Origin of the sequence: Carnobacterium divergens DSM 20623, from assembly GCF_000744255.1 — a bacterium.
In the GTDB taxonomy this organism is placed as follows: Bacteria; Bacillota; Bacilli; order Lactobacillales; family Carnobacteriaceae; genus Carnobacterium; species Carnobacterium divergens.
Genome location: NZ_JQLO01000001.1, coordinates 1210860 through 1441545 on the forward strand (window position 1 = coordinate 1210860; position 230686 = coordinate 1441545).

The 230686-nt window shown below is 34.4% G+C and carries 208 protein-coding genes, 13 tRNA genes, 3 rRNA genes, 1 pseudogene and 2 other annotated features (2 of these 227 only partly in view); of the genes and pseudogenes, 38 read left to right on the forward strand and 187 right to left on the reverse strand.

The window, feature by feature from the left end:
- The 6 genes from glnA to BR52_RS05945 form a co-directional block, all read right to left on the reverse strand.
- Positions 1–55, reverse strand: the beginning of a protein-coding gene (gene glnA, locus BR52_RS05920) for a type I glutamate--ammonia ligase (RefSeq protein ID WP_034570271.1). Its footprint begins 1280 nt before the window's first position; the window shows 55 of its 1335 coding nt (coding positions 1–55); the start codon lies at positions 53–55; its stop codon lies beyond the left edge, outside the window.
- A gap of 88 nt (positions 56–143) precedes the next feature.
- Entirely contained in the window at positions 144–536 is a 393-nt protein-coding gene (locus BR52_RS05925) for a MerR family transcriptional regulator (RefSeq protein ID WP_034570273.1), read from the reverse strand.
- Between the two features lie 202 nt (positions 537–738).
- The gene (locus tag BR52_RS05930) at positions 739–1989 is read right to left on the reverse strand and encodes a methionine gamma-lyase family protein (RefSeq protein ID WP_034570276.1); all 1251 of its coding nucleotides are present in this window, start codon (positions 1987–1989) and stop codon (positions 739–741) included.
- The gene (gene hflX / locus BR52_RS05935) at positions 1986–3233 is read right to left on the reverse strand and encodes a GTPase HflX (protein WP_034570280.1); all 1248 of its coding nucleotides are present in this window, start codon (positions 3231–3233) and stop codon (positions 1986–1988) included. Before hflX ends, BR52_RS05930 begins: the two co-directional genes overlap by 4 nt.
- A 27-nt stretch (positions 3234–3260) precedes the next feature.
- Positions 3261–4181 carry a tRNA (adenosine(37)-N6)-dimethylallyltransferase MiaA gene (miaA, locus tag BR52_RS05940; RefSeq protein WP_034573564.1) on the reverse strand — a complete coding sequence of 307 codons (921 nt, stop codon included), beginning with the start codon at positions 4179–4181 and terminating at the stop codon, positions 3261–3263.
- 32 nt (positions 4182–4213) lie between these two features.
- The gene (locus BR52_RS05945; protein WP_034570283.1) at positions 4214–4945 is read right to left on the reverse strand and encodes a glycerophosphodiester phosphodiesterase; all 732 of its coding nucleotides are present in this window, start codon (positions 4943–4945) and stop codon (positions 4214–4216) included.
- A 153-nt stretch (positions 4946–5098) separates the two neighbouring features.
- Here BR52_RS05945 and BR52_RS05950 point away from each other — a divergent pair, with 153 nt between their 5' ends.
- Positions 5099–5329, forward strand: coding sequence for a helix-turn-helix domain-containing protein (locus BR52_RS05950; RefSeq protein ID WP_034570286.1), 231 nt, complete (start codon positions 5099–5101; stop codon positions 5327–5329).
- Between the two features lie 41 nt (positions 5330–5370).
- Here BR52_RS05950 and BR52_RS05955 read toward each other — a convergent pair whose 3' ends face one another.
- From BR52_RS05955 to BR52_RS05975, 5 genes are all read right to left on the reverse strand, one after another.
- The gene (locus tag BR52_RS05955; RefSeq protein ID WP_034570289.1) at positions 5371–5931 is read right to left on the reverse strand and encodes a hypothetical protein; all 561 of its coding nucleotides are present in this window, start codon (positions 5929–5931) and stop codon (positions 5371–5373) included.
- A gap of 93 nt (positions 5932–6024) precedes the next feature.
- The gene (locus tag BR52_RS05960) at positions 6025–6546 is read right to left on the reverse strand and encodes a transcription repressor NadR (protein WP_034570292.1); all 522 of its coding nucleotides are present in this window, start codon (positions 6544–6546) and stop codon (positions 6025–6027) included.
- Between the two features lie 77 nt (positions 6547–6623).
- Positions 6624–7814 (reverse strand): aspartate kinase, encoded by a 1191-nt coding sequence (gene dapG, locus BR52_RS05965; RefSeq protein ID WP_034570295.1) that lies wholly within the window; start codon positions 7812–7814, stop codon positions 6624–6626.
- Positions 7815–7920: 106 nt separating this feature from the next.
- Positions 7921–9798, reverse strand: a complete 1878-nt coding sequence (gene asnB / locus BR52_RS05970; protein WP_034570298.1) for an asparagine synthase (glutamine-hydrolyzing) — start codon at positions 9796–9798, stop codon at positions 7921–7923.
- A 143-nt stretch (positions 9799–9941) separates the two neighbouring features.
- Positions 9942–10517: a DUF3267 domain-containing protein gene (locus BR52_RS05975; RefSeq protein ID WP_034570301.1), complete on the reverse strand. Its 576-nt coding sequence runs from the start codon at positions 10515–10517 to the stop codon at positions 9942–9944.
- A gap of 139 nt (positions 10518–10656) precedes the next feature.
- Here BR52_RS05975 and BR52_RS05980 point away from each other — a divergent pair, with 139 nt between their 5' ends.
- On the forward strand, positions 10657–11298 hold the full coding sequence (locus tag BR52_RS05980; protein WP_034570303.1) for a copper homeostasis protein CutC: 642 nt from the start codon (positions 10657–10659) through the stop codon (positions 11296–11298).
- A 54-nt stretch (positions 11299–11352) separates the two neighbouring features.
- Here the strand turns inward: BR52_RS05980 and BR52_RS05985 are convergent, their stop codons facing one another.
- The 5 genes from BR52_RS05985 to BR52_RS06005 all read right to left on the reverse strand — a co-directional run bounded on the left by BR52_RS05985 (position 11353) and on the right by BR52_RS06005 (position 17237).
- Positions 11353–13419, reverse strand: a complete 2067-nt coding sequence (locus BR52_RS05985; RefSeq protein ID WP_034570306.1) for an LTA synthase family protein — start codon at positions 13417–13419, stop codon at positions 11353–11355.
- A gap of 175 nt (positions 13420–13594) precedes the next feature.
- Positions 13595–14461 (reverse strand): homoserine kinase, encoded by an 867-nt coding sequence (gene thrB / locus BR52_RS05990; RefSeq protein WP_034573567.1) that lies wholly within the window; start codon positions 14459–14461, stop codon positions 13595–13597.
- On the reverse strand, positions 14461–15519 hold the full coding sequence (thrC, locus tag BR52_RS05995) for a threonine synthase (protein ID WP_034570309.1): 1059 nt from the start codon (positions 15517–15519) through the stop codon (positions 14461–14463). The genes thrB and thrC overlap by 1 nt, the downstream gene beginning before the upstream one ends.
- Positions 15520–15523: 4 nt before the next feature.
- A complete protein-coding gene (locus BR52_RS06000) occupies positions 15524–16810 on the reverse strand; it encodes a homoserine dehydrogenase (RefSeq protein ID WP_034570311.1) in 1287 nt (428 codons plus the stop codon).
- A 193-nt stretch (positions 16811–17003) separates the two neighbouring features.
- Complete coding sequence (locus tag BR52_RS06005; protein ID WP_034570313.1) at positions 17004–17237, reverse strand: YkuJ family protein; 234 nt, start codon at positions 17235–17237, stop codon at positions 17004–17006.
- 334 nt (positions 17238–17571) lie between these two features.
- Between BR52_RS06005 and BR52_RS06010 the strand changes: the two genes are divergently transcribed.
- Positions 17572–18750 (forward strand): pyridoxal phosphate-dependent aminotransferase, encoded by a 1179-nt coding sequence (locus tag BR52_RS06010; protein WP_034570315.1) that lies wholly within the window; start codon positions 17572–17574, stop codon positions 18748–18750.
- Between the two features lie 34 nt (positions 18751–18784).
- On the opposite strand, the gene BR52_RS06015 is transcribed toward BR52_RS06010, so the two are convergent.
- From BR52_RS06015 to BR52_RS06050, 8 genes are all read right to left on the reverse strand, one after another.
- The gene (locus BR52_RS06015; protein ID WP_034570319.1) at positions 18785–19675 is read right to left on the reverse strand and encodes an NAD(P)-dependent oxidoreductase; all 891 of its coding nucleotides are present in this window, start codon (positions 19673–19675) and stop codon (positions 18785–18787) included.
- 17 nt (positions 19676–19692) lie between these two features.
- A complete protein-coding gene (locus tag BR52_RS06020; RefSeq protein WP_034570322.1) occupies positions 19693–20718 on the reverse strand; it encodes a lysylphosphatidylglycerol synthase transmembrane domain-containing protein in 1026 nt (341 codons plus the stop codon).
- Complete coding sequence (locus tag BR52_RS06025) at positions 20691–21743, reverse strand: glycosyltransferase family 4 protein (protein WP_034570325.1); 1053 nt, start codon at positions 21741–21743, stop codon at positions 20691–20693. The genes BR52_RS06020 and BR52_RS06025 overlap by 28 nt, the downstream gene beginning before the upstream one ends.
- A gap of 24 nt (positions 21744–21767) precedes the next feature.
- Complete coding sequence (locus BR52_RS06030; protein ID WP_034570327.1) at positions 21768–22937, reverse strand: glycosyltransferase family 4 protein; 1170 nt, start codon at positions 22935–22937, stop codon at positions 21768–21770.
- 269 nt (positions 22938–23206) lie between these two features.
- Positions 23207–24928 (reverse strand): phosphoenolpyruvate--protein phosphotransferase, encoded by a 1722-nt coding sequence (gene ptsP, locus BR52_RS06035; RefSeq protein ID WP_034570330.1) that lies wholly within the window; start codon positions 24926–24928, stop codon positions 23207–23209.
- Positions 24928–25194, reverse strand: coding sequence for a phosphocarrier protein HPr (locus BR52_RS06040; RefSeq protein ID WP_034570333.1), 267 nt, complete (start codon positions 25192–25194; stop codon positions 24928–24930). The genes ptsP and BR52_RS06040 overlap by 1 nt, the downstream gene beginning before the upstream one ends.
- A 155-nt stretch (positions 25195–25349) precedes the next feature.
- Positions 25350–25532, reverse strand: coding sequence for a protein YkzS (ykzS, locus tag BR52_RS06045; RefSeq protein WP_034570336.1), 183 nt, complete (start codon positions 25530–25532; stop codon positions 25350–25352).
- 26 nt (positions 25533–25558) lie between these two features.
- On the reverse strand, positions 25559–26356 hold the full coding sequence (locus tag BR52_RS06050; RefSeq protein ID WP_034570338.1) for a carotenoid biosynthesis protein: 798 nt from the start codon (positions 26354–26356) through the stop codon (positions 25559–25561).
- A 188-nt stretch (positions 26357–26544) separates the two neighbouring features.
- Here BR52_RS06050 and BR52_RS06055 point away from each other — a divergent pair, with 188 nt between their 5' ends.
- Positions 26545–28776, forward strand: a complete 2232-nt coding sequence (locus tag BR52_RS06055) for an ATP-dependent Clp protease ATP-binding subunit (RefSeq protein WP_034570340.1) — start codon at positions 26545–26547, stop codon at positions 28774–28776.
- Positions 28777–28818: 42 nt separating this feature from the next.
- Here the strand turns inward: BR52_RS06055 and BR52_RS06060 are convergent, their stop codons facing one another.
- Complete coding sequence (locus BR52_RS06060; protein ID WP_034570343.1) at positions 28819–30189, reverse strand: TrkH family potassium uptake protein; 1371 nt, start codon at positions 30187–30189, stop codon at positions 28819–28821.
- Between the two features lie 205 nt (positions 30190–30394).
- Between BR52_RS06060 and BR52_RS06065 the strand changes: the two genes are divergently transcribed.
- Complete coding sequence (locus BR52_RS06065; RefSeq protein WP_034570346.1) at positions 30395–30673, forward strand: DUF1827 family protein; 279 nt, start codon at positions 30395–30397, stop codon at positions 30671–30673.
- Positions 30674–30830: 157 nt separating this feature from the next.
- A complete protein-coding gene (locus tag BR52_RS06070) occupies positions 30831–31106 on the forward strand; it encodes a hypothetical protein (protein WP_034570349.1) in 276 nt (91 codons plus the stop codon).
- 193 nt (positions 31107–31299) lie between these two features.
- Here BR52_RS06070 and BR52_RS06075 read toward each other — a convergent pair whose 3' ends face one another.
- Positions 31300–32877, reverse strand: coding sequence for a peptide chain release factor 3 (locus BR52_RS06075; RefSeq protein ID WP_034570351.1), 1578 nt, complete (start codon positions 32875–32877; stop codon positions 31300–31302).
- A gap of 339 nt (positions 32878–33216) precedes the next feature.
- Here BR52_RS06075 and BR52_RS06080 point away from each other — a divergent pair, with 339 nt between their 5' ends.
- Complete coding sequence (locus BR52_RS06080; protein WP_034570353.1) at positions 33217–33687, forward strand: hypothetical protein; 471 nt, start codon at positions 33217–33219, stop codon at positions 33685–33687.
- A 50-nt stretch (positions 33688–33737) separates the two neighbouring features.
- Here the strand turns inward: BR52_RS06080 and BR52_RS06085 are convergent, their stop codons facing one another.
- From BR52_RS06085 to BR52_RS06105, 5 genes are all read right to left on the reverse strand, one after another.
- The gene (locus BR52_RS06085) at positions 33738–35048 is read right to left on the reverse strand and encodes a hemolysin family protein (protein WP_034570356.1); all 1311 of its coding nucleotides are present in this window, start codon (positions 35046–35048) and stop codon (positions 33738–33740) included.
- Between the two features lie 90 nt (positions 35049–35138).
- Positions 35139–35714: a thermonuclease family protein gene (locus BR52_RS06090; protein ID WP_034570359.1), complete on the reverse strand. Its 576-nt coding sequence runs from the start codon at positions 35712–35714 to the stop codon at positions 35139–35141.
- 129 nt (positions 35715–35843) lie between these two features.
- On the reverse strand, positions 35844–37199 hold the full coding sequence (locus BR52_RS06095; RefSeq protein ID WP_034570362.1) for an FAD-dependent oxidoreductase: 1356 nt from the start codon (positions 37197–37199) through the stop codon (positions 35844–35846).
- 256 nt (positions 37200–37455) lie between these two features.
- The gene (locus BR52_RS06100; protein ID WP_034570365.1) at positions 37456–38565 is read right to left on the reverse strand and encodes an AI-2E family transporter; all 1110 of its coding nucleotides are present in this window, start codon (positions 38563–38565) and stop codon (positions 37456–37458) included.
- 19 nt (positions 38566–38584) lie between these two features.
- A complete protein-coding gene (locus tag BR52_RS06105; RefSeq protein WP_034570368.1) occupies positions 38585–39619 on the reverse strand; it encodes a M42 family metallopeptidase in 1035 nt (344 codons plus the stop codon).
- A gap of 199 nt (positions 39620–39818) precedes the next feature.
- Here BR52_RS06105 and BR52_RS06110 point away from each other — a divergent pair, with 199 nt between their 5' ends.
- A complete protein-coding gene (locus BR52_RS06110; RefSeq protein WP_034570371.1) occupies positions 39819–40253 on the forward strand; it encodes a GNAT family N-acetyltransferase in 435 nt (144 codons plus the stop codon).
- Positions 40254–40289: 36 nt separating this feature from the next.
- Here the strand turns inward: BR52_RS06110 and BR52_RS06115 are convergent, their stop codons facing one another.
- From BR52_RS06115 to yjbM, 6 genes are all read right to left on the reverse strand, one after another.
- The gene (locus BR52_RS06115; protein WP_034570372.1) at positions 40290–40541 is read right to left on the reverse strand and encodes a DUF3006 family protein; all 252 of its coding nucleotides are present in this window, start codon (positions 40539–40541) and stop codon (positions 40290–40292) included.
- Between the two features lie 24 nt (positions 40542–40565).
- Entirely contained in the window at positions 40566–41588 is a 1023-nt protein-coding gene (locus tag BR52_RS06120; protein WP_034570373.1) for a ComEC/Rec2 family competence protein, read from the reverse strand.
- A gap of 73 nt (positions 41589–41661) precedes the next feature.
- A complete protein-coding gene (gene mgtE, locus BR52_RS06125; RefSeq protein ID WP_034570375.1) occupies positions 41662–43032 on the reverse strand; it encodes a magnesium transporter in 1371 nt (456 codons plus the stop codon).
- Between the two features lie 15 nt (positions 43033–43047).
- Positions 43048–43956, reverse strand: a complete 909-nt coding sequence (locus tag BR52_RS06130) for an RluA family pseudouridine synthase (protein WP_034570376.1) — start codon at positions 43954–43956, stop codon at positions 43048–43050.
- Complete coding sequence (locus BR52_RS06135) at positions 43946–44758, reverse strand: NAD kinase (RefSeq protein ID WP_034570378.1); 813 nt, start codon at positions 44756–44758, stop codon at positions 43946–43948. Before BR52_RS06135 ends, BR52_RS06130 begins: the two co-directional genes overlap by 11 nt.
- Positions 44759–44776: 18 nt before the next feature.
- On the reverse strand, positions 44777–45421 hold the full coding sequence (yjbM, locus tag BR52_RS06140; protein WP_034570380.1) for a GTP diphosphokinase: 645 nt from the start codon (positions 45419–45421) through the stop codon (positions 44777–44779).
- A gap of 167 nt (positions 45422–45588) precedes the next feature.
- On the opposite strand from yjbM, the gene BR52_RS06145 reads away from it, so the two are divergent.
- Both BR52_RS06145 and BR52_RS06150 read left to right on the forward strand, forming a co-directional pair.
- Positions 45589–46170: a CYTH domain-containing protein gene (locus BR52_RS06145; protein ID WP_034570383.1), complete on the forward strand. Its 582-nt coding sequence runs from the start codon at positions 45589–45591 to the stop codon at positions 46168–46170.
- A gap of 183 nt (positions 46171–46353) precedes the next feature.
- Positions 46354–47061, forward strand: a complete 708-nt coding sequence (locus tag BR52_RS06150; RefSeq protein WP_034570385.1) for a DsbA family protein — start codon at positions 46354–46356, stop codon at positions 47059–47061.
- 38 nt (positions 47062–47099) lie between these two features.
- Here BR52_RS06150 and pepF read toward each other — a convergent pair whose 3' ends face one another.
- The 8 genes from pepF to opp3b all read right to left on the reverse strand — a co-directional run bounded on the left by pepF (position 47100) and on the right by opp3b (position 55902).
- On the reverse strand, positions 47100–48914 hold the full coding sequence (pepF, locus tag BR52_RS06155) for an oligoendopeptidase F (protein ID WP_034570388.1): 1815 nt from the start codon (positions 48912–48914) through the stop codon (positions 47100–47102).
- A gap of 85 nt (positions 48915–48999) precedes the next feature.
- A complete protein-coding gene (locus BR52_RS12540) occupies positions 49000–50154 on the reverse strand; it encodes a competence protein CoiA (protein ID WP_051915648.1) in 1155 nt (384 codons plus the stop codon).
- 99 nt (positions 50155–50253) lie between these two features.
- Positions 50254–50922, reverse strand: coding sequence for an adaptor protein MecA (locus BR52_RS06165; protein WP_034570390.1), 669 nt, complete (start codon positions 50920–50922; stop codon positions 50254–50256).
- Between the two features lie 189 nt (positions 50923–51111).
- Positions 51112–51510 (reverse strand): transcriptional regulator SpxA, encoded by a 399-nt coding sequence (spxA, locus tag BR52_RS06170; protein WP_034570394.1) that lies wholly within the window; start codon positions 51508–51510, stop codon positions 51112–51114.
- A gap of 325 nt (positions 51511–51835) precedes the next feature.
- Entirely contained in the window at positions 51836–52777 is a 942-nt protein-coding gene (locus tag BR52_RS06175; RefSeq protein ID WP_034570396.1) for an ABC transporter ATP-binding protein, read from the reverse strand.
- Positions 52770–53897 carry an ABC transporter ATP-binding protein gene (locus BR52_RS06180; RefSeq protein WP_034570399.1) on the reverse strand — a complete coding sequence of 376 codons (1128 nt, stop codon included), beginning with the start codon at positions 53895–53897 and terminating at the stop codon, positions 52770–52772. The genes BR52_RS06175 and BR52_RS06180 overlap by 8 nt, the downstream gene beginning before the upstream one ends.
- 14 nt (positions 53898–53911) lie before the next feature.
- The gene (gene opp3C / locus BR52_RS06185; protein WP_034570402.1) at positions 53912–54958 is read right to left on the reverse strand and encodes an oligopeptide ABC transporter permease; all 1047 of its coding nucleotides are present in this window, start codon (positions 54956–54958) and stop codon (positions 53912–53914) included.
- On the reverse strand, positions 54958–55902 hold the full coding sequence (opp3b, locus tag BR52_RS06190; protein WP_034570404.1) for an oligopeptide ABC transporter permease: 945 nt from the start codon (positions 55900–55902) through the stop codon (positions 54958–54960). The genes opp3C and opp3b overlap by 1 nt, the downstream gene beginning before the upstream one ends.
- A 267-nt stretch (positions 55903–56169) precedes the next feature.
- On the opposite strand from opp3b, the gene BR52_RS06195 reads away from it, so the two are divergent.
- The gene (locus BR52_RS06195) at positions 56170–56523 is read left to right on the forward strand and encodes a DUF3899 domain-containing protein (RefSeq protein WP_236707190.1); all 354 of its coding nucleotides are present in this window, start codon (positions 56170–56172) and stop codon (positions 56521–56523) included.
- Positions 56524–56619: 96 nt separating this feature from the next.
- Positions 56620–57624 (forward strand): tryptophan--tRNA ligase, encoded by a 1005-nt coding sequence (gene trpS, locus BR52_RS06200; protein ID WP_034570407.1) that lies wholly within the window; start codon positions 56620–56622, stop codon positions 57622–57624.
- Between the two features lie 29 nt (positions 57625–57653).
- Here the strand turns inward: trpS and lplA are convergent, their stop codons facing one another.
- From lplA to hemG, 3 genes are all read right to left on the reverse strand, one after another.
- Complete coding sequence (gene lplA, locus BR52_RS06205) at positions 57654–58661, reverse strand: lipoate--protein ligase (RefSeq protein ID WP_034570410.1); 1008 nt, start codon at positions 58659–58661, stop codon at positions 57654–57656.
- A 20-nt stretch (positions 58662–58681) separates the two neighbouring features.
- Entirely contained in the window at positions 58682–59428 is a 747-nt protein-coding gene (locus BR52_RS06210; protein WP_034570413.1) for an MBL fold metallo-hydrolase, read from the reverse strand.
- A gap of 126 nt (positions 59429–59554) precedes the next feature.
- Positions 59555–60958 (reverse strand): protoporphyrinogen oxidase, encoded by a 1404-nt coding sequence (hemG, locus tag BR52_RS06215; protein ID WP_034570415.1) that lies wholly within the window; start codon positions 60956–60958, stop codon positions 59555–59557.
- Between the two features lie 226 nt (positions 60959–61184).
- Here hemG and BR52_RS06220 point away from each other — a divergent pair, with 226 nt between their 5' ends.
- On the forward strand, positions 61185–61682 hold the full coding sequence (locus BR52_RS06220; RefSeq protein WP_034570416.1) for a hypothetical protein: 498 nt from the start codon (positions 61185–61187) through the stop codon (positions 61680–61682).
- 73 nt (positions 61683–61755) lie between these two features.
- Here BR52_RS06220 and BR52_RS06225 read toward each other — a convergent pair whose 3' ends face one another.
- The 6 genes from BR52_RS06225 to BR52_RS06250 all read right to left on the reverse strand — a co-directional run bounded on the left by BR52_RS06225 (position 61756) and on the right by BR52_RS06250 (position 70523).
- Positions 61756–62517: a DUF975 family protein gene (locus BR52_RS06225; RefSeq protein ID WP_034570419.1), complete on the reverse strand. Its 762-nt coding sequence runs from the start codon at positions 62515–62517 to the stop codon at positions 61756–61758.
- A gap of 18 nt (positions 62518–62535) precedes the next feature.
- The gene (locus BR52_RS06230) at positions 62536–63621 is read right to left on the reverse strand and encodes a M42 family metallopeptidase (RefSeq protein ID WP_034570422.1); all 1086 of its coding nucleotides are present in this window, start codon (positions 63619–63621) and stop codon (positions 62536–62538) included.
- 141 nt (positions 63622–63762) lie between these two features.
- Complete coding sequence (locus BR52_RS06235) at positions 63763–65442, reverse strand: peptide ABC transporter substrate-binding protein (RefSeq protein ID WP_034570424.1); 1680 nt, start codon at positions 65440–65442, stop codon at positions 63763–63765.
- 219 nt (positions 65443–65661) lie between these two features.
- Positions 65662–67350, reverse strand: coding sequence for a peptide ABC transporter substrate-binding protein (locus BR52_RS06240; protein WP_034570427.1), 1689 nt, complete (start codon positions 67348–67350; stop codon positions 65662–65664).
- Positions 67351–67762: 412 nt separating this feature from the next.
- Positions 67763–69769: an ABC transporter permease gene (locus BR52_RS06245; protein WP_034570430.1), complete on the reverse strand. Its 2007-nt coding sequence runs from the start codon at positions 69767–69769 to the stop codon at positions 67763–67765.
- A complete protein-coding gene (locus tag BR52_RS06250; RefSeq protein WP_034570432.1) occupies positions 69756–70523 on the reverse strand; it encodes an ABC transporter ATP-binding protein in 768 nt (255 codons plus the stop codon). Before BR52_RS06250 ends, BR52_RS06245 begins: the two co-directional genes overlap by 14 nt.
- Before the next feature lie 216 nt (positions 70524–70739).
- On the opposite strand from BR52_RS06250, the gene BR52_RS06255 reads away from it, so the two are divergent.
- Both BR52_RS06255 and BR52_RS06260 read left to right on the forward strand, forming a co-directional pair.
- On the forward strand, positions 70740–71414 hold the full coding sequence (locus tag BR52_RS06255) for a response regulator transcription factor (protein WP_034570435.1): 675 nt from the start codon (positions 70740–70742) through the stop codon (positions 71412–71414).
- 12 nt (positions 71415–71426) lie between these two features.
- Positions 71427–72476 carry a sensor histidine kinase gene (locus BR52_RS06260; protein ID WP_034570438.1) on the forward strand — a complete coding sequence of 350 codons (1050 nt, stop codon included), beginning with the start codon at positions 71427–71429 and terminating at the stop codon, positions 72474–72476.
- A 232-nt stretch (positions 72477–72708) separates the two neighbouring features.
- On the opposite strand, the gene BR52_RS06270 is transcribed toward BR52_RS06260, so the two are convergent.
- The 16 genes from BR52_RS06270 to BR52_RS06350 form a co-directional block, all read right to left on the reverse strand.
- A complete protein-coding gene (locus BR52_RS06270; protein WP_034570443.1) occupies positions 72709–72942 on the reverse strand; it encodes a hypothetical protein in 234 nt (77 codons plus the stop codon).
- A gap of 247 nt (positions 72943–73189) precedes the next feature.
- Complete coding sequence (locus BR52_RS06280; protein WP_034570449.1) at positions 73190–73675, reverse strand: DUF2247 family protein; 486 nt, start codon at positions 73673–73675, stop codon at positions 73190–73192.
- Positions 73676–74221: 546 nt separating this feature from the next.
- Positions 74222–74638: a hypothetical protein gene (locus BR52_RS06285; RefSeq protein ID WP_034570452.1), complete on the reverse strand. Its 417-nt coding sequence runs from the start codon at positions 74636–74638 to the stop codon at positions 74222–74224.
- A 20-nt stretch (positions 74639–74658) separates the two neighbouring features.
- Positions 74659–74859, reverse strand: a complete 201-nt coding sequence (locus tag BR52_RS06290) for a hypothetical protein (RefSeq protein ID WP_236707191.1) — start codon at positions 74857–74859, stop codon at positions 74659–74661.
- Between the two features lie 317 nt (positions 74860–75176).
- Positions 75177–75524 carry a hypothetical protein gene (locus BR52_RS06295; protein WP_034570453.1) on the reverse strand — a complete coding sequence of 116 codons (348 nt, stop codon included), beginning with the start codon at positions 75522–75524 and terminating at the stop codon, positions 75177–75179.
- Positions 75521–75658, reverse strand: coding sequence for a hypothetical protein (locus BR52_RS06300; protein ID WP_156099052.1), 138 nt, complete (start codon positions 75656–75658; stop codon positions 75521–75523). Before BR52_RS06300 ends, BR52_RS06295 begins: the two co-directional genes overlap by 4 nt.
- 478 nt (positions 75659–76136) lie before the next feature.
- Entirely contained in the window at positions 76137–76544 is a 408-nt protein-coding gene (locus BR52_RS06305) for a hypothetical protein (protein ID WP_034570457.1), read from the reverse strand.
- 131 nt (positions 76545–76675) lie between these two features.
- Complete coding sequence (locus BR52_RS12845) at positions 76676–77866, reverse strand: EndoU domain-containing protein (protein WP_236707192.1); 1191 nt, start codon at positions 77864–77866, stop codon at positions 76676–76678.
- Positions 77867–78184, reverse strand: a complete 318-nt coding sequence (locus BR52_RS06315) for a hypothetical protein (protein WP_034570459.1) — start codon at positions 78182–78184, stop codon at positions 77867–77869. It abuts the gene before it with no gap.
- A complete protein-coding gene (locus BR52_RS06320) occupies positions 78184–78861 on the reverse strand; it encodes a DUF5081 family protein (protein ID WP_034570462.1) in 678 nt (225 codons plus the stop codon). Before BR52_RS06320 ends, BR52_RS06315 begins: the two co-directional genes overlap by 1 nt.
- A 15-nt stretch (positions 78862–78876) precedes the next feature.
- Positions 78877–79182 carry a hypothetical protein gene (locus tag BR52_RS06325; RefSeq protein ID WP_034570464.1) on the reverse strand — a complete coding sequence of 102 codons (306 nt, stop codon included), beginning with the start codon at positions 79180–79182 and terminating at the stop codon, positions 78877–78879.
- A gap of 10 nt (positions 79183–79192) precedes the next feature.
- Positions 79193–79591 (reverse strand): hypothetical protein, encoded by a 399-nt coding sequence (locus tag BR52_RS06330; RefSeq protein ID WP_034570467.1) that lies wholly within the window; start codon positions 79589–79591, stop codon positions 79193–79195.
- A 203-nt stretch (positions 79592–79794) separates the two neighbouring features.
- A complete protein-coding gene (gene nrdG, locus BR52_RS06335) occupies positions 79795–80358 on the reverse strand; it encodes an anaerobic ribonucleoside-triphosphate reductase activating protein (RefSeq protein WP_034570470.1) in 564 nt (187 codons plus the stop codon).
- Positions 80359–80417: 59 nt separating this feature from the next.
- Entirely contained in the window at positions 80418–82610 is a 2193-nt protein-coding gene (gene nrdD / locus BR52_RS06340; RefSeq protein ID WP_034570473.1) for an anaerobic ribonucleoside-triphosphate reductase, read from the reverse strand.
- A 329-nt stretch (positions 82611–82939) separates the two neighbouring features.
- Positions 82940–84718, reverse strand: a complete 1779-nt coding sequence (locus tag BR52_RS06345; protein WP_436627662.1) for an ABC transporter ATP-binding protein — start codon at positions 84716–84718, stop codon at positions 82940–82942.
- The gene (locus tag BR52_RS06350; RefSeq protein WP_034570475.1) at positions 84708–86450 is read right to left on the reverse strand and encodes an ABC transporter ATP-binding protein; all 1743 of its coding nucleotides are present in this window, start codon (positions 86448–86450) and stop codon (positions 84708–84710) included. The genes BR52_RS06345 and BR52_RS06350 overlap by 11 nt, the downstream gene beginning before the upstream one ends.
- Positions 86451–86553: 103 nt before the next feature.
- Here BR52_RS06350 and BR52_RS06355 point away from each other — a divergent pair, with 103 nt between their 5' ends.
- Entirely contained in the window at positions 86554–87297 is a 744-nt protein-coding gene (locus BR52_RS06355; RefSeq protein WP_034570480.1) for a MerR family transcriptional regulator, read from the forward strand.
- A gap of 143 nt (positions 87298–87440) precedes the next feature.
- On the opposite strand, the gene BR52_RS06360 is transcribed toward BR52_RS06355, so the two are convergent.
- From BR52_RS06360 to pepA, 21 genes are all read right to left on the reverse strand, one after another.
- Positions 87441–88433, reverse strand: coding sequence for an alpha/beta hydrolase family protein (locus tag BR52_RS06360; RefSeq protein ID WP_034570483.1), 993 nt, complete (start codon positions 88431–88433; stop codon positions 87441–87443).
- Between the two features lie 66 nt (positions 88434–88499).
- Complete coding sequence (locus BR52_RS06365) at positions 88500–89069, reverse strand: GNAT family N-acetyltransferase (protein ID WP_034570486.1); 570 nt, start codon at positions 89067–89069, stop codon at positions 88500–88502.
- Positions 89066–89788 carry a MerR family transcriptional regulator gene (locus BR52_RS12545; protein WP_051915649.1) on the reverse strand — a complete coding sequence of 241 codons (723 nt, stop codon included), beginning with the start codon at positions 89786–89788 and terminating at the stop codon, positions 89066–89068. Before BR52_RS12545 ends, BR52_RS06365 begins: the two co-directional genes overlap by 4 nt.
- Positions 89789–90053: 265 nt before the next feature.
- The gene (rplT, locus tag BR52_RS06375; protein ID WP_034570489.1) at positions 90054–90413 is read right to left on the reverse strand and encodes a 50S ribosomal protein L20; all 360 of its coding nucleotides are present in this window, start codon (positions 90411–90413) and stop codon (positions 90054–90056) included.
- Between the two features lie 118 nt (positions 90414–90531).
- Positions 90532–90732, reverse strand: a complete 201-nt coding sequence (gene rpmI, locus BR52_RS06380; RefSeq protein WP_034570492.1) for a 50S ribosomal protein L35 — start codon at positions 90730–90732, stop codon at positions 90532–90534.
- A gap of 30 nt (positions 90733–90762) precedes the next feature.
- Positions 90763–91284, reverse strand: coding sequence for a translation initiation factor IF-3 (gene infC / locus BR52_RS06385; RefSeq protein ID WP_034570495.1), 522 nt, complete (start codon positions 91282–91284; stop codon positions 90763–90765).
- A 28-nt stretch (positions 91285–91312) separates the two neighbouring features.
- Positions 91313–91449 (reverse strand) — a sequence feature (ribosomal protein L20 leader region).
- A gap of 54 nt (positions 91450–91503) precedes the next feature.
- Positions 91504–92856 carry a polysaccharide deacetylase family protein gene (locus tag BR52_RS06390; protein WP_034570498.1) on the reverse strand — a complete coding sequence of 451 codons (1353 nt, stop codon included), beginning with the start codon at positions 92854–92856 and terminating at the stop codon, positions 91504–91506.
- 115 nt (positions 92857–92971) lie between these two features.
- Entirely contained in the window at positions 92972–94909 is a 1938-nt protein-coding gene (gene thrS / locus BR52_RS06395) for a threonine--tRNA ligase (protein WP_034570501.1), read from the reverse strand.
- A 383-nt stretch (positions 94910–95292) separates the two neighbouring features.
- Positions 95293–96219, reverse strand: coding sequence for a primosomal protein DnaI (dnaI, locus tag BR52_RS06400; RefSeq protein ID WP_034570503.1), 927 nt, complete (start codon positions 96217–96219; stop codon positions 95293–95295).
- A gap of 18 nt (positions 96220–96237) precedes the next feature.
- Positions 96238–97674, reverse strand: a complete 1437-nt coding sequence (locus tag BR52_RS06405; protein ID WP_034570506.1) for a replication initiation and membrane attachment family protein — start codon at positions 97672–97674, stop codon at positions 96238–96240.
- Between the two features lie 24 nt (positions 97675–97698).
- A complete protein-coding gene (nrdR, locus tag BR52_RS06410; protein ID WP_034570509.1) occupies positions 97699–98157 on the reverse strand; it encodes a transcriptional regulator NrdR in 459 nt (152 codons plus the stop codon).
- A 146-nt stretch (positions 98158–98303) separates the two neighbouring features.
- Complete coding sequence (gene coaE, locus BR52_RS06415; protein WP_034570512.1) at positions 98304–98915, reverse strand: dephospho-CoA kinase; 612 nt, start codon at positions 98913–98915, stop codon at positions 98304–98306.
- 15 nt (positions 98916–98930) lie between these two features.
- Positions 98931–99791: a DNA-formamidopyrimidine glycosylase gene (mutM, locus tag BR52_RS06420; protein WP_034570516.1), complete on the reverse strand. Its 861-nt coding sequence runs from the start codon at positions 99789–99791 to the stop codon at positions 98931–98933.
- A gap of 71 nt (positions 99792–99862) precedes the next feature.
- Positions 99863–102523, reverse strand: coding sequence for a DNA polymerase I (gene polA / locus BR52_RS06425; protein WP_034570519.1), 2661 nt, complete (start codon positions 102521–102523; stop codon positions 99863–99865).
- 158 nt (positions 102524–102681) lie between these two features.
- Positions 102682–103143: a MaoC/PaaZ C-terminal domain-containing protein gene (locus tag BR52_RS06430; RefSeq protein ID WP_034570521.1), complete on the reverse strand. Its 462-nt coding sequence runs from the start codon at positions 103141–103143 to the stop codon at positions 102682–102684.
- Between the two features lie 137 nt (positions 103144–103280).
- Positions 103281–104612 carry a UDP-N-acetylmuramate--L-alanine ligase gene (gene murC / locus BR52_RS06435; RefSeq protein ID WP_034570524.1) on the reverse strand — a complete coding sequence of 444 codons (1332 nt, stop codon included), beginning with the start codon at positions 104610–104612 and terminating at the stop codon, positions 103281–103283.
- A 250-nt stretch (positions 104613–104862) separates the two neighbouring features.
- A complete protein-coding gene (locus tag BR52_RS06440; RefSeq protein WP_034570527.1) occupies positions 104863–107601 on the reverse strand; it encodes a DNA translocase FtsK in 2739 nt (912 codons plus the stop codon).
- A gap of 157 nt (positions 107602–107758) precedes the next feature.
- Positions 107759–108373 (reverse strand): YtpR family tRNA-binding protein, encoded by a 615-nt coding sequence (gene ytpR / locus BR52_RS06445; protein WP_034573586.1) that lies wholly within the window; start codon positions 108371–108373, stop codon positions 107759–107761.
- Positions 108374–108392: 19 nt separating this feature from the next.
- On the reverse strand, positions 108393–108857 hold the full coding sequence (locus tag BR52_RS06450; protein ID WP_034570530.1) for a universal stress protein: 465 nt from the start codon (positions 108855–108857) through the stop codon (positions 108393–108395).
- Positions 108858–108956: 99 nt separating this feature from the next.
- Positions 108957–109268, reverse strand: a complete 312-nt coding sequence (locus BR52_RS06455; protein ID WP_034570533.1) for a thioredoxin family protein — start codon at positions 109266–109268, stop codon at positions 108957–108959.
- Between the two features lie 22 nt (positions 109269–109290).
- Positions 109291–110370: a glutamyl aminopeptidase gene (pepA, locus tag BR52_RS06460; protein ID WP_034570536.1), complete on the reverse strand. Its 1080-nt coding sequence runs from the start codon at positions 110368–110370 to the stop codon at positions 109291–109293.
- 237 nt (positions 110371–110607) lie between these two features.
- Here pepA and BR52_RS06465 point away from each other — a divergent pair, with 237 nt between their 5' ends.
- Positions 110608–110943: a PepSY domain-containing protein gene (locus BR52_RS06465; RefSeq protein WP_034570539.1), complete on the forward strand. Its 336-nt coding sequence runs from the start codon at positions 110608–110610 to the stop codon at positions 110941–110943.
- 48 nt (positions 110944–110991) lie between these two features.
- Here BR52_RS06465 and BR52_RS06470 read toward each other — a convergent pair whose 3' ends face one another.
- Complete coding sequence (locus BR52_RS06470) at positions 110992–112290, reverse strand: sensor histidine kinase (RefSeq protein WP_034570542.1); 1299 nt, start codon at positions 112288–112290, stop codon at positions 110992–110994.
- Entirely contained in the window at positions 112283–113002 is a 720-nt protein-coding gene (locus BR52_RS06475; protein ID WP_034570545.1) for a LytR/AlgR family response regulator transcription factor, read from the reverse strand. Before BR52_RS06475 ends, BR52_RS06470 begins: the two co-directional genes overlap by 8 nt.
- A gap of 135 nt (positions 113003–113137) precedes the next feature.
- On the opposite strand from BR52_RS06475, the gene rodA reads away from it, so the two are divergent.
- Both rodA and BR52_RS06485 read left to right on the forward strand, forming a co-directional pair.
- The gene (gene rodA, locus BR52_RS06480) at positions 113138–114295 is read left to right on the forward strand and encodes a rod shape-determining protein RodA (protein WP_034570548.1); all 1158 of its coding nucleotides are present in this window, start codon (positions 113138–113140) and stop codon (positions 114293–114295) included.
- A gap of 22 nt (positions 114296–114317) precedes the next feature.
- Positions 114318–115448: an FtsW/RodA/SpoVE family cell cycle protein gene (locus tag BR52_RS06485; protein ID WP_034570551.1), complete on the forward strand. Its 1131-nt coding sequence runs from the start codon at positions 114318–114320 to the stop codon at positions 115446–115448.
- Between the two features lie 115 nt (positions 115449–115563).
- Here the strand turns inward: BR52_RS06485 and trmB are convergent, their stop codons facing one another.
- From trmB to BR52_RS06510, 5 genes are all read right to left on the reverse strand, one after another.
- The gene (trmB, locus tag BR52_RS06490; RefSeq protein WP_034570554.1) at positions 115564–116208 is read right to left on the reverse strand and encodes a tRNA (guanosine(46)-N7)-methyltransferase TrmB; all 645 of its coding nucleotides are present in this window, start codon (positions 116206–116208) and stop codon (positions 115564–115566) included.
- An 82-nt stretch (positions 116209–116290) separates the two neighbouring features.
- A complete protein-coding gene (locus BR52_RS06495) occupies positions 116291–117082 on the reverse strand; it encodes a phosphotransferase family protein (protein ID WP_034570557.1) in 792 nt (263 codons plus the stop codon).
- A 220-nt stretch (positions 117083–117302) separates the two neighbouring features.
- Positions 117303–118736: an MDR family MFS transporter gene (locus BR52_RS06500; RefSeq protein WP_034570560.1), complete on the reverse strand. Its 1434-nt coding sequence runs from the start codon at positions 118734–118736 to the stop codon at positions 117303–117305.
- A 218-nt stretch (positions 118737–118954) separates the two neighbouring features.
- Positions 118955–119815: a D-amino-acid transaminase gene (dat, locus tag BR52_RS06505; protein WP_034570563.1), complete on the reverse strand. Its 861-nt coding sequence runs from the start codon at positions 119813–119815 to the stop codon at positions 118955–118957.
- 105 nt (positions 119816–119920) lie between these two features.
- Positions 119921–120889 carry a LacI family DNA-binding transcriptional regulator gene (locus BR52_RS06510; protein ID WP_034570566.1) on the reverse strand — a complete coding sequence of 323 codons (969 nt, stop codon included), beginning with the start codon at positions 120887–120889 and terminating at the stop codon, positions 119921–119923.
- A 143-nt stretch (positions 120890–121032) separates the two neighbouring features.
- Here BR52_RS06510 and BR52_RS06515 point away from each other — a divergent pair, with 143 nt between their 5' ends.
- The gene (locus BR52_RS06515; RefSeq protein WP_034570569.1) at positions 121033–122478 is read left to right on the forward strand and encodes a glycoside hydrolase family 1 protein; all 1446 of its coding nucleotides are present in this window, start codon (positions 121033–121035) and stop codon (positions 122476–122478) included.
- Positions 122479–122651: 173 nt separating this feature from the next.
- Here the strand turns inward: BR52_RS06515 and BR52_RS06520 are convergent, their stop codons facing one another.
- From BR52_RS06520 to BR52_RS06535, 4 genes are all read right to left on the reverse strand, one after another.
- A complete protein-coding gene (locus tag BR52_RS06520; RefSeq protein WP_034570571.1) occupies positions 122652–123803 on the reverse strand; it encodes a pyridoxal phosphate-dependent aminotransferase in 1152 nt (383 codons plus the stop codon).
- Positions 123804–123816: 13 nt separating this feature from the next.
- A complete protein-coding gene (locus BR52_RS06525) occupies positions 123817–125442 on the reverse strand; it encodes a pyridoxal phosphate-dependent decarboxylase family protein (RefSeq protein ID WP_034570572.1) in 1626 nt (541 codons plus the stop codon).
- Positions 125443–125654: 212 nt separating this feature from the next.
- On the reverse strand, positions 125655–126887 hold the full coding sequence (locus BR52_RS06530) for an ABC transporter permease (RefSeq protein WP_051915651.1): 1233 nt from the start codon (positions 126885–126887) through the stop codon (positions 125655–125657).
- Positions 126888–127622 (reverse strand): ABC transporter ATP-binding protein, encoded by a 735-nt coding sequence (locus BR52_RS06535; RefSeq protein WP_034570575.1) that lies wholly within the window; start codon positions 127620–127622, stop codon positions 126888–126890.
- Between the two features lie 171 nt (positions 127623–127793).
- On the opposite strand from BR52_RS06535, the gene BR52_RS06540 reads away from it, so the two are divergent.
- From BR52_RS06540 to BR52_RS06555, 4 genes are all read left to right on the forward strand, one after another.
- The gene (locus tag BR52_RS06540; RefSeq protein WP_034570578.1) at positions 127794–128222 is read left to right on the forward strand and encodes an HIT family protein; all 429 of its coding nucleotides are present in this window, start codon (positions 127794–127796) and stop codon (positions 128220–128222) included.
- A 3-nt stretch (positions 128223–128225) separates the two neighbouring features.
- Positions 128226–128600 (forward strand): YtxH domain-containing protein, encoded by a 375-nt coding sequence (locus BR52_RS06545; RefSeq protein ID WP_034570581.1) that lies wholly within the window; start codon positions 128226–128228, stop codon positions 128598–128600.
- 197 nt (positions 128601–128797) lie between these two features.
- Positions 128798–129694 carry a peptidylprolyl isomerase gene (locus tag BR52_RS06550; protein WP_034570584.1) on the forward strand — a complete coding sequence of 299 codons (897 nt, stop codon included), beginning with the start codon at positions 128798–128800 and terminating at the stop codon, positions 129692–129694.
- 153 nt (positions 129695–129847) lie between these two features.
- Entirely contained in the window at positions 129848–130771 is a 924-nt protein-coding gene (locus BR52_RS06555) for a peptidylprolyl isomerase (RefSeq protein ID WP_034570587.1), read from the forward strand.
- Between the two features lie 35 nt (positions 130772–130806).
- Here BR52_RS06555 and BR52_RS06560 read toward each other — a convergent pair whose 3' ends face one another.
- The 5 genes from BR52_RS06560 to BR52_RS06580 form a co-directional block, all read right to left on the reverse strand.
- Positions 130807–131769, reverse strand: coding sequence for a 3'-5' exoribonuclease YhaM family protein (locus tag BR52_RS06560; RefSeq protein WP_034570590.1), 963 nt, complete (start codon positions 131767–131769; stop codon positions 130807–130809).
- Positions 131770–131808: 39 nt separating this feature from the next.
- Positions 131809–134616, reverse strand: coding sequence for an ATP-binding protein (locus BR52_RS06565; RefSeq protein WP_034570592.1), 2808 nt, complete (start codon positions 134614–134616; stop codon positions 131809–131811).
- Entirely contained in the window at positions 134606–135847 is a 1242-nt protein-coding gene (locus BR52_RS06570; protein ID WP_034570594.1) for a metallophosphoesterase family protein, read from the reverse strand. The genes BR52_RS06565 and BR52_RS06570 overlap by 11 nt, the downstream gene beginning before the upstream one ends.
- 125 nt (positions 135848–135972) lie before the next feature.
- Complete coding sequence (locus tag BR52_RS06575; protein ID WP_034570596.1) at positions 135973–136320, reverse strand: YlbF/YmcA family competence regulator; 348 nt, start codon at positions 136318–136320, stop codon at positions 135973–135975.
- Positions 136321–136421: 101 nt separating this feature from the next.
- The gene (locus BR52_RS06580) at positions 136422–138548 is read right to left on the reverse strand and encodes a PBP1A family penicillin-binding protein (protein WP_034570598.1); all 2127 of its coding nucleotides are present in this window, start codon (positions 138546–138548) and stop codon (positions 136422–136424) included.
- Positions 138549–138998: 450 nt separating this feature from the next.
- On the opposite strand from BR52_RS06580, the gene BR52_RS06585 reads away from it, so the two are divergent.
- Entirely contained in the window at positions 138999–140336 is a 1338-nt protein-coding gene (locus BR52_RS06585; protein ID WP_236707193.1) for a hemolysin family protein, read from the forward strand.
- A gap of 45 nt (positions 140337–140381) precedes the next feature.
- On the opposite strand, the gene BR52_RS06590 is transcribed toward BR52_RS06585, so the two are convergent.
- From BR52_RS06590 to argR, 3 genes are all read right to left on the reverse strand, one after another.
- Positions 140382–141242, reverse strand: a complete 861-nt coding sequence (locus BR52_RS06590; protein WP_034570600.1) for an aldo/keto reductase — start codon at positions 141240–141242, stop codon at positions 140382–140384.
- Between the two features lie 79 nt (positions 141243–141321).
- Positions 141322–142857 carry a phosphohexomutase domain-containing protein gene (locus tag BR52_RS06595; protein WP_034570602.1) on the reverse strand — a complete coding sequence of 512 codons (1536 nt, stop codon included), beginning with the start codon at positions 142855–142857 and terminating at the stop codon, positions 141322–141324.
- Between the two features lie 45 nt (positions 142858–142902).
- Entirely contained in the window at positions 142903–143358 is a 456-nt protein-coding gene (gene argR / locus BR52_RS06600) for an arginine repressor (protein ID WP_034570604.1), read from the reverse strand.
- A gap of 169 nt (positions 143359–143527) precedes the next feature.
- Positions 143528–143750 (forward strand) — a binding site (T-box leader).
- An 85-nt stretch (positions 143751–143835) separates the two neighbouring features.
- On the opposite strand from argR, the gene argS reads away from it, so the two are divergent.
- A complete protein-coding gene (gene argS / locus BR52_RS06605) occupies positions 143836–145527 on the forward strand; it encodes an arginine--tRNA ligase (RefSeq protein WP_034570606.1) in 1692 nt (563 codons plus the stop codon).
- Between the two features lie 49 nt (positions 145528–145576).
- Here the strand turns inward: argS and BR52_RS06610 are convergent, their stop codons facing one another.
- From BR52_RS06610 to arcA, 6 genes are all read right to left on the reverse strand, one after another.
- On the reverse strand, positions 145577–146038 hold the full coding sequence (locus BR52_RS06610) for a hypothetical protein (RefSeq protein WP_034570607.1): 462 nt from the start codon (positions 146036–146038) through the stop codon (positions 145577–145579).
- 177 nt (positions 146039–146215) lie between these two features.
- The gene (locus tag BR52_RS06615; protein ID WP_051915652.1) at positions 146216–146917 is read right to left on the reverse strand and encodes a Crp/Fnr family transcriptional regulator; all 702 of its coding nucleotides are present in this window, start codon (positions 146915–146917) and stop codon (positions 146216–146218) included.
- 280 nt (positions 146918–147197) lie between these two features.
- Positions 147198–148142: a carbamate kinase gene (gene arcC, locus BR52_RS06620; protein WP_034570609.1), complete on the reverse strand. Its 945-nt coding sequence runs from the start codon at positions 148140–148142 to the stop codon at positions 147198–147200.
- Between the two features lie 26 nt (positions 148143–148168).
- Entirely contained in the window at positions 148169–149611 is a 1443-nt protein-coding gene (arcD, locus tag BR52_RS06625; protein WP_034570611.1) for an arginine-ornithine antiporter, read from the reverse strand.
- 119 nt (positions 149612–149730) lie between these two features.
- On the reverse strand, positions 149731–150747 hold the full coding sequence (gene argF, locus BR52_RS06630) for an ornithine carbamoyltransferase (RefSeq protein ID WP_034570615.1): 1017 nt from the start codon (positions 150745–150747) through the stop codon (positions 149731–149733).
- A 30-nt stretch (positions 150748–150777) separates the two neighbouring features.
- Positions 150778–152016, reverse strand: a complete 1239-nt coding sequence (gene arcA, locus BR52_RS06635; RefSeq protein ID WP_034570618.1) for an arginine deiminase — start codon at positions 152014–152016, stop codon at positions 150778–150780.
- A gap of 507 nt (positions 152017–152523) precedes the next feature.
- Here arcA and BR52_RS06640 point away from each other — a divergent pair.
- Complete coding sequence (locus BR52_RS06640; RefSeq protein WP_034570620.1) at positions 152524–153825, forward strand: NCS2 family permease; 1302 nt, start codon at positions 152524–152526, stop codon at positions 153823–153825.
- Positions 153826–153873: 48 nt separating this feature from the next.
- Here the strand turns inward: BR52_RS06640 and BR52_RS06645 are convergent, their stop codons facing one another.
- From BR52_RS06645 to BR52_RS06660, 4 genes are all read right to left on the reverse strand, one after another.
- Positions 153874–154680, reverse strand: coding sequence for a TraX family protein (locus BR52_RS06645; RefSeq protein WP_034570622.1), 807 nt, complete (start codon positions 154678–154680; stop codon positions 153874–153876).
- Positions 154681–154829: 149 nt separating this feature from the next.
- Positions 154830–155342: a tRNA (uridine(34)/cytosine(34)/5-carboxymethylaminomethyluridine(34)-2'-O)-methyltransferase TrmL gene (gene trmL / locus BR52_RS06650; RefSeq protein WP_034570624.1), complete on the reverse strand. Its 513-nt coding sequence runs from the start codon at positions 155340–155342 to the stop codon at positions 154830–154832.
- A 27-nt stretch (positions 155343–155369) separates the two neighbouring features.
- On the reverse strand, positions 155370–156521 hold the full coding sequence (queG, locus tag BR52_RS06655; protein ID WP_236707194.1) for a tRNA epoxyqueuosine(34) reductase QueG: 1152 nt from the start codon (positions 156519–156521) through the stop codon (positions 155370–155372).
- A gap of 304 nt (positions 156522–156825) precedes the next feature.
- A complete protein-coding gene (locus BR52_RS06660; protein ID WP_034570627.1) occupies positions 156826–157683 on the reverse strand; it encodes a methyltransferase domain-containing protein in 858 nt (285 codons plus the stop codon).
- Positions 157684–157912: 229 nt separating this feature from the next.
- Here BR52_RS06660 and BR52_RS06665 point away from each other — a divergent pair, with 229 nt between their 5' ends.
- Positions 157913–158866 carry a LacI family DNA-binding transcriptional regulator gene (locus BR52_RS06665; RefSeq protein WP_034570630.1) on the forward strand — a complete coding sequence of 318 codons (954 nt, stop codon included), beginning with the start codon at positions 157913–157915 and terminating at the stop codon, positions 158864–158866.
- A gap of 86 nt (positions 158867–158952) precedes the next feature.
- Positions 158953–159423, forward strand: coding sequence for a Dps family protein (locus tag BR52_RS06670; protein WP_034570632.1), 471 nt, complete (start codon positions 158953–158955; stop codon positions 159421–159423).
- Between the two features lie 35 nt (positions 159424–159458).
- On the opposite strand, the gene BR52_RS06675 is transcribed toward BR52_RS06670, so the two are convergent.
- On the reverse strand, positions 159459–160883 hold the full coding sequence (locus tag BR52_RS06675; protein WP_034570634.1) for a cryptochrome/photolyase family protein: 1425 nt from the start codon (positions 160881–160883) through the stop codon (positions 159459–159461).
- A 155-nt stretch (positions 160884–161038) separates the two neighbouring features.
- Between BR52_RS06675 and BR52_RS06680 the strand changes: the two genes are divergently transcribed.
- Both BR52_RS06680 and BR52_RS06685 read left to right on the forward strand, forming a co-directional pair.
- Positions 161039–161611, forward strand: coding sequence for a DUF1836 domain-containing protein (locus tag BR52_RS06680; RefSeq protein WP_034570637.1), 573 nt, complete (start codon positions 161039–161041; stop codon positions 161609–161611).
- On the forward strand, positions 161608–162465 hold the full coding sequence (locus BR52_RS06685) for a DegV family protein (RefSeq protein ID WP_034570640.1): 858 nt from the start codon (positions 161608–161610) through the stop codon (positions 162463–162465). Before BR52_RS06680 ends, BR52_RS06685 begins: the two co-directional genes overlap by 4 nt.
- Before the next feature lie 39 nt (positions 162466–162504).
- Here BR52_RS06685 and helD read toward each other — a convergent pair whose 3' ends face one another.
- The 16 genes and pseudogenes from helD to BR52_RS06760 form a co-directional block, all read right to left on the reverse strand.
- Positions 162505–164799: an RNA polymerase recycling motor HelD gene (gene helD / locus BR52_RS06690; protein ID WP_034570642.1), complete on the reverse strand. Its 2295-nt coding sequence runs from the start codon at positions 164797–164799 to the stop codon at positions 162505–162507.
- A 124-nt stretch (positions 164800–164923) separates the two neighbouring features.
- The gene (locus BR52_RS06695) at positions 164924–165337 is read right to left on the reverse strand and encodes an acyl-CoA thioesterase (protein ID WP_034570645.1); all 414 of its coding nucleotides are present in this window, start codon (positions 165335–165337) and stop codon (positions 164924–164926) included.
- A gap of 2 nt (positions 165338–165339) precedes the next feature.
- Positions 165340–166044 carry a YjjG family noncanonical pyrimidine nucleotidase gene (locus tag BR52_RS06700; protein WP_034570648.1) on the reverse strand — a complete coding sequence of 235 codons (705 nt, stop codon included), beginning with the start codon at positions 166042–166044 and terminating at the stop codon, positions 165340–165342.
- A 20-nt stretch (positions 166045–166064) separates the two neighbouring features.
- Positions 166065–166547, reverse strand: coding sequence for a nucleoside deaminase (locus tag BR52_RS06705; protein ID WP_034570650.1), 483 nt, complete (start codon positions 166545–166547; stop codon positions 166065–166067).
- 134 nt (positions 166548–166681) lie between these two features.
- On the reverse strand, positions 166682–168034 hold the full coding sequence (locus BR52_RS06710; protein ID WP_034570653.1) for an Nramp family divalent metal transporter: 1353 nt from the start codon (positions 168032–168034) through the stop codon (positions 166682–166684).
- Positions 168035–168184: 150 nt separating this feature from the next.
- On the reverse strand, positions 168185–168346 hold the full coding sequence (locus tag BR52_RS12925; RefSeq protein WP_162919148.1) for a hypothetical protein: 162 nt from the start codon (positions 168344–168346) through the stop codon (positions 168185–168187).
- A gap of 20 nt (positions 168347–168366) precedes the next feature.
- On the reverse strand, positions 168367–169530 hold the full coding sequence (locus BR52_RS06715) for a hypothetical protein (RefSeq protein WP_034570657.1): 1164 nt from the start codon (positions 169528–169530) through the stop codon (positions 168367–168369).
- A 21-nt stretch (positions 169531–169551) separates the two neighbouring features.
- On the reverse strand, positions 169552–170391 hold the full coding sequence (locus BR52_RS06720) for a YitT family protein (protein ID WP_034570660.1): 840 nt from the start codon (positions 170389–170391) through the stop codon (positions 169552–169554).
- Between the two features lie 26 nt (positions 170392–170417).
- The gene (locus BR52_RS06725) at positions 170418–171530 is read right to left on the reverse strand and encodes a M20/M25/M40 family metallo-hydrolase (RefSeq protein WP_034570663.1); all 1113 of its coding nucleotides are present in this window, start codon (positions 171528–171530) and stop codon (positions 170418–170420) included.
- A 189-nt stretch (positions 171531–171719) separates the two neighbouring features.
- Positions 171720–172898, reverse strand: a complete 1179-nt coding sequence (locus BR52_RS06730) for an MFS transporter (RefSeq protein WP_034570665.1) — start codon at positions 172896–172898, stop codon at positions 171720–171722.
- Positions 172885–173697, reverse strand: a complete 813-nt coding sequence (locus tag BR52_RS06735) for a Cof-type HAD-IIB family hydrolase (protein WP_034570667.1) — start codon at positions 173695–173697, stop codon at positions 172885–172887. The genes BR52_RS06730 and BR52_RS06735 overlap by 14 nt, the downstream gene beginning before the upstream one ends.
- A 1-nt stretch (position 173698) precedes the next feature.
- Complete coding sequence (locus BR52_RS06740; RefSeq protein WP_034570670.1) at positions 173699–174334, reverse strand: sugar O-acetyltransferase; 636 nt, start codon at positions 174332–174334, stop codon at positions 173699–173701.
- A 24-nt stretch (positions 174335–174358) separates the two neighbouring features.
- Entirely contained in the window at positions 174359–175357 is a 999-nt protein-coding gene (locus tag BR52_RS06745; RefSeq protein WP_034570674.1) for an ROK family protein, read from the reverse strand.
- A 161-nt stretch (positions 175358–175518) separates the two neighbouring features.
- Positions 175519–176436: pseudogene (locus BR52_RS06750) on the reverse strand (DUF5692 family protein).
- Between the two features lie 99 nt (positions 176437–176535).
- Complete coding sequence (locus BR52_RS06755; protein ID WP_034570677.1) at positions 176536–177090, reverse strand: TetR/AcrR family transcriptional regulator; 555 nt, start codon at positions 177088–177090, stop codon at positions 176536–176538.
- A gap of 80 nt (positions 177091–177170) precedes the next feature.
- Positions 177171–177977 carry a GNAT family N-acetyltransferase gene (locus tag BR52_RS06760; RefSeq protein ID WP_034570680.1) on the reverse strand — a complete coding sequence of 269 codons (807 nt, stop codon included), beginning with the start codon at positions 177975–177977 and terminating at the stop codon, positions 177171–177173.
- 267 nt (positions 177978–178244) lie between these two features.
- On the opposite strand from BR52_RS06760, the gene BR52_RS06765 reads away from it, so the two are divergent.
- From BR52_RS06765 to BR52_RS06775, 3 genes are all read left to right on the forward strand, one after another.
- Positions 178245–179084 carry a Cof-type HAD-IIB family hydrolase gene (locus tag BR52_RS06765; protein WP_034570683.1) on the forward strand — a complete coding sequence of 280 codons (840 nt, stop codon included), beginning with the start codon at positions 178245–178247 and terminating at the stop codon, positions 179082–179084.
- Positions 179085–179184: 100 nt separating this feature from the next.
- The gene (locus BR52_RS06770; protein WP_034570685.1) at positions 179185–180036 is read left to right on the forward strand and encodes a MurR/RpiR family transcriptional regulator; all 852 of its coding nucleotides are present in this window, start codon (positions 179185–179187) and stop codon (positions 180034–180036) included.
- Between the two features lie 91 nt (positions 180037–180127).
- Positions 180128–180526 (forward strand): VOC family protein, encoded by a 399-nt coding sequence (locus BR52_RS06775; RefSeq protein WP_034570687.1) that lies wholly within the window; start codon positions 180128–180130, stop codon positions 180524–180526.
- 77 nt (positions 180527–180603) lie between these two features.
- Here the strand turns inward: BR52_RS06775 and BR52_RS06780 are convergent, their stop codons facing one another.
- The 29 genes from BR52_RS06780 to BR52_RS06920 all read right to left on the reverse strand — a co-directional run bounded on the left by BR52_RS06780 (position 180604) and on the right by BR52_RS06920 (position 203798).
- A complete protein-coding gene (locus BR52_RS06780) occupies positions 180604–182070 on the reverse strand; it encodes a glycoside hydrolase family 1 protein (RefSeq protein WP_034570689.1) in 1467 nt (488 codons plus the stop codon).
- 95 nt (positions 182071–182165) lie between these two features.
- Complete coding sequence (locus BR52_RS06785; RefSeq protein ID WP_034570691.1) at positions 182166–184064, reverse strand: beta-glucoside-specific PTS transporter subunit IIABC; 1899 nt, start codon at positions 184062–184064, stop codon at positions 182166–182168.
- Between the two features lie 147 nt (positions 184065–184211).
- Positions 184212–185054, reverse strand: coding sequence for a BglG family transcription antiterminator LicT (gene licT / locus BR52_RS06790; protein ID WP_034570693.1), 843 nt, complete (start codon positions 185052–185054; stop codon positions 184212–184214).
- Between the two features lie 213 nt (positions 185055–185267).
- Positions 185268–185498, reverse strand: coding sequence for a hypothetical protein (locus BR52_RS06795; protein WP_051915654.1), 231 nt, complete (start codon positions 185496–185498; stop codon positions 185268–185270).
- A 120-nt stretch (positions 185499–185618) separates the two neighbouring features.
- Positions 185619–185702, reverse strand: a tRNA-Leu gene (locus BR52_RS06800).
- Positions 185703–185740: 38 nt separating this feature from the next.
- Positions 185741–185811, reverse strand: a tRNA-Cys gene (locus BR52_RS06805).
- Between the two features lie 25 nt (positions 185812–185836).
- Positions 185837–185908 (reverse strand) — tRNA-Gln (locus tag BR52_RS06810).
- A gap of 10 nt (positions 185909–185918) precedes the next feature.
- Positions 185919–185991 (reverse strand) — tRNA-His (locus BR52_RS06815).
- Between the two features lie 49 nt (positions 185992–186040).
- Positions 186041–186113, reverse strand: a tRNA-His gene (locus BR52_RS06820).
- Positions 186114–186128: 15 nt separating this feature from the next.
- Positions 186129–186202, reverse strand: a tRNA-Trp gene (locus BR52_RS06825).
- Between the two features lie 26 nt (positions 186203–186228).
- Positions 186229–186312: transfer RNA gene (locus tag BR52_RS06830), tRNA-Tyr, on the reverse strand.
- Positions 186313–186317: 5 nt separating this feature from the next.
- Positions 186318–186393 (reverse strand) — tRNA-Phe (locus BR52_RS06835).
- 30 nt (positions 186394–186423) lie between these two features.
- Positions 186424–186497, reverse strand: a tRNA-Asp gene (locus BR52_RS06840).
- A gap of 66 nt (positions 186498–186563) precedes the next feature.
- A tRNA-Val gene (locus tag BR52_RS06845) sits at positions 186564–186636 on the reverse strand.
- 11 nt (positions 186637–186647) lie between these two features.
- Positions 186648–186719, reverse strand: a tRNA-Glu gene (locus tag BR52_RS06850).
- A 12-nt stretch (positions 186720–186731) separates the two neighbouring features.
- Positions 186732–186821, reverse strand: a tRNA-Ser gene (locus BR52_RS06855).
- A gap of 52 nt (positions 186822–186873) precedes the next feature.
- Positions 186874–186947: transfer RNA gene (locus BR52_RS06860), tRNA-Asn, on the reverse strand.
- Positions 186948–186957: 10 nt separating this feature from the next.
- Positions 186958–187073 (reverse strand): 5S ribosomal RNA (gene rrf, locus BR52_RS06865).
- Between the two features lie 170 nt (positions 187074–187243).
- Positions 187244–190165 (reverse strand): 23S ribosomal RNA (locus BR52_RS06870).
- 218 nt (positions 190166–190383) lie between these two features.
- A 16S ribosomal RNA gene (locus BR52_RS06875) occupies positions 190384–191938 on the reverse strand.
- The 16S, 23S and 5S rRNA genes sit together here with 13 tRNA genes alongside, the layout of an rRNA operon.
- A 571-nt stretch (positions 191939–192509) precedes the next feature.
- Complete coding sequence (locus BR52_RS06880) at positions 192510–194138, reverse strand: glycoside hydrolase family 13 protein (protein WP_034570696.1); 1629 nt, start codon at positions 194136–194138, stop codon at positions 192510–192512.
- A gap of 12 nt (positions 194139–194150) precedes the next feature.
- On the reverse strand, positions 194151–194960 hold the full coding sequence (locus BR52_RS06885) for a DUF1189 domain-containing protein (RefSeq protein ID WP_034570699.1): 810 nt from the start codon (positions 194958–194960) through the stop codon (positions 194151–194153).
- A gap of 29 nt (positions 194961–194989) precedes the next feature.
- A complete protein-coding gene (locus BR52_RS06890; protein WP_034570702.1) occupies positions 194990–195841 on the reverse strand; it encodes a sugar ABC transporter permease in 852 nt (283 codons plus the stop codon).
- Positions 195842–197146: a carbohydrate ABC transporter permease gene (locus tag BR52_RS06895; RefSeq protein ID WP_034570704.1), complete on the reverse strand. Its 1305-nt coding sequence runs from the start codon at positions 197144–197146 to the stop codon at positions 195842–195844.
- Between the two features lie 66 nt (positions 197147–197212).
- A complete protein-coding gene (locus BR52_RS06900; protein WP_034570706.1) occupies positions 197213–198478 on the reverse strand; it encodes an extracellular solute-binding protein in 1266 nt (421 codons plus the stop codon).
- A gap of 163 nt (positions 198479–198641) precedes the next feature.
- Positions 198642–200408: a glycoside hydrolase family 13 protein gene (locus BR52_RS06905; protein ID WP_034570709.1), complete on the reverse strand. Its 1767-nt coding sequence runs from the start codon at positions 200406–200408 to the stop codon at positions 198642–198644.
- 2 nt (positions 200409–200410) lie between these two features.
- Positions 200411–202099, reverse strand: a complete 1689-nt coding sequence (locus tag BR52_RS06910) for an alpha-glucosidase (RefSeq protein ID WP_034570713.1) — start codon at positions 202097–202099, stop codon at positions 200411–200413.
- A 146-nt stretch (positions 202100–202245) separates the two neighbouring features.
- The gene (locus tag BR52_RS06915) at positions 202246–203211 is read right to left on the reverse strand and encodes a LacI family DNA-binding transcriptional regulator (RefSeq protein ID WP_034570716.1); all 966 of its coding nucleotides are present in this window, start codon (positions 203209–203211) and stop codon (positions 202246–202248) included.
- Positions 203212–203324: 113 nt separating this feature from the next.
- The gene (locus BR52_RS06920; RefSeq protein ID WP_034570719.1) at positions 203325–203798 is read right to left on the reverse strand and encodes a Fur family transcriptional regulator; all 474 of its coding nucleotides are present in this window, start codon (positions 203796–203798) and stop codon (positions 203325–203327) included.
- A gap of 243 nt (positions 203799–204041) precedes the next feature.
- Here BR52_RS06920 and BR52_RS06925 point away from each other — a divergent pair, with 243 nt between their 5' ends.
- Both BR52_RS06925 and BR52_RS06930 read left to right on the forward strand, forming a co-directional pair.
- A complete protein-coding gene (locus tag BR52_RS06925) occupies positions 204042–205334 on the forward strand; it encodes a glutamate-1-semialdehyde 2,1-aminomutase (protein ID WP_034570722.1) in 1293 nt (430 codons plus the stop codon).
- 145 nt (positions 205335–205479) lie between these two features.
- Entirely contained in the window at positions 205480–206571 is a 1092-nt protein-coding gene (locus BR52_RS06930; RefSeq protein WP_034570724.1) for an FUSC family protein, read from the forward strand.
- 34 nt (positions 206572–206605) lie between these two features.
- Here the strand turns inward: BR52_RS06930 and BR52_RS06935 are convergent, their stop codons facing one another.
- The 5 genes from BR52_RS06935 to recX all read right to left on the reverse strand — a co-directional run bounded on the left by BR52_RS06935 (position 206606) and on the right by recX (position 212438).
- On the reverse strand, positions 206606–207451 hold the full coding sequence (locus BR52_RS06935; RefSeq protein ID WP_034570727.1) for an SGNH/GDSL hydrolase family protein: 846 nt from the start codon (positions 207449–207451) through the stop codon (positions 206606–206608).
- 130 nt (positions 207452–207581) lie between these two features.
- Positions 207582–208115, reverse strand: coding sequence for a nucleoside tri-diphosphate phosphatase (gene ntdP, locus BR52_RS06940; RefSeq protein WP_034570730.1), 534 nt, complete (start codon positions 208113–208115; stop codon positions 207582–207584).
- 241 nt (positions 208116–208356) lie between these two features.
- A complete protein-coding gene (locus BR52_RS06945; RefSeq protein ID WP_034570731.1) occupies positions 208357–209859 on the reverse strand; it encodes an AcpB/EbpR/MafR family transcriptional regulator in 1503 nt (500 codons plus the stop codon).
- 573 nt (positions 209860–210432) lie between these two features.
- Positions 210433–211602, reverse strand: a complete 1170-nt coding sequence (mutY, locus tag BR52_RS06950; RefSeq protein WP_034570733.1) for an A/G-specific adenine glycosylase — start codon at positions 211600–211602, stop codon at positions 210433–210435.
- Entirely contained in the window at positions 211599–212438 is an 840-nt protein-coding gene (gene recX / locus BR52_RS06955) for a recombination regulator RecX (protein ID WP_034573604.1), read from the reverse strand. Before recX ends, mutY begins: the two co-directional genes overlap by 4 nt.
- A gap of 173 nt (positions 212439–212611) precedes the next feature.
- On the opposite strand from recX, the gene rlmD reads away from it, so the two are divergent.
- Positions 212612–213988, forward strand: a complete 1377-nt coding sequence (rlmD, locus tag BR52_RS06960; RefSeq protein WP_034570736.1) for a 23S rRNA (uracil(1939)-C(5))-methyltransferase RlmD — start codon at positions 212612–212614, stop codon at positions 213986–213988.
- 107 nt (positions 213989–214095) lie between these two features.
- Positions 214096–214746, forward strand: a complete 651-nt coding sequence (locus BR52_RS06965) for a deoxynucleoside kinase (protein ID WP_034570739.1) — start codon at positions 214096–214098, stop codon at positions 214744–214746.
- Between the two features lie 174 nt (positions 214747–214920).
- On the opposite strand, the gene wecB is transcribed toward BR52_RS06965, so the two are convergent.
- From wecB to map, 16 genes are all read right to left on the reverse strand, one after another.
- On the reverse strand, positions 214921–216069 hold the full coding sequence (gene wecB / locus BR52_RS06970) for a non-hydrolyzing UDP-N-acetylglucosamine 2-epimerase (RefSeq protein WP_034570743.1): 1149 nt from the start codon (positions 216067–216069) through the stop codon (positions 214921–214923).
- A gap of 100 nt (positions 216070–216169) precedes the next feature.
- The gene (locus BR52_RS06975; RefSeq protein WP_034570746.1) at positions 216170–217084 is read right to left on the reverse strand and encodes an LCP family glycopolymer transferase; all 915 of its coding nucleotides are present in this window, start codon (positions 217082–217084) and stop codon (positions 216170–216172) included.
- Between the two features lie 45 nt (positions 217085–217129).
- Positions 217130–218527 (reverse strand): lipopolysaccharide biosynthesis protein, encoded by a 1398-nt coding sequence (locus BR52_RS06980; RefSeq protein WP_034570750.1) that lies wholly within the window; start codon positions 218525–218527, stop codon positions 217130–217132.
- Positions 218520–219518: a polysaccharide pyruvyl transferase family protein gene (locus BR52_RS06985; RefSeq protein ID WP_034570753.1), complete on the reverse strand. Its 999-nt coding sequence runs from the start codon at positions 219516–219518 to the stop codon at positions 218520–218522. Before BR52_RS06985 ends, BR52_RS06980 begins: the two co-directional genes overlap by 8 nt.
- Before the next feature lie 10 nt (positions 219519–219528).
- Entirely contained in the window at positions 219529–220596 is a 1068-nt protein-coding gene (locus tag BR52_RS06990) for an EpsG family protein (RefSeq protein ID WP_034570757.1), read from the reverse strand.
- A gap of 16 nt (positions 220597–220612) precedes the next feature.
- On the reverse strand, positions 220613–221710 hold the full coding sequence (locus BR52_RS06995) for a glycosyltransferase family 1 protein (protein ID WP_034570760.1): 1098 nt from the start codon (positions 221708–221710) through the stop codon (positions 220613–220615).
- Positions 221711–221712: 2 nt separating this feature from the next.
- Positions 221713–222336 carry a GNAT family N-acetyltransferase gene (locus BR52_RS12550; protein ID WP_057002210.1) on the reverse strand — a complete coding sequence of 208 codons (624 nt, stop codon included), beginning with the start codon at positions 222334–222336 and terminating at the stop codon, positions 221713–221715.
- Between the two features lie 45 nt (positions 222337–222381).
- A complete protein-coding gene (locus BR52_RS07005; protein ID WP_034570763.1) occupies positions 222382–223383 on the reverse strand; it encodes a glycosyltransferase in 1002 nt (333 codons plus the stop codon).
- Positions 223384–223386: 3 nt separating this feature from the next.
- Positions 223387–224079: a sugar transferase gene (locus tag BR52_RS07010; protein ID WP_034570766.1), complete on the reverse strand. Its 693-nt coding sequence runs from the start codon at positions 224077–224079 to the stop codon at positions 223387–223389.
- A gap of 10 nt (positions 224080–224089) precedes the next feature.
- Positions 224090–225283: a DegT/DnrJ/EryC1/StrS family aminotransferase gene (locus BR52_RS07015; RefSeq protein WP_034570769.1), complete on the reverse strand. Its 1194-nt coding sequence runs from the start codon at positions 225281–225283 to the stop codon at positions 224090–224092.
- Between the two features lie 14 nt (positions 225284–225297).
- Positions 225298–227100, reverse strand: a complete 1803-nt coding sequence (locus tag BR52_RS07020; protein ID WP_034570772.1) for a polysaccharide biosynthesis protein — start codon at positions 227098–227100, stop codon at positions 225298–225300.
- Between the two features lie 22 nt (positions 227101–227122).
- On the reverse strand, positions 227123–227890 hold the full coding sequence (locus BR52_RS07025; RefSeq protein ID WP_034570774.1) for a tyrosine-protein phosphatase: 768 nt from the start codon (positions 227888–227890) through the stop codon (positions 227123–227125).
- Entirely contained in the window at positions 227887–228606 is a 720-nt protein-coding gene (locus BR52_RS07030) for a CpsD/CapB family tyrosine-protein kinase (RefSeq protein WP_034570777.1), read from the reverse strand. Before BR52_RS07030 ends, BR52_RS07025 begins: the two co-directional genes overlap by 4 nt.
- A 12-nt stretch (positions 228607–228618) precedes the next feature.
- A complete protein-coding gene (locus BR52_RS07035) occupies positions 228619–229353 on the reverse strand; it encodes a YveK family protein (protein WP_034570779.1) in 735 nt (244 codons plus the stop codon).
- Positions 229354–229599: 246 nt separating this feature from the next.
- Positions 229600–230529 (reverse strand): YihY/virulence factor BrkB family protein, encoded by a 930-nt coding sequence (locus BR52_RS07040; RefSeq protein WP_034573609.1) that lies wholly within the window; start codon positions 230527–230529, stop codon positions 229600–229602.
- Positions 230530–230623: 94 nt separating this feature from the next.
- Positions 230624–230686 carry the 3' portion of a type I methionyl aminopeptidase gene (gene map / locus BR52_RS07045; protein ID WP_034570782.1) on the reverse strand. The gene runs 693 nt beyond the window's last position, so only the last 63 of its 756 coding nucleotides appear in the window; the start codon falls outside the window, past its right edge — the gene reads right to left on this strand; it ends in the stop codon at positions 230624–230626.

Below are 230686 nucleotides of genomic sequence, written 5' to 3' on the forward strand. Positions count from 1 at the left end.
GTACATCTTCCTCTTTCGCAATCTTGGTGATTTGTTCTCTTGTAAATTCTGGCATTCTATCTATTCCCCCCGTTATTAGGTTATTTATAGGTGGTCTCTTTTTTTATCATCCTAAAAAAAGCAAACATGGTTAACAAACATTTTTAAATCATACGACTAGGATTCATAGATTGATCTGGACCATTGCCACTAAAACCACTTACTGATAAAAATTCTGCATGTAAAATTCGTCGCACATCATCATCCGTCATTACTTTAGTATGCTCCATCATTTTTTTCTCTTTTTCTACTTCTTTTAATTCATAAATCCGCTTGATACCTGCCATATTGATTCCATCAGATAAATAATCTTTAATTTCTAAGAGAACATCAATGTCATTAAGAGAATACATTCTTCTGTTCCCATCATTTCGTTCAGGGTGAATCAAATCTTGTTCTTCATAGTAACGAATTTGTCTAGCTGTTAAATCCGTCAGTTTCATAACTGTACCAATCGGAAAAACAGACATTGACCTGCGAAGCTCTTTCTCTTTCATTTTAGTCCTCCTTTCAATTACTTTATTAGAATATCAAGGTTTAAATCATTTGTCAACAAAAAACTAATCGATATGTCAGATTTCCTTACATTGGATATCGAACAATTCCGTTTAATCTACATAGTTCGTTTGTTTAATATCTATTCAAAATAGGTATACCAATAAAAAGAACGTGCATAAATGCACGTTCTTTCTAGGTTTATTAATAAAATAATTCTACTACAGCTGAACTCACTGCAAGTTTTACATGTTCATAAGTTAATCCACCTTGCACATAAAGCGTGTATGGCGCTCTAATTGGGCCATCTGCTGTCAATTCAAGGCTAGCTCCTTGGATAAAGGTACCCGCTGCCATAATCACATCATCTTCATATCCAGGCATATAGGCGCCAATTGGCAACACATGAGCATTTACAGGTGAGAATTTTTGAATGGTTTGAGCAAATTTAACCATCTTATCTTGATCGTTTAAAGAAATCATTTGAATCAAATCGGTCCGTTCTGCATCCCACTTTGGAGTGCTTTCAACCCCACATGTGTCCAATAGCGCTGCTGTGTAAATAGCACCTTTAACCGCTTCTCCTACAACATGAGGCGCAAGGAAGAACCCTTGATACATCTCTTGCAAACTATACAATGATGCTCCTGCTTCTCGACCAATCCCAGGACTCGTTAAACGATAGCCACAAGCTTCAATTAAGTGTTGTTTCCCAACAATGTATCCGCCAGTTTTAGCAATTCCACCGCCAGGATTTTTGATGAGTGAACCTGCAATCAAATCTGCCCCAACTTCAAGTGGTTCTTGTTCTTCAACAAATTCTCCATAGCAATTATCGACAAAAACAATGGCATTAGGCGCAATTTTCCTAACAGCTTCAATCATTTCCTTGATTTGAGCAATGGTAAAGGAGGAACGCATGGCATATCCTCGTGAGCGTTGAATTGCAATCATTTTCGTTTTTGGCGTGATTTTTTTTGCAACGGTTTCTAAATCAACTGCTCCACTTTCCAACAAATCCACATGATCGTAACCAATTTGATATTCTTTTAATGAACCGATTCCGTTACCTGTTGCTCCAACGATTTCAAGCAAGGTATCGTAAGGAGCTCCGGTAATATAAAGCAACTCATCTCCTGGTCGTAAAACACCAAACAACGCTGTTGAAATCGCATGTGTTCCAGAAATAATCTGCGGACGAACCAAGCCCGCTTCTCCCTTAAAAACGTCTGCGTATACTTGTTCAAGAGTGTCTCGTCCAAAATCATCATACCCGTAACCAGTAGAGGGCGTAAAATGTTGGTCGCTTACTTGATTGTTTCGAAAACTTTGTAATACTTTATTTTGGTTAAAAAGTGCAATTTCATGAACTCGCTGATGATAAGGTTGAATTTTTAATTCAACTTCTTTGATGGTTTCTATTAATTTAGTTGGATAATTTTGGTGCCACATCATTGGATTTCATTTCCTCCAGTCCATTTTGACGCTTTTTTTGCATATCCTTTTACAAGGTATACATTTAATTCTTCTTGAAATTCTGCGGATTCTAATAATGTTTCTTTTTTTAGTTGAACTAATTTATTGCCTTCATCAGCTGCTACTTCAAATTCATAAGGAAGCATAACTTCTTTCATTTGCTTCATGATTTGATTGCGTAATTTAAGCAAATCTTCTGGATCTTTAGCCGATATCAAGCTATTTGGAAATAAATTAGGTGAAAAATTTCCGTTGAGTAAATCTTTTTTATTGTATACTGTAAAAATTGGAATTTGATCCATGTTTAATTCTTTTAACAGATTGATTACAGTGACTTCATGCCCTGCTACATTTTCAGCCGCTGCATCGACAACGTGTAGCAACAAATCTACGCCTCTCGTCTCTTCTAACGTCGAATGAAAAGCGTCAATTAACTGCGTTGGCAAATCTTGAATAAAACCAACGGTATCCGTTAAGGTCACATTCATGCCACTTGGCAGTACCATTTTGCGAGTCAATGGATCTAACGTGGCGAATAATTGATTTTCTTCATAGGTTTTCGCATCTGTCAATCGATTTAACAATGTAGATTTCCCAGCATTTGTATAACCAATCAAGCCAATTTGGAACGTGGTTCCATCGTTTCTTTTTTCTCGACTTCTTTGACGATGCGCTTCGGTTTCTTTTAGCGTTTTTTTAATATCATTGATTTGGCTTCGAATATGACGTCGGTCTGTTTCAAGTTTCGTTTCACCTGGTCCTCTGGTTCCAATTCCGCCACCTAGTTTAGATAAGTTTTTTCCTTGTCCAGCTAGACGTGGCAATAGGTATTGTAATTGTGCTAAGGCTACTTGTAATTTCCCTTCTTTACTTTGTGCACGCATCGCAAAAATGTCTAGAATCAATTGAATTCGATCGATTACTTTTACATCTATTTCGACTTGAATATTTCTTGTTTGACTTGGTGTTAAAGCATGATTAAAAATAACAACGTCTGCTTCAGTCTCTTCTACCAAATGAACCAATTCTTGAATCTTTCCTTTACCTAGATAGGTTTTACTGTCCATACGGTCTCTTTTTTGAGTTAACTCTGCCACTACCTGACCGTGAGCAGTTTCTGTTAATTGACCTAATTCTTCTAGTGAATAACGGAAATTTGTATCTAATTCATTTGTTTGAACACCTACAATAACCACGCGCTCATAATCTAATTTTTCTTCCATTGTGCCACCTACATTTCTTTTAAACACTTATTTTTGTAAAAATGTTGTTACTTCTTCAAACAATTGCTCTTCCGTTTCGGGATGTTGGACTAAATCATACCAGCGAATAAATTCCATTCGATTACGGAACCATGTCAACTGCCTTTTTGCATATCTTCTGGAATTTTGTTTGATTTGATTCGTGGCAGCCTCTAAAGAAAGTTCCCCGTCCAAATAGGGAAATAATTCTTTATAGCCAATCCCTAAAGTAGCTTGTCCGTTACTCGCTACTTGTTCCTTTAGCCATTGAGCTTCTTTTAACAAACCTGCTCTTATCATTAAATCAACGCGTTGATTGATTCTTTGGTAAAGGATGTCACGATCTGTCGTCAAGCCAATAACCAATGCGTCATAGTAAGCTTCTCTTTTAGGTTGTTCTTGTTGCTTTGAAAAAGGGATTCCGGTTAGATGAAAAACTTCCAACGCTCGAATTACACGTTTTAAATTATTTTCGTGAATCGCTTTTGCAGCAGTCGGATCAATTTCATTTAATTGGCTCCATACAGCGTGATTTCCGAGTTTTGACGCTTGCTCTTCCATCTCTTGACGAAATAATGGATCCGCTTCTTTTTCCTGATTTCCTCCGAGATGCAAATCGTAAAGTAACGCCTCAATGTAAAGCCCCGTTCCACCTACAACTAGTGGAATTTTTCCTTTTTCTGTAATCCCAGCGATTGTTTCCCGCGCCATTTTTTGAAAATCTGACACAGAGTAGCTTTCATCTATGGTTACAATATCAATCAAATGATGAGGAACACCTTCTGCTTCTTTTTCTGATACTTTAGCTGTTCCAATGTCTAAACCTCGGTAAATTTGCATAGAGTCACCACTAATAATTTCACCATTGAATTTCTTTGCCATTTTAATGCTTAAATCAGTTTTGCCAACTGCTGTTGGACCAACAAGCATAATAATTTTTGTTTTTTTCACGAGTATCTCCTTTATTGCCAACCGTTTCGAATGGCAAGAGCTTCTTTTGGAAAATCTGTCATAATTGCAGAAATTTTCTTTTGAAAACAATACTGCATGTAACGATGACTATTCACTGTCCAAACTCTGATGGGCATCTTTTCAACATTAAAAACTTGTTTTTGTTTTACCCAATCAAATTTTGCATGCCACGCAGATATTTCATATTTTTTATTCAGTACCCTCACGTTGTTACCGTTTTGAGCATAGAGCACCGCTACTTCACTTAGCGGATTTAGCTCTTTGATTTTTACTAGAGAAGAATAATTAAAACTAGAATAAACTAATTTAAAATGAATTTTTTTATGTTGAAATAATTGGTTTACCTTTTCTTCTAACCCATCATAAGGATGATGATCGGTTTTTAATTCAATATTTAAGATTCCATGAAATTCTAATTCTTCAAGTAAATCTACTACTTCTAATAAGGTCGGGATTTTTTCATCTTTATATATTGGCGAGAACCAGCTTCCAGCGTCTAGTGCTTTTAATTCAGCCAGTGACAACTTGCAAACTTCACCAATTCCATTCGTTGTTCGATCCACCGTTTCATCATGGATGACTATCATTTCGCCATCTTTACTTAAATGGATATCTAACTCAATTCCATCACTTCCAACAAGGATTGCTTCACGAAATGCAGCTAGTGTATTTTCTGGGTGTGTTCCTTTACTGCCTCGGTGGGCAAACACTTCAGTTTTCAACTAACATCTCCTCCATTCATGCACTCTATTGTACCATGAATTCCCTATTTTCAATACTTAATCCCTCGATTTCTAGAATTGTTTTCAGTCTGCCATTTCTTTTGTTAAAGAAATATTGTAAAATAAGAATAAGAACTAAAGGAGGACACTTCGATGTATTTAACAGTTGCTGAAACAGCTGACTATCTAAATGTCTCGACTGCTGATATTCACCGCTTGATTCGAGAAAAACAAATTCGTACTGTCAGCGATGGCGAAAATATTTTAATCTACAAAGAACAGTTCAACCTTTTTATTAAAGAGTTAGAAAAATACAAAAAAGAATTGCAAGATTACTTAAATGAACCTATTCCAGAAGATATTGATATCAAAGATGAGGATTAACAAAAAGACAGTCGACTACTGAATTTAGCCGACTGTCTTTTTTAGTTGATACTATTAGATGACATTCGTTTACGTGCAACTAATCCTCGCCAAATAATATAAGATAATTGAAAATCAATCATACTGTGTATCACAGAACCAATTCCTACCAAGCCTATAATCGACTGTAAAAAGCCTTGAGAATAATAAGCCCCTTGCATTCCTCCAGCAAAATAGAAAAACATCACCACCACAACTTCACATGCTGCATGCAAAAGACCAATTAAAAAAGAAAAAAGAATTGTATTTTTGGTTGACGATAAAATTTTTGGTCGCTTCTCTAAAATCCAAGCGCCAATTCCTGCAAAAATCACATGAGTTGCTGCACGCAACACAACAATAATTGGAAAACCGCCAATAAAAAAACCAAAAGTAGTCCCAACTGCAACCGAAATCGCTACAACTGGTGAAATAAACATTCCGATAAAAATAGCTACATGACTTCCTAATGTAAAGGAGGCTGGTTCTAACACAAGCTTAATTGGTGAAAATAAAGGAATTAAAATTCCTACCGCTATTAATAATGCCGAAATTGTTAAACGTTGTACTTTGTTAACCTTCAAGAGAACATCTCCTCATATAATCATTTTCACAAATATGTCATGACACCTGTAAATACAATTATACCTCTTCTCTTAAACTTGTCAAGACAGCCTTTAATTTTGATAACAGAATCCAGCTTCTGTTAAGGATTTTTTTATTTGCTTAAAGGTATTTTTATCTTTACAAGCGATTGTATGCAGATGAACCCCCTCTGTCAAAGAAGACAACAATTCAACATGAGACTCCGTCACTTTTTCCATAAATTCATCTACATCATAACGAGAAGTTAAATTTAACCTTCCCACTAACTCGCCATAAATCGGGTGTTCAATAATCACATCAACAATTTCTCCACCATGATCTACAATTAAATAAAGTTCTTTCTTGGTATTTTCTGGAGCATGGTGGCAAGCAATCTTCCCACTAAAACGTGTATCATTACTTGTATTTTCATTTAATAAATAGCCTTTAGGCGTCGCATTGATTTCATAACCAGCTGCTCTTAAAAGAGCTACATCCCCCACAATAATTTGTCTACTTACTTTTAATTGATTTGCAATTGTCGTCGCGCTAATGGGGATATGTGTGTTTGTTAGTATTTGAATAATCGTTTTTCTACGATCTGTTGCCTTCATAGCCGCTCTCCTTTCCATCATTTCAATGATACTAAAAAGCCAGTTGCCTCTTTCAAAACAACTGACTGATTATTGCATTATAAAAAAACATCATGTAAAGCACAAACCGCATGCTTCAATTCACTACCAGCTACTAAAATCCAAATGGTTGTATAGCTATCTGCAGATTGTAAAATATCAATATTTTCCATCGATAAGGTAGTAACGATTCGTGAAGTTACACCTGGCACACCCGTAATTCCAGCACCTACAACTGCTACTTTTGCACAATCTTCAAGCGTAACAACCTCAATTTGTTGCTCTTTAAAAATCGCTTTTGCTAAAGCCGCTTCGTGACTTGCCAATGTGAAGACCACTTGGGTTGGAAAAATATTAATAAAATCAACACTGATACCTGCAGCAGCCATTAGCCCAAAAATTTCTTTTTGTTCAACATGCTCGGTTGAAATGGTAAATTGCACTAAATTAGACACATGTGCAATTCCCGTAACTAACCGATAATGACCAACTTGGTTGGCTGAATGAGTTACTAGCGTTCCCACATCGGTTACTTCTTGATAAGTCGAACGAATTCTTAATGGAATTCCAGCTTGCATTGCTAGTTCAACTGCTCGAGGATGAATAACTTTTGCACCTTCATGAGCCATATTGCTGACTTCTTGATAGCTTACAACATCTAAAAATTTAGCTTGCTCCACTAATCTTGGGTCTGCTGTCATCATTCCAGAAACATCGGTAAAGATATCAATTCGTTCAGCAGCAAAAGCTTTTCCTAAAATAGCCGCCGTTGTATCACTTCCACCACGACCAATCGTAGTCAAATGACCATTCTCGCTGATTCCTTGAAAACCCGTCACAACGACAACATCCTGCACTTCAAACAGTTCCAAAATAGGTGCTGTATTGACGCGTTGAACTTTTGCATTGCTAAATTCGTCATTGGTTACAATCCCAGCATCTTGTCCTGTTAAGCCAGCTGCTAATACGCTGTTTTTCTTTAACAAATTTGTAAATACTGCCATCGAGATTGTTTCTCCTACTGAAAGTAAGGTATCTTTCTCTCTTAAATCAAGAAATGACTCATCTGCATCAACTAGACTAAGTAAAGAATCCGTTGCATAAGGATCACCCAGACGCCCAATCGCTGAAACAACCACGATAACCTTATAGCCATCTTCTACTGCTTGGACAATATGTTTTTTTGCAGCTAGGCGGCTTTCTTCGTCTTTAACAGATGTACCACCAAATTTTTGTACTAAAATTTTCATGAACAACCGTCCCTTTTTTAAAACTAAATTTTTAATTCATTGCTCTACGATAAAAGAAGAGCCTTGGCTAAACCAAAGCATCTTCCATTTTTACACAACACGCTACTTACTTAGGAGTCATTAGAAATTGTTGATTGGTTTCAATGTAAACTTTATACCAAACCATAAAGGTCAACACTGTCCAAATTTTTCTTGAATTGTCTGCTTTTCCAGCACAATGATCTTCTAGTAATTGAAGTACGTATTGTTTATTAATCAAATGATCTGTAGCAGATTCACGAATGATGCCTTTTGCCCATTCATTCATCTCATCTTTTAACCAATGACGTATTGGAACTGGGAAACCTAGTTTTTTACGGTATAAAACATTATCCGGCACAAAGCTTTCAGCTGCTTTACGTAAAATATATTTTGTTGTTCCATTTGCAATTCGGATATCAGAAGGGAGCGTACGCGCTACTTTAAAGACTTCTTTATCTAAGAAAGGCGTTCTAAGTTCTAATGAATGCGCCATTGTTGTACGGTCAGCATTCAGTAATAAATCACCATTTAACCACGTATGAATATCAATAAATTGCATGCGATCAATTGGATCATAGCCTTTTGAGGCATCATAAAACGGACGAGTAACATCTTGATAAGGATGTCCAGCTAAATAATTTTTCAATAATTTTTGCTTTTCAGCCTCTTCAAAAATTTTCGCATTCCCAACGTAACGCTCTTCCATCGGTGTTGTTCCGCGTTCTAAGAAGCTCTTACCACGCATTCCTTCTGGCATCATTTTAGCTAAATGATTCAACCCTTTTTTTAGACCATTTGGTAAATTCGTTAACGTTTTAAGTGAGTTTGGTTCATTGTAAATGGTATACCCACCAAACATTTCATCTGCACCTTCGCCAGATAAAGCTACCTTCACATGACGTCTAGCAACTTCTGATAAGAAGAATTGTGGAACAGCTGCAGGATCTGCCAAAGGATCATCCATATGCCAAACAAAACGCGGGAATTCATCCATAAATTCTTGTGGGGTAATAATAGAACTAATATTTTCAACATTCAAGCGATCTGCGGTTTCTTTAGCTACGTCAATTTCACTGTAACCTTCACGTTCAAATCCAACTGAAATCGTTTTGATTTTTGGATTAAACTCACGAGCAATCGCAACAATAATTGAAGAATCTACTCCACCGGAAAGAAAAGAACCAACTGTAACATCACTTCTCATATGTTTTTCAACAGAGTCATACAAAGCATCTTTAATTTCTTTAGCAAAGGTCTCTTCTGATTTTTGAACAGGAGCAAACGTTGCTTCCCAATATCTCGTAATTTCCATTGGTCCATCTAATTTTTTAGTGAAATAATGACCTGGTGCTAAACGGTGAATGCCTTTTGTCATGGTATCTGGATCTGGAACAAATTGGAACGTTAAATAATTTTGCAAGGAAACTTCATCTAATTCTTTCTTTTTAAGGATTTGGTAGATTGATTTCTTTTCAGAGGCAAAATAAATAACACCATCCTCTTCTGCATAGTGAAACGGTTTGATTCCAAAATGATCACGTGCTCCGTATACCGATTTTTCTTGTTTATCCCAAATTACAAAGCCAAACATTCCGCGTAAACGTTCCGCTGTTTTTTCTTTATATTTTGCATAAGTCGCAATGATTACTTCAGTATCACTGTCTGTTTCAAATGTATAACCATCTTTAAGCAATTCGTCACGTAATTCAATATAATTATAAACCTCACCGTTAAAAATAATCCAGTAACGTTCATTTTCATATGAAAGAGGCTGATGACCTTTTTCAACATCAATAATACTTAGTCTTCTAAAACCAAAACTAATATGATCGTCAAAAAAGAACCCTTCATCATCTGGTCCACGATGAACAATCAATTTATTCATCTCTCTGATTGTTTTTTCATAATCTACTAGGTCATGGTTTTGGTTATCGCCATGAATACACCCTACAAATCCACACATGTTTGGTTCCCCTTTTCCTTGTTTCTAAACAGCACTATTATTGCTGCACACTTGTCTTATTATAACTAACTAAGCCCAATGGTTCAACCAATTCGAGTGGATTCTTTATATTAAACTTTCCTTAAGTTAAACTTATCAAATCATCATCTGAACTTAGGATCTCTGTTTTCTTTCTTTCGATAAATAGACATCCCTGTTTCAGTATCTTTGACAAAAATACCTTTGCTTTTTTTAAGTAGTACATACAGGTAATAAAAATCACCTACGCAACCTGCAGTATGCATACTAAATAGAAGGCTAGCAATTATTGGATGGGTCTTTCCCAACATGAAATAAAGGCTGTTTAGAACAATAAACGGAGCTCCCGCAATTACGCTATATTGAAATCGTGTATAAAATGAATTGAAAGATGCCGCGTAGAACATTCCAGCTTTAAATCCATAAGTGACTTTCTTTCCACCAAAGCATTTAAAAAAGAAGCCGTGAATTCCTTCATGAATCACCAATGATAAGACAAACAAACCACACACTAAAAAGAAATCCAAAATGAATTTCAGCGTATTTGTTTCAACGTAAAGTAAATGGTTTCTTTTTAATATAAATCCAAGAATTACCATAGAGCTAAGGGCTAGTCCGGCACTCCAAGCAGTCAATTTTGATAACAATGAGGTATTTTCAATTAAATTGATTTTTTCTTCTAAGATAAAGTCTTTTTTCATTGCTCAGTAGACACTCCTCTGCTTCATTTCTTTTTATTGTACCACAATCAAATGAGACACCTGTTTTCTTTTTATTACTGAAGTTAAGAAAAAAATTTATGGTATACTAAGTTTATCTAAAAATATTGGAGTGATTTTTTTGCTTTTAAAAGAAGTGTGTATCGAAAATTTTACAGCTATCCCTGAAGCCATTAAACGTGGTGCAAATCGATTTGAATTATGTGACAACTTAGCTGTTGGTGGAACCACCGTCAGCACCGGTGTAATGGAGGAAAGCATTCATTACTGTCAAGAGAAACACATTCCCGTTATGGCAATCATACGACCTCGTGGTGGTAATTTTGTTTTTAATGATACAGAATTAAAAATAATGGCAACTGATTTGATTGAAGCAAAAAAATTAGGCATTGATGGTGTTGTGCTTGGTTGTTTAACTGAAGATGGTTGGATTGATGAAGAAGCGATGGAGTTATTATTAGATGAAGCAACAGGATTACAAGTCACTTTCCACATGGCATTTGATGCAATTCCGAAAAAACAACAATTTGAAGCAATTGATTGGCTAGTTGAAGCTGGCGTAGAACGTATTTTAACTCACGGAGGTTCAGCAGATCAAACAATTGATGCTTGTCTTCCGCATTTAAAGGATCTCGTTGATTATGCAAATGGACGCATCATTATTTTACCAGGTGGCGGTGTACATCAAGATAATTGCGAAATGATCGCAAGTAAACTAGGTGTAAATGAAGTTCACGGAACAAAAATTTTAGGATCTCTATAAACAAAAAAACTGTTTCATCAAGAGTAAAATTACTCACAGATGAAACAGTTTTCTTTATTTCAATTCAGGTGCGTTAGTTTGGTAACTATCCACCGTTGAATTGCCATTATTTTTATCAATCAATCGGTTTTTTTGAGCTTCATTAGCCAATTGTTTGATTCCTTTATTGTATTTGTAGTTGTACTGGGTTTTATCAACTGGTTTAAAGCCATCAGGTGTATAGAATCGCAATAAATCACCTGTGATTACTTTATCCGATAACGCTAATTGGGTATCTACATAGTCCTTTTCTTTTTTCAACTCAGCTGTCTGAACAGGTGTTAAATTCGTCAACAATTCTCCTGTTGCCGTATCATAAACATCCCCAGATAATTTGGTGAACTGTTTTGAAACAAAATTCCCATTTCTAAACGCAACTACTTGTTTATTTTCATCTGACAATAAATCAGATCCAAACTGAATATAGTCCTTTGTATCTACTCCCAATAAATGTAACAATGTTGGCAATACATCAATCTCGCCACCATAGGTATGATTCACCCCACCTGCTAAGCCCGGTGCATGAATCATAAAGGGTACTTTTTGGAACATCGCATCATCAAAATCCGTATACTCTTCTGTTCCTAACAATTGAGAAACAGCTTTTCCATGATTACTTGAAATTCCATAATGATCGCCGTACATTAAAATCACACTATTATCATACAAACCTGTCGTTTTTAAATACGTTAAAAATTCATTGATTGCTTCATCTAAATAACGTGCTGTTTGAACATAGCCATCCACTGTTGAATCTCCTGTCGTTGTCTTAGGAATCGTGGCATTAGCTTCATCCAATGGGTATGGATAGTGATTTGTCACGGTTATCATTTTTGCATAAAATGGTTGAGGCAATTGTTCGAGATATTGCGCAGAATCTTTTAAGAAGATTTTATCCTTTAAGCCATATCCAACATTAAAGTTCTCGCCTTTTGAATCATAGGTAGAATCAAAGAAATAATTATAACCCCATGATTTATAAGCGTTATCACGGTTCCAAAAACTCGCTACATCGCCATGAAAAGCGGCTGTTGTATAGCCTTTTTGATTTAAAATTGCCGGCGCTGCTTGGAACGTGTTTTCAGTTCCATTAGTTACCATCGCTGAACCTTGAGACAATCCGTATAATGAATTCTCCAACATCATTTCAGCATCACTTGTTTTCCCTTGACCAACTTGATGGAAGAAATTATCAAAGCTTACGGTATTGCTGTCATGATAAAATTGATTTAATGTCGGCGTTACTTCTTCACCATTTGATTGATAGTCAATCAGAAATTGTTGGAAACTTTCTAAATGGATCACAAAAACATTCTTTCCTTCAGCTTTACCAAAATAATTCACATTCGCAGGAACTTGATTTTTTTTCATATAAGCTAACACTTCGTCCATATCACTGCTATCAGCATTTGCTTTTGTTGAATTAGCTTGTGCAGTTTTGACGCCATCATAGACAGTAAATGCAGTTAACCCTAAATATTTAATAATATAGTTACGGTCAAATGTACGGCTTAGTAATTGTGGACGATCCATCTCAGCTAAACTTAAATTCCCTGCAAAAATTGCAACAGCTAGTGCTGTAACCGTAAATGCAATTCGTTTTTTTAAGACACGAGTATCCATTTTGACAATTTTGAAAGCTAATAGTGTAATCAAAACAATAATGTCAAGATACACGAAAAAATCTGAGACATGAATCAAGCTTTTTAAACTTGTATCCATATTACTAGAAACAGCAGATGCTCCTTTAATAATATTAATCGTCATAAAATCAGAAAATTCTCGGTAATACACAATATTAGCAAACAGCCAAGTAGACATTAGAAAATCAATAACCAATAAAATAATGTACGACTTTTTTCCTTTTGAAAAAAGAGAAATGCCAAATAATAGCAGTGTGAAACTAATGGGATTAATAAACAGTAAAAATTGTTGGACACTGCCACTAACACCTAGTGAAAATTTGGTTTGATAGGCTACATAGGTTTTTAACCAAAATAAAATAACTGCAAATAAGAAAAATCCCATTCTTGTACTTAATAGAGATCTTGTTTTACTCATAAATTGTTTGTTTTCTTTCATCATTCGTTCTCCTTTATAACGTTTTTTGAAAAACATTATGTTTACTTCAACTATAGAGATTACTCTCTTTTGTGCCAACTTACAATTAAAATTCACTAAAAATCGCTGATTTACGAAAACTTTAACTTTTTAAATCAAAATAACCCTTCAATCAACATTCGATTGAAGGGTTATTTTAATGGATTACTTCCACACCATTTCGTTCAATTTCCAACTCTTTGATCATGGCTTGTGGATAGTTACGTTCTAGTTTTGATTGTAATTTCTTTAATTTAGCTAATGGTACAAGCGTTAAAACAGTTGGACCTGCCCCACTTAAAAAAGTTCCATAAGCGCCAAATTGATTCGCAGTTTCTCGAATATCTGATAAATGAGGGATTAAGTTCTTTCGATAATATTCATGAAATAAATCTTGTTCCATCATTTTTCCAGCTAATGACAAATCATTTGCTAAAATAGCAGAAATCATAACATTTGCAATACTACTGGCAGTAACAGCTGTGGAATAAGTTAATGTTTGAGGCAACACATCACGACTTTCCGAAGTTAACAATTCACCATTAGGAATACACACTAAAATACCCGTTTCTGGAAAGGAATGTTTAACGGCATAGACTTCTTGCTCAATCTTAGTCGCTACAACGAAATCACCGAGAATTGCTGGTGCTACATTGTCTGGATGACCTTCCATTAAAGTAGCATACGTTACTTTTTCTTGTTGGCTTAACATTAAGTTTCCAAGTTGATTGGCTAGTTCAATTCCAGCGACAATCGCCGCAGAACTACTTCCTAATCCTCTAGTTGAAGGAACTTCTGAAGTCATCCATAATTTTCGAGGCTCTAAGTCAGGACAGAGTTTGCAAGCAGTTGTGACAATGACATTAGTTTGATCCACTGGAATGCCTTCTCCTAATGAATGAATCACTTCCCATTTATCTTGAACTTCACCTACTGTAAGGGTTAGATAAAGGTTTAATGCAAGTCCACAAGAATCAAATCCCGGTCCTAAATTAGCCGTTGTTCCTGGAACTCTAATTTGCATCATAACCGGTTCATTCCTTCACGTAAATGCACCCGCATTTCTTCAAGGTCGTCCATCCTAGCAATTGGAATTTCAGTGACGTTCATTGCCGTATCAGGATCTTTCAATCCATTTCCAGTAAAGACACAAACAACCGTCTCGCCTGTTTTAATCTCTCCACTTGCACGATGTTTGATTACGCCTGCAAGGGATGCAGCTGAACCTGGTTCAATAAAGACACCGTCCATCGCAGCTACTTTTTTATAAGCTTCAATAATTTCAGCATCTGTTACAGAATCGATTGCTCCTTTTGACTCGTCGCGAGCTGCTTCTGCTAATGACCAACTTGCAGGATTTCCAATGCGAATCGCAGTCGCAATCGTTTCAGGATTTTCAATTGGGGCGCCTTGAACGATAGCTGCTGCGCCTTCTGCTTCAAAACCATGCATCCGAGGTAATCCTGTTTGATGCAACTCATTCCACTCTTTAAACCCTTTCCAGTATGCTGAAATATTCCCAGCATTGCCGACTGGAATTGCCAGAACATCAGGTGCTTTTGTTAAATCTTCACAAATTTCAAAAGCCGCTGTTTTTTGCCCTTCTAAACGATAAGGATTTACAGAATTTACCAGTGTAACAGCTTCCGTCTCTGCTAATTTACGAACAGCCTTTAAAGCTTCATCAAAGTTGCCTTGAATTGAAATAATATCCGCTCCATACATTACCGCTTGAGCCAATTTCCCTAGTGCAATTTTCCCATCTGGAATCACAATGTAAGCTTTCAAGCCTGCTCTTGTTGCGTAAGCTGCTGCTGCTGCACTTGTATTTCCAGTTGATGCACAGATAATTGCTTTTGCGCCTTCTTCTTTCGCTTTAGCTACTGCCATTACCATGCCCCGGTCTTTAAATGAACCCGTTGGATTTAGACCTTCATATTTTCCATATAAAGTAATCCCTAATTCTTTTGACAAATTGTGTAACGGAATTAAGGGAGTATTGCCTTCTGCTAAAGAAATCATAGGTGTTTTTTCAGTAACAGGTAAGTTTTCTTGATAACGATCTAATAGTCCTTTATACATTTAGTTATCCCTCCATCACTTTGAGATGAATCAATAAATTCATATCGTCGGCTTTTTTTAATTTAGCTAAAATTTCTTTTTCTTGTTTACGGTTCATTAAATGTGTGATGATTACTACTTTTGCCATCCCACCTTCAATGGGCTCTTGGATAATTTTATCAAATCCTACATCAGACGCTGCAAAGATTTTCGTTAACTCTAAAAATAAACCTGTGCGATCGTTCATTTCAATCGACAAATAATATTTAGATAAAATTTCTTCGTCTGTCATTAATTTCGTTTCGTGTTGGTAAGAATTAAAAACATTTCCAGTAGTACCTAATCGAATGTTTTTTGCAACTGTAATTAAATCACTTACCACACTCGTTGCGGTTGGTAACTCACCTGCACCTGGTCCATAAAACATGGTTTCCCCAACGGCAGCTCCCACTACAAAAACAGCGTTATTTTCATTTTGAACACTTGCTAAGGGATGAGCTTCTGGCACTAATATTGGGCCAACGCTAACAGATACCCCTCCATTATTTTCTTCTGCAGTACCAATTAATTTAATGCGGTATCCCAATTTTTTAGCAGTTTCAATATCTATCGACTTTAAATTGCGGATTCCTTTCGTTTCAATCTGGTCTAGTTCCACATTCATTCCAAATGCAAGTCTTGTTAAGATGACCATTTTTCTAGCTGCATCTATGCCATCCACATCATTAGTGGGGTCGCTTTCAGCAAAACCTAATTCTTGAGCTTCTTTTAAAGCCTCTTCATAAGATTGATGCTCATTTGTCATTTTTGTTAACATAAAATTAGTCGTACCGTTCACAATCCCCATCACTTGCTGAATATTATCTGACGCTAAACTATCCACAATAGTTCTAAGAATCGGAATTCCTCCAGCTACACTGGCTTCATAGTACAAATCACACTGATTTTCTTTTGCTAAAGCAACTAATTCATTTCCATGTAAAGCAATCAGGTCTTTATTGGCTGTTACAACATGTTTACCTGCCTTTAAAGCCTTAGTAATATACATTTTTGCACTGTCAATGCTTCCCATCACTTCTAAGATAACATCAATTTCAGGATCAGCTAAAACTTCATCTTCATTCGTCGTTAACTGGATCCCCTCAGAAATTTTTCCACGATTTTTTTCAATATCTCGAACTAAAACTTTTTTTACAGAAATCTCCTCGCCAGTTACTTGACGAATTTTAGCATTATGGTCTTTTAAAATTCGAATAACACCACTTCCAACAGTCCCAAATCCTAAAATCCCAACTTGAATTTGCTTGTTCATTTTTTAACCTCCTCCTTCGTTTTTATAAATCAGCCACATTGTTTTATCATCGTTTTTTAATTTTATCTTATTTTACTAGTATACAAAATTTTCAATATGAACTCTACCCTTTATTCAAAAAAACATTTATTTGACACTATTATAATTTTAATGTAAAAAAAAAGACTAACGTAAGCGTTAGCCTTCTCATTGTTTAGTCTTGGAGTAATTCATAAATTTCAATTGCAATTAAGTCAATATCATCAAACTGATAAACAGAATGATCGCCAACGTCTTCCATTTCATATGTGCCAGCTTTTGAATCATAACTTACTAGACAGCGCTCGTGACCTTCTTTTTCAAATCGACGAACTTGAACTTCACTATCTGTACTTTCTTGCATTGCTTCTAATCGACGAATAATCGCCACTAACTGTGAAGATTTCATTGTTTCGTGCCCCTTTCAATCTTAGCTCAGTTTTATTCTAACAGATTTTTTACTAAAACGCATTAATCTAACTCTTTTCTCATTAAAAATATAGTTTTCCTAAAAATAAAGAAATTAAAAAAAGCAAAAGCTTAGTAACAATCAATTACTTATTATAATCTTTGATAAGTATTGAAACAAGTTATTTTTTTAATTTCTTGATTTTTTTTCATTTCTCAAACAAAATCATTCAGTAAATAAGTTTAATAACTCACTAATTGTTAAAATAATTTCTATTTTTTTACTTTTTTATGGTAAAATGACTTAATTAATAAAAAAGGAGCGATAACTATTGATGAATCCATTAACTAAAAACTTCAATCAGCAAACGTACCAAATTGAGGTTTCTGATATTCGAAAATTCGATGAACGTGTCTCTCAAATCGAAGATATGTTAAAATTAACATTAGGAGAACCTGATTTTAATACTCCTGAACACGTTAAACAGGCTGGCATCCAAGCTATCGAAGATAACGACTCACACTATACAGGTATGGCTGGTGATTTAAGTCTAAGGATTGCTGCAGCCAATTTTATGAAAACAAAATACAAAGTTCATTATACGCCAAGTTCAGAAGTTTTAGTAACTGTAGGAGCTACTGAAGCTCTCTCAGCTAGCTTATTAGCTATTTTAAACCCTGGTGATAAAATCTTAGTACCCACTCCTATTTATCCAGGTTATGAACCTTTGATTACTTTAGCTCGTGCCACACCTGTTTACATTGATACAACTTCTAATGATTTTGTATTAACTCCTGAAATGATTGAAACCGCAATGAAAGAACATGGTACAGCCGTTAAGGCTATTATCTTAAACTATCCAAGTAATCCAACAGGTGTCACATATAATCGCAAAGAAGTAGCTGCAATCGCTTCTGCTGTTCGAGCTCATAATATTTTTGTTATTAGTGATGAAATTTATAGTGAATTAACTTATGGAGAAAAGCATGTTTCTATCGCTGAATATGCTCGTGATCAGACTATTTTAATCAATGGGTTATCAAAATCACATGCCATGACTGGCTGGCGTATTGGCTTTATTTTTGCACCGATAGAACTAGTAGAACAATTGATGAAAGTCCATCAATATTTAGTTACAAGTGCTACTACGATGGCACAAAAAGCAGCAACTGCAGCTTTGACAGCTGGAATTGATGATGCGTTGCCAATGAAGGTCGAATATTTAAAGCGTCGTGATTTTCTTTACGAAAAAATGAAGGCTATGGGTTTTGAAATTGCACGACCTAATGGAGCTTTCTACATTTTTGCTAAAATTCCAACGGGATTCATTCAAAATAGCATGGATTTTTGTGTGGATTTGGCAGAAAAAAATAAACTAGCCATTATCCCAGGTTCTGCTTTTGGTAGCGCTGGTGAAGGGTACGTTCGTCTTAGCTACGCAGCGAGTATGGAAAAATTAGAAATCGCCATGGAACGTTTAGAAGATTATATTTTTACTCAAAGAGAAGCATAAAAAAGCAGCCGATTTAACATCGGCTGCTTTTAGTTTAATCATTTTCAGGAATTGCTTTTCCTTCAGGCCACCATAGTTTAATCAAGGCTTGAGTACCATCATCTCCGTCACCTTGCTCTTCTAATTTTTCATATAGCTTTTCAGCCAGTGACGTACCTGGCAATTGAATCTCCATCTTTTTAGCTTCATCTAACGCAATTTTCAAATCTTTAACAAAATGCTTCACAAAAAAACCCGCTGTAAAATCTTCTTTTAAAATTCGTGGCGCATAATTTGTCAATGACCAATTTTGAGCGCTTCCCCCACCAACAGTGTCTAAGACACTTTCCAAGTTTAAACCAGCCGCATTTGCATAAATTAAAAGTTCAGTCATTCCAGTCATTGTTCCTGCAATCATAATCTGGTTAGCCATCTTCGTATGCTGACCACTTCCTGCAAGCCCTTGTAATTTTACTTTTCCTGAAAAAACCTCAAAAATAGGTTCAACTTGTCGATAAGCTTCTTCATTTCCACCTACCATAATCGTTAAAGTTCCATTTTTGGCACCTAAATCGCCACCAGAAACAGGGGCATCTAACACTTGAATATTTAATTTTTGACCTTTATTAAATAATTTTTTCGCTAATGTTGGCGTACTAGTAGTCATATCTACTAAAATTTTATCTGGTGTGGCTTCTTGTAGAATACCATTTTTGCCAAGATAAACTTCTTCCACATCTTTTGGATATCCGACAATTGTAAATACAACATCACTTTCCTTTGTAACAGATGCAGGAGTCTCATGCCAAGTTGCACCTTTTGCAATTAACTCATCCGTCTTGCTCTTTGTTCGATTATAGACAGCAACTGGATAGCCTGCTTTCAATAGATGTTTAACGATGGAAGCTCCCATTACTCCTGTACCAATAAATCCAATTTTTTTCATTTTTATCCTTCCTTCCATTACGCATTATCTTTTACGTTCTTAGAATCACCCGTAACTCCTAAAGCCACTGCCCCTAATAAAATACCCAAATAATAAGTAATCAGTCTCCATAATAATAACGCAATCGCTAATTTTTCCGGTGATAAAATAAAGCTACCAAAAAGAAGCGTAAAACTGTATTCAGCTCCTCCAGAACCACCAGGAATCGGAAATAGCGATACAATCATGACAATAAACGCATGCATACAAATAATGGTAATAATATCCATATCTTTAATTCCTAAACTTAATAAGATGAAATATGGAACAATAAAATAACCTGCTAATTGAACCGCTGTTAACAGTGCCGTTTTCAACAACAACAGTGTTTGCCCTCTTATATAAAGACTTTCATGATAAAAAGAATCTACTTTTAATACGATGTCTTCTTCAAGTATACGCGCTTTTTCCTTATTCATAAAGATAGAAACAATTATCATTAACCAATGAACAATTTTTTTGGTTAGATTGACTTTAAAGGTAATCAAAAGTAAAACAGCAATCACAAGAATATGTGTGACTAGTCCTAAAATAACAAAGAATGCTAATCTAGAAATTTCTGTTACTAAAACATGATACCGCAACAACACACATAATCCAAAGTAAACCACAATCATTCCTTGATAAACGACAAACTTCATTAATAAGACCGAGCTTCCAATTCCAATGTCTACTCCCGTTTGCTTTAACGCTACCAACTGAGCCGGTTGTCCCCCGCTAGCAAATGGTGTAATCGAATTGAATAAATGTTGAATCAGTGGAATTCGATAAGATTTTTTAAAAGAATAACTAAAATTCTCCCTTTCCAACAATCCTTGAACAATCTTGGCTTCTACTGCCCATTGAAACAGCATACAAGCAATTGCAACAATAATCCAACTCCATTGAATTTGACGAAACTCTACCATTATCTCATGTAACGTTAAAGATCTGAATTCCCAGAAAAAAACACTTGCTCCAATAAGCAGAATGATGGCTAATGCCCATTTATTTCTTCTTTCCATAAAGAGTCTCCTTCTTGTTGTTGGTAAAAATCACACCAAATTTTCGTTAATCGCTCTTCTGAATAAGCAAGATTCCCTTGAATTGCAGCATCTTTTAATGACTCATATTCTTTTTTATTTTGTTGCAACTCACGTAAAATTTTATTCATTTCAGCACGGTCCGCAGCTGGCTTGTAATAACCATCAATCACCGGACGATATAACGGTAAATCTCTTAATAAGACTGGCGTTTCAGAAGAAAATGCTTCTAAAATACACATTGGAAACAATTCATTATACGAAGGCAATAAAAAAATATCCGCTAAATTATAGTAATCTAACATTTCTGTACGGTCAATAATTCCGACAAACTTTAGATTGCTAGGAGGTTGCTCCATTAATTTTTTGTATTTTTCATACCCATCCGTCATTTTCCCAAATGAGAAGCCACCTGCCCAAATAAACTGAACATCTGGTAACTCTTCCGCCAACTTGGCAAAGTCAAACACACCTTTTCGTTCTTGAACTTGTCCTGCACCAAAAACAATAAATTTTTCTTCTTCAATTTGATGGGTTTTTTTTAACGTTCTAATTTGCTCTTTTGTATACGGATAAAAATCCTTTTTTGCAACAAAATTAGGGATATAAGTAATTTTTTCTTTAGAAATGCCTAATTTTTCTAACTCTGGAATAAAACTTGGATTTACCACTACTAAATGATCCATCCGACGATAAAAAGCAATGACATACCAATACAATATTTTCTCGATAAATTTAGGTAAATGAAGGCTTCCTTTTAAAGTATCTGGTACAAAATGAACGTAACCAATTCTTCTACCGAATCTCTTTCTAAAAAAAGTAGTAATAAAATAGTGTGGATCAATTGTATGATAATGGCTAATTGTTGTAGGTTTAAAACGGTTAATTTTAATATCTAAACGATCACTTGCTCTTGTTTTTAATAATTGCATTAACTCTAGATAGGCACTTCCAACTCCTTGCCCTTTCACTTTATCCGCAGAAGAAAACATTGTTATTTTTATCATTTATCTCACCATCATTTTCCAATATTATTTAGCTAGTTTAATTTGATTCTTTTTTTCACATTGATACAACTCATCAGATTCACTATAAAAATCTGCCACTCGCTTGCCAAATGCTGTAGCTGAAATATCATACAACAATTCATCTCGTTCAGCTTGTTCAGTTGTAAATGTCGTATTTAACGTATTAATAATGGCGTCTGCCAAATCTTCATCTTTTTGAAAAACAACACCAAATTGGCCAGAACGAACCAAACTTCTCGTATATTCATTGTCTTTTACCACAATCTCAGTTCCTGATGCGATAGCTTCGATATACGTTAGACCTTGCGATTCTGATTCTGACGCACTTACAAATAAATTCGCCATTTGATAATACGCTCCGACTTCATCACTTTGTTTTTCTCCTAAAAATAGGACAGATTTATCAATAGTTAATTTAGCCGAAAGTTCTTCCAATGTTTGGCGGTAAGGTCCGTCTCCAACAATTACTAATTTTACATTTGGTTTTTCTAAAAGAACTGCTGGCATTGCCTTGATAATTGCTTCCGTATTTTTTTCTTTTGAAAGGCGGCTCAAGGATAGAATAATCGTTTCATCTTCTTCTAATCCCAGTTCTTGACGTATATTAACTGGATGTGTGGAATCAAATTTTTCTAAACTTACTCCTGTTGGAATAATTTCGATGTTACGCAAGACACCGTAGTGACGTAATTGGTCTAACACCCGCTTACTTGGTGCAATTACTCCTACTGTTCGATTGCAAAAATAACGAGACACCACTTTCACATGCGTTGGCCTTACCACTTTTCCATTTGCAATATAATGTAAATAATCCTCATACATCGTGTGGTACGTATGCACATGTGGTATATCTAAGCTGTGAGCGATATACTTACCCGTCAATCCCAAACTAAATTCCGTGTGGGTATGAATAATATCTAATTCTAATGCTTTCGCTTTTCTTAGAGCTAAATAAGCACCTCTAATTGCAATCCGTCGATCTTTAAATGAAAAGAATGGAATACTTGATAGACGAATAATATTTTCTTCATTATCTGGAGCACTAGGATCTGTTGTGGTGAAGATAGTGACCTGATGGCCTAATTTTTCTAGTTCTTCTTTTAACGTTCTAATTGATGTTGCGACTCCACTAACTTGTGGAAAATAAGTATCCGTAAAGATTCCAATATTCATCACAATTCCCTCCTTTAGAGTTATTTATGAATTGAAACATTAACTCTTTAACATTGAATTTAATTGTATAATTTATTGCGAGTTATTTAACTCGCCTAAGTGTTGATTTTTTATAACTAGTGGCTACCTTATTTTTTTCGTACGTCAAAATCACATGATAAGTAAAATTATACACTTAATTGAAAGATATTGAAAGATTTTAACGTTTTTTCAAATTAAAAAAAGCTTTCTAACGAAGGAAAATCCTTCGTTAAAAAGCTTCGTTAAATTTATTTAGTATATGACTCAACCAATGCAACAACTTCTTCAGCAGTATCACAATCATTGATTGCTTTATCAGCTAATTCAGCCATTTTAGTTGTATCTAGACGTTTCATCAAGCTACGAGTTTTCAAGATACTTGAAGCACTCATAGAGAATTCATCTAAACCAAGACCCATTAATAATGGTACAGCTGTTTGATCTCCAGCCATTTCGCCACACATACCCGTCCATTTTCCTTCTTTGTGAGAAGCATCAATTACGTTTTTAATTAAGCGTAAAATTGATGGGTTATAAGGTTGGTACAAGTACGAAACGCGCTCGTTCATACGGTCTGCTGCCATTGTGTATTGAATCAAGTCATTTGTTCCAATACTGAAAAAGTCAACTTCTTTAGCAAATTTATCAGCAATAACTGCAGCAGCTGGGATTTCAATCATGATACCTACTTGAATGTCATCTGCAACTGAAACACCTTCAGAAACTAATTTTGCTTTTTCTTCCATCAACATTGCTTTTGCTTGACGGAACTCGCCAAGTGTTGCAATCATTGGGAACATAATGCGTAATTTACCAAATACAGAAGCACGTAATAATGCACGTAACTGTGTACGGAACATATCAGGTTGTGCTAAACAAATACGAATCGCACGATATCCTAAGAAAGGATTCATTTCGTGTGGCAATGTTAAGTAAGGAAGTTCTTTATCCCCACCAATATCCATTGTACGAACTACGACAGCTTTGCCTTCCATACCTTCAAGAACGGCTTTATAAGCAATGAATTGATCTTCTTCTGATGGGAAATCAGGTGAATCCATATAAAGGAATTCAGTTCTGTATAATCCAACAGCTTCTCCACCGTTATCTTTAACACCAACTAAATCTTTTGGTGTTCCAATATTAGCAGCTAATTCAATGTGTTTGCCATCTAAAGTAACGGTTGCTTCATTTTTTAATTTGTTCCATTCAGCTTTTTGATCTGCGAATGCTTTTGCTTTTGATTCATACGTTTTAACATCGCTATCTGCTGGGTGTACAAGTACATCCCCTTCAAGTCCGTCAATCACGATCATATCGCCATCTTTAACTTTAGCTGTAATTTCTTTTGTTCCAACGATTGCTGGAATCTCAAGAGAACGAGCCATAATTGCAGAGTGAGACGTACGTCCACCGATATCCGTTACAAAAGCTTTTACAAATTTACGATCAAGCTGTGCTGTATCACTTGGAGTTAAATCATGTGCTACAACGATAACTTCTTCGTTAATCATTGATGGACTTGGTAATTTAACACCTAATAAATGACTTAGAACACGTTTTGTTACATCTTTGATATCTGCTGCACGTTCTTGCATGTAAGGATTATCTTCCATACCTTCAAACATACCGATAAACATATCCGTAACTTCTTTTAATCCGCTTTCAGCATTCACTTTATTATCTTTGATATTGCTTTCAATACTCCCGATTAATTCTGGATCAGACAGAACCATTAAGTGAGCATCAAAAACTTGAGCTTCTTCTTCTCCTAAGCTTTCAACAGCTTTTTGACGAATCATTTCAAGTTCTTCTTTTGCTTTATCTAATGCTTTTGCAAGACGTTCAACTTCTGAGTCAGAATCCTCAACTGTAATTTTGTTGAATGATAAATCGGGTTCAATTAGCATATATGCTTTAGCAATAGCAACGCCATCACTTGCAGCAATCCCTTTTAACATTTCAACCATTATTCAGCTAAGCCTTCTTTCTTCATTGTGTCTGCAATTGCATTAATTGCGTCTGCTTCATCAGCGCCCTCAGCAGTGATTACAACGTCAGCACCTTGACCAACACCAAGAGACATAACGCCCATGATTGATTTAAGATTAACTGATTTACCTTTGTATTCTAAGTTGATATCTGAGTTAAATTTACTTGCTGATTGCACCAAAAGTGTAGCTGGGCGTGCATGGATCCCTGTATCTGCTACCACATGAAATTCGCGTTTTTCCATTATAAGAAGTCTCCTTTAAAAAAAATTATTTTATTTAGAGTTAGCCCTGTTTGAATAAACAACACAGAAAATAACCCTTTCATCTTTAAAGATTACCATTTTTTTTGATAATCTACAACCATTTTCTTCGTTTCTTTAGTTACTTTATTCTTTTTTTAAGAAACATAACGGTAGACCACTTCTCCCAAAAGTTTAGCTTCCCCAATAATCCGATCTTTTTCAGGATGTTTAAGCCAACAATTTCGGAAGGTAATGAAGTCTTCTTTCTTAATTAGTAGCTCTGAAATTTCTTTGTTTACCAACTGTTCTAACTGCTGATTCATCTCTTCATTTGTCAAATGAACACCTACTTTCTGCTTTTTTATTAATCCTTTTTCTGTTTCTTTTTCGACAAATAATAGACAAGTGTAAAAATCCCATTAAATACTATAAAGATAAAGGAAGCCAGATACATCTTAGCAAATAGTCCTAACCCTAATGCATATAAGGAAAAAACTAAATCGAGTAATAATAACTGACGCCTTGATTTCCACTCAAGACGCCTATGCCAATTATCCGATAATACCACAAATATTAAAATAAACGTATGCAATAACAAAATAACAATTGCCCAGGTAATGTAAACGGTGTAAGAAACAACACCGTAAATAAAGTCTCCTCCTTGCAACCATTCATATCTTTTAATATTTAAAATCATCGGAGCTAAGAGTAATTCCAAACTTAGAGACGCCATTGTCGCTCCAACTACATAACAAATCCCTCGACGAAACCGGTGATGAATTGATTTTGTAAGTTGTTTCCATAAAACATGAGACATTGCAATCATCATGACCCAGATAAAGCCTATTCCCAATGGGATTAATTGATGAAAATAATCATTCATTTCAATTGTTTGCTGACTTAAAAAGCTCGTATTATCTGTAACCATGCTAATCCACTCAATACTAAAAGTCACGCCAATAATGACACAAACAATCATTAATCCTACCCAAACTGGATATTCACTAATTAAATAAAGCACAACGTATCCAAAACCCAGACTTAAAAAAACAATAAAAAAGACTAACAATGTACGAACATCAGCTTGAATGAAAACAAACGGACCACTGATTCCACAAATTACAAATCCGAAAAACAAAAGCGTTCTGATTAATTCTTTCAAGCACTCACCCCTTTAAAAACTCGCTCTTCTATATTTTAGTAGATTTTTGCTCAAAAGTAAAAGACAAATTACTTGAAAGTCAGTAAAGGTCAGTGTATACTATCATCTAGAAGGTCAACATTGGTCAACTATTTAATTTGCCCTTCTAAAGCTAAAAATCAACTATGAACTGAAAGGTTGTGACACTTATGTTATGTCAAAATTGTAACCAAACTGAATCAACAATTCACCTATATACAAATATGAATGGACAACGTGGACAAATTGACTTATGTCAAAATTGCTATCAACTATTAAAAGATGCAAAGGAGCGTGGTGAACTTAAAATGAACCGACAAACACCAGATCCATTTGGAATGGGTGGGCTAGATGAATTTTTCAAAGCCTTCCAAAACCAAGCACTTTCAAATCAATCTGCCACTCCTCCTACTCAAAGCGGCGGTCGTGGAGGAAGTAACATACCTCCTCAAGGCAAACAAAATGGATTACTAGGAGAATACGGGACAAACTTAACTGATTTAGCTCGTAAAGGCGAAATTGACCCTGTAATTGGACGTGACATCGAAATTGAACGCGTCATTGAAATTTTAAATCGTCGGACTAAAAATAATCCTGTCTTGATTGGTGAACCAGGTGTAGGTAAGACTGCTGTAGTTGAAGGATTGGCGCAAAAAATCGTTAACGGCGAAGTCCCTCAAAAATTAACCAATAAAGAAGTCATTCGCTTAGATGTAGCTAGTCTCGTTCAAGGAACAGGAATTCGAGGACAATTTGAAGAAAGAATGCAACAATTGATGGATGAATTAAAGAAAAACCCACAAATCATTCTATTTATTGATGAAGTTCACGAAATAGTAGGTGCTGGTAGCGCTGAAGGTAGTATGGATGCCGGCAATATGTTAAAACCTGCTTTAGCACGTGGTGAACTACAAATGGTAGGAGCTACTACCTTAAAAGAGTATCGTACGATTGAAAAAGATGCAGCCCTAGAAAGAAGAATGCAACCAGTCCGTGTGAATGAACCAACAGTTGATGAAGCCATCACAATTTTAAAAGGGATTCAAAAAAAATACGAAGACTATCATCAAGTTCATTACACAGATGACGCAATAAAAAATGCCGTTACACTTTCTCACCGTTATATTCAGGATCGCTTCTTACCCGATAAAGCCATTGATTTATTAGATGAGTCAGGTTCTAAAAAGAATTTGACGATTCAAACGGTTGATCCTCAAATTATTGAAGATAAAATTGCTGATGCTGCTCGTCAAAAACAAGTCGCTTTGCAAGCCGAAGATTATGAAAAAGCAGCTTTCTACCGAGATCAAGCAGCTAAATTCTCTGCCATGCGAGATCAACAACAACCAGAATCAGATAAACCCATTGTTACTGAAAAAGACATGGAGCAAATCATTGAAATGAAAACAAATATTCCAGTTGGCGATATCAAAGAAAAAGAACAAACTCAATTGCGCAACTTAGCGATTGACTTAAAATCTCACGTTATTGGACAAGATGAAGCAATTGATAAAGTTTCAAAAGCGATTCGCCGCAGCAGAATCGGTTTAAATAAAAAAGACCGGCCAATTGGCTCTTTCCTATTTGTTGGACCAACAGGTGTTGGGAAAACAGAATTAGCCAAACAACTGTCATCTGAGTTATTTGGTACAAAAGATTCACTGATTCGCTTTGATATGAGTGAATATATGGAAAAACACAGTGTCGCAAAACTGATTGGTTCTCCTCCTGGTTATGTTGGTTATGATGAAGCGGGTCAATTAACTGAAAAAGTGCGTAGAAACCCCTATAGCATTATTTTGTTAGATGAGATTGAAAAAGCACATCCAGATGTCTTGCACATGTTTCTACAAATTCTGGATGATGGACGTCTAACGGATGCTCAAGGACGCACCATAAGTTTTAAAGACACGATTATTATCATGACAAGTAATGCAGGTACAGGTGTAGTTGAAGCAAGTGTAGGATTTGGAGCCACATCAAGTGGAAACCAACATTCTGTCTTAAATCATTTAACCGATTTCTTTAAACCAGAATTTATCAATCGTTTTGATGCGATTGTTGAATTCAATCAGTTAGATAAAACGCATCTTATTCAAATTGTAGATTTAATGTTACAAGACGTTAATACTATGCTTAACGATCAAGGAATTTCAATTGATGCTGATGAAGCTGTAAAAGATAAGTTAACCACTCTTGGCTACGACCCAAAAATGGGTGCAAGACCCCTACGCCGTGTTATCCAAGAACAAATTGAAGATAAGATTGCCGATTTTTATTTAGATCATCCGACAATCAAAGAGCTTTCTGCTCATTTAAACGATCAATCTGAAATTGTTGTTGCTCAAAAGGAAAAACTTCCTGCAACATCCACAGAAAAAATCATTAGAATAGAAGACTAGAAAAAAGACACGCCATTTAATGATGAGCGTGTCTTTTCTATTTTATCCAATAATGATCTTCTCTGTTGGATACAAATAATTTAAATCTTCTTTCTCTTTTGGAACAAGCAACATCAGCATGTATAACATCCCTACTCGACCAATAAACATTAACAAAATAATTACTAATTGACCAAATATACTTAAACTAGATGTGATTCCCATAGATAAACCCGTTGTTCCAAAAGCAGAAGATACCTCAACAATAATTGAAATCAAACTATGCTTTTCCGTAACACTTAAAACCAATACACTAAAAAAACAAAGCGCAATCGATAAATTTAAAACAACGATTGACTTTTTCACATCATCGTTATGAATTCTACGACCAAAAATATTAATATTTTCACGACTTCTAATAAACGAAAACAAATAAAGCACCACAATTGCTAATGTAGTTGTCCTTACTCCTCCGCCAACAGAACTTGGACTCGCACCGATAAACATCAAAACAGAAAACAATAACAACGTCCCATCGCTAAAGTTGCTAATTGGTGTCGTTACTAATCCAGCGTTCCTTGTACTCACAGAATAAAACATCGAGTAAAATGCACTTTCTGTAAAATTCATTCCTTTAAAGAACGCACTCGATTCCAACAACCAAATCAAAACGGTTCCTAAAATAAATAAAACGAGAAATGAATAAACTGATAATTTAGTAAACAACGAAAAACGAAAAGGCAAATCATGAGGTTTTTTGCGGTATTTAAAAAAAGCCTTAATCTCAATCAAAACAGGAAATCCAATTCCACCAACAACAATTAAAAACATCACAATGAATTGCACAAAGTAATCAGTTGAAAAATCCATTAAAGAATTCCCAGTAATATCAGCTCCTGAATTAGTAACAGCCGAAACAGCCGTATAAAAACCATAAAAAAGAGCATCTTTGATTGAGTCGTAGTACTCCAGAAAATGTAGGCTAAGAATAATTCCTCCGACGAGCTGAAAACCGATGATAATAACCAACGCATTGCGAATCAACCGCACAATTCCACTTAAATTGGGTTGGTTCATATCTGTCATAATCAACTGACGCTGTTTCAATGAAATTCTTTTTTTAGATAAAATAAAAAAAGACGTAGAAACCATCATAATCCCTAAACTTCCAAGCTGAAATAAAACACCTAACAAAGCAATACCACCGCGGTTATACGTTTCACCTAAATCAATAGTACTCAATCCGGTTACACTAATCGTACTTACTGCAGTAAATAAAATATCAATTAATGAAAGGTGAACACCTGGCTTTTGAAAAATTGGCAAGCTTAATAAAATAGCCGCAACTAAAACAGCCATAAAATAAAATGACACAATAATTTGAATAGATGAAAAACGGCTAAATAAATAAGGAACTATTTTTTTACGTTGCAACTTCTTACCACCCTCCTTGCAATCCTTAGCGTACAAATTTGTAACTCACACTTAAGAAAATAAATCACTTAATTCCTATCATATCATATTTTAATTAAAATATGAGAATCCTAGTAAAACTACCAAGCGATTATCTTTGAAATCATTGTTAAAAAGTTATATAATAATTGAAAGTAAGCGATTTTATAAAATGAGGTGACGAGAGATGAAATTAATTGATGTGACAAATAACCACTCTTCATTAGTAGCTGAACAATTAGGAAATACCGATGCAACTTTTATCAAAGTATATTCATTAGGACCAACCACGGTTATTTTTTCTGGAGCAGACACACATAAAGACGTTGTGTTAACCAATAAAGAACGCCAAATAAAAAATAATGAAATTAGCTATGCAATTTCAGAAATACTTAATTCGACACCCGAGCAAGTTGATATTTTACAATCTCCTAATTTAGTGGAGGTTTCACTTGCAACAGCTTAAAAACGGTTATCTTCTAATAAAATTAGAAGATAACCGTTTTTTTAGGACATAGAATAAAAAGTTTTTTTATAATCAGATTGAGTATCCTTATTTTAAGTAATCCATTAGATAATAGCATGCACTATATAGTATAATTACCTAAAAAGGAGAAGTGATGATGAATACATTTAACTTAGGGTACGGATGGACACTTAACACCCCAAAATCTCTTACAGTACTAACAAATGAATTTGGCCAAGTTGGCATTATTTATTCTGAAAAAAATTTTGGTGATACCCAGACTCTTCTACTTCCGCTTTCTGAAGATATGCTCTCTATGAATTCAATTCCACACCACATTGAAAAGGTTGATGTTTCACTAAAAAAAGTGATTACCATATCATTAGCTCATTATATAATAGAATGGGAAAAAGATAATAAAGTTCCTAAATAAACTAAATCATTCTCAACTTTCAAAAAAAAGTTTGTAGCCATTCATAAAAATGAGTGGCTTTTTAAGCTTATTTAGTTAGCTATGTCCCAATAGACTTTTGACTAATTTTGAAAAATTAATCAAAAAGAGTCCCATTTTATCAAAGTTTGACAAAATGGAACTCTAATGAAAATAATTTCTATTACCGTTTATTTTACAGTAAAGAAGTTAATTCAATATCTGGATATTTATCCGCAAACCAACGCATTGCAAATTGATTTTCAAATAGGAATAATGGTTGGTCGTGACGATCCTTAACAAGCAAGTTACGACTTGATGACATATTCTCATCCAAATCTTCTGGCTTAATCCAGCGAGCAATTTTTGAACCCATTGGTGTCATTACAACTTCCGCATTGTACTCATGTAACATACGATATTGGAACACTTCAAATTGCAACTGACCAACCGCTCCAAGAATATAATCTTCCGTGTGGAACGTACGGTACAACTGAATCGCACCTTCTTGAACTAATTGATTTACGCCTTTATGGAATGATTTTTGTTTCATCACATTTTTAGCATTTACTTTCATAAACATTTCTGGTGTAAATTGTGGCAATTTTTCATACTGAACATTCATTTTCCCAGCATATAAAGTATCGCCAATTTGGAAATTACCTGTATCGTATAACCCAATAATATCTCCTGCTACAGCCTTTTGAACCGTTTCTCGACTTTCAGCCATAAACTGAGTTGAATTACCTAATTTAATTTTTTTATTTGTCCGCGCTAGCGTTACATCCATGCCACGATCAAATTCACCTGAGCAAATTCGAACAAAGGCAATACGGTCACGGTGAGCTGGATTCATATTCGCTTGAATTTTGAAAATAAAACCAGAAAATTCATCGCTGTAAGGACTAATCGCCTCGCCATCTTCATCGCGATGAGCAGTTGGACTTGGAGCAAAGTCTAAATAGGTATTCAAGAAGGTTTCGACACCAAAGTTTGTCAACGCTGAACCGAAAAAGACTGGAGTTAACTCACCGTTGGCTACTCGTTCTTCAGAAAAGCTATTGCCAGCTTCATTTAAAAGAGCCACATCTTCTAACGCTTGATCGTATAAGGTAGACATTTTAATTGGATGATCGCCTTCAATTTCGCCATCTTCATTTAAATCGATAAATCGCTCTCCACCATTTTCTTCAGGACGGTGAATCTCGATTTTTTTGTGGTAATTGTCATATAAACCAAGTAAACCTTTTCCCATACCGATTGGCCAATTCATTGGGTATGAATCAATCTCTAATACTTCTTCAAGTTCTGCTAATAAATCCAATGGCTCTTGTCCATCACGATCCAACTTATTGATAAAAGTAAAAATAGGAATCCCACGCATACGACAAACTTTAAATAGTTTTTTTGTTTGTGGTTCAATCCCTTTAGCACTGTCGATAACCATCACAGCACTATCTACTGCCATTAACGTACGATACGTATCCTCAGAAAAATCCTCATGTCCTGGTGTGTCTAAAATATTGATACGTTTTCCATCGTAATCAAATTGCATCACGGAACTTGTTACTGAGATTCCACGTTGTTTTTCAATCTCCATCCAATCGGATTTTGCAAACTTACCTGATTTTTTTCCTTTAACTGTTCCTGCTTGGCGAATCGCACCACCAAACAATAGTAATTGTTCTGTAATAGTTGTTTTACCCGCATCTGGATGGGAAATAATCGCAAATGTCTTCCGTGATTGTACTTCTTCTTTTAACTTTTGATCCATAGATAATCCCTCATTTAATTGTTTTTTTATTCTATTCTTTATTGTTAATTTACAACTCGTTATTGTTCTTATTTATAGTAATCAGCTACATTAGACTGTTCCTCATTTTATTAGTTATTTTATGAAGCAGATATTTCATTCCGTTGATTTTTATTTAAAAATTTAAAAAAATCGCATTAACTCAACTATTATAACATTTTCTCACCCTTTTTGAATACCAATTTTTGAAGTTTCTTATTTTCAACCAACATTTATGTCTATTTTTCACTTTTTCATTAGAAAGAATAGACTTATGATTATCATTTAGTTAAACTATTTATTTTAGTGGGAGGAGATTTGATGATAGAGTCAACATACCAAGTTATTGCAAATTTTATTGAACCTCATAAAAATGAAATCATTGAAGGTTGGTATCAGAAAGAGTATATTCTGACAAAAGAATATCAACTACGATCAAGATATACTGAATTTGGAAAAAATATCAAAGATCAAGTACATTATATGTTTCAACAAGCGATTGAAACTAATTTTAATGCTGCTTCGTTACAAAAACTACACTATCAATTTGGAGAAGATCGCGCTGCCCTGTCCACTTCTCTTGAAGATATGCGGAAAATGATTTTTTCATATGAAGAATACTTGCTTCGCTATTTACAACAGGCTAAAGAAATTAATCTATTAACGATCAGCTATCAGAAACTTTTTGATTTTTCGATTGCTATTCATAGTTTTTTCACATTGAGCTTCGAAGCTATTTTATCTGGCTATATGAATTTTTTCATCAGCAATATAAGGGATGCTTTTTGCTAAATACTTAAATAAAAAACCCCATAAACAAAAAATGTTTACGGGGTTTTTGGTTAAATAGATAACGGTTTGACAAGAATACTAACCAATCGTGAATTTTCTACTTCTTGGGTCGTCAACTCAATTGAATCAGCTATTAGCGATAAGTGTTCACCTTGTTCTGGAATCGTCCCCAGTTCTGTCAGCATATAGCCTGCAATCGTATCTACATCTTTTCCTTCAATTTCAACTTCAAACAAATCATTGAATTTCTCGATTGGCATTCGGCCTTGTACAAGATAACTACCATCATCGATTTTTGCGTATAAATCTGAAATTTCATCATACTCATCTTCAATTTCACCAACGATTTCTTCTACTAAATCTTCAAGCGTTACAATCCCAACAACTCCGCCATATTCATCTAAAAGAATGGCCATTTGATTTTGAGTTTTCTTTAATTCAAATAATAAATCATCTGTAAAAATCGTTTCAGGAACAAATAAAGCTTCATTAATTGTATCTTTAATGACTAGTTTTTCAAATCCAACTCTTCGAGCTTCTTTCAAGATATTTTTTAAATGAATTACGCCAATAATCTTATCTTTGTCTTCTTCATAAACAGGAACTCTTGAATATTTACAATCTAATAATAAGTCAATATTCATATCGTCACTGTCATTGATATCAATCATAAATGTGTCAGTTCTTGGAACCATAATTTCTCTTGCCATTTTAGTATCTAACGAAAAGACACCTTTTAACATATGAAATTCAGAAGCTTCTAACACACCGTCTTTTTGACCGCTTTCAATTATAAAACGCATTTCTTCTCTTGTTAATTTATCTTCGTTAAGATCGATTTCCATCGGTGTCAGTTTCACCAAGATGTTTGTCGAAAAGGAAAGAAAGGCAACAAAAGGCTTCATTAGTTTTTCAATCAGTGAAATAATGCCAACACTCATTTTGGAAACTTCTTCTGCTTTTTGCATCGCAATTCTTTTTGGATACAATTCTCCAAAAACCAATGTAACATAAGATAAAACAACCGTAACAATAATAATAGAAACCTCTTTAGCCCAAGGTTCGTAATTAAAAACAGGTTCCAATCTAGTGGCAATACTCGTTGCTGCTGATGCACTGGAAAAGAATCCTGCCAATGTAATTCCTACTTGGATTGTTGCTAAAAAACTATTTGGGTTTTCAAGCAGCTTTACTAACTTTTGCGCTTTGCGATCACCCTCATTTGCTTGGTTTTCCATTTTATTCTTATTAAGAGAAACTAACGCTATTTCTGCTGAAGCAAAAAAAGCATTTAAAAACGTTAAAGCTAAAATTAAAATCAACTGTCCTACAATCGACTGACTACCAGGGTCAGGGGTCATTCAAACATCCACTCCTCTTTCTATTTTCGATATTTTTAGTGAATTCAATCATAGCACATCTAACGAAGTTTGACAATCTTTGACCTGATATTAATAACTAGTGTAACTTTCTTGTTTAATTTCATTGAATCCTTTTTTTCCAACATAATCTTTAATCGACCAAATATTCTTTCGATCCGCTTTTGCCTCTTTTTCTGCCTGGTTGATAATGTCATAATACAGTTCTTTACCATTAAAATAGCCAACTCGTGCTAAACCTTCTCTTACAAGAACTTCTTCGACTAATTCATCATCTGCATACAAATAAGCTAAGACCCGATTATATTGATCAACTGCATCATGGTTAGGATCATAAACGATCGATAGTTCTTTACCTTTCAAATACTCCGTTAAAAATTCTTTGGCTTCTTTACCAAAAGGCTGTGCTTTACCAGTTTTTTGAGTATTGCTTTCTGGAGTATCCACCAGCAGCAAACGCATTCGTTTACGTTCGCCTTCTTCTCTCATAATAATCGTGTCTCCGTCAACGACTCTTTCTAGTTCAACTGCTGTTCGTTTTGTATCTTCACTTGGACCTTTTGTTTGATCATCAGTAACAAAAAAAGTGCCTATTCCAATAAATATAATGGCTATAATAGAAGCAAAAACTTGATTTCTTCTTTTCATATTTCCACTCCTTTTTTTAAAAGCTGTTTTTACTTTATCATAATTTGTGTCAAAATTGAAATTAAAAAAATATCATAAAAAAGCTAAAGATTCAGAGAACTGAATCTTTAGCTTCCTATATAGTCCATTTTATTTTGCTAGTTTACGCTCTTGCTCAACAGCTGCTTGCGCTAAAATATTTAAATAGTTCCAAGGACGATCAAAGTGAGGTTGGAAGAAGAAATCTACATAAGCCAAATCCTCAATCGTCATTTTATTTTGAACACATAAAGATAACGTATTGGCAGATTGTGTCACATCATATTTTGACATGATTTGACCTCCAACAATCCGATTCGTTCCTACTTCATAAACTAATTTCATCGTTACTTTCTCTGTTGTCGGCATAAACTCTGGACGATAATTATCTTCTACAACTACTGAACGAACCTCTACGCCAAAATGAGGAGCGCTATTTTCAGTCAATCCGGTTGAACCTATATTAAAACCAAATAAATATAAACCAGAAGTTGCTTGCGTGCCACGATATTTAACTGTTGGAGAAACAATATTTTTCCCAACTAAAGCTCCCATTCTAACTGCATTTGTAGCTAACGGAATATACGCAGAGCCTCCAGTTGGATTATAATGAACCGCGCAACTATCGCCAGCAGCAAAAATCGCTTCATCGCTTGTTCTCATATATTCATCCACTACGATGGCACCATTTGGCAACATCTCTACTTTATCCTTCAACAAATCAGTATTTGGTTTAAATCCAACACATAAAATAACTAAATCAGCCTCATATTCTCCAACTGGTGTTTTCACAGCTGTCACAGCACCTGATTCATTGGCAACAAATTTCTCGACGGTTTGGTTTAAAGCTAGCGTAACGCCTCTTTCTTGTAAATCATGCTCTAAAACAGAAGTGAATTCAGCATCTAAATATTTGTTTAAAATACGATCTAATCCATCAACTAGCGTCACTTGCTTGCCAGATTCTGCAAATGCCTCAACTAATTCAATTCCAATATAGCCACCACCAACAATGACAATCTTTTTAGCATTTTTTGATTCTTTAATAATTTCATTTGCTTGGTTATAGTTTTTACACAAAAGAATATTTTCACTATTGATTCCATCAATTGGAGGAATAATTGGCCATGATCCAGTTGTCATTACCAACTTATCATAGCTTTCTTCAAATGTTTCGCCTGTTTTTAAATTCTCAATTACTACGACCTTATTCTCATTATCTATATTTTTCACATTGTGTTCCATGTTAATTTTCGCGCCCATTGATGCAAGTTCTTCTGGACTTGAATAAAACAAACCTGCAGGATCTTTCACAACTCCACCAACATACAACGCAATCCCACAAGATAGAAATGAGACATTGTCATTACGCTCATATACTGATACTGATGCATCTGGATGTTCATTTAAAATCGTCTTAACTGCCGCTGTTCCTGCATGTGTACAGCCTACTACTACTACTTTCATAAGGTGAATTCCTCCTTGTATTTGATATCAATTAGCTTTATCTAATTGATAATAATAATCATTATTACAAAGTAACTATATCACAAAGAGTTTCAGAAATCTATTATTTAACCTATCGTTTCGATAATTTTTTACTTCTAGTTAAAATAACAGTTTGTTAGATAATTAGCAATAGCGCTTACAATAGTGATTCTATGCACAATCTATTCAATTAAAAAAAAGAGAACTATTCGTTTAAATAGTTCTCTTTTTTTTATTATTCTATTTTAGTTTCAGTAACTCGATGTTCTTTTCGAAGTTTTAATATATCGTATACATATAAAATAACAGTTTTTGTTACTGCATAAAATGGTACTCCTAAAATCATACCAATAATTCCAGCGATGTTTCCAGCAACTAGTAAAATAATAATAATCGTTAAAGGATGGATCGCTAATGTTTTTCCAATAACATTAGGTGAAATTAGATTGCTATCAATTTGTTGGACAATCAATACAACTACGCATACTAGAATTGCTTTAAACGGTGAATCAATAAAACCAATAATTAATGCCGGCGCAATTCCGATATATGGACCAATAAAGGGAATAATATTCGTAATTCCTGCAATAAAGCCTAATAAGAAGCCATAGGGTAAATCAATTATCAAATAACCTATGAAGGTAAAGGTTCCAACAAATAAACAAACTAGCGCTTGTCCACTAATATAAGAAGCAATTGTATTGCTCATTTGTGACAATAACTCACTTACTTTATCTCGATAATCAGAGGGAACAAATTTTGTGACAGACGGTCCAAATTTATCGCCATCCTTAAACATATAGAATAATACAATTGGGACTGTCAATACGACAATTGTCATGTTTGTTACCGCCCCAACGATAGAGCCTACGCTAGTTGTGACACCACTAAAAACATTTTTTGCAATTTTTTCAATTGAAAAGTCAGAACTTTGTAATTTTTCTTCAAGTTTTAAATCTTTTAACCAGCCTTGATTGATTAAATCATTAGAACTGGATTCTAAATCTTTTAAATACTTTGGAACATTGTTAACCAGTTGTCCGATTTGACTCACTAAGTTAGGAATTACTGCCATTGCTAAAAAGACTAGTCCGCCAATTAATAACAAGAAAATAATGGCAATTCCATACCCTCGCTTTATTTTCATTTTTTCTAATAAATGGATCAATGGATTCAACATATAATATAAAAATCCAGCAATCACGATTGGAGCAAATAATGTTGAAATGAATGTTCCAACAGGTGCAAAGAGAAAGTCAATCTTTGTACAAATAAAAATTAACACGGCAATAATAAGTAACCAGATACTCCAAAACATTAAACTTGATTTTTTAAATAACTCCATATAATTTTTACTACCCCTTTTAAATTATTTTAGTAAATAAATACGCTTCAACTAACTGTTCAGTTGCAACAATTGATTCTTCATGTGTTCGTTCGTAAGCATGACTTGAATCAATGCCTGCACCAATCAAAGCATGTTTCACATCGGCTCCAGCCCGCATTGCAGCAGATGCATCACTGCCATAATAAGGATAAATATCCAATTGATAAGGAATTTGATTCGCTTCACATAACTCAGTTAATTGCTTTCTCAATTCATAATGATACGGTCCGCTACCATCTTTAACACAAATTGAAACTGAGTATTCATCGGTTTGTTGATCGTCTCCCATCGCTCCCATATCAACAGCTAGATACTCTACTACCTTATCGTTAATATTTGAATTTCCACCATACCCAATTTCTTCGTTATTTGAAATAAAGAAGTGGGTTGTATGTGGCAGACTAAGTTGTTCTTTTTTTAATTTTGTTAACAATTGAAGTAAAATAGCCACACTAACCTTATCGTCTAAATGACGTGATTTAATAAAACCTGCTTTTGTAATTTCTGTTCGTGGATCAAAACTAACAAAATCTCCTACTTGAATCCCTAGTTTTTCTGTTTCTTCTTTAGAGCGAACTTTTTCATCTATTCGTACTTCCATATTTTCTTGATTGCGTTCCGCAGTGCCTGCATCTTTATACACATGAACGCTCGTTTGGTGCATTAAAATTGTTCCACTATATGTTTTTCCATGCGTTGTTTGAATTTGGCAGTATTCCCCTTCGATTGCATTGTATTTAAACCCACCAACTAAATCTAGTTTTAAGCGACCGTCAGGCTTAATCCCTCTTACCATTGCACCTAGCGTGTCAACGTGAGCCGTCACAAAACGGTGTTGTTCATGATTAGTGCCCTTAACAGTGACAATTAAACTCCCTTTATGATTGACTTTTGTTTCATATCCAAGTGTTTCAAGATACTTCTTAATATAGTTGATAATTTCATAAGTATTTCCAGTAGGTGAAGGGATAGTTGTTAACGTTTCCACCCATTTAATTGTTGTTTTTTCCATTTTCCAAACCCCTATCTAAAATTTCATACACTTATTACAGTATACATTAATTTATTCATAAATAAACCGCCTAAAGTCTGATAAATCATCTATTTATAAAATAATTGGCAGAGCACTTATTTTATGCTACTCTAGTATGAAAACCATCAACTTTAAATTGATGTGTTCGTTTTTATATTATAACATAGGAGTGATAACTTTGAACTTTATATGGACAACCGATTTACAATCAACTACGTATCAAGATGCTTTGAAAATTCGCAAAAAAGTTTTTGTTGAAGAACAGCAAGTAGACTTATCAATTGAAATAGATGATTTAGAAGATCAAACATTTCATGTAACAGGATACCTCAATGAAAAAGCTGTTGCTACTGCACGCTTATACCCTGTTACAGCCACAGAATTTAAAGTTCAGCGAGTTGCGGTTTCCAACACCTACCGCGGACAGCAATTAGGACAACAATTAATGAAAGAAATTGAACGTTTTGCCAAAGAAAATCAAAAGGACACTTTAATTTTAGGCGCGCAAGATCAAGCTATTGGTTTTTATGAAAAATTAGGCTATCACACATACGGAGAAGGTTTTTTAGACGCTGGAATTCCTCATCATATGATGAAAAAAGAACTTATATAAAAAAAAGATTTCAGCAATATTGCTGAAATCTTTTTTTTATTTTTTTGTTCGATTTAATAAAGCTTTTCTTTTTTCTTTCATTTTCTTTAAACGTCCTTCTTTTTCATTCTCTAAACGTTGAATACTTTTAATAAGTTTCCCATCAATTCGCTGGTAGGTTAACTCTAAAACGTCCCCTACTTGCAATTCTTTAGGAAGTTCATTTTCCAATACATACATTGGACTTTGTCCATCGTCTGGAATTAAGCGAGCAATTGAGTTTTCAATTTCTTCTAGGACTACTTTCATTTCATTAACCTCCAAGTCATTGCCTTATTTTTTTGTTGGCTCTACTGTATAACTTCCATCTTTGGCAACTGAAACCGTAATCGTTCCATTGATATCCGTTCCGTATACCGGAATACCTAATGCATTGATTCGCTCCATTGCTTCTATATTAGGATGATGATAGGTATTGTTAAGTCCCGCTGAGTAGATTGCAACTTTTGGATTAACAGCAGCTAACCAATCGGTACTACTGCTTTCTTTTGACCCATGATGGCCAATATGAAGCAGGGTTGAACTTAGTGATTTCCCATTCGCCAACAATTGCTTTTCAACGCGCTTAGCAGCATCTCCTGGAAACATTCCACTAAATTCTCCTATCGTTACTCTAGTGATGATTGAATCATCATTTTGATTGCTTTTAGCTTCATCTGTTGGATTAAACACTTCTAATTCAAATGGTCCGATAGCTTTTGTTAATCCTGCTTTTGGTTCAAAATAAGCCGTATCCTTTTCAGCGATTGCATCCAGTAATTTTTCGTATACCTTTGTCGTTGCGTCGTGGCCATTCATCCAAACTTCTTTCACATCAAAATATTTCAATACCAAATCGCCATTTCCGATATGATCTGAATCATTATGAGTAAAAATCAATAAATCAATTTTACCACCTGTTCCAACATATTGATTTAAATAATCTATGATTCGTTTTTCTTTATCGTCGTAACGCCCTGTATCAATTAAGATTGTCGTACCATCTGAAGCTTGAATTAACGTAGCATCTCCTTGTCCAATATCTAAAAACCTAAAAATAGCATTTTCATTACTGCTTGTAGATTCTTTTTTAGGAACTTCTACTGGCTGATACTCAGTTTCTTTTAGAATCATTTCTTTTAGCTCATTAGGTAACTGAACAACTTTATCGACTAAGGACGCATTAGGATCTGTATTTCGTCCAATAACAACTCCAATCATGATACAAAGAATCATTGCTAATAAAACAAAAGATGCTTTTAACTGAAATCGTTGTTTTTTTGTTAATTTTTTATTTTTTTTTCGTTTGGTTGCCACATTTATCCCTCATTCAACTAAATTCTATAAAAAACAACTCACTTCACCTAGAAGAAAGTTGTTTTGCTTTTGATTATTGACCTACAAAATAAGACATAAATAATGCCGCAATATTAAAATAAATCAACACACTTGTTAGATCACTTAATGTTGTTATAAAGGGGCCGCTAGCTACTGCAGGATCAAAACCTAATCGATCCATTAAAATTGGAATCAAGCTTCCTGCTAAATTCGCCACTGTGATTGCACAAAGCATCGCCATACCGATGACAAAACCTAAAATAAAGTTGTGCTTCCAAATCCCAACAACCACAAAGATTGTGATTCCAGTTACGAGTCCAGTTACGAGTCCTGTCATAATCTCACTGAAAATCATTTTCCCAAAATTTGTATTGCTGTCATCTTGTGTTGCTAGCTTACGAACTGCAACGGCTAAGGATTGCGTCCCTGCATTTCCAGCTGTCCCAGTAATCAACGAAATAAATACTGCTAAAATGCTTGCATCACTTACCATCACTTCATAGCGACTAATGAGTGACGCTGTGCTCATTCCTAAAAATAATAGCGTAATTAACCATGGCAATCGTTTAGATGCCGCAATAAATGGATTTTCAGTTGTCTCCTCAACATCGACCCCAGCCAAACCAGAATAATCACTGGTCGCTTCGTCATCAATAACATCGATAATATCATCAACGGTAATAATCCCTAACAGGTGATCAACTTCGTCAACAACGGGTACTGCTAAGAAATCATAATCTCGAATCGTTTTTGCAACATCATTTTGATCATCCGTTACTTTAACTGCCACTGGATGTTCACTCATTAAGTCAGCAATCAATTGATCGTCTTCATTAATAATTAAATCTCTTAATGAAATAACCCCAACTAAAACCTCTTCACTGTCAACGACATAAATATAGTAAATTGTCTCTGCTTCTGGTGCTTTACTTTTTAAAATGGCCATTGCTGAACGAACCGTTTGATTCGCAACGATTGAAACAAATTCCGTCGTCATAATAGAGCCAGCCGTCTCATCTTCGTAGTGAAGCAATTCTTTAATTTCACTCGCATTTTCTTCCGGCATTAAATCTAAATAGACTTTAACTTGATGTTTATTTAATTGTTTTAAAATATCAACAGCATTATCAGCATACATTGCGCCTAGCATATCCGCAGCATAATTAGGATTCATTTCTCTTAGATATTCTTCAACTGATTCCTCATCTTCTTCAATTACTTCAAACATATCACCTAACTCATTAGGAGATAGATAGTGATACGTTTTTTGACGTTCTTCTTTTGTTAAACCTAGATAGACCTGACCCTGTTCATAGGAATGAAGTGCTAAAAACTCATCTCTGAAATCGGGCATATTTTCAGCATTTAATAACTCTTTCATTCTTTCCAAACGTTCTTCTATTTCTAACTGAGCTTCATTCAAAAAAACTTCTCCTCTCTAATGATTCATTTTGGTAATAGACATATTTTCTGTCCATTGCTGCATATCTATTGGATAAGGAGCTGTTACAAGCGTTTTTTCCATTGTAAAGGGATGAATAAATTGCAACTCATGGCAATGGAGTGCTTGACGGCTTAGCCATTGATCATGGACACCACCATATAGATCATCGCCTACTAAAGGATGACCTATATGGGCAAAATGAACCCTAATTTGATGAGTTCTGCCAGTATGCAATTGAATATCTACCAAAGTTGCTTCTTGATAACGCTCCTTTACCCAATATTCTGTTAAAGCCGTTCTTCCATTCGGTGTCACTATTCTTTTGATAATAGAATCTGTAGGTCTTCCAATAGGAGCCTCTATCTTCCCATGATCGTTTGCTACATTTCCTGTTACTAAAGCTGAATAGTGTTTTAAAAGCGTTCGCTCTCTTAAAGCATTATCCATTAATGCGTGGGCATAACCATGTTTTGCAAATAACATCAACCCCGTCGTATCACGATCTAAACGCGTGACAATATGAACCACTTGGTCTTTATAATTTTGTCGGCAATAATACCCTTTAACGCGATTTGCCATACTTCCTTCAGGATGAACTTGAGAAGGAATCGATACGACGCCGTATGGTTTATTAACAATCAAATAGTGTTCATCTTCATAAACAATATCAATAGGATGCTCTGCTGGAAAGGTCGTTTCGTAGCCCTCTTCGTCTGGCACTGTCATTTCTACTAAATCATTTTCTTTTAAATAAAAAATAGCATTTACTTCTTGGTGATTGACAGTAATTTTTCCACCTTGAAATTTCACTTTGGCTAATAAACCTCTTGAAACACCTTTCGTACGTAAAAATGTTTTCACTTGATAAGACTCTTTTAACGGGTAAATCCAACTAAATTTCATGACTATGTTTCGCTCCAATAAATGCATCTTCTACTCTACTCCAGAAATGAGTATGACGATAACGAGCAAAATGAATTCGTTCTTTCGCAATTCGGTAGTTAATAGCAATAATATTTTTTTCTGATGAGGTTAATTGATCAATGGTTAAAATAAAACCATCTTCTGAAGCAGGTCTTAATTGAATCCATTCATTTGGTGCGACAATCATCGGTGAACTGAGTGTACGGAAAACTCGGTTGTTAATTGAAGCAATTTCCGTTAATTGAATAGCTTCTAAGCGGGGATGAATAACTGCTCCACCAACAGATTTATTATAGGCCGTTGATCCTGTTGGCGTTGAAACACACATTCCGTCTCCTCTAAAACGCTCAAACCACTCATCTTTAATATAAACATCGCACACCATTGTACCATCGATACGTTTCAAAGTTGATTCATTTAAAGCAAAAAAATGCGCCTCTTCCACCTGATCTTGATAAGAAACTTTAACGTCTAATAACGGATAACTTACGCTTTCTCCTTGATCTTTCACTAAACTTTCAACAAGCTCTTCTAATTCAAAATCTCGCCAGTCCGTATAAAAACCTAAGTGTCCTGTGTGAACTCCAACAAATCGAACTTGATCTAATAAGTGAGCATAGCGATGAAAAGCTGACAACAATGTGCCATCTCCACCAACCGTAATGACTAAATCAGGATTTTTTTCTTCTAATGTTAAACGATTCTTCAAACAGAGCGCCCTTAATTCCTGAGCAACAGCAACTGATTTTTTATTATGATTGTGAATAATTGCAATTCGCACAGTTGCCACCTCCGTCGTTTATTTTTTGCCATTTTCTTCTTGATACCCTTTATTGTGTGAGAATAAACGCTGTGCTTCTTGAATTTCTACTCGTATTTGGGACATTTCTTCATCTAATTGAAAAGCAGCTTCTGCGGCTCTTTGTAATCGTACATTGATGTCTTCTGGAAATTCGCCTTGATATTTATAGTTTAAGGAATGTTCAATTGTTGCCCAGAAATTCATTGATAAAGTTCTAATTTGAATTTCAACTAAAATTTTCTTTTCACCAGCAATCAATTGTACGGGATACTCTAACACAACATGATAAGATCGATATCCACTTTCCTTATTATTCGTAATATAATCTCGTTCTTCAATAATATGAATATCATGGCGATTGCGAAGCAAGCGCACAACTTCATGAATATCATCCACAAACTGGCACATAATTCTTAGCCCAGCGATGTCTTGCATATCCGTTTCTAAACGATCGATTGAAATGTTTCGTAATCTCGCTTTTGCTAAAATGCTATCTTTAGGTTTCACTCGACCCGTTACAAATTCGATTGGTGTGTGTAAACTTTCCTGCCTGAATTGTTTTCGAATTCCTTTTAATTTTACTTTTAATTCGTCAACAGCTTGTTGATATGGCGCAAAAAACTCATCCCAATTTTCTATCATAAATCATACCTTCTTTATCTTTCAATTAAAATTCTTCAGCATTCTAACTTAATTTAAGCATACAACCCATTTTAACATATGTAAGATAGAATTTGGGTATTGAAAGCACAATCTCATTCAAAAAATATGATAAAATAGGATGAACAAACTTTTAGGAGGTCGATTAAATGAGTGAACAAGTCGAAATTGAATTTAAAAATATGATCACATTGTCCGAATACAAAAAATTACTTCAATTATTTCATGCAAAAGAGGAGGATTTTTTTTATCAATCTAATAGCTACTTTGATACTCCAGATTGGCAATTAAAATTGAAACATGCTGGGTTAAGAATTAGATTATTACCTGAGTATGCTGAACTAACCTTAAAAACCCCCTTTGAAAACGATCTACTAGAAACAACAGATTCGTTTACATTAGAAGAAGGAAAAAAAATGATTCAACAAGGTAAGATTAAATCTTCTGGCTTTGTTTATACTAAATTAATTTCTCTAGGAATTAATCCGGATGAATTACGCTTGCTAGGAAATTTAGCAACTACTCGTTACGAACATAAAACAAAAGAAGGCTTGTTTGTTTTAGATCACAGTGTTTATTGCAATCAAGAAGATTACGAATTAGAATTTGAAACTGCTCATCATGAAGAAGGAAAAAAAATCTTCCAACAATTTTTAATCGATCAAGCTATTCCTACTCGTCCGTCAAAACATAAAATTGCTCGGATGATTGAAGCCAATCACCAACTATAATGCCTGATATTTCGCAATAAAATTTGAATTGTGGCGATTTTGTTACAACTAAACTCTTTCCAATTCAAAAGTCAAGGTTTTTTATTACTTTTTTTTATTTTTTTTTGGTAAAGTATACTTGTTGAAAGAAACCGTCCCGTAAGTGACCCATACAAAAATATAAAAATGGTAAGGTGAAAAATTATGCGAACACAACCCCAAAACTCAAAAGCAAATACTCCTGACTTCAAACAAATAATTGAAATCTATTTATTTATTAATCCGTTAGGTTCTAAATGTTATCAAGCCGAAAAAGAGTTATTAACTTTTATAGAATCAAAAACTGATAAAAAGGTCCATTTTAGGTTTATTCCGTTTCACAATCTTCAAACAGTTTCGAATTACATGAGATTTCATCAGCTACCTGAAAAAAACTTAGACTTGAGAAATGAAATTTGTAATAATACGTATGGTGCGTGTCTAGCATACAAAGCTGCTTTGATGCAAGGGAAGAAAAAAGGACGCACTTTTTTAATGAATTTGCAAAAAGCGATTGTTGAAGATAAATGCGTGTTTAACGAAACCTTACTAAAAACAATTGCACAACAAAGTCAATTAGATGTTGAAATGTTTTTAGAGGACAAGCAATCAGACTTCGCTAAACGAGACTATGAAAAAGACCAACAAATCGCAAGAGAGATGACTATTCAATGTACACCATCTTTAGTTCTATTTGATAATCAAACAGATGATTACGGATTACTTCTTGATAATGAATGTATTTCGTTAGATTTAGTAAACAAACTGTGTGATTCATCCAGCTCAATTCGCGACAATCATAAAAAAATAATGTCTCAAGATACTTTGGTTACTACGATTACAGAAAATCATTTACGTGTATTAGGTTCTTAAAAAGACGATTATCAAGGTTACTTGATAATCGTCTTTTTTTATTTTTTATTTTTTATTAAAGATTCAAATTCATTCAATCGACTTTCAAACACAGCCATTGCTTCTTCAATATATGTTTTATTCGTCATGTCCACACCCGCTTTTTTCATCACTTCGATTGGGAAATCACTACTTCCTGATTTTAAATAATTAAGATATTTTTCAAGAGCATGTTCTTCTTTATTTAAAATTTTCGCTGATAAAGCAGAGGCTGCTGAAAATCCGGTTGCATATTGATAGACATAATAATTGTAATAAAAATGTGGAATTCTCGCCCATTCTACTGCAATCTCTGGATCTTTTTCAACTGCTTCTCCGTAATAACGTGCATTCAATTTGGCATAATAATCTGACATAAATTCACTTGTCAATGGAATCCCCTTAGCTGCTTGTTCGTGAATAAAATGTTCAAATTCAGCAAATTGTGTCTGACGGAAAATAGTTCCTTTGAATCCATCTAGATAATGATTTAATACATAAGCACGAATTTTGGGATCAGTCTGAGTTTCCAATAAATACTCAGTTAAAATATTTTCGTTTGTTGTGGACGCAATTTCTGCTAAGAAAATAGAATAATCTCCATAAACATAAGGTTGATTCTTCCTTGTATAATAGCTATGAACACTATGCCCCATTTCATGAACTAATGTAAATAATTGATCTAATGTGTCGTGCCAATTCATTAAAATATAAGGGTTTGTTTCATAGGCTCCTGATGAATAGGCACCACTACGTTTCCCTTCATTCTCAACAACATCAATCCAGCGGTTAGTGAAGGCTTCTTCGACAATTTTCAAATAGTCCTCTCCTAAAGGAGCTAAAGCTTCCAAGGTCATCTTTTTAGCTTCATCATATGAAAATTTAATTGTTGCTTCACCTGTGATAGGTGTGTACATATCATACATATGCAGAGTATCAACATCTAATACATCTTTACGCAATGCTACATAACGGTGCAGCAAAGGTAAATTTTCATCAACCACTGCTAATAAAGTATCGTAAACAGCTTCTGGGATGTCGTTTGCAGCTAATGCTTTAGCTCTTGCTGAATCATAATGATGCACCTTAGCATTGTAATTGTGGTATTTCACATGAGAAGATAACGTACTTGCAAATGTATTTTTCAAGCCTGCATAGGTTTTAGACAAATTTTGAAAAGCAGACTGACGAACTTCACGATTTGTACTTTCCATTAATTGACCATAGACGCCATGAGATAGTTGAACATTTTCTCCGTTCTCATCTTTTATAATTGGAAACTTGATATCTGCATTATTCAATACATTAAACGTCCGACTAGATGCCGTAAAAATTTCCCCTGCTCCTGCCAGTAAAGCCTCTTCATTTGAAGATAAGACATGGGATCTAGCGCTAGTCATCTGATTGATAAAATGTTGGTACGGTTTTAATTCTGTATTTTCTTTAAAAAAGCTTTCTAATTTTTCAGGAGGAATTTCCAATACTTCAGGCTCAAACCAAGATAAACTTTCGCTAACTTTCGTTGCAAGTGCTGATGCACGTTCATAAATCCCTTGATACGTATCATTATTTGTATCTTGATCATTTTTTAAATGCGCATAAACATATAACGTCTCTAAATCATTAGATACATCTAGCAAAAAGTTAATTCCTTGTAAAAACAAATCAGAATTCATTCCAATTTTACCTTTTACTTGATCAACTTTTTTTAACTTTTCTTCCAAAAGTAAATAATTTTGATTGAACTCTTCATCTGATTTAAAGATAACGTCTAAATCCCACGTTAAATTTTCAGGAACTTCATTGCGAAGTGGTAGTTTTTTTGTCTCTGTCATGATGTGTCCTCCTCAAGAATTTATCTAACTGTAATTTTACCATAACTTAAAGACAATTTGCTGGATTCTTGACCTATTTTTAACTTTAATCAGTATTTTTAGTTAATTCCATTAATTTTTCTTCTTCAGAATTAAAAAATACAAGCTTCTTTAAAACTACCCATTGATGATGTGCTATTTGATGAATAATTTGTTGTGTTTCTAAAAAATAAAGATAACGAATCAATTCCTTTTGTTGAATTTTTTTTGTTATTAAGGGCGTAGGATAAAATAATAGCTGAGTCATCATATTTTGCACATACTCTCTACTTGTAAACACCTGGTTCTCTCCTTTTTTACTTAGCCATCTCACCACTTGATACTTCCATTGACAATTTTGCATTTGAATAATGACTGATTGCTCGATAGGCAAGTGTAACTCAATTGGAAGAAACAACAAGTGATGGTGCGCTTGATATAAAACACGTTGAAAATCTATTAATTTAGATTGAGAATTGCGTAGAGCTCTCATTAAAAATTGGTGATTTTTGAGTAATTCTTTAGTTTGCGCTATCTCCGATTCAACGTATGGTTGATAGGTTAGTGTTTCAAAATGATTGATTATTGTTTTTAACGTTATTTTTTTATTCGTTAACGATACTTGATAGTTACGACTTTTTAATAGCTCATTCCTTTCAAATTGAATTAAATGGTAAAAAATGTGTAGCTTTTGATGATTGGTATCTAAGAAGAAAATATGATAGTTAAGATTCTTATGATAATATAAAAATAACCGTTGTTGAGCCGTTAATTTCCGTTTTAATTTGAAACGTTTCCCTAAAATCCAAATAACCTTATAACCTGCTTTTTGATAACTTTGAGTGCGCTTGATCATGTTTGCTTCACTAATGAAGCTGCATTGAAATTCAATCGCCACTGGTATTTTTTGATCCAACCAAATTAGTAAATCGGGTCTTTGTTTTAATTTTGGCAAATATGCTTCCAACATGCATGGAATTTCTTGCTGAGTAAACCATTGAGATAACATTTGCTTTCCAGCCAAATGCTCTAAGGTTTCTCCTTCTGAAAATAGAAAACAATCAGATGCCTGATAATGTGAAAAATGTGGAATCTTAATTTTACCTCTTTTTAAATAAACTGGTTGTCGACATCCTGGACAGAACAAAGAACCTTTTATATTTTTTTCTTTGATTAAATCAGCTTGTACATAATGATTTTGACTATCTAAAGCAATTAACATCGTTATCCCTCACTTTTTTATCTTTTAATATACTATTCGTAAAAATCAGATAAATACGCGAAAAAAAAAACCTCAAGCTATTACGCTTAAGGTTTTTTACTATTTAAAATAGTATCTCGTTAATTCTAATGCTGTTTGTTCCATAATCAATTTTCCATATTCGCCTAAAACATCCACCGTGACTGATGTTTCTTCTGAAAATTCAAGTGCAACTGCAATTTCATCATCGACGCTCGTTTCTGTCATCTCTTCCACAAAGAATAGCAAATGTAGGAAGTAGCTACCGTTATAAAAATATAAATTAGAAACTGCGTTATCTAAATACATCATTTTTGATAAGGCAATCATATCTTCAAATTCATTCATTCTTAGAACAATTTCGGTTGTTAAAGCATCTGGATTTCTTAAATAAGCTTCTATTTCATCCGCTTCCGCTTCTTCAGTTAAAACTTGTTTTCTGACAAATTCAGTAAAATCTTCTGGAGTTGAATTTTCAGGTAAGGCTGAAAGATCTAGTTGATCACTTAAAGCGCCACCTTTACTAATAAATAATTCTAACCCATTTCCATTTGGTAAAACCTGAAACGTAATTGCATCAGATTCATGGAATTGTTCATCCACATCAACTTCTTCTAAAATGCTGTAAAAGAAATTTTCAATTTGCTTATGGTTGCCCAATAAATCCAGAAAAGTAATTCCTCTTTCTTCCAAATCAGCATTTTCAATTAAGACACGAATCGTGTTTTCATTAATATGCTCCATTTCCATGATCTTACACCTCATTTCAATAATTCTAGTAATCCTAGAATCTTCTATAACAACCATTTTAAAGCAAATACAATAAATGTAAAGCTAAATGCAACAATTAAATAAAAAGTTTAGCATTTTTTTGTCATTTTTATTTTAACAAGTAAAAAACCTATCGCCAACTAGGCCATAGGTTTAAAAATTTTAAGTTTAGTAACTAACCAATAATTGTGCTTGTTGTAATTCCAAAGCACGAACTTCTCTAGGCAAGAAACGACGAATTTCATCTTCATTATATCCAACTTGCAATCTTTTTTCGTCTAGCATAATTGGACGACGTAATAAGCCTGGATTTTTCTGTACAAGATCGAAAAGTTGTTGTAAAGGCATATCATCTAAATCAACATCAAGTTCTTGAAATACTTTTGAACGAGTTGAAATAATTTCTTCAGTTCCATCTTCAGTCATTCTTAAAATGGCTTTGATTTCTGGAATGTTTAAAGGTTCAGAGAATATATTTCTCTCAGTATATGCAATGTGATGTTCCTCTAACCAAGCACGCGCTTTTCTACATGAAGTACAACTAGGTGATGTATATAATGTGACCATAATTTATTCTCTCCTTTTCACTCGGTTATTTCCGAGAAGAAATTTTCTATTGATTAAGTAACTGTCTACAAGAACTATTATAAATCATTTAATTTTAAATATCTACCTTTTTCGACATATTTTCGTCACTTTTTTGACATTTTTTGTTAATTTTCTTATCCTATATCTTTTTCGTTCACATTTCGATCATTTTCATCCTTGATATAACAACGATTTGAATTATAATTGAACGTTTATAATAATTACAATTAAATAATTAATATTAACTATAAAATTTCCTTAAAAAAAGAGTCAAAAATTAGCAATCAATTTTTGACTCTTTTTATTAACTTTTATAGCTTGCAGCTTTTGCTTGTAAAGCAGGGATGTCTGCTTCTGTACAGTATACAAAATGACCTGGTGTAATTTCGCGTAATTTTTCTTCTGCTCCTGTTGGTGCTTTTGGAGTGTATGGAATACGAATACGATTACGTTCATAATTTGGGTCAGGAAGAGGTACAGCTGATAGTAAGCTTTCAGTATAAGGATGCAAAGGTGCATTGTATACTTGCTCAGCAGGAGCTAATTCCACTAATTTCCCATAATACATGACACCAATACGATCGCTAATATATTTTACCATTGAAAGATCATGGGCAATAAATAAATACGTTAACCCTTTTTCTTTTTGTAACTTCATTAATAAATTCACAACTTGCGCTTGAATCGAAACATCTAGCGCAGAAATGGGTTCATCACAAATGATAAATTCTGGTTGAACAGCTAATGCGCGAGCAATTCCTATACGTTGTCTCTGTCCGCCTGAGAACTCATGAGGATAACGAGTGGAATGATCTGGATTCAATCCAACAGTTTTTAACAGCTCATCTACTTGATTATTACGATCAGCTGTTGATGCTGCTAAACCATGAATATCAATTCCTTCAGCGATAATGTCACGAACTTTCATTTTAGGATTCAAAGAAGCATATGGATCTTGATAAATCATTTGCATTTCTCGTCTAAATTGAAGCATATCTTTTTTGCCTTTGATATCATGAACTTCAGTATCTTGGAAAATAATTTCACCAGCAGTAGGCTCATATAAGCGAATAATCGCACGTCCTGTTGTTGATTTTCCACAACCAGATTCTCCTACTAAACCAAATGTTTCACCTTTAAAAACATCAAAAGAAATATCGTTAACAGCTTGAACTTCATTTTGTTGACCTTCATTAAAATATTGTTTTAAACCTTTTACCTGTAAAATCTTTTCTTGATTAGTCATTTAGGTCAACCCCCTTGCCAGCATCAGCATCATCAATTGGTTCAAATGTTGCTTCTGTTGTTGCTTTCATCTCAGCAGATGTTACGTGTTGCTCATTTTTGTAGATTTCTTGACGTGCTCTTATTTCAGCAGGAGGCGTTACCGCCGGTGCATCTGGATGTAACAACCAAGTTGCTGCATAATGAGTATCTGATACTTTAAAGAAAGGTGGTTCCAATTCTGTATCGATTTTCATTGCAAATTCATTACGAGGTGCAAATGCGTCCCCTGTCGGCGGATCTAATAAATCAGGCGGTGTACCTGGAATAGCATACAGATTTCCGCCACCTTCTGTTTCAAGAGTTGGCATCGAGCTGATTAATCCCCATGTATAAGGATGTTGCGGATTGTAGAAAATCTCATCAACTGTTCCTACTTCAACAATTTTACCAGCATACATAACCGCTACACGATCTGCAACGTTAGCAACTACACCTAAATCATGGGTGATAAAAATAATCGATGTCGCAATTTTTTGTTGCAATTGCTTCATTAAATCTAAAATTTGCGCTTGAATTGTAACATCAAGAGCTGTTGTTGGTTCATCAGCAATCAGTACTTCTGGATTACACGCTAAAGCAATCGCAATCACGATTCTTTGACGTTGCCCACCTGAAAATTGATGTGGATACTGCTTCATTCTTTTTTCTGGTTCAGGTAATCCTACTAATTTTAATAATTCTAAAGCACGCTCTAACGCTTCTTTTTTGCTTAATTTTTGATGCTTAATAATAGGTTCAGCTATTTGTTTGCCAATTGACATCGTTGGATTTAAAGACGTCATTGGATCTTGGAAAATCATTGCAATTTCTTTCCCACGAATTCCTTGCATTTCTTTTTCAGAAGTTTTCACAAGGTCTTTACCATTAAATAAAATCTCGCCTTTTTCAATGTTCGCATTTTTAGCAAGCAAACGCATGATACTTCTACTCGTTACTGATTTACCAGAACCAGATTCACCAACGATTGCTAATGTTTCGCCTTTTTTAAGATCGAAACTGACACCACGAATTGCTTGTACTGTACCAGCAAAGGTGTCGAATGTGATATTCAAATCTTTTACTTCTAATATATTACTCATCCGTATCTACCCCGCTAATCTTTCATTTTTGGATCAAATGCATCACGTAAACCATCAGCTAATAAGTTAAATGAAATCATTAAGATACAGATAACGGCTGCTGGATACCACATTAAATGTGGTAAGAAACGGAATGTCTTATATCCATCACTTAAAAGTGTACCTAATGATGCTTGTGGTGCTGGAATTCCTATTCCGATAAAGCTTAAGAATGCTTCAAAGAAAATAGCCGCTGGAATGGTAAACATTGTTTGAATAATGATTACCCCAGATAAGTTTGGAATTAAGTGTTTTATAGCTATTTTAAAAGAAGATTCTCCTAAAGTACGGGCAGCTAAAATGTATTCTTGGTTCTTTAATTTTAATGTTTGAGCACGTACAACACGAGCCATTGAAATCCACCCTGTGATTGCCAATGCTAAAACAATTGACATAATTCCTGGTTCTAAAATCAATAACATTAAAATAACTACTACTAAATTAGGAATTCCAGAAAGGATCTCTAAGAAACGTTGCATCACATTATCGACACGTCCGCCCTTCATACCCGAAATCAGTCCATAAGTTACCCCAATAGTTAAATCAAACAAGGCTGCAATAAAGGCAATCAATAAAGAAACGCTTGTCCCTGCTAAAATACGTGAGAACAAATCACGACCTAAGCCATCTGTACCAAAGAAGTAATTAACATCTTTAGGAACATTTCTTTGTGCATATTTATCCACACGTTTATCGCCAACTTTTGCCGTTCCATTTAACCCATTGATGTTAATCCCTGGAATTCTTGGTGGCAAGTTTGAATAAGCAACTGTTTGTTTATTTGGATCATGTGGTGAAATCAGTTTTGCAGATGCACATGCTGCGATAATAAATAATAAGATAAACAAACAGACAACCGCTGCTTTATTTTTTTTCAATCGTCTCCATGAATCTTGAAAGAAATTCAGGGATGGAGCTGCAATCTTTTCTTTATCTGCTAAACCAGAATCTAATGCTGGTTGAAAGCTGTCAGGGGTTAGGTTGTTCAATTCTTGTTTTAATTCATTTTGTTGACTAGTCATTAATTATCCCCTCCTGCAGTTACACGAATACGTGGATCAATAATTCCATATAAAATATCTACAAGTAAGATTACTCCTACTAACATTGCAGAAAATAGAATTGTTACCCCCATAATCGTTGGGTAATCATTTGTCATAATTGATTTTACAAATTGTTCCCCAATACCAGGGATTGAGAAAATATTTTCAACAACTAATGAACCAGTCATTAGTCCAACTGCTAATGGTCCTAATAGTGTAACTAATGGGATCAATGCATTACGAACACCGTGTTTGAAGGCTACTGTCCAACGACTCAACCCTTTTGCACGTGCTAATTCAATATAATCACTACTTAAAACATCAACCATTTCAGTTCTAATAAAACGAGCTGAATCAGCTAATGGAGAAATTGCTAAGGCTATAGTTGGAAGGACTGATGAAGCAAAGCCATCTTTCCACATCGCAATTGGGAACCACTTTAAGTATACCCCAAACACTAATTGTAGCAATACTGCAAACACGAAGTTTGGAATCGATCGACCTAAAATCGCCATAAAGGTAGCGGATGTATCAATCCATGTATTTTGGTTCATTGCCCCGATTACTCCTAGAATAATTCCAAGTAGTGTCCCGAGGATAATCGCCTGGAATCCTAACTGTAAGGACGGTCCCACACGAGAAGATAGTAACGTTGTTACTGGTGTATTATTAAATTGGAATGATACGCCCAAATTTCCTCTTAATAATCCGGTAATATAAATCCAATATTGTTCTGCCATTGGTTTATTCAAGCCATACTTTTCATTCATAATATAAATTTGTTCTTCTGATAGTTTCTCCTGGTTACTGTATGGTGTACCTGGTAAAAGCTTCATCAAAAAGAATGTAATCGATGCGATTAGGAATAATGTCAAAAACATGTAGAATATTCTAGTTCCTAAAAATTTTGCGTAGTTTTTCATCGATTCAAGCACCTCCAACTCATAATTTTAATCGTATTCTTAAAAAAAGAATATACTATATAGAATAGCTTGTCAAAGGGAATATTGCAAAAGTTTTTTGCTATTTTTCCTTTTTTTTTTTCACTTTATTAAAAAACAGTGACAAAAAGCTTTATTTTCATGTGTTTTTACTAATATATATTTTTTTGAAGTCATTATATTGTTTTAAAAGAAATTTTAGGGTAAATTAAATAAAGTAGATTTTCCTATTAGGAGGAAATAAAAAACATGAATATGAAAAATAAATCCTTAATTTTAATCATTTTGTCATTGATTGCAAGTATTGTTTGGCAACTTGTTACTAGGCAATCACTCAGTCTCTTAGAAACGTCAAACAGTCTCTTTTTTATTGCTGGTATTTTATTGATTTTTGCTTTACTTTGGTTGACTCTTTCTTCTGGCGTTTTCGATTTTTTTAATTATAGCATGAAAAAAAGTCTTCATATTGTCAAAAGAAAAGAAGAAAAATTAGAAGTAACACCTCTTTCTAAATCAGTAGGAACTGGTTTTAAGACCTTTTTAATCTCAGGAGCTGCCTTATTAGTCATCAGCTTATTCGCACTTTTAGGTTACTATTTATGAAATATAGCGTATAATCAGAGTAACGCTTATATGAGCAACAAAATTTAATTTGTGAACTTATTACAAGCATATTTTTATTCAAAGGAGTTTTTATTTATGGAAACAATTTTTTCTGGTATTCAACCAAGTGGTGTTCCTACTATCGGAAACTATATTGGAGCGATGAAACAATTTATTCAGTTACAGGATAACTATAACTGTTACTATTGTATCGTTGATGAACACGCGATTACCGTTCCACAAGACCGTTTAAAATTACGTGAACAAACAAAAGGATTAGCAGCATTATATTTAGCAATTGGACTTGATCCGACTAAATCAACTATCTTTATTCAATCTGAAGTACCAGCTCATACACAGGCAGCATGGATTGTCCAGTGCAATACAACCGTTGGTGAGTTAGAACGAATGACTCAGTTTAAAGATAAATCGGCTAAAAATAATCGTGTAGGTGTTAGTGCCGGTCTCCTTACTTACCCACCTTTAATGGTAGCTGATATTGTTTTATATCAATCAAATTTAGTTCCTGTTGGAGAAGACCAAAAACAACACTTAGAACTAACTCGCGACTTTGTAGAACGATTTAATAATCGTTACAGCAATGGTGCACCTATTTTAACACTACCTGACGCTTTGATTCCAAAAGCTGGTGGACGAATCATGAGTTTGCAAGAACCCACTAACAAAATGAGTAAATCAGATGATAATCAAAAGGGATTTATCTCAATGTTAGATGAACCGGCAGCTATTCGAAAAAAATTAAAAAGTGCAGTAACAGATTCAAGTGGCGTGATTGAGTTTGATGTTGCAAATAAACCAGGTATTTCGAATTTATTAACAATCTATTCTTCTTTTTCTGGGGAATCGATTGACGAGCTTGTTGCTCGTTATCAAGGTGTTGGTTACGGTACATTTAAAGATGAATTAGCGGATGCTGTGATTAATGTTATGGAGCCTATCCAAGTTCGTTATCGTGAACTGCTTCATTCAGATGAGTTGGACCAAATTTTAGACACTGGTGCTATTGAAGCTAATAAAGTCGCAAATAAGACTCTTACTAAGATGATAAATAGTGTTGGCTTAGGAAGAAAAAAACGTTAAAAAAAAGAGAAGCTAAAGCTTCTCTTTTTTTAATAGATTAAATTTAATAAATCTTCTTTTTCAATATTCCCAAAGTAACGTTTAATATCTACTTTATCTAAGACATCATTGATTGCGCTTCGTTCATATTTTACATTTTCTAGTATTTTTTCGACATCCGAGATTTCACCTAGACCAAAAAAATCACCAAAGATTCTTACTTCTTTTAAAAATCCATTTTCAACATTCATCTTAAACTCAACTGATCCAATTGGAAAACGTTGGCGACGATTTAATTCAAATTTAGGCGATTTCCCATAATTCCAATCCCAGTTCCCATAATAGTCGTTTGAAATTTCATGGATTCGATTCCAGTCCGCTTCCGTTAGATGATATTCTTTTACTTGGCTACGCTCTGTTACGTCAAAAATACTCAACAACAACTGATTTCTAAATTCTTTTGTTGAAATGTATTGATATTCATCACTTAAAAAAGGTTTGATATTCGTAACACGACTTCTGATTGATTTGATTCCCTTTGATTCAATTTTATCTTTTCGTACTTTTAAAGCACCTACAACAGCTTCAATATCACTGTCAAACATAATTGTTCCATGCGCAAACATTCTACCACTTGTCGCATACATCGCATTTCCTGAAAATTTCTTGTCATCAATCACTAAATCATTACGACCTTTTAATTCAGCCCCCTCAACACCCATTTGATGCAAGGAAGCAATCACTGGCTTTGTAAATTTCCCAAAGTCTCGGAAAGAATTGCCATCATCCGGCATAATAAAACTAAAGGATAGATTGCCAAAATCGTGATAAACAGCTCCACCACCTGATAAACGACGCACAACATGAATGTTATTTTCTTCAACATACTGTGTGTTGATTTCTTCAATTGTATTTTGATTACGCCCAATAATAATCGATGGCTCATTAATGTAAAAAAGTAAAATAGGTTCATCTAACTTCATTTCTTTTAATAAAAATGTTTCAATTGCTAAATTAATTCGCGGATCTGTAACCTCGTTGTTGTCTACAAAATACATAAATAAATTGCTCCTTTTTCTTATAATTCTATTATTAAATCTTTTTTTGCCAATAAAACTTCTGTATTCTCTACGTGGTTGATTGCTTCTGCTTTTAACAATTCTAAATCTCCCGTTTGAGGCAAATGTGTCAAGACTAGTTTAGAGACTTTTGCTTCTTTAGCAATACGAGCCACTTCGACTGAAGTCATATGCACTCGGTGATTTTCCATTCCTTCAAAGAAATTCGTATCCGCCAATAATACATCTGCTCCCTTAGAAAAAGGAATAAAATCTGCTAAATAACCTGAATCTGCTGTATAAACCAAAACTTTTCCAGTCTTCACTTCTTCAATTCGCATTGCAAAACAAGGAACCGGGTGCAGAGTTCTCATAAAGGTAATCTCAAATGGCCCAACATACGTTTTATGATGTTCTTCATAGGCAATGCCTTCTGAAACTCGCTCTAAAGTTAAGGCACTAAATCCTTGAGCATTTTCAGTATGAGCATAAATCGGTAAAATAGGTGCTCGATCTTCTCCATGATTTTTACGTTTCAGTTGTCTTAAAAATTGCAATACACCGATATCTGCAATATGGTCATGATGATAATGAGATAAAATCACCGCATCTAATTCCAAAGGATCAATATGCTGTTCCAAGGCAATCAAGGAGGCACTTCCAGCATCTACTAATAAATGATACCCCTCAGACTCAACTAGATAAGCACTTGTTCCTTCGTTTTTGAAGGGATAGCCGCCCCAAAATCCTAAAACTGTTACTTTCATATTTATTATCTCCTTTCAAACTCTTCATAATTACCATACACCACACCTCTTAAAAGATAAATGAAAATGACTTTTTTTATTAAAAAGAACGATCTTTCTTTTCATATTTAAATTAAAAATTCCAAATTAAATACAATTTTGTTTTTTCATAAATGCAATCACGCTCTCACTTATCCCATTCGCTTGCTCAACACATTGATTAATACCAAAGCCACCAAAACCATTACCCCCAATGTAGATACCAGGAAAATCCTTTTCCAATAATTGGATGACTTTGGCTTTCCTTTCATCATGTTGTGTCGTATATTGAGGAATCGCATTCGGCCATCTAGAAACCACATGATAATTTGGTGGGGTCTCAATTCCAAGTATTTTCTGTAAATCTTCTAAAATATATTTTTCGACTTCTTGATTGCTTAGTGAAACCAGTGAGTCTTCCCCGCGTCGTCCAAAATTAACACCCACAAGCGTTTCTTCTGTTGGATTTAGCACTGGCCATTTTTTATCCAATAAGACCGCTGACGTTATGTGAGAGGCATCTCTGCGTGGGGTAACAAAACCAAAACCAGAGGGTTGATTTTTAATAGCTCCCTTTGGAAAACTCAATAAAATAAATCCAATTGATGCTGTCACAATCTCATTGAAAAATTCTGTTAGCTCCGTATTTTTAAAAAGGTGGCGGTATTCAGTTGCAGTAGTTGCTACAATAATCGCCCCAACCCGCATCTGTTCTTTTCTATTAATATCTAAAATATATGTTCCACCAACACTTTTTTTAATTTCAAATACTTTTTTGCTAAATTGAATGTGACATTTTAATCGTTCTTCAAGATTTTCTGTTAACACTGACAATCCATTGTCAAATGTTGCATAATTGCCATCACCATCTAAAAGTTCAGGATGCTTAGCCAGTCCTTTTGATAAACTACGGTATTTTTGGTGAATTTTATAGATGGATTCATTTGAACTAATAATTCCCATTTCATCTAAATCACCTGCATAAATTTTAGAAAAAAAGGGTTCTACAACATGTTCAACTTGCTCTTCTCCTAATCTTTTTCTTAAAAATGTACTAACTGAAACATCTTGTTCTAATGTTATTTTGGGTTGAAAAAAGTCCTTGTAACTTGCAACCTTTCCATGAAACGTTAAAATATGGTTTTTCCAAATATCTTGTCTTCTAATTGGAATGCCTTTATAAGTTGGGTAGTCTAAGCAATGTAACTGATTGTAAAAATAGACATCTGGCTTATTTCCTTGACTAAAAATCAACCAATTTTCAATCCCCAACTCTTTAATTAAATTCAGTGCATCAGGGTACCGAACATCAATGGATTCTGCTCCCGTATCGATGTAACGGTCTTTTACTTTAATAGTATGTATTTTTCCGCCGATTCTTGTTGAACCTTCTAATAAAATCAGTTCAAATGGTAAGTTGTATTTTTGAATTTCTTGTTCAATTCGGTATGCTGCTGTTAACCCTGTGATTCCCCCACCGATAATTGCAATTCTTTTTTTAGCTCTCTCCATTTTCGCCCAACCTCCATTATGCTTCCAAAGTACCTTTATTTTACTTGTTTTCAGTGAAAAAGGAAACCATCTTTAAGTACTTTTTTACATATAATTAAAGTGCTTATTTTTATAATTTTTATTAATATTATTTCTCTTGCATTTCTAGCAGATTTCAATACACTTCTTTCACAAAGCAGTGTATACTTAGAGATGTAATCACAACTGACTATTATGGAGGTAAATTATGAGTATGTATGTTTATACCACAACCGGTACACATCCCTATCTAAGAACGTATCTACACGACCATCCTGAACGTACGATGACACTAATGCAACGTGCAGATTCTTCAGGTACTTATTTACTAATGGATGAAAGTAATGGCAATTCTATCTTTAATGCACCTTTTGGTTATATTAATCGCTATCAATATCAAGAAAAGCCCCCAATTGGAATGGCTGTCCTACAGCATATTGGGTTATTACCAGAAGATGAAAAAAGCTTTTTGTTGCAATTTGATAAATTAAAAGCCACTTTAACTAACCACCCAGAATTAGATTGTTTGTATTTATTAAAATCAGAGCGTAAAATGGCGTATTTGATTATGACTTTTTGGCAATCTACTGATGATTTTCATAAGTTTGAAAAATCGATTGATTTTCAACCGTTGCTTCCTTATGTAGCCGATCATCAAAGTCAATCTTCTGAAATAACCTATGCAGATGTATTTTACATTAGATAATTTAGTTTAAAATCGACACGCAATTATTTATAAAAAGCCTTAAGCAAAAATAATGCTTAAGGCTTCTTTTTATCTACTTGTTTAACTCACTTTTTGCTACAACATAAAATTCTGTAATTGCTACTTGATTATATGGGAATACCCAAAGTAATGGAATAAATAATCCTACCATACTAATCAAATACCATCCGATAAATGATAATTGTAAAACAAACAACGACCAAATTTTACCTTTAAGCAACTGATTTACATATTTGAATAAATCACCAAAACCTAATTGCGGAAAATCGTAACGAGCTTGGACTGCTATTTGGAAATACGCTCCAATAATTAGTGAGAAACCTAAAGCAATCAGCGTCAAAATAGTAGTTAATCCAAGTAAAGCTCCAATACCACCTGTAGCTACAGCATCTTGTGACATTGAAACGCCTGTTCCACTCGTAAATACCAAGGCAATCACTGCACCAATCCCTACAACGCTAATTGCTGGAATAAAGATAATAAAACTAATAATAAAACTAACTACTTTAGAAACGATATTAATCAATAGCATCGGTACATAACGACCTTCGCTAAAAACATTGAACAACATGGATACTTCTGCTTTTTCTCCTCGAACTGTTCTGAGGGCTGCAATATATAACCCATAAGAAAATGCAAAGGTTAGGAATATTCCAGATAACCAAATAATGGTTGAATTGTCATGGAAAAGAGCTCCTAAAATGGCTGTAATAAAATAATTGATTAAACCTGATAACAATGTTAAGAGAGCAAAGGTACCCCATTGACCTTTAAGCGTTGTTCTTGCTGCTTTTCGAAAATCAGCACTTGTCATTTTCATCATCCTTTCTTTTTAAGAACCAAATTTAATTTTCTTAACTGTTTCACTGTCCAAGCGTTTAATGACTTCTGTCATTAGTTTCACTGTATTTAAATAATCGTCTTCATGAATAACTGAAGTATGAGAATGTAAATAGCGTGTTGCCACTGTAATCGCTAAGGCTGGAATCCCATTTTTACTCACATGTTGACTTCCTGCATCTGTTCCCCCACCAGCAATCACTGTATATTGGAAAGGAATTTCTAATTCTTCAGCTACACCTACGACAAAATCACGTAAACCTTTATGAGCGACCATTGACGCATCGTAAATAATAATTTGTGGCCCTTTACCTAATTTAGAATCCGCTTCTTTAGATGTCATTCCAGGAGTGTCTCCGGCTGTTCCAGTATCTAATGCAAAAGCAATATCTGGATCAACCATATGAGTAGCCGTTTTTGCACCACGCAAACCAACTTCTTCTTGAACATTTCCTGCTCCAAAAGCAATATTTGGATGTGATGATGCTTTTAAGTTTTCTAAAATTCTTAGTGTCACTGCTAAACCAATTCGATTATCCCAAGCTTTTGCTAATAAAAACTTAGAGTCATTCAAACGTTTAAATTCGATGTAAGGTGTGACCATGTCTCCTGGTTTAACTCCCCAGTTCAGAACTTCTTCTTTACTTGTTGCACCGATATCAATAAACATATCGGCAATCTCATAAGCTTTATTGCGTACTTCAGCAGTTAGCACATGGGGTGGTTTACAACCAATTACGCCATGTATTGTTTTATTTTTGCCAGTTGTAATTTCAACTTGTTGCGCTAACATTACTTGCGACCACCAACCACCTAAGGTTTGAAACTTAAGGAAGCCTTCTTCAGTTATTCCTGTAACCATAAAACCAACTTCATCTAGGTGACCTGCAAATAGTATTTTCGGGCCAGATGCATCTCCGACTTTTTTAGCAATCACACTACCTAAACCGTCAAAGTTAATTTTATCAGCATATTTTTCAGCATAATTAACGAAAACATTACGAACGGCTCCTTCATTTCCTGGAACCCCTTTTGCATCTGTTAAATCTTTTAATAATTGCAATTCCTTTTCTTCCATTTTAAAAGACCTCCTTTCAATTCTAAGCTTTATTATATCACTTTTTATGAAAAAACTAAAACCATTCCTTTTTATAACAACATGAATTTTATAGCTAAAAAAAACTTGTACCCGTTAACGAGTACAAGTTTTTCCTCACAATTAATGGCTTGTTACATAAGCCCATTTGTATGAATATTCAGGACCTACTAATTGCATTCCCACATCTTTAACAAATGGTTTTTCTAAAACTGCATTGTAACGTTGATAGATAGGCCCAATTCCGGCTGTTTTCAACAGTTCTTTTTCAGCTTCGCGCATTTCATCCCAACGTTTTTCTGGGTCAGAAAGGCTCGTTGTTTTAACATTTTCCAACAATTCGTCGTACTTCGCATTTGAGAAATTTGAACGGTTATTGCTGTTATCTGTTGTAAATAAATCTAAGAAGCTAACAGGATCAGAGAAATCAGCACTCCAACCAGCTACTTGAATATCATAGTCCATTTTATTATTTAAATCGATACGAACTTTAAATGGAACATTTTTCAATTTCACTGTTAAGCCTGGTAAGTTTTCTTCTAATTGACCTTGCATAAACTCTAATGAACGTTTTGCATTTTCAGTATCGTCAGAAAGTAATTCTAACTCAACCTTATCAACTCCAAGTTCTTTCAAGCCTTTTTTCCATGCAGCGGCTGCTTCTTTTTTATTGTATTTCAATATGTTGCCATTTTCTTTACGGAAGTCTTTACCGTTTTTAGGATCTTTTGCTAAACCTTCTGGAACAAAACCATCAGCTGGAATTGAACCATTTTTTAAGATAGTATCTGAATAAGATTGTTTATCAAATGCCATTGAAATAGCTTTACGGATATTTTCATTGGCTAATGGAGTATCACTACCATTACGTTTTTGATTGTATTTAAAGTAGAACACAGATGAAGTTGGAATGTTTTTCAAATCAGGATCGCCTTCTTTAGTTTGAACATACTCCCCTGTTAATTTCATCATATCGATATCATCTGAATCATATAAATTCAACGCAGTTGACATTTCTTTTACGACGTCTACTTTGATCGTATCTAGTTTCACTTCTTTTTTATCCCAATAAGTGTCGTTCTTTTTGTAAACCCAGCTTAAACCAGTTCCGTCCCATTCGGTTAATTGGAAAGGCCCATTATAAACTAATTTTTCACTGTTTTTAGCAAATGAATCGCCTTGCTCAGTCACATATTTCTCATTTTGTGGCATAAACATGGTTAAACATAATAAATCTTTAAAGTAAGGAACTTCTGCTGCTAATTTTACTTCAAAGGTTTTATCATCAAGCGCTTTGACACCTAAATCTGTTGCTGGTTTTTCACCTTTTGTAATTTCAGTAGCATTTTCAACAATTCCTGACATCATGTAAGAAAATTGTGCTGCTGTATTAGGATCTACTACACGTCTCCATGCAAACACAAAATCATTTGCTGTTACAGGATCGCCATTTGACCAATTTGCATCGTCTCTGATTTTAAAGGTATAGGTTAAACCATCTTCGCTAATTTGTGGTTCTTCTTTTGCCATTCCTAAAACAATGTTATTTTTCAAATCTTTACGATAAAGTCCTTCAAACACATTGTTCATAACGGTTGAACCTACCGCATCTGTGTTCATTACAGAATCCATTGTTGGAATTTCTGCTGTTTCAATTAAATTTAATTCTTGTTTTTTTGCCATCTTGCCGCTATCGTTTGATGCGTTATCACTTTTATCAGAACTTCCTCCACCACATGCTGCCAAAATGACAGTTGAAGCTAGAGCAACTCCTAAAATCCCCATTACTTTACCTTTTTTCATTTCTAGACCTCCAATTTCAACCTTATTAAGTTAAGATTAAATTTTTATAAGCTAACAAAACCGATTTTATCATCTTATTATAAGGCTAGCAATTGTTACATGCTTGTTTCTAATTAAGCTCTCATCCCTGTTAATCAAACCTTAATTAATGAAGAATGTAATGTTTGAAAATCAAAAAAAAGCAAGTGAGATTGAATTCTCACTTGCTTCTTAGATTTCTTAATGACTTTCAACGTATGCCCATTTGTAAGTGTAATCAGCTCCAACTAAGTGAACTCCGATATCTTTAACATATGGTTTTTGTAATACTGAATTGTAACGTTGATAAATTGGTGCAATACCTGCAGTATCCATCAAGATTTTTTCAGCTTTTAACATTTCATCCCAACGTTTTTCTGGGTCAGAAAGACTTGTTGTTTGGATTTTTTCAAGTAATGCATCGTATTCTGCATTTGAGAAACCTGATTTGTTATTTCCGTTTTCTGTTTGGAATAACTCAAGGAAGTTGATTGGATCGGCGAAATCTGCACCCCAACCTGCTACTTGGATGTCATAGTCTTGTTTGTCATTTAAGTCAAGGCGAACCTTAAATGGAACATTTTTTAATTTGATTTTTAGGTTAGGAAGGTTTGCTTCCATTTGACCTTGCATAAACTCTGAAGATTTTTTCGCATTTTCAGTATCATCTGAAAGAATTTCAAGCTCTAATTTGTCTACGCCAAGTTCTTTCAAACCTTTTTCCCAATACTCTTTTGCTTGTTTTTTATTGTATTCTAGCAAGTTGCCATTTTCTTTACGGAAATCTTTGTCATTCTTAGGATCTTTTGCAAGTCCTTCTGGAACCATTCCGTTAGCTGGAACTGAACCATTTTGTAACACAGTATCCGCATATGCTTTCTTGTCATAAGACATTGCAATCGCTTTACGGATGTTTTCATTTGCTAAAGGTGTTTCTTTATCCGAACGTTTTTGGTTGAATTTAAACCAGAACACAGATGAAGTTGGAAGTTTCTTTAAATCTGCATCATCTTGTCTTTGTTGTGCGTAATCGCCAGACAGAAGCATTCTATCAATAGAATCATTGTCATATAAATTCAATGCAGTTGACGTTTCTTTTACAACGTCGACATTGATTGAATCAAGCTTAACAGCTTTTTTGTCCCAATAAGTGTCATTCTTTTTGTATACCCAGTTTAAACCAGTTCCATCCCATTTTGTTAATGTAAATGGACCATTATAAACAAGATTGTCACTATTTTTAGCATAAGATTCGCCTTTTTCTTTAGCAAACTTCTCGTTTTGTGGGTAATACATTGATAATCCTAACAAGCCTTTGAAGTATGGTACTTCTGAAGCTAGTTTTACTTCTAATGTTTTATCGTCAATTGCCTTAACGCCTAAATCAGTTGCTGGTTTTTCACCTGCAATAATCTCTGTTGCATTTGCAATTACGCCATCCATCATGTAGCTATATGGTGCTGCTGTTGCAGGATCAACAAGACGTTGCCACGCATAAACGAAGTCACCTGAAGTTACAGGATCACCGTTTGACCAGTTTGCATCTTCTCTAATTTTAAAGGTATAAGTTAAGCCGTCTTCACTCACTTTAGGCTCTTCTGCAGCCATTGCTAACTCATTATTATTTTTAAGATCTTGGCGATACAGTCCTTCAAAAACGTTGTTCATTACAACAGAACCAACTGCATCTGTATTCATTACTGTATCCATTGTAGGAATTTCAGCACTTTCAATTAAATTCAAAGTTTGTTTATCAGCCACTTTTGATGACCCTTTATCAGAGGAAGATTTGCTTCCACTATCTGAACTACTTCCACCGCCACAGGCTGCTAAAACTAATGTTGATGTTAAAGCAATTCCTAATAGACCTACTACATTTCTTTTTTTCATATTCATTCCTCCGATTTGTAATACTTTAAATAACAAATTAACTTCTTGTCACTATATTATCATCTTAATTTAATATTATCAACATTTAAATTTAAATTATCTGAATTTTTCGATTCAATGTATGCGTTCACTTCAAGCTTAAAGCTTATAAATGACTTAATTAATAGCGTTTTTCACTTTATTTTAATTTTTTAACTAAAATTAATTTAACCTAACATTTAAAAAAATGAGAATTTGAAGTGACAATTATAACTGAATCAAACTAGAGCCTTTCTCCCTTTTTTAAAGCTTTAACACTGAATCTAGCTACTTTTCATTTGATTTATTTAATAACAAAAATATTATGTCTTTTTATTCTTTTTTACATAAAAAAGGGGGATAGAATTGAAATTTCTACCCTCCTTTTCTATCTTTATAGTTTAGCAGTCATTCGTCTATTAACAATTCGATTGTAAGCTCTGGCAGTAAATAGATAAAAAATAAAGTAAATAAAGATAAAACTTCCACAAATTAGCAGTGTATATATCCAGTTGTTATTTAAGATAATTGACATCATTTTAATTGCAAAATAGGTGTGAATACTCGCAATTACAATTGGTAATAAAAATACAAATGCTGTTTGTTTGTAAATCGATCGTTTAATTTCTTGATACGTAACACCAATTTTTTTCAAAATCAGGTAGTTTTCTATTTCTTCTTCCGCCTCTGCTAATTGCTTTAACATAATGATGCTTCCTGTAGCAATCATAAAAACAAGGCCTAAAAACACGGAAATATACATCATAAAGCCCATTGAAGCGTTTAAGTCCTGTTCCACCCAATATTTGGAACTATATAAAGTTCTTGGTTGTTGATAAATATTATTATCTTTTACTGGTAAAAAGACCATTTTTTCATCATTTAAATTTTTATCCATTTCAGTTGCTAATTTGCCACTCTCTTTATAGTTCTCAATGTTGATACCTGTTTTTTGATAAGTAGTAATCGGTTCTATTACTTGTTTGAAAACGTCATCTTTGATTACTAAAATATCACCACTTGTTGCAAATTGATTGTAAGGAATGTTCCCTCTAATTTCTTGAACTTCTAGTGATTTTCCGAGTTGCTTAATGGCAATCTCGGTTCCTATTGGATCGTTAAACAGTGCTGGAAAATAATCTCTTATTAAATAAACAACACTTTGATTGTTCTTTAATTCAATTGGTTTTCCATAGTTTGATTTTTTTACAGTTTGATTATAATCAGATTCTTTCATTAAATTAAAATATTCTGTCACTTTTTTATGATTTATAAAATGAATATAAGTTCCTTCTATTACCTTATAAGTTGAAGTAACAGAATCTTTAATTGGAAATTCAGGGTATTTCTTTAATGTTTCTTTGAAGGTTTGATTGATTTTAGTATCGCTACTTTCATAATTAAAATCAAAACTAGCCGTTGCTGCAATTTGTCTAATAGAAAATGTATAGACTGCACCCGCTCCACCAACGGCGCTTAAAGTTACTGCACTTAAAATCGCAATGGTTGATAAACTAATCGCATTCTTTTTAAAACGGAAAAGAAGCTCACTTGTTGTAATTAAATTCATTCCTTTATAGTAAGTTCCACGATTTTTTTTGCGTAATCGAATCAAAAAGGCCAAAAAGCTATTAAAAAAAAGATAGGTTCCTAAAATTTCAAAAAACAAAATAATTAATAATAAAGCTAATAACCATTGAACACTCGAATTCTCAGCTAAACCGATAAAATCCCCAATGTTTAAGGCAATGTAATATCCTGCACCCATTAAAAGAATTCCTAATAATCCTAAAAAACTTGAGGAAACAGAATTTTTTGGCAAACGATTGCCTGAACCAGTAGCTTTAAATAAATCAACTAATTTATAGCGGTAAACAAGGGAAGCATTTTGTACGGATAGAAATAGAAAAATGAATAAAAAAACAAGCACTGTTTGATTGACTGCATGGAGCGATAACCTAAAATGTGCTACACCTTGAATGCGCATCGCACTTAAAAGAATCATTGCAAAGAGTTTTGAAAGCAACTGCCCTAGTAAAATTCCAATAAACAAAGCAATCATACCTAAAATTAAATTTTCTAAGAAAAAAAGAATGCCTAGCTCACTTTTTTTCATGCCTAAAATATTGTATAAGCCTATCTCTTTTTTTCTTTTTCGAATAAAAAAAGCATTTGCATAAAACATAAATAGCACAACAAAAGCAAGAATCAAAATACTGGTAGCTTGTAAAGTTGCTGAGATTTTCACACTTTCCTTGGTAATTTTAACCACATCGTCACTAAATGATAGAGAAATAAAGGTAAAATAAACCATAATTGAAAAGGACATAGACAGCATGTACACATAATAATCTCTAAACTGTGTTTTGACATTTTTCATTGCCAGTTTAATATAAGTCATGACTCACTCCTCCACCAATGGTTGCTTGCATGTCTATAATTTTTTGAAAAAATTCTTTTCTTGTTCCATTGCGAATAATTTCTGCAAATAAAACGCCATCTTTGATAAATAAAATTCGGTTGCAATAACTCGCTGAAAAGGCATCGTGGGTGACCATTAAAATTGTCGCATCCTCTTTCAAGTTAATTTCAGCCAAATATTGCAGCAATTCAGTAGCAGATTTTGAGTCTAGCGCTCCTGTTGGTTCGTCGGCAAAGATTAACTGAGGGTTCGTAATCATCGCCCTACCCGCTGAAATTCGTTGCTTTTGTCCAATCGAAATTTCGGAAGGGTATTTTTCCAGAATATCTGAAATCCCTAAAATATTGGCCACTCGAGCCAGTCGCTCTTCCATAAAATCAATTTTTTTGCGATCTAAAGCAAGTGGCAAAAGAATATTTTCCCCTGCATTTAATGAATTCAATAAGTTGAAATCCTGAAAAATAAAGCCTAATTCATGCCTTCTAAAATGACTTAGCTCGTTATCTTTCATTGACGTAATCTCTTTGCCTCCAATCTTTACTTGTCCATTGGTTGGCTTATCTATCGTTGACAAAATATTTAAAAGAGTCGTTTTGCCTGCACCACTTGGACCCATAATTCCAACAAACTCTCCTTTTTCAATCTCGAAGCTTATATTTTCAAGTGCTGTATATAATGTTCCTTTTTTTCCATATGTTTTTTTTAATTGATTCACTTCTAAAATTGGTCTCATCTAAACCACCCTCTTTTCTTCTATTCATCTATCAGTGTAGCAATTAAACTTTAGAATTTAAAGAGATTTTCCTTCTATATATACGAACAGTTTTGTAACGTGATTTTTAGCTTCTTAATATTTTACGAAGTTTCGGTAAAGATAGTTGCATGAATTGGGGAATTTGTTTAACATAAGTAATGATGGAATCCAATTATAGAAAAGAGGAATTGCCTAATGTTTAAAATTATGATTGTTGAAGATGACGAAACAATTCGTGACACGATTTCCGACACGTTACAAAAATGGAATTTCGAGACATTTACGACGACTGATTTTACTGAGACACTAAATAACTTTATTGCTGAAAAACCTCATTTAGTATTGCTTGATATCAACTTACCTGTCTACGACGGTTTTTATTGGTGTCAAAAAATTAGAGAGATTTCAAAAGCACCTATTTTATTTATTTCAAGTCGCAATACAAATATGGATATGGTCATGGCGATGAATATGGGAGGGGATGATTTTGTCAACAAACCCTTTTCTATTGAAGTGTTAACTGCAAAAATCAACGCAATTTTGCGAAGAACTTATAACTATGCAGATCAGGCCATTGATGCTATTCAACACAATAATGTGATTTTAAATTTAAAAGATGGATCTGCAACTGTTGGCGAACAGCATATCGACTTAAGTAAAAATGAATACAAATTGCTTCATCTATTAATGAAAAATCATGGGAAAATTATTAGTCGTGAAAAACTCTTACGTGGCCTTTGGGATGATGAACGTTATGTCGATGACAATACCCTGACGGTAAATATTAATCGTTTAAGGAAAAAAATCGAACAAGCTGGTGCTGTTGGCTATATTGAAACAAAAGTTGGGCAAGGTTATATTATTCCCTAAAGGAGCTTATCTATGAATGGTTTAAAATTTATTAAAGATCAGTGGATTTTGATTGGCTTTTGGATTGTGTGTTTGATTATTTTGAATCTTATTCTATTTCTCGATCCCAACCAAACCTTTGATCTTGGCAACGTTGTCTATGTTACCTTACTCTTAACCGTTTTCTTCCTATTTTTATTACTTGGGCTCTACATTTACCATTCAAAATGGTACCAAGAAATTGAAGAACGCCAAGATGCAGGAGAAGATGGCCTCTTAACTCCACTTGATGCTGCTTTAAACGAAGAACAGCGTTTTATCCAAAGTTATATCAATGATCTTTTGATTTTACATCAAAAGCAATTAGGAACGCTTGCTCAAAATCAACAAGAGCAAAAAGATTTTATTGACAGCTGGGTTCATGAAATCAAAGTCCCTTTAGCTGGAACAAAATTGATTATTGAATCGCTAGAAGATGAACTTCCTGAAAAAAAATTCTATCAATTAGAAGATGAACTGAAAAAAATGAACCACTATGTGGAACAAGTTTTATATTATTCACGCTTAGATTCATTTTCACGAGACTATTTGATTCAAGAATATTCCCTAAGGACTATTGTTAATGGCATTATTAAAAACAATGCTCCTTACTTTATCCAAAAACAGCTCACTTTTGATTTTACTGGTGAGGATCAAAAAATTCTAACGGATGAAAAATGGCTGAGCTTTATTTTAGAGCAATTGCTTTCAAATGCTTTAAAGTATACTTTACCTGGTGGGAAAATTACTTTTGCTATCCGTAAAAACCATTTAGGCGTGTGGCTTGATTTAACAGATACAGGGATTGGGATTCCCTTAGAAGATCAGCGACGTATTTTTGATAAGGGCTTTACTGGTCATAATGGGCGAAATGATACAAACCACCATTCAACAGGGCTAGGCTTGTATTTAGCGAAAAACCTTGGGGAAAAACTTGGACATCAAATCATTGTTGAATCTAAAGTGAACGAAGGCACTACTTTTAAAATTTTATTTCCTTTTTTAACTTATTTTAATGAAGATAAGGATAAAGTTTTTTTGTGAATCATTCAATTGATGAACTAGTAAAAGGTAAGCTAAATGTAATATTTTTACTAAAAATTTTTCTTTTTAGAAGTGACAATGCTTATTACCCAGCATCCACAGAATTCCTCTATACAAAAATAATTAACGACTATATGAACAAATCTATAAATAAAGTACGTAAAAATAAACTCAATAGTTTAAAAACAAAAGACTCTTAAGAAATTTCTCTTCCTTAAGAGTCTTTTTTTATTTAATTACTACTATTTAATGCAATTTCTTCTTTTTTATCTTCAGATAATAGAATAAGATTTATTACAAGTTGCTCAATTAGTCCTAATTCACTATAAATATAAAATTTACATCTGTCTTTCCTATCAGGATTATCGTCAATTTCCATCTTTGTAAATTCAGAAACAGCTTTACTGTCTTTTAAATCAGAACCCGATATAATAAGTTTTGAGTTTTCAAGTATGTTATCTTTCATTAACTCATTTTTATATTTTTGATAGGACTCTTTAAGATATCAGCCCCACTGGCTTTCTCGGGGCAGGTAACTAATATTTTAAATATAGAAAAAGAAACGATAAAACTAAATCGCTTCTTTTCCAATAATAAATTTTGTACAATAAATACAGCTAGTTTTTTGCTAGCTATTAGCAACTTGATTAGTGAATTCATGCTTACTAGTCATGGTTTACTATCCAGCTCCAATCAGATAGTAAAGTGCCTCTTTATTTTTCTTTTACTTTATTTTCTTCTGAATTTAAAAAATAATGAAATCTATTTATCAAATCCTCTTTTGAAGTAGGAACTTCTTGAGGCATATAGTTTATAAATTCGACCATATCTTCTGGGTAACCATTATTTCCATAAAATTCAGCCATCTTTTTTAATAAATCATCAGTATCTGTAACAGTTTCATTTAATTCAGAAAGAGAAACAAATCTAAGTTTTTGTTCTTCTATTTCATAATCGCTACTATCCTCTTCTAGGTCAGGAAAGTAGTGATTTTTTAATTCAAACAACACTTGTTGAATATCATTAGAATCCACTCCCCAAGCTAATTCAGTAATAAAATCATCTTCTTCTCCTTTTTCCATTAATTCTACTGCATAATCGGAAATTACTTTGAACTCAAAAAATTTTTGAATAATTCCAACATAGATAGTTTTCCAGTCATACCATATTTGCTTTTTTCTTAAGTCAATTAGTTCCATTTTTCTCACCTCTTATTTTTTAGGTATTTGATTTGGTTTTCCAGTTAACAAGCCACCTTCAATAAATCTTCTATGACTTATATCTCCATTAGGCTCAACAATCCACTCAAAAACGCCCTTCTTACCATTGTTACTGCCTTCAAGTTGAAAGAACTTCCTATCAATACCATCTCCTCCAACTAAAGGATACTCGTTTGCAGATGTTGGATAATTATCAATAATATCAGGAAATCCGTGTTCTTTTGCAACTTGTGGAAACTCCTTTTCTATAACTAGTTTTCCTTTTGAATCCGTTCCCCAAATAGGTTTTACATCATCAACTTTTGCTCCACTTTCTACTCTTTGACCATCTAAAACGGGACTTTCAAGTTCAGAAAGAACTTTCTTATCAGCCCCACTGGCTTTCTTGGGGCGGGAGACTGACTCCCAATAAGTACAGCTAGCTTTTTTTGTTAGCTATTGGCAACTTGATTAGTGAGTCTACTTCTTACTAGTCTAGGCTTTATCACTTGATTACCAGTCTCGTGATAAAGTGCCTTTTTTATTTTAAATATTTAAACTTATTTCTTCTAATGTATTTTGGGTAGCCATTTGAATTAATTTCATTCCAAATTGTTCAACAAGACCTATTTCACTATCTACATAAAAACAACATCTATGCTTTCTTTCTTCGTTATCTGCTATCTCCATATCTACCTCTATTTTGATTTTTCCACTCGTATCTGACGGCAAAAACTCTAATGAAAATGCAGGAGTAAAGTTTTCCTCCTTTTTACCAAATTCCACATAACAAGAATTAGTAAAATTATACGAAAATTCTTTGATCTTTATCCCATTTCCTTCCAAATCTGTATCTTGAATATAACAAAGTTGATTGACAGAAATATATTCTGACATTGCTTCTATTTTTAACTCTAATAGACTGTCATCTTCCCAATTTTTTATAATTTTAATATTATTCATAATTTTCCTTTCATTGTTAATTATTTAAATTTAAAATCATCAAATAATCCCGTTTTTTTATTATAAACATAGTGAATTGATATTGTATCTCCATTTGATAATTTTACATTATTTTGCATTTTTACCCAACCATCTTCAAAAGGCCATCTTGTATCTTTCATCTTAATTGGTAATTCTGTGGCATTTTTCAAAGGATTTGACATTACCTCATGCATAGCCATTTGTTCACTTAACGTATTAGGTTTAATCCGTCCTGTATTACCTTTCCCAACTACTTCTACACCCTTAGCCCCACTGGCTTTCTCGGGGCGGGAGACTGACTCCTATAAGTACAGAAAAAGAAACGATAAAGATTTAATCGCTTCTTTTTTCAATAATAAATTTTATACAATAAATATAGCTAGCTTTCTGTTGGCTATTGATAACTTGATTAGTGAGTTACAGCTTACTAATCAAGGCTCTATCTTCTTGATTTCCGTCAAAAATCAGAGGGCCTTTTTATTTTATGAATTTTCTATACACTCAAATCTAGATTTTTTTAATACCCCAAAGATGTTAGCAATTCTGCTCCAGCTTCCCTACATTTTTCCCATTCACTAGCATTTCTAAGTGCTTCTTCACACCAAAGTTCTTTATCCTTACTCATATCATCTAATTTTTCATCAATATTTAAAAATTGCTGATACTGTTCTAAAGTTATCCAAGCATTTTCAAATAATTCTTTTGCATAGTTTAATGTAATATCAGAAAAATCCGAAGCTACTTCATCAGCAACTGGAAAACCTTTCAATTTTTTTATTTGTTCCTCTGCAGGCATTGAAAATTCTTGAAGATTTTCCATAACTCTGTCATATAACATTGCCAATTTTTCTACGTCTTCAATCATTCTTTCACAACCTTTCCATTCGTATAAATTCTAGTAATTCCATGTTCTGGCGAAGATACTTTGTAATACGGTAAATCACCAGGATGATATTGAATATATCTTGAGCTTCCACTAGTTCCTGCTGGAGGATTCATGCTAAATCCTCCGCCTTGTTCATAAAGAATAACCGCGTTCCCACCTTTTTTCAAAGGAGTTACTGTCCATCCCTCTTTCTGTACAAAATCAACAATATCTGTAGGATTAACATTAGTCAATGAACTAGGTGTATTTATTATGTCATCTACTGAATTAACTGGGTTTTTCCATTTAACATTTCCAGCACCATATTTATCTTTAAAATAATTATTCCAATCTTTTCCAGATACAGGGTTCTCTGCGCCAAAATCTGTTTTAGGAGGGTTAGCCCCACTGGCTTTCTCGGGGCGGGAGACTGATTCCCAGTAAGTACAGAAAAAGAAACGATAGAGTTAAATCGTTTCTTTTTCGATATTAAATTTTTTGTACAATAAATACAGCTGCGTTTGTTAGCTACTGGCAACTTGATTAGTGAGTTACTGCTTACTAGTCAAGGCTTTATCACTTGATTACCAGTCTCGTGATAAAGTGCCTTTTTTATTTATTTTGTTGTAAAAATGCTTCCAAAATTCGTTTTACTGGTAAACTAGCATTTTTCAATAAATTTTCTGCTTTTCCGATTATTGACATGTCTGAAATAATCAAATTTTTATATGGTTCTCCATCAAATGAACGTAATGAGTCTAAAGCATATTCAACTACCTCATCATTTTCGTGTAGCAATTCTAATAATACATTGAAGCCATTCATACCTGTTTCCTCATCAATACAATAGGCTAATCTAATTTTATATTTATCTTCCTTATTCTTTAAATTATGAGTTAAATCTTTCCAATCATTTTCTGTAAATCCACTTAATAATTCTCGTACATACAAAAATTCATCATCAAAAAAGTAATTGTCTGAACTATTCTCAGATAAAACTTCATCTACTTTTTCATACATTATTTTTTCCTCCTCTATTTAGTAAATCCTCCTGGAATTGGTGCATTTACTTTTCCTGTTGGATAACCACTTACAATATTATCTCCTAGCTTAATTACATCTATCTCTACATCATCAACAATTGCTCTATGTCATGTTGCGCCGTCTCGTCCTCTAACACTGATTATAGGAGAGTTCCCGACATCCTTAATACTATCTAAAATTTTAGTGTCACTCCATCCATTTGGAAAAACGGTACTATTTTTTATTTTAGAAAGATTTCCATCTGGAAATTGAGTAACAATTTTGATGTCTTTTGTACCATCAGGATTAATTTTAATAGTCTCAGTTGCAAAGTTTGGATGATTATTGTTAATACTTGAAGAATGCCCGCCAATTATTTCATTTTTAGTAAGATTTTTTCTTTGTCCCCAAAGGATTTTTTCTTCCATTTCTGGAGTAATAATTGAGTTAGCCCCACTGGCTTTCTTAGGAGTCTTCACCCGATTTTTAAATCCCTTAGCTCCTGAATATCCTGCTAAACCTACATCTAATGCAGCAAATATCCCTCTTGCGATTCGCTCTTGTGGGCTTAAGTCCTTACCTGTGATCGCATCTTTTCCTATAGCTGCTTCCGTTCCATTTTTAACGCCTGATACTAGACCCCATGCAGCTGCGATTTTCCATGGTAAACTAGCTCCTACTGCTAGCATTGCACCGTTTACAATAATGTTCACTGCTAAATCTCGGTTTTCTTCTCCGATTGAATAATACTCAAATGCTGTACTAGCAAAGCATAATTCTTGATAGTCTTCATAGGATACATCATATCCCAACTCTTTTATTTTAGCATATTCCTCTTTAAAATACTGCGTTAATGGGCTTTTTGGATACAATAAATCGGAGAGCGTCACCTTTTGTAACATGGGGTCGCGATCCATTCCATCAACCGAATAGTTAGGATTTGGAATCGCTACTCGTGATGTGGTGCTTTGACCGTTGATATCAAAATTACTCAGGTCCTCTGCAAAGTGATCCATTCCTGCGTTAAAGAGCTGATCCACACTAAAAATTTCATTTGGTACTTTGCCTATCATCATTTTGAATAGTTCAATTTTCCCGCTAAATTCTTCGTATTTCCATTTTTGATTGCTGTAAGACAATTCAATCTCGTTGTCTTTATCATAGTTTTTGATGTTCTCGTCTGCTTTTTCAAGAACTTCTTGCGCATCATTTAAGTAGCGAATTAGCGATTTCCCAGCTTCATCTGCTCCTCCTGAGCTTAAGTAATTAACGGAGATGAGTTTTTTCTCCCACTCACTTTCATTATACTGGACATTCATCTATAAAATCCTGCCTCCTTTTGCCTGTTCATAAGGTTCTTCCGTAGCATTCGCAAGACTTTCATCTAATTCTACAAAGGTCTCCCCAGTAAACGCAACATATTCTGACAAGCGAGAATAATGAGTCTGTAATTCAGTAATTCGTGTTGTTAAAATAGGATAAAATGCAACCTTTCCTAATGCTTCGCCTTCTTGATAATAAGGAATATTTTGTAGTTTTTGACTGTAATCGACTGCTGCTTCTAACTTTCCAATAGCTTTTTCTAAAAACATGCGAATATCAGATAGTTCATCTGGATTTACTTGAATTTTTTCCATTAAAAACTCACTCCTTCTGGTAATTCGTAGGATATACTAAATTCATCTATTAGCCATTTGTTTAACCAATATTGACTCATTAAGTAGACACGACCTTCTGATGAATGAACGGCATATAGCGTTTCTTCCAAAATAAAAAGAATCCATTCCTCTTTTTCAAGGGCTGTTTCCGTATGAGTTACTTTGCCAATCGTCACAAGCTCTTCGTTATATACAGTATCTTCTAAATTCAGCTGGCGTACTTCTGAACGCTTTAAACGTTGTTTTTGAAATTGCAATTCGTTTTCGCTTGGTTTGCGACTAATTATGGAATAATTCTTATATAAGGACTCGACAATCGTATGATTAGGCGCTACTTTGATTTGATAGCCTTTTTCTACTTTTTTAAGACAGATAGCCTCAACTTCATCTGGCATAATATACAACTTATTCACCATTAGGTAATGGTTGCTTTCGCTATATCTGGCAATAATTTTTAGTAAGGTCATGCCTGCCTTCGTTAATTTCTTTTCATCCTGAATTATTTTTTTTTGCTTTAATTTTTCAATCCCTATCTCAATACTTTCTAGTGCGTTGATTCGTAGATACGGGAGTTCCGTAAAGCCAAATAATTCTGGTAGTTCTAAAATATCGGTTAAAACAAAAAGTTCTTCTGTTGAAAAATATGAAATCGACATGTAAGCTCCTTTTTATCAAATACTTCGAATGGTACTCATCGTTCCTGCTTCGTCGTATGCTTTGATATCTTTTTTTAATTTTTTAACTGTTTTTTGATGATTCTTAACAATTTTTTCAAGTTCTTTGTGACTTTCAATTAAAATATCAAGATACATTAAGTAAATTTCTTTTGATTGTCCAGTCCAAGTTCGATCACTTCCTTGCGATAGTGATTCCAAGGTTTTGATATCCGCTAAACTACTGGAAAGTTCTTCTGTTAGCTGGGTAGAGGTAGAAATAGCTTCTGCTAAGTCGCTTCCATTTATGTGGATATTACTCAATTCATACACCTCACTTCTTTTTGGCTTTTTCTTCGGCTTCTTTTCGTTTCTTTTCTTCTTGTTCTTTTTTATAATCGGCTTCATTTTTCTTTTCAGCCTCATATAAATCACTGTACTCGTTATACTTTTCTATGGCTTTATTTGAAGCTGCTTGTAAGGATGCTGCATCATTTTTTTGGGTGGTAAACAACGTACTTAACTCCGTTTCTAGTGTTCTAAAGGTAGTGTCCGCGTCCTTATTTGGCAAATCTAAATTATTGGAGTAAAAACCACTTCCTTTGCTTTTTTGATAAATTTCATCGGCAGAAGAAAGTGCTGTTTGATGTTGGGTGACTCTGCTTGCCAATTTATTTTTTAGCTTTTCGTATGCATCTCGTTTTTCTTTGTAGGCGTCTGTTTGAAATCTCATTCTTCCTCTCCTTCTTTTAATAACTCGCTTTATTAAAATGGTATCATATCCACCTGTATTTTTATAGCTTTTAAGTATGTTTATTTTTACTTAAAAATGATTAAAAAACAGAAATTATAATTATTAAAAAGCAAAAAAATAAAAAAAGAGCAATAGAAAAACCTCTTAATACAGAGACTCTATCACTCTTTAATTTAAGTAATTTATAAATCAATTCCTTTTTCCCATAACACCACTTGGCCTTTAGTAAGAGAACGAGGTACATCGATGATTCGCTGATTGGAACTTCCTCTAAACTGGAGGCTTAGGTCTTTTTTGCTTAATTCAAAACGTCCATCTACCACAATATCTATCAAACTTAGCAATTCTAATTTGTCCGCAGTTTCCATCATTAGTTCGTCCCATGTATAGCCAGTCCACGACCAAATGTCTTTTGTTGAACCAAATTCTACTCGAATTCGTTTGGCTAGTTGAATTGTAACACCAGTATTTAAAAAAGGTTCTCCACCAAGTAGCGTTAACCCTTGAACGTAAGGTTTTGCTAAGTCCTCGATAATACGATCTTCTAATTCTTTTGTGTAAGGAGTTCCATATTGAAAGGATTGAGCTACTTTGTTATAACAGCCTTCACAAGCAAATAAACAGCCGCTTACATATAGGCTACAACGTACGCCTTCCCCGTCTACAAAATTAAAAGGCTTGTAATCGGCAATATGGTGTTTTGTCAATTGCGTCGATTGCCATTCTTGCGGTTTAGGATTTTTCATTTGTCTCACCATTCTTTCGAAAAAAGGCTGCCAAACTTTTTTGGCAGCACTTTATTTAGTTACTTCATATGTTTAACACGAGAGGAAATTTCTTTATGACGGCCGTGTACCATTGGACGCGCTTGGGGGTTACCTAAGTAGCCACACGTTCTTTTCACAACATCACATGTCTTAGGATCATGATTGCCGCATTGTGGACATTCAAATCCTCGCTCAGTTGGCTCGAAGTCTCCTTCAAAATCACATTCATAACAGTGGTCAATCGGAGTATTGGTGCCTAAATAACCGATTTTATCGTAGGCAAAATCCCATACTGCCTCTAATGCTTTTGGATTTTGTCGCATATTAGGATATTCACAATAATGGATAAAACCACCACTTGCATATTTTGGATAGTCTTTTTCAAATTCAAGCTTTTCAAAAGGAGTTGGATTTTTACGCACATCATAATGGTAACTGTTTGTGTAGTATTCTTTGTCTGTAATATTCTCAACTTGTCCAAATTTTTCAGTATCTAAACGACAGAAGCGATCTGTCAAACTTTCACTTGGTGTACCATAGACACTAAAGTGATAATCGTATTCATCTGACCAAGCATCCGTATGTTTTTTCAAGGTTTTTAGAACGTCTAACGTAAATTGTTTTGCTGCTGGGTCTTTTTCCCATTCTCCTCCAAAAAAGGCTGTCGCTGCTTCATACAAGCCAATATAGCCTAGCGATACTGTTGCACGACGATTTTTAAATAATTCGTCTACTGATTGATCTTTTGTTAAGCGATTGCCAAATGCTCCATGCATGTATAAAATAGGCGCATTGCTTGGTGTTGCTTCCTTCACTCGTTCGACGCGGTAAACCAATCCGTCTTTACAAATGGCTAGACGTTCTTCTAAAATTGACCAGAATTTTTCTTGATTGCCGTCTGCTTCCATGGCAATTCGTGGGATGTTTAACGTCAGCACGCCTAAGTTCATCCGTCCAGAACTCATGTCGTTGCCTTCTTCATCTTTCCAGCCTTGTAAAAAGGAGCGACAACCCATTGGCGTTTTGAAGCTACCGGTTAATTCTACTAATTTATCGTACATTAAGACATCTGGGTACATCCGTTTTGTTGCACATTCTAAGGCGATTTGTTTCATATCATAGTTTGGATCTTGTTCTTCTAAGTTTACGCCACGTTTTAAGGTGAAAATTAATTTAGGGAAAATCGCTGTACGTTGTTCTTTGCCTATTCCTTTAATTCGTACTTTTAAAATTGCTTGTTGAATTTCTCGTTCAATCCAGTTTGTTCCTAAACCAAAACCTAATGACGTGAAGGGCGTTTGTCCTTGTGAAGAATACAATGTATTGATTTCATATTCTAAGCTTTGCATCGCATCATAAATGTCTTTTTCTGTTTTTTCTTTTGCAAAGGCAAGTTGTTTTTCTTCTCCTTCAATCCATTCTTTAGCAGTTGCTAAGTGCTTGTCGTAGTTTAATTGTGCAAAGGGAGCTAACACTTCATCAATTCGATCAGCACTACACCCGCCGTATTGGCTAGAGGCAACATTTGCGATAATTTGTGCCATTTGTGCCGCAGCTGTTTGAATGGACTTAGGACTTTCAACTTCCGCATTTCCAATTTTAAAGCCTTCTGTTAACATGCCTTTAAAGTCGATCAAGCAACAGTTTGTCATCGGAGAATATGGTTGATAATCTAAGTCATGGTAATGAATATCTCCTTTTTGATGTGCGTTTGCTACGTGTGGTGGCAACATTTTTAATCCCATTGATTTCCCGACAATTCCTGCTGTTAAATCCCGTTGTGTGTTAAAAACTTCACTATCTTTATTAGCATTTTCATTCACAACAGAGCGATCTTTATTGATTAATTTTTCAATCGTAAAGTTGATATCCGTTGCTTTTGTTCGTTCAAAATCTCGATTTGCTCGGTAATTGATATAATGTTCTGCTAAGGCTACTTTTTTTTCTGCGATTAAAATATGCTCAACAATATTTTGAATTTCATAAATTTTAATATCCTTTTGGAAACGATCTGTGATTTCTTGATCAATTTTATAGACAATTTCTTGAATCTCAGACTTTACTTCTGGTGTTATTTTTCCATTTAACTGTGCTTCTGCCTTCATTAAGGCATCGTAAATTTTTTGGTTGTCAAATGGTACTAACCGACTATCTCTTTTAATCACAAAGACGTTTAGTTTTTTACTTTTAAAGTTAGCTGTACTATCTTCAGCCTGTTCAACATTTATCATTTACACGTCACTCCTTTTGTTCTCTACCTCATTTATTCTATCTCATTCTAATTTATTTTACAATCAATATCTTGTGTATTAGAAAATTATTTTATTCATTGACACTATATGTAGTATGTGTTAGTTTCCATTAAAAATTCATTTAAAGCATAAAATTCGTGTTCATCATCTTTTTACTAAAATAGAGAAAAGAGCTTATTGATTAAAGAACGGCTGTAAACCGTCAAATTCAGCTATTTATTTATTTCACAATCCTTTTGAAGTTTTTTCTGTTTTTTCTTTTATAAACAAAAAAGAGAATGAATTAACATTCTCTTTTTTGACGAGTATTATGAAAATTGACTGTTATACAAATCTGAATAGAAAGAATCTTGATTAAGCAATTCTAAATGAGTACCTTGTTCAATAATTGTTCCTTCTTTCATTACTAAGATCAAATCTGCGGATTGAATCGTCGACAAGCGATGGGCAATGACAAAGCTTGTTCTCCCCTTCATTACGTGATTCATTGCTTTTTGAATTTCAATTTCTGTTCGGGTATCAACACTTGAGGTTGCTTCATCTAATATCACAATTGCTGGATTGGCTAAAATAATGCGAGCAATCGTTAATAACTGTTGTTGACCTTGGGAAATCATGTTTTCTTCACTGGAAATAATGGTGTCGTAGCCATCTGATAAGGTTTGGATAAAATGATGGCATTGCGCAATTTTAGCCGCTTCTATTATTTCATTACGAGTCGCATCTCTTTTTCCATAAGCCAAATTTTCAGCAATTGTCCCTTCAAATAACCAGGTGTCTTGTAAGACCATTCCAAACATACTTCTTAAATGGCTTCTTGATAAGTTGGTGATGGGTTCACCATCGAAGGTAATCTCACCTCCATTTAGTTCATAAAAACGTAATACCAAATTGACCAAAGTTGTTTTTCCAGCTCCTGTTGGCCCCACAATAGCAACCGTCCCATGAGCTTTTGCTACAAAATCAACATCCTCCATGAGCATTTTCTTAGAATCATAGCCAAACTGAACATGGTTGAAGGCTATCTCTCCTTGTGGATTTTTTAATTCAACGACGGTTTTAGCCTCTTCCATTTCTTCTTTTGCATCTAGTATTTCAAAAATACGCTCCATTGAAGCCATCGCGCTTTGGATTGAATTTATAACATAAGAAGATTGTGTTAGTGGCTCCGATATTTGATTGACGTACTGCAGATAGGCTTGAATCGTTCCTAAACTCATAGCTCCTGATAACACTAATTTCGCTCCAAAAATTGCACTTACAACAAAAGCTAGCTGGTTTAAAAAACGAATCAGGGGATAGATACCAAAATTAACAAATTGAGCTTTCTTAAAGGCTTTGGTTTGTTTTAGATTGATTTTGTTGAAAGATTGAATTGCCGCTTTTTGTTGATTAAACGATTTCACAATCATATTACCAGTATAGTACTCTTCTGCAAAATTCGTTAAGTGTCCTAATTCACTATAGCTTTTTTCAGCAAACTCTTTATTTTTTGCTGAAATCCACTTCGTTACAAAAAAGTTCATTCCCATGATTCCCAAGACGGCAACAGTTAATGCTGGACTGATATAAAATAACATCAATACACCAAAGAAAATAGTTGCAATTGAGGACATCATTTGATTAATACCCGTTAATAAAACATTGGCAACTTTGTTTAAATCTGTTGTGGAACGGCTTAGGATATCTCCTACTTGATGAGTATCAAAGAATTCCATCGGCAATTTTGTGTATTTTGTTGTTAACTGGGTTCTTAAATTTAATGTTATTTTTTCACTCGCTTTTGCCATTGTTTTTTCCTGAGTGTATGAGAAGAAAAAGGTGATCAGTTCAAAACTGATCATCATTAAAATCAATGGGCTTAGTATTTCATGAGTCTGGCGAATTGTCACACCACGCAGTCCTACTTCTTGAATCATATGAAGCAAGCGATCAATTCCGATTCCCATAATAAAGGGAATACTAGTCATTAATAAATTAGAAATTAAACTGGAAAAAGCCATTAAAATAAAAGCTTTTTTTTCAATCATTAAAATCTTAAAGAAACGCCAAAAACTTCTATCTAGATAAATCTTTTTATTCATCATCTTGTGTCTCCTTACTTGCACTTTGTGAGGCAACGAATTCTTGGTAAATCGGATTGGTTTCAAGGAGTTCTGTATGAGTGCCTTTTCCAACCATCACCCCTTCATCTAACACAAGAATTTGATCTGCGTCTTTGATTGTACTAATACGTTGCGCTACAATGATTACTGCTTTATTTTTTAGTTCCTCTTTCAATGCTTGTCTTAGTCTGCTATCTGTTTTAAAATCGAGGGCACTGAAGCTATCGTCAAAAACATAAACATCTGCTTGCTTAGCTAATGCACGAGCAATGGCCAAACGTTGCTTTTGTCCACCTGAAAAATTACTCCCACCTTGTGCAACTTTTGATTGTATTCCTTTTTCCAGTGAATGGATAAAGGAGTCGGATTGAGCAATTTTAATAATATGTTCCAATTCGTCTGAACTAATTGTTTGATTGCCTGTTTTTAAATTTTCTTCAATTGTTCCACTAAATAAATATGCTTTTTGTGGAACATAACTAATCTTTTTGCGTAAATCAAATTGAGAAAGTTCATGAACTGCCAGTCCATTTAACAGAATTTCTCCTGAGGTTATTTCGCTAAAGCGTAATAATACTTTAGCAATCGTACTTTTTCCAGAACCCGTCCCACCAACGATAGCGGTCACTTCTCCTCGCTTAGCAACAAAACTAATATTTTGTAATACTGGTTCTGCTGCATGTTGATAAGAAAAGGTGACATTCTTAAAGGCTACAACTTCTTTTTGATTCTTTTGACTGTCTGCATTTACAATTGCTAAGTCTTTAACTTCTGGTTCTTTAGTTAATAATTCTTGAATTCGGTAAACCGACGCCATCCCTTTTGGAATCGTTACTATCACCATGGCTGCCATTACAAGGTAAGCTAAGGTAATAATAGTATACTCGGCGACTGCTGTAATACTGCCAATTTGAAGTTTTCCAAGTGCAACTTCATTTCCTCCAATCCATAAAATTCCTGCTAGAGAAGATCCCATCAAAAAAAGAACAGTTGGAGTCAACCAAGCAAAGACTTGGTTTAACTTAATGGTATTGTCTGCATATTCCTTGAAAGTTTGGTCGGTCCGTTTTTTTTCATATTCTTGATTGCCAAAGGCACGAATAACACTGATACCCATAAAAAACTCTCTGAAAACTCGGGTTACTTGATCCATTTTCATTTGAACACTTCTTGAATAAGGGTTGCTTTTTTTCATTAAAATAAAAACAGCCATTAAGAAAATAAGCATTGAAAGAATTGGAACAATCGTTAATTTTGGTGAAAGCGAATATGTCATATAAATTGCGACGATAGAAATGATTGGGCCTGGCAAAATCATTTGTAAGAATAAAATCATCACCTGTTGGATATTGTCCACATCATTACTCGTTCGGTTGACCAGTGACGCAACACCAAATTCTTCTGTATCTTTTAAGGACAGTTTTTGTACTTTTCTAAAAAAAAAATTTCTAATTTGATAACCAAATGAAGCTGCCATTTGAGCCGATAAATAGCTTCCTATGATTGCTGATATAGCGGCAAAAAAAGCCACGCCTACCATTTGCAACCCGATTTCATAGACTAGTATAGGATCGCCACTAGCAATGCCTTCATCAATTAATTTAGCAACTAAAAGTGGAACTCCTAGTGTTCCTAAAATTTGAAACAAAAGTGCAACAACTGTTGCACTACTTAATCTTTTATTTTTTTTGAAAAAATCAATCACTAATTTCATAACTTTACCAACTTTCTGTTATTTCTACTTAGCTTAGTATAAAGGTTAAAGTAACTTGAATGTCAATGGAGTTTCTATTATAATTGAAAAAAGAGGTGTGTAAATGGAAGAACATTATTCAATTAAAGAAATATCAGATTTATTTAATATTCCAAAATCTACTTTGCGTTATTGGGATGCAGAAAATTTGATTCAGATTGAACGCAATCCAGAAAATGGGTATCGCATTTATACGGAAACACAATTAATTGAACTAACCGATATTCAATTTTATCGAAGTTTAAATGTTCCCATTCAGCAATTAAAAAAAATAACTACTTTTGATGCGGCTTCATTATCCGATGTTCTTATAGAAACTGAGTTGAGCGTAACAAATGAAATTGAACGGTTAAAGAATGTTCAATTAGGCATTCGTACTCGTCTTAAAAAGATAGAGTTGGTTAAGTATTTGCAAAAGCAACTTTATCAGGATAGTCAGCCGGATTTTGATTTTATGATCCATCTAGATATTACAGATAAGGAAAGTGTGACTACGTACTTAGCAGACCCCTCAAGCTTTCTTTTAAAAATAAATTCATCTTCAAGCAGTGAAATTGAATATGGTTTAGCCTCTACCAATCAAAAAAATCAAGAAGTTCTGTGGCAGAAATCCAAAGAAAGAAGGTACTTTAAAGAATGCCTGCTGAAGGTTTCAATTCAAGAACCAACTATTCACAACCTACAAGAACATCTTGACGCGTTAACAAACTTAGGATATACAACAGGACTTACTGTAGCAAGATATCTTGTTAGCTTTGCTGAGGAGGAGCGATTTGATTATTATCATGCTTGGATTGAAATTCGCTGATTTATGTATAAAAAAAGAGAATCTTTTAAGATTCTCTTTTTTTATGATTATTTGTTTAAAGCGTCTTTTGCTAGGCCCGTTTATATTTAACCTATCATTATTAGTAGTATGATTTAAAAATCTTGTATTAAACAGCACTGGAATTATTTTTTTTTCGATGCTATCTCTTTGAGTGCTTTAAAGTAATCTGGTGCAAAAATTTTTCTAGGATTAAAAATGGTTTCCACAACTGTCATCCTACTATCTTTTTGATGTCTTGGTTTTAACATTCTATGTGTCGCATTTGAAATTGGATAGACTGTTAAATACTCTTTGTTTATGTGATCTCTATAAATATTTTCTGTTTCTTTCGTATCAACATTAAGATCATGGTCACCTATTACTAAATAATAAGGTTTACTAATTTGTTCAAGCTCTGAAGTATTATCTAAGTCCATATTTTTACGAATAAAATCCCATCTGTCTTTTTCTAAAACATCTTTTTCTAAATTACTATCCAGGTACCCTTGATAATCATTTTCTTTTAAATAGTCATTTACTTGAGTTTCTATCAATAATTTTTCATCAATTTTCTTTTTAGAATAACCTTCATATTCCATATCACTAATTGTATTAAACTTCCCCTGTCTCATCCAATTTACCGCTGGGGCAACGCCAATTGCAAATTTCACATCTTTATTTTCATTTAATAGTTTTGTTATAACCCAACCTCCTTGACTGGCTCCCCAAACACCAACTTTCCTTAAATCAAGATCAAATTTTTCAAGTGCCCACTTCAATATTTTTTCCGCTTCTTGTTTTCGATCAACCATATCCTGTTCCAGCCAATTTCCCGTGGAACCCCCAACGCCTGCTTTGTCCCAACTAATGGATATATAATTTTCTTTTGCAAGAGTTTCCCATGCTGGATAATACCCTTCATCACCATTCTTATTAGTTGGTCCATCGCCATGTATAAATAAAATTAAACCGGGTTTTTCTCTCTTCTTTTTTGGCTGAGCATATTCAACTGCTATACTTTCTTTTCCGATATTAACGGTTTCATCTTTGACAATCATATCAAATTCATTATTATAAACAATAATACTTATTAAAATAATGAGTATTGCAATCACTGAAATCGTCGCTTTCTTCATTTTATTCACACCTCATTTATTATTAATTTTTTCTAAAAATAAAGATGCCTACCTCAAAAAACTTCTTCAACTCAACACTTTCTTCATTTTATACCATTTTCGTTCACCAATAAAATATTCTGTAAAGAACGAATGTAATTGGCTATCAATTTTAAATCCTTGATGTTCATATAACTTTATAGCTCTACTATTTTCAGTTGAAACAAACAATGTAATGCAATTCATTTTATTTAAATTCAATGTGAATTTTTCAATATAGTGTAAACACATTTTCCCAATCCCTTTACCTTGAAAATTATCATCAATCACAAGAAATGATAGATAACACTCCTTTTTTGCAACTTTAACACTTAGTAATTTTAGCCCGATATGCCAACGCCAGTCAGAAAAATTCCGAATTCTAATAGCGTCATTTTTCTTTTTGGAAAAATCTCCACTAATAGCAAAAATACCTGCTAAATGCCCATTATAAATAACTCTATAGCAGGTTTCTGTTAAACTTGCACTGTTATATAATCTAATAAATTCTTCAAAAGAATAGACCTTTAGCAACCTCTGCCATTTTGATTTAAATCCTTTGAATAAAAGAGTTAAATCTTGTTCAGTCAAACTGTTTATTTTTTCTATCACTATCATTTTTCCTCTCCCAAGACTTTGATGGTGATTCGATTTCCATTTGTTAAAAAACGTTCGCTATCTTCAATCGCAATTAGAGGGAACCCGTGATTTAATAGTGCATGTTCTATTTCTTTATCTACTTCTTTTTCACTGCCTATTTCAATTAATTGAAAATAATACTTTCCTGAACTAATACTAATGTGTGTTCCTTTGGCTTCTTCAATGCATATATCATAAAAGGTTTCATGGATAATGTAATATATTTTTTCCATAAAAAGTCCCGAACTCAATTTGATTTCAGCTAAATCAGAGATGCCAAAACTTTCTGATAGTGGCATACGCTTGAGTAAAGTCAACTTAATGGCGTAACTAATTGAGTACATTTCTTCTTTCGCTTTTGAACTAATTTCAATTTGTTCATCAACCATCTTACTTATCTTCTCTAAACGTAGTTTTTCTTCTTTAATTTTTTCTTTTTTTTCTAACAGTACATTTGTATAATCCCTTCTTGATCCCTCTTCAATAAGTAGTTTAATACTTGCCAAACTTAATCCTAATTCTTTTAAAAATAATATAAAAGATAGCTGATATGCTTCCGATAACCCATATTTTCTATACCCATTTTCACTTACTTCAGATGGTTGCAATAGACCTTTTTCTTCATAGTGTCGAATCGTGTGCTGATTTATTTTAAATACTTTTGCCAACTCTGAAATCGTCATTAATTTCTCTGACATTCCCTCACCTCATCCCTATTATAAACCTTCGGGTAACCCAAAGGTCAAGGATTTCTTTTTTTCAAAAGAACAATCATCATCAGCACCACTTCTATTGATTGATAAGCAACAATATAGCATATTCAAAGGTATATTAGATTATTTTTATACTTAAGCACCAGAGGAAATAGATATAGAAAATGCAAAGACCTTTGGAACTTTCATGAAGAAAATCAATCGTCATAGTAAAAAAAAAGCCCCACTCAAATGAGCGGGACTAACTATATTATTTGTTTAAAGCGTCTTTTGCTTGGTCAGCAAGAGCAGTAAATGCTGCTGCATCATGAACAGCGATATCAGCTAACATTTTACGGTTAATGTCGATACCAGCAACTTTTAAACCGTGCATCAATACACTGTAGCTCATGTTGTTCATGCGAGCTGCTGCGTTGATACGAGCGATCCATAATTTACGGAAATCACGTTTCTTTTGACGACGATCTCTGTATGCATATTGATAAGATTTCATCACTTGTTGATTTGCTACTTTAAATAATTTGCTTTTTGCTCCGTAATAACCTTTTGATAATTTTAAAATCTTTTTACGGCGTTTACGGGTAACTGTCCCACCTTTAACACGTGGCATAGTAATTTCCTCCTTATAAGAAATTTTCTATTATTTAGAAAATTCTTTTCACTAATTTTTTAATCGTTGTGTTTTTCATCTAAGTACGGATTACGCAATGCAATCGTCTAGTTGAAAATTATTTCATTTGTGATAATTGTTGACGAATGCGTTTGTAATCACCAGCTGAAACCATTGAAGCTTTACGTAATTTACGTTTTTGCTTTTGTGATTTGTTAGCAAACATATGGCTTGTAAAAGCGCTATGACGTTTTAGTCCGCCATTACCTGTTCTTTTGAAACGTTTAGCAGAACCGCGGTGTGTTTTTTGTTTTGGCATTAGTGTTTCCTCCTTAAAAATACATCGATCTTACTTATCATTCTTTGGTGCTAAGACCAAGAACATACTACGTCCATCCATTTTTGCTTTTGATTCTACTGTTGAAATATCAGCAGTTTCTTCAGCTAAACGGTTTAAAACTTTTTGGCCAATCTCTTTATGAGTAATGGCACGGCCTTTAAATCGGATCGAAGCTTTCACTTTGTCACCTTTTTCAAGGAATTTGCGAGCATTACGTAATTTAGTGTTAAAGTCATTGACATCAATTGTCGGACTTAAACGCACTTCTTTTACGTTAATGATTTTTTGGTTTTTACGGGCTTCACGTTCTTTCTTTTGTTGTTCAAAACGGAATTTACCGTAATCCATGACACGAGCAACTGGCGGTTTTGCCGTTGGTGCTACTAATACTAGGTCAAGATTAGCTTGTTCAGCAAGTTTAAGAGCTTCGCTTTTTGTTTTAACACCAAGCTGTTCTCCATCGTCGCCTATTAAGCGTAACTCACGAGCACGAATGCCGTCATTTACCATCATATCTTTTGCTATGGTCATTCACCTCCATCAAATTCGCGAGAATGTACAGCAGAAAAATAGACGAGTTCTATATGAACCCGCCTATAAATATCCGAACTTGCATTACGCAAGATATCATCTTTTATATCTAGCCCAGCGACATTTGTCTACTAAGGCGAGAAGCGGGTGCTTCTGCTTTGTTTTCTCAACTTTTATAGTATACCTTTTTTTTAGAAATATGTCAACTCTTTTTAGAAATCAATCGTTGTAATAAGCTTTCCCAGGTATCATTGGCGTTCCAAATAATTCACTAATGGTAACAAATTGATAGCCTTGCTCTTTTAACTCTTTTAAAATTTGCTCCAGTCCATCAGCCGTTGTCGGATGAATATCATGCATTAACACGATTGAACCGTTTTTTACATGGCTCATTACTTCTTTGTGTACGGCTACCCCATTTTTGGTTTTCCAGTCTAGCGAATCTACTGACCATTGAATGACTGGCATACCAATGATTGGGCTCAATTCTTTCGTAATGGCTCCATACGGTGGTCGGACTAACTGAACATCGTAACCAGATGCTTGTTTGACGGCTTGATTGGTTTGCTGAACTTGACTAAGTGCACCGTCTTTTTTTAATTTCGTTAAGTCAGCATGATTCCAACTATGGTTGCCAATTTCATTGCCATTTCCAATTTCCTGCTGGATTAAGCCTGGATTGACTATGGCGTTTTTCCCTAATACAAAGAAAGTCGCTTTAGCATTGTATTTTTTCAAGAGTTCTAATACACGTGGCGTTACTGATGGGCTTGGTCCATCGTCAAAAGTTAATGCAACTACTTTCCCACTGACTTTTGCAATCGGATTTTTTGCTTGGTGGCGTCTTACTTCTTCTTGAATCCGTTTTTGTTCTGCTATTTTTTCTTGCTGAATTTCATCTGCCACTTGTTGATTTAATTGTAAGGATAAGTAATCTGGTTTAATGACTCTTTTTAACTCTGCTTTTGGAACTTGAATAGTCGTATCTTTTAGCTCAAATTCAAATAGGTCATCTGACATACTATAATGATTTAATGTAGGCTTAATTTGATCGGTTACTTGTTGGATTATCTCTTGTTTTTGCTCTGTTGAATAGACTTGCATCTCGTTTATTTTTTTTATTATGTCTTGTTTTAAGGACTCTACTCCATTGTTTGCATCCGTAAAAATTGTTTGTAGTTCCAACTCTGTTCCTTCTTTAGTAGTGATGGTATTCATTTCTGTTCTTTTTTTAAAAGCTACTGAATACGGATTTAAAGTTGGCTCAATTTCCGTAATACGATAGGATAAACTTGCAGTTCCTTGTTGAATTTTTTTAATATTTAAAAAATAACTACAGGGTTCTCTTAAGTAATCTTTTAAATGAGGAATTTTTTTTTGTTCCTCAACTTTTCTATCCATGTACTTATTTAATTGTTGTTGTTCTAGTTGATTTACATTTTTTGTTTCAAAAAAGCGCATGCCTTCATTGGGATAATCAATTTTTTGACTCGCATTTCCAATCAAAGAAAATCCATATAGACCACTTGCTACGATTAAACCAACACCTACTAGTTTCTCATAAATTCCCATTTTTCCCACTCCAAATCAAAAATTCCTATACAATCATTAATTTTATCATACAAAAAAATTATTTTATACAAAAAAGGGGTTATAAAATTCTTAAGAATTTTATAACCCCTTTTTATTATTTACTATAGTTCGTTACTTCTGCAACCATAACATCTACAAACATATTTAGTGCCATATCTGTTGTTTCTTTTTCACCATACTTACGAACAGCAACTGTTGCTTCTTTTACTTCATTATCCCCAACAACTAATTGATACGGAATTTTTTGAGTTTGTGAAGCACGAATTTTATAGCCCATTTTTTCGTTGCGATCATCCACTTCAACACGCATACCTGCAGCTGTCAAGCGTTCTTTGATTTCGAAAGCATAATCTGAGTGCATATCCATATTAACTGGAATAATTGTAGCTTGAACAGGTGCTAACCAAGTTGGGAAGGCGCCTTTGTATACTTCAGTCAAGTAGGCAACAAAACGTTCCATTGTAGACACGATACCACGATGAATAACAACAGGACGGTGATTATTTTCGCCATCGTCTCCAACATAAGTTAAATCAAAACGCTCTGGTAATAGGAAATCTAATTGAATTGTTGACAATGTTTCTTCAATTCCCATTGCTGTTTTCACTTGAACGTCTAGTTTAGGACCATAAAAGGCTGCTTCTCCTTCTGCTTCAAAGTATTCTAATTCCATTTCATCCATGGCAGCTTTTAACATGATTTGAGCTTTTTCCCACATTGCATCGTCATCAAAGTATTTGTCTGTATTTTTTGGATCACGATAGCTTAAACGGAAACGGTAATCTGTAATATCAAAGTCTTCATATACTGCCACCATTAACTCTAATGTGCGTTTAAATTCGTCTTTGATTTGATCTGGACGAACAAATGTATGGCCATCATTAAGAGTCATCTCACGAACACGTTGTAGCCCTGATAATGCGCCACTCTTTTCATAACGGTGCATCATGCCTAATTCTGCGATACGGATTGGCAATTCACGGTAACTATGAACATCATTTTTATAAACCATCATATGATGAGGACAGTTCATTGGACGTAACACTAGCATTTCGCCGTCTCCCATATCCATTGGTGGGAACATGTCTTCATGGTAATGATCCCAGTGACCAGATGTTTTATAAAGGTCAACATTTGCCATAATTGGAGTGTAAACGTGTTGGTAGCCTAAACTGATTTCTTTATCAGTGATGTAACGTTCGATAGTGCGACGAATTGTCGCTCCTTTTGGCAACCAGAATGGCAATCCTGATCCAACTTCTGGAGAAATCATAAATAGATCTAGTTCTTTACCTAGTTTACGATGGTCGCGTTCTTTTGCTTCTTCACGCATTTTGATAAATTCTTTTAATTCTTTTTTATCAAAAAAGGCTGTTCCATAAATACGTTGCATCATCTTGTTGTTTGAATCACCTCTCCAGTATGCTCCTGCAAGAGATAATAATTTAAATACTTGAATACGGCCTGTTGAAGGAACGTGGACCCCACGACATAAATCAACAAAATCGCCTTGATCGTAGACCGTAATTGTTTCATCTGCTGGCAATGCTGTAATCAATTCTACTTTATAAGGATCTTCCTTAAATAAGTCTAGCGCTTCTTCACGAGTCACTTCTTTGCGAACAATCGGATTATTTTCTTTCACGATTTTCATCATTTCAGCTTCGATTTTTGGTAAATCTTCTTCTGTGATAGGTGTTTCAGTATCAGTATCGTAATAAAATCCACTTTCAATTGCTGGACCTACACCAAAATGAATATCTGGATATAAACGACGCAACGCATTTGCCATTAAATGAGCAGAAGAATGACGAATGATTTGTAAGGCATCTTCGTGATCGGGTGTAATAATTTCTAAGCTTCCATCTACTTCAAGTGGACGAACTAAATCGACTAATTCTCCGTTGAATTTTCCGGCTAAAGCTTTTTTTGCTAAACTATTGCTGATACTTTTCGCAATATCTAACGTTGACGAACCTGCTGCAACTTCTTTAATTGCGCCATCTGGTAATGTAATCTTGATTTCTGACATATTGCTTCCTCCAATGTAGTTAATTTTTAAATCAATCTTTTGCTAAATAAAAAAAGCCCCTTTTACAACAAATAGCAATACTCGTTGTAAAAGGGACGATCTAGTCGTGGTTCCACCCAATTTTAGAGTCCTAAAATAGACTCTTTCTCTTAGGCTTGATAACGTTAGCGAAACGGCCAAACTGCTAGTTCATAAATGGTTCACAGTGGCACTTGAAAGTGGTCAAAACAAGTTCTTGTTTAGAAAGTTCTCAGCAAATACTTTCCTCTCTGATAAATAGGTTTCTTGTCTTGGTGTCTTTCTCATTGATTTAATCTATTGACCTAATTAAAACACTTTTTCTCTGAGTTTTCAAGTAACAATCGTTAAATAACAAAAACAAATTATCCATTACGTCTATTTTTCCCTGTCATTTTGATTTCTTTTGACAAATAACGGATTCGTTCCATAATTCGTTTTGCTTTTAAAGGTTCTTCTTCTCCGCGTTGACTAGTTCTTAAATGTTCATTTTCTAATTGCTTCATATCAAAGTTTGATGAAAAGAAGGTTGGCAATTGCTCTTGCATTCTATATTGCAAAATAACACCTAAAACATCATCACGAATCCAACTAGACATTGAATCTGCTCCAATATCATCTAACATTAAGATGGCTGATTTTTTGACCATATCCAATTTTTCACTCATATCATTTTTGCCAATGGATTGTTTCATTTCAACAGCAAAAGATGGAAAGTGCATTAATGTACTGGCATAGCCATTTTTCGCCAATTCATGAGCAAGAGCTCCTAATAAATAGGTTTTTCCCACTCCAAAAGATCCTTGTAAATATAACGATTTATGAAAACCTTTTGGATCACTTAAATAAGAATCAATAAAATCAAGTGCTTCCGAAACTGCTTCTCGTCGCTCATCAGTTAATTCAAATTTAGCTAGCGTTGCATTACGAACATCTTTTGGCATATCCATTGAATGAATTCGTTCACGAATCTCATTTTCTTTTTGTTTCGCTATCAATTCAGTTGTCGGAACATACGTAACGTCGATAACGTGAAAATTCATAAATAACTTTGGCATATAGCCTGGTGCCATCATGCCATCTTTACGCTGAAATTTCTTTTTTTCTTGAACGTATTCGTAAAGTTTTGCATAGCTTCGTACGATTCGTTCATCTGTCAATTTTTCACGATTTTCTTCAATGAAGCTTATGACATCCTCGTCTCGTAAGACTTCTTTCATCAAAGAATCGTACTGACTTTCTAAGTTTCGTTCTTTAATTAATTTGGATAAACCTTTGCCCATATCTTCCATTCTATTCACCATCCTTTCCTAATTTTGTTTTTCTAACCGCTTGATTCGTTGCATAAAGGCTTCTTGCTCTTCTTTGCTCATCGGCTTTTCTTCGGTTTCTTGATAATCATCTTTTGCCCATTCTGGTAAGGTTTCTTTTCTTGTACTGGCTTGATTGTTGCGATAAGTAGCAGGTTTTGATTTTGAGTAGCTTTTTTGTTGTTCTTCTCGTTTTTGTTTTTTAGCTGCATTTTCTTGATAAAGTTCTTTTACTTTTTGAATCGCTCTTTCTGGAGAAGTGACGTTGTCTTGACTCCAATCATTGGCAATACTGTCAGCTAAATTTTGAGTAAAGGTTGGATTTCCTCGGACTACTAACACATAATGGATCAAAATATTGACTACGGATGACGGTAAATTGGCTCTTTTAAGCAAATTTTCTAACGTCCACTCTTCTGTTTTGGCAACAAATCCACCTTTTTGTTCTTTGATGGATGTCATAAAATCATATGGTGCCATGGTTTCGCTCACTTCAATTACAGCAATATCCTCATTAGTAAAACCTTGATGCTTCAATTCATTTTTTCTAAATTGACGCTTCGTTTTTGAAGTAGCAATCACTTCTTCCATAACATCTTTTACATGCACAGCTTGTTGATTGGTTTGATGATACTGATCGTATATCAATTGCTTTAGCTTACGGTCATCTACTTTGCCTGTATCAATATCAGATGCTTCTAAAACAGCTTTTTGCATTTTTAATTCATCGACCCCGTACATTGTGTTCAACACAATAATCGTCTTTTCAATTTCTTTTGTAATGGAGGAACGATTGATATATTGAGTAGATAAGCCATCATAGAAAAATTTAAAATCAAACTGCTTAGAATCCAATTGAGGTGCCGTACTTTCTGTAGCACCCACCAGTTCGACTGGCTCGGTCAATAGATTTTTTTCTTGATTAAATAGTTGACTATCAAAATGATAGACATCTAGGAATGATTTTGTAATCTCTTCAAATTCTTTTGGATTAACTGAATTCGATGTGAATCGTTGGCGTAGCTTTCTGAATTTCCGTTCGCCTACTTTTTCAAATAACAACAAACTTAACAAATCGTCTTTAAAAAAAACATGGACTGGTTGTGGAGATAGAAGTTCATAAACAAAGTTTTTTTCTTGTTCTGAACTGACATAAGTTTTAAGTAAGCCAATGGCTTCAAGTTTAATTCTTGCTTGATACAATTCTGGAATTCCAATATTTAATAGTGCCAGCAATTCTGAATGAAGAATACCGTCACTCCAATACTTATCATCTTCAACTTCTGTCCATAAGGTCATGTAAAGACTGTAGGCTGTTGCACCAATCAGAGGCTGATATAAAAAAGTGAGAATTTTTTGATCCATATCTGAAAGCAAGCCATTTTGACGGACTTTAAAGCCATCTTTTGGACTAAGATTTTTCCATGGATAATTCATATAAGATTCACACCTTTCGCTTGCTTATTTTTCTTTTTCTTGCATTTCTTGTAGTTCTTTCAAAAAGACACTCATATCTTTAAATTCACGGTAGACACTTGCAAAACGAATATAGGCAACTTCGTCTACTTGGGCTAAGCGTTCCATGATGTATTCGCCAATCAAAGTAGTTGATACTTCATTTTCACCTAAACCTCGAACTTTGTTTTCGACTTCATCGACAATTTTTTCAACTTGCTCCATTGCTACTGGGCGTTTTTCACAGGAGCGAATAAGGCCACGCAAGATTTTTTCACGGTTAAATTCTTCTCTTGTTCCATTTTTTTTGACAACAAGTAAAGGCGCCTGTTCCGTTCTTTCAAAGGTTGTAAAACGAAAGCTGCATGCTTCACATTCACGTCTTCGTCTAATTGCTCGTCCTTCATCTGCTGGACGACTGTCGACAACTCTAGAACCATTATTTTGACAGCGTGGACATTGCACTTTTCATCATCCTCTATGTTTAATTTATTATGATTAATAAAATAATTCGTATTATAATTAGGTGTTTACACGTCATTATAACATAGCTTGAACCTTTGTGAAAAGACTTATGAAAAAAGGTGTTGATTATAAAAATAGAGTTCTTTCTATCCTTTGATAGAAAGAAACCCCATTTGACCTAGCCACTTTTCGACTTGCTGTTTTGTTGATTCTTTTGAACCATTATTATCGATCACAATATCCGCAAGTTGCTCTTTTTCAACAATTGATTTTTGTGAGTGAATTCGCAATAAGGCTTCTTCTTTTGATAATTGATTGCGTTTTTGTAGTCGCTCCAGTTGAATGGCAGGAGAAACGGCTACTACCATCACCTTATCAACAACTTTGTCATACTCTGCTTCATATAAAAGTGGAATATCCAACACAACCAATGACACGCCTTTTGCAACTTGTTTTTGAGTCTCATCCATAATCCATTTTCGAATATAGGGTTTTAAAAGTTCATTTAACTGCTTTCGTTTTTCCCCGTCTTCAAAGACAATCTTTCCAAGTTTTTGGCGATTCAAACTGCCATCTGAATGGATGATTTCATCGCCAAAATATGTTTTGATTTCTCTAAGACCTGCTGTTCCTTTTTCGACTACGGCTCTTGCCCCAAGATCAGCATCTACTACTGGAAAGCCAAAATCTTTGAAGAGTTGGCTGACGGTTGATTTTCCGGTGGCAATACTCCCTGTTAAACCTAAGATAACTGTCATCTTTATCACTCTTTTCTATAATTGATTGAATGACTTTGTATTTGTAGTCGTCAATTTTTGACATTGAGGACAAAAGTGGGTTCCTCGTTGTGCTACCTTAATTTTCTCAATAATGTGTCCACAGCGAATACAAGGCTCGCCTGTTTTACCATACACTGCAAGTTCTACTTGGAATGTTCCTGCTTCTCCTAACGCATTTTGATAGGTTCGAATCGTCGTTCCACCTGCTTCAACTGCTCGACCTAAAACATCAATAATCGCTTGATAAAGGGCTTTGACTTCACTTTTTTTCAATGAGTTCGCTGGACGTAAAGGATGGATTTTCGCTTCAAAAAGAGCTTCGTCAACATAAATATTGCCTAGACCTGTAACAATCTTTTGTTCTAGTAATAATGGCTTGATGGCTCTGTTTTTTATACTTAAGGCTTTTGAAAATTCTGGCAACTTAAAGAACTCTGGAATAGGTTCTGGTCCTAAGTCGCGTATTCCAGTCACATTAAATTGTTCTCCCAAAGGAACTAATGTCATACGACCAAATTTTCGAACGTCTAAGTACCTTAAATCTCGGCCATCTGTTAAATGAAAGACCACATGAGTATGTTTTTTCAAAGGTGTTTCCGTTTCTTCAACTTCATACTTGCCTTCCATTCGCAAATGGGAAATCATTGCCCAGTGATCTAAAATAAAAATCAAGTATTTTCCACGACGGTCAATACGTTGAATGGTTTCTCCTATTAATTGGTGACCAAACTCTTCACCAGAAAATGGTTTTGTGATAATGCGATCCCAATAAACTGCTACGTCTTTAATCGTGGCACCTTTAACAAGGTTGGTTAGTCCTTTTCGGACCGTTTCAACTTCTGGTAATTCTGGCATAAAAAGCTCCTTTCTTCTTAAAAAACTTGCATCCATTTTTTATTTTATTAAATGGATGCAAGGCTATTCTTTTATTTAGCGTCATACCAACTGTCGCCATAATTGCTGTCTACTTTTAATGGAACTTGTAATTTCACTGCATGTTCCATCACTTCTGGAACTAATTTTTCAAGGATTGGAATTTCTTCCATTGGCGCTTCAAAAATCAGTTCATCGTGTACTTGTAACAACATTGTCGCTTTTAAATTTTCTGCTTTTAAACGTTTGTCCATTTCAATCATCGCTACTTTAATAATATCAGCCGCACTTCCTTGGATTGGCGTATTCATAGCTGTTCTTTCAGCAAATGATCGTAGGTTAAAGTTCCTTGAATTAATGTCTTTCAAGTAACGGCGACGGTGAAATAAGGTTTCAACATAGCCCTTGTCTTTTGCTTCTCGTACGATGTCTTCCATATATTGTTTAACGCCTGGATATTTATCAAAATACGTATCAATAAATTGTTGTGCTTCTTTTCTGGTTATTCCTAAGTTTTGCGATAGTCCGTAGTCACTAATACCATAAACGATTCCAAAGTTGACCGCTTTTGCTTGGCGACGCATATTTCCAGTCACATCTTCTGCTTTTTCAATTCCAAAGACACGCATTGCCGTACTTGAATGGATGTCTTGCCCTTCAAGAAAGGCTTCTTTTAAATGGGTGTCATTTGAAATATCTGCCAGCACACGTAATTCAATTTGTGAATAATCGGAAGCAAACATTTTCCAGCCTTCATGGCTTGGTACAAAGGCTTGTCTAATTTTACGCCCTTCTTCTAAGCGAATCGGAATATTTTGTAAGTTAGGATCAACGGAACTAAGGCGACCTGTTTGGGTTAAGGTTTGAACGTATCTAGTGTGTACTTTTCCAGTCGCATTATGAACGACTTTTAGTAAGCCCTCCACATAGGTTGATTGAATTTTAGCAATTTGACGGTATTGTAAAATATCATCTACGATTGGCGCTTGTTCTCTTAATTGCTCTAAAACATCAACTGCTGTTGAATAACCAGTTTTAGTTTTTTTAATTGCAGGTAAACCCATTTTTTCAAATAAAATCACACCTAATTGTTTTGGTGAATTGATATTAAAAGTTTCTCCAGCTTCTTCATAGATACGCGCTTCAATTTCAGTTAAGCGAGTAGCAAATTCTGATTTCATTTCTAGTAAGCGATTGGCATTGACTTTTACACCTGTCATTTCCATTTTTGCTAATACCATTGAAAGAGGCAATTCCATTGAAAAGAAAAGATCACTTTGTTCACTTTTTTCTAAATCTGTTTTCAAATGCTTGCTTAAAACTTCAATGGCTTTTGCTTTTCTCGCTAAATGTTGATAAAGTACCGCTGGGTCTTCTGGAATAGCAATTTTAGCTCCTTTTCCATAGACACTTTCATCTGAATCAACTTCATAGTAATCATGCTCCATTGCTACTTCAGATAAGTCTTTACTGTTGTCATTTGTATTTAAAATATAAGAGGCCAGTAAAACGTCAAACTGGATGCCATTCACTTCGTTGCCGTAGCGTTTCATTGCTACGACTGTTCGTTTTGCATCAAAGACGTGTTTAACTATTGATTCGTCTTTTAACCATTCTGCAAATAGCGGCTCCGCTAAAATAAAATCAGGCTCTGCCATATAAATTTTTTCACCATTTGTCCAAGTGACTCCTACAATATCTGCTGTATGGTAATTATCACTTAACATTTCAACGTATAAAGCACCTTCTTTGCCGAACATTTCAGGTTTTACTTCGGTTACCACTTCAAAAAGAATTTCAGCTTTTTCAATTTGATTTTCTTCGTCATAAGCTTTAGTATCTAATTTGCTTAAAAATGATTTAAAATCCATTTCTTTATAAAACTCAATTAGTTTTCCAACGTCTTTTCCTTTGTACACTAAATCATCCACTGTCACTTCTAGAGGAGCCTCAACATCGATTGTTGCCAAGCGTTTACTTAGGAAAGCTTGTTCTTTATCATTGATTAGGTTTTCTTTTCGTTTGCTTTTTTTCATATCTTCAATGTTTTCATACACGCCTTCAACAGAACCGAATTCATGTAACAGTTTTAAAGCTGTTTTTTCACCAATATTGGTGACTCCTGGGATGTTATCAGAAGAGTCTCCTGCTAATCCCTTCATGTCAATAATTTGATTTGGCGTTAAACCGTATTTTTCCATTAGATAAGCAGGGGTATTTTCTTCGATTTCACTAACCCCTTTTATGGTAATGTCTACACGAACATTTTCTTTAGCAAGTTGTGTTAAATCTCGGTCGCCTGAAACGACTACAACGTCATATTCATTTGGGTCTACTTGCGTTGCTAGGGTTCCAATAATATCATCTGCTTCATAATTATCCAATTCGTAATGTGGAATCCCAAATCCGACTAACAAATCACGTAAATAAGGCATTTGCTCTTTAAATTCCCCTGGTGTTTTAGAACGTCCATCTTTATATTCTTTATAAAATTCATGTCTAAATGTCGTTTTCCCTGCATCAAATGCAACTAATACATGTGTCGGTTCTTCTTTACTCATTTCATTTTCTAACATTCGGTGAAAGCTAAAAAGGGCATTTGTGTGAAGCCCGTTTTTATTAACAAATCGATCTAATGATCCGGGAATTGCATAAAATGCTCTGAACGCAATACTGCTTCCATCAATCAATAATAATTTATTTTTTTTCGTCATAAGAAAACTCCTTTTTTATGGAAACCTTAAGTAAGTGGTGTTCACTTATCGTTTGGTGCCAATTTCATCTCTTATATTCTACCAAAAAAAAGAACAGATAGCGAAAAAGAAATTCGTTCCGTTCAAAAGAAAAAAATCAGAGTTTACGCACTCTGATTTTAATGTAATGCTTCTTCAATTTGGGGAATTAATCGTGGCGGCTCAACAATAAAGCTGGCATCAATTACTCGCTCACCTTCCATATTTTTAGCTTCTACTGAAATCGTCACTACTTCTTTCATTAAATCCACTCGAATTACTTCGAATTCAAAGGTAACCGTTTCATAGTGGTAGACGGGATTTACGCAGTTTACTGAAACATTCACCACATTTGACCCTGGTCCTGGTAAATGTTTTGAAATCGTACTTGTCATAATGCCAATCAGCATGATAACCGGCACTAATGGCTTTTCGTATTCCGTTTGATTGGTATAATCATGTTGAATAAATAAGGGATTTGCATCATTTGTCAATCCTAAGTACAACAAGATATCTTTATCTTCAATTGATTCCGTCACACTTAATTGATCGCCTTCTTGGATTTTCGTAATCAATTTCCCCATTTTTCTTGGTTTCATCATTTTTTCATTTTCTCCTTCATTGTCTTTGTCTTTATTTTACCAAATGTTCTGGAAAATGTAATGAATAAAGTTTTTTAATTTCACTTTCTATAAAAATAAAAACCTAAACAAATAATTTTGTTTAGGCATAAATCAATTTAATTGTTTTGTAAAGTAGTTCTACTTAATAGTGTTTCATAAGAGCTTTCAAATTTTTGAACATCTCCTGCACCCATAAAGATAACAACTGCATCATGATGATTCAATAATGGAGACATATTTTCTTCTTTTAAAACAGTGGCACCATTTTTAATTTTTTCAGCCAAATCTTGGATTGTTACGCTTCCTTGATCTTCTCTTGCTGATCCAAAGATATCACATAGATAAACAGAGTCTGCTAGATTTAGCGCTTCAGCAAATTCGCTCAACAACGCAACCGTTCTTGTGAAGGTATGAGGTTGGAAAACCGCAATAATTTCTTTTTCTGGATACTTTTGACGAGCAGCATCTAAAGTAGCACGGATTTCAGAAGGATGATGTGCATAATCATCAATGATAACCATGTCTCCCATTTGTTTTTCACTAAAACGACGTTTAACGCCTTGGAAAGTCAATAAGTTTTCAGCAATTTTTTCTTTTGAAATGCCTTCAAGTTGACAAAGGGCAATAACTGCAAGTGCATTCAGTACATTATGAGCGCCATATGTTGGAATTTCAAAGTGATTATAAAATTCATTTGAAATATACACGTCAAAACTTGAACCTTTTGTTGACCGAGTAATATTACGTGCTTGGAAGTCATTTTCAGCTCCAAATCCATAATAAAGTACTGGTACATTTGCTTTAATTTTTTGCAACTCTTCATCTTCACCACAGGCAATAATCGCTTTTTGAACTTGGTTTGCCATTGATTGGAAGGCATCAAATACATCTTCAATACCTGTAAAGTAATCAGGATGATCAAAATCAATATTTGTCATAATGGCATAATCGGGACGGTAGGCTAAGAAATGACGACGATATTCGCAAGCTTCTAAGACAAAGAAGTCAGCATCTGGTACACCGTGCCCAGTTCCATCTCCAATGATATAGCTTGTTGGTTCAATTGAACTTAACACATGTGCTAATAATCCAGTTGTACTTGTTTTACCATGAGAACCTGTAATGGCAACACTTGTATATTGCTTTAAAAACTCACCGATAAATTTATGGTAGCGAATAACTGGAATTCCTAAATCTAAAGCTGCTTGAATCTCTTCATGAGTATCTGGGAACGCATTCCCTGCGATAACCGTCAATCCTTCACGAATATTTTCTTTCGCAAATGGGAAGATTGGAATTCCTGCATCTTCAATCCCTTTTTGAGTAAAGAAGTATTTTTCAACGTCGGATCCTTGTACGTTAAAACCTTTATCATTCAATACTAATGCTAGTGCGCTCATTCCAGAACCTTTAATGCCGACAAAGTGATATAGTGTATTTGTATTCATTTTCCTGCCTCCAAATGATGTAATTCGTAGTTCCCTATTTTGTCTATCTACTTGTATTTTTATTAAACAATAAGTTCCCTATTTCCAATAAGTTGTTCATTATCTTAACATCAATTTATTCTATAAATTTTTACTGATCTAAAAATTATAACGATATTAGTATACCACGATTTTTTTCATTAGCATACTGCTTTCACCTAGAATACTTTTGTATTAGGATATCTTAAAAACTGGCAATTAACTTTTTAAGCTACTCATTTTTTTGATAATTTGCTTCGTAAGTTGCTTTAGTCAGAAATACATCTCTTGGTTTAGAACCTTTATTTCCAGAAATTAACTGTTGCTCTTCCAATGCTTCAATTAAGTTAGAGGCACGATTAAATCCAATTTTAAATTTTCGTTGCAATAAAGAAACAGAAACGGTATCTTCTTCTGAAATAAAGGCTAAAATTTCATCAAATAGCTCATCTTGACTTTCAACTAGTTCTAATTTAGCAAGTAATGTTTCGGGTTCAAACAGATAATTAGCCGCTCGTTGATCTTTCACATGTTGCACAATCGTGTCAATTTCATTTTCAACATAGGTTCCTTGTACTCGAATAGGTTGCCCTATGCCATTTTCTAAGAACAGCATATCCCCTTTTCCAAGTAATTTTTCTGCTCCACCTGTATCCATAATGGTTCTTGAATCCACTTGACTAGAAACCATAAAGGCTACTCGTGTCGGAATATTATTTTTGATGGTTCCTGTTACCACATCCACACTCGGCCTTTGTGTTGCAACTAGTAAATGAATCCCTGCTGCTCTCGCCTTTTGTGTAATACGAGCGATGTAGTCTTGAACTTCGCTACTCGCCACCATCATTAAATCGGCTAATTCATCAATAATAATCACGATATAAGGAATTTTCAATCCGTGATCTCCATGGAGAGCTGCTTTTTCATTGAATTTTTCAATGTTTCGAACACCAGCTGCTGCCAGTTTTTGGTAACGCTCTTCCATTTCTTCAACTGCCCATTTTAAAGCTTCTGCTGCAGCTTTTGGTTCTGAAATAACTGGTGATAATAAATGAGGAATGTCGTTATATGGCGCAAGTTCCACCGCTTTTGGATCAATTAAAATCAATTTCACTTCACTTGGATTTGCTTTGTATAATAAGCTGATTAAAATTGAATTGATAAAGACACTCTTACCTGAACCTGTTGCCCCTGCAATTAAACCATGAGGCATTTTATCGATGGTTGAAACCACTGCTTTCCCAGATAAATTCACTCCAATCGCGACTGTTAATGGCGATTTATTTTCTTTAAATTCTGAACTTTCCATCACTTCGGATAGCATGACAGGTCTTGAAAATTGATTTGGAATCTCAACTCCGACAGAACTTCTACCAGGAATAGGCGCTTCTATCCGAATGTCTTTAGCTGCTAACGCAAGCTTTAAATCATCTGATAAATTAGTTATTTTATTCACTTTGACACCACGACCCAGCTGTAATTCAAATTGAGTTACTGCCGGTCCAATCGTCCAGCCAATTACTTGGGCATCAACACCAAAGGCATCTAAAGCTTCATTTAACATTTCAGCTTGTTCAATAACCCAATCATCCACGGCACTATTTGTAAATTGAACAGGTGGCTCTAGTAAGTCTAATGGGGGAAATTGATACGCAGCTAGATTTTCATCTTCATTTTCAATTAAATTTGAAACGGGGACTAGCGCTTTTCCTTCAGAAGTAAAATTGTCACTTTTTGCTTCTGGTGTAGTTATTTTTTCTTCAACAAATTGAGGCACTTCCTCTACAATGAATTCTTCTGGTTCTTCCATTGTAGGTTCTTCAACAATCTGTGGTTGTTCTTCTTCTACAATCAATTCTTCTAGTTCTTCCTTTGCAGATTCTGCTGTCTTTTCTTCGACAAAAGACGGCACTTCTTCAGAAATCGATTCTTCCATAACAGACTCTTCTATCTTTTCTTCAACTACTGGCGTTAATGTTTGAGACAAATAATTAAAACGACTTAACGCAGCTTTTAATTCCAAATCAGATTCTTCTTGATTAAATGTACCTGTTTCAGTAGTTTCTTCTAAAAGTGGTTCAACAGATGATTCATCTTTAGTGATGATTTCAGTCTCAACTGAATCTTGAATAGGACCTCTGTCCTCTTCTTCATGAAGCTCTCCAAAATAACGTGCAACATTCGTCCCACGATTTATCGTAATGTCTTGTTCTTCTTCAATCATTCCTGCAAGCGATCTTGAAAGACCTCTTTTTTTATCGTGGTGTGTTTCTTCGATTTGAGGAATCACCAACTCTTCTTCCTCTTCTAAGCACTCGGCTTTTTCTTGTATTTGACTAGTAGTTTCTAATTCACTCGCTGGAAGAACCTCTTCAAATGTAATCAATTCTATATCTGGTGCGCCATCTTCTACTTCAAGTTCAGCTGAATCTTCATTTTCTGTAAGCAAAATAAACGTGTCTACCTCTTTTTTTAAACGCGAAGCTAAAAGATCGTAGTCAATTTCATCAATTGTTTTTTTTACATCATCTCTTTGGAACCCATAAATAGGTGACGGAATTTTTTGAACTTTAAATGGCGTTGAACTTCTTGTTTCATGATAGGCAGTTGGCTGCTTTTCAATGGATTGCTTAGCCGCTTGTTTCGCTTCAACTTTTCTTTCAGTATTGGTTTTTCGAGTATGAAAATCTTGTGTCTCTTTTTTTACAACTGCATTCGTTTCTTTTCTTGTATACTCTTCTGTACGATGTAAAAATTCTGAAAAAACAGCATCTGGTGCTGGATGACGACCTGATTTCGGTAATTTTACTGGTCTTTTCGTTTCATTATTTTGTGTTTCGTAAGGTTGTTTTTTTAAGGGTTGTTTTTTTTCATTCTGTCGTACTTGTTCAGTATCAGAATAGAAAGGAAACTTAAATTTTTTAGGGTGATTTTGCCCACCTTGGTAGCTTGGTCCATCATAATTTGACATGATGATGCTCCTTTCCTCTCTGTTGTCTTTGTTTAGTTTAACATAATCCCCCTCTTTATTGAATCATAATTGAGAAAGCTTAAAATCTTCTTAGACAACGATAAAAAACAATCTACTCAACACATGATGTGAAAAGTAGATTGCTTCTATTTTTAAATTAAGCGCCTATTTCAAAAGCTTCTCCAACAGTTGAATCTGCTGGCAATACTAAAATACCTTTTTGAACAGGTGCATCCGCTAAGTTTAATTCTTTAGCTGAACAAATCATTCCGTGACTCGCTTCGCCACGTAATTCACCGTCCCAAATAATTAACCCATTCGGCATCATCGCGCCTACTTTTGCAACCACTACTTTTTGATCCGCCGCAATGTTTGGAGCGCCACAAACGATTTGAACCGTTTCGTCATTTCCAACTTCAACTTGCGTAATGGATAAATGGTCTGAATCTGGATGTGGCACGCATTCTTTAACAAATCCAACAACGAATTTAGGTTCATTGTCGACTTCTAAGATATAATCAAATCCAGCTTTTTGAATAAGCTCATTTAAAACAGCCACTTGATCTTCAGTTAAATAGATTTGACCATTTCCTGACACTGTTAAGTGGTTTGAGATATGAAAGAAGTTAAAACCAACAGTTTCATTTGTTTCTGATTTAAAAATTCTAACAACGTCTCCGTTTTCTTCAAATCCTTGTTCCGAAAAATTACTGTTTTCAGTCATAATTAAAAGAGTATCGCCTATTCCATTTTTATTGTAACAACTAATCATCAATTTATTTTTCTCCAATCTATTTTTCCTTCGCTTGATTTCGAACAATCAATACATCACATGGTGCTTCTCGAATAATGTATTGACTAACGCTTCCCATCATTAAACGTTCAATTCCACTTAATCCGCTTTGACCACATAAAATCAAATCGATGTTATGTTCTTTTGGCAATGATTTTGCTAGTAATTCTTTTGGTGAGCCTGTTACTAATTCAGTTGAAACTTTTTTTACACCACGATTAATTGCAAATTGACGGTATTCACCAAGAATTTCTTTCATCGTACGCGTCTCTTCTTCACTGGCTTCAATATCAAAGCTCGCAACACCCATCGTGTATGAACGATTGTCAATTACGTGGACAATCAATAAATCACCATTATTTCGTTTCGCTGTTTCAATTGCATTTTCTAAAGCTGCACTTGCTTCGTCGCTTCCGTCTACTGCAACCATGATGTGTTGATATTCTTGATTTTGTTCAACCATAATCTCATCCCCTTTTGAAAAACTTAGCATTTAACTGCTTTCTTTTATTATAACTCTTTCATTCCTATAACAAAAGGCTAAACGCTTCATCTTGAATCATTAGAGCGTATTGATAAATTGAGTAACTTCTTCTTTTGTTTTGCGGTCTTTATTCACAAAACGTCCAGTTTCGATTCCGTTTTCAAAAGCCACAAAACTTGGAATCCCAAAAATAGCCAAGTCTCCACATAAATCGATAAATTCATCGCGATCCACCTGCACAAATGTAAAGTCTGCATGTTCATTTTCGATTTCAGGCATCAAAGGTTTAATGAACACACAATCACCACACCAATCTGCTGTGAAAAAGAAAATTGTTTTTCCGCTATTCTTCAATGTTTCAAATTCTGCAAGTGATTTTAATTCTCTCATATTGTCACCTCTTTTTTATAAACTAGTTATTTTTCATGATTGTTTCATAGGTACTGCGATCCATTGTACGAGCAATTTGTAATACCATTTCTTTAGCTGCTGCGTAATCATCAATGTGGAACATTGTTTGATGTGTGTGAATATAACGCGCGCACACGCCAATAACAGCACTTGGAACACCATTATTTGAAATATGAGCTGCACCTGCATCCGTACCACCTTTTGATACAAAATACTGGTAAGGAATATGATTGGTTTCAGCTGTATCCAATAAAAACTCACGCATCCCTTTTAAGGTAATCATACCTGGGTCAAAGATTCTCAATAAGAAACCTTCACCAAGATGACCATATTTAGATTTATCTCCAGTTAAATCATCTGCTGCTGAACAATCCACTGCAAAGAATAGGTCTGGTTTAAATTGGTGAACAGCACCTTTTGTTCCACGTAAGCCAACTTCTTCTTGAACATTTGCTCCTGCAATCAATGTATTCGGTAAATCTTCGCCTTGTAACTCTTTTAAGGCTTCAATCACAACTGTACAGCCATAACGATTATCCCAAGCTTTGCTTAGAATTTTTTTCCCATTTGCCATTTTAACCGTTTCTGTTAATGGAACGATTGCATCTCCTGGACGCACGCCAAAGCTCATCGCTTCGTCTTTTGAGTCAAAACCAGCATCAAATAAAATATCTGCAACTTCTGGTGCTCCTGCTTTTCCATTTGTACCTCTTAGTAAGTGTGGGGGTACTGAAGAAGAAACGCACGGATAATCTCCCTTAGCAGTTTGTAGTGTAAAGCGTTGCGCTGAAACGACATAAGGATTCCATCCACCTAAAGGAACCACTCTAAATAAACCTTGTTCTGTAATATTAGCAACCATAAACCCAACTTCGTCCATATGAGCAGCTAACATGATTCTTGGAGCTTGTTCGATTTTACTACGACGGATACCAAAAATACCGCCTAAACCATCTTGAACGACTTCATCAACTAAAGGGGTCAACTCTTTTCTCATAACCTCTCTTACATTGTGCTCAAAGCCACTGGTGCCTTGTAATTCAGTCATTTTTTTAACTAACGAAAATGTTTCTTCATTCATGTGTATACTCACAAATAAATAAACTTTCTTTTTATTTGTGATCTACCCTCCTTTAGATATTTGATTTACCTTCTTTATTATATCGCATTTCTATAAAGATTTTAACTGGTTCGGGATTAATTTTATAAAATCATCATAAAAGTGATTTTTATTTGTTTTTTTAGTGGATTCAATTATCTTTTTTTGCGGAAAATGGTATACTAAAAACAGTAATCATTTGATTGGAGGATATATATCATGACTTCTAAAAACTCATTTAATACTTACGCGGTTGTGGGCGGGCTTATTTTTGGAGCTGGTTTGACATGCGGGTATAAAATCGCAAGCTTAATGAAAAAAAATAAAACCATTCACGGGGACGAAATTTTAACGATGGTCAAAAAAGCTTTTCTTGAAGAGGGACCAATTGAAGGGTCTTGGATTGAATTAAAAAAAGTGCCTCTTAGAAAATTCGCCTTTAAAACAGATGTTTATTATGGCGGTATTTCTAGGATGGAAGAAGATACTTTAGTCCAATATGAGTTTATTGCAGATGCATACACAGGCTCAATTTTAGATTTGTACCGTGTTTAACTTAATAAGTAAGTTTAAAAGCAATGAAGCTAAATTTCATTGCTTTTTTTAATAATCTTTAAAAATCAAGCGTACTGTAGCTGTCGTATCTTGTCCCTCAAATTTTACCTCTCCATTGTATTTTGTAGTAATTTTTTGCATGTTTTTCCAACCAAATCCGTGATTTAATTGATCTTTTTTACTTGTATTAAAAGGGTCAATTTTTTTATTTGAGACACTATTCTTGATTAAAATAATCAGATACCCATTTTTCACTTTAAATTGAACGGTAATTTTTTTTTGATCATTTGCTATTTTATTAACTGCTTCAATCGCATTATCGAAGGCATTTCCTAAACAAATAGCGACATCTTTTTCATTCACATGCTGAAATTCAATGGGGAATACTGATAAATCCAATTGAATACTGTGCTCTTTACAACGTTCTTCCAAATGAAGAATCATGCTATCAATCATCACATTATCTGTAAAAATTGTTTGATAATCATCTATTTTAGTTAATTCTAATTCTGAAAAATAGTGCTCTAGCTGTTGATAATGACCCTTTTTAAGTAAGTGTTGCATGATAATCAACTGATTTTTTAGGTCGTGTTTAATTCCTCTGATTTCATTTTGATTGGCTAGAATTTTTAATTGTGTTTGTTTTTGATAATAAAGTTGTTCATTTAATGTATTGTTCTCAAATTCAACTTTATATTGTTTTTCCAACTTCTCTAATAATTGTAAGACAAAATAACTACCAAGTACCATTACTAAAATTGACCCAACTGAAAGCAAACGAAAAATCGGATTATTTTCTAAGTAGACGACAAGCAAAGAATTGTACACTAATATAATCGTAATCATGACTAATAACGTCGTGACGCTGCTATGCACATACAGAGCCTTATCCTTGTATTTCTTTTTTAGTACAGCTAACTGAATAAAATAAAATTGCATGATATCGCTACATAAGTAGAAAAAAACATGTTTAAGCGAGTCAACTTGATCAAAAGTACTTGAAACGACATACAATCCACTTGAAATATGACTAACACTGCTTTCCACTATAATTGTAATTAAGCAATAAAGTAAAATATAAAAAGATTTTCGACTGCCCTTAAAAAAACGGCTACTAATAAATAAACTCGTTGTTAAGGCAATAAAATACGTCATCACAGAAAATTGCTCAAAGTACGTAACCGTTAAATCTTGACAAAAAAAGAGTAGAAATAACACTAAAAATTTCTTTTTAGGTTTTCCAACTAGTCGACTAAAAAAATAGTAAACTAAAAAAGCTTCAGCTATTGCTTCAAAAACATCTGAATAACCCCAATTTTGAGAAACCCAATCGATAAACTCAACCATAACTATCACCATCCTGTGATAAATAATCAAAGAAAGCGGCTTTAAATGATTTGGCATTTCCTTTACTGACAGGAATCACTGAACCGTCCTCTAAAATCAAATGATCTTTTTTTAATTCTTTCACAAATTCTAGCTGTACTAAATAGGATTGATGGGGCCTAAAAAAATTTTTCTTTGCTAAGCTCGCGGCTAATTCCCCCATTTTCCCATACATTCTATCGACTTCTTGATTGCTATAAAAATAAAGTTTTCGTTGCTTACTTTCAATATACGTAATATCTTTCAATAAGATTTTTTTTTGCCCAAATTTTGTTGAAATTGTAAGAACTTCTTCTTTCCGCTTGCCTGCAATCAGCTCCAACAACTCATTCAGTTGACCTTGTTCTATGGGTTTAAGTAGATACCGCAGTGCATTTACTTGATACCCTTCGATAGCGTACTCCATTAAACTTGTTAAAAAAATCAATTCTACTTGTTGATCCATTTCTCGAATTTTTTTTGCAACCTCCATGCCATTTACACCTTCTAATTTAATATCTAAAAAAACGACATCAAAACGATGGCTGGAATATCGGTAAATCTCCATTAATTCTTCGCCACTTTTAAACCATTCAATCATTAATTTTTTGTGACATTGTTCTTGGTAATTGTTTAATTGTTTCAGCAACATTTGTTGATATAACTCTTCATCTTCGCAAATTGCAATATTCATAGAACACACACCCTTCGTACCATTCATTCCAATTATTACATTTGAAGGTCAAATTACAACCATTCGGAACATTTATTAACTTTTTCTTTATAAATTTAACTCACCTTTCAAGGTGTACTATAAAGGAGTGGTTTAATGGACAAAGAAAAAAAAGAACAACACAATTATGCAATTATACTTTTGCTAATGTTACTAGCAGCGATTAGTTTACTAGCGATTTATGCCGCAACAGATACCTGGAATTATGTGATTTTACAAACTTTTTGGTACTTTATTAGTATTATTGTCATTTTCATTTTGATGAAGTTTGATGCAGAAGTATTATGGAAAATTGCCCCACTAACTTATTTGTTAGGTATTTTATGTTTAATCGCTGTTTTATTTTTTGGGGTCACAATTGGTGGCGCAAAACGTTGGTTAAATTTTGGAATTATGAATTTTCAGACTTCAGAAGTGATGAAAATTGCCTTTATTTTAATGTTATCAAGGTGTGTGACTCAACACAATTTTAAAAATATCAAAAGAACAATTCAATCAGATTTGCTGTTGCTTTTAAAGATTGTAGCTATCAGTATTCCTCCAGTAGTATTGGTTATGTTACAGCCAGATTTGGGAACCACAATCGTTTTTTTAGCCATCATTAGTGGGATCACTCTTTTATCAGGTATTTCTTGGAAAATCCTACTCCCTTTATTTTCAACCTTTGTTGGGATTATTACTACGCTATTCTATTTGGTTTTATTTAATCGACCGATTCTTTATCGTTTTGGATTTCACAGCTATCAATTTGATCGAGTTGATGTTTGGCTTGAACCTTATAAGGATATTTCGGGCGATTCTTATCAAACCATTCAAAGTATGAAAGCAATTGGTTCTGGACAAATCACTGGAAAAGGTTTGGGAATTTCAGAAGTTCACGTGCCCGAAAACCATACTGATTTTATTTTTACTGCTATTGGTGAAAATTTTGGATTTGTAGGCGGTGGTATCTTGTTACTAATTTACTTTTTATTGATTTATCGCTTGGTGGTTACATGCTTTTTAACGAAAAGTGAATTTTATACGTATATTGTCACAGGGGTTTTAATGCTAATTTGTTTTCATATTTTTGAAAACATTGGCATGACGATTGGCATCTTGCCCGTTACCGGTATTCCGTTGCCTTTTATTAGTTACGGTGGCTCTTCTTTGTTGGGTAATATGGCGGCTGTAGGTTTAGTTTTATCCATGAACAAGCACAACCGCGAGTATGTATTCTCGACAAATCATAAAAAATGGCATTTTTTGACATAGTTAGTTGTCCTAGGAGGTTTACATGAAAAAAACAAATCGTTTCTTTTTATTGATTTATTTTTTGCTACTTTGTTTCGGTATTTTAATGGTTTATTCAGCAAGTAGCGATAGCGCTCAAACAAATACTGGAAGCAGTATCACTTATTTTAGAAATCAGGGAATCTATGCAATTGTTGGAATTCTTTCACTGTTTTTCGTAAGCAAATTAAAAAAATCCTTTCTTGTTCATCCAAACTTATTAAAGACCCTTCTTACTGGAATGTTTGCCTTGTTAGGTTTTGTTCTTTTAACTGGCAAAATAAACGGAGCCAGTCGCTGGATCAATATTGGCTTTTTTAATATTCAACCTGTTGAGCTAGCTAAGATTATTTTGATTTGGTACACTGCCTTTATTCTTTCAAAAAAACAAAAACAGTTAACAAGTAATTGGGTGCAAGTTATTTGGGCGCCTTTGATTGTTTTAAGTTTGGTCGGAATGTTATTATTTCTTCAGCCTGATACAGGCAGTGTTTTGATTTTAGCTGGGATTGTTCTGGTACAAATTTTTGCATCTGGGATTCCTTTTTATTTAGGGGTGTTAAGTTCACTCTTTATCTGCTCCGTGATGTCCGGTTATATTTTCTTAGTCAGCCGTTACGGAACCTCTGTAATAGGCATGTCTGCTTATCGATTCGATCGCTTTAAAGCTTTTTGGTCACCTTTTGAATTAGAAAATGGTGCAGGTCATCAACTGGTGAATTCTTACTATGCGCTAGATCGCGGTGGACTGTTTGGCGTCGGTTTAGGAAAAAGTGTTCAAAAAACAGGTTATCTGCCTGAACCACACACTGATTTTATTTTAGCGGTGATTGGAGAAGAGCTAGGCCTACTAGGAATTATTTTTGTTTTAACCTTACTTTTCAGTTTAATCTTATGGGTATTCTACTTAGGTATCAAGTTGAAAGATCCTTTCGCATCCTTACTATGTATTGGTGTCGGAATGATGTTTTTAATTCAAAGTTGCATCAATATTGGCGGTGTCACTGGGTGGCTTCCCATTAGTGGGGTAACTTTACCTTTTGTTAGCTACGGTGGCTCTAGCTTGATTATTTCCTCAATTGCGATTGGTTTAGTTTTAAATGTTAGCGATACTTTTCGCGCTGTTAAAACCTAACTTTATAGTATATAAATAAGGCTTTGGTTGACTAGTTTGTTTGTTTAATGAACCAAAATTTATAAAAAACCAGACAAAAGATAACACTATCTTTTGTCTGGTTTTTAGATTGCTTTTATTTTTTAGGAAAACTGGCTACAACTCTGTATATACGTTGTCCACGATTTGAGAATTTTTCTTCATACTCAGTCATTACATTGCCTTCAAAATCACTTTCATGTAAATTCAACCAAACTTTTTCAATCAACATGCCATATTTTGAAAAGCTATGAAGTGAATATTCAAATAAGCCTTGATTATCTGTTTTAAAATGAATTTCACCTTGTGGAATCAATATTTCCTCATAGCCAACTAAGAAATCATGATACATCAAACGACGTTTTTCGTGCTTTGTTTTAGGCCATGGGTCTGAAAAATTCAAGTAAACTTGACTCACTTCGCCCTTTGCAAAGTATTGTGTTAAGGCTCCACCATTTACATGAAGCAATTGTAGATTTGGTAAGTCTTCAGCAATTAATTTATCAAGTGCTACTACTACGACACTCATTTGCAGTTCAATTCCGATGTAGTTGATTTCTGGATGAAGTTTGGCCATTTCAGTAACAAAACGTCCTTTTCCAGTTCCAACTTCAATGTGAATAGGATTATTATTACCAAAACGTTCCTTCCAACGTCCTTGCCATTTTTCAGGTGTATCTACCACGTATTGGGGATAATTTGCAATTTTTGCAGGTGCTCCTGGTTTATTTCTTAAACGCATTTAATTCTCCTCTTTCGCTTCTATAATTATTATTGGGTTAAAAAACAGAATTCTCTTCAGTAAAAAGAAGAGAATTCCATTGCTAAGCTTCTTTAGTGCTTTGATAAATAGCTTGTAAAGTTAAAATATCTTGATTCATCTCGTGAAAACGCGATTGATAATGATGACGTTTTGTCTGTTGTAAAAAATTAATAAGTGCATACCACTCAATTCGTTTGATAACTTCATCTGTTACGACAGTTCCATAGTTTTCTAACCATTCCCGCCAGCTTTCTTTAGGTACATATTGACACAACAACATGCTTAAATCCATTGCTGGATCAGCCAAAACAGCCATATCCCAGTCTACTAAATACAATCGATTCTCATCAGATAGCAACCAATTTTTACGGTAAATATCCCCATGGCATACTTGTGGTTTTACAGATTCCATTTGAGATACTTCCTGAGTTAGTTTAGCTAAAATTTCTTTTAATAAGGGATGAATCGCTAAGTCATGCGGCAAAGCCATTTTATATGAACGTAATAATTTTTCTGGTGACACTTCTTCTCCACCAACACGATACAGCATCTTACGCAGCGTTTCTGAGTGATGAATTTTATATAATAATTTTGCAACGCTTGGTGAAGACATCTCTTCACTTGCCAAGGTACGACCATTTAGCCATTCTTGAGCCGTTAAAACATCTCCGTTACCGATGCGTTTCGTCCAAACAAGTCTAGGGGTAATACCTTCGACAGAAAGTGCAGCTAAAAAAGGCGAAGAATTTCGCTTCAAAAAAAGCTTTTCTTCTGCTCTAATTCCCATATATGCTTGGCCAGTATCTCCACCAACTGGAAGCAATTTCCATCCTGTATCTATTTCAAAATCCATCTTAATCATTCCCTAACTTAAATTAACGAACTTACGTACTAGAGCCAAAAATGATAGACATCAATAAGACATCTATCATTCTATTCACTCCTTATTTTAGGTTGCTTCTGCTTCTACGTCAAGCATATATACACTGTTTTACCAAAAAAAATAAAAAAAGCTTGAAAACTCACATTTTCATCTCTAAAAAATGAGTTTTTCTAAGCTAATTTTAACGAATTTAATTCGTATTTTCTTGAACAACTTTTATTTTTGATTTTGGTGCTTCATCTCGAACAAACAAACTGAGTATCAAACCAATTAATGAAAAGATTCCGACTACGAAAAAGACAGCTTGAAAACCACTTAGCGAAGCTAACTGCGGGCTTCCTTTATGAGCTGCTGCTGCACTATTTGATACCATCATCATGATGACAACAAATAGTGCCGTTCCCATTGAACCAGCTAACTGTCGTTGAGTATTAAACATCGCACTTGCATGTCCTGCCATTGATAAGGGAACCGCATTAAAAGCACCTGTTTGAAGAGGCATTAAAGTCAAAGCAATTCCTAATGAACGAACTAGCTGAATCCCAATAATTGTTGAAATAGATGATGTTAATGTTAAACGTCCGATCATAAAAGTAGTAACTGTTATTAAAAACAGTCCTGTAATAGCTAATATTTTTCCTCCGTATCGATCAAATAAGCGCCCAGTAATAGGGCTCATTACAGCGATGACGATTGAACCTGGCAGTAAAATCATACCTGATTTCATAGGGTCGAAACCACGAATACTTTGGAAGTAAATTGGAAATAAAATAATCCCACCATACATTCCAGCCAAAATAATAAAGGAAATGATCACATTTAATCTAAAGCCTCGGAATTTAAATACCTTAAAATTGAGCAAAGGGTGCTCTGAAGCATTGCATCGTTTAATTAGTAATAAAATAGAAGCAATACCGACTAGCAGGACACCTCCAACATTGATACTAAAGAAATCATAAGAAGCCGCATTGCTGAAACCAAATAGCAAGCCACCAAATCCTAATGTAGAGTAAACGACACTTAACCAGTCTAAACGAGGCTTTCCAACCTCACTCACATTTTTCAGAACAAAGTATGCTACAACTACATCAAGAATTGCAAATGGTAAAATAAAGTAAAAAAGCATATTCCAACTGTAATTTTGAACAACCCAACCGGAAAAGGTAGGACCAATTGCTGGCGCGAAGTTCATGGCAAGTCCAATTAATCCCATTGCGGAACCTCTTTTTTCAATTGGAAACATATACAGAACCACAATCGTTTGTAATGGTAAGACAATTCCAGCTCCAATTGCTTGAATCATTCTTCCACCAATCAATACCCAATAGACACTAGAAGTTGCCGCAATCAATGTTCCTATTGTAAAACAAATCATGGCAAATAAGTAAAGCTGCCTTGTTGTAAATCGTTCAACTAAGTAAGCCGTAATTGGAATCATAATCCCATTAATCAGCATATAGGATGTGGTTAACCATTGACCACCTACTGCTGTAATCGAGAATTCTTTCATAATACTTGGGAGCGCTGTGCTCATCAAGGTTTGGTTTAATATTGTTACAAATGTCCCCATAATAATAACGCCTAAAATCGTTACAATATGGGATTTTTGATGCTCATGTTCCACATCGATTCCCCCAATCATCATTTGATTTGCGATGTAGATTTTAATTAAACAGCTTTAAAATACCAACCGTTTTTTTATAATTTCAACGAACCTTTATTGGACTAGTTAGAAATAATCAAACTTCCACATCACAAAAGACGCTACTCTGGATAGAGCTAGCGCCTTGTTTGCTTTTATAATCGTATCATAAATTTCTCATGCAATCAATAGTTAGATATTTATCGAACTTTCCCACAAACTTCTTCAACTGCTTTTACATATAAATCTTGAAGTTGCTTCACAACAGGTCCTCGTTTGCCATCATTCACTTTAACCCCATCAATTTCAACAATTGGCATTGCTTCAATCGTTGTACTTGATGAAAAGACTTCATCCGCATTTTTCAATTGTTCTAATGTAAAGGCTTCTTCTTTAACTGGAATACCTGCTTTTCTAGCAACATCTAATAAGACAATTTTAGTGATTCCTGGTAACACTAAATTGCCATCTGGATGAGTATAAATGACGCCATCTTTGACCATCCACATATTTGTCGAAGCTCCTTCAGTGACAATACCATCACGATGCTGTATTGCTTCTTCTGCTCCAACTTTGTGGGCTTCATGCTTAGCCATTACATTTCCCAGCAAACTAATTGATTTAATATCACAGTGCAACCAACGCATATCAGGCAACGTAATCACTGAAATACCACGATCCATTTTTGCTTGATCTCTTGGGACTTTAGTAGTTGACGCCGTAAAAACAGCGGGCACTTTTATTGGATCTGGGTAAGAGTGGTCTCTTGGAATCGCAATTCCTCTTGTTACTTGGAAGTAAATATTGCCAGTTTCAATTTCATTTTCTTTCATTAACTTGTATAGGCGTTCTTTTAATTCATTTTTAGTGAAGGGAAGGACTAAGTCAATTTTTTTAGCTCCTGTAAAGAGACGGTCAATATGTTCGTCAGCTGTAAAAAAAGTGCCATTATATGCACGAATAACTTCATATAACCCATCACCAAATTGATAGCCTCTATCTTCCATATCAATTTTCACTTCATTGCGTTCTACTATTTTATCATCCAATAAGACTTTCATAATTAGTCCCCTCTCAATACACATTCATCTATTTTGAAGCTATCATATCAAAAATCACCCTGCAACGCACGTCATTTATCTGAAAATTCAAAAAATCTTAAACTTTTAGGTGGTTCCGCGTTCAATTAATTTAAATTCAAGCTTATGCAACGGTAATTCTTTATGTTTTAATTGATTGTACAGTTTAAAAAAAGCATTCTCTGCTTGTAAGTGCATGGGATAATCTATGGTTGTTAAATTAAATAGTTCAGAAATAAAAGTGTTGTCAAACCCTATAATTGCGACTTGATTAGGAACAACGATTTCTAATTCTCTTGCTTCTGCTAAAAAGCCCACCGCTACATTATCTGTTGGAAATAAAACTGCCGTTGGAGGCGTTGTTTCCTTTACCCACCATTGAGCAATTTTTCTCCCATCATTTGAGCTATGCAAATCATAAATAATATCGTCTAGCTTAGGATCAAGTTGCTTTTCGAGACAGAAATCGTACCATGCTTTTACTCGTGCGACTGTATTGAGACTTTTTTCAATGCCAAAAAAGGGTTTGATTTTACGATGACCTTTTTCATACAAATGATACAGCCCTAATTTGAACCCTTCATAATGATCCATAAAAATAGTATCAATTTTTGTTGATTGAACTCTTTGCCAAGTCACAATGGGTCCATATTTACTGTATTTTTCAAGTACTTCCCATTCATTTGAGCGAACAATATGAAAAACGCCATCAATTTGTTTTTGTTTTAATTTTTGAAAAGCTTCCACTTCACTTTTTTTATCATAATCTGTCAATAATAAAGTCACTTGGTAGCCATATTTTTTAGCAATTGTTGCAAAACTACTTAGAAAAATGGTAAGCACATCTGAAAAGTCTGGTGATACAATGCCAATATTCTTGGTTTCACCGTTTTTTAAATAAATGGCATTCTGATTGGGTGTGTAATCAAGTTCGTCAATAATTTTTTGAACTTTTTTTCTAGTTTCTTCTTTTACATAGCCATTATTGGAAATCACTCGTGAAACAGTTGATCTTGAAACCTCAGCTAGCTTTGCAATTTCATTAATATTCGACATGCTAGCTCACTCCTTTTTGTTCGATTCATTACATATTGTAGCATTATTTAACTGGAATTTCAGAGAAGATTTTATTTTTATTTGACATGGGATGCATCTCATAGTTTATGCTAAGAGAAATAAATGAATTGAGGTGCTTTTTAATGTCAAATACAAAATCTATTTTCCCAAAAAACTTCTTGTGGGGTGGTTCTACGGCAGCAAATCAGCTGGAAGGCGCTTATTTGGAAGATGGCAGAGGCTTGTCTGTTGCAGATGCCTTACCTGGTGGAAAAGACCGCTTCAAAATCGTAGCAAGTCCTGACTTTAATTTTGAGCTTGATGAATCTAAATATGTCTACCCAAACCATAAAGGAATCGACCATTATCACCGCTACAAAGAAGATATCGCGTTATTTGCTAAAATGGGCTTCAAAGTCTACCGCTTATCTATTGCCTGGTCACGTATTTTTCCAAATGGTGATGAGACCACACCTAACGAAGCTGGTTTAGCCTTTTATGATAACATTTTTGATGAATGCTTAAAATACGGAATTGAACCTGTTGTGACAATTTCTCATTATGAAATGCCGTTACACTTAGCTAAAGAATATGGTGGCTGGGGCAATCGCAAATTAGTTGATTTTTATGAGCGCTATGCAAAAGTTGTTTTAGAGCGTTACCATACAAAAGTAAAGTATTGGATGACATTTAACGAAATTAATAGTGCGTTGCATTTCCCAGTGATGAGTCAAGGATTGGTAATGAAAACTGGCGCAGGTAGCAAGCAAACCATTTATCAAGGATTGCACCATCAATTTTTAGCAAGCAGTAAGGCTGTCAAAATTGCTCATGACTTAAATCCTGATTTAGAGGTTGGCTGTATGATTATTTATGCAACCACATATGCTTACGACTCAAATCCAATCAATCATTTAAAAGCTTTAGAGTACAATCAAGCCTTTAATTTTTATTGTGCAGACGTTCAAGCCAAAGGAGAATATCCTCATTACGCCAAACGTATCTGGAAAGAAGAAAATGTTACTTTAGATATTCATGATGGCGATTTAGAGTTATTAAAAGCATATCCTGTCGATTATGTTGGGTTTAGCTACTATATGTCTACTGTTGTGACGACTGACGAAGACGTTATGGCAAAATCTGAAGGGAATTTATTGTCTGGCGTTAGCAATCCTTTCTTAGAAGCTTCTGAATGGGGCTGGCAAATTGATCCACTTGGCTTGCGTTTGGCTTTAAATGAATTGTATGGTCGTTATCAGAAACCATTGTTCATTGTTGAAAATGGCTTAGGAGCAAAAGACGTTCTTGATGAAAATAATTTTGTTGAAGATGATTATCGCATCGACTATCTAAGAAGTCATATTGAAGCAATGGGTGAAGCTATTGGTGATGGAGTTGATTTAATGGGATACACTCCTTGGGGCTGTATTGACTTAGTCAGCGCTTCTACAGGTGAAATGTCTAAACGTTACGGATTCATTTACGTTGATCTTGACGACAATATTGAAGGCTCTGGAGATCGTTATGAGAAGAAATCCTTTAATTGGTATAAAAAAGTCATTGAAACTAATGGCTCTGACTTAGCTTAATTTTAACTGAATAAATAGGCTCAATTACAAAAATTAAACAATCTATTTAGTAAAAAAGAAAGAAACGAGAATTCAGTTGAATTTTCGTTTCTTTCTTTTTTATTTAAAATCAGCTAAAGCGATTATTTCCCCTCAATCGCTAACATTCTCCACAATCATCTCACTTACATAACCTAATCCAATAATTGTTTTAATTTAGTTACCACTACTTCCATCACACTCATCTCTTGAACCATCGCGATTCTAATGTATCCTTTTCCACCTGATCCAAAACCACTTCCTGGTGAAAATAAAATATCTGTTTTTTCTAAAATAAAGGTAACAAACTCTTTATCACTCATATAGTCATATTGCTTTGGAATCTTAGTCCATATGAAAAAAGAAGCAGCTGGTTTTTTTATTTTCCATCCGACTTTATTCATTTCTGCAATAAAGTAATCAATTCTTTCTTCATACTTGGCTATTTCAACACCAGCTAACATAGGTAAATGTTCAAGGGCTGTAATGGCCGTTTTTTGTAAAGGAAGAAATAGTCCAAATTCAATATTAAATTGCAACGCTTTTAATTGTTTGATGATTTCTTTATTCCCACAAACAAATCCAATTCGCCACCCTGCAATATTACAAGACTTACTCAGACTATAAAGCTCAACTGCCACCTCTTGTGATCCTTCAATTGAAAGAATACTAGGTACTTCTGCATCGGTATATCGAACTTCTGCGTACGCTAAATCATTTATAATCATAAACTGATATTTTTTTGCTAGTAAAACAACCTCTTCATAAAAGGCGCTTGATAAAACTGTGCTAGTTGGATTTCCTGGTGAACATAGAATCATAAGTTTCGCCTCTTTGAAGGCCGTTTCAGAAATTTTACTTAAATCCGGATAAAAATCATCTGAATTACAAGGAAAATAGAGGATGTCTCCATCTAAAAGCTCAATGCATTTTGTGTATACACTATAGGATGGAGATGGAAGTAAAACCTTCTCATTTTTACCAATAAGTAACGAAATCAAACGATATATTGCTACCTTCGTTCCTGGAACTTCTAAAAAATGACTGTCTGGCGTTAAATTAACTCCAAATCTCGATTGATAATAGTTAGCAATACTTTTTCTAAGACTGCTTGTTAGTTCAGGTGAAAAACATCCGTACCCATGCATATCCTCTTCTTGGATACACTGACTTAATGTATCAATCAAAAGTTTATTTGGTTTTCCATCTGGATTTCCTACTGCTAAATTTATGATATTTTTGTTGTTCTCTAATTTTCGATCAATAAAATCAAAAGCATCTTCTTTGTATGTGTTAGTGGCTTTCAAATGATTACCTCCTTTAACGAATCGGTTTTTCAATAGCTTTTTCGCTGAGTTCATAATTTCCAGTTAAAACATCCTGTTCAAAATCAGCAATGACTCCTTTTAATGAATCTATTATCTCTGTTGCTTCATTTCTCGATGCTAAATTAATAGGATACAATAAATAAGCCACTTGTTCCACTGATTCAGCGTGAACCTTATATGCTGGGACAAAGCTTATTAGTGGCACCATTTCCCCTTGATTGCATTTGTTCCAACAATAATTTATAAAGCCTTGTGCAATTATGCCTTCATTATGTTTTGTTTCTTCAATTAAAATATGAAAATCAATTAAAAATACCAGTTCCCATCCTAAAGAATAGTCATTAATCACAGTCAATTTATCTTCTTTTTTCATTTCATTTTTAAAATGTAAACTCATTTCATGTAATTCAATTAAGTAGTTTTGAAAACCAGAAATCCCTAATCTTTTAAGAGTAATATAGGCTGCCGAAATCCCCATTGCCGGTCGTGAATTTTCAATGGTATAGCGATAGGCTCTGAATTTCCCATACTGATAATCTTCATCAGAATATTCATAACTCCCATCATTCAGTGCTGTAAAAGCCTCTTTAGATTTCGTTATAAAAAAGCTTGTTGAATAGGGGCAAAGTCCATTTTTATGAAAATCAACACCGAAAGAATCGAATTTCGATAGCCCCGCTTGTCGCTGTACCACTTGATTAATTTTAGATTGAATCGATTTTTCTGTTGTTTCTAAATTTGAGCCAGCTATTTTAAAATTAAACCATAACCAACCAATTACGCTGTCTAAATGAAAATGTGGGACATACTTTTCACCTAAGGCTTCCAAAGTTTTGGTTACGACCGTATAAGCTTTATCTATATCATCATGAGCAAAATTTATCGTTGTTCCCCCACAACAAATGACGGCTGCTATTTGTTTTCCTTTAGAAACTTGTAACGTTACAATCTCCTCAAGTTGCTGGTAATCCATCTGCCAATCTTTTTGAGCGGGTACTCTAACACACTGTTCAGACCCTATTCCAAGAATGGAACAGACATGCTCCACACAGTAATGCGAAGATTCATTTGTTAAGACAACTAGATTTGAAGGAACCCCCTTTTTATTTGAATTTGGAACTAACTTTGCAATCGCAAGTTTTATTGCATAAAGTAAGGTTAATTTCCCACCATTGCATGAAATTCCAACTGCCTCATTCCAACCTACAAGCTTTCCAACTCCTCTTGAAATTTGTTGCTCAGTTAGTAACAATTGTCCACCAAAATCGTCCATTAAACTGTTTACGTTATAGAGTTGAGTTAAGGTTGTTGCTGCAACCGCATCTAATAAAGGAGTCGGAACCATATTAAATAACGAATACGTTGAGTGTGGTCTGATAGAGCCATTAAAGACCGCTTGAAAATTATCTAATACTTTTTCACTATCCTCTCCGTCGAATGCTAATGCAAACTTGCTTAGTTCGGCATCATAATTAAAATCAATTATTGGTACCTTAGGCGATTGTGATTTATTTTTATTGCCTTGTATTTCAGACAATTTATTCAAAAATAAATCAAAGTTATCCTCGTTAGAATTCAGGAACTCATCTTCTAATTTAAAAAAACTATTTGTTCTCATAAAACACCTCCTGTGTTATTTTTTATCATAACATGGCTGGTAAGTTGGAATGAATTCGTATGTCATACATGTTAGACTTTCAATCAAATTCACTATCTAATTTAAAAATAAATAACCTCTTATTTCCCCCAATATTTTACAGGGAGACTCTAGTCTAAATAAAAAAAGCCCTCTTTCCTTTCATATCAATTGAAAGAAAAAGGGCTTCCTTTTTAATATCGTTTTGCAAGTTTCATTTTTTTAATCCTGCTTGGTAAGTAAAATTGGCAAAATACAACACTAAAAACAAGTGCAACAATTCCCATTAATAAACTTTCAGTAATGGAAAGAACTAGCAAGCTAGCAATTACAATAATCACTGATTGGCAAAGTAAAATCATCATTAATAACCTCTTCAAAGCGCCTGTTTTCACTGTTTCTTTAACTGGGTACAAATTCGTCAGCGCCATATTGTCATAGTGAAAATAAAGAGGCAATAGTTGAAAGCCCGTTAAGTAAATAAAAATAACAGCTAAGAAAAGACCCACGTAAAATGAATGAGTAACCACAATCAAGATAGCCGCAATTCCAGTCAATCGAATAAATAACCCACTGTACTCCGTTCCTCGTAAAAACGTTCGAGCATAGAGGTAGTCAAATGTTTTTTGATGAACTGGTTTAATGCCTTTTAAAAATCCATCTAAATATTTGCGGCGTCTAACTTTTCCTTTTAATGAAGGAATATCTGTAAATAAATTAATAAATTGATAGATACGGTGCATTCGTTGTTGTTCACTTGAAACCATCCATTCCCATTGATAAACTTGATGACTGCCTTTTTTATTAAGCCAGTTTCTACTTCCAATGGACACTAAAATCGCCAATGCAACACCTATAATAGGGTAGCTAAACAAAGAAATCCCACTAAGAATGGCGACTGTTACTACTTTAATAAGCGTAAGCAGATGTCGTTCTTGTTTTTGACTTACTTTTAACGCATAAATTTGTAAATCTAATTCCCAGTTTTTCAACATTAGCAACATTACGATAAAATAAACCATATCGAAAAAAGTAAGAGTTGTTGTGGCTACTAATAATGGCATTAAAAAGGCTGTTATTAATACAATGATAAAGCTTGGCAATAAGCTACTATACATTTTTGCTCCTTTGAAATAGTCCTTCATCTGCTCTTCTTTTGGTAGTAAGAATACAGCATCTGCTGGTTGAATCAAGGTTGCTAATTTTCCTGTTAGAATCAATAAAACAAAAATAACTAACACAATGGGCCGACCCCAAATAAAATCTCCTGCTAAGCTTTTTAAAAAGTTAGAATACGCATAACCTAGTGCACCTATTAAAAATAAACATACTAATACAAAATGGTCATTGAAAACATATTTCATATAACGCATCATTTTCTTTTGATGTAAACGAACTCGTTTTTTCCAAATTTCAATCATGTTCATCTATTTGTCCTCTTCTTTAGTTAATTGGATATAAATTTCATCTAAAGTAGCTTCCGGCATATTAAAACTTGCTCGAATTTCTGCTAAGGTCCCTTCTGCTTTCACTTCGCCATTGTGTAGCAACACAAAACCATCACACTGTCTTTCAGCAGTTGCCAAAATATGGGTTGACATTAAAATAGAAGCTCCTTGTGCTTTCATATCATTCATTAGTTCTAATAAAGCATTGATTCCTAATGGGTCTAAACCTAAAAAAGGCTCATCGATAATATACAAACTAGGTTCTACCAAAAAAGCATACAAAATCATGACTTTTTGTTTCATTCCTTTTGAAAAATGTGCTGGAAACCATTCCAGTTTATTTTCTAAACGAAATGTTTTTAATAACTTTCCAGCTCTTTCAAAAGCAATTTCAGTCGGCACATCGTACGCCATTGCAGTTAGTTCAATATGCTCTTTTAAAGTCAATTCATCATATAAAACAGGCGTTTCAGGAATAAAAGCAAATTTCTTTCGATAACTTTCAGTATCCTCCTGCACCGTCAACCCATCAATTGAAATCGATCCTTTTGTTGGTGACATTAATCCGATAATATGTTTAATTGCTGTACTTTTACCAGCTCCATTTAATCCTATCAATCCTATCAATTTTCCTTCGCCAACTTCAAACGAAATATCTTTTAAAACAGGTATTTGGCTGTATCCCCCTGTTACATTCCTTACATTTAAACTCATTATAGTATATCCTCCCGTAAATTTATTCTATCTTAGTATATCATAGCCTGACTTCTGTCGGTTGACTTTTCTATTTTTTCAGCATTAGCGTTTCACTTTCAATCATTTTTATGATACATTTAAACTATCAAAACGAAACATTTTTGGAACAAAGAAAGAAGGTTAAGTTAGATGAACGATTGCGTATTTTGTAAAATTATTAATCACGAAATTCCAAGCCATGTTGTTTATGAAGATGACGATGTGTTAGCCTTTTTAGACATCACACAAGTCACTCCTGGTCACACTTTGGTGATTCCTAAAAAACATGTAACCGATATTTTTGAATACGACGAAACCTTAGCTCAAACTATTTTTAGCCGTATCCCTAAAATCGCTCGTGGTATTGAAAAATCAAATCCTGCTATTCAAGGAATGAATATTATTAACAATAATCGTGAAATGGCTTATCAGTCTGTTTTCCATTCACATTTCCATTTAATTCCTCGCTATGGCAAAAAGGATGATTTTACTATGCACTTTGGCAACAATATGAAAAAATACCCACCTGAAAAATTAGCTGAAATTGCAGCAACTATTCAACATGAATTGGAGGACTAACACATGGCACATCCATTTTTTAAAGGTTTACTTTTTGGTTCTATTATCGGTGGGGTTTCTGCTTTATTAACTAACCCTCGCTCAGGTAAAGAAAATCGGGATTTAGCATTGAGTTACATTGACGATACGACTTTGCTCGTTGAAGATGTCTCAAACAGCATTCATTCTTTAAAGGGGGCTATCACTGAATTAAGTACAGAAGGCCTTTCTCTCTTAAATGAATTTACAGAAGAAATGACTGATTCTGTAGAAGAATTTACTATTCAAAATGAACCTCGTATGCGTCGAATTGAAGAAAAAGCAACTAAACTAACTGCCGATTTAGAAGAGTTTTCTGAATTGATGCCTGATTTAGAAGAATTAACTTCAAAAGAATAAAAATCCCTAACGTCAGTTGTCCTTAAACAACTGGCGTTTTTATTTTGCTCTTTAAATATGATTTTTTTGTGACTTTATCTTGATTTTATACGGAACTCTTTAAATTAGTAAACTTTTTTGTATATAGATATGTTATATTAAGTAAGGTACGTTTTACTTAAAAATGTAAACAATCAATTTTGAGAGGAATGAAGAAAATGAAAAAATTAATGATTGCAGGTGCAGCCTTATTATTAGCTGTCACAATTGCTGGTTGTTCAGGAGACAAAACCGTTGCTTCAACGACGGCTGGTAAAATTAAACAAGAAGAATTATACAATAAAATGAAAGGGAAATACGGTGAAGCAACCCTTCGTCAAATGTTAATTTCAGCTGCTTTAGAAGAACAATATGGCGATAAAGTCTCTAAAAAAGACGGTGAATCTGAATTTAACAAAACGAAAAAACAACTTGGCGATCAATTTGCCGCAGCGCTTCAACAAAACAATGTCACTGAAAGTGACTTTAAAGAAACTTCTCGTACAAGAGCTCTTATAAAAGTAGCTGTTACCGATCAAAAGAAATTTAAAGATGCTGATTACAAAAAAGCCTTCAAAACTTGGGTTCCTAAAATGTCTGCTCAACAAATCGTTGTTGCTGATGAAGATAAAGCAAAAGAAGTTATTGCTAAACTAGATGCTGGTGAGGATTTCACAAAATTAGTCAAAGAATACTCAACAGATACAACAACTAAAGACAAAGAAGGAAAAATTGAAAACTTCGATAATTCTACTGGTCTTGATGCCACTCTCGTAGAAGCAGCAAGTAAACTTAAAGATGGCGAATATACAAAAGAAGCTGTTCAAGGTCAAACTGGCTATACGATTCTAAAAATGACTAAAAACCCAGGCAAAGGCAAATGGGAAGATCATAAAAAAGAATTGAAAGAACAAATGATTGATGAAATCGCAAACGACCAAGCTCAATTACAACCAATCTTAGCTAAAATAATCAAAAAAGCAAACGTACAAATCGAAGATAAAGATATGAAAAATGCAGTAGCTTCTATATTAGAACCAACTACTAACACTACTAACACTACTTCTACTAAGTAATGTTAACTAAGAGAATAAGCTTTTTTCACACTTATTCTCTTTTTAACGTAATATTAAGAATATTAGATTGGTGTTTTCCTTTTAAATCTAGGTTGGATTATGCTATATTTAATAGAGTGCTTCGCAATTATAAAATGAAATGGACGTGTTCAAATGAAGAAATTTATGCTTTCTTGTGTAGCTGTACTTGCAGTCATCACAATCGCAGGTTGTTCAAACAGTACAGTAGCTACTACTAAGGGTGGAAAAGTAACACAAGAAGATTTATATGAATCAATGAAAGAAACAGCAGGCCCTGCTGCTCTTCAAAAATTAATCTTAAAAGATGTTTTAGAAGAAAATTATGGAAAAGATGTAACAGATAAAAAAATCAATGCAGAATTCGACAAACAAAAGAAAAGTTATGGCGAACAATTTGATACATTGCTAAAACAAGCAAACTTAACTGAAAAATCATACAAAGATACCATTCGCATGAATCTATTAGTTGAAGCAGCTGTTAAAGCAAACACAAAATTCACCGATGATGATTACAAAAAAGCTTGGGAAGACTGGACTCCTAAAATGACAGCTCAACACATTTTAGTAGCAGATGAAGCAGCAGCAAAAGATTTAATTGCTAAAATCAATGCTGGTGAAGATTTTGATACCTTAGCAAAAGAAAATTCATTAGATACTGGCTCTAAAGAAGACGGTGGAAAATTACCTGAATTTGATGCTACTACAGGATATGACCCAGCTTTCGTTGCAGCTGCGGCAAAACTTAAAGATGGCGAAGTAACCGCTGAACCCGTTCAAGGTCAAAATGGTTACCACATCATTAAAATGATCAAAAATCCTGAAAAAGGAAACATGAAAGATCATAAAAAAGAGTTAGAAACAGCAATGCTTGATGCAAAATTAAAAGACAATGAATACATTCAATCAGTTCTTGCTAAACTTGTTAAAAAAGCAGATGTAAAAATCAAAGATGAAGACTTAAAAGATGTAATGGACAGTTATACTGGAAAATCATCTGATAAAAAAGAAAGTACTACTAAAAAAGAGTCAACTGACAAAAAAGAGTCAACTAAATAATAAAAAAAGAAACGTGCCGATGCACGTTTCTTTTTTTATTCCCCTAACTCAGTTGATTCTTTTGGTTTATAAAACGTACGATTATCCATTCCAAAAATACGTTCTGTAAAGGTTCCTGGCTCAGTACGATTCAAAGCCGAATTTAACATGTTAATAGAAGCATCCATGTTATCAATTTGATGTAAAATCTCAGCTTCTCGTAAACGTGGTCGTACAGGTGAGCCATAATCTAACTGACCATGATGAGATAAAATCATATGTTTTAATAAAATAATATCTTCATTCTTATCGTCAATTTTTAGAGCTAAACAAGCTTTTGTGATTTCTTCATCGACGATTACAATATGACCAATCAAATTTCCTTCAAGAGTGTACTCTGTTGAGATGGCTCCTGAAAGCTCTATTACTTTCCCAAGATCATGCAAAATAACTCCTGAGTACAATAAGGCTTTATTTATTTCTTCGTATTGACTGGCAATTGTTTTAGCAAGGCGCAACATGGATACTGTATGAAAAGACAAGCCTCCCATATATGCATGATGGTGTTTTTTGGCTGCAGGAAATTGGAAAAATTCCGTTTGATATTGATTTAATAAATAACGCACTACTCTTTGCATATTTGCATTAGTAATGTCAAACAACGTACTGTTTATCTCTTCAGCAATATCTTCTTTTTTTATTGGCGCGCGTTCCATGTAGAGTTCTGGCGCATGGGGTTCATTTTCGCTTGCTAGTCGAAGTTTAAAGAGCTTTAATTGTGGATTTCCTTGATAAAGTTCCCGCTTTCCAGAAACTTTAATAACACTTCCAGCTGTAAATGCTGCGATATCTTCTTCAGAAGCATCCCAATATTTTCCATCGATCTGACCACTCTTATCTTGAAAAGTAAAGGCAATAAATTTTTTGCCATTTTTTGCAATTCGGATATCGGCTCCCTTAATCAATAAAAAAAGATCAACGGTATCGTCAACATTATAATCGTATATTTTTTTGTCCATACATCTCCCACTCTCTTATTTCATTTTAGTTCGTTACCTCTATTGTAACACTTTCACCTGTTCTTTAGGGAATACATCTTGAATTTTTTTATCACATGTGAAATAAAGAACCTGATTGCTCTCACTCATTTTCACAATCAGCTTCAACATCTGTTCTTGACGGTCAAAATCAAAATTAACAAAACCGTCATCAATCAAAATGGGCATTTGAATTAAATCAGCTGCATTCTTAATAAATGCAAAACGCAACGCAATATAAAGTTGCTCGGCTGTTCCTTGACTTAATTCACTGACATCAAAAATGAGGCCTTCGTGATGCTGGACTTGAATTTGATTTTCACTTAAAAGAATACGATGGTAATTTTCATTTGTTAACAATTTAAAATACGTTGTTGCATCTTGAAGCGTTTGAGGGAGACGGTCTTTTTTTGCATAGGTTAAAGATCGTTCAATTAAATCAGCTGCAATTTGGTAACTACTCCATTTATCTACTAAATCTTGTAGTTCTGATTTTAAATTGGCAAATTCTTGCAACAATACAGAATACTGTCCGCCTTCTTCTAAATTTTTCAGTGCAACTTCACATTGAATTTTTTGATTAATCATTTCTTCAATCTTTATTTTTTGTTGGGATAGCTCTTGTTTTTGTTCTTGAATCGCATCTTGTAATTCTTGTTCATCTCTAAACGTTTCAAGTAATTCTTGGTTTATTGCAATTTGATTTTCTAATAACGTGACTCTGGCTTTTTTACTTTTTAATTGATCGTTTAACAAAAACTTCTTACGAAAAGACTCTTCATCTTGTACATAAACAAGTTGAAATAAATCAATTCTTTTTTTTTGGTAGATTTTGTTCTTCTTCAACCAATCTGATTTTTCTTGATTCAATTCTTCAATGGATGCTTTTACCTTATTTTGATGTTCAAGTTCTCCTTCGATTGCTTTTACTAGATGCTTAATTCCAATCAGAACAGCTGATACATGATTCCAATCTGCTACAACAACGGATTTAAGAAATTCAGCTTTCTTTAACCACACTTGAAACTGATCATTGATTACTTGTATTATCCGTTGATTTTCTGTAAATTCATTTTTTAATTGTCGAATTAACTCAAACGGATCAGATTCTGATAAAAAATCAGTAATTGCATACTGTTTTGGCAACTGCCATTCTGATTGTACTTGATTGATTTCCAAAAGAATCCCTTGTTTTCCAACCGTCATTTCTTCAAGTTTATGGGTGACTTGATTTACTGAAATCGTTACCTCATCTGATTTTGCAAGTAGTTCTCGCCACTGTTTTCGAAGTTCTTGTTGACGAATAAATTCCTCATATGAATAAGCTGGTGCATCTAGTGTGCTTTTTTTCTTTTTTTCTTTTAGCGAAAGAACTCGATACCCACTGAAAGCGATTAAAGCTAGACCGAATAAGATAAAAAAACGACTAGTGACAAACCCAAGTCCTATTGAAACAAAACCCGCTAATTGCATGAAAATAGTAGCGAATGTGGGCTTTGTGGACTGATTTTTTTGACGTTGGATTTTATTGACAGAATAAAATTCTTCTACTTGTTGAAATTGTTGATTTTCCCATAGTAGTCGCTCCACTTGATCTAGTTGCTGATTTAAAGCATTGTTTTCAAAGTTTAACTGTTGATACTTTTCGGATAATGATTGTTGCTCTTTTGTATAAAAATCTTGTCGTACTTGTAATTCTCTTAGTTTTTCTAATTGCTCGTTACTTAGTTTAAGTGGGATAGGAGTGTCTATAGCTAAGTTTAAATAACGATATTCTTGTTGAATTTGCTGGAAAAGTTGTTCATTTTTCTGGTTCGCTTGCTGCTCTTTTACTAAATATGCTTCTATAGTTGGAATCGTTTCTAACAGTTTAGTTAGATTTTCATTATGCGTTTCATAAAAGTCTAGCTCTTTGGAAGGAGCTAATTGCTTTGTTAACGAACTTAGCTGCTCTTCTTTTTTTATCAGTTCATTTTTGATTTGCTGCAATTCTTGGTTAAAATGTTGCAACTGATAAAGTCCATCTTCAGGTAATTTCTTTAATTGGGCTTCGCTAATTTGTTTTTGAATAGCTTTCATTTCTACAAAATATTGCCAGTTATTCGTTAATTCATTTAATTTTTCAAGATGGGTTTCAATTGCTTGCTGTTTTGTTCTTAGTTGATTGATGCTTTGTTCTAATTCTAGTTTTTGATTGACTAGTTGATTATACTGATTATTTTGTGCCTTTACTGTTTTGAGCTGTTTTTCTTTTTTTCTAATTTCAACTATTTTTTTATTGATCTCAGGTACTCTTCCAGTTTGCTTGTAAAGCTTACTGGCTTCTTGCTTAAAGCGGTCAGCAATTTTTAAATAGCGTTCATTTCCCATCGTTCCTATACTTAAAAAATAGCGATTTAATTTTTCTTGATTTAGTTGACTGATTTTTTGTAATTCTAACAAATTAAAGGAAAATAAGGCTTGATACGTCGCTTTATCGATGCCGCTTACCAATTCATTTAAAACTGTTTCTGGTAGTTTACTTCCATCTGCTTTAGTCAACGTAAGTTTGCCGTTTCCTTTACCTTTAATTCGTTCAATATCAAGTTCACCATATTGTCTTGTGACAATCCGCAAACGACCACCATAGCGACTGCCTTTTCTGGGTTCATAGCGTAATTCAGAACTTTGTTTAGCAGGAAAACCAAATAATATACTATGAATAAAGGCCATTAACGTTGATTTTCCAGCTTCGTTTTTTCCATAAAAAATCTGCAAATCTGTTAGAGAATCAAATGGTTGATCTACCCATTTTCCATAACCATAAATCGTAATTTCTTTAATTTTCATGGTTATCCCTGCTTTCATTCACTAATTCTGTACTAATTTCCGTTAAACTTTGCTTCATAATTCTAGAACGATAATCCTCATCTCTTGATTCCAATAAATCTTCAATTAACGCAAAATCAAATAAGCTATTGGTGGATTGATTAAATTGGTTCTCTTTCGACAATTCTTCAATCCCATGAAGCCACTCTTCCATAATAAACATTTTTTCAGTGGTATCTTCTGTCGCTCTTTTTTGTATTTTTAGTTGATTTACCCATATAAAAGGCTCTGTAGCTGAAATTTGTTGCAAGGCTTCTAGCAACTCTCCTTGGATTATTTTCTTTAAGACGTTTGGCAATAAGTCTTTTGTATCCACCAACTCAATGGTTAATAAATAATTTTTTTGACTGCCTTCTTTTATTTCAATTGTCTCTTTGATTTTCCGATACACGTCATCCAATGTTGACCGTTTAGCTAATGATATTTCTAACGTTTCCCATTGGATATCCTGAGTTTCTAGTGTTTCAATTGATGAATCCCCTAATGTTAGTGTGACTAATTCACACCCTTTGATGCCAGTTTCTTTACTACTTCTGCCTTGCGTATTCCCAGCGTACAGGATTGGTGGTTGTATTTCTAATACTTGTCTTGTATGAATATGTCCTAATGCCCAGTAATCGTACCCTTTGCTCTTTAACTCGTTGATTGTAAAAGGTGCATAGTGTCCGTGACTTGTTTCCAATCCTTCTGAAAAACCATGTAACATTCCAATATGAAAATCTGCCGTCTCATGCTTTTTAGGATATTCTGTAATCATGCGTTTCGTCATCCATCTACTGTTGTAACTGAAACTACTCACTGCTATGCGTTCTCCATTTTTTGTCGTCAACCATTTCGTTTCGACTGTTTCACTAAACAATTCAACATTTTCTGGCATCTTTAAATGTAACCCACTATTTTCTATGTAATCATGATTCCCATGACAAATAAAAACTGGGATCTCAGCTTGGTTTAATCGTTCCATTTCTGTCTTTAAAAAGGCTTGTGCTTTGACGCTTCGATCGTCACTATCATAAATATCGCCTGCCAGCATTACAAAATCAACTTTTTTATCAATGGCATGATTTACTAAATTTGTTAATGCAGTAAAGGTGGATTGGTATATTTTTTCCCACAAAAAATCAGGCAATGTTTTTAACCCAATAAAAGGGCTATCTAAATGCAAGTCAGCACCATGTATAAATTGAACCACTTGATTCACCCTTTCTTAAATGATTGTTTTATTTTAACAGAATGCACTGGAAAAATAAACAGGTGTTCGTTTTTCTTTTAAAAAAGATTCACTATCACTGACGCAATAGTGAATCTTCCAATTGATTATTGACCTTGATATAATTCTTGGATTGGAGACATGATAATACGGTTAATATCGTCAATCAATAAGCTTAATTTTTGTTCTGCTTCCATTAAGTTTTTGATTGTTTCATTTTCTCCAGTTTTCATAGCCATTTCTTGAGCTTCTTTAATTTCTTCTTCTAGAATCTCTTCACCAGACATTTGTTTTTGTTGTAATTTCACTTGGATTCCTTGAAATTCTTGAAACATTTCGTTTGCTTCTGGATTTGCTTTGACTGCATCATAAGCCGCTTTTAAAGCTACATATGCATCTGTTTCTCTTAAATCTTTTTCAAGTTGGTTTGCTGTGTCGTAAATATTATTGCTCATTGATTGAACACTCCTCTAAATGAAATTGTTTATTTTTCTCCTATTAACTATAACATTTCTGACCTATTTAATCTATTATAAAACGTTTTTTCATGAAATTTTTAGTTTAGCTTTTCTTTAAATTTATTAAACAGATTTCCCGACTTTTCTTTAAGGTAAGAAGATCCTTCTTTAAATTTATCGCCCCAATATTTTGCTCCTTTATCAAACTCATCTTTCCATTTATCAACAGAACCTTTGTTTTCTTCGGTTACTATATTTTGAGCACTTTCAGTATTAAACTTAGTCAGTGGAGTCAGAGGTAAAATATTGGCCATCTCTGATCTAAACAGTGGTGCAACGCCCTCTTCACTTAATCCTTGCAAGTAATGTTCTTCATCTGTTTTATCGTATCCAATCCATGTTGAAAGAACGATATCAGGAGTATACCCTACGATCCATTGATCTTTTGTTCCATTTTTTTCACCAAAGGTTAATTCGGTGCTTCCTGTTTTGCCGGCAATTGTGTAACCATTTGGCAAGGCATTTTGTCCTGTCCCATCGTTAAAAACACCCATCAACATACTCGTCATATCTTTAGCAACTTCTGGGGTTGTCACAGTTGTCATTTTAGGGTCTTGATTGTCAACGACTACCGCTCCTGTTGCATCTACAATTTTAGTGATTAAATGGCCGTCTGCGCGCTTGCCTTCATTTGCAAAGGTTGTATAAGCGCTGGCCATTTGAAGAGGTGAGACTCCTTTTGTAAGTCCTCCTAACGCTAACCCTAGGTAGCGGTCATCTTCAGTTAACGGAATCCCAAATTTTTCTACCTTATTATAGCCTTTGTCTACGCCGATTTCATCTAGTAACCAGACTGCAGGTGCGTTGATACTGTTGGCTACGGCTTGATACATTGGAACCTCCCCTAAATAAACGTCGTTGTAATTTTGCGGTGTATAATGGTCAGATCCATAAGAATCTTTCTCGTCTTTTAACATAGAATCTATTTTATACCCTGATTCCAAAGCCGGTGTGTATACAGCTAATGGTTTCATGATCGAACCTGGCTGTACACGAATTTGAGTTGCCCGGTTGTACCCTCTAAAGACATGTTCTCCTCGACCTCCAACTAACGCATAAACACCACCATTTTTAGGATTCATTGCAACTGAACCACTTTGAACAAGTGTCCCATCTGCTGAATATTGGAACAAGTTGTTATTTTGATAGGTTAACTCCATTTTTTGCTGATAGTCTTGATTTAAAGCGGTGTATATTTTATACCCTTTGTTCATAATGTCTTCTTCTTTTAGATCATACTTGTTAACTGCTTCATCAATCACTGCATCAAAGTAATATTTATAGCGATAACCATCAGTGGGATTGTAAGTATCTTCCAATAATAATGGTAAATTTTTAGCTTCTGTTGCTTCTTCTTTAGTTATTTTTTGATTGTCTGCCATTAGGTCTAAAATCAAATTTCGACGTTCAATTGAATGATCCATATGATCAATTGGATTGTAGTAACTTGGTGATTTTAAAATAGCCGCAATTGAAGCTGCTTCAGTTGTTGTGATTTCAGAAGCATGTTTGCCGTAATATTTTTGAGCAGCATCTTCCACACCCCACACACCATTTCCAAAGTAGGCATTATTTAAATACATTTCTAGAATATCTTGTTTGCTGTATTTTTTTTCAATTTCAACAGCTAAAAAAAGTTCTTGTGCTTTTCTAGTCAATGTTTGATTTTGAGATAAGAAAGCATTTTTTGCCAATTGTTGCGTCAAGGTACTTCCCCCACCCACAACGTTTCCTCGATTTACTACATACCCAACAGCTGCTCTAGCAATTCCTCGCACATCAAATCCGCCATGTTGATAAAATCGTTTGTCTTCTGTTGAAATAACAGCATCTTGAATTGCAGGTGCAATCTTATCTAACGTAACGAAACTGCCTTTTTGAGCATAGAGGCTTCCTGCTTCTTCCCCTTTTTCATCATAAACTTTAGTAGTCTGCTCTAAACCTGCTTTTAAGGATTCTACATTCGCTGACTTCGCTAAATAAAGCAAATAAATGCTCGTTACTAATACTACAACTAATAATGCCAACAAAAATATTTTATGAATATGGTATTTTTTCCAAATACGTTTTCTTGTATGATGGATTTTAATTAGATAGGGTTTTAGCCATTTCCAAAAAACTGCTAAACCCTGTTTTAACTTTTCAAAAAAAGTCGGTTCATTCATGTTTGTTCATCCTTTATATGTTCTAAATTTAGTATTCTTGTTCGATTTTAAACTCTTTCTTATTCTACCAAACATCTCTTCAATTATAAATACATCTCAAGTTGGATAGCACTTTTTAAGCTAACTGTTGGTATTTTTTAGATTTTACTTTATAATTCTATCGTAACGGAGTAAAATTAGATTAAAGAGTTTCTTAAGTTTCTTGCAAATTTTGCTCTTTCCTAATTTAAACTAGAAAAGTGAGGTGAGCCCCTTGGGACAGAAAAACTAACTACATTTCATCTATTTGCTTCTTTTAGTCTTTTAAAACCACCAATGGTGCGCTTATTTGCTCTTTTTGGTTGTCTTAACTACTTAAAAAGAAATCATTCATTACTATTATAACATCAAGGAGGTGGAGTTTACGTTTTTTTACAAAACGTGAACGCACATTTGTCAGTAGGTACCGGTATGATCATATTTTTTATTATTTTAGCCATTGCAGCTTTATTTGTAATGTCTGAATTTGTCTTAGTTCGGATCCGTCCAACAAGACTGGATTTTTTAATTGAAAATGGCAACAAAAATGCGATTTTATTAAAAAAAATGACAAAACATTTAGACACGTATTTATCCGCAACACAATTAGGCGTCACTATCACGTCTCTTGCCTTAGGTTGGTTAGGTGACCCTACATTTAAAAAGTTATTTGATACTCTATTTAGCACTATCGATATGCCTTCCTCGGTTTCGAGTATTTTGTCGATCATCGTTTCTTTTTCACTTTTAACTTTTGTTCAAGTGATTGTTGGAGAGCTCGTCCCAAAAAACTTTGCCATCAATAAAACTGAAAAAATTGGTTTATTAATTGCTCGTCCATTACAAGTTTGGTATCGTTTAATGTACCCGATTGTCTTTGTTTTAAATGGCGTAGCTAATGGAATTTCTCGTTCATTTGGCTTGAAAAGTGTTAGTGAATCAGATGAAAGTGTTTCTGAAGAAGAATTGCGAATTATCATGAGCGAAAGCTTAAAAAGTGGTGAAATCAATCGCGATGAGTATCAATTTGTTGAAAATGTATTTGCTTTTGACAATCGAATGAGTCGAGAAATTATGGTTCCCAGAACTGAAATGGTTACTGTTTCAACGGAAATGTCCTTGAAAGAAATCAGTGAGTTAGTTCGAACAGAACGTTACACTCGCTATCCTGTAATTGAAAATGGCGATAAGGATTCTGTGATTGGCGTCATTAATACAAAAGAAATTTTCGCAGCCTATGTCAATTACGTAGAAGCTGGTATTTCTGAAAAATTTAATATTAATAAGTATGTCCGTCCTGTTATTTCTGTTATTGAAACGATTCCGATTAAAGAAATTTTAGTTAAAATGCAGAAAGAACGAAATCAAGTCGCTATTCTAGTTGATGAGTACGGGGGCACAAGTGGGATGATTTCGATTGAAGATATCGTAGAAGAAATTGTTGGCGATATCAATGACGATTATGAAACTTCAGAAGAAGCTGAAATTAGAAAAATTGACGATCATCACTACATTGTGAGTGGAAGAATGTTAATTGATGAGATCAACGAATTATTCGGGCTTTCAATTGAAGAAGATAATGTGGACACGATTGGTGGCTGGATGATGAATGAAAAATATGACATTCAAGAAGGCGACTCTTTAGTCAGTGGAGACTATGTATTTACCGTTATCAAATCTGCTAAAAGTACGATTGAAACGATTGAAATTAGCCATAAAGAATTAGAAGAACCTTTAACCGAAGTTGAAGTAGAATCTACTGAAGCGTAAATAAAAGAGAGCATCTTGAACAAACTCGTTCAAGATGCTCTCTTTTTAATTTGGTCTAATAGAAGATTCTAGTAAGAATGCTTCGTCATCAGGATCTTTAGCATAACGAGTGCCGGTATTTAATGTAGCAATTTCTGCCATATCTTCTTTTGTTAATGAGAAATCAAAAATAGCTGCATTTTCACGAATACGATGTGGCGTCACTGATTTTGGAATCACCACAACACCGCGTTCAAGGTGCCAACGTAAAATAATTTGTGCCGCTGTTTTATTGTATTTTTCTCCCAATTTTACTAGGACTGGATTGTTTAATAAATCATTTTTCCCTTGACCTAGCGGGCCCCATGCTTCATGGACAATCCCGTGTTTTTTCATAAAGTCATGTAGTTCGTTTTGTGGAAACTCAGGGTGTGTTTCAATTTGATTAATCATTGGCGTGATCGTTGAATGAGCCATCAAATCTTCAAGATGATGAATTTGGAAATTAGAAACCCCGATTGCTTTAATTTTCCCTTCATTGTACAGCTCTTCCATTGCTTTCCAAGTTTCAATGTAATGAGGTGACGCCCAATGAATTAAATATAAATCAAGATAATCTACACCTAGTCGGTCAATACTCGCTTGAAAAGCTGCTTTTGTTTCTTCATATCCATGGTCGTAATTCCAAACTTTTGATGTAATGAAAATTTCTTCTCTTGGAATTTCTAAGCCTTTTAAGGCTTCCCCAACATATTGTTCATTTCCATATATCATTGCTGTATCTACATGGCGATAACCATCTAAAACAGCCGTCATCACTGCTTGAATCAATTCATTTTCTTCTTTTACAAGAAATACTCCTAAGCCTAGCTGAGGAATCTTAACACCATTTGCAAGCGTAATACTTTGAGTTAATGCTTTTTCCATTAAATTCTTCACTCCTTTGGGTTCATTAGATAGCACGTCGACTATCTTATTCTCTTAGTTTAACGTAAAAGATTGAAACTTACAAAAAAGAAGCATCTAAATCAGATTGACCGTTGAAAAAAGTTTTTAAGACTTCTTTTAATCTAGCAATAGCTCCCAGTTCATCATTTTCCATTGTCAGAACAAGTAGCGGTTCATGCAAACTGAGACGTAAAATAAACCAACCTTCGCCAAAAACGCCAGTCGTGTTCACTCGGACACCTTCAAAATTTTGCGGTTCTATTGTTAAGTCTGGCGTTTCTCGAATAAAATCACGAAAATCCTCCAGAACATTCGCACCAATTAAAGCAACATCTTCGCCTTCAATTTTAAAGCGAACTTCCTCAGTCTCGACAGGTTGTTTTAAATTGCTGATTAAATCACTTAGCGTTTTTCCAACTTTTTTTAATTTTGCATCTGCAATTAATAACTTCGCAATCAAAAAGGCCCCATCATCTAAAAAATAATTCTCTTTCAGGGCAGCATGTCCACTTGTTTCAATCGCAAGACTTGTTGGAATGCCTTCTTTATTCAAGGCTATGCCTTTATTGATTACATTACGGTAACCTGTGATATAACGGTTTTGTCTACCACCTAATGCTTCAATAAACGTTTTTAAATGTTCTGAAGTTGCTGAATTTGTTACAATCGTCGTTCCCGGGTTTTCTTCAATTAAGATAGCTGAAATCAGTCCAATTAAGTTGTTTCGATTGATTGGTTCGCCATTACTGGAAACGATCGCAGAACGATCAACATCCGTATCAAAAATAATGCCTAAATCTGCACGATTCGTTAAAACAGCGGTTTGAATACTCTTCATTGCTTCTTTGTTATCTGGATTAGGCACATGATTAGGAAAATGACCATCTGGTTCTAAATATTGGCTGCCAGAAGTTGTGGCTCCTAACGGCTCTAAGACAGCGGTTGCAAAAAATCCACCTGCGCCATTTCCTGCATCTACAACAATATGTCGTCCTTTTAAAGGTTCGTTGTAATGCTCTGGATCGTTAATCCCTTGACGAATTTTATCAACTAAATCTGCTGCATAATCTTTTAACAAATAACGAGGTACTACTGAGCCTGACATATTTCCCCAATAGACATAGCTCCAATCCGCGTGTTCTAACATAAACTGAATATCTTCGTGCTCTGCTCCTCCATCTTTTGTAAAAAACTTCAATCCATTGTACTGAAAGGGTAAATGGCTTGCGGTAATCATAATCGCTGCATCACAATCATATTCAATATATTGAGTTGCCATAAACATGGCTGGTGTCGTTGCCAGTCCAACATCAATAACTTCAAAATTAGCATTAACTAGCCCTTCAATTAAAGCGCTTTTAATTCGTTCACTAGACAAGCGACTGTCGTGTCCCACTGCAATTCTTAGCGGATAATGCGGGTCATCCACGGCTAACTTTTTAACTTCCTTTAGCCAAAAAGCAAACCCATAGGCTATTCGTTCAATTCGATCATTCGTTAATGTAACAACTTGGTTAGGGGTCTCCAAAGCGACCCCTCTTACATCAGAACCGTTTTGTAATTCGGTTAATACAGGAATTGTTGATTCATTCATAGATAGATGTCCTCCTTAGCAATTGAGCTTTTTTAACAACTTCTCTTAAAAAGAAGTCCATTTACTAAAATAATCGTATAACTTTTTAGCATCTTCTTGATCTTTTGAAATAATCAAAACGGTATCGTTCCCGCCAACGGTTCCTACCATTTCAGGAAAATCAATGGCATCTAATAATGCTGCAATCACATGGGCATTTCCAGGGATGGTCATAACGATTGTCATAAATTCAACTCTTGTTAATTTGATTACCACTTCTCCAATCGTTTGCTCCAATTTTTCTTCTTCTGACATTTTATTATGTTGGAAAATCGTGTATTTAACATTTCCATTTGCAGAGTTGGTTTTAACTAAATTCATCTCTTTGATGTCTCTTGAAATCGTCGCTTGAGTAGCTTCTACACCTTCTTCTTTTAAATAATGAAGCAATTCTTCTTGTGTTGAAATCGCATGGTTGTTAATAATTTGTTTAATAATCATTTGTCGGCTTGATTTTTTCATAATGATAAACCCCTCCTTTATTTTCTCTCCTTTTTTATTATACCAAAACAAAGCTCATTCTGCTTTTATTTCCCACTAACTTTTCATTAAATAGTCAAAAATAACATATTTTAGTAAGATAATGATAGAATTCCGACGGGTTATTTGTTATACTGATAGCAAGTTCATATCACTTTTGTTGAAGAAGAGAGTACTTTTTTAGGGAGTTTTTAGCGAGTTGGGACAGTGAAAGCCAATAACGAAGCAAAAAAGGAAGCGCACTTTGGAAAAAATAATTTGAAATTAGAGTAGAATTATTCGGATTTGTTATCCGTTATCAGTAAACAAGCGGTTTGTGCCTTTATGGTATAAACAATTAGAGTGGTACCGCGGGATAATACCTCGTCTCTTTTTTGACATAAGTCAAAATTGGGCGTTTTTTTTATGCTCTTTTTTCCAAAATTGATTGATAAATAGACACATTAGGAGGAATTTAACATGGATTACAAATTAATTATCGCTGAAACGTTACAAGATCAAATTGGCGACACTTTAACAACTGAAGAAATTTATACCTTGTTAGAAAAACCAAAATCAGTGGATCATGGTGACGTTGCGTTCCCAACTTTTTCATTGGCCAAAGTTTTCCGTAAAGCACCACAACAAATTGCAACAGACTTAGGTGAAAAAATCAGCAATCCAATTATTGCTAAAGTAGAGGTTGTTGGACCTTACTTAAATTTCTTTTTAAATAAAGAAATCGTAAGTGACACTATTTTAAAAACAGTCCTTGAAGAAGGTGCTCACTACGGCGACCAACAAATTGGACATGGTGAAAGTATTCCAATCGATATGTCTTCTCCTAATATTGCAAAACCTATTTCAATGGGTCACTTGCGTTCAACAGTAATTGGGAATTCCATCGCTGAAATTGTACGCAAAGTTGGATTTAAACCCATTAAAATTAATCACCTTGGCGACTGGGGGACTCAATTTGGGAAATTAATTGTTGCCTACAAACTCTGGGGTTCTGAGGAAAAAGTTAAAGCTGAACCAATCAATGAATTATTGCGTTTATATGTAAAATTCCACGAAGTTGCTGAAACTCAACCTGAATTAGATGACGAAGCTCGTGCTTGGTTTAAAAAACTAGAGGACAATGATGAAGAAGCGGTTGCATTGTGGACTTGGTTTAGAGAAGAATCCCTAACTGAATTCAATCATATCTATGATATGTTAGGTATTACATTTGATTCATTTAACGGAGAAGCCTTCTACAACGATAAAATGGAAGAAGTTGTCTCTATTTTAGAAGAAAAAAATATTTTAAGCGTTGATCGTGGCGCAACGATTGTAGATTTAGAAAAATACAACTTAAATCCTGCCTTAATTCGCAAGTCTGATGGTGCAACTCTTTACATCACTCGTGACCTTGCTGCTGCCCTTTATCGTAAACGCAATTACAACTTTGCCAAATCATTGTATGTAGTAGGAAATGAACAAAGCAATCATTTCAAACAATTAAAAGCTGTTTTAAAAGAAGCTGGCTTTGATTGGGCAGAAGATATGCACCACATTCCGTTTGGTTTAATCACGCAAGGTGGTAAAAAATTATCTACTCGTAAAGGGAAAATTGTTCTATTAGAAGAAGTATTAAACGAAGCTGTTGCTTCTGCTAACGAACAAATTTCTGCTAAAAATCCAGATTTAAAAGACAAAGAAAAAGTAGCTGATCAAGTTGGGATTGGAGCGGTTGTCTTCCACGATCTTAAAAATGATCGTTTAAACAACTTTGACTTTACTATTGAAGAAGTTGTACGTTTTGAGGGAGAAACAGGGCCTTACGTTCAATACACTAGAGCTCGTGCAATGAGTATTTTACGTAAAGCTAATGTTGAAATAGACTTAACTGCCCCACTTGCTTTATCAGATAGCTACAGCTGGGAAGTTGTAAAATTATTACAAGAATATCCAGACACCATTTCAAGAGCATATGAAAAATTTGAACCATCTGTAATTGCTAAACACGCGATTCACTTGGCACAAGCCTTCAACAAATATTATGCAAATAGCAAAGTTCTTGCTGATGATGCTGAAAAACCAGCACGTTTAGCTTTAGTTCAAGCAGTTGCAACTATTTTAAAAGAAGATTTACGTTTGCTTGGCGTAGAAGCACCTGACGAAATGTAATAAAAAAACTGGCAGATTCGATAAATACGAATCTGCCAGTTTTTTCTTATTAATTCAATTGTTCGATTGTATAGCCGCTAAATGATGACGTTCCGTATGAGCCAAAGCTAATTTTAGCTGTTTTTGGTCCTTCAATTGATCCTTTTTGTAAGACGAAACTATAGTCAACTGTGTCTTGGTTTGCTAAATCAAAACTTTTCACATCCAAGAGTCCTCCAAAAATAGTTAACTTTCCTTGTGCTTTTTTCAAAGTAACTTTGTACTTATGATTGATGGGTAATTCAACTGTATTGCCAACTCTTCCATCTGTAACCGTTAAGCGATTGCCTTTAAATTCGACTTTACTTGACCACATATCAACTAAATGATACTTCGCTAAATTTGGAGTAGATGTCTCAAAGTTGAAGTCCTCCACAATTGCCGCTGCTTTTGTTGCTTGATTGTTAACGAATAACCCTCCAACGCTTAAAATAGCCATAAAAAGTACACTTAGTAATAGATTTTTTTTCACTTATATCATCCTCTCTCCTTTTGATAATATAACTATATATTATATTTTAAAAAAATAAAAAGATTTATTTACAACTTGCAACGCAATCCATTTTTTTTAGAACTAATCTGACTTTTTTTACTACAAATTGGAATTTAAACCAAAAAAATAAGAAAAAATCAATTCATTGATTTTTTCTTATAAATGATCTTTAAAGTAATCGCTGTCTAGAAAAACAAAAATTTTATGATGATACTCGATTTTTTTTTCTTCTTTCAGCTTCTTCATAGTATGACCCACAGTCTCTCTCGTCGTACCGCTTAAACTGGCCAATTCTTTTAACGTAATCGGATAGGGAATCTCAATCAATTCTGGCGTAATTGGCTCTCCAAGTTTATCCATTAAAATCCCGATTGTTTGAATCACACGGTCCGTCGCACTAGATGTCACACAGTTTTGCAGGCGAACTTCGTGATTTAATAATAATTTAGACAATCTTGTACAAATATAAATCATTTGCTCTTTGTTTTGTAAAACAACTTTCTCAAATACTTGCATCGGAATGTAATACAAGTCGATATCGGTAACAGCATATGCAGAATAATGATACTCCTTATCGGTAAACATGCCACCATAGGGAAATAGCCGTTCTGTTTTAACATAGTCAAAATAGCTGAATGTAGCACTAGCGTCATATCTTTCTAAGCGAACCAATCCTTTTTTCAGAAAATAGATCCGCTCTCTTTGGTCGCCCTCATCAAACAAAATTTGTCCTTTTTTATAATGTCGCATATAGAGATTGCTTTGTAATTCTTCAAATTCTAAATCAGAAAAACCAGCAAATACTTCTGTGTTACGAAGTTCATGAACTTGATTGATATAATTCTCGATTTTCTCCACGATTCTCAACTCCCAAAGGTAAAAAATTTTTTGAACTTTTCACTGACTCTTAAGAAGGTATTTAAGAAAAATGGGAGAAACCAAACCGGTTCACGCATCTTCCCTAAAAATGTATAAACACATTAATCTGTCGAATCCTCCTCTGTAGCAATAAAGGAAAATCCGACAGAAATTCTTTGATTTAATAAGATTTAAAGAAGTGAACCAACCTTACAAACACATTATACATAATGAATGTATAAAAGAGAAATGATACCCTTTTTCTCTCATTTAACTTTCACTATTTTGCAACAACTATCGTTCCCGCGTCTCCTTCTAAAACAGCCCCAATATTTTCTAAAGAAGTAATAATAGCCTTCCCTTGAGGATAATTTTCAACAAAGCTGATGGCTGCTTCTACTTTTGGCAACATGCTACCTGGTGCAAATTGATTGTCCGCAATGTACTCTTTTAATTCTGTCACCGTTACTTCTTCTAATTTTTTTTGATCCGGTTGATTGTAGTTCACATAAACATTGTCAACACCTGTTAATATAATTAACAAATCTGCTTTAACCAGTTCAGCTAGTTTTTGAGAAGCAAAATCTTTATCAATAACCGCTTCTACTCCAACAAGTTCAGCCTCTTTTTCAATAACTGGAATACCTCCTCCACCTACTGAAATCGTTAAAACTCCACTTTCGACAAGATGATTGACAACACGATATTCTTTAATGCTGATTGGTTTTGGTGAAGCGACAACTTTACGCCAGCCTCGTCCTGCATCTTCTTTAAAAGTTGCACCGCTTGCTTGCATTTCAACTTTTGCTTCTTCTTCTGTTAAAAATGGACCAATCGGTTTTGTTGGGTTTGCAAAGGCAGGATCTTTTTCATCAACAATGACTTGAGTTACTAAGGCCACGACATCTTTATCAATATGTCGTTTTAGTAATGCACTATTTAACGCGTTTTGCATCCAATAACCAATACTTCCTTCTGTCATAGCTACACATGTATCTAGAGGCATTGCTGGATTTTTTTCACTATTCGCAGCAGCTTGTTGCAATAAGAGATTCCCAACTTGAGGACCATTTCCATGAGAGACAATTAAATCGTCTCCTTTTTCAATAAACTGTACTAAATATTCTGCTGTTTGGTGTAAGGCTTCTTGTTGCGCTTTAGCACTAGCATCTGTAGAAAGAATCGCATTTCCTCCAAGAGCTACTACAACTTTACGTTTTGTCATTCTAATTCATCCTCTCAGTATAAATTTTATAAGTTCGTTACATCGATGGCACCTGTTGCAATTTGGTAAATACAGAATAGGAAAAGGAGGACAATCACGCCTGCACAAATCCATTCTCCTTTTGTAAATATTTTTTCTTTGTTTTCTTTTTGGACCCATGCGTAGATAAAGATACCAGGAGCAAATAAAAGCATGGTAAGCAAGAAGAAGTCAATTCCACCCGCATATACTAACCAGACGCCATAAATACTTGCTAAAATCCCTATGGTAATATTTTGTGTTCTTCTTGGTGTCCCTATTTTTTCTTGAAGAGAATATTTCAATTGATAAAATCCAGTAAATACATAAGGAATCAAGATCGCAGAGGATGCTAATGAAAAAGCAAATTTATACGCTGCCGAGCTGATTAAAAATGTAAATAAGAAAATTTGGATGAGTACATTTGTGAAAATTAATGAATTGATCGGTGCGCCATTTTTATTTTCTTTTGCAAATAATTTAGGGAAGCTGCCTTGTTTTGCTGCTTGGAATGGCAACTCTGCTGCAAACATGGTCCATGCAAGCCATGCTCCTAGAACAGATACAATAACCCCTACATTGATTAACACAGCACCCCATTTACCTACCACACTTTCTAATAGATAAGCCATTGCTGGTTGTTTTAATTCTGCTAATTCAGGACGTGTCATAACGGCTAAAGATAAAACGGTTGTTAATAAATAGATTGCAATAACTGTGATTAAGCCTAGAATCGTTGCTTTCCCAATATCAGATTTCTTTTTCGCACGCCCAGAGAAAACCACTGCACCTTCGATCCCTGTAAATACCCAAACCGTCACAAGCATCGTTCCTCGAACTTGTCCCATCACACTGCCTAATTCAAAATGACCTGAGACTGTTCCCCAGAAATCTGTTGTGAAAACGTCTAATTTAAATGCAATAATCATTGTAACAAAGAAGATTGCAAGTGGAATCATTTTAGCAATTGTTACAACGGTATTAATAATTGAAGCTGTTTCGACACCTTTTAAAATCAAAGCATGAACCAACCACAACATAACGGATGCACCGATTACAGATGCTAAATTTTGACCATCGCCAAAAATAGAGAAAAAATACCCTACTGCGCTAAATAAAAGTGTTCCATACGCTACGTTTCCAAGCCAAGCTGCTAGCCAATAGCCCCATGCAGCATTAAAGCCCATGTATTTACCAAAACCTTCACGAGCGTAACTATAAATCCCTGCATCTAAATCAGGACGTTTAGCAGTTAAGTTTTGGAAAGAAAAAGCTAACATTGCCATTCCAAATCCAGCAACTAACCACCCAATAATAATGCCGCCTAACGATGCTTCTTTTGCCATGTCCGTCATTAAATTAAAGACGCCACCGCCAACGATTGAGCCGACAACGAGAGCGACTAAGGGAATAAGACCTAATTTTTTTTCTTGTGTTTGTTGCTCTTCCATCATATTTTCCTCCTTAAATAAATCCACTACACTACTTTTTTATACTTGAAAAGAAGAAAAGCACGAGGACTACAAAACATCCTCATGCTTTTTTCTTCAGTATTTTAAAACACTGATGATTAAACTCGAGGGATAAATAAATTTCCAAGAGTTGCTGCCATTATTGCTTTGATTGAATGCATACGGTTTTCAGCTTGTTCAAATTGACGACCATATTTGCTACGGAATACTTCATCTGTTATTTCCATTGCTGTAATGCCAAATTTTTCTTTAACATCTTGACCGTATTCTGTTTCTGCATCATGGAAAGCTGGTAAACAATGTAAAATAATTAAGTCTTCATTACCTGTTTTCTTCACCATATCCATATTGATTTGGTAAGGAGTTAATAATTCAATACGTTCTGCAAATTTATCCTCTTCGCCCATTGAAACCCAAACGTCTGTGTACAAGACATCTGCACCTTTAACTGTTTCAGCAACATCGTCAGAGATCACTAATTTTGCACCAGACTCTTTAGCAAAGCCTTCCGCCATATCGACGATTTTTTGGTCTGTGAAAAGTGATTTAGGTGTACAAATACGAACATTTACCCCAAGAATTGCCCCTGTTACTAATAAGCTATTCGCCATATTGTTACGTCCATCACCTACATAAACTAAATTCACACCTTCAAGACGGCCTAAATTTTCTTTTACTGTTAAGAAATCGGCAATCATTTGTGTTGGATGCCATTCATCTGTTAAACCATTCCAAACAGGAACACCTGAAAACTCTGCTAAGCCTTCGACAACTTTTTGACTAAAGCCACGGAATTCAATTCCATCAAACATGCTGCCTAATACTTTTGCGGTATCTTCAACAGATTCTTTTTTACCTAACTGAATATCATTTTTACCTAAATATTCAGGATGTGCTCCTAAGTCGATAGAAGCTGTTGTAAATGCTGAACGTGTACGAGTAGAGGTTTTTTCAAATAGCAACGCAATGTTTTTTCCTTCTAAATAGTGATGAGGAATGCCACGTTTTTTCAAATCTTTTAAATGTGCGGAAAAATCAACTAAATATTCTAATTCTGCACGGGTAAAATCTTTTTCTGCTAATAAACTACGTCCTTGAAATACTTGTTCTGTCATTTTATTTTCCTCCTAATAAATAGATACTAATTATTTTGGTAAATCTTCACGAACTAAAGGCATACTCATACAACGAGGACCCCCACGACCACGAACTAACTCGCTTCCTGGAATAACGTGTAGTTTAATTCCTGCTTCTTCTAGTTTTTTGTTCGTCACAGTATTACGATCATAAACGACTACTTCACCTGGAGCGATTGCTAAAGTGTTAGAGCCATCATTCCATTGTTCACGAGCTGCTGCAGTAATATTGCCACCACCACAACGAATCAAGGTTACTTTTTCTACATTCAAATTGTTTGCTAAAATTTCTTCTAAAGCACCTTTTTCAGCTGTAATAGTCAATTTCCCATTATCGCCTTCAGTAATAGAGTAGACGGTTAAGTCTCCTTCAATTTCTGGGTGGATGGAGAATTTATCATAATCGACCATTGTAAAAACAGTATCCAAATGCATAAATTTACGATTATTCGCAATTGAAAAGGCTAAGACTTTTTTAAAGCCTAATTTTTTAGCAAAGATATTTTTTGCTAATTTTTCAATTGAAGCAGCGTCGGTTCTTTGAGATATCCCAACAGCCATCACATCTTTTGAAAGAACTAATTCATCTCCGCCTTCAATACGAGTTGTTTCACTGCGGTCATACGTCATTGGTACATCTGCATCTTTAAATCTTGGATGATACATAAAAATGTATTTCCCATAAAGTGTTTCACGATTTCTAGTTACTGAGTACATATGATTTAATGAAACACCATTTCCCATAGTTGCAAATGGGTCCCGCGTAAAGTAAAGATTTGGCATTGGATCGATTGCAAATGGGTAATCTGAATCTACCATGTCTGATAAGTTTTTAGCGCCTAATTCAGGAAGTTCTGCTTTTTGAACACCTGCCATTGTTTTTTCAATTAATTCTTTGTTGTCTTTAATAGATAATAATAGTTGACGTAATTGTTCTTTTCTTCTTGATCCTTTAATAGAAGCTTCATTTAAATATTCATCAACAAATTGTTCCCGTAACTCTTGACTAGTTAAAGATTCTGCTGCTAAGTCTTCCAAGTAAACGACTTCAACATCGTTGTCTCTTAGGACTTGTGCAAAATTATCATGTTCGATTTGTGCTTGCTCTAGATAAGGGATATCATCGAACAATAATCTTTCTAAATAATCAGGTACTAAATTTTCTAATTCTTTTCCCGGTCTGTGAAGCATAACTGTCTTCAGTTTACCAATTTCAGAAAACACATGAATGGGGTGAGTCATTTCCATTACCTCCTAATAATTTATCCTTGCTACACCCTTAATATACCCCTTTATTTTCTAGTCTATTTGATGGTTTTGGCATACCAAATGAGAAGGATTTCTCATTTTATCAGGCAAATCTATATTTATTCTTTAAATCGTATACCAATTTGAAAACGATTACTTTATACTGTATATTTTAGATTTTATACATTTTTTATTAGAGAGTTTTTTCCACATTTTTTTTAAATTTATTAAAATCCCATTAAAAACTAAGTAATTCCAGCTTTTATTTAAGTAGAATCTATCTTATTGCTTCTTTTCTTTAAAATAAACGATAAAATTCTAATTAAATTTCTAGTTCTTTTATCGAAAATCCAGCACTAAAATCTTAACGTTCGGAATGTAAGGGTTTCATTCGTAAAAAAAGCTTTTTTTTTAAGAAAACCATTAAATAGTCTTGCATTTAGCCTTCAAAGCGAATATCATTAAACATGTAATTATTAAATATTCGTTTTTAGGAGGATTTTCTTCATGTCTAAATTCTTTCGTTTGGAAGAACACGGTACTACGATTCAAACAGAAATTATCGCTGGGTTAACAACTTTTTTAACAATGGCCTATATCATTGTGGTGAATCCAGTTATTTTAAGTTCGGCAGGTGTCCCATTTAATCAAGTCTTTATGGCAACTATCCTTTCCGCTATTGTCGGTACAGGTTGGATGGCCTTATGCGCAAATTATCCTATTGCAATTGCTCCAGGATTAGGAATGAATGCTTACTTTGTAACGGTTGTTGCTAGTGGGGTTGATTACCGTGTTGCTTTTTCATCAGTCTTCTTGGCTGGTATTATTTTCTTACTATTATCCTTTACTTCTTTAAGAGAAAAACTGATTATCGCTATTCCAGAAACGTTAAAATCAGCAATTACAGCTGGTATTGGGTTGTTTATTGCTTTTGTAGGTTTACGTTTATCTGGCGTGATTGTTGGAGATGAGAGTAATCTTGTTAAACTAGGTGATCTACAAAGTATCGGAGTTATCTTAACGTTAATTGGTATTTTACTAAGTGTTGTTTTAATGATTTTAAATGTAAAAGGTTCTTTATTTATCAGTATGATTGTGATTGCAATTATCAGTTTCTTCACTGGTCAAATTCATTTTGACGGATTTATGGCTTTACCAAATTTTGGTCATCAATTAATGATTACAGATCCAATCACACCATTTAAAAATGTCATTGCAAATGGGCTATATGGAGCGGTTTTATCTTTCTTATTGATTACCATTTTTGATACAACCGGTACTATGATTGGTGTTACAAAAAAAGCTGGTTTAATGAAAGACGGCAATTTAGAAAATGCGAAACAAGCCTTACTTGCGGATGCAATTGGTACAACTGTTGGTTCTATTTTTGGAACAAGCCCAACAAGTGCTTATATTGAATCAGGTACTGGAGTTGCTGCAGGTGGACGTACAGGTTTAACAGCTTTAACAGTTGCTGCTATGTTTGCTATCTCAAGTTTCTTCTTTCCTGTTGTTAGTGCGATTTCAAGTGTTTCTGCAATTACATCTCCAGCATTAGTGATTGTTGGTTCAATGATGATGGCAAGTGCTGCTGAAATTGACTGGGAAGATTTATCTGAAGCCTTTCCTGCATTTATTGTGATCTTAACAATGCCGTTAACAAACAGTATTGCAACTGGGTTGGCTTTAGGATTTATCACGTATCCAATTACGAAAGCAATTAAAGGGGAAGCTAAATCTGTTCATCCTTTAGTTTATGCCTTTGCTGTTTTATTCTTCATTCAACTGTTCTTTTTAGGAGGACATTAAAAACAAAAAACACGATGTCTCTTTTGAATAAAAGAGGCATCGTGTTTTTTAATGCTGAATAAAATAAGCGATTAGGCAGAAGAGATAGATATGTGCTGGATAAAAATAATAGAAAAAGTTTCTCATTCCTCTTCCCTTTTCACCATTGTATAGAATGATCGGAACAGCAGCTAAACACATCATCCATTGATAATTTTCTGTAAAAGGATTTCCAGTTCCCGCAAAAAAACTAATGCCCGCTATCACTACTAAAGAAATAAGTTGCCCACTTTTTTTACCATGAAATAGATAAAATAAAACGGCTAGTAAAATAAACAAAGGACCTCCTTCAGATAGAATCGGTAAAGGAACAAGGGTTGTCAAAATTTGAAACAGTACTAAACTAGAATTCGAATTAAGGCCATTCATTAATAATATCGCTCCAAAACTTAATAAAATTGGAACTAAACCTAAAATAAAACCACCTAGTACCTTAACAGGTTTTTTTAATTTCCAATTTTTTCGAATCCCTTCAATAATCCACATATAAAGAACTCCTAAAAATAAAGTTCCAAATATATTATTAATCAACACTTCATTCTCGTTCATAAAGAATCTATTTGCAATTATATTTCCAATTCCCATAAACCAAAAACCATATAATAACCGTAATAAATATTTTTTTCGATTACTTGTATAAATAAATCCTTCTGAACTTGTAAATAAAAAAATTGGGGCTACTAATCGACCCATCCAATGAAACCAAACAGGTGCTCCTAAAAATCCAAAAAACTGTCCTAAATGATCAAAAACCATTAATATAATTCCTAGTAATTTAAGCTGAAAGCTTGTGATCCCTTTTGCTACTTTCTCCATAATAATCCTCACCTCTCCTTTTATCTCTTTTCTACTATAAAGAAGATAAATTGAATTTTAGTGGGATTGACCTTACAAGTAGGCTATTTAGCTTACAATTTTGTAATAAAAAAGGTTATTGCATAAACAACTCTGCAATAACCTTTTCATTAATCCAATTTATCTATCTCACCATAATGATGTGTTAATTCCATATTTTGAAACTCTTGTTGGCGTAGCGCTTCATATATTAAAATAGCTGCTGTATTTGATAAATTCAGAGAGCGAACATGTTCGTCATTCATCGGAATACGCAAACAATCTTCTTCATGCTCACGCATAAATTCTTCTGGTAAGCCAGTTGTTTCTTTTCCAAAGATAAAATAATGATCTTCCTTTGTATCTTTAAGATCAACATCGCTATATACTTCATGACCAAATTTAGTAATTAAGTGCAACTTTCCTTTATTTGCTACCTCTAAAAAAGCAGCTAAATTTTTATGATACTGAATTGCAACATCATTCCAATAATCTAATCCAGCACGTTTTAAATGCTTATCATCTGTCGAAAATCCCAATGGTTCAATTAAGTGTAACGTTGTATTTGTTGCTGCGCAAGTTCTTGCAATATTTCCAGTATTAGCTGGTATTTGTGGTTCATATAATACAATATGGTTTGGCATAATAAAAAATCCTCCTAAAGTAAACAGTTAATCTGCTATTGTTAATCGTTCAATTGCTTTTTTTAATTCTAATTTTGCTTCTTCGTCAGTTTCCTTTTCAAAAGCATCTTTCATAAAAGTAATCAATTCCTCAGTTTTTATTCCAATTTCTCCAATTGCCCAAGCGGCAGTACCTCGAATAACAGGTCTTGGATCTTCTGCGACACATTTTAATAAGTCTGGAACGGCTGATTTATCACGATAATTTGCTAACGCAATAATCGCATTTCGTTGAATAGGTTTTTTCCCGCGCCATGAACCCGCCATCACACCAAAACGCTCTTTAAATTCTCGATTGCTGATGGTTAACAAAGGTTTTAATAACGGTGCTACGTCTTCTGGAACAGGTTCCATTTGCTCATGAAAATGAAAATTTTTGCCTTTATTATAAGGACAAACCATTTGACAAATATCGCACCCATAAATGACATGCCCCATTTTTTTACGATACTCTAACGGCATCATACCTTTAGTCTGTGTTTGATAGGATAGACAGCGTTTCGCATTCATTCGACCATCTCCAAGTAAAGCAGTTGTTGGACACCCTACAATACAGCGGGTACAGTCTCCACAACCATTAGGAACAGGTTTATCTACTGAAAAGGAGATATTCGTAATGATCTCGCCTAAATAAACGTAAGAACCAAATTCTTCTGTAATCAAAAGCCCATTTTTCCCAATAAATCCAAGACCGGCTCTTTGAGCAACTGCGACATCGATTAATTCTCCAGTATCCACCATCGGTTTAAAAGAAACGTCTGCAGCTTCTTCTTTAATGTATGCAATCAATTGATCCATTTTTTCTCTTAAGATGTCGTGATAGTCAGTTCCCCACGAAGCTCGCGCAAATTGACCACGTCGTTCCCCCTTCACCTTTTCTGGCGCTTCCGCCATTTTAGTTGGGTAGGCTAATGCAATTGAAATAATTGAACGTGGTTCTTCAAAAATCAATTCTGGATAAATTCGTTCTTTAATATTTGAATGTTCAAAGCCTGAATGGTGACCTTTTTCCTGTTGTTTTTCTAATTTTTCTTCCAATTCAGTAAAAGGATCGGCAGATGTAAAACCAATTTTGTCAATTCCAATCCGCTTGCTTTCAAGAATGATCTTTTCCTTTAAAGTAATTTCTAAAGCACACACTGAAATCAACTCCTTGTCCATATTCACCTGACTATTATAGCATCTTTTTTAATATTATGTAGGTTCGAACAAAAACAAAAAAAACGTATCGCTTCGGTGTCCAGCACTGCGAAACGATACGTTAGTGAAGCTCATTTTTATTCATTAACTTTTATCAAAATCTGATGGATCTCTGATAAAAACGAATGAATTTAAACAACTTAGGAATAATATAACACCACCATGGAACTGTTGCAACAAAAAAAGTCAGATTAGTACGGTTCTCATTCATTTTTGTCAAAAAAAGTTCACAATTCATTCACATTTAACTAATTTGCTTTTTTCCAACTAAAATACAGACATCTACGGTAATCATTTTTAGAGGATTTAATAACGCATACTTTGTCGCTTCCTCGCTTGCGCCCCAGCCTAATGGCGTCATCTCCATTAATGCTTGAAACTGCTCTTCATTCAGCGGGAACTCATAGCTACAACGATGTTGTTCCATTTCAGGGAAATGTTCTTGAAATTTTTCAATCACTAAATCATTTTGATACGTTTGTTTTTCTTTTTGATCTTGATAAAATAAATGACGAAGTTCAATTAAATAATTTTTTTCAGGTACTACTTTTATAACCGTTCCATTATCTTTTAAAATCCGTTTAAATTCTTGATAATTTGAAGGTGAAAAAATATTTAGAAGCGTATCATATTGATTAGTAGCAAACGGTGATTTTGCTAAATCTGCTACACACCAAAAAGCACTTGTAAAATGACTACTGGCTAATTGAATCGCATCCTTTGAAATATCAAATCCAATTTTAGTTCCTTTTAGCCCTTTTTCAGTTAAATAATCCAATTGTGAACCTTCTCCACAACCAACATCAATGGTCGTCCCTTGATAATTTGGCCCCATTAAATCAAAAATAACATCCAAAATTGGATTGAATAAACCATCTTGTGCAATTTTAAAGCGAGAAGTTAACATTTCTTTATCATATTCATTCTTTGCTTGATGTGCTAAAAAGAAAACAGTTCCTTTTTTTGATACATCGAAATGATGGTTTTGTTCACAACACAAACTATGCCCTTTTATTTCTATAAATTGAGCATGACAAACGGGACACTGAAATAATTGCATATAATCCGTTAAAAATTGAATTCCCTGATCGATTTTTTTCACTAGTAAGCCTTCTTTCTATTCTCGATACATAAATCCCCCTTTGAATGGTCTTCATGTACAACTTATCTTTGCTATCCGTCACTATCCATATATTTTCAATATTATGTAACACAAAATAGCTTCTTACGACGATTTATTATACCATAATTTTTACAATAAAAAGGAGCAAGTTACTCTAAATAAGGTATAATCATAAAAAAGAGCTTTTTTTACCGAAAGGAATGATTCCATGACATCCATTAGAGATATCGCAAGATTGTCTGGCTATTCTGTCAGTATGGTGTCTCGTGTTTTGAACCATCACCCTTATGTGAATGAGGAAAAACGAGCATCTATTCAAAAAATCATTGATGACTTAGATTATACTTCGAATCAAAATGCTGTCAATCTCAGTATTGGAAAAACAAAATTAATTGGTGTTATTTCCCCTTATACAAACCACGCTTGCTTTGATAAAATTATTAAAGGTGTTCTTTCAGAAGCTTTTAAATTAAATTATAATATTTTACTGCTTCCAACTAATTACGACCCTCAAAAAGAGAAAAAACATATGGAACTTTTAAAACAAAAACGAATTGATGGACTAATTATTACTTCAAGAGCCAATTCTTGGGAAACTATCAAAACATACACTACTTATGGCCCTGTTACTGTATGCGAAGAAACAAATCATCCTGAAGTATCCGCAGCATTTAGCAATCGAAAAGCTTCATATGAAGCCGTGTTTAGTTACTTAAAACAGCTTGGACATTCTAAAGTAGCCTTCACCTCTGTTCGAGAAAAATCAATCAGTAACAGTACCCAACAGTTAGTCAATGCCTACCAAACTATTTTTCAAATGTCAGCAGAGTCACATTACCTGATAAATTGTTACACCTATGAAGATGGTCTCAGAGTTGGTAAAATTTTACTTGAGCAAAAAGAACGTCCAACTGCAATTTATGCAAATGGAGATGAGGTAGCTGCAGGAATTTACTCAATTGCCGTGAAAAAAGGTTTAAAAATACCAGATGATTTGCTACTAGTCGGTGAAGAAGTTCTTCCAATCGGAAAAGCACTTCACTTTCCATCAATGAATCATCAATTAGAAGAACTTGGTAAAGTTGCATTGCAATTAGTATTAAATCCTACTATAAAAAAGCAACTCATTCCTCATTTTTTAAAATTGCCGGATGAAACATGATTAAAGTAGCTTTTATTTTACTTTTTTCGCAATTAGCGATACCATTAGATTGTAAGAAGTTTAACAAATAAGAGGAGGAATAAATAATGAACAGTCTTTACCCAAAAACTCAAACAAATTTAAATCAATTGGTAGCTGACATTAGCCAACTCACTTTAATCGTGCATCAAACACATTGGTATATGCGTGGAAAAACTTTTTTTACTATGCATCCTAAAATGGACGAATTGATGGCTGATTTAGACGATCAGTTAGATCAAATTGCAGAACGCTTAATTGCTATTGGTGGTGAACCCTTATCTACTTTTGGTGAGTTCTTAGAAACAACAAAATTAGAAGAAAAAAAAGGAAAATTCGGTATCCCAATGGAAAACTTAATTCAACATTTAGTTGAAGATTACCGTTATTTAAAAGATGTCTTCCAAGAGGGCATTGACATAAGTGGCAAAGAAGATGACTATTCCACTCAAGATATGCTTATTGGCATGAAAACGGATATTGAAAAAACAATCTGGATGTTACAAGCTTTTCTAGATAAGTCTCCTTTAGCAGAATAAACCAAAAAGCTACGATTTAAAATCGTAGCTTTTTTTTACTGTCCTTTAAATAAACTTAAAATTTCACTTCGCATTTTTTGATGATCCACAATAGGTTCAGGATAATCAGTTCCAACGATGCACCCTACTTGCTTTTGAATATCAAGGGGCATTTTTTGAGGTTCATGTAAATAGGCGATTGGCACATTCGCTAATTCTGGTACATAAAAACGAATAAAGGTTCCATCAGAATCAAATTTTTTTCCTTGTAAGGTAGGATTAAAAATTCTGAAATATGGAACAGCATCCGTTCCAGTTGACGCTGCCCACTGCCAACCACCAATATTGCTAGCTGAATCATAATCGACTAATTGCTGGCTAAAATAGGCTTCTCCCAAACGCCAATCGGTTAATAAATCTTTTGTTAAAAAGGAGGCGACAATCATTCGTAATCGATTGTGCATCCAACCAGTTTGATTTAATTGACGCATTCCAGCATCTACGATTGGAAAGCCAGTCTTTCTTTCTTTCCAAGCAATTAACATCCCTTGATTTTGATTCCAATGAAGACCGCGATACTGTTCTTTAATTTCCAGCGTTTGTTGCTCTGGATTTTCAGCATAAATCATATTATAAAAATCACGCCAACAAAGTTCTTTGAGGTAAGTATCTCTGCTATTTCCTCCCTCATCGCTTTCATTTAAACGATGATACACTTCACGAATGGACAGTTCACCCGTTCTTAGAAAACGGGATATCCGACTGGTACCTTTAATAGCTGGATAATCACGATCTACTTCATAAGACGCCACTTTTTTGTCAATAAAACGACTTAAATATCCTCTGGCACGCTGTAGTCCAACTTCGCCTTTCAATTCTGTGGGTATTTCTGCTAACAATTCAGACACATACTTTTGTTCCTCTTTAAATAACTGTCTAAAATCTGCTCCCTTTACACCAAAATCAGCAAATTCTTCTTTTTGAAAAAGAGGCTTTCTAAGTTTTTTCCAGCGATTGTAATACGGTGTAAATACTTTAAACGCTTCTCCATTATCTTTTTTGATCTCTGTTACTCCATGTAAATGGCTGTCTTGAAAATGATTTGCTTGAATTTTATAGCCCGAAAAAAAGGTCAGCATCGCTTCATCTCTTTTTTTTCCATATCCTCGTTCATCACGATTAAAATAGATTTTAGTCAATTCTGGAATTGCTTTTTTTAATGTTTCAAATGCTTTTTCAGGTTCCCCCACAATAAAGTGAATGGGCAATTCTGCTTTTTCTGCTTCTTGACTAAACTCTTCAACTGCTGCAAAAAAGGCTTGATGGTTAAGAGTTCCTTTTTTTAATTGAAGTGGGTTGATATTAAAAATACCCATAACGGATTCGTTGACATTTCGTTCTTTCATCAACGCAATCAACGCTGTATTATCTACCAAACGCAAATCTTTTCTAAACCACATTCCTGTAATTGTTCTGCTCATTCATTAACCTCCTTGATTGCTTGTCTTCTTCCATTATCAATAAAGTTGTTTCAGATATCAAGAAAAAACACTTTTTTAACCTAGTTTCGATAATTACATTGCGTAATTAAACTAATTATGTTAAATTGTATTTACATTCATTAAAGAAGGTGCCTATGTTGAAAAATACAAATGAAGAATTAGCCCTTTGGGGACAAACCATTGAAGAATTTCAATTACCTCGATGGAATTTATTACCTGATATCGAACTTTATATGGATCAAGTCTTAACCTTGATTGAGAAATACCTGTCACCGTTAATCGTGCAACCGAATCAAAAAATCATTACAGCTGCCATGATTAATAATTATGTGAAACTAGGGCTAATTCCAGCTCCTATCAAAAAGAAATACAATCGAAAACATCTCGCATTTTTAATTGCGATTACCATTTTAAAGCAAGTCTTTACTATTCAAGAAATTAAGGATGGTATTCTGTTTCAAGCATCTGTCAGTGGCATTAATGCCTCATTTAATCTCTTTTGTGATGAACAGGAACAAGCCTTAAAAGTCGTCGCTCGTCAAGCAACTGGTGAAAAGAGTATCGCGATTTTTGATCAACCTATTTCAGCAGATTTTATCGCCTTAAAAACAGCGACCCTTGCCTTTGCTAGTCAGTTATTAGCCAAAAAGGCAATCTCACTTGGAAAAAATCAATTACGAACACATCCTGAGGAGGAATTAGAATGAACCAAGAAAAAATTGCGTTATTAGTCGATTCATGTACCGATGTACCAGAAGAATTTATTGAAAAGTATGGAATGTTTGTGATTCCTTTAAATATTATTTACAAAGATCGGGTTTACACTGATAAAGTTGATATTACTGCGGAAGAGGTATACCAAAACTTGAAAAATGAAGTACCAACTACTTCGTTACCTGATGGTCAAGTGATTACAGATATCTTTGAATCAATCAAAAAAGACGGGTATCAAAAGGTAATCGTGGTAACTATTTCAAGTGGGCTAAGCGGAACAAATAATCTTGTGCGCTTAATTGCAGAAGATTTTACTGACTTAGATGTTTTTGTTTTAGACACTAAAAATATCGGCATCGGAAGTGGCATTCAGGCAGTTGAAGCTGCAAAACTAATAGAAGAAGGCCTCTCTTTTTCAGCTATCAAAGAACAATTAACGCTTAACGTCTCTAAAACAAAAGTCTTCTTTTCAGTTGCAACATTGGAATATTTAAAAAAAGGTGGTAGAATCGGGTTAGTTTCTTCTATTTTAGGAAATGCGCTTAACCTAAGACCCATTATTTCATGTAATGAACAAGGTGTTTACTACACTGTTTCAAAAGCAAGAGGACGTAAAAAGAGTTTAGAAAATGCGATTCAATTAGTTAAAGAATACATTGGCGATCACCAAAAATTCAGACTAGCTGTTGTTAATGGTGACGCAGTTCCTGAAGCAAGTATAATCAAAGCACACTTGCAACATCTTTTCCCAAATAGCCTTGCAATGTTTGAAGGACCTGTTAGTCCAGCTTTAGGGGTTCATACAGGACCTGGCTTAATTGGCATCTGCGTCCAGCTATTAGATTAAAAAAAAAAGCGATAGAATCTAAGATTCTATCGCTTTTTTTTATTTTTTTAGATACAGATCTGGCGACACATTATCAAACAAGAAAGAAGAATCTCCAAAGCTATTTACAATCAAACGATGCATGGCTCTAGAACAAATAGTGTACATCAAGGTGCGTTCCTCTTCCAACGAATAATTTTTAGCTGAGGCATTTGCAACAATCACAGTATCAAATTCAAGACCTTTAGCTAGATAGGAAGGAATAATCATGATTCCTTCTGCTAATTGTTGATTTTCAAAACTGATTAGATTTACGGAAAGGACATCTTTTAATTGGTTATAAAGATAGTCACACTCTTTTTTTGTTTTGCCAATAATTGCTGTTAGCTGTGAATCTGTTTCATATTTTTTTGCTTGCGTCAAAATATTATTTAACCAACTACGGTTTGAATGCGTTATAACTAATTCAGGTATCTCTCCCAATCGGTCGAAGGGCTCAATTAATGAATCGTCCATTAAAATACCTTTAGTAAAATTTGTGATTTCTTTCGTTGAACGGTATGTTTTCGTCAACTGGATGGCTTTGACTTTTGTTTCGTCAAACATTGGCTTGATTTCTTCCAGCAATGTATTTTTTGCCAGTTTATTTTTGAAAATAGCTTGGTTTAAATCTCCAAGCATGGTAAAGCGACCATTTGGAAACAAAGATTTTAAATAGGCGATTTGTAACACGGAGTAATCTTGAATTTCATCAATAAAGATGTATTTGATTTTTCTTAAAGACTCTTTACCGATAATCGCATCTCTTAAATACAAGTAAGGAACTACGTCTTCCATCAATAAAACACGTTGATTTAAATCTAGGATTACTCGTTTTTGCTCCGTTATCCATTGCTCATGTGTAATAGAATATTTTTCTAATGAGACTAATTTAGGAAGAACCTTTAAAAAATTTGCATACTGAGCCTTGTAGTGGAAAAAATTAAACTGGGCAATCATACGTCTTACTTTTTTTAATTGACGATTTACAATTTTAGTTCCAATAAACAACACTTCTTCTTGGTAATTTTTAAACTTCTGATGGGTGGGAATCATTCGTTGATATTCTTCTTCATTCAACAATTGAATTTGAGCTTCTACCCAGCTTCGTTTAGCTTCTACTTTAGCAATTTCATCTAATCGATCGTTTAATTTTTGAGTTGTATAAAGCAATCGTTGTGGCAATGTATAGTGTTCTGGAAAAGAATAAAACAATGTCTTAATTTTTTCCTTACTCATTAGTACCTTGTTACGAAAGACAATATCTTTAAAAATCATTCCTTGAGTTTCTAATAATTGAGCGTAGCGTTCTAATGCTTTAAAAAAAATAGGCTCTTCTTTAAACGCTATAATATTTTTACGCTTTTGGTTTTTTTCATTTTCAAATTGCTCGAATAAATCTTTAATTTCCATGTTTTTAATTCGTGAAGAGGCAAAATCTAAAAAGGTAGTTTGTTGAATATTCGCTTCACCTAATTCAGGTAACACATTGGAAATATAATGATTGAATAACTTATTAGGTGAAAAAATCATCATTTGGTTTGAATCAACTTCATTTCTAAATTGATACAATAGATAGGCAATTCGTTGTAAAATCGCAGAGGTTTTCCCACTTCCTGCTGCTCCTTGAACAAATAACAGATGACTTTTGGTGTCGCGAATAATTTTATTTTGTTCTTTTTGAATTGTTGATACAATGGATTTCATTTGAGCATTTGATTGATCTCCTAAGATATCTTGCAACATCTCATCGCCAATCGTTTCACTTGAATCAAACATCGTTTGAATTTGAGCTTTTTTAATTAGAAATTGTCGTTTTAAAGAAACATCTACTAACTGTTCACCAACAGGTGTTTGATAGGCTACTTCCCCTAAACTGCCGTCATAGTACACGCTCGAAATAGGCGCACGCCAATCGTATACCAAAAAATGATCCTCATCATCAATAAATGAAGAGGTTCCAATATAAATCGATTCTATTTCGCCCTCTTTTTCTTTTAAATCAATCCGAGCAAAATAAGGCGAATCTTTTAATTGCTGGAATGAGCTTAATTGTTTTTCGACATGTTTATAGTTTTGCTCTCGTTCTCGTAGCAATTGTTCTTGCTGTCTAATACTGATTTCAGTCTCAATCACATCGTCAGAACTACTTAAATTGACTGTTACGTCATTCCAAAAATTAGTTCGAATTTCTTTGGCTTCTTCTCTAACATGGTCAATTGAAACATCAAGTATAGCCTCACGTTTTTTGATTTCCTTGACGGTATAATCTACTCGATTTTGTTCATATTGTAATTCACTTTCATTGTTTCCCATAATAGACCTCCACAATTGAATAGTTGTCAGTATACCACTTGGTTATTGAATTTGCTAGTTATTTTAACCCAAAAGTACAAAGAAGAAAGATTTTTTAGTCACTAAAAAATCTTTCTTCTTATGTTTATATGATTTCATTTAACAGCTGATAAAGTTCTGGAAATTGACGTTGAATGGAAATGATTTTTCCAGCTTCATTTAAAAAACAATGGGAACTTTCTCCAGTAGCACGCACCACTTGATCTTGTGTTCCTACAACTTGATAAGAAAAAGTCAATTTTGCCTTCGAGCATTCTCGAACAACTACTTGAATCGCTATTTCTTCATTGAAACGAGTCATTGCCTTGTACTGACAGTTTACATTTAAAACGGGACTTCCTAACTTTTCACGTTCTAAAAAATCACTTCCATAGCCGATTTGCTCAAGTAAATCAAATCGTGCCTCTTCGAACCAGCGAATGTAATTTGAATGGTGGATAATACCCATTTGATCGGTTTCATAAAAAAATGTTTTTCTTGTATAGGGTTTTAATTTCATCGTTACCCCTCATTTCTGCCATTTGCTAAAATTTCATAAAGCTCTTCTAATTTTTTGATTTCATAAGTAGGATTACAGCCCGTTGTATTTGGCAAAGAATACGGATTAAACCAGCAAGTGTCAAGTCCTGCCAGTTCACCACCTTTAATGTCAGAGCTTAACGAATCCCCAATAATGATGCTTCTTTCAACAGAAAAATCAGGAATTCGCTTAAATACATAGTCAAAATACTCCGGCATCGGCTTTTGAAAACCAGTTGCCTCTGATACAAAGATATCTTTAAAGAAGGGATGCAAACCTGCATCTTTTAAGCGCTTATCTTGAGTCGTAGAGACACCATTTGTTACAATATATAACTCATAGTCATCTTTTAAATTTGTAATCAATTCAAATGCTCCAGCAACTAATTGATGCCCCTCTTCTAAAAATTTTCGATAATGCTTTTCCATTAATGGGCCATCTACCTCTTTCCCATAGTCTTTAAACAGCAATGAAAAACGACTATTTACAAGCTCATCACGACTCATTTCACCTGCTTCAAAAGAGCGCCACATGCCTTGATTCATCTGTTTATAATGTGCTTCAATTTCCTTTGTTAATTGAAAACCTTGTTCTTCAAAAAGTAAGCGCAACGCTAAATCCTCTGCTGCACCAAAATCAAGTAAGGTATCATCTACATCAAATAATAATGTTTGATAGGCTGTCATTTTCTTATCCCCCTAAAAATTTAGTTCCAATAGCCTTCATGAACGGCTGCTGCTGCTTTTTCGACTGCTGGAAAGGGTCCAAGAACCTGAATGTCCTTTTGTCCATGAGCTAAAATAGTACGACTTGGCAAATCAAAAGTTGGATTTTGTTCATCGTCACCTGTCAATTCCAATAAACGCTTTTCAGTCATGCCAAACACAATTCGACCAATATTGCCCCAATAAATCGTTCCCGTACACATCGCACAGGGCTCGGCTGTTGTATAAAGTGTGCAATCCCATAAAAATTCTTTAGAGTACTTCTGTGAAGCACGAGCTGCTAAAGTGGTTTCCGCATGACCCGTACAAATATTTTCTGTAATTTCAATATTCTCTTGTTCCAAAAGTATGGTACCCTCTTTATCAATTAATAACGCACCAAAGGGTGTATTGCCATGTTCCCTTGCCAATTTTGAAAGTTCAACGCAACGCATTAAGTACTCTTCATGTGTTTGAAATCCCATTTTATTCTTCCTCCTAAGTCAAAATCATTTCTTCTATTTTACCTTATTTACAAATCAAATACTTCTTTTTAACACTATTTTTTTAATAAAAGTATCAAAAAAAGCCAACTTCAAAAGTTGACTCTTTCTTTTTATTAGCCTAAATCTTGACCAGTCATTAAAATATAGCCTACTAAGAAAATATTTAACGCAATAATCAAAACCGTTGCAAACCAAGCAATCACTTTGACCCACATTGGATTAACAAAACTGCCCATTTTCTTTTTATCACTGGTAAACAATACTAAAGGTACGACTGCAAAAGGCAGTTGCAAGCTCAGGATTACTTGACTCCACAACAACAACTCACCCGTTCCTTTTGCTCCCATTAACCATGTCACAATAAAGACCGGCACAACAGCAATAAGACGAGTAATCACACGTCTTACCCAAGGCTCTACACGCATATGAATAAAGCCTTCCATCACGATTTGACCGCTCAATGTTCCTGTAATCGTTGAGTTTTGACCCGAAGCAAGCAACGCTATCGCAAATAAAGTGCTCGCAGCTGCGACGCCAAACGTTGGACTTAATAATTGATACGCATCTTGAATTTCATTAATCGTATTTGTTGTTCCATGAAAAGCTGCAGCTCCTAATATTAGAATCAACGAATTGATAATGAAGGCACCTGTTAAAGATAAAAAGGAATCAATTTTAGCAAATTTAACCGCTTCTTTTCTACCAACTAAGTTACGTTCATACTGTCTTGTTTGGATAATTGAAGAGTGGAGATACAAATTATGCGGCATAACAGTCGCACCTAAAATCCCTAGCGCAATAAATAACATTTTAGGATTGGTTACAATTTGTGTACTTGGAACATACCCTTTTAATAATTCTGCCATTTCAGGTTTTGACAAAATCACTTCAAATAAAAATACAACAAAGATTGTTATCATCAATACAACGACAATCGATTCAATAATACGAAATCCTTTTTTTTGTAGCAACAATAAAACCAGTACATCTAACGTCGTAATGGCGACACCTACAATTAATGGCAAACCAAATAATAAATTTAAGGCAATGGCTGAACCAATAACCTCCGCAATATCTGTTGCAATAATGGCTAACTCCGTTAAAATCCATAAAGGAATGGCTACTTTTTTTCCAACAGAATTTCGCGTTGCTTGTGCTAAATCCATATCGGTGGCAATCCCTAAACGAGCGGACATTTCTTGCAACAGCATGGCAATTAAATTAGAAATTAAAATTACACTCAAAAGAGTATAACCAAATTGCGCACCCCCAGCAATGGATGTCGCCCAATTTCCTGGATCAACATAGCCGACAGCAACAAGAGCTCCTGGGCCCATAAATGCAAATAACTTTCTGAAGAAACCTGCATTTTTAGGAATTTTAATCGTACTATTTACTTCTTCTAAACTAACATTATGTGATTTTCGAATCCAACCACTGGATTCATGTTTCTCTCCATTAGACATATTTAATCCTCCTGTCTCCTCATGTTTTCTTAATTCTAGTTTAGTATGAACCTATTTTATTTATTTGTCAATTTATTTTTTCGGTATACCTAAATTAATAAAAAAATAAAAAAACTGATCTCGTTAAAGACCAGCTTTTCCCTATTTAAATCAACGGTATACAATGGCGTAATAAATAACATACACCCAACCAAACACACCATGAATCATCGCCCATAAAATAGATTGCCACTTCACATAGGAGATGACAATAGCTAAGGCTGTTCCAAATGAAATGCCCGTCTTAACTGTCGCTCTAACACCATTCTTCATTTTCTAGTCACTTCCATTTCTTATTGAATCCAGCCTGCTAAAATACTAGTAATAAAAACCGACGTGATCGTTACTGTTGAAAAACCCGCAATGATCATTTTCGGTAAAATTTGAGCTTCAATTGCAAGTCTCTCTTCTTCCGTTTCCGCAATACTTTTCGCTGCCTCTTGACTCAAAATCATTGTTCCAGGAAAACCATAAAGTGACGTTAACCCTACCGCAATTGACATTAACAAACTATACCCTAACAACTTTCCTGTAATGATTGCAAATAAAATACTGCCACTTACCCCAACTAAGAAGGATAATGAAATCGGTACAATCAAGTCAATTAAATCCTGAGGTTCAATCGTTGCTAATGGACCAAAAATAATGATTAAAATGGCTAACATCATCAACCCATATGCATCAATTCCAGTTAAAATATTAGGCTTTAAAATTCCAAAGGCACGCAACGTAACTCCCAATAATAAGGCTACAATAAAGGTATTTAGTAACCCTCCAGTGAGATTGTTAACCAAAGTGGAAATCAAGACAATAACGCCTACTACAAACAATGTACCCGCAGTCGTTTGAAAAGCTTCAGGTAATTTGCTTTTTTGCTCGGTCTCCTTTGCTTCTACCTTTACCGTTTTTAAGGTTCCGGCCCGATACTCCCCTTGCAATCTTTTTGCTTCTTTTCTTAAAATAATGGATGTCAACGGAAACCCAATTAATCCTTGCAAAGCAGAAATTAAAACCGGTAAAACCGCTACAGACAACAAGCCTAATGCTAAAGCAGCTTCTTGAACAATAATAATTGAAATCGTTCCACCACTAACTGCACCGATTGCTGCAATTGCATAGTTGCGACTTTCAAACAAAGGGCCCACTAGTAACAAGGCAACTGCAATTCCAATAATTGCCGAAACACCAACTACCACTGTCTTCCATTGCTGTTTCAATTCTTCAATACTAATCATCGTTCCAATATGGACGATGATAAATCCGACTACCGTTGTTCCTAAAGCTAGTAAAGAAGAGTTTGGCAAAATATCTTTGGGTAGAAGATTAGATTTAAATCCAATCAGAAAAATAATAGATGCTACCAGTAAAGAAGAGAGCAACGACTTCGTTTTCTTTGAAACAAAATCACTAATGGTCCAAATAAGCATTACAATCGTAAAAGCCAACACTGCATTCATAACAAATCACTCCTTTTTTATTTATCCTAATGGCTGATATGTGAACTCTAACCCATGAACTTCTGAAACATTATAGGCAATTACAAAGGCTTTACTATCGACCTCATTAATCAACTTTAATAGTCCAGGATATTCTTGATTATCCATCACAATCATCAACATATTTTTTTCGGTTCCCGTATACCCACCAGATACTGAAAATACTGTAATTCCACGATTACTATTTGCTTGTAAAACCAATTTTATAGCTTCGATGTGGGTTTCACTCATAATCATAATCGCTTTTCTTCTCTTCAAACCAGTTTCAATGTAACTCATGACAATCGACGTAATTACAATTGATAAAATGGCATATAAGAATTCTTCCACACCAAACACAAAAATATTGAATAGTACGATAATAGCATCTGTAAACAGTAACCCCACCGAAGTATTTAAGCCAAAGTACTTTTTAAAAATCAAAGGAGGAATCGTTGTCCCACCACTTGACGCTCCAATTTTATAAAGTATGGCAACGCCAACTGCAAATAATGCGCTTCCAAATATAACAGAGAGCAAACGATCTTGCGTAACCATTACTTCCGGTACGACAGCTAAGGAAAGGGGCAACAACATACTCCCTATTACCGTACGGATAAAAACAGTATTTCCTAAAAAAAAGAAGGTTAAAATTAACATTACTACATTTAGTACTAAAACGACCAGTGCTCGATCAATACCGAATGCCTGCTCAGCTAAAATTCCAATTCCACTAACACCACCAGCAGCTATATGATGAGGTGCTAAAAACATATTAATGCTCACACCTAAAATCGCAATTGCTAGTGTAACAATAGGAATCTGCTTCATCGTATTTTTCATATTATTCGCCTCTTTCTTAAGGAAAGCTACTCTACTTCTTTCACTAATCGAACCGCTAATTCGACTGCTTTTTCTAATTCATCAATTGGCAAATACTCATCCAATGTATGAATTTTTTCATAACCGATAGATAAATTGGCAACTTCTTTGCCTTTACTATTAAAGACATTGGCATCACTTCCGCCACCACTAACATCATAATTGACTTGACAGCCTATTTTTTGAAGTGCTTTAGCAGCTAACTTGACTGTAGTATGTTCTGGTGTTAAGCGATAGCCTGTTGATTTTGTATCCTGAGTAATTGTAACCGAACCTCCCATTGCGGCTGCAGTATCTTCAAAGGCCGCCACCATCGCTTCCACTTGTGTAACACACGCCTCGTGAGAAATCGAACGCGCTTCAGCAGTAATTTTTACTTCATCCGCAACAATATTACTCGCAACACCCCCATTAATTGTCCCAATATTTGCAGTTGTTTCTTCATCTAAGCGACCTAATTTCATTTTAGCAATCGCAATACCTGCGATTTCAATAGCAGAAACACCTTTTTCAGGCTCTAATCCTGCATGGGCCGTTTTACCTTTAATTTCAACATCTAAGCCCATTAAGGTTGGACTGGCAACCGTAATACTTCCAACCGGTCCTCCGTTATCTAAGACAAACCCAATTTCTGACTCCAAAAGAGTGCAATCAAACGCATTTGCTCCAACAAGACCTATTTCTTCACCCGGAGATAAAATAAATTCTAGTCCACCATGAGGAATAGCTTCCTCTTTTATTCGTTGAATTAACTCCAACATTACTGCAATTCCCGCTTTATCATCTGCTGCTAAAATAGTTTCACCTTTTGAATAGAGGACATTGTCTTTAATGATAGGTTCAATGCCAACCCCTGGACTAACGGTATCCACATGACAAGAAAATAATAGCGACGTGCCATCATGCTTCGTTTTTGCTAATCGACAAAGTAAATTATTCGCTCCTAATCCAGTTTGTTCCTTTGTTTGATCTTCATAAACCTCTAAGCCTAAACGTTCAAATTTTCCTTTTAAAAAAGCTTGAAAAGGTCCTTCCTTTTTAGATTCTGAATCCATTTTTACCAATTCAATAAAGGTTTCCACTACACGCTTTTTCTCCATTTTACTTCCCCTCCACTCTAAATCCCTCTCCTAGATAAAAATACAGATTTCGTTATTTTTTTACATATAACCCTATAAATTTCAATAGAAGAAAAGATTATTATTTGTTATTTATTATAATTTTAATCGTTTTTTAATCTGTTGGCAAATTTAACCACTTTAAAAAAAAACGACTGATAATGGAACTTATCAGTCGTTTTTCACACGTTTCAATTGTATCAATCTTAAAGAAAGAATCCCACCAATGATAAAAGCAAAGCCACCTGCTAATCGAATAATCATAGAAGCTGAATCTATTCCTATCAAAGCTCCAAGACCATTCCAAAAAAAGGGCGTAACTAACTGGCTTAACGTCATTGAAACTGAAATCAAAGCAGTTGACAGCGTCAGCAACGAGCGAGGGGAGATTTGATTCACTTTTAAAATAATATACGGGCCTGTAAACGAATAAATAAAATTGAAAAAAATAGCCCAAAAAGCAATCATAATACCAGACTTAGACAGACTAATAAATAAAATACTCATACCCGCTAGCAAATACCCCAGAGGCAATAATTTATGTCGAAAAAGAACAAAAGCTCTTCCAAATAGAAGACCTGCAACTAAACCGCCTACATTCATTAAACTTAATACTAGACTTGCAGGATTATTTTTATTCAATCCTCTTTCTGAAAATATAAGCGGCATTTTTAACTGGACAATCCAAATAATTAAAAATGTAAAAAAACAGAGCACAATCAAGAATAGAATCTCTTTATTTAATTTAATGGATGTTTTACTAGATTCTGTTTTAATTAAAAATCCATCCTGAGATACTGGCGGTTCAGGAATATTGAACGTTACAAATAGATAAACTGGAATAATCAATAGATAGACTAAAAAGGAGACGTTCCAGCCATGTTTTAATAACATACCACTTAAAAAAATCAACAAAGCGTTCCCCAGTGCCATTGTCCCTAATTGGTAACCAAGTAAATTGGCACGCTCATCCCCTTCAAAAAACATACTAATAAGACTAATGGCTAACGGTGTGAACAAACCGATACCCACACCAAATACCAAACGCATAATTAATAGCGCCGTAAAATTAGTTATAAAAAAAGGAGTAACTCCTCCTACAAGAGCAATCATTAAACCTAGCTGAACCGTCTGTTTATTCCCAATTTTCTTTGCAACAAAACTACTTAATAAAGTGAAAATTAAAATTGTTAGGCTTGGAAGTGTGACTAAACTTTCAATCAAAGACTGCGATACATTGGGGTAACTAGATTTTAAAACGGGTAAAATTCCAGTGATTGCTGTTGCTGAACCGGTTAGTAGAGACATACTTAATAGCGATAGCTTAAAAATCGGTTTATTTTTTTTCATCACCCAACTCCAGTAATTCTTCTACTATTTTTAAAACCCCCTCCTCTTCATTAGAAGGTGCACTATAGTTAGCCGCAAGTTTAACTGCTTGACTGCCATTAGCCATTGCATAACTAAAGGCTGCTTTGCGTAACATTTCAACGTCGTTGCCTCCGTCACCAAAAGTGGCCAGCTCCTCATCTAAAATCCCCCATTTTTTTTGCAGAATTTCCAAACCATTTGCCTTATGAAAACCTGGTATAATTAAGTCTAATTCGCCATGACCACTTGAAACAGCTACGAATTTACCTTGGAACTCTTTATTTAAATGCATCACTAATTTCTCAGTTTCTTCTTTGGGTACAGATAAAGCAAACTTAAAAAAAACATCCTCTTCTAGCTGAGTTAAATCCGTGACTGTCTTTAAACGATGATAGAATTTTTTGCTAGTTTGTTTAAAGTCCTCAGACTCCTTTTCATCCACATAGGCACTCTTGCGACCGCATAAAAGCACTTGAATTTGTGGGGATTTGCTTAAAAATGCGAGCATTTCATGAACGAGTGGCTCTTCAAACTTTCCACAAAATAATTCTTCTTTTTCACTAATGACTAGCGCTCCATTTTCAGCCACAAAAGAAATTTCATCACTTATTTCTGGGAAAAAGGATTTTAATTGATAATATTGATTGCCACTAGCTACTACAAATTTAATTTCTTTACGCTTCATTTCCCGATAAATTCTTTTAAATCGTGAACGGTTATACTCCTTATTTTCATTTAAAAAAGTACCGTCCATATCTACAGCAACCATTTTAATCATCCTATAATAACTCCTTTTTAGCTTTTTTTGACTCTAACCAATACTCTTCCTGTAAATTTTCCCAATACACTTTATCGTTTTCATCAATTGCTCTTATAACACGACAAGGATTTCCAGCTGCTACTACATTTTTAGGAATGTCTTTTGTTACTACTGATCCAGATCCTATTACAACATTATCCCCAATTGTTACACCTGGATTGACCGTTGAATTTCCTCCAATCCAAACATTGTCTCCAATTTTAATCTGCTTGCCCAGTTCCAAACCTGAAATTCTCACTATAGGATCAATAGGATGACTAGCTGTAAACAGAGCTACTTTTGGACCAAACATCACATTATTTCCAATTGAAACCTTCGCTACATCCAAAATAACACAATCAAAATTGGCATAAAAATGATCTCCAATTGATATATGCTGACCATAGTCACAATGAAATGGTGGCTCAATGTGATACTTTTCTCCTACTTCACCTAAAAGCTCTTTTAACAAAATCTTTCGATAATCAGATTGTTCTTCTGTCGTACCATTAAAAAGTCTAGTCAGTCGACGAGATTTTTTCACATCTTGACCAAGTTCTTCATCATTGGCTATATATAAATCTTCTGCTAGCATTTTTTCTTTTTCCGTTCTCATTTTTCCAGCTCCTACCTTTTGTTTTTATTCTGCTAACTCTATTAATTCAATTCCCTGTATAATCAAACCCTTTAAATAGTCTTGACTAAACCTGACCGAACTGGCAATTTCAGGCAACTCAATATATGGGAAAACTTCGGCTAAATTTTCTTTAATAGGGACCAACTCTTCTTGAGAAACAATACGCTCATTTGTATAAATAATAATTTTATCAGGGTCATACATGCTGATAATAGTTTGAATTACTTCTTGACTATTTTTATTAAATTCTATTTTATCGAGCAATCCCATTTCCCAGTCAACAGATAACGGCAAATGTTTGATCTCACCTGCAAGTCCATTGCGTCCTTTAAAAATCTTCCCATTTATTAAAATACTCGCACCTGGCGGAAAATCATCAGGATAGTAAATGCCTACTAAAATTTCATGCTTGACTGGCAACCAGTCAGCATAACCTCGAACTGCAGTATTGATATCGTTTTCAATTCCAACTGGCAAATGAAAAACTTCTTGTAATTCTTTTCGGACATTCAAATTCAGCAATGGTGGAAAGTCCAAGATTTTTAACTCTCCATGAATTTCAACTCCTGGTATTCCTAACATTATTCCACCAATTTTAGGAAATTTATCTAGAAAAGAACTCACATATTCTTTAAATCCAGCCCAAGACAATGAACTCCCACTAATTTCTTCTTCTGATACTATTTCTCCAAATAAATCGGTTACATGAAATAAAAAAACAAATTTGTGATTTTTTTCAATTAATTGAATAGCTAATAATAATTTAAATTCAGCATTATACTCATAAGAAACTGCACGTCTACCACCCGTTGTTACTAATTTTTTTGCTTCTTTGATTTCGTCTCTTTCAAGTAACCAAGTAACTAACTTATTAATCGTCACAATACTCAGGCCACTTTGTTTTGCTATTTCACGTTGCGATAAGGGACCATTTTCTTTGATTACAGTTTTTAAAAACATGAGATTATTTTCTTTTACATTTTGTGGTTTACTAGCTTTCACCTAATGCCCTCCTTTTATCTCGAAACTTTATTAACTACATTTAAAATGTTAACACAACAAAATAGCATAATCAACAAAACTTTATAAACATAGTTTAAAAATCACCTTTTTATTAAAAAAAATCTATCGACAGAGAATTCTCTATCAATAGATTTTTTAATTTAACTATTTTCTTTAATCACTTCATCAGAAGCAGCTAATCCATCATAAACAGTTTGAGTAAATGGATTGCGTTTGTATTTGGTAATACGGTAAACATGATAAACTAATACCGCAATATTCACTGCTAATGCAATTCCACTAACCGTCATCAAGGCTCCATCCGAATGGGTGGATTGAACAGCAAATTTTGAACTTGTGACAAATTCAGGGAAGCTCATAGTAAACATCATCCAAAAAGCTAATGTATGAGCACGATGTTGCAACCAAGCTCCTTTTTTGATAAAGAAGGCTGGAATTGTACAAGAAATTAATAACGCTGCTCCTGCATAAAATGAATGATCCCCAACACAATTATAAACATAAGCAAAATTCCAAACATCGTAAGCAATAATCCAAAACCATAATTGATCTGGCCAAATCATATCTTTTTGTTTGTCTTTGCTGATAATAATTCCAAACCAACCAGAAATCGTTACAATATTGATGATTCCAGCAATGCCATTCATAATATTCCAAGGTCCACCGTTCATAAACACGCCATCTACCATGCCATGTAAACTGGCTACTTGAAAATCACGAATAACCGCTTCACAAATATTAAAAGCTAAAATAAAAGCAGGGAAAGCTAGCGCCCATTTGTTGCTTTACAAACTCTTGATATGGCGCAAAGCTAAAAATCCTAAGCAGCCAGCCAACGCTGAATAAACTTTCACCCAATGGAACCACGTTCCAGTACTTGAGCCTGGTCCAGCCGTTGTTGGCCAAACAAATACCGTTAAAATAATCGGCAACGCAATAAATAAAATAAGAGCTACATACTTGTTGCTACGTGCAAATTCATTTAAAATCATAAGACCTGCAACAACCGCAATCCACATTAAAAAATCAACTAATGTGACATCTTGAAATAAAAACATTTTCCTCCAACTCCTCCATAAAAGTAACTTAACTACACTCCTATTATGCAGGGATGAAGGCGTTTTAATCTATAGGCAATGTCAGTGATTTGCCCAAATTTACACCGTTTGATTCTTTTTTACACATTTTAAAATGGCGCCATTCATCATTGTTTCTGTCCGCAGTAAAATGTCTTCTTTCGGTTCATTTAAATTATTTTTTAACCATTGTGTAATTTGTGCTACAAGTGCCCAACCATAAAAATGAATAATTTCTTGTTTTAACGATTCAGGCAATGTTGGTTTGATTTCATCAATCACTCCAACTAACATTTGCGAAGCCACAGTAAATAAAAAGTTTTCCAATAAATCTCTTCCCAACGAACGAGAGGTATTTAAACAAAAGGATTTATTCGCCAAAACGTAATTCAATAACATCTCATAGCCTTTATGCCAATTACGAAGATGCTGATATTCAGACAGTCCATTTACAATTTCATGATCGTAAATCCATTCCACAAGTTGATAAATATCTGAAAAATGATAATAAAAGGTATTTCGTGTAACATGAGCTTCTTCTGTTAATTCTTGAATTGTAATTTTATCTAGCGGTTTTTTTAACATAATTGCTTTAAGGGAGGTTGCTAAAAGTTTTTTTGTTTGGTCTTTTGCCAAGAAAAACACCACCTTATTTTTATAAATTTACAAATCTCTAATATAAATCTATCCTAGCTTAGCTTCACATAGGAGGATCATTAAATTTTTTTACTATATTGATGTTGGGATAGTACTTCACTAAAACCATTTATCACTAAACTTTGCGTTGTTGGTTCATCCGCTACTAAATTGCTTCCAATCCATTTTTGAGGAGCATATGTTATTTGAAATGCACTTAAGACGCTTTTTATTTGTGTATGAGCCTCTTCAAGTTCTAATTGATGAAACACCAAACAATCTTCTTTAACACTCACGACAGCATAGCCTACCAAGTTTTTATCCTGATAAATCCCTATACAATCATAGCCATGAAATGATTTATTTTGCCAAAGAGTCGTGTTATCTTCTATTATTCCGATTTCCTCTAGCATTTCAACTTTTTTTATCTCATGGTGAGTTTTCAGAGGATACACTTCTTGACTTTCTAACACTAAGACTTTACATAATGGTACAAAACCAAATTTTTGATAAATTAAAATAGCTCGGTCATTTCCATCAATTGCTTCAAGATACAACATTTCAGTGTTTCTATTTTTGGCAGTAGTTTCAAATTCATGTAGCAGCTTAACAGAAAGTTGTTGACCACGAAATTTTGAATCAACAGCCATTCCACCTAGCCAGGCGATCTTCTCACCAGAAAAAACACCTTCTCCATGAAGATAAATCCCTGCCGGTTGATGATCTACAAAAAGTATTTTACTTAATTCTTGCGAAATAGATAGACTAGATAAGCGATGATCCAACTGTTCTTGTGTCATATGAATGGGAAACATATAATCTGAAAAACCATTATTCCAAACTTGGGTTCTTTCTCTTGCGGAAACATTCTTATAGCTTCTAAACACAATCCCACCCCTTTTATACTCTTTACCTTAATCATACTTGATTCATGCTGGAAAACATAGACTTTGATAATGAAATTTTATCGGCTAGCTAAGTTTATTATAAAGTAATTCATGAAAAAAAAAGATCAGTTTTTCAACTGAATCACGTCATTATTGAGAAAAATCTTTCAAAATCAATCAATCTGCTTATTCTTATGCCAGTTTCCTTTATAATAAGTTTAAATAGGACAAATTCTATTGAAACTAAAACTAAATGGAGGAACGATCATGGATGTAAAAGCAATTGTTTTAGATATCGATGGCACACTTTTAAATGATGACAAAAAACTAACGAAACGAACAAAAGAAGCCTTAATTAGCGCTCAAAAAAAAGGAATTAAAGTTGTACTTGCCTCTGGCAAACCTACCCCTGGCATGTGGAAATATGTAGAAGAATTACAAATGGTTCACTATAATGGCATGCTAGTTTCTTATAATGGAGCTCATGTTATTGACGTTGCCACAAAAAAAGAATTGTTTAGTCAACCTCTTTCAATTGAAACGAGTCAACAAATTTTAGAACACTTAAAACAGTTTGATGTACTTCCAATGATTGCTAAAGATAATTATATGTATGTCAATAACGTTTATAATGGTCTATTACATTTAGACTCTCAAATGGGATTATTTAATATCATTGAGTATGAGGCAAGGGGTGGTAATTTCCAATTATGCGAAAAAAATGACTTAGCTGCTTTTGTTGATTTTCCATTGCATAAAATTTTAATAGCCGCTCAACCTGAATACTTAAATAAAAATTGGGAAAATATCTTAGCTCCCTTTAAAAATACTGTCAATGGCGTGTTCTCAGCACCAATGTATTTTGAATTTACAGATCAAGGAATTGATAAAGCTTATGCAGTAGATAAAACTTTACTACCTTTAGGCATTCACCCTGAACATATTATTTCATTTGGTGATGGTCATAATGATTTATCTCTAATTCATTATGCTGGCATGGGAGTTGCTATGGGAAATGCTGTGGATGAATTAAAAAATAGTGCAGATAAAATCACCTTAACCAATAACGAAGATGGCATTGCAGCAGCATTAGCTGAATTACTTTAAAAATAAGAGATAAGATTTTAACATCTTATCTTTTTTGCGCTTAAGAAGGGAAAGTAGTTTATACTAGAATTAAACTACCAGAGAAAGGTTTGGTCTACCAATGAATTTTCTTTTAAAACTCAAAACATTATCTTCCCTTACAACAAGTGAAAACGTACTTGTTCAATTTATTTTAACAGCTCCAGAAAAAGTGATTTACCTGTCACCAAAAGAACTTGCAGAAGCCTCTTTTGTTTCTATTTCTACCATTTATCGTTTAATTAACAAACTAAACCTCGATGGATTAAATGACTTAAAACTAGAACTCGTCAAATATTTAAATGCCCATACGTCTGACCCAATTATTGATATTAATTATCCTATTTCCTCAGAAGATACTAATTTTTCCGTCATGAAAAATTTACAACTGGTTTATGAACAAACCGTGCAATCAACCATTGATACGAATGAAATTGAAAGCCTAATGCTAAATCGTACCCTATTACAAAAGGCTGAAATAATTGATATTTATACGACTTCAGCGAATATATTTTTTGCCGAAAATTTTAAATTTCAAATGCAAGAAATCGGAAAAACAGTCAATGTACCAAAAGACAACTACACTCAGCATTTAACCGCCGCAAATAGTACTCCTAAACATTTAGCCATTATTGTTTCATTTGAAGGCCGAGGTGCGAATATTCCTGAATTATTTACAATCTTAAAAAGAAATAAGTGCAAAATCTTGCTCATTACATCAAAAAATAGTCCCTTGCTTAAGGAGCCAGTTGATAGTACTTTTCTTTTTTCTTCTCTTGAAAACCACTACCATAAAATTTCATCCTTTTCTACAAGGATGTCACTAATGTATCTTTTTGATATTCTTTATCTTAGCTATTTCAACATAGATTATGAAAAAAATATCGCGTATAAACTAGCAAATTATCAAAAAATGAACCCTCACTTAATTTAAGAGATTAAGTGTACTTATTTTTTGACAAAAATGCTCCTTCATGAGATGCTTTGTGCGTAATCAACTTTACAAAAAAGAATGGGGGATTTTTATGTCAACGATGGTCTTTGTTAACTTTCCAGTATCCGATGTGAAGCGCTCTACTGAATTTTATGAGAAGTTAGGCTTCACAAAGAACGAGGCTTTTTCGAATGAAACAAGCAGTTCAATGGTTTGGGATGAAAATTTTTGGATTATGCTACTAAGTCATGATTTTTATCGTCAATTTATTAATGGGAAAGAAATTGCAGATGCCAAAACTACCAGTGGTACACTTGTGGCCTTTAGTCTAGAAAGTGCCGATGCTGTTAAAAAGTTCGCTGAAACAGCAAAACAAAATGGTGGAAACTACTACAAAGTTGAGATGGGAATTCCTGAAGATCAAATGTTTGGTCTTGAAGTGCAAGACCCCGATGGAAATATGCTAGAGCCAACCTGGATGTCTATATAAATAAAAACGCCCCAAAAAGAACTTTTCTTTTTGGGGCGTTTCTTGTATTTAATTGTAGCAAAATTTTCAATCAACTCTTAATTATTTTCTAACTTTTCACCATTTGTTGCAATAACTTGTTTGTACCAATTAAAGGATTTTTTACGACTTCGCTTTAAGGTTCCTTGACCATGGTCGTCTAAGTCAACATAGATAAAGCCGTAGCGTTTTTTCATTTCACCGGTACCCGCAGATACAAGATCAATACATCCCCAAGGCGTGTAGCCGATTAAATCGACCCCGTCCAAATCAATCGCATCCTTCATTGCTGCAACGTGTTTTTTAAAATAATCAATTCTGTAATCATCGATAATTGCCCCATCACTTTCGACCGTATCGACTGCACCAAAACCGTTTTCGACTACAAATAGTGGGATATTGTAGCGATCGTATAATTTACTTAATGAAATTCTCAAACCTAATGGATCGACTCCCCAACCCCAATCAGATTCTTCTAAATAAGGATTTTTCACTGCTGGCATTTGATTTCCACCTACAAATTTCACCTTATCAGGATTGGCAGAAGATACGGTTGACATATAATAACTAAAACCAATATAATCCACCGTTCCTTCTTTTATCAGTTCATCGTCTCCTGCTTCTTTTTTAATCACTACCCCTTCACGCTCAAATTGTTTTAGCTTATGCGCTGGGTAATAACCCTTCACTTGAACATCAATATAGAACTCTTGCTCACGATTAAACTGAACGGATTCCATCACGTCTTCTGGTCGACAAGACATTGGGTAGCTTGGAATATAAGCAACCATCATTCCAATTTGAAAATCAGAGTTTATTTGATGCCCTAACTTAACTACCTTCGCACTAGCAACAAACAAATGATGGGCAGCTTGATACTTTCCTTGAAGACTGCTATCATGAATCCCAATTTGCGTCCAACTTCTTAAAAAATTAATTTCATTAAAAGTCATCCAGTACTTCACTTTATCTTTATAACGCTTAAATATCGTTTCACAGAAAAATAAAAAGTAATCAATCACTTTACGATTTGACCACCCATCAAGCTCATCTGCTAAGTACATAGGGATATCAAAATGATTAATCGTAACAACCGGTTCGATATTGTATTTTAACAACTCATCAAATACTGCATCGTAAAAAGCTAATCCTTCTTCATTGACTTTATCCGTTCCTTTAGGACAAATCCGTGACCAGTTAATTGAAAGACGAAAACATTTAAAACCCATTTCAGCAAATAAAGCAATGTCTTCCTTATAATGATGATAAAAATCTGTAGCAACATGACTTGGATAATACTGTTCTGGATCAATATAACCAATTGCTCCTGTTGGTAAAGACTTTTCTCTCGTAACAGATTCAATCTTGCCCTCTTTTGTTTTGTAAGTAATTTTTCTTGATGTCGTATGACTACCACCTGTAATCGCATCTAGAGTACTTGGTTCTTTTCCCCCAGATAAATACCCACCTTCATATTGGTTGGCCGCTGTAGCTCCGCCCCAAAGAAAATTTTTAGGAAATCCCATTGTTCAATCGCTCCTTTTAAATTTATTTTTTGCTCTTTTATTTAAGCGTGTATGTCAATAATTGACTCACCAACATACACGCTCACTCGTTACATTTAAATTAACGCAGTAATCAAATCATCATTTAAATTAATTTCTTTTTGTTGAGGTTCTAAAATATCCAAATAATCATCACTATTAGTGATAATAACTGGAATTTCTGTACTAAATCCAGCTGCTTCAATTGCTTCTTTATCAAAGGTAACTAGTGTTTGACCACGTGTCACTTTGTCTCCTTGCTTTACAAATGTTTCAAAATACTTTCCTTCTAGTTGAACTGTATCAAGTCCAATATGAATCAATAACTCCATTCCATTATCAGAAATTAGACCAATTGCGTGCTTTGTTGGAAAAACAGTCATAACAGTCCCATCAAATGGGGCTACTACTTTTCCATTTTCAGGTGAAATCACTACCCCTTTACCTAATGCACCTGATGAAAAAGCATCATCTTTTGAGGTACTTAGTGACGCAACCGTTCCTTTCACAGGAGATGTGATAATGTCTTTATTCATCACTTTTGGAATTTCAATTTCTATTTCTTCTTCTACCACATCATCTTTCCAAAAGAAGAACGTTAATATAAAGGCTACTACAACAGCAATAACGATACCGATTGCCCCATTTACAACACCACTAGCATCTTCCCCGTTGATGAAGTTTAAAATACCAAAAATCCCCAAACCGCCCATTGTATAGGAAGTAACTTGATTTAACATTAAATACAAACCACCTGCTGCGGCTCCTACCATTGAGAAAATAAACGGTTTTTTCTTTGGTAACGTGATTCCATAAATCGCCGGTTCCGTTACACCAAAGATGCCTGAAATAATTGCTGGTGGACATAGGGCTTTTATTTTTTTATCTTTTAATTTAAAGAACATCGCTGCGACAACAGCTGTTTGAGCAAAGCTTGCTGCAAATGAAGCTGTTAACACTTGACTAAAACCTTCTTGCGTAATTTGCATAATAGCCAAAGGCACAACGCTCCAGTGTAAACCAAAGATAACCAGGACTTGCCAGAAAAATCCAAGAATAAGACCATATAATGCGGGTGAAAAAGACATTAATCCTTGGAATCCGCTACTTAGTAAATCAGTTAAGATACTGATAATTGGACCAATTACTAAAAATCCAATTGGTAAAGCAATTAATAGGACAAAAAATGGCACTAAAAATGTTTGAACTACTTCAGGAATAATTTTTTTAAATAACTTTTGAATTTGAGCAGCAAAGGCAATAATAAAGATTACAGGCACAACGCTACTTGTATAGCTACCGCCTACCCAAGGAATTCCTAAAAATGTATCATAAGCGGGTAATCCCAATAAACTATAAGGAGCTGCCGCACCAGCGCCAGCAGTGCTTTCGAAAACAGCTTGCAGCGCACTTCCTTGAACAGCCGGATAACACAACGCTGACCCAATCACAATTCCTACCATTGGATGCAATTTAAATTTCTTAGCTGAAGTGTAACCCAAAATAACAGGCATAAAATAAAAGATTGCATCCCCAATACCATTTAACATCGTGTAGGTTCCAGATGTGTTTGAATATAGCTTTAAGAAAACCAATAAAGCATTAAATCCTTTTACCATCCCAGCTGCTGCTAAAGCGCCTAAAAAAGGTTGAAAACAGCCACTTAAAATATCGATTAAACGATTAAAAATACTTCCTCCAGATGATTCTTCTTCAGTATCACCAGACAAACCTGCAATACTAACTACCTCTTCATAGACAGCAGGAACGTGATTGCCAATGACTACTTGGTATTGTCCACCACTCTTCATAACGGTTACAACGCCATCCATATTTTTTAAAATGTCATCATTTGCATTACTTTCATCCTTCAATTTAAAACGCAATCTTGTAATACAATGTGTTAAGCTATTAATGTTTTCTTTTCCGCCTACATTTGCTACAATTTTTTCTGCTAATTCATGATATTTCCCCATTTTTGTTTCCTCCAATAATTAATAAAATAGTTTAATTGAAGGTTTAGCCAACTGAATGTCACTATCCAAATGTTTCATGTCTTTTTCAATTCCTACTTACCTTACCTGCTAGCTTTCTGACCTCCCTTTTTTAATTTTATATTATGACTAGCCATTCTTTTCAACAATTCTTGCAATATGAATGGTTAGGTATAAACGTTCATCAGTGGATGTTTCATAATGATAATTGACTGCTAAAAATTCAGCAATTTTATCGACACATTGATAGGCATTCCAATACTTTTTTCGTACAATATCTAACAAATCCTCATCAGTCTCATTTTTATAAGGTTTATTGGACTGCATTCTCGAAATAAAAAATCGTAAATGTGTAGTAAATCGATAAAAATAGACCGAATCTTCATCAATGGTGATTTTAAAATAATACGTAATGATATTCATAATATCCTGGATAATTTTGGTTAAATCGTACATATTGTTCATTTCAGAATTTCCAGTTTGAGCATTAACTAAGTGCAACGCAATAAAGCCTGCTTCGTCTTCTGGAAGATCAATGTCATAATGTTCTTTTATTTTTTCAATCATTTTCATGCCAATTTTAAATTCCTTTGGATAGAAACGTTTAATGTCCCAGAGTAATGCATTGCGAACTTGCAGTCCATTTTTCTTTCGTTCCATAGAGGTAAAAACATGATCTGTTAAGGAAATGTAAATAGAATCATTGAGTTCCGTTTCTAACATTTCTTTACTATAATCAATGATTTGATCAACTATTGCTAAATACTCAATAGGCAATTCTAAGAGCAGCTCTTGAAATTTTTGTGACAATTCATCGCTACTTAATCGATAAACCTTGTCAATTTTATCCTTTTCAATTTTCTGCCCAATTTTTTTGCAGTAAGCCAAGCCACGTCCCATAATAATAATCTCATTTCCATAGCGATCTTTTGTTATCACAACATTATTATTTAGAATCTTTTCTATTAGCATTTCTTTCACACCCCGCCTTTCATGAAAAAAACCCAATACACCTTCATAGTCAAAGAAGTTTTCACCCCTTACTATAAACGTTGTATTAGGTTTAGCTTGCCGAAACAATCACTATCCATATGTTGTATGTAAATCCTATTTATACTATATACATTAACATTGTAAGCGCTTAATGTCAATCCTTTCTAAAAATAACTCCTTATGAATGAAATTCTATTTTTCATTTCCTCTTTTAAAATTTCTTGTGAGTTTAGCAAGAATTAATTGTATTTCATCTTGATTTACAGCTAGTTCTATTTTACTTTTAACTTTCACAAATTCTTTTCCCGTTATAGTTTTAATATGTTTTCTATGCCAATATATCATCATTTTATTATCTTTAATAATACTATAGTCAAAAGGCGTTTCTTTAAAACTATTTCTCTTATCAATTGATTTAATCATTTTATCCTTCTTTCCTTCATATTTATGATTGCTGTACTAAAATACTGGTTAATTGACTATATTATAACAAAAAATAAAAAAAGTACCAACGCATCGTTAGAAACGTTGGTACTGCTAGTATACCGGCGGCCGGGGTCGAACCGGCACGCCCTTGCGGGCACAGGATTTTGAGTCCAGCGCGTCTGCCAATTCCGCCACGCCGGCATAATTAACAAAAAGCTAGTATTTTTAAACAATGATAAAGGCGGTAACCGGATTTGAACCGGTGATGAAGGTTTTGCAGACCTCTGCCTTACCACTTGGCTATACCGCCATCATTTAAAAATATTAATAAAAAACTGGGCTAGCTGGATTCGAACCAACGCATAACAGAGTCAAAGTCTGTTGCCTTACCGCTTGGCGATAGCCCAATAATATAAAGGCGACTGATGGGGATCGAACCCACGCATGGCGGAACCACAATCCGCTGTGTTAACCACTTCACCACAATCGCCATCATAAAAATAGAAAATAATAAAATAATAAAATAAAAATACCTTAAAGGCGACTGATGGGGATCGAACCCACGCGTGGCGGAACCACAATCCGCTGTGTTAACCACTTCACCACAATCGCCATAACAATAAAAAATGGCAGGGGTAGCAGGAATTGAACCCACACTAATGGTTTTGGAGACCACTGTTCTACCTTTAAACTATACCCCTGTATTAAATTAAAAAACATAAAAAAATGGTGGAGGGGGGCAGATTCGAACTGCCGAACCCAAAGGAGCGGATTTACAGTCCGCCGCGTTTAGCCACTTCGCTACCCCTCCAAAAATGGTGGCGCGGGACAGAATCGAACTGCCGACACATGGAGCTTCAATCCATTGCTCTACCAACTGAGCTACCGAGCCATACTAGGGAAAAACATTAAATTATTAAAGCGGTCTGGACGGGACTCGAACCCGCGACCTCCTGCGTGACAGGCAGGCATTCTAACCAGCTGAACTACCAGACCAAAATACTATTTTTTATATCACATTTATATTTTTTAATTGTATCAAACACTATGATTAAAAAATAATGGAGGTTAACGGGATCGAACCGCTGACCCTCTGCTTGTAAGGCAGATGCTCTCCCAGCTGAGCTAAACCTCCAGATAAAACTATGACCCGTACGGGAATCGAACCCGTGATACCGCCGTGAAAGGGCGGTGTCTTAACCGCTTGACCAACGGGCCTATTTATTGATACGGAGAGTAAGGGATTCGAACCCTTGAGACAGTTTTCACCGCCTACACGATTTCCAATCGTGCTCCTTCGGCCAGCTCGGACAACTCTCCAGATTCATTTAAATCTCAATACAACTCAATAACACCATAGAAAACTATGTAACTCCGCAAGTAGGACTCGAACCTACGACATCATGATTAACAGTCATGCGCTACTACCAACTGAGCTATTGCGGAATAACTAAAAGCGTGGCAACGTCCTACCCTCACAAGGGGAAACCCCTAACTACTATCGGCGCTGAGAAGCTTAACTTCTGTGTTCGGCATGGGAACAGGTGTATCCTTCTCGCTGTCGCCACCACACTTCTTATTTAGTTCAGAGAAACGGTTTTAAAATATCACTACGTGCTATTTTATACTGTTCATCATCTACTCTTGTAAACCAATCGTAGTGATTCTCAGCAATTTCGTTCTCTCAAAACTGGATATTGTAAGCGCAATTTACTTTTTGATTCATGTGTTCCACCATTTATTTGGTTAAGTCCTCGACCGATTAGTATTGGTCCGCTCCATACATCGCTGTACTTCCACTTCCAACCTATCTACCTGATCATCTCTCAGGGGTCTTACTTGCCGAAGCAATGGGAAATCTCATCTCGAGGGGGGCTTCACGCTTAGATGCTTTCAGCGTTTATCCCTTCCACACATAGCTACCCAGCGATGCTCTTGGCAGAACAACTGGTACACCAGCGGTGTGTCCATCCCGGTCCTCTCGTACTAAGGACAGCTCCTCTCAAATTTCCTACGCCCGCGACGGATAGGGACCGAACTGTCTCACGACGTTCTGAACCCAGCTCGCGTACCGCTTTAATGGGCGAACAGCCCAACCCTTGGGACCGACTACAGCCCCAGGATGCGATGAGCCGACATCGAGGTGCCAAACCTCCCCGTCGATGTGGACTCTTGGGGGAGATAAGCCTGTTATCCCCAGGGTAGCTTTTATCCGTTGAGCGATGGCCCTTCCATGCGGAACCACCGGATCACTAAGCCCGACTTTCGTCCCTGCTCGACTTGTAGGTCTCGCAGTCAAGCTCCCTTCTGCCTTTACACTCTACGAATGATTTCCAACCATTCTGAGGGAACCTTTGGGCGCCTCCGTTACTCTTTAGGAGGCGACCGCCCCAGTCAAACTGCCCGTCTGACACTGTCTCCCACCACGATTAGTGGTGAGGGTTAGAGTGGTCATACAGCAAGGGTAGTATCCCACCAATGCCTCCACCGAGACTGGCGTCCCGGCTTCTATGGCTCCTACCTATCCTGTACAAGCTGTACAAACACTCAATATCAAACTGCAGTAAAGCTCCATGGGGTCTTTCCGTCCTGTCGCGGGTAAGCTGCATCTTCACAGGTACTATAATTTCACCGAGTCTCTCGTTGAGACAGTGCCCAGATCGTTACGCCTTTCGTGCGGGTCGGAACTTACCCGACAAGGAATTTCGCTACCTTAGGACCGTTATAGTTACGGCCGCCGTTTACTGGGGCTTCAATTCTGAGCTTCGCCGAAGCTAACCCATCCTCTTAACCTTCCAGCACCGGGCAGGCGTCAGCCCCTATACGTCATCTTACGATTTTGCAGAGACCTGTGTTTTTGATAAACAGTCGCCTGGGCCTATTCACTGCGGCTGACCAATTGGTCAGCACCCCTTCTCCCGAAGTTACGGGGTCATTTTGCCGAGTTCCTTAACGAGAGTTCTCTCGCACACCTTAGGATACTCTCCTCGACTACCTGTGTCGGTTTGCGGTACGGGCAGATTGTTTCTAACTAGAAGCTTTTCTTGGCAGTGTGACATCAGGAACTTCGGTACTATTAGTTCCCTCCCCATCACAACTTGTCCTTATAGTAGCAAGCATTTAACTCACTTCAAGACTTATTGCTTAGACGCGCATATCCAACAGCGCGCATTCCTTAGCCTACTGCGTCCCTCCATTGTTCAAACAAAACAAACTGGTACAGGAATATCAACCTGTTGTCCATCGCCTACGCCTATCGGCCTCGGCTTAGGTCCCGACTAACCCTGGGAGGACGAGCCTTCCCCAGGAAACCTTAGTCATACGGTGGACGGGATTCTCACCCGTCTTTCGCTACTCATACCGGCATTCTCACTTCTAAGCGCTCCACTAGTCCTCACGATCTAGCTTCAACGCCCTTAGAACGCTCTCCTACCATAGAACCCTAAGGTTCTATCCACAGCTTCGGTGTACTGTTTAGCCCCGGTAAATTTTCGGCGCAGGGTCACTCGACTAGTGAGCTATTACGCACTCTTTAAATGATGGCTGCTTCTGAGCCAACATCCTAGTTGTCTAAGCAACCCCACATCCTTTTCCACTTAACAGTAACTTTGGGACCTTAGCTGGTGGTCTGGGCTGTTTCCCTTTCGACTACGGATCTTATCACTCGCAGTCTGACTCCCGGATATAAATCAATGGCATTCGGAGTTTATCTGAATTCGGTAACCCTAGAAGGGCCCCTAGTCCAAACAGTGGCTCTACCTCCATGATTCTTAATTCCGAGGCTAGCCCTAAAGCTATTTCGGAGAGAACCAGCTATCTCCAAGTTCGATTGGAATTTCTCCGCTACCCACACCTCATCCCCGCATTTTTCAACATACGTGGGTTCGGTCCTCCAGTGCGTATTACCGCACCTTCAACCTGGACATGGGTAGGTCACTTGGTTTCGGGTCTACGACCACATACTCATTCGCCCTATTCAGACTCGCTTTCGCTGCGGCTCCGTCTTATCAACTTAACCTCGCATGTAATCGTAACTCGCCGGTTCATTCTACAAAAGGCACGCTATCACCCATTAACGGGCTCTAACTATTTGTAAGCACACGGTTTCAGGTACTCTTTCACTCCCCTTCCGGGGTTCTTTTCACCTTTCCCTCACGGTACTGGTTCGCTATCGGTCACTAGGGAGTATTTAGCCTTGCGGGATGGTCCCCGCGGATTCCGACGGAATTTCTCGTGTTCCGCCGTACTCAGGATACACAACAGAGTGAACTTTGTTTCAAATACGGGGCTTTTACCCTCTTCGGCGGACCTTTCCAAGTCGCTTCTTCTACAAAATTCATTTATGACTCTTAATGTCGTGTCCTACAACCCCAAAGAGCAAGCTCTTTGGTTTGGGCTCTTCCCGTTTCGCTCGCCGCTACTCAGGGAATCGAATTTTCTTTCTCTTCCTGCAGGTACTTAGATGTTTCAGTTCTCTGCGTCTACCTCTACTAACCTATGTATTCAGTTAGTAGTAACATCCTATAAAAGATGCTGGGTTCCCCCATTCGGAAATCTTTGGATCAAAGCTTACTTACAGCTCCCCAAAGCATATCGGAGTTAGTCCCGTCCTTCTTCGGCTCCTAGTGCCAAGGCATCCACCGTGCGCCCTTATTAACTTAACCTATTTTGATTACTCAAAATTGTCGTTAATACGTTTTATCTTACGATAAGAACGTTAAAAAACTCATTTAAAACGCGGTGTATACATTGTTTCTTTTTTCATAAATTGCTTTCTTACAATATCCAGTTTTCAAAGAACAAATTTCAGTTGAGAAGATTAGACCTCTCAAAACTGAACAAAGTAATGACGAATGTGTGGGGTTTCCGTAATATTCCTTAGAAAGGAGGTGATCCAGCCGCACCTTCCGATACGGCTACCTTGTTACGACTTCACCCCAATTATCTATCCCACCTTAGACGGCTGGCTCCTAAAAGGTTACCTCACCGGCTTCGGGTGTTACAAACTCTCGTGGTGTGACGGGCGGTGTGTACAAGACCCGGGAACGTATTCACCGCGGCGTTCTGATCCGCGATTACTAGCGATTCCGGCTTCATGTAGGCGAGTTGCAGCCTACAATCCGAACTGAGAATGGCTTTAAGAGATTAGCTTGGCCTCACGACTTCGCGACTCGTTGTACCATCCATTGTAGCACGTGTGTAGCCCAGGTCATAAGGGGCATGATGATTTGACGTCATCCCCACCTTCCTCCGGTTTGTCACCGGCAGTCTCACTAGAGTGCCCAACTGAATGCTGGCAACTAGTAATAAGGGTTGCGCTCGTTGCGGGACTTAACCCAACATCTCACGACACGAGCTGACGACAACCATGCACCACCTGTCACTTTGTCCCCGAAGGGAAAGCTCGATCTCTCGAGTGGTCAAAGGATGTCAAGACCTGGTAAGGTTCTTCGCGTTGCTTCGAATTAAACCACATGCTCCACCGCTTGTGCGGGTCCCCGTCAATTCCTTTGAGTTTCAACCTTGCGGTCGTACTCCCCAGGCGGAGTGCTTAATGCGTTAGCTGCAGCACTGAAGGGCGGAAACCCTCCAACACTTAGCACTCATCGTTTACAGCGTGGACTACCAGGGTATCTAATCCTGTTTGCTCCCCACGCTTTCGAGCCTCAGCGTCAGTTACAGACCAGAGAGTCGCCTTCGCCACTGGTGTTCCTCCATATATCTACGCATTTCACCGCTACACATGGAATTCCACTCTCCTCTTCTGCACTCAAGTTCTCCAGTTTCCAATGACCCTCCCCGGTTGAGCCGGGGGCTTTCACATCAGACTTAAAGAACCGCCTGCGCTCGCTTTACGCCCAATAAATCCGGACAACGCTTGCCACCTACGTATTACCGCGGCTGCTGGCACGTAGTTAGCCGTGGCTTTCTGGTTAGATACCGTCAGGGGATGAGCAGTTACTCTCATCCTTGTTCTTCTCTAACAACAGAGTTTTACGATCCGAAAACCTTCTTCACTCACGCGGCATTGCTCCGTCAGACTTTCGTCCATTGCGGAAGATTCCCTACTGCTGCCTCCCGTAGGAGTCTGGGCCGTGTCTCAGTCCCAGTGTGGCCGATCACCCTCTCAGGTCGGCTATGCATCATGGTCTTGGTGAGCCATTACCTCACCAACTAACTAATGCACCGCGGGTCCATCCATAAGTGGTAGCCGAAGCCACCTTTCATCAAGCGACCATGCGGTCACTTGAAATATGCGGTATTAGCATCCGTTTCCGAATGTTATCCCCCTCTTATGGGCAGGTTACCCACGTGTTACTCACCCGTCCGCCACTCACTTGGTCGAAAAGCAAGCTTTTCAACTTCGTGCGTTCGACTTGCATGTATTAGGCATGCCGCCAGCGTTCGTCCTGAGCCAGGATCAAACTCTCATATAAAAGTTATGATTAAGACCGAAGTCTTATGCTCATTTTTGATTGCTAGCGAATAATTATTCACTAATTTGTTTGTTTCTCTTGACCTAGTCAAGAGACCCTACACATTTGGTTCGTCTTACTTTGTTCAGTTTTCAAAGGTCTAAGTTGTTTCGTTGTCGTTTTAACAACTTCTATATATTAACATTCGTTTAGAAGTTTGTCAACAACAATCTTGAATATTTTTTCAATTGATGAATAATTATTCAAAACGTTTTTTTTGTCTTTTTTATAAGACTTTTACTATGTTAACATTTTTCATTTTGATTGTCAAACCTTTTTTGTTTGATAAGCAGAAGTTTCTCTTGTTAACGTTACTGTCTTAGCGACATCAACTACTATACCAAGTTATCTTCAATTGGTCAACAATAATTTATCATTTTTATTCAAAAAAATTTAAAAACGAACATTACAACTTCCCTCTATTTTAAAAATCGGATATCTATGCAAAAAAGAGCCGTCTTTCAGTGTTTAAAAGATTTAGTTGTTCGTCTATTTAATTACTGAAACAAGCATCACTTGTTTCAGTAATCAGTTATTTGAGTTTAAAAACAATTACTTCATAAGGTTTTAACGTCATTCCAACTAGATTTTGTTGAGGATTTGGATAATTCGATAGCACTACTTTATCTATTTCTTGAATTTCGCCATGATAACTAGCAGATTTGTTATAAAAATTAGCCATCACTAGCCATTTTTCATTTGCTAAGCTCCTCTCATAGACAAATAAGTGTGGATCATCTGGCAGTAGTTCTTTATAGTCCCCCCACACAACGAGTGGATTTTCTTTTCTTAATGTAATTAATTGTTGATAGTAATAAAAAATTGAATTAGGATCTGCTAAAGCTTTTTCTACGTTAAGTTCCGTATACGATTCATTCAGACTAAGCCACGGTTTCCCTTTTGTAAAGCCACCATTTAAGCTATTATCCCATTGCATTGGTCTGCGAGCGTTGTCACGCCCTTTACGATTGATTGATTTTAAGATGTCTTTACTTTCATAACCTTGCTTTATACGTTCTTGATACATATTAATGCTTTCGATATCGTCAATCTCTTCTATAGAAGAAACAGGGGTATTAATCATGCCGATTTCTTCTCCTTGATAGATATAAGGCGTTCCTTTCATTAAATGAAGGAGAGTTGCCAGCATCTTCCCGCTTAACTCGCGATATTCTGGGCTATCATTTCCCCATCTTGAAATGATTCTAGGTAAATCATGGTTGTTCCAAAAAAGACTATTCCAGCCTTCATTGCCTAATTCTGTTTGCCATTTAGATAATACGCGCTTTAATTTGATAAAATCTAAGGGTTGATAGTCCCATTTGCTCTTACCAGGTTGCTCGTCTAACCCGATATGTTCGAATTGGAAAACCATTGATAATTCTTGACGGTCTGGATTGGAATAAAGTTTGGCAATTTCTGGAGTGGCCCCCCATGTTTCACCTACTGTCATGACATCGTATTTTCCAAAGGTTTCTTGGTTCATCTTTTTGAGATACTCGTGGAGTCTTGGACCGTTCCCTGTAATTTTTTGATCTGGTATTTTTCCAACTAAATCAATCACATCCATTCGAAAACCGCCTATTCCTTTTTTCAGCCAAAAGTTCATTAATTTCCATATTTCTTGTTGGACGGCTGGATTCTCCCAATTTAAATCGGGTTGTTTTTTACTAAATAGGTGCAAATAGTACTGCCCTGTTGTTTCGTCTAACTCCCAAGCGGACCCACTAAAAATAGATTGCAAGTCGTTTGGTTCTTTACCATCCACTGGGTCACGCCAAATGTAATAATCACGATATGGATTTTCTTTTGATTTTTTGGCTTCAATAAACCATGGATGCTCATCTGAAGTATGATTAACAACTAAATCCATAATGAACTTAATGTTTCGTTTCTTTCCTTCAGCAATGAGTTCTTCCATGTCTTCCATCGTCCCAAATTCGGGAAGAATAGATTCGTAATCGCTAATATCGTATCCATTGTCGTCATTAGGCGATTGATACACAGGACTAAGCCAAATAGCATCGATTCCTAGTTTTTCTAAATAATCTAGTCGTTTTATAATTCCTCTTAAATCCCCTATACCATCATCATTACTGTCTTGAAAGCTTCGAGGATAGATTTGGTAAATCACGGAATCTTGCCACCATTTTTTTTCCATCAACTCACTCCTTTACATTTTTTTGTCTTTAAATTTAGTTATAACAAATGCAGCGGTCAACATAATAACCATTCCTAATGAACTTAGACTAAGCATTATAGTGAGATCAAAATGAACAATACCTACCATTAATCCCAATAACATTCCCCAACCACTTGCATTTAAAATAAAATTGACAGACTCTCGGTAACTTGCAATGGATGAATAGGCGTTGCGCTTTGTAAGCCAAACAAAAATAGCCGATCCGCCAATTAGCAATATATTACTTACCACTAAGATAGATCCCGTCATCAGCATCATGGTAAATGAAACAAAGGCGCGATTTTGCTGGTACCACATTCGTTTTAACTCATTCACTAATTGTTTAGCTGTTGTACTTGCGGTTTTATCAAAATTTTTTGTATACGCTACGTTAAACTCATAACCACTTTGATCTTTTAAAATAAACTGATTTTTTTCAAATGCTACTACATTCATTTCTTTTTTTAATGCTTTTTCAGGTTGATTCACGCCTACGACTCCTGATTCTTTTTCAATCAACAATTGGGAAGTAGACTGCATCTCTCCATTTTTAAAGTCAATTCCTTCCATTGACTTCATTGTTTCATTGTCAATCAGTTGCAAGGCGTTTGGCATCATCTCTTCTAATTGAAATTGCTTTGAATTTGCAAAGGATAAACTTACTGGAATCATCAATAACCCATTTAAAAATAGGAAGACAATCACAATTTGAAACCAGTTTAATTGATTTCGACCATAAAAGGCAGCCTTTGGTGTCAACATACTTTGAAAATAATTTAGGGGAAAGCTCGTTTGTTTCAATTAAATCACGTCATTTCTACATTAATATCTTATCCTTTGGTTCCACCAGCCATTAGGCCAGACACAAAATTCTTTTGTAACATAAAGAAGAGCACTGAGATTGGCAACGCAATTAATATCGCTCCGGCTGCAAAAAGGGATACTTTTTGATTTTGTGCGTCACTAATGAAGGTCTGCAAACCTACTGCAACCGTTAATTTCTCCGGAGAACGTAACAAGAATTTGGCTAACATAAAGTCTCCAAAAGGTCCCATAAATGCCCAAAGTGCTTGAACCGCAATCATTGGTTTTACTAAAGGTAAAATAATTTGCCAGAAAATACGCAAATGTCCTGCTCCGTCTAACTTAGCAGATTCGTCTAAATCGATGGGAACAGTATCAAAATAACCTTTCATAAGCCATGTATTCATTGGAATTCCGCCACCAATATAAATTAACGTTAAGAACCAATATTGATCTAGCGCACCAAGTAATAACGCCATTACATAAAAGGCAGTTAGAGCAGCCATCGTTGGAACCATTTGAATAATTAAAAAGAACAAGAGACTATTTTTACGACCAATAAAACGGTAGCGGCTGTAGGTATATCCAGCTAACGTAATAACTGTTACTTGAACAATCATTGTTGAAATCGCAATAATCAGGGTGTTTTTATACCAGCTTGCATAAAGTGTTTCATTAAATAGTCGTCCGAAATTTCCTAATGTCCATTTGCTGTTTAAATCAAGTGAAAAGGCAGAGACATTTCCTGCTTTAAAGGCTGAACTAGCCGTAATTAAAATGGGATAGATGATAATAATTGATAATAGAATCATAAAAAGATACGTTAAAATTTTGCCTATTAATCGACTTGTTTTTTGTGATTTCGCATAATTTTTCATTTATAAGTCCTCCATATTAAAGGCATTTGTCTTCTTAAAGATGATTAAAGAGACTGTAATAATCAGTGCTGAAATTAAAAGTGTTACTGCTGCTGCGACAGAATATTGTGGTGAATTTCCTGTTGTTAATTTATAAATCCATGAAATAAGGATATCTGTTGAACCCGCTCCTCCACCAACACTTCCTGGCCCGCCTTCATTAAATAGATAGATCATTGAGAAGTTATTGAAATTTCCTGTATACTGCGTAACAAAAATAGGTGCTGCCACAAATAAAATCATCGGCATTGTAATTTGTTTAAATCGTTGAATTGCATTGGCCCCATCGATTTTTGCAGCTTCATAAAGTTCTCCTGGAATAGACTGTAAGATTCCTGTTGTCATTACATAAATATAAGGGAAACCTAGCCAGCCTTGAATTAGGATAATCGCTACTTTTGTCCAAAATGGATCGGTTTTCCAAGCAATCGCTCCAATATCAATAAAAGGTAAATGATTGAGTAACGGAATAACTTGAGTATTAATCGCTCCGATACTATCGTTGAACATATTTGAAAAACTCATAATCGTAATAAATGCTGGTACTGCCCAAGGTAGTAAAAAGATAACTCCAAAAAATCGTTTGCCTTTAATAAAACTTTGATTTGCAATAACTGCTGTAAAAACACCTAGCACAATTGCTAACGTTGAGGACAATAGCGTCCAAATTACAGTCCAACTAAAAACGGCCATAAAAGTTGCCCGATAAGAGCTTAAAAAGAAAATACTGAAAAAGTTTTTAAACCCCACCCAATCAATTAAACTTGCAGGCGGAATATGATAAAAATCATAGTTGGTAAATGCCATAAAAATTGTAACTAATACGGGGAAAATTATCGTAAAGATCATTGCAAAGTAAGCTGGAAATGTAAGTAAATAAGGAAAACCGTGATCTAACATATTGGCAATGATTTCTTTTGCTGTGCGATTGATTTTTTCACCATTGCTTTTCATGGTGGCTACCCGTTTTGCGTCCATCAGATTAATACTATAAAAAACTAAAAATAAAACGGTAATAATTAATTGCAAGGTTCCTTCAATCATTAAAAATAAAGAATGATCTTCAATAGGAACACTTCCTAATGTAACTAACCCTATTAGTGCTTGAACGCCACTTACAGCCATTTGACTAATAAAAATAATGGTTAATCCTAGAAAAATAACCCCTTTAAAGGGTTGTCCATTGTAAAATTGTCCTAATCCTGGAATGAAAGACAAGCGCATGGCTTTTTTTACTTCGTTTGGTTGAACTGCTTTTGGTTTCATGTTCGTCAAGCCTCTCTTTTTAATTTTCCCGACAGTTTTTTATTTGCTGTCGGGAAAATCAATTCATTATTTTGTATATTTTTGATCGATTGCTTCTTTAATGATTTTTACTGACGCATCAGCTGATTCTTGTGGAGTTTTATTTCCTGCAGCTGCTTCAAACATTAAGTTTTCTGCGCCTGTCCAAATTTCACCCATTTCTGGAATATTTGGCATTGGTTCAGCATTCGCATATTGCGCAATAACAGCATTGGTTAACTCATCATTTTTACCTTTTGCAACTTCTCTAGCTGCTTGGTTAGCTGGTACTTCATTCGTTGCATCATAGAATTTTGTTTGGTTGTCTTTATTCGTTACGTAATCTAACCATTTTTGTGAAACTTCTTTATGTTTTGAGTAGTTGCTAATAACCCAGCCTTTTCCACCAGCAAATGGTTTGTAATTTTTGCCATTGTCTAATGTTGGAATTGTAGCTACACCGTAGTTAATTTTAGCCTCTTTGTAGCTTTGAGCTGCCCAAGGACCACCAAGAATTGCTGCTGTTTTCCCTGTCGTGAATTGCTCTGCAATAAAGTTATCTGCACTTTTCACATCTTGCATCCCTTTTGGCCATACATCTTTAAACCATTTTGTAGCATAAGTGATCCCTTCAACTGCACCTTTATTATTTAACCCAATGTCTTTTGGATTTGTTCCTTCATCTCCAAAGACATAACCGCCATATCCTGCTAATAGACCGTATGAGAAATAAAAATCTGTCCATTTTGCTAAGAATGCTGTGTTTTTTCCTGCTTCTCCTTTAAAGTCAAAACGCGGATCTTTCGCCAATTCTTCAACATCTTTAAACGTTTTTGGTGCTTCAGTAATTAAATCTTTATTATAGTAGAAAACGAGTGTTTCAATTACTGCTGGTTCGCCAAATATTTTGCCATCAACTGTTACTTGTGCTTTATCTGTTTTATCGTATTGTTCTTCATTGCCTAATTTTACCTCAGCAATATGACCTTGTTGCCCTAGTGGACCAATTCTATCATAAGCAGACATCATAACATCTGGTGCTTTCCCTGCTGGGCCATCTAAAGAAAGGGCTTCCAATTGATCGAACATATCTTTTTCAACTACTTTAATTTTAATATCGTTTTCTTTTTCAAAATCCCCTTTAATATCTTTTACATAATCAACGTATCCTTTAGCAACGGATACTGTCAAGGTTTTATCATCTGCTGGGGCATCCTTTTTACTTGAACTGCCATTCCCACATGCAGCTAATGTTAAAATAACTGATGCTGAAAGTAATCCTAATGCCATCTTCTTAAAACTTTTTTTATTCATCTTTAAATTCCTCCTTAAAAGTTTAACGAGCTCCTTAATACAAAACTTATTATGACTTGAAAATCTACTGTTTGCAAACGTTTTCTCAATGTTACCGCTAACAGAAATCATTTCATTTGCTAAGAAAAACGAACCTAGTTAAAAACCAAGTTCGTTTCTCTTTTTATTTTTTTAAAATAACAAATCCGTTTTGTTTAAGATGCCATTTTTCATCTATTAATTCAGCAGATTGTTCCATTAAAAGGGTTCCATGATCGTTTACAGTATATGCAGCATCTCCTTGATTGAAGTAGGCTACAATCGTTTCGTCATTTGCTGTTCGTCTAAAGCCGACTACCTTTTCATTTTCCTCAATTAAATGCCACTCTAATGAACCAAAACTCAACAACTCTTGATGCTCTTTTCTTAATTGAATTAATTTTTTGGTAAATTCAAATAATGTTAAGTCCTGCTTGTCTTTGTCCCAAATCATACATTTACGGCAATCAGGATCGTTAGCACCATCTAACCCAATTTCAGTTCCATAATAAATGCATGGTGAACCGTGTTGTAAGAAAGTGAAGGCCAGTGTTGCTTTTGCTAATTCTTTGTCTCCATTACAAATGGTCAATAAGCGTGCTGTATCATGTGAGTCTAACATATTAAACATTACTTCATTGGTTTGTTGACGGTACAACATTAATTGTTCGTTTAAGCCTGAAACCATTTTAGTTGGAGCGATGCTTTTCTTAATAAAGAAATCTTCAATCGTTTCGGTATAAGCGTAGTTCATTACGCCGTGAAACTCATCGCCTTGTAACCAACTTTGAGAGGAATGCCAGATTTCACCTAAGATATAAAAGTCTTTTTTCAAGGCTGTTGTTGCTTGATAGAACTTTTTCCAAAAATGATGATCGACTTCGTTAGCAACGTCTAAGCGCCAAGCATCGATATCAAATTCTTTGATCCAGTATGTGGCAATATCAAGTAAATAATCTTGCACTTCCGGATTTGCTGTGTTCAATTTAGGCATATGTGGTGTAAATGCAAACGTATCATAAGAAACCGTCCTAGCTCCTTCAAAGTTGCCATTTTCACCAATTGCAACAGGGAAGCTATGAATATGGAACCAATCGACATATTTTGATTGCTTGCCATTTTTTAAGACATCTTGCCATAATGGGGACTTGTCTCCTGCATGGTTAAATACCGCATCTAACATCACTTTAATCCCTCTTTGATGGGCTTTACCGACTAATTCTTTAAAGGTCTCTTTACTTCCAAAGGCTGGATCAATTTCAAAATAATCAATGGTATCATATTTATGATTTGAACTCGCTTTAAAAATCGGGCATAAATAAAGACCGTTAATCCCAAGCTCTGTTAAATGATCTAAATGGTCGATAATTCCTTGTAAATCACCACCGTAAAAATCGGTTGTGTCTGGATGTTCCTTGCTTCCCCATGCTAAGGCTCCTACTGGAGTAATACTTGGGTCACCGTTTGCAAATCGCTCTGGGAAAATTTGGTACCAAATCGTTTTCTTAACCCAATCTGGTGCTTTAAAGCGATCAATTTCATGGAAATAAGGCATTCTGAAATAATATCCTGCAACTTCCCGGACTTCTTTCGTATCTTCAAAGCTTCCGCGATCTCCATAAAAAACGGTTTCTTGATCTTTTCCAACTAATGAAAAAGCATATTGTAAACGACGGTAAGGTGCTTCAACAACAATTTGCCAGTAATCATGAATTTCCGTACTAGCAAGTAATGTCATTGGCTGTTGTTCTTGGTACCATTGATCTTCTCCAAATAAATAAGGATCGCCACTAATTAAAAAAGCTGTTGTGACATCATCTTTTTTCGTTCTCAATCGAATGTGAAATTCTCCCTCTTGATATAAATACGCGTACTCACTATCTGGTCTGTGTAAAATTGCTGATTTTTCCATTTCTATTCTCCTTTAAGTTTTATTACCAAGCATCCGTATGGTGCTAAGTGAATCTGTTGATTTTGTATATAGTTGCCATCGTTTTCAAGTAAAATATCACCTGCTTGCTCTGCTTTGGAACAGGTTATTTGCTTAGGTGTATCTGTTAAATTGCAGTAGATATTCGCAGTTGAATCCTCAATCGAACGTGTGTAGCAGTAAAACTCATCTGACGTTTCTTGTAATTGGAATACACCGGTTGTAAATAAAGATGTTTTTTTAAGCGCTATCATTTTTCTGTAGTAATTTAACACACTATTTTTTTCAATGTCTTCTGTGGCAACAGTATCTTCTTTCGATTGATTGACGCCACTCCATGGGGCTACTTTTGAAAATCCTGAATAGTCACTTGCATCCCATTGCATTGCTCCACGACTAACATCTTTACTGCTGCTATTTAGCATTTCTAAGATTGCAGAATCAGAATAGCCTATGCTTGTTGCCTTTTCATAAAAACGAACAGCACCTGGATCTTCATAGGCTGCCAAGTCTTTCATTTTTAAATTGAGCATCCCCAACTCTTCTCCATACAAGATAAACGGAATTCCTTTTTGTAAATACATTAAAGTCGCTAACATTTTACTGCTATTTTTTCGGTACTCAGGTCTTTCATCACCAAATCGGCTTGCGATTCTTGCCATATCGTGGTTGTTCCAATATAACGTTGGACCACCAATTGAAGCTAATTTAACTTGCCATTCTACCATTACATTTTTAAATACATGATAGTCTAACGGACCTTTTTGCATTCCTGCTGGTAATAACGGGTCTTTTTGGCTTTCGTCTTCAACAAAATGTCGAAAAGAAATGACTGCGTCACACTCATCTTTTGTTTGATCTGTATAAGCAACTGCTAAGTCAACATCAGCTGAAGCAGCTTCTCCAACAATAAATACATCCGGCTTAACACGTCGAACTTCTTTAATAAAATCACTTAAATATTCATGTACTTCTGGTAAATTGCTATAAAATTCTTCCGCAATCGCAAGTTCTCCTTCTGGTACATTCGCTACATCTGGATAATTTTTTTCTTTTGCAATATGAATAAAAGCATCTAACCGAAAGGCATCCACGCCCTTAGCTAGCCAAAATGTTGCAATGTTTAGCATTGCTATGCGTACTTCTGGGTTTTTCCAGTTTAAATCGGGCATTTCTTTAGCGAATAAGTGAAAGTAATATTCTTTTCGATCAGGAACCTTTTCCCAAACCGATCCACCAAAAAAGGAAGCCCAATTATTTGGCAATTGACCTGTTTCTTTTTCATCTGCCCAAAGATAGTAATCCCGATATAAACTATCAGGATCATGCAAGGCTTCTTGAAACCACGGATGTTGATCTGATGTATGGTTTAAAACGAAATCAAACATAATTTTAATTCCAAGCTGATGCGCTTTTTCAATCAATTCTTCGACATCCGTCATTGTGCCAAAAATCGGGTCGATTCGGTAATAGTTTGATATGTCGTAACCGTTATCAATTTGAGGTGAAATAAATATTGGATTTAACCAAATGACATTTACCCCAAGTGAGTGAATATAATCTAATCGCTGGATAATCCCTTGTATATCACCAATTCCATCATCATTCGTATCTTGAAAACTACGAGGATAAATCTGATAGACAACAGCTGACTGCCACCATTGTTTATTCATGTATGCCACACCTCCACCATTGTTTTTAAATTCTCTCTAAGCTTAAACAAAAATTGAAGTGGTGACAATCACAATTCAATTGTTACCGCTAACATTATTTTTGGATTAAAAAAAACAGCTTGACTCATAGCCAAACTGCCTGTTAGTTATTCTGGTTTAATTACAGGAACCGTCGATTCACGAATGACTAGTTCTGGTTGAAAAAAATGACTTCCTTGTGGAGCGCCCTGTTGTTCAATTTTATTTAACAGCATTCTAGCGCAATCAACGCCCATTTCAATGACGGATTGCTTCACGGTAGTCAATGGTGGTGAAGCAATTTGATCTAGAAAAACACCATCATTCCCAATAATGCCATATTCTTGAGGGATTTTCCCTCCTAATGTCAAGATGCTACGCTCGATGCCAATCGCCAATCGATCCGAACTGCAAATAAAAGCTGTGCCTGGTTTGAATTGGTTCCAATTTTCTATGATAAACTCCGAGGAATAACGCGAACGATTTTCAAATCGATGGATTACTGGTACCAGACCATGTTGCTGCATAGTATTAATATAACCTGCTTCTCTAGAATATTCAAAAGGTTCTTTGACATTAATGCCAATAAAAACAATGGAGGTAAATCCTTGTTGAATAGCATGTTGTGTTGCTAAAGTGGTACCGTATTTGTTATCTGTGTCAACAAAATCATACCCATGATGATTCTCTCCAAATAACACAACTGGTTTTTTAGCACCTTCAATCCAACGATAGTCTTCTTCTCGCATACCTGTGATTATATACCCGTCACATGCACCAATATCAAAACTATTTTTAGTGACTAGTTGCAATGTATAGTGATATTTATCTAACTCTTTTGCGATACCTGTTAATAAATTCATATAGTAAGGTTCCGTCGTGTCCATTTCTTCCAAGATAAAAAATTTAATGACTTGAGTGCGATTATTTGCTAACGCCTTAGCTGCCACATTTGGGCGATAATCTAGCTCTTTCATGGCTTTAAAAACTAACTCTTTCAATTCATCTGTTACTTGTTCAGGATGATTGATTACTCGAGAAACGGTCATTTTTGAAACATTTGCTCTTTTCGCCACATCTGTCAGCGTTACCATTAATTGATTCACCTCGGTTAAATTTCCAACTGCTATTTTCTATATTATGACTTCTTGTTACAGAAATTTCAAGTCTCTCTTTACAAAAAAAGCTAGCCTGGATAGGCTAGTTTTTAATGATTGACTGGTATTTCTGGTGACACACTGTCAGCTGCTTTATGTTTTGCTATACATTCTGGACAAGTGCCATACATTTCCATACGATGATGAGTGACTTCAAAACCCGTTAAGTTAGAAGCAACCACTTCAACATCATCTAATCCAGGATAATAGATGTCAACAATTTTTCCGCATTCTTCACAAATAGCGTGGTAGTGCTGAGTTGATGTAAAATCAAAACGACTTGAAGAGTCTCCATAAACCATTTCTTGTACAAAGCCAATCTTAGTAAATAATCTAAGGTTGTTGTAAACTGTCGCTACACTCATATTTGGAAAACGATCTGCTAGAGCACGATAAATCTCGTCCGCAGTCGGATGGCTTTCAGATTCAATTAGAAATTCTAAAATAGCATAACGTTGTGGGGTAATTCTAATATTTGAGGCTTTTAATTTCTCAATTGAATGAACGACTTGTGAATTTTTCATTCGACTTCCTCCTTGACTTTAATTCCGTTTAGTTGAATAAGTGATGATTTTTTTAATAAATTAGGAAAGGATTGATTTAGTTTTATAACTAAGAATCGTTCTTTATCCCTTCTATCATACTGCTATTTCCCTCTTTTTGCAACGATGATGACAAATTGTTCATTTTTTAGCCACTAAGCGTTGCACTTCTCTCTTTCGACACTTACAATAAAGGAGCAGTGTTATCAAATAGGAGGGATTTTTATGTTAGATCATACGGAATCAAACCGTTTAGCCAATGAAGCTAGACAAGTTATTGTAGGTGGAGTTAATAGTCCAAGTCGTTCGTTTAAAGGCGTTGGTGGTGGAGACCCTGTTACAATGGTCAAAGGAGATGGCGCGTATCTTTTCGATGTAGATGGCAATCGTTATATTGATTACTTAGCAGCTTTTGGGCCTATTATTACAGGTTTTAATCATCCTCATATTGTTGAAGCAATCAAACGTTCTGCAGAAACTGGTGTGTTATTTGGAACACCTACTGAGCATGAAATTAAATTTGCTAAAATGTTAACGGATGCGATTCCATCAATGGATAAGGTTCGTTTTACAAACTCAGGAACTGAAGCCGTTATGTCTACTATTCGGGTTGCAAGAGCTTATACCAATCGTGAATTGATTGTTAAATTCTCAGGTGCCTATCACGGTCATTTTGATTTGGTTTTAGTTGAAGCAGGAAGCGGCCCCTCAACCTTAGGTGCAAGTGATTCTGCTGGGGTTACAAATGGAACAGCGAAAGAAGTAATTACAGTGCCTTTCAATCAGGTAGAACCCTTTAAACAGGTTATGGAAAAATGGGGGCATCAGGTTGCTGCTGTATTAGTTGAACCTATTATTGGTAACTTTGGAATGGTGGCTCCAGTCCCTGGTTTTTTAGAAGCGGTAAATGAAATCGCTCATGAATTTGGTGCGCTTGTTATCTATGATGAGGTTATTACCAACTTTAGATTTAGATACGGTGCTGCGCAAGATATGTTAGGAGTCATTCCTGACTTAACTGCTTTTGGAAAATCAATCGGTGGTGGATTGCCAATTGGGGCTTACGGCGGTCCTGACAAAATTATGAACACTGTTGCTCCTCTTGGCCCAGCTTATCAAGCAGGAACAATGGCGGGCAATCCTCTTTCTATGCAAGCCGGAATTGCTTGTTTAGAAGTATTGCAAGAACCAGGTATTTACGAACGTATGGCAAATTTTGCTGAACAATTAAAAGATGCGTTATTAGCAGCGGGAACTGCCCACAATATTCCAACTGTTGTAAATCAAATTGGAGGTTCCTTAACCGTTTATTTTTCTGAACATCCTGTTGTCAATTATGAAGATGCAAAAAATACGGATTCAGAACGTTTTGGTCGTTTCTTCAAATTAATGTTAGATGAAGGAATTAATTTAGCTCCAAGTAAATTTGAAGCTTGGTTCTTAACTATTATGCATACTCAAAAAGACATTGATGATACAATTGTTGCCATTAATAATGCCTTTTCTAAACTAACTTAAACTAGATTTCGAACAACTTCTTCTACTATTTTAGTGAAAATAGCAGAAGAAGTTGTTTTTCGTTTAAATTTTAGATAAAAGCTTTGCTTAAATGAAGAATATCGCTTACTATTAACTAAAGAAGATATTGGAGTTGACTTTTTCTATGAAATTAGGCGCTCGGACTTTAAAAACAGGCTTAGCAATTGCCATTGCGCTATACTTAACACACTTAGCAGGCATTACTTATGTAACGTTTGCTGCAATTTCTGCAGTCTTTGCCATGCAACCTTCGGTCAAACGATCTCTTAAAACCTTAAAAGATCAAACCATCGGGAATTTACTAGGCGCTGGAATTGCCATTGGGGCATTTTTAACCGTTGGAAATAGTTTTGTTGTTATTGGAATTGCTGCAATTATTCTAATTGCTATTCTTAACCGCTTTCGACTAGATAGTGTAATTGGACTGGCAACAGTAACTTTAATCGTTGTTATGATGACTTCAGAAGATAGCTTTATGCTTTACGCTTTGTTGCGTTTTTCTTCTACTATGATTGGGATTCTAACAGCATTTATTGTCAATACAATCTTTTTTCCACCACGTTATGAAGAAAAGCTTTACCATGTAGTCGACTATGCCACAACTGAGATTTTAAAATGGATTCGGGCTAGTGTTCGTAAAAATACTGAATATCCATTTTTGAAAAAAGATTTAAAATGGGTAAAAAAACAAATGGAAAAAATGGATTTTTATTATTCTTTATTTAGCGAAGAAGATGTTTATTTTAGAAAGACTCGGTTTCAAAATTTAAGAAAAGTTGTGGTTTATCGTCAAATGATTTCAACTACTAAGGCAGCTTACAATTTATTGAAAACCATTCATAATAATGAAAATGCCTTTAATAATTTCCCTCCTGAGTTGCGAATTTTAATTCGCGAACGGTTGGAGACTCTCCTAAGCGCTCATGAACAAATTCTTTTAAAATTCAATGGTCGAGTTCCTGCTGGCAGTGTAAATTTTATTGCAAATAATCGTTCGTTACGTAAAGAATTTATGCAGTCCTTTTTCGATGAAGCCAGTACGGAAGAAAATATTAAAGATGATTATTTACAAAGCAACTCCGTCATTCATATTATGTCTAGCATTTTAAATTACGAAGAATATTTAGAACATTTAAATGCTCTTGTAACTAGTTATAAAGGCAATCATTGGAATCCATCGTCAGATATTTCAAATATTGAAAATGTAGAACAATAAAAAAAACAATGAGCAAATTTTGCTCATTGTTTTTTTATTTAATTCCACTTGTTGTATCAATGGGTTGTGTTAAAGATTTTTCAAATAGTTCGATATAGAGAGCTTTTCCAGCACTGTTCATTGTTATGCCATCTGCTTCTAAGGTAGTTTCTATAGGTTGATTTTGCTCTTCTAAATAAGAACTATATTGATCATGAAGATCAAAATAAAGAAAGTGTTCTTCTGTTTCAATTTCTTTTAAATTTTCTAAATAGCTTACATAGTTGATAGATCTAGAATTATATGCTTCTTTTAAGGTACTACTTGGTGGGGGTGTCACTAAAATCACCAGCGCTTCTGGCAGTTGTGCTCGGATATCTTCCATAAGTTGAACAAGGTAATCTTTTGAATTGGTTAAACTAATATCAATTTCTTGATCTCCCACTACAGGTACTTGAAAAAAAACAACATCAGGTGCATTACTTGCTAGCGTAGCCACCGAATTTTGAGTTATTAATTGGTATGTACTTGGGTTTGGAATAGAGACAGATTGAATCGCCAAGTCTGCTACCTTCAATTCTTTACCAATCCAGTTTTGCAAAGGTTCGATTACTTCAGGCTGCTGTTCTTTTCCTCCAAAAAATGAAACGGAGACTTTTTGTTTTTTAGCCATCACTAATTTTAGATAATCAATAGTAGCTATGCTTTCTCGGTTACTTTCAATTTCACTTATTTCTTTTTCTTCTTGTTTTTTTTCAGATATTTCTTTTTTTACAATTTTAGTTTTTCCATGATTAATCATTGCCTCTTTTTTAGTTTCTGCATAGTGAGAACCTGCTATAATTACTCCAGCAGTCACCATAATACTCACCAATAAAAAAAGGATGTTTCTTTTTTCCATCTTAGCATGACTCCTTTCTTATGTACTATTTTATTATATCATATTCATCATAATGATTGTTAAAAAAAAACACCTCATAAAGAGGTGCTTTTTTTTATGAATCATCCTTGTCATCCAATTTTAAAACCCATCATTTTTGTGACAATTGTTGATAGCGTTCATACCAAAGTTCAACGTATTCTTTAGAAAAGGGACCTTTTTCTTCATTGATCCATTCTACAAGAACTTTAACATTTTCCTTTAAGATATGATCGATATCATTTGGATATTGCCACTTTTTACGGTGAGCTTCATATTCGTCTACATCTAATAGGCGTTTTTCTCCGTCGGGAAATACCTTGATGTCTAAATCATAATCAATATATTTTAACGCTTCTTCATCCATTGTATAGGGTGAAGCTAGATTACAATAATACGAAATCCCATTTTCGCGAATCATTGCAATGATGTTAAACCAATAATGCTTATGAAAATAAACAATTGCTGGTTCTCTCGTGAGCCACCTTCTGCCATCTGCTTCAGTTACTAGTGTGTGATCATTGCAACCAATTACCGATTGTTCACTCGTTTTAAGAACCATAGTATCTCGCCATGTGCGGTGTAAACTGCCATCATGTTTGTAGCTTTGGATGGTGATGAATTCTCCTTCTTTTGGAACACGCATCCCATACCCAACTTTCTGATTCCTCAATAAAAAAGAGAAATAATTTAATAATTAACAGTTTTACTTCTTCTTAACTCAACAATATTATATCACATATAATAGCGTTTATCTAAATTATTCCGTTCATCTATGTAAAAAAACCGTTTCTCCCCTTTAAAAGAAACGGTTTTTTTATTTTAATTGTGAAAAATTCAAACGTTTATCGTTGATTCATTTGAATTAACAGTTCTAGTTTAGTTTATTAATCTAAAAAAAGAAATTCTTTTTCTTTTTTTATTTCACTTAATTTATCACGTAAATTTTTCCAATCCGTATCACTTGGAATTGGATCCCAAATTAACATTCGGTTTTCAGATAACTTGTAAGGAATATTAAAAGTATCCGAAACAATTAAATCCGTTTCTTTCGTCTCTTCATCAGTAAAAAATAAATGGTATTGTGTCATTTTAGAAAGCTCTTTTTTTAAAATCGTTTCTAAAATTTTACTATGAGAAGAATAGAGGTAGACACTTATAGGGATTGTATAATTTTTCACATCAATTGAAACAAACAATGTTAACATGTAGCTAGGAAAAAGGAATTCTTTGTTATAGTAATACTTTGAGAAAGAATCAAATTCAATGCAATTTTGGTAGGTGATTTTTACTAATTTATAAAAAGAAGGATATATCCGATCAAAACGTTTTGTTTTTAACGGTTCTTCAAATGGCGATAAAAGTCCTTCAAATAAGAAGGCATACATATGGATGCTAATTAAATTAGCTAACAAAATATTGTATTGATCTTTCTTTAATGGTTTTGATAAAAAATGATTTAAGCTCTCAATAAATTGGACTGAAGCCACTTTAAATACTTCGTTATTTTCATTAATTGCTTCTAAAAGTGGAAGCATTTTATCATCGTACTCGACATAGTAAATATTGTACATCATTACAACATAATAAAAATAAACTTCTTCATCAATTTGTTGTATCGTAAGTTCACTATTTATTTCTAGACAGAGTTTTGTAATTTCTTTTTTATTTTTCAGATAGGAAGGATTCTTTTGTAGCATTCTTTCAATTTCAGGTAGCGCTCCAATCAATTCATTTTCTTTCACTCTCATTAAGGTAATTGCAAACCATAAATCAAGCTTATTTTCATTGATTAAAGTATTATTTTCTAGGTAATTTTCAGGATAAAGTAATTGTCTCAACTTTTTTATAAACTCTTTAGAATAGGGAAATGGCCAATTGACACTTGTTCTTGTTTCCCAGAAGAAAGAATAGAAAAAATAGCGAATCATTTTCTCTTCCCCAATTATTTGAATTTTAGAGGCTTGTTGTAACTCTAAGTTGAACTGAGCTAATATCGTTTTGACGCTATTTATTTTACGATAAGTTGAGGCTTGGCTTAAGTAATAGTCCTTTGCGTATTGCGATGTACTTTTTGTCGTGTTAAAAAAACAATCTAAAATTACCTGATATTCAAAAGATTTCTTTAAATATAAATGAATCAAACGATCTAATGAAAACTCATTACTAAATTTAGCAACAAACAATTTATTTTCTATTTTGATTGATAGAGTCTGAATGCCTAATTCTTCTAAATCTTCTATTAAAGACTCAACTGTTGTTGTCAATGTTTGAGTTGAGCAGCTTAGCTCTTTTGCTAAATCACTAATATTATTTAGTTCTTTATTGTCTTTAGCTATCTTCAATAAGCGAATTTTTCGAGTCTGCAGTCTGTCTAAAAAATGTTTCATTTAATTTTTTTACCCCCAACTAAATTAATCAAATTTACGCTATTTTCATCTTATCTTATTCATTATATACTAATCCATGCCAAAAAGGAGAGAAATAGGGGTTTTCTCTCCTTTTTATTATTTAAAATTAAAAATCGTTTGTGTTTTGACCTTATTTATTATTTATTTATCTGTCTGCAGTTCTTAATCTAACGAGCTTAAGATACCTTTGAAAATGTTTCTTGAACAGAGTTACCTTTTTGTTCTACATTTCTTTTTTCATTTTTTTCTACAACACTTTGAATTAATTGATCGACAAATCCTGACATCTTCAATCTCCTCTTTTCGTTTAAATTTACTATAAAACTAAAAGTTTTTTATTAAATAACTAAAAGCTTACTTGACTTGATAATGAATTATAGCATTTCTACTTTTAATTATGAATGTTTTTGTTTGGAGTATCAGGTTGTATTCGGGTGATTTAGCTCTATAAAAGCTATTCTATCAGTCTTGTTGATCCTTTTATCGTTTATTTGACCATTTCTTAAAAAAAATGATAAAAGACATGAACTTCTAGTCAGAAGTTCATGTCTTTTAATCTTTAAATTTAGTTAAATAAGCTTGCCACATCTTTTGTTGCGGACCTGGAAAAGTATACTGGTCAAATTCACTTGGATGTACCCATTTACAATTCTTTGGAAGTTCTTCATGATCATTGTCTTCAATTAATTGTCCAAAGTAGACTGCGATAAACCATTTTAAATGACTAAAAATATGTTTCACTTCAACAAATGGTTTTTTTAGCCAAACTGGTTCTACTTGATAGTTTTCTTTTATTTCCTTTGTTAAATTTTCTAAAGTCTGTTTTTCGATGTCTTCAGGTTGCTTACTCGTCAATCCACCTAATGGTAGGAGAGTATTTTCAATAATTGGTTCTTCCTCTACCAAAGGAAATGTCCACATATTTGCCAATAAGCCTTTTTCTTCGCGTTTCTCCAATAAAAATTCACCACGATTGTTTTTGATAATCGCTCCTATATAGTAGACCGGTTTTGCCTTTTTCTTTTTACTTTTTACGGGATACTGTAACATCGTTCCTTTTTCAAATGATTGACAAAATTCATTGATTGGGCAAAGATTACAAGTTGGCGTTGTTGGCGTACAGGTGCTAGAACCTAAATCCATCATCGCTTGATTAAAATCCCCTGGTTTATGGGGATCGATAATATCTGTCATAATTTTTTCAAAGGTTTTTCTTGACGCGGGTTTTGCAATATCTTCACTGATTTCAAAGAGCCGACTAACCACTCGCATCACATTTCCATCTACTGCTGGTATTGGTAACTGAAAAGCCATGCTTGAAATAGCTCCCGTGGTATAAGGACCAATTCCTTTTAAAGTCGCAATCAATGCTGGATCTTTTGGCATTTCGCCATTAAATTCCGTTACAATTTGAATTGCTGCCTTTTGTAAATTTCGAACTCTCGAATAATAGCCCAAGCCTTCCCACGCTTTTAGCAAAACATCTTCATCGGCATCGGCTAAATCCTGAATTGTTGGAAATAAATTCATGAAATTTAAATAGTAAGGAATGACCGTATCTACTCGCGTTTGTTGCAACATAATCTCTGATACCCAAATTCGATAAGGGTCATTATTTTCACGCCAAGGTAAGGTTCTTTTTTCTAAATCGTACCAACTTAAAAAAGTTGCTTGAAAATCTTTTATTTTAGTTTTAGACCAATTATTCAGCTCATTTGTCATTCGTCTTCTTCCAATTCCTTTTCTTCAATAAATTGATTAATTAAGTCTCCTGGAAAACCTTTTTGAAAGAGACTTGTTTTCACTTTTTGAATTTTTTTAAATCCTTTGATACGTTCATTTTTACACCAGAGTTTTTCACCTTGTTTTTTTAATGCTTCGTATTCATCCTCATCATCTTTAACTGTATCAATATTTTCTAAAACAATAGAAATAACTTCACTCGAAAAACCTTTTTGCATTAAAGTTTGTTGCACTTTATGACGTGTTTCCCTTGAAGAATGTTCAGTCGCTCTTCGTATAACTTTTGCTCCAATAGCCACACCATTTTCTACCATCTGCTCAAAAGGATATTGTTCAAGAGCCTTTAAAATCGTTGCTTCGTCTAAACCTCTACGTTTTAATTCTTGTTTAATGACAATAGGACCTTTACCACCAATGTTGGCGCCTGTTCTTGTATAACTTTCTCCGTAAACTAAGTCATCAATATATTTTTGTTCTTTTAATTTTTCAACAACACTTATCACAGTTTCTATAGTAAACTCGTGTTTTAACAGATCGTCACGAACTTCTTTTTCCGAACGCAGACCATAATTCAAGTAATTTAAAGCTCGATTATAGGCTTTCCAAAGTCCATCTTCCGTTTCTAATTCTTTTTGAAAACTTTCAGTTACTTCCATGCCTTTGTGAAGAACATATTTCACTAAAATAGCTTCATCTATTGGAAATGCGTATTCTCCATCTAAATAAATATTGTAGCGTTCACTACGCTTTTGCGCTTCTATTTTTGTAATTACAGGAATTTTTTTGGTTGATTCTTGTTTTTTTTTTTCATTCATTTGATTCATTCCCTTCTTCACCTTTAGCTCCCTTGCTTCCATACTAGTTTATCATTAGTATAACATAGAAAAGCTTTTGAAAAAGATTGTTTTGATGTTTCATAAAGTGAGTTTTACTTGACCAATCATGTTATAATGATAACAGTTAAAAAATATAAGATTGGAAGGTATTTATGAATCCAGAACATACAATTGAAATTGGTCAACGATTTCCTCTTACGATTAAACGTTTAGGAATTAACGGCGAAGGGATTGGCTATTATAAACGCACCATCGTGTTTGTAAAAGGCGCTTTACCAGAAGAAGAAGTCGTGGCTGAAGTCACTGAAATCATGCCGCGTTTTGCTACAGCAACTATTAAAAAAATCAGAAAACCATCAAAAAATCGTGTGACTCCTCCTTGTGAAGTATACGAAGCATGCGGTGGTTGCCAATTACAACATCTCTCTTATAATAAACAATTAGATTTTAAACGTGATATGGTTTTACAATCTCTTGAAAAATTTAAACCAGTAGGTTTTGAAGAATTTGATATCAGACCTACTATAGGAATGGATGATCCTTGGCGTTACCGGAATAAAGCTCAATTCCAAGTTCGTAAAAACGAAGACGACAAAGTCATTGCTGGTCTATATGGCGAGGGATCTCATAAATTAGTAAATATTGATAATTGTTTGGTTCAACGACCTGAAACAACAAAAACGGTCAATATTGTTAAACAACTTCTATCTGACTTAGATATTCCAATTTATGATGAAGTAAAACACAGTGGAATCATTAAAACCATTGTCGCTCGTGTTGGGATTGAAACAGGTGAAGTTCAATTAGTTTTAGTAACAAATAGTAAAAAACTTCCTAAGAAAAAACAATTTTTAGAGCAAGTTAAACTTCAGTTACCAGAAATTGTCTCAATCATGCAAAACGTCAATCAAGAAAAAACGTCATTAGTCATGGGCGAAGAAACGATTCATCTTGCTGGAAAAGAAAGCTTAACTGAAAAATTAGACACACTAGAATTTGATTTGTCCGCGCGTGCATTTTTCCAATTGAATCCTATTCAAACTAACGTGTTATATGATGAAGCTAGAAAAGCACTTGATTTACAAAAAGATGAGACTTTAGTAGATGCTTATTGTGGTGTTGGAACTATTGGTCTGAGCTTAGCAAAAGATGCCAAAGAAGTCCGTGGGATGGACACCATTCCAGAAGCCATTGCTGATGCAAAGGAAAATGCAATCAAAATGGGATTTGACCACGTTCGTTACGAAGTCGGAAAAGCAGAATCATTGTTGCCACTTTGGTTAAAACGTGGCTTTAAACCTGATGCTCTTGTAGTTGATCCACCAAGAACTGGCCTTGATCCTGAACTAATCAAGGCAATCGTCAAGGCAAAACCTAAAAAAATGGTTTATATTTCTTGTAATCCTTCCACTTTAGGAAGAGATTTAGAAAAATTATCACGAAGCTATAAAGTGGACTACTTACAATCTGTTGATATGTTTCCACAAACAGCTCGTTGCGAAGTAGTTGTAAAATTAACTGCAAAATAATCAAACTTTAAGGGGGGAAATTCGACTATGAATTTTCTCCTTATCAATTTCAAATTATAATAGACTAATTTTTACATCCATGTATTTTGATAGGAGTGTATGAAATAATGAAAGGAGACAATAATGCTGTGATTGTTTTAGCAGGAATGATTGGTGCTGGAAAAAGCACCTATACAAAATTAATCTCTGAAGCACTTGAAAGTGACGCATTTTATGAAAGTGTTGATGACAACCGAATTTTAGAAAAATTTTATGAGGACCCTAAACGCTGGGCTTTTTCATTACAAATTTATTTTTTAAATACTCGTTTCAGAAGCATTAAACAGGCCTTGCAACATCAACATAATGTTCTTGACCGTTCTATTTACGAAGATGCCTTATTTACAAAAATTAACCATCAGCAAGGAAATATGAGTGATGCTGAAATGGATACTTATCTTGATCTATTAGACAATATGATGGAAGAACTTGATTCATTGCCGAAAAAGGCTCCTGATTTATTAATTTATTTAAGAGGTTCCTTAGACACCGTCCTATCTCGAATCAAAAAACGCGGTCGAAGTTTCGAACAAATTGATGGAAATGAGGGGTTATTAGATTACTATACCTTACTTCACAGTCATTATGATGATTGGTTCGACCAATACGATAAAAGTGCAACTCTTGTGATTGATATTGATCAACATGATTTAGAAAATCCGGCCGATGCAGAAAAAATCATTCAGCTAATCCATAATAAGTTAGAAAGTATGAATTAAAAAATAGGATTGAATTTAACCGTTAATGGTTATTCTCAATCCTATTTTTCCGTATTTATGCAATCCGTTTCTTTTTATCATTTAATTTTAGCATAAAATGACCACCCCTAAAAATAACAAATTTTTTTGAATAAAAAAGAAGACTTACTAAATAGTAAGTCCTCTTTTGCAAATTTATTCTACACTAAATGGAGCAGGTGCATTGGTACTCACACCAAATTCATAAGCGATTGCTTCTAAAATACGTTCAGAAGCTTTTCCATCACCATATGGATTACTTGCTTCAGCCATTTGCTGATGCGCTTTTGGATCATCTAATAATTGAGTCATAGCCGCTAGAACATCTTTTGTTTCAGTTCCTACTAGTTTTAGCGTCCCTGCTTTAACACCTTCTGGACGTTCGGTTGTATCGCGTAAAACCAATACTGGAACACCTAATGAAGGAGCTTCCTCTTGAACACCACCAGAATCACTCATAATCATGTAGCTTCTAGCTGCTAAGTTATGAAAATCAATAACATCTAATGGATCAATTAAATGGATGCGTTCGTGGTTACCTAAGATAGTACTTGCTGCTTCTTGTACAACTGGATTTAGATGTACTGGATAAACTACTTCCACATCAGCATGACTGTCCACGACTTTACGAATCGCATGGAAAACGCGTTCCATTGGTTCACCTTGATTCTCTCTTCTGTGCATAGTCATCAAAATTAAACGATTGTCTTCTTTGATTTTAGCTAACACTTCATGCTGGTACTCTTCTTTAACCGTCTCATTTAAGGCATCAATTGCCGTATTTCCTGTAATAAATATTTTATCTTTTGGATGATTTTCATTCACTAAATTTTCTTCGCTTTCAACCGTTGGAGCAAAATATAAATCGGATAAGACATCCGTTACTTGGCGGTTCATTTCTTCTGGGAATGGAGAGTACTTATTCCATGTTCTTAATCCCGCTTCAACATGACCTACCATAATTTGGTTGTAAAATGCAGATATTCCTGCTGCAAAAGTTGTTGTTGTATCGCCATGAACTAACACGATATCTGGTTTTGCTTCTTTCATTACATCTTCTAAGCCAATTAAAACATTCGCTGTAATTTGAGCTAAGGTTTGGCGATCTTTCATCACATTTAAGTCATAGTCTGGTTTAATGTTAAAAATGGATAATACTTGATCTAACATTTGACGATGTTGCGCTGTTACAACTACGATTGATTCGAATCGATCACTTTGACGCTCTAATTCTAAAACTAATGGAGCCATCTTAATAGCTTCTGGTCTAGTTCCAAATATCGTCATTACTTTTATTTTCTTCATAATTTCAATTCCTTTAAAATGTATTTTCTAATGTCTAAAATAATTGTACCATAAAATAAAAAACAAACAAACCTGTATCTCGTTTGTTTGTTTTCTATTATTACAAACCTAATTGTACTTTTAAATTTTCAGAAATTTTTTGTAACTCTTCTGGTGCTATAATTTGATATGAAACACCATTAATCATTTCTCCAGTACCTTGCATTTGAATTTGCTCAACATTTCCTGCGGCTGCTTTATATTTCCCTTGAATGTCCATCATATCATCAAAGGTTAAATTTGTTGCCATATTATTCCCCATCGCGTTTAAAATATCTTTATATCTCGTCAAAGTTGAAAAATTAGCCGCTTTTTTAACAATTGCTTCAATGACTTGTCTTTGTCGACCTTGTCTACCATAATCGCCAGTTGGGTCTTTATAACGCATTCTTGAGTAGGCCAAAGCTTTTTCACCGTCTAAATGAACTGGACCTTTAGTAAATTTGATATTATCTTGGCTAAAGTCAAGTGGACTATCCACATCAACTCCTCCTACAGCATCCACAATCTCTTTTACTCCCTGCATATTAATTTCAATATAATAATCAATTGGGATATCTAATAAATTTTGAACAGTGTTGATCGCCATTGTCGTTCCACCAAAAGCATATGCATGGTTAATTTTATCTGTTGTACCATGACCTACAATTTCAGTATACGTATCTCTTGGAATACTTACAATTTTTGTTTCATTTTTTTCTGGATTTACGGTAACGACCATCACAGAATCAGAACGTCCTTGTTCAGTTCTTCCTAAATCACCAGTATCTACTCCTAATAACAAGACAGAAAAAGGTTGTCCTTTTTCAATATTAATGGGTGTTTTCCTAGTTTCTTCCTTATCAACTTTTTTATACATCTTATCTGTTGTTTTTGTAACATCATGATACACCTTATAGGCATACGCTCCCATTGCACCTACTGCGAGTAAAAAAATACATAGAATCCAAATTAAGATTTTTTTCATTTTAGACATAAGTTCCTCCTTGAAATATTAATTCATTACAACAAACTAACCTCATCATTTCTTTAAACTCAAAATTTTACCTAGCAATTTTTTAATATATTCTTTATTAATGAAACAAAGGAAAATAAATACAACTGTATTCGAAATCAATTCGTATTGTGTATTCATATTTAAGTTTAAAATCCCTATTTGAACACTAATTAGAGCTATATTCAAACAAATATTTAATTTATCTAAATTTAGGTTAATCAAACTCTTTGTATCTCTCATTCTAATAATCCATGTCACAAAAAAACTAATCATGACGGATATGGAAGCACCAGTTAATCCAAAAATAGGAATAAGAATAAAATTCCCTATTATATTAACTAATGCTCCAAATATTGATGTAATAAAAACCCCTTTCGTTTCTTTTGCAGCAATATAACTTGCTGTTATAAAAGAAGAAAAGCTAGAAAATACAACCCCTAATAATAAAAATGGTATATATTTCCAAGTTATAAAATAGCTTGTTTCAACTGCAAAAGAAAGTACTGGTTTTAAAAAAACAAGAAAAATAGAAGAGCCTATAAACATAACGAAGGTAAAGAAATTAAAAATTGTAGAAAAAAAGTTGCCGCTTTCTTTTGAATCGAATTCTTCAATTGCTGATAACTGCCATGCTTGAAAAAAAATGGAATATAAGATAGATAGCAAACTTGGAAATTTATTTGCAACTGCATATAACCCATTTGCTGATAGCCCTAAATAATACAATATAAAAAATCGTCCAGACGCATTAGTAATCCACCACATCAAAGAGTTTGGTATTAGAGGAATACTATATAGCAACATCATTTTTATCAACTTTTTATTGATTTTTTTCCAATAAAAATATTGATTAATTTTTAAAAAAATTACTAAATAAAGAATCCCAATAATTGTTGATAAAATCATTGACAGTAAATATCCAGAAATACTCATTTTTAAATAGACTATGAATACTAAATTAAAAAATAATAAAAAACATGCAACAATTACTCCTGAACTTGCAAATAAGCTTACTCTTCCAATGCCTCTAGCAAACTGAGAGAAGATAGAATAAAAAATTTGTAAAAAAAGCAATATATATAATGGTAGAAGCAAATCAGACTTCATAAAATTGAGTGCCACTGGATATAGTAGCAACGATGCTACTGATCCAATAATTGAAACGACAATTCCATTAGTTAAAACAGACTCTTTATCCGCATCTTGATCCATTACAAATCTCAGAACAGCATCGAAAATACTTAAAGATACTATTGGTAACAACAAATTAGTCGAAGTAGTAATTAAATCTGTTACTCCATATTCGCTTGGAGTTAAATAGTATGTGTACAGAGGAACTAGTAAAATAGCAACTAGTTTTGTACCAAGGTTTCCAATTGCAAAAATTAATGAATTATTTAGTAATTTTTTATACTTATTCATATTTTTCTTCACTTGATACGAATTGATCTTTCCATGTATTGATTTTATTAGCATCTAATACTATTTCAGTATTAAAATTTGATACAATCATTTTTTCTAATTTTCCGTCTAATTCATCGCGTTCTATGCAGGGTATATTATTAGTTATTTTTATTTCCCTTGCACGATTATCAATTGCTAAAATAATAGAACGTTTAAAATTTTGAATAGCAAAAATTCCACCGTGTAATCTTGAACCTACATAATCAATATCTTGTTTTAAGATTTTTCTATAACTTGCTAGATTAGGTGTGACAACTTTCACTCCTTTTTCTTGACCAAGATCAACTAAGTAGTCATAATCCTCAATACATTGTGGCCAAAAATAAACTTCCGAATAGTTTCTTTTTAGTATATCAATCATTAGACTATCTAATCTTTCATTTTTTGCATATTCATAATGCGTTAATGTAAAAATTACACTTTTGGATTTTTCTTTAGGGATTTGCTTGCAATGTTTCTCATCTATATTCCACAATGTTGGGCATCCTGTGTTAATGGCTTTATAGCCTAATTTCTCAATCATTATTTTAGTTTTCTCGTCTCTGACACTGTGAATAAATTCTTTGTTCAATAATTTTTTATACAAAAATTTTGTGTATAAATTAACTTTTTTCGCATTTTCACCACTACCCACACCTAGTAAAATTGAAGAGTTAGCAACTTTAGTATTAAACACATTAATATTCCAGACAGGCATAGGTCTTAACATATTTTTAAATAACAAGTTTGAGCCACATACAAATTTAAAGTCTGCATTTGAATAATTCTCAATATATTTTCTTGAATATACGTTTTGAAACTTATAATAAGTTGGAGTATGTGTTGGAAAGGTCATACAGTAATTTTCTTCAAATAAATACGCCATATTTTCTTTTATAGATTCTACAATAATTTCGTCTCCCATATTTAAAGAAGCTATGGATGTATCAAATATTAAAATTTTCTTCATTTTATCATTCCTATCTGTAAAATTTGTAAGGATATATTACATTCCATTCTGGGCGGTATAATTGAATTACAAAGAAATATACCAAACATACAACAACTACTAGAAATCCGATTATTAGTTTGAGTTTTTTATCTTTTAAATTGCTAATTATTCCTGGAATATATAGTATTGAAAAAATACTGAAATAATCAGTAGCTCTCGCAATTAAATTGAAATTTAGTGATAATACAGTTAATGAAATACTAATCATAATGTATACTGTCATCATGTTCCACTCTTTATATGAAAATTGTTTAGAATCTAAACTAGGTTTAAACACAAGACCAAAAATAAAAATAAGACTTAGTACTAATAAATTCATAATTGAAGCCAATCTAACTTCTCCATTCATATAAATACTACCTATATAGCTATTATACACGGGGAAGATCCTTAAAAAAAGATTTAAAATAGGAATGTATGCAATATATCCAACGATTGTTATTATCGAAAATATAGCTATACTGATTTTATTAATTTTAATTTTTTTAAGTACTATCGCCAATAAAAAAACTAGTGCGGTATTATGAAATAAAGAGGCAAATAGTATCAAAATAAATGCAACCACTACTTTATCTTTTCTTAAATAATTCCAAGCAAGAAATACAATACTTAAAGCCAATTGTTGTCTAATTAAGTTAACTGAGTTGCCAAAGTAACCTAGTGTTAAAAATAAAAAGATACTAAAAACAGGTGATGCAGAGAATTTTTTAATAAAAAAATAATAAGCCGTATAGATCATAATAGAAGTAATGATTATAATAGACTGGCTATTAGAAAATAAAAATGCTATACATTCATTTAACTTAATATAACCTATCTCAAAATTTGTATTTTTCAAATCAATTTGTCCAAATTTCACACGTTCAAAAATCATTAAATAAGATCTCGTATCATTTCCTATACTACTGTCCCTAAATGCAGATAAAATAAAAAATGGCACTATCGCAATAAAACCATAATTCTTACTTTTTATTGAGGAAGTATCCATTAAATATAATATTAGCAAATAAATACATAGTGCTACATATACCAACAAAATAATAACCTCCTCATTAATTCGTCATTGCTAAATACATTTCCTCTAACTTTTTAGCTTCCAATTCAATATCATAATTTTTCTCTTTAATTTTTCCGTCCGTTTTTCCTCTAATATAATTTTTCTCTAGATTAACAATTTGCATTGTATTTTTCAGTGCCTCTTCATTTATGTCAATAAAATAAGAACCGCAAAGATCTACTTCTTTGCTTATAGTATTGCTAAACATGCATGGTAACCCCGACGCTTGAGCTTCAATTCCAGCTACTGGTAATCCTTCGTATAACGAAGGAAGAATAAATAAATCCATTGCTTGATAATATTTTTCAACTTCCTGGTTAAATCCTACAAAAATTATATCTTTATAAATATTTAGCTCCCTAGCTTTATGCTCAATGTTTTCTTTTAAAGGACCTTCACCTATTAGTAATAATTTTGATTGATTATTTATTACTTGATATTCTGCAAAAATATCTAATAAATACAAATGATTTTTTTGCTCAGCATATCTTCCTACATGACCGATAACAAACTCATTAATTAATCCTAATTTCTTACGGTATTCATCTCTTATTATTGAATCGTATGAAAAACGCTTCAAATCAATCGCATTATTTATTAGTATAAATTTTTTATTTTTAAATAGTAACTCGCCAGCTTCAGTTGAACAAGCAAAGAAATAATTCGCATTTTTAGTTATATTTTTTGAAAAAATCTTATTTCGAATTGAACCAATTTTACTTTCAGAATAGTTAGTCGCATGACTATGGGCGATTCTATTTTTCACTCCCAATTTCTTACTGATTCTTAAAGCTAAATTCCAAATAGAAATTGTATGATAATGAATAATAGGGTAATCGTGGTTACTAAAAAAATATGTTACCTCTTTTTTTATTCTAAAAGGATTCTTTTTATATTTGCTACTAATATAAAAAATTTTCCCTCCTAATTTATTTATTTCGTCTTCGTAATTTTCTTTTTCTGAATCAAAACACAAAAAATCAAATTGAATTTTTTCTCTATCAATATTTCTGTAAAAATTCATTATCACGCTCATTACACCACTTCTTTTATCTAGAGTGTTAGGCAAGTGTAATATTCTGATAGGAAACATTGTTATTCTTCCTTTCTAAAATTCAATTTTTTAGTATAATATTCTAATTCACCTTTACCACCAATTTTTTCAAACCCAATTTTTTCATAAAACTTTTTAGCTCCAGTATTATCTTTTTTTACTGAAAGACTATAGGCTTTTACTTGGTTCTCTTTTAACTGCATTTCAACTTTATTAATTAACACATCAGCTATCTTTTTACCTCGAAAATTATCATCAATAGCTATTGACAATAAACAATTTTCTTCCTCTTCTACATTTTCTTCTTTTGATTTTTTAAATACATTCATAACTCTACTTTTCAGTCCCAAAAATATTGTTTTATTCATTTTCAACGTTTCGATAACTATTTTTTTACTTAATAAATAAAAATTATCTTTGTAAAAATTTTTGATTATATTAGAATAATTAGAAGTTGTCAAAACAAACCCTACTATTTCATTGTTATAACTTGCTTTTAAAAAAATTGTACCTTTATCATCATCATATGCTTGATAGTATTTTTTTACCAACTCAAACCCTAAATTTTTCAAAAAATAGTTTCTAAAGATTTTACAATGAAGCTCAACAATTTCCTCAAGATCTTCTTTAGAAACTACTTCTACTTTTATTACCTCATTCATCATTTTACACATTCCCTTCAATAATTCACTCTAGACTACAATAACCTCTTAATTTAAACTCAATGATTTTCGTTTAAATGGATAGGCTAACATTCCAATAATAGTTCCTATCCCATAAAAAAAATGAAGTGAAAAAAATATAAAAGGGAGTAAAATAAGTACTAAAGAATTTTTTTTTGTTTGCTTAAGTGAAAAAAAACTCATCAAAATCGCAAAAGAAAAATACAAAGCTAATAGTAACAAAATAAAAAAAGGAGTATATAAAGAAATTATTGAACATACAATAAGCGCCAAAACAAAAGAAGCTGGAACAAAATGATAAAGGGATAAGCACCTTGGACAAACCCCCAACGTTAAACCAATCCAATAACCATTTAAAAATTTTTGTTTCAACATTTTTTTTAGTGAACTTCTAACATGTTGATACGACACAATTTCTGGGCTGTAACAAAATTTATAACCAGCCTTTCTCATTCGATAGTGTAGTTCATTATCCTCAGTTCTACCTAATTTTTCATTAAATAGACCTACATTATTAAACACTTCTTTTCTATACGCAGCATGAAACATCGAATTCACATATTTTTTTTCTTCACTTTTTCTATACGGAGCAATGCTGCTACCGAACATAGAAGATTCTGCCGTTAGTAAAAGCTCAGTCCAATTAGTTGAATTAACTAAAATATTGGGTCTTTTCCCTCCTGATATATCTTCTCCAGATTCTAAAACTTTAATATTTTTTTCAATAAAATCAGTAGGAATCGAAGCATGCGCATCTACACGAATAATAACATCTCCAATTGCATTTTGTATTGCTACATTCCAACCAGCAGCTTGTTTCTTTTTGATATTATCAAGTACTTTTATATCAAAAAAATCACTATTTTCAAAAAATTCATTCATTATTTTTTTAGTATCATCCTGAGAACAACTATCAACCAAGATTAATTGAATACTACTGTGAGGGAAGCTTTGTTTTTTTATGTCATTCAATAAATGTTCAATTGTTTTTTCTTCATTAAGAGCAATAACACACAATGAAATCAGCATACTTTAATCTCCTTTTTTCAAAACAGCTACGAATGTTTCTATCATTATAGTCATATCACCTAGAAAACTGTAATTTTCTAAATATTTTAAATTATATTTCATTTTTTCAGGTAGTATCTCATTAACATAGGTTTTTTCGATACCTTTAGAAGAATTCAATAACTTCTGCTCATTTTTAAATTTGATGCTCGCTAAAGAAGTTACTCCTGCCGGCAATAATAAAGTTGCATACATTTCTTTAGAGTATTGATTAACATAATATTCAACTTCTGGTCTAGTCCCAACGAAGGTCATCTCACCTTTAATAATATTCAATAATTGTGGAACTTCATCTATTCTATATTTCCTTAGTACTTTGCCAATTTTTGTTATTCTTTGATCATTATCTATGGTTACTAAAGATCCTTTTTTATCTGCATTTTCTATCATTGTACGAAATTTATAAATATCAAATAGTTTGCCGTTTTTTGTTACTCGCGTTTGTTTGTAGAAGACTTTCCCTCTACTATCGCTCTTTATTAAGATAGCTACCACTAGCATAAAAAAAGATGCAAATAATAGTAAACATGAGGCTAATGTTAAATCAAATGCCCGCTTACTTATTAATGATTTTTTTTTTTTATTAAGTATCCTAAAGTACTTTTCTACCTCTTCATTTCTCATTACTCCGGGTAAATCATTCCATTTTTGTAACATATTCACTCTCCTATTTGCTGTACTTATTAGCATTCTCAACTATATATTCCAATTCGGAGTCTGTAAGTAATGTGTGTAAGGGCAATGTTACTTCATTACTATACAATGTATACGCATTTGGATAATCCTCGATATCGAATCCTAATTTTTTATAAGCAGTAAGCATCGGAAGTGGTTTATAATGAACATTACATGCAATACCTGCCGTGGCCATTTTTTCAATAAAATAATTTCTATCTTCTACATTTTTATCAATTAAATTAATCATGTACAGGTGCCCACTTGATTCGTTTAAATTCTGATAATGAGGTAAACTTTTAATCCGATTTCCATTTAAATGCTGATTATAATATTCAATTATTCTTTTTCGTTTTTTTAAGTTTTCTTGATAACGACTCAGTTGAGCTAATCCTATCGCAGCTTGTATATCTGTCATATTACATTTGTAACCTAGCGTTTCAATATCATACTCCCATGCCCCTAAATTACTTTTGGATAGAGCATCTTTTGATTGCCCGTGTAAAGATAATAACATGTACTGTCTATATACTTCTTCATTATTTAAACCAACTTGATTACACCAAGTAACTGCCCCACCTTCTGCAGTAGTCAAATTTTTAACTGCATGAAAAGAAAAACAAGTGAAATCAGCAATATTACCGCTTGTTTGTTTCTCATATTTGGCTCCAAATGAATGTGCAGCATCTGCCATAATTATCACTCGATTAAAGATTTTTTGTATATCATTGTTAGCATTAAATAAATAACTTTTCTCTTCTACTATTTCAGCTATTTTTTTATAATTACAGACAATTCCAGCAAGATCCACTGGTATAATTACTTTAGTTTTAGCTGTTATTGCATTACGTAATTGATGATAATCCATTTCGTATGAATTAGGAGCTGTATCAACTAGGACAATTTTAGCTCCAACATGCTCTATAACACTAGCAGTTGCAGTATAAGTATATGCTGAAGTAATCACTTCATCTCCTTCACCAACACCTAATAACCTTAATGTAGACTCCATACACGCAGTTGCCGAATTTAAACATACAGCAGTATCAGTATGACAATATCTTGCAATTTCTTTCTCAAACTGTTTTGTTTTAGGGCCAGTTGTAATCCAGCCACTTTTCAATGTATCAATAACATTATCTATCTCTTTAGTACTTATATCAGGTGGTGAAAAAGGTATAATCATAATATTTTCTCCTTTTAATTCTTATTTGCATATTCAATTAATTTTCTTCTAACCTCAAGAGAGTGACAATTATCCAAATTAAAGATAAATTGCATGACATTTTCAACAGTTGTTTTGTTCACTTCACCAACAAAAATCTTATCATGTACTTTTTTATTTGTCTGTTCACCATCTACTAGCAACTCTTCATAAAGCTTTTCACCAGGTCTTATCCCAGTTTCAATAATTTCAATCTCATCTTCTTTATAACCACTTAACTTAATCACTTTTTTTGCTAAATCTAATATCCTAACGGGTGCTCCCATATCTAAAATAAAGATTTCTCCACCTTTTGCCAAGGCTCCGGCTTGAAGGACTAAGCGACTTGCTTCAGGAATGGTCATGAAATAACGTGTCATTCTAAAATCGGTTACAGTCAAAGGACCACCATTTTTAATTTGTTCTTTAAACAACGGAACAACACTTCCTCGACTGCCTAAAACATTCCCAAAACGTACAGCAGCAAACTTGGTTTTTCCTTCCTCGTTTAATCCGGTTACAATCATTTCAGCAATGCGCTTTGTAGCACCCATGACATTAGGTGGATTAACAGCTTTATCCGTTGAAATCATCACAAAACTACCAACATTGGCTGCTTTTGAAGCTTCTGCCATATTTTTTGTTCCATAAACATTATTTTTTAAAGCTTCTATTGGATTGTATTCCATCATCGGTACATGTTTATGTGCTGCTGCATGATAAACTTGAGCTGGTTGGTATTCTTTCATTACTTCAAAAATACGTTCACGGTCTTGTATATCAGCGATTACAGGGATTATCTCCATTATCTTTTGATAACTTTTAGTCATCTCTTGATGAATGTGATAAATTGAATTTTCTCCATGCCCTAATAGAATCATTTTTTTTGGTTCAAATTTTGCTATTTGACGACAGATTTCAGAACCAATCGATCCCCCAGCTCCACTTACTAATACTGTTTTCCCAGTTATTTTTTTTGATATTTGTTCCATATCTAACTGAACTTCTTCTCGACCTAATAAGTCTACAACATCAATTTCACGAAAACGACTCACTGATAATTTCCCATTCAACACATCTTCAACAGATGGCATTAAGTTAACCTTAACAGAAATCGCATTGCAAATATCTAATATTTCTTCGTACTCTTGAGGTTGTAGAGAAGGGATTGCAATTGTTATCTGTTTAATATCATACTCGTTCACAATTTTAGGAATATCAGTTACTAAACCAACAACTGGAACGTCATGCAAATACGTATTTAATTTAGTAGGATCTTTATCAACAACTCCGATTATTTGAATATCCTTACTATTTTTTTGCGTATTTCTCAAAAAAATACTGCCGCCTTCTCCTGCACCAACTACTAGCGTTTTAATTTGTCCTTGGATTTTTATTTTATTTTCATTACGATAATGCATCTCATTTAAAATACGCCAAACAATTCGACTACTTGCAATAACAGATAATGAAAAAATATAAGTTAAAACGATAAAACGAAAACTTACAGCCGTTAACGTTAAACTTGTAATCACCGTTACCACTAAAAAAGATAACGATACACAAACAAATATATTGATTATTTCCTTAATGCTGGCGTATCGATTGATTTTTGAAAAAATTTTAAAATAAGATGCAAATGCTAGATAGCTAACAATACATAAAACGACACTCATGTATAAAAAAAATTGAGATGGATCAATATATGGAATTAAAAATATATATGCTAATACACTTGAAAAAATAATCGCTAAAGTATCTACTCCAATCAAGATACTTTTCTTTATACCTCTCTTCATTTCGCTTATTCCTCTCCTCCAGTTAAAACAACCCTAAAAATTTATGACTTTTCACCTTATTTGGAGAAACTGGAATAATAGTTTCTCCATTGATTAAATCTTTTGCATTTTGTTTAAATAACTCCACTTTTTTTAACCCCACATTTTTCTCCATTTTTTCATAGGCTTCTTTTAAATGAAAATTTCTAGTGGTGACATTATGAGCGTCCGAAGCAATGATATGAACTAAATTTGCCTCAATCATTTGTTTACTCACTTTTTCAATTTTTTTACCAAATTTCCCTAGATAACTTCCTGCTGTTAATTGTGCAAGAGCACCTCTTTCAATAAAATCACCTAATCTATTAGGATTCTCCATAAATATTTGATTGCGTTCGGGATGAACGATAATCGGTGTAATCTTTTTTTTATTTAACTGAAAGAATAGTTCCTCACTAAACTGAGGAATCGTCATAGTTGGAAACTCGATTAATAAGTATTGTTGTTCTTCGTCAATAAATTGAATAGTGCCATTTTGTATATCTTCTATTAATTCTCCTGTTATTCTAACTTCTTGACCTGGAAATAATGTTAGAGGAATTTGTCGTTTGTCAAATTCTGCTTGAAGTTCATTTACGTTAGCAATAATAGTGGCACTCGCATTAATATATCGGCCGTTATTATGATGTGGTGTGACTAGTATATGCGTGATTCCTTCTGCAACAGCCACATGAGCCATTGCAATCGAATCATCCATTGTTTGAGCACCGTCATCAATTCCGGGTAAGATGTGACAATGCAGATCAATCATACAGTGTCACTATCCAATCCATAATATTTATATGCACTATCTTTTGTTCTTTCTACACCATTAAAGACTGTGCCAATTACATTCGCATTCACAATATCTAATAGCTGCTTAGATTTAATTAACGCTTCTTTATTTGCTACACCACTTCTAATAACAAAAATTGTACCATCTGTTTTAGTCGCCATAATTTGAGAATCCGTTACTGTAATAACTGGCGGCATATCGAAAATAACTAAATCAAATGCCCCTTCTAGAATTTCAATAATCTTATTCATTTTGTTTGAATCTAATAATTCAGACGGGTTAGGAGGAATAGGACCACTTGTTAGAATAAACAGATTTTCATTGGTTCCTTGACGAATAACTGAACTTAATTTAACATCTTTTTCAGTTAATAAAGTTGTTAAACCTTCATGGTTCGGAATATTGAAGGTTTTATGAACTGTTGGTTTACGCATATCTGCATCTACTAATAAGACTCTCTTTCCTTGTGAAGCGAATACAATTGCTGTATTGGCTGAAATAGTTGATTTTCCTTCTCCAGGTCCTGATGAAGTAAAAATTAATGATTTCAAATCCTTATCAACCATAGAAAATTGAATATTTGTTCGAATTGTTCTAAATTGCTCTGCAACAACTGAATTAGGTTTTGTCGTAGTAATTAGACTAGCCCCATTTGAACTTCCTTGATTGCTATTATTTTTACTTTTAAACATTGATTTTCTCCTTTATACGCGGGTTTTTGTTCTTCTTGATACAATTGAACTTGGAGCCGTTGCATTTAATTCATCAAAACTCATTTCTGAGATTGTCCCTAAATTCGTCCAGCCCAATGCTTCTGACATGAATTTTTCGTCACGAACTGTTTTATCCATAAATTCTAATAGGAAGCTTAAACCGACAGCTACCATCAATCCTACTGTAAAGCCGATTAGCATATTTAACATTGGTTTTGGTGAAACTTGCGAAGTATTAGGATGCGCATTAGAAATTTGAGTAACATTTTGAACACTCATAATTCCTCCAATTTTTTCTTGAAACACAGCTGCTACTGTATTGGCAATATCTGCTGCTTTATAAGGATCTGCATCTGTTACTTTAATAGTAAATACTTGTGAATTTTGTTGGGTAACAATTTCAATTTTACTAGCTAGTTGTTCAACACTTGCACTGCTATTTAATTTTTTTCGTACGTCCTCTAAAATAACTGGACCTTTAATAATATCTTTATACGTATTAATCATTTGGACATCTGTTTGCAAATCGTTCCATTGAGTGGCAACCTGACTCTCATCTTTAGCACGATTCACTAATAATTGTGTAGACGAATTGAATTGTGGTGTTATAAAAAAGTAAGTTAAAACGGCTGCTAAAATAATTCCAACCAATCCTCCACAAATAATCAGCACTACTTTTTTACGGATAACTTCAAACAACTCTGATAAATTAATCGTTTCTTCCATTTTTTCCTCCCAATAACTACTTTACTTAATTTAATTTATTATTTTTTTATTAATCTTACTAATTATATCATACTCAGCAACGTTTTTTCTTATGTTTCCATGAAAATTTACATCCTCTTATTTAAAGATTTCATTTCTTTTTCTATGATACAGTTACATCAATATTCCATCGTTCACTTTTTTTAAATTCCCTTTTAAAGAGAAATAAAAAACATTGATTTACAGTTTTTTTATAATACAGTCTTCTCATTTTTTCTTAGAAATTTTTTGTTTACCTTCATCAAATTTTTTTATTAGATACTTTCCAACCACATTGGTATTCTCTTCAATTTCTCCATGATAAAATTGGTCTAAGGAAGCATTGATTACAGCTCCTAATGTTAAGATAATTCCCGAACCATTTAGCCATAACATCAAAACAATCATTGTTCCTATTGTCCCGTAACTTTGGGTTCTACCTGAAAAATAGTTCACGTAAATCGCAAACCCCTGAGAGAGAGCCATCCAGCCTACTGTAGCAAATAAAGCTCCTGGAATAACACTTTTTATCTTTGTATTGGCATTTGGAACCATGAAGTAAATAAGAATAAAAACAAAAAATAAAACAATTAACGTAACTGGCCATTTCAGAGTTTGAAAGGTTTTTAAAGTGGAAGTAGATAATTGCAATAACGGGGTTAAATAATCTAAAATCATTTGCCCAAAACTAAATATTAGCACTAATAAAACAATTCCTAAAATCAATACTAATGTAAATGCTAGCGATGCCAAACGGATTACAAACATGTTTTTTCTTGGCTCCACGCCATATGCTTTGTTCATGCTTACTTGCATTGCATTCATGCCTTTACTTGATGCCCAGATTGCTCCAATGACACCGGCAGATAGCAAGCCACTACTACTAGAAGTCAATAAGTTTAACATCGTTGATTCTAACTGAGTAAAAATATATTCCGGAATCAAGCTTTGCATATAGGGTATCAGCGTTTCCATATCTAAATTTAGTAAAGGAAGTAAATTTCCAACTACAATTAAGATTGGAAAAAAAGAAAGCAACAAATAATAAGCAATAATAACTGCAGAATTCGTAACCTCTGCTTCTTGATACTTTTTTTGAATAGTTTGAATTAATCGAATAAATTCTTTCTTATCCATTAAACGTTGTTTTATCTCCATAATCGCTCCTTTATTCATCAAAAGCTAAATTCAACAGCCTTCTTCACTCTTTCTAAAGTAAAAAACGTTGAATCTTCATTCAACGTTTTTTTACTTATTGATCTTTTTGTGAGGTAAGAATTCTAGGTCCTTCTTTTGTAATCGCAAGGGTATGCTC

Excerpts from the sequence above, each read along its gene's own strand:
- BR52_RS06735 (WP_034570667.1), bottom strand. The coding sequence starts at position 173,697 with ATGATTAAAATGGTTGCTGTAGATATGGACGGTACTTTTTTAAATGAA.
- BR52_RS06075 (WP_034570351.1), bottom strand. The coding sequence starts at position 32,877 with ATGGATCAAAAGTTAAAAGAAGAAGTACAATCACGGAAGACATTTGCG.
- argR (WP_034570604.1), bottom strand. The coding sequence starts at position 143,358 with ATGAAAAAATCAAGCCGACAAATGATTATTAAACAAATTATTAACAAC.
- BR52_RS07005 (WP_034570763.1), bottom strand. The coding sequence starts at position 223,383 with ATGCTGATTTCATTGTGTGTTATTGCTCTTAATGAAGAAAAAACAATT.
- BR52_RS06235 (WP_034570424.1), bottom strand. The coding sequence starts at position 65,442 with ATGAAAAAAGGTAAAGTAATGGGGATTTTAGGAGTTGCTCTAGCTTCA.
- BR52_RS06525 (WP_034570572.1), bottom strand. The coding sequence starts at position 125,442 with ATGAGAACAAATAGTTTTTTTAAATTAGAAGATGAGTTCCTGAATTCT.
- BR52_RS06640 (WP_034570620.1), top strand. The coding sequence starts at position 152,524 with ATGTCTAAATTCTTTCGTTTGGAAGAACACGGTACTACGATTCAAACA.
- BR52_RS06085 (WP_034570356.1), bottom strand. The coding sequence starts at position 35,048 with ATGACCCCTGACCCTGGTAGTCAGTCGATTGTAGGACAGTTGATTTTA.
- BR52_RS06070 (WP_034570349.1), top strand. The coding sequence starts at position 30,831 with ATGAATACATTTAACTTAGGGTACGGATGGACACTTAACACCCCAAAA.
- BR52_RS06935 (WP_034570727.1), bottom strand. The coding sequence starts at position 207,451 with ATGGAAAAAAGAAACATCCTTTTTTTATTGGTGAGTATTATGGTGACT.
- trpS (WP_034570407.1), top strand. The coding sequence starts at position 56,620 with ATGGAAACAATTTTTTCTGGTATTCAACCAAGTGGTGTTCCTACTATC.
- wecB (WP_034570743.1), bottom strand. The coding sequence starts at position 216,069 with ATGAAGAAAATAAAAGTAATGACGATATTTGGAACTAGACCAGAAGCT.
- BR52_RS06055 (WP_034570340.1), top strand. The coding sequence starts at position 26,545 with ATGTTATGTCAAAATTGTAACCAAACTGAATCAACAATTCACCTATAT.
- argF (WP_034570615.1), bottom strand. The coding sequence starts at position 150,747 with ATGACAGAACAAGTATTTCAAGGACGTAGTTTATTAGCAGAAAAAGAT.
- BR52_RS06345 (WP_436627662.1), bottom strand. The coding sequence starts at position 84,718 with ATGATGAATAAAAAGATTTATCTAGATAGAAGTTTTTGGCGTTTCTTT.
- BR52_RS06980 (WP_034570750.1), bottom strand. The coding sequence starts at position 218,527 with ATGAATAAGTATAAAAAATTACTAAATAATTCATTAATTTTTGCAATT.
- recX (WP_034573604.1), bottom strand. The coding sequence starts at position 212,438 with ATGAATGAAAAAAAAAAACAAGAATCAACCAAAAAAATTCCTGTAATT.
- BR52_RS06530 (WP_051915651.1), bottom strand. The coding sequence starts at position 126,887 with ATGAACATGATTGAAATTTGGAAAAAACGAGTTCGTTTACATCAAAAG.
- BR52_RS06680 (WP_034570637.1), top strand. The coding sequence starts at position 161,039 with ATGTTGAAAAATACAAATGAAGAATTAGCCCTTTGGGGACAAACCATT.
- BR52_RS06895 (WP_034570704.1), bottom strand. The coding sequence starts at position 197,146 with ATGAAACCAAAAGCAGTTCAACCAAACGAAGTAAAAAAAGCCATGCGC.
- BR52_RS06350 (WP_034570475.1), bottom strand. The coding sequence starts at position 86,450 with ATGAAATTAGTGATTGATTTTTTCAAAAAAAATAAAAGATTAAGTAGT.
- BR52_RS06540 (WP_034570578.1), top strand. The coding sequence starts at position 127,794 with ATGAACGATTGCGTATTTTGTAAAATTATTAATCACGAAATTCCAAGC.
- BR52_RS06920 (WP_034570719.1), bottom strand. The coding sequence starts at position 203,798 with ATGAAAAATTCACAAGTCGTTCATTCAATTGAGAAATTAAAAGCCTCA.
- BR52_RS06450 (WP_034570530.1), bottom strand. The coding sequence starts at position 108,857 with ATGGTTGAACAAAATCAAGAATATCAACACATCATGGTTGCAGTAGAC.
- BR52_RS12845 (WP_236707192.1), bottom strand. The coding sequence starts at position 77,866 with ATGAATGTCCAGTATAATGAAAGTGAGTGGGAGAAAAAACTCATCTCC.
- BR52_RS06405 (WP_034570506.1), bottom strand. The coding sequence starts at position 97,674 with ATGAATTATCCATGGAAAAATCTTAGTCCAAAAGATGGCTTTAAAGTC.
- BR52_RS06780 (WP_034570689.1), bottom strand. The coding sequence starts at position 182,070 with ATGGGATTTCCTAAAAATTTTCTTTGGGGCGGAGCTACAGCGGCCAAC.
- BR52_RS06285 (WP_034570452.1), bottom strand. The coding sequence starts at position 74,638 with ATGAATAATATTAAAATTATAAAAAATTGGGAAGATGACAGTCTATTA.
- BR52_RS06695 (WP_034570645.1), bottom strand. The coding sequence starts at position 165,337 with ATGAAATTAAAACCCTATACAAGAAAAACATTTTTTTATGAAACCGAT.
- thrB (WP_034573567.1), bottom strand. The coding sequence starts at position 14,461 with ATGCAAATTAGAGTTCCAGGAACAACGGCTAATTTAGGACCGGGATTT.
- thrS (WP_034570501.1), bottom strand. The coding sequence starts at position 94,909 with ATGTCAGAAATCAAGATTACATTACCAGATGGCGCAATTAAAGAAGTT.
- BR52_RS06440 (WP_034570527.1), bottom strand. The coding sequence starts at position 107,601 with ATGTCAAATTATGATGGACCAAGCTACCAAGGTGGGCAAAATCACCCT.
- licT (WP_034570693.1), bottom strand. The coding sequence starts at position 185,054 with ATGCTAATAGAAAAGATTCTAAATAATAATGTTGTGATAACAAAAGAT.
- mutM (WP_034570516.1), bottom strand. The coding sequence starts at position 99,791 with ATGCCAGAATTACCAGAAGTTGAAACGGTCCGAAAAGGACTAACCAAC.
- BR52_RS06300 (WP_156099052.1), bottom strand. The coding sequence starts at position 75,658 with ATGAATCCTCCAGCAGGAACTAGTGGAAGCTCAAGATATATTCAATAT.
- BR52_RS06260 (WP_034570438.1), top strand. The coding sequence starts at position 71,427 with ATGAATGGTTTAAAATTTATTAAAGATCAGTGGATTTTGATTGGCTTT.
- BR52_RS06550 (WP_034570584.1), top strand. The coding sequence starts at position 128,798 with ATGAAAAAATTAATGATTGCAGGTGCAGCCTTATTATTAGCTGTCACA.
- BR52_RS06775 (WP_034570687.1), top strand. The coding sequence starts at position 180,128 with ATGTCAACGATGGTCTTTGTTAACTTTCCAGTATCCGATGTGAAGCGC.
- BR52_RS06495 (WP_034570557.1), bottom strand. The coding sequence starts at position 117,082 with ATGGATTTTGAAATAGATACAGGATGGAAATTGCTTCCAGTTGGTGGA.
- helD (WP_034570642.1), bottom strand. The coding sequence starts at position 164,799 with ATGGGAAACAATGAAAGTGAATTACAATATGAACAAAATCGAGTAGAT.
- hemG (WP_034570415.1), bottom strand. The coding sequence starts at position 60,958 with ATGGAGAGAGCTAAAAAAAGAATTGCAATTATCGGTGGGGGAATCACA.
- ntdP (WP_034570730.1), bottom strand. The coding sequence starts at position 208,115 with ATGCGTGTTCCAAAAGAAGGAGAATTCATCACCATCCAAAGCTACAAA.
- BR52_RS06180 (WP_034570399.1), bottom strand. The coding sequence starts at position 53,897 with ATGAGTAATATATTAGAAGTAAAAGATTTGAATATCACATTCGACACC.
- BR52_RS06195 (WP_236707190.1), top strand. The coding sequence starts at position 56,170 with ATGAATATGAAAAATAAATCCTTAATTTTAATCATTTTGTCATTGATT.
- mutY (WP_034570733.1), bottom strand. The coding sequence starts at position 211,602 with ATGACAAATGAGCTGAATAATTGGTCTAAAACTAAAATAAAAGATTTT.
- BR52_RS12540 (WP_051915648.1), bottom strand. The coding sequence starts at position 50,154 with ATGTTAATTGCTTTAGATAGTCAAAATCATTATGTACAAGCTGATTTA.
- BR52_RS06535 (WP_034570575.1), bottom strand. The coding sequence starts at position 127,622 with ATGAGTTTAAATGTAAGGAATGTAACAGGGGGATACAGCCAAATACCT.
- BR52_RS06515 (WP_034570569.1), top strand. The coding sequence starts at position 121,033 with ATGTCAAATACAAAATCTATTTTCCCAAAAAACTTCTTGTGGGGTGGT.
- BR52_RS05985 (WP_034570306.1), bottom strand. The coding sequence starts at position 13,419 with ATGAAAGAAAACAAACAATTTATGAGTAAAACAAGATCTCTATTAAGT.
- dnaI (WP_034570503.1), bottom strand. The coding sequence starts at position 96,219 with ATGGAAGATATGGGCAAAGGTTTATCCAAATTAATTAAAGAACGAAAC.
- BR52_RS06975 (WP_034570746.1), bottom strand. The coding sequence starts at position 217,084 with ATGTCTAAAATGAAAAAAATCTTAATTTGGATTCTATGTATTTTTTTA.
- BR52_RS06095 (WP_034570362.1), bottom strand. The coding sequence starts at position 37,199 with ATGAAAGTAGTAGTAGTAGGCTGTACACATGCAGGAACAGCGGCAGTT.
- BR52_RS06315 (WP_034570459.1), bottom strand. The coding sequence starts at position 78,184 with ATGGAAAAAATTCAAGTAAATCCAGATGAACTATCTGATATTCGCATG.
- BR52_RS06320 (WP_034570462.1), bottom strand. The coding sequence starts at position 78,861 with ATGTCGATTTCATATTTTTCAACAGAAGAACTTTTTGTTTTAACCGAT.
- arcD (WP_034570611.1), bottom strand. The coding sequence starts at position 149,611 with ATGGAAGAGCAACAAACACAAGAAAAAAAATTAGGTCTTATTCCCTTA.
- BR52_RS06765 (WP_034570683.1), top strand. The coding sequence starts at position 178,245 with ATGGATGTAAAAGCAATTGTTTTAGATATCGATGGCACACTTTTAAAT.
- BR52_RS06390 (WP_034570498.1), bottom strand. The coding sequence starts at position 92,856 with ATGGGAATTTATGAGAAACTAGTAGGTGTTGGTTTAATCGTAGCAAGT.
- pepF (WP_034570388.1), bottom strand. The coding sequence starts at position 48,914 with ATGACAGAGACAAAAAAACTACCACTTCGCAATGAAGTTCCTGAAAAT.
- BR52_RS06705 (WP_034570650.1), bottom strand. The coding sequence starts at position 166,547 with ATGGGATTTCAAACACATGAAGAGTACTTAATGCGTTGCGTTGAACTT.
- BR52_RS06005 (WP_034570313.1), bottom strand. The coding sequence starts at position 17,237 with ATGAAATCTTCACAGTTAGTGGCGATTATTCGTCGATTAGAAGCAATG.
- thrC (WP_034570309.1), bottom strand. The coding sequence starts at position 15,519 with ATGTATAAAGGACTATTAGATCGTTATCAAGAAAACTTACCTGTTACT.
- arcC (WP_034570609.1), bottom strand. The coding sequence starts at position 148,142 with ATGACAAAACGTAAAGTTGTAGTAGCTCTTGGAGGAAATGCGATTCTT.
- nrdD (WP_034570473.1), bottom strand. The coding sequence starts at position 82,610 with ATGATAAATGTTGAACAGGCTGAAGATAGTACAGCTAACTTTAAAAGT.
- trmB (WP_034570554.1), bottom strand. The coding sequence starts at position 116,208 with ATGCGTTTAAGAAATAAACCAGGAGCACCTGCAAAAATTGCAAATTAT.
- BR52_RS06720 (WP_034570660.1), bottom strand. The coding sequence starts at position 170,391 with ATGAAAAATACGATGAAGCAGATTCCTATTGTTACACTAGCAATTGCG.
- BR52_RS06100 (WP_034570365.1), bottom strand. The coding sequence starts at position 38,565 with ATGGAGTTATTTAAAAAATCAAGTTTAATGTTTTGGAGTATCTGGTTA.
- polA (WP_034570519.1), bottom strand. The coding sequence starts at position 102,523 with ATGACGAAAAAAAATAAATTATTATTGATTGATGGAAGCAGTATTGCG.
- nrdG (WP_034570470.1), bottom strand. The coding sequence starts at position 80,358 with ATGAAAAATCCTAAACCGCAAGAATGGCAATCGACGCAATTGACAAAA.
- BR52_RS06510 (WP_034570566.1), bottom strand. The coding sequence starts at position 120,889 with ATGTCGAATATTAATGAAATTGCAAAGCTAGCTGAGGTTTCAAGATCA.
- BR52_RS07025 (WP_034570774.1), bottom strand. The coding sequence starts at position 227,890 with ATGATTGATCTGCATTGTCACATCTTACCCGGAATTGATGACGGTGCT.
- BR52_RS06675 (WP_034570634.1), bottom strand. The coding sequence starts at position 160,883 with ATGAGCAGAACAATTACAGGAATGTGGTTTAGAAAAGATTTGCGTTTG.
- BR52_RS05975 (WP_034570301.1), bottom strand. The coding sequence starts at position 10,517 with ATGAAAAAAGACTTTATCTTAGAAGAAAAAATCAATTTAATTGAAAAT.
- rpmI (WP_034570492.1), bottom strand. The coding sequence starts at position 90,732 with ATGCCAAAACAAAAAACACACCGCGGTTCTGCTAAACGTTTCAAAAGA.
- rodA (WP_034570548.1), top strand. The coding sequence starts at position 113,138 with ATGGACAAAGAAAAAAAAGAACAACACAATTATGCAATTATACTTTTG.
- BR52_RS06270 (WP_034570443.1), bottom strand. The coding sequence starts at position 72,942 with ATGAAAGATAACATACTTGAAAACTCAAAACTTATTATATCGGGTTCT.
- BR52_RS06305 (WP_034570457.1), bottom strand. The coding sequence starts at position 76,544 with ATGTATGAAAAAGTAGATGAAGTTTTATCTGAGAATAGTTCAGACAAT.
- opp3b (WP_034570404.1), bottom strand. The coding sequence starts at position 55,902 with ATGAAAAACTACGCAAAATTTTTAGGAACTAGAATATTCTACATGTTT.
- BR52_RS06770 (WP_034570685.1), top strand. The coding sequence starts at position 179,185 with ATGAATTTTCTTTTAAAACTCAAAACATTATCTTCCCTTACAACAAGT.
- BR52_RS06115 (WP_034570372.1), bottom strand. The coding sequence starts at position 40,541 with ATGAAAGTAGTCCTAGAAGAAATTGAAAACTCAATTGCTCGCTTAATT.
- BR52_RS05925 (WP_034570273.1), bottom strand. The coding sequence starts at position 536 with ATGAAAGAGAAAGAGCTTCGCAGGTCAATGTCTGTTTTTCCGATTGGT.
- BR52_RS06900 (WP_034570706.1), bottom strand. The coding sequence starts at position 198,478 with ATGAATAAAAAAAGTTTTAAGAAGATGGCATTAGGATTACTTTCAGCA.
- BR52_RS06030 (WP_034570327.1), bottom strand. The coding sequence starts at position 22,937 with ATGAATATTGGAATCTTTACGGATACTTATTTTCCACAAGTTAGTGGA.
- BR52_RS06105 (WP_034570368.1), bottom strand. The coding sequence starts at position 39,619 with ATGGAAAAAACAACAATTAAATGGGTGGAAACGTTAACAACTATCCCT.
- BR52_RS05960 (WP_034570292.1), bottom strand. The coding sequence starts at position 6,546 with ATGAAGGCAACAGATCGTAGAAAAACGATTATTCAAATACTAACAAAC.
- BR52_RS06210 (WP_034570413.1), bottom strand. The coding sequence starts at position 59,428 with ATGAAAGTAACAGTTTTAGGATTTTGGGGCGGCTATCCCTTCAAAAAC.
- BR52_RS06965 (WP_034570739.1), top strand. The coding sequence starts at position 214,096 with ATGAAAGGAGACAATAATGCTGTGATTGTTTTAGCAGGAATGATTGGT.
- BR52_RS06905 (WP_034570709.1), bottom strand. The coding sequence starts at position 200,408 with ATGGAAAAATCAGCAATTTTACACAGACCAGATAGTGAGTACGCGTAT.
- BR52_RS06175 (WP_034570396.1), bottom strand. The coding sequence starts at position 52,777 with ATGACTAATCAAGAAAAGATTTTACAGGTAAAAGGTTTAAAACAATAT.
- BR52_RS05950 (WP_034570286.1), top strand. The coding sequence starts at position 5,099 with ATGTATTTAACAGTTGCTGAAACAGCTGACTATCTAAATGTCTCGACT.
- asnB (WP_034570298.1), bottom strand. The coding sequence starts at position 9,798 with ATGTGTGGATTTGTAGGGTGTATTCATGGCGATAACCAAAACCATGAC.
- BR52_RS06000 (WP_034570311.1), bottom strand. The coding sequence starts at position 16,810 with ATGAACAAGCAAATTCAAGTTGGGATTTTAGGATTTGGGACTGTTGGA.
- BR52_RS06150 (WP_034570385.1), top strand. The coding sequence starts at position 46,354 with ATGCGAACACAACCCCAAAACTCAAAAGCAAATACTCCTGACTTCAAA.
- BR52_RS06020 (WP_034570322.1), bottom strand. The coding sequence starts at position 20,718 with ATGGAAAGAAGAAATAAATGGGCATTAGCCATCATTCTGCTTATTGGA.
- BR52_RS06565 (WP_034570592.1), bottom strand. The coding sequence starts at position 134,616 with ATGAAAATTAAAGAAATTACGATTTATGGTTATGGAAAATGGGTAGAT.
- dat (WP_034570563.1), bottom strand. The coding sequence starts at position 119,815 with ATGAAAGTCTTATTGGATGATAAAATAGTAGAACGCAATGAAGTGAAA.
- argS (WP_034570606.1), top strand. The coding sequence starts at position 143,836 with ATGGATTACAAATTAATTATCGCTGAAACGTTACAAGATCAAATTGGC.
- BR52_RS06560 (WP_034570590.1), bottom strand. The coding sequence starts at position 131,769 with ATGGACAAAAAAATATACGATTATAATGTTGACGATACCGTTGATCTT.
- BR52_RS12550 (WP_057002210.1), bottom strand. The coding sequence starts at position 222,336 with ATGATGAATGAGGTAATAAAAGTAGAAGTAGTTTCTAAAGAAGATCTT.
- BR52_RS05930 (WP_034570276.1), bottom strand. The coding sequence starts at position 1,989 with ATGATGTGGCACCAAAATTATCCAACTAAATTAATAGAAACCATCAAA.
- BR52_RS06725 (WP_034570663.1), bottom strand. The coding sequence starts at position 171,530 with ATGGAGAAAAAGCGTGTAGTGGAAACCTTTATTGAATTGGTAAAAATG.
- infC (WP_034570495.1), bottom strand. The coding sequence starts at position 91,284 with ATGACCATAGCAAAAGATATGATGGTAAATGACGGCATTCGTGCTCGT.
- BR52_RS06430 (WP_034570521.1), bottom strand. The coding sequence starts at position 103,143 with ATGATGAAACCAAGAAAAATGGGGAAATTGATTACGAAAATCCAAGAA.
- BR52_RS06455 (WP_034570533.1), bottom strand. The coding sequence starts at position 109,268 with ATGAGAGAATTAAAATCACTTGCAGAATTTGAAACATTGAAGAATAGC.
- BR52_RS06295 (WP_034570453.1), bottom strand. The coding sequence starts at position 75,524 with ATGATTGAAGACGTAGAAAAATTGGCAATGTTATATGACAGAGTTATG.
- opp3C (WP_034570402.1), bottom strand. The coding sequence starts at position 54,958 with ATGACTAGTCAACAAAATGAATTAAAACAAGAATTGAACAACCTAACC.
- BR52_RS07030 (WP_034570777.1), bottom strand. The coding sequence starts at position 228,606 with ATGTTTAAAAGTAAAAATAATAGCAATCAAGGAAGTTCAAATGGGGCT.
- BR52_RS07015 (WP_034570769.1), bottom strand. The coding sequence starts at position 225,283 with ATGATTATACCTTTTTCACCACCTGATATAAGTACTAAAGAGATAGAT.
- BR52_RS06580 (WP_034570598.1), bottom strand. The coding sequence starts at position 138,548 with ATGAATGAACCGACTTTTTTTGAAAAGTTAAAACAGGGTTTAGCAGTT.
- BR52_RS06915 (WP_034570716.1), bottom strand. The coding sequence starts at position 203,211 with ATGGTAACGCTGACAGATGTGGCGAAAAGAGCAAATGTTTCAAAAATG.
- rplT (WP_034570489.1), bottom strand. The coding sequence starts at position 90,413 with ATGCCACGTGTTAAAGGTGGGACAGTTACCCGTAAACGCCGTAAAAAG.
- ytpR (WP_034573586.1), bottom strand. The coding sequence starts at position 108,373 with ATGATTAGTTGTTACAATAAAAATGGAATAGGCGATACTCTTTTAATT.
- BR52_RS06040 (WP_034570333.1), bottom strand. The coding sequence starts at position 25,194 with ATGGAAAAACGCGAATTTCATGTGGTAGCAGATACAGGGATCCATGCA.
- BR52_RS06225 (WP_034570419.1), bottom strand. The coding sequence starts at position 62,517 with ATGACAAGTGCTGATTTTCGAAAAGCAGCAAGAACAACGCTTAAAGGT.
- BR52_RS06715 (WP_034570657.1), bottom strand. The coding sequence starts at position 169,530 with ATGAATGCAGTGTTGGCTTTTACGATTGTAATGCTTATTTGGACCATT.
- BR52_RS06015 (WP_034570319.1), bottom strand. The coding sequence starts at position 19,675 with ATGAAAAAAATTGGATTTATTGGTACAGGAGTAATGGGAGCTTCCATC.
- BR52_RS06250 (WP_034570432.1), bottom strand. The coding sequence starts at position 70,523 with ATGAGACCAATTTTAGAAGTGAATCAATTAAAAAAAACATATGGAAAA.
- BR52_RS06910 (WP_034570713.1), bottom strand. The coding sequence starts at position 202,099 with ATGAATAAACAATGGTGGCAGTCAGCTGTTGTCTATCAGATTTATCCT.
- BR52_RS07010 (WP_034570766.1), bottom strand. The coding sequence starts at position 224,079 with ATGTTACAAAAATGGAATGATTTACCCGGAGTAATGAGAAATGAAGAG.
- BR52_RS06945 (WP_034570731.1), bottom strand. The coding sequence starts at position 209,859 with ATGAAACATTTTTTAGACAGACTGCAGACTCGAAAAATTCGCTTATTG.
- BR52_RS06465 (WP_034570539.1), top strand. The coding sequence starts at position 110,608 with ATGACTTCTAAAAACTCATTTAATACTTACGCGGTTGTGGGCGGGCTT.
- BR52_RS06330 (WP_034570467.1), bottom strand. The coding sequence starts at position 79,591 with ATGAGATTTCAAACAGACGCCTACAAAGAAAAACGAGATGCATACGAA.
- BR52_RS06575 (WP_034570596.1), bottom strand. The coding sequence starts at position 136,320 with ATGAGCAATAATATTTACGACACAGCAAACCAACTTGAAAAAGATTTA.
- BR52_RS06995 (WP_034570760.1), bottom strand. The coding sequence starts at position 221,710 with ATGTTTCCTATCAGAATATTACACTTGCCTAACACTCTAGATAAAAGA.
- miaA (WP_034573564.1), bottom strand. The coding sequence starts at position 4,181 with ATGCTTGTTGGTCCAACAGCAGTTGGCAAAACTGATTTAAGCATTAAA.
- BR52_RS12925 (WP_162919148.1), bottom strand. The coding sequence starts at position 168,346 with ATGAAGAATGGTGTTAGAGCGACAGTTAAGACGGGCATTTCATTTGGA.
- BR52_RS06685 (WP_034570640.1), top strand. The coding sequence starts at position 161,608 with ATGAACCAAGAAAAAATTGCGTTATTAGTCGATTCATGTACCGATGTA.
- BR52_RS06985 (WP_034570753.1), bottom strand. The coding sequence starts at position 219,518 with ATGAAGAAAATTTTAATATTTGATACATCCATAGCTTCTTTAAATATG.
- BR52_RS12545 (WP_051915649.1), bottom strand. The coding sequence starts at position 89,788 with ATGTCAGAGAAATTAATGACGATTTCAGAGTTGGCAAAAGTATTTAAA.
- BR52_RS06730 (WP_034570665.1), bottom strand. The coding sequence starts at position 172,898 with ATGAAAAAAAATAAACCGATTTTTAAGCTATCGCTATTAAGTATGTCT.
- rlmD (WP_034570736.1), top strand. The coding sequence starts at position 212,612 with ATGAATCCAGAACATACAATTGAAATTGGTCAACGATTTCCTCTTACG.
- BR52_RS06555 (WP_034570587.1), top strand. The coding sequence starts at position 129,848 with ATGAAGAAATTTATGCTTTCTTGTGTAGCTGTACTTGCAGTCATCACA.
- BR52_RS06880 (WP_034570696.1), bottom strand. The coding sequence starts at position 194,138 with ATGGAAAAAAAATGGTGGCAAGATTCCGTGATTTACCAAATCTATCCT.
- ptsP (WP_034570330.1), bottom strand. The coding sequence starts at position 24,928 with ATGGTTGAAATGTTAAAAGGGATTGCTGCAAGTGATGGCGTTGCTATT.
- lplA (WP_034570410.1), bottom strand. The coding sequence starts at position 58,661 with ATGTATTTTGTAGACAACAACGAGGTTACAGATCCGCGAATTAATTTA.
- spxA (WP_034570394.1), bottom strand. The coding sequence starts at position 51,510 with ATGGTCACATTATATACATCACCTAGTTGTACTTCATGTAGAAAAGCG.
- yjbM (WP_034570380.1), bottom strand. The coding sequence starts at position 45,421 with ATGATAGAAAATTGGGATGAGTTTTTTGCGCCATATCAACAAGCTGTT.
- BR52_RS07035 (WP_034570779.1), bottom strand. The coding sequence starts at position 229,353 with ATGGAAGAAACGATTAATTTATCAGAGTTGTTTGAAGTTATCCGTAAA.
- BR52_RS06930 (WP_034570724.1), top strand. The coding sequence starts at position 205,480 with ATGAAATTAGGCGCTCGGACTTTAAAAACAGGCTTAGCAATTGCCATT.
- BR52_RS06065 (WP_034570346.1), top strand. The coding sequence starts at position 30,395 with ATGAAATTAATTGATGTGACAAATAACCACTCTTCATTAGTAGCTGAA.
- hflX (WP_034570280.1), bottom strand. The coding sequence starts at position 3,233 with ATGGAAGAAAAATTAGATTATGAGCGCGTGGTTATTGTAGGTGTTCAA.
- BR52_RS06890 (WP_034570702.1), bottom strand. The coding sequence starts at position 195,841 with ATGAAAAATTATGCGAAATCACAAAAAACAAGTCGATTAATAGGCAAA.
- BR52_RS06785 (WP_034570691.1), bottom strand. The coding sequence starts at position 184,064 with ATGGGGAAATATCATGAATTAGCAGAAAAAATTGTAGCAAATGTAGGC.
- BR52_RS06595 (WP_034570602.1), bottom strand. The coding sequence starts at position 142,857 with ATGAATGAATCAACAATTCCTGTATTAACCGAATTACAAAACGGTTCT.
- BR52_RS06670 (WP_034570632.1), top strand. The coding sequence starts at position 158,953 with ATGAACAGTCTTTACCCAAAAACTCAAACAAATTTAAATCAATTGGTA.
- murC (WP_034570524.1), bottom strand. The coding sequence starts at position 104,612 with ATGAATACAAATACACTATATCACTTTGTCGGCATTAAAGGTTCTGGA.
- BR52_RS06025 (WP_034570325.1), bottom strand. The coding sequence starts at position 21,743 with ATGATAAAAATAACAATGTTTTCTTCTGCGGATAAAGTGAAAGGGCAA.
- arcA (WP_034570618.1), bottom strand. The coding sequence starts at position 152,016 with ATGGAAATGACTCACCCCATTCATGTGTTTTCTGAAATTGGTAAACTG.
- pepA (WP_034570536.1), bottom strand. The coding sequence starts at position 110,370 with ATGAATGAAGAAACATTTTCGTTAGTTAAAAAAATGACTGAATTACAA.
- BR52_RS06290 (WP_236707191.1), bottom strand. The coding sequence starts at position 74,859 with ATGGCTATGCATGAGGTAATGTCAAATCCTTTGAAAAATGCCACAGAA.
- BR52_RS06090 (WP_034570359.1), bottom strand. The coding sequence starts at position 35,714 with ATGAAAAGAAGAAATCAAGTTTTTGCTTCTATTATAGCCATTATATTT.
- BR52_RS06220 (WP_034570416.1), top strand. The coding sequence starts at position 61,185 with ATGAGTATGTATGTTTATACCACAACCGGTACACATCCCTATCTAAGA.
- BR52_RS06485 (WP_034570551.1), top strand. The coding sequence starts at position 114,318 with ATGAAAAAAACAAATCGTTTCTTTTTATTGATTTATTTTTTGCTACTT.
- BR52_RS06245 (WP_034570430.1), bottom strand. The coding sequence starts at position 69,769 with ATGACTTATATTAAACTGGCAATGAAAAATGTCAAAACACAGTTTAGA.
- BR52_RS06080 (WP_034570353.1), top strand. The coding sequence starts at position 33,217 with ATGATAGAGTCAACATACCAAGTTATTGCAAATTTTATTGAACCTCAT.
- BR52_RS06645 (WP_034570622.1), bottom strand. The coding sequence starts at position 154,680 with ATGGAGAAAGTAGCAAAAGGGATCACAAGCTTTCAGCTTAAATTACTA.
- BR52_RS06700 (WP_034570648.1), bottom strand. The coding sequence starts at position 166,044 with ATGACAGCCTATCAAACATTATTATTTGATGTAGATGATACCTTACTT.
- BR52_RS06240 (WP_034570427.1), bottom strand. The coding sequence starts at position 67,350 with ATGAAAAAAAGAAATGTAGTAGGTCTATTAGGAATTGCTTTAACATCA.
- BR52_RS07040 (WP_034573609.1), bottom strand. The coding sequence starts at position 230,529 with ATGGAGATAAAACAACGTTTAATGGATAAGAAAGAATTTATTCGATTA.
- BR52_RS06280 (WP_034570449.1), bottom strand. The coding sequence starts at position 73,675 with ATGGAACTAATTGACTTAAGAAAAAAGCAAATATGGTATGACTGGAAA.
- BR52_RS06255 (WP_034570435.1), top strand. The coding sequence starts at position 70,740 with ATGTTTAAAATTATGATTGTTGAAGATGACGAAACAATTCGTGACACG.
- BR52_RS06470 (WP_034570542.1), bottom strand. The coding sequence starts at position 112,290 with ATGGTTGAGTTTATCGATTGGGTTTCTCAAAATTGGGGTTATTCAGAT.
- BR52_RS06365 (WP_034570486.1), bottom strand. The coding sequence starts at position 89,069 with ATGATAGTGATAGAAAAAATAAACAGTTTGACTGAACAAGATTTAACT.
- BR52_RS06010 (WP_034570315.1), top strand. The coding sequence starts at position 17,572 with ATGAATCCATTAACTAAAAACTTCAATCAGCAAACGTACCAAATTGAG.
- BR52_RS06545 (WP_034570581.1), top strand. The coding sequence starts at position 128,226 with ATGGCACATCCATTTTTTAAAGGTTTACTTTTTGGTTCTATTATCGGT.
- dapG (WP_034570295.1), bottom strand. The coding sequence starts at position 7,814 with ATGAAAATTTTAGTACAAAAATTTGGTGGTACATCTGTTAAAGACGAA.
- coaE (WP_034570512.1), bottom strand. The coding sequence starts at position 98,915 with ATGACAGTTATCTTAGGTTTAACAGGGAGTATTGCCACCGGAAAATCA.
- BR52_RS06145 (WP_034570383.1), top strand. The coding sequence starts at position 45,589 with ATGAGTGAACAAGTCGAAATTGAATTTAAAAATATGATCACATTGTCC.
- BR52_RS06740 (WP_034570670.1), bottom strand. The coding sequence starts at position 174,334 with ATGAGAACGGAAAAAGAAAAAATGCTAGCAGAAGATTTATATATAGCC.
- BR52_RS06230 (WP_034570422.1), bottom strand. The coding sequence starts at position 63,621 with ATGGAAGAAAAGGAATTGCAATTATTAAAAGATTTAACAGATGCAAAA.
- BR52_RS06710 (WP_034570653.1), bottom strand. The coding sequence starts at position 168,034 with ATGTCTAATGGAGAGAAACATGAATCCAGTGGTTGGATTCGAAAATCA.
- BR52_RS06360 (WP_034570483.1), bottom strand. The coding sequence starts at position 88,433 with ATGAAGAAAGCGACGATTTCAGTGATTGCAATACTCATTATTTTAATA.
- BR52_RS06130 (WP_034570376.1), bottom strand. The coding sequence starts at position 43,956 with ATGAAATTTAGTTGGATTTACCCGTTAAAAGAGTCTTATCAAGTGAAA.
- BR52_RS06355 (WP_034570480.1), top strand. The coding sequence starts at position 86,554 with ATGGAAGAACATTATTCAATTAAAGAAATATCAGATTTATTTAATATT.
- BR52_RS06590 (WP_034570600.1), bottom strand. The coding sequence starts at position 141,242 with ATGGAAAAAGCATTAACTCAAAGTATTACGCTTGCAAATGGTGTTAAG.
- BR52_RS06585 (WP_236707193.1), top strand. The coding sequence starts at position 138,999 with ATGATCATATTTTTTATTATTTTAGCCATTGCAGCTTTATTTGTAATG.
- BR52_RS06475 (WP_034570545.1), bottom strand. The coding sequence starts at position 113,002 with ATGAATATTGCAATTTGCGAAGATGAAGAGTTATATCAACAAATGTTG.
- trmL (WP_034570624.1), bottom strand. The coding sequence starts at position 155,342 with ATGCCAAACCATATTGTATTATATGAACCACAAATACCAGCTAATACT.
- BR52_RS07020 (WP_034570772.1), bottom strand. The coding sequence starts at position 227,100 with ATGAAGAGAGGTATAAAGAAAAGTATCTTGATTGGAGTAGATACTTTA.
- BR52_RS06925 (WP_034570722.1), top strand. The coding sequence starts at position 204,042 with ATGTTAGATCATACGGAATCAAACCGTTTAGCCAATGAAGCTAGACAA.
- BR52_RS06795 (WP_051915654.1), bottom strand. The coding sequence starts at position 185,498 with ATGATTAAATCAATTGATAAGAGAAATAGTTTTAAAGAAACGCCTTTT.
- BR52_RS06665 (WP_034570630.1), top strand. The coding sequence starts at position 157,913 with ATGACATCCATTAGAGATATCGCAAGATTGTCTGGCTATTCTGTCAGT.
- BR52_RS06165 (WP_034570390.1), bottom strand. The coding sequence starts at position 50,922 with ATGGAAATGGAGCATATTAATGAAAACACGATTCGTGTCTTAATTGAA.